This window comes from Streptomyces sp. SPB162, assembly GCF_029504575.1.
GTDB lineage: Bacteria > Actinomycetota > Actinomycetes > Streptomycetales > Streptomycetaceae > Actinacidiphila.
Window position 1 is genome coordinate 2803141 of sequence record NZ_JAQFII010000001.1, and the last position, 230686, is coordinate 3033826.

Consider the following 230686-nt stretch of genomic DNA (forward strand, 5'->3'; position numbering starts at 1 on the left):
CAGCGCCGCGACCGAGGTCACGGTGATCACCCGGCCGCCGTCCGTGGTGAGCCGGTCCCGCAGGGACTCGGTCAGCAGCACCGCGGTCAGCACATTGCGCTCGAAGTCCCCGCGCCAGCGGGCCCGCACCCCGCGGGGGCCCGACCCGGTCGACAGCTCCCGGCTGCCGGCGTTGTTCACGAGCACGTCGACCCGGTCCGGAAGCCGGGGGAGCGCCGCCTCCACCTGGTCGGGGTCGGCGAGGTCGCAGTCGACGGGGGTGACGTCGAGTCCGTGCTCGCCGCGCAGCTCCTCGGCGGTGGCCCGGAGCACCTCACGGCGGCGGCCGACGATCGTGACCCGGTCCCCCGACCCGGCGAGCCGGGTCGCGATGGACCGGCGTGCCCGTACCGCCACCGGTCACCACGATGTTCCGGCCCACTGCCTCGTTCTGTGCCATGCGCTCCGCCCCTCGAGAAGTGACAGCACGCTACGGGATCGGCCGTTCAGGGCTGCGAGTGGGGCGGGCGCCCAAAAAGAGACGTAGATCACACCGAATGGAACGTAACCATTACCGTCACTCGTGGGTCTATGGAAGGGAACACCACGCTCCCGGGGAGCGTTGGTGAGATGAAAGAGCGGGTCGTCTTGGGGGACGGCCCAATCGCGTCGCCGGGGCGAAGGTGCCCGGAGAGCTTGAGCGGCCCTCTCGGACTTTCTCGTCCCGGCATAGCGCGTCACCCAGCACCCGGTACGGACCCGTGGGGGGATCCGCTCCGGGGGACGGGAGCGCCCCGCGCCGGACCCGTGGGGGGATCTAGCGCGGGGCGCTTCTTCATGCCCTGCTCTTCGTGCTCCGCTCATGCTCCGCGAGCTGTCCGCCGCGGCGTCGCGGCGGCTTACGCCGCCGCTCGCCGCCGGGCGGGCAGCTTTTGGTCAGCGGGACTCGACCGGAAGGTAGTCCCGCAGTTCGACGCCCGTGTAGATCTGGCGCGGACGGCCGATACGGGATCCGGGCTCCTTGATCATCTCGTGCCACTGCGCGATCCAGCCGGGGAGCCGGCCGAGCGCGAAGAGCACCGTGAACATGGTGGTCGGGAAGCCCATGGCGCGGTAGATCAGACCCGTGTAGAAGTCCACGTTCGGGTAGAGCTTGCGCGAGACGAAGTAGTCGTCGCTGAGCGCGTGCTCCTCGAGCTTGAGCGCGATGTCCAGCAGCTCGTCGGACTTGCCGAGAGCGGAGAGGACGTCGTGCGCCGCAGCCTTGATGATCTTCGCCCGGGGGTCGAAGTTCTTGTAGACGCGGTGCCCGAAGCCCATGAGCTTCACGCCGTCTTCCTTGTTCTTCACCTTGCGGATGAAGGCGTCGACGTCGCCGCCGTCGTTCTTGATGCCCTCGAGCATCTCCAGCACCGACTGGTTGGCGCCGCCGTGCAGCGGGCCCCACAGGGCGCTGATGCCGGCCGAGATCGAGGCGAACTGGTTCGCCTGCGAGGAGCCGACCAGTCGGACCGTCGAGGTCGAACAGTTCTGCTCGTGGTCCGCGTGCAGGATCAGGAGCTTGTCGAGCGCACCCACCACGACCGGGTTCAGCTCGTACTCCTCGGCCGGGACCGAGAAGGTCATACGCAGGAAGTTCTCGACGTAGCCGAGATCGTTGCGCGGGTAGACCACCGGCTGGCCGACGGACTTCTTGAACGCGTAGGCCGCGATGGTCGGCAGCTTGGCGAGCAGCCGGATCGTGGACAGGTGGCGCTGCTGCGGGTCGAACGGGTTGTGGCTGTCCTGGTAGAACGTCGACAGCGCGCTGACCACGGACGACAGCATCGCCATCGGGTGGGCGTCGCGCGGGAAGCCGTCGTAGAACCGTTTGACGTCCTCGTGCAACAGCGTGTGCTGAGTAATTTCACCCTTGAAGGTGGAAAGTTCATCGACGGTCGGGAGCTCACCGTTGATCAACAGGTACGCGGTCTCGATGAAGCTGCCACGCTCGGCGAGCTGCTCGATGGGGTAACCGCGGTAGCGAAGGATGCCCTCTTCACCGTCAAGGAAAGTGATCGCGGACTTGTAGGCCGCGGTGTTGCCGTACCCGCTGTCCAGGGTGACCAGACCGGTGTCGGCGCGCAGCTTGCCGATGTCGAAGCCCTTGTCGCCGACAGTGCTTTCGACCACCGGGTAGCTGTGCTCGCTGTCCCCGTACCGCAGTACTACAGAGTTGTCGCTCACGTCATTCCCTCACCGACGGTTTTGCCTCTTCTTCGAGGTGCCCTGACTAGGTCCACTGTCCCCCATTTGGCACTGGCGCGTGCACTCGGGGTCGGCCATAGGGCCGAAACATGGCACGGAGTGCCTATTTCGCGCCCTGGGAGAGCCGGTGATCGAGGGCCGTGAAGCGCCGACCGGCCGAGACGGTACGTACCGCCTGGGCTATCGCCTTGCGCGACCCGACCAGAACCACCAGGCGTTTCGCCCTGGTAACGGCCGTATACAGCAGGTTTCGCTGCAGCATCATCCATGCCCCGGTGGTGACGGGGATCACCACGGCCGGGTACTCGCTGCCCTGGGAGCGGTGAATCGTCACCGCGTACGCATGGGCCAGCTCGTCAAGCTCGTCGAAGTCGTACGGGATCTCTTCGTCCTCGTCGGTGAGCACGGTCAGCTTCTGTTCCACGGTGTCCAGCGCGGTGACCACGCCGACCGTGCCGTTGAAGACGCCGTTCTCCCCCTTCTCGTAGTTGTTGCGGATCTGGGTGACCTTGTCGCCGACGCGGAACGTGCGGCCGCCGAATCTGCGCTCCGGGAGATCCGGGCGGGCCGGGGTGATGGCCTGCTGGAGGAGACCGTTCAGCGCGCCGGCGCCTGCCGGGCCGCGGTGCATGGGGGCGAGCACCTGGATGTCGCGGCGCGGGTCGAGTCCGAACTTCGCGGGGATGCGCCGGGCCGCCACCTCCACCGTCAGCCGCCCCGCCTCCTCGGTGTCCTCCTCCGGGAAGAGGAAGAAGTCCGGCAGGCCCTGGGTGATCGGCGGAACCCCGGAATTGATCCGGTGGGCGTTGGTCACCACCCCCGACTGCTGGGCCTGGCGGAAGATCCGGGTGAGCCGCACGGCCGGGACCGGGCTGCCGTCGGCCAGCAGGTCCCGCAGCACCTCGCCGGCGCCGACGCTCGGCAGCTGGTCCACATCCCCCACGAACAACAGGTGGGCGCCCGGCGGCACCGCCTTGGCCAGCTTGTTCGCGAGCAGCAGGTCCAGCATCGAGGCCTCGTCCACGACCACCAGGTCCGCGTCCAGCGGCCGGTCCTTGTCGTAGGCCGCGTCACCTCCGGGTCTGAGCTCCAGCAGCCGGTGCACGGTCGACGCCTCCATGCCCGTCAGCTCGGACAGCCTTTTGGCGGCGCGGCCGGTCGGCGCGGCCAGCACCACCTTGGCCTTCTTCGCCTGCGCCAGGGTCACGACCGAGCGCACGGTGAAGGACTTGCCGCAGCCGGGCCCGCCGGTGAGCACCGCGACCTTCTCGGTCAGCGCCAACCGCACCGCCTGCTGCTGCTCCGGCGCCAGGTCCGCGCCGGTGCGGCCCGCCAGCCAGGTCAGGGCCTTGTCCCACTGGACGTCCTGGAACAACGGCAGCCGGTCCTCCGGGCCCCGCAGCAGCCTGAGCAGCTGACCGGCCAGGGAGATCTCCGCCCGGTGGAACGGCACCAGGTACACCGCCCGCACCGGATCACCGCCCTCCGGATCCGGTACCGACTCCCGCACCACGCCCTCCTCGCCCACCAGCTCCGCGAGGCAGTCGATCACCAGTCCGGCGTCCACCTGCAGCAGCTTCACGGAGTCCGAGAGCAGCTGCTCCTCGGGCAGGAAGCAGTTCCCGCTGTCGGTGGCCTGCGACAGCGCGTACTGGAGCCCCGCCTTGACCCGCTCCGGGCTGTCATGGGGTATCCCCACCGCCTGGGCGATCCGGTCGGCGGTCAGGAACCCGATGCCCCACACATCGGCGGCCAGCCGGTAGGGCTGGTTCCGCACCACGGAGATCGACGCGTCGCCGTAGTTCTTGTAGATGCGCACGGCGATGGACGTGGAGACCCCCACCCCCTGGAGGAAGACCATCACCTCCTTGATCGCCTTCTGTTCCTCCCAGGCGATCGCGATCATCTTCGTCCGTTTTGGGCCCCAGCCCCGGCACTTCGATCAGCCGCTTCGGTGCCCCCTCGATGACGTCCAGGGTGTCGGTGCCGAAGTGCTCCACGATCCGGTCGGCGATCTTGGGACCGATGCCCTTGATCAGCCCGGAACCGAGGTACCGGCGTATCCCCTGGATCGTCGCGGGCAGGACGGTCGTGTAATTCTCCACGGTGAACTGCTTGCCGTACTGCGGGTGGGAGCCCCACCGGCCCTCCATGCGCAGCGATTCGCCCGGCTGCGCCCCCAACAGGGCACCGACCACGGTCAGCAGGTCGCCCGCGCCCCGGCCCGTGTCCACCCGCGCGACCGTGTAGCCGTTGTCCTCGTTGGCGTAGGTGATCCGCTCCAGGACGGCTTCGAGCACGGCCAATCGCGCGTCCCCCATGGGCCGGCCTCCCCTCCCCCAGCGGCACTCCGCGGCTGTCCAGCGGCTGCGCGACTGCTGCCCGACCGCCGCTCGTCGGCGATCTGGTCCGAAGGTACCGCCCGCCCCTGACACCCCGGGGAAGCCTGTGGACAACCGCGGGCATGCGAAAGGGGTCCGGCGTGAGCCGGACCCCTTCGCGTTTCCCCCCAGTACCCCCGAAGCCCCCCTCGGGCGCATATCACTACCTCAGTTCCCCGAACCCCTCCCGGGAACCTTGATGCCTGTAAGACCGGCGACCCCCCAGAAGGGTTGTACGCCTGACAGAAATATTTTCAAGATTCTTCAGAGCACGTGTTCGCGGTACCTGTGGGCGATCTCCGCGACCACTTCGGCGCCCTCCCGCGCCCACAGAGCAGGGTTGAAGATCTCCACCTCCACGGCGCCCGAATACCCGGTCGCGTCGACCTGCTCCCGGAATCCGCGCAGGTCGACGCAGCCGTCACCGAGCTGGCCCCGGCCCAGCAGCACGCCCTCGGGCAGCGGGGTGACCCAGTCCGCGAGCTGGAAGGCCGCGATCCTGCCGGCCGCCCCGGCCCGGGCGATCTGCGCCGGGACCCGGTCGTCCCACCACAGGTGGTACGTGTCCACGACGACGCCGACCTGCTCGGCGGGGAAGCGCTCGGCGATGTCCAGTGCCTGGCCCAGCGTGGAGACGACACACCGGTCCGACGCGTACATCGGGTGCAGCGGCTCGATCGCCAACCGGACCGACCGCTCGGCGGCGTACGGAGCCAGCTCCGCCAGCGCGTCCGCGACCCGCTCCCGTGCGGCGGCGATATCGCGCTCTCCTGCGGGCAGTCCGCCCGAAACCAGCACCAGGGTGCCGGTTTCCAGGACGGCCGCCTCGTCGATCGCGGCCCGGTTGTCGTCCAGCGCCGCGCGCCGGGCGACGGGATCGCTCGCGGTGAAGAAGCCGCCGCGGCACAAGGACGTCACCTGGAGGCCGGTTTCCCGCATCAGCCTGGCGGCCCGCTCGACGCCGTACTCCTGCACCGGCGCGCGCCAGAGGCCGACCCCGGGCACTGCGAGTGCGGCGCAACCCGTCGCCAGCTCGGGCAGCGACCACTGCTTGACGGTCTCCTGGTTGATGCTCAACCGCGCCAGATCACCGGCCGTCGGACCCCCCGCCGTCGCACCGGAAACGGCCGCACGGACGGCGGACGTACGGCCGGAGCCGCCCCCGTCGGCGCTCATCAGGACACCCCGTTGATCACGAGCAGCTGCCGCATCCGCGCCTCGGCCAGCGCCGGGTCCGGGAACAGGCCGAGACCGTCGGCCAGCTCGTAGGCGCGCGCGAGGTGCGGGAGGGAGCGCGCCGACTGCAGGCCGCCCACCATCGTGAAGTGCGACTGGTGACCCGCCAGCCAGGCCAGGAACACCACCCCGGTCTTGTAGTAGCGCGTCGGAGCGCCGAACAGGTGCCGGGACAGTTCGACGGTCGGGTCGAGCAGCGCCCGGAAGCCCGCCGCGTCCCCGGTGTCCAGGGTGCGTACGGCGGCGGCGGCGAGTGGTGCCAGCGGGTCGAAGATGCCGAGCAGGGCGTGGCTGAAGCCCTGCTCGTCGCCCTCGATCAGCTCGGGGTAGTGGAAGTCGTCGCCGGTGTAGCAGCGCACGCCCTGGGGCAACCGGCGCCGCAGCTCCACCTCCCGCCGGGCGTCGAGCAGCGACACCTTGATCCCGTCGACCTTGTCGGGGTGGGCGGCGATGACGTCCAGGAACGTCTCCGTGGCCGCGTCGAGGTCCGCACTGCCCCAGTAGCCGGTCAGGGCAGGGTCGAACATCGGGCCGAGCCAGTGCAGGACGACCGGTTCCGCGGCCTGGCGGAGCAGGTGGCCGTAGACCTCGGCGTAGTCGTCCGGCCCCTCGGCCAGGGCGGCCAGGGCGCGGGACGCCATGAGGACGGCCTGCGATCCGGACTCCTCCACGACGGCCAGCTGCTCCTCGTAGGCGGCGGTGACCTCGGCGAGTGTCCCGGCGGGCGCGGTGAGTTGGTCCGTACCGACACCGCAGGCGATGCGGCCCCCGACGGCCCGGGGCCTCGGCGGAGGAGCGGCGGATCAGTTCGGCCGCTGCCGCCCAGTCCAGCCCCATCCCGCGCTGGGCGGTGTCCATCGCCTCGGCGACGCCCAGCCCCTGCGACCACAGGTGGCGGCGGAAGGCGAGGGTGGCGTCCCAGTCGATGGCGGCGGGCTCGTCAGGGGCGCTGCGCCAGGGATCCGCGACGACGTGCGCGGCCGAGTAGACGACCCGGCTGCACAGTTCGCCGCCCTGGGAACCGTCCTGGAGACCGTCCCGGGAACCACCCTGGGAGTGGACGACGGGCTCGGTACGCGGCACATATGTGCGCAGTTCGCCGGTGGCGCCCGGGAGCCCGATGGCCCGGCCGCTCACAGGGACAGCTCCGGGACGTCGAAGCGGCGACCCTCGGCGGACGACCGCAGTCCCAGTTCGGCGAGCTGGACACCGCGCGCACCGGCCAGCAGGTCCCACTGCCAGGGCTCGTCGAGCACCACGTGGCGCAGGAAGAGCTCCCACTGGCTCTTGAATCCGTTGGTGAACTCGCCGTTGTCCGGGACCGCCTGCCACTGGTCGCGGAAGGGCTCGGTGACCGGGAGGTCCGGGTTCCAGACGGGCTTGGGGGTGGCGGAACGGTGCTGCACCCGGCAGTCCCGCAGGCCCGCGACGGCCGAGCCGTGCGTGCCGTCGACCTGGAACTCCACCAGTTCGTCGCGGTTGACGCGCACCGTCCAGGAGGAGTTGATCTGGGCGATGGCGCCGCCGTCCAGCTGGAAGATGCCGTAAGCGGCGTCGTCGGCGGTCGCGTCGTACGGCTTGCCGTCCTCGTCCCAGCGCCGCGAGATGTGGGTGGCGGTCAGCGCCTGCACGGTCCTGACCCGGCCGAACAGCTCGTGGAGCACGTACTCCCAGTGCGGGAACATGTCGACGACGATGCCGCCGCCGTCCTGCGAACGGTAGTTCCACGAAGGCCGCTGGGCGCTCTGCCAGTCGCCCTCGAAGACCCAGTAGCCGAACTCGCCGCGGATGGAGAGGATCTGCCCGAAGAAGCCACCGTCGATGAGCCGCTTGAGCTTGAGCAGACCGGGGAGGAAGAGCTTGTCCTGGACCGCGCCGTGCTTGACGCCGGCGGCGGTGGCGAGCCGGGCCAGCTCCAGGGCGCCGTCCAGGGTCGTCGCGGTGGGCTTCTCGCAGTAGACGTGCTTCCCGGCGGCGACGGCCTTGCGCACCGCCTCCTCGCGGGCCGAGGTGACCTGGGCATCGAAGTAGATCTCGATGGTCGGGTCGGCCAGGACGGCGTCGAGGTCGGTGGAGATGTGCTCCAGTCCGTGCCGGTCCGCCATCACGCGCAGCGCGTGCTCCCGACGGCCGACGAGGACCGGCTCGGGCCACAGCGTCGTCCCGTCCCCGAGGTCGAGTCCGCCCTGCTCGCGCAGGCTCAGGATCGAGCGGACGAGGTGTTGGCGATAGCCCATGCGGCCCGTGACGCCGTTCATGGCGATCCGCACTGTCCTGCGTGTCACGTTGGGTCCTCCCCTTCGGCCGCTATCGCCCGGCAAGCGATAGCAAGCGCTTTCTTCTCTTGCACGCTAGCCGGAAGCGGGCCGATCCGACAAGGTGAGAACATGTCCGGCAACGGGCGGTGCGGTCCCGGGACGGTCAGCAGGAGGTACGGACGCAGATGGCAGTGACCCTCGCCGATGTCGCGGCGCGCGCCGGGGTGTCGTCCGCGACCGTCTCGCGCGTCCTCAACGGCAACTACCCGGTGGCGGGCAGCACCCGCGAACGCGTCCAGCGCGCCGTCGAGGACCTGGACTACGTGGTGAACGGTCAGGCCAGGGGCTTGGCAGCCGCCACCTCCGACCTGATCGGGGTGCTGGTCAACGATGTCGCGGATCCGTTCTTCGGACTGATCGCGAGCGCCGTCCAGGCCGAGATCAGCGACTCGTCCGCGCCCGGCGGCGGCAAGCTCGCGGTGGTCTGCAACACCGGCGGCTCACCCGAGGCCGAACTCACCTACCTGACGTTGCTGGAACGCCAGCGTGCCGCCGGGGTGGTGATCACCGGGGGCGCGGTCGAGGGGGCCGAGCACAGCGCGGCGGTCGCGGCCCGGCTCGCCCGGCTCGCCGAGTCCGGCACGCGGATCGTGCTGTGCGGACGGCCGCCGCTGGACCAGCCGGGTACGCGGATCCCCGTCGCGACCGTCGCGTTCGACAACCAGGGCGGCGCGCGGCGGCTCACGGAGCACCTGCTGTCCCTCGGCCACCGCCGGATCGGGTACGTCGCGGGTCCCGCCGACCGCACCACCACCCGGCACCGACTGGAGGGCCACCGGGCGGCGCTGGCGGACCACGGCCTGCCCTCCGCGGGCCCCGACGTCGAGCGGCTCACGGTGCACGGCTCATACGACCGCTCCTCCGGTTACGACGCGGCGCTGGAACTCCTGCGCAGGGACCCCGCGCTGACCGCCGTCATCGCCGCCAACGACACGGTCGCGCTGGGCGTGTGCGCGGCGGTGCGCGACCAGGGGCTGAGCATTCCGGGCGACGTCTCGGTGGCGGGGTTCGACGACCTTCCGTTCAGCGTGGACACCGCGCCGGCCCTGACGACGGTGCGCATTCCGCTCCAGGAGGCGGGCGCCCGAGCCGGCCGGCTCGTCATGGGGCGTCAGGCTCCGCCGCCGGGCGGCCTCGCGACGATCCGTACCGAACTGATGGTGCGCGCCTCCACGGCCAGGCCGCGGGCGGGCTCCGCATAACGCGTCGGCGTAAGGCTCCGGACGAGGGCCCCGCGTAACGCGTCCGCGTAAGGCGCCGGACGAGGGCCCCGCGTAAACGCGTCCGCGTCAGGTGCCGCACAAGAGCTCCGTGTATCGCCTGTGCGTGAGGTCTTCCGCCCAGGTCCTCCGCGTGCCGTCAGGGCCCATGGGCCGTGAGACGCCTGGAGGGACCTCGTGGGAGAGGAGTGGCGGCCGGCGCTCCAGACCGGATCGCGGCGGCGCGCGACGACCCGCGCCGTCGGAGGTTGACCCTGCCCGACGCGGTGCCTAGTGTCCGGCGGATGAAGCTCGCGTTCTCCACACTAGGTGTCCCCGCCCTCCCCATCGAGCAGGTCGTCCGCCTCGCCACCGAGCATGGTTTCCACGGTGTGGAGATCCGGGCCAACGCCGAGGAACCCGTCCACACGGGCCTGTCGGCGGCGGAACGGGAAGCGGTCGTGGCCGAGTTCGGGAAGTCGGGGGTGGAGATCCTGACAGTGGCCGCCTACACGAAGGTCGCCGCGCCGGGTGACGACGAGCCGGTGCTGGCCGACCTGCGCGCCAACCTGGAACTCGCCGCCGATCTCGGGGCCCCGTTCGTGCGGGTCTTCCCCGGCGGCGGGGACCTCCCGGCGGAGGAGGCCGACCTGTACGCCGCGCGTCGGCTGGCGGCGGTCGCGCCGGACGCCGCCCGCCTCGGTGTGAAGGTGCTGCTGGAGACGCACGACTCGCACGCGACCGGGGCGGACGCGGCCCGGATCCTGGGGCTGGTCGGGCACGGCAGCGTAGGGGCGATCTGGGACGTGATGCACACCTGGCGCGGTGGCGAACAGCCGTCCGAGAGCTACCTCGTACTCGCCCCGCACCTGGGATACGTGCAGGTCAAGGACATCGCGTCAGCCGAGGACACCACCCCCCTGCCGCTCGGGAAGGGCGTGCTGCCGCTGGCCGAGACCGTGGAGGTGCTGAGCCGGGGGGACTGGGACGGCTGGCTGTGCTGGGAGTACGAGAAGCGCTGGTACCCGCAGGTCGCGGAGCTTCCGGAGCTGCTGTCCCCGGCACGGCAGCACCTGTCCCGGCTGCTCGCCGGCTCGGCGTGACGCGGCACCGGCCGGGGCGGTCCTCCAGGGGGCGCTCCCCCGGGGGGCGGTTCGGGCGGTGTCCCGCGCCCTTTCAGCCGAACGGCGCGTCGCACACGCCCCGGTGACCTCGGGCGACCCCACGATGGAGCCATGTTCAGCCCTCGCACGGAACCGGTCGTGGAATCCACCCGTCCAAGCCACATGCTGCTGATGAAGCTCCGTAGAGCCGTACCGGTCGCGGTGCTGGCCGCGTCCCTGACAGCCCTGTCCGCCGGCTGCGGTCAGGACCGTCCCGCCACCGGCACGCCGCCGTCCGACAGCGTCGGGGGCGACCACAGCCCCTCCACCTCGGCGACGGGGGCTCCGCCGTCGACCGGCGGTTCGCCGTCCGCCGTTCCGCCGGCCAACCCGTCGACCGGTCCCTCGTCCGGCGGTACCTCGACCGTCCCCGTTCCCGCCGGGACCCACGGGATCGAGTCCCGGGTCGTGTACCTCTCCGCCGGGGTGCGCAGGCCACCGACGGTGCACTCGGTGGTCGCCAGTGAACTCGAGCTGTCCCGCTTCCCGAGCTGGTTCGCGGGCTCCGATCCGACGGCGGCCCGCGAGATCGCCGAGCGGAGCCAGACGACGGACTTCTCGCGCAATGTGCTCGTGGGTTGGGTGGAGACCACCGGTTGCAGCCAGGTCACCGGGGTCGCGCTCCTCGCGACCGGCGACCGGCTGACGCTCGGGGTCAGCCAGCCGAAGCCTCCGCCGGAGTGCCTCGTCGCCAACCAGGTCACGGTGGTCTTCGAGGTGCCGCGCGACCGGATGCCGAAGCAACCGGTGTTCGGGGTGGGACGGCAGGCGGCCACCCCGCCCGGCCCCGGTACGACCGTGGCGTTCACCCACCTGGATGCGGTGGCCGCGCGGGGGCAGCGGGCCAAGGGTTCGGAAGTGACCGAGGCCGCCCAGCTGAACGCCTATCTGGCGGGTCTGCCCGGTGGCGGGGCTTCCGCCGTCCGCGCGCAGCTGGCCGCGCATCCGCCGAAGAGCGGTGAACGGCGCTTCGGATTCCAGCTGTCCGGCTGCCGTTCCACCGGCGCCACGCTCACCGTCTCGCCCGAGGGGCGGGTGTCGGCGTCGCCGACCGGAGGCGAGAACATCCGCTGCATCCGGCCCGAGTCCTACGCGGCGGTGCTGGCCGTCCCGGTGAATGTGCTGCCGACTCGCGTCACGGCCATTGACTGACGAAAACTTTCCGGCTATCCGTTCTAACTGAAGGAAACTTTCAGCGTGCTCATCTCCTCCAGCCGGAAGGAGTTCGACATGCACCACCAGCCATCCCGCCGCACCGTCCTCGCCACCGCGGCCGCCACCGCCGTCACGGCGAGTGCCTTCGCCGCCGGTGTCCCGGCAGCCCAGGCCGCCGCCCCTGACCGCAGGCTCATCCGCGCGATCATCGCGCGGATGAGCCGCGCGGAGAAGGTCGGCCAGCTCTTCGTGATGCGGGTCTACGGCCACTCGGCCACCGCCCCGGACGCCGCGGACGCCGCGTCCAACCAGGCCGAGATGGGCGTCTCCAACGCCGCCGAACTGATCGCCAAGTACCACCTCGGCGGCATCATCTACTTCAGCTGGGCCCACAACACCCGGGATCCGCACCAGATCGCCGACCTCTCTAACGGCATCCAGCGCGCCGCCCTGGCCCACGGGAGTCCGATCCCGCTGCTGATCTCCACCGACCAGGAGCAGGGCGCGGTCGCCAGGATCGGTTCCCCCGCCACGCTCTTCCCCGGCGGGATGGCGCTGGGAGCCGACGGTGATCCGCACGACGCCCGCGCCGCGGCCCGCGTCGTGGGCACCGAACTCGGCGCCATGGGCGTCAACCAGAACTTCTCCCCGGTCGCGGACGTGAACATCAATCCGGCCAACCCCGTGATCGGCGTACGGTCCTTCGGGGCTGATCCGCAGGCCGTCGCCGCTCTGACGGCGGCCCAGGTCAGGGGGTTCCAGGAGGCCGGGATCGCCTCCACGGCCAAACACTTCCCCGGCCACGGCGACACCGGCACCGACAGCCACTTCGAACTGCCGATCATCACCCACTCGCCGGCCGAGTGGCGGCGGATCGACGCGCCGCCGTTCCGTGCCGCGATCGCCGCCGGGATCGACTCGATCATGACGGCCCACATCCTGGTTCCCGCGCTCGACGACTCGGGGGACCCCGCCACCCTCTCCCACCCGATCCTCACCGGGATCCTCCGCGAGGAACTCGGCTACGACGGCGTGGTGATCACCGATGCGCTCGGCATGGCCGGGGTGCGGCAGAAGTACGGCGACGACCGGGTGCCCGTGCTCGCCCTCAAGGCCGGCGCCGACCAGCTGCTGAACCCGCCGCTCCTCGACGTCGCCTGGCACGCGGTGCTCGACGCCGTCACGTCCGGGGAGATCACCGAGCAGCGGATCGACGAGTCCCTCGTACGGATCCTGGAGCTCAAGGCCCGCAAGGGTCTGTTCCGCAATCCATACGTCACGCATCAGGGCGTCAACCGGGCGGTCGGCGTCCGTTCGCACCTGGCGACCGCCGACCGGATCACCGACCGCACCGTCACCCTGCTCTCGAACCCCTCCCGGTTCCTGCCGCTGCCGCGCCGCGCCCACCGGAACCTGCTCGTGGTCGGAGCGGATCCGGCCGCGCCGTCCGGCACCGGCGGTCCGCCGACCTCCGTACTCGCCAAGGCGCTCACGGACCTCGGCCACCCCGCCCAGGCCCTGCCCACCGGTACCGCGCCCGACCGGGCCGTCATCGACCAGGCTCTCGCCGCCGCCCACGGCAAGGACGGCATCGTCGTCGGGACGTACAACGTCACGGAGGCTTCGACCGGTCAGATCGCTCTGGTCGAGGCGCTGGTGGCCACCGGCGTCCCGGTCGTCCAGGTCGCCGTCCGCAATCCATACGACATCGCGTGGCTCAGCGGTGTGGCGGCCGGACTGGCCGTGTACGGCTGGACGGATGTGTCGATGCGCGCCGTGGCGCGGGTCATCGCCGGCAGGGCGGCTCCGACGGGGCGGCTGCCGGTGGCGGTGCCCCGCGCGGACGACCCCGGGCAGGTGCTCTACCCGATCGGACATGGGCTCAAATACCGGTAGTCGAGCCAAGCGAGGGACAGGTCGCGTCAGGTACCGGTCCCTTCGGAAAACATCCGGCCGATCCAGAAACCGGCGGGCCCTCCCCTTGGTCGGTTCCACCCCCTACCCTGACGTATGGGTGCATGTTGCCCGGGGGATCTCAGGGGGGCCATGATGCGCGGATACGGCTACTTCGGATCGTTTCTGCATACCGCGGTGATATCCGCGGCCGTTGTCCTCGCGCTCGCCGTCCTCACCGCCCTCGGGGCGTGCGCGCCGTTCCAGGGGGCGGCGGGCGGTGGCGCGGGGGTGGGATCGGTCGACCCCTCACCGGCGCCGGCGCCCATCGGCGCCGAGGGGACGTTCCTGGCGGAGGGCGCGTGCGCGCAGAGCGATCCGCTGGACTCGTACCGGGAGGTGGCGTGCTCGGACCCTTACGCCATCGCCCGGGTCACGGTCCGGTTCCACGGTCTGCCGCCGGACGCGTCAACGCCGTCACCGGCCACCCGGGCGACGTCGACGGCACTGACCGTCCGGGCGGGGAGCGGCTGTCCGGAGACGACCGACTTCGTGCTGACCGTGTCGTCCGGCCGGTCGCCTGGCTACGCCTGCATGCGCAAACTCGACGACCCGCACCCCGGTGACCCGGGGGCGGGCGGCGGGCCGCGCACCATCGTCGGCGACTGCGTCTACGCGACGGGTGCCGGTCGGGTGAAGGAGACGGCCTGTGACGGTTCCAGCCGGAACAAGCCCGGATACCAGGTGGGTTCGATCGCTCCGGACCGCGCACGCTGCCCTCAGGGAACGGCGCTTTTCGTGAGCGTCGGGCCGGCGGGCATCGGGTGCGCCCGCCGGCTGTGACGCCGCGGTGCCGCTACAGCGGGTGGCGGTCCATGACGTCGTCCGGTACGTCGAGCTTGGCGTCGAACGACGGCGCCAGTGTCGTGGCCGGGGTGACGCCCGCCCACTTCAGCACCTCGGCGGTCGCCTTGGCGTTGTCCGCGGGGTTGAGCGCGGCGATGTTCGCGCCGTGGTTCGCGCCCGGCGCCCACATCACGAAGGAGTCCTTCGCCCCCTTACCGAGGCGGAAGGGTTCCGCGCCCCACGGGTCGTTCGTGCCGTACACGAACAGCATCCGCTGGGCGTGGTGCCGTACCCAGTTGTCCACGTCGGGCATCGCCTGCGGCTTGAACGTCATCGGGATGGACCGCGGCACGTACGAACGCGGCTGGTAGATGCCCGGGTAGCGCAGCAGCCCCTTGAGGTGCGGGGTCGCGAAGGTGGGCGCACCGAGCTGGGTGCCGGCCTGGTAGAAGTACGGCGTGTAGTACTCCAGGCCCTGGTCGGTGTAGAAGTCGAAGCCGGAGATGGTGTCGATGAAGCCGTAGAGCTCGTCGGTGGTCGCGGTCGGCTTGGGGACGGTCGGGCACTCCGACTCCAGGTGGTACTGCCAGAACGCCCACACCAGGTCCAGCACGACGTTCTCGTACGCCTTGTCGGCGCTGCCCACCGTGGCGAAGGTCAGTCCGTTGTCGTCGGCGTACTTCTGGTAGCGGGCGACGATCTCGTCCCGGCGTACCAGCGCCTCGCGCTGCACGGCGTTGAGCGCGGCCCGGCAGTCGGCGTTGCCGACCCTCTCGAAGAACTCCGTGTAGGCCGAGTCCTCCTTGTTGACCACGTCGTTGGGCGCGACGTAGGCGACCGTCCCGTCCATGTCGTCCGGGTAGAAGCGGCGGAAGTAGGTGGCGGTCATGCCGCCCTTGCTGCCACCGGTGTCGATCCAGTTCCGGTCGTAGATCCGCTTCAGCGCCCGGAAGATCCGGTGCTGGTCACTGGCGGCCTGCCAGATGTCGAGTTTGGACCAGTCGGCCGGCTCGGCGGGGCGGGACGGCGTGAAGAACCGGTACTCCATGGAGACCTGGTTGCCGTTGATGAGCCGGGTCGGCTCCGACCGGCTCGCGTTGGTGGAGAGTCCGTAGCCGGAGGTGAAGAAGACCGTCGGACGATCGGTCGCCTTGTGAAGCACCGTCAGCCGCTGCTGGAAGGTGCCCTTCCAGGGGCGGCGGTGGTCGATCGGCTGGGTGTAGTCGAGGACGAAGTACCGGTAGCCGGTGACCGGCTTCTCCTCGATGAGGGTCATGCCGGGTATCGCCAGGATGCGGTCCTTGATATCCGTGCTCGCCGCGGCGGCGGTGTTCGCGCCGGCCGCGCTGTCCGACCGGTCGGCGGCGGTGGCCGTCCCCGTCGCACCGGCCCCGACCGCACCGGTCGCGCCGACGAGCAGCATCAGTGACAGCAGCCATCTGAGCGCCTTACGCATGGACCCTCCCCTGGGTTCACGGACGTTGCCGAGAACCTAGGGGAGCGACGGTCCTACCGCCAGAGGGCGTTGCGGCAGTGCATTGTCAGGCGGCGGCCCGTACTTCACCGACGAATGTGCGCCACAACCGGGCGTATCGCCCGTCCGCGGCGAGCAGTTCCTCATGCGTGCCGTCCTCGACGACGCGGCCGTGGTCGAGCACCACGACGCGGTCGGCGCGCGAGGCCGTGGTCAGCCGGTGCGCGACGACGAGCGTGGTGCGCCGGACCGCCAGCCGGTCGGCCGCCTGATTGACCAGCCCTTCGGTGGCCAGATCCAGCGCGGCCGTCGCCTCGTCCAGCAGCAGGACGTCGGGGTCGACGAGCTCGGCCCTGGCCAGGGCTATCAGCTGCCGCTGGCCCGCGGACAGGTTGCGGCCGCGCTCGGTGACCAGGTGCAGATAGCCGCCGTCCAGCGTCGCGATCATCTCGTGCGCGCCGACGGCGCGCGCCGCGGCCTCGACCTCCGCGTCGGTCGCGTCCATCCGCCCGTAGGCGATGGAGTCGCGCACCGTTCCGGCGAACAGGTACGGCTCCTGCGGTACGACGCCCAGCCGCTGCCGGTAGGCCGTCATGTCCAGTTCGCGGATGTCGGTGCCGTCGACCAGGACGCCCCCGCCGGTCGGGTCGTAGAACCGGGCGACCAGCTTGACCAGCGTGGACTTGCCCGCGCCCGTCTCACCGACGAAGGCGACCGTCTGCCCGGCCGGGATGCGCAGGTCCACGCCGCTCAGCGCCTCGGCCCCGTCCCCGTACCGGAAGTGCACGTCCTTGAAGGTGATCTCGCCGCGCAGCGACGGGACGGGCAGCGGGCGGGCCGCGGCCGGGGTGGTGCTCGGCACCCGCAGCAGCTCGCGGATCCGGCCGAGCGACACGGACGCCTGCTGGTATCCGTCGAAGACCTGCGACAGCTGCTGCACCGGAGCGAAGAACAGGTCGATGTAGAGCAAGTACGCGACGAGCGCGCCGGCGGTCAGCGTGCCCGCGCCGACCCGCTGGGCTCCGACGATCAGCACCAGCGCGGCCGCGCCGCTGGACAGCAGCTGGACGAACGGGAAGTACACCGAGATCAGGAACTGTCCGCGCACTCGGGCCTCGCGGTACGAGCTGCTGCGCTCCGCGAAGCGGACGGCGCCGACGCGCTCGCGGCGGAACGCCTGCACGATACGCAGCCCGGCGACGTTCTCCTGCAGGTCCGCGTTGACGACGCCGACGCGTTCGCGTGCCAGTTCGTACGCCCGGACCGACTTGCGCCGGAAGACCCAGGTGGCCAGGACGAGCGGCGGGAGCGTCGCGAAGACCAGCAGCGCCAGCTGTACGTCCAGGGCGAGCAGAGCGACGAGGATGCCGAAGAAGGTGAGCACGCTGACCAGGGCGGTGACCAGTCCGGTCTGCAGGAATGTCGACAACGCGTCGACGTCCGTGGTCATCCGCGTCATGATCCGGCCGGTCAGCTCGCGCTCGTAGTAGTCGAGCCCGAGGCGGTGCAGATGCGAGAAGATCTTCACTCGCAGGGTGTAGAGGACGCGCTCGCCGGTCCTGCCGGTCAGCCGCGCCGAACCCCACTGCGCCGCCCACTGCACGATGACGATCACCAGGCCGGCGGCCGAGGCCGCCCAGACCGCGCCGAGCGCGGCCTCGCGGACACCGGAGTCGATGCCGTGCCTGATCAGCACGGGCAGCATCAGCCCGGCGATGGCGTCCGCCGCCACCAGCAGGAGGCTGAGCAGCAGCGGGGTGCGGAAGCCGCGCAGCAGGCTGCGCAGGCCGAACTCCTCGTCGGCGATGCGGGCTCGCGTCTCGTCGACCCCCGGGGTGTCGGTGGCGGGCGGCAGCGCCGCCACCTTCGCGAGCAGGTCGGGCGAGGCCGGCATCCCGGCCATCGCGGCGGCCATGCCGCCGGGTCCGCCGCCCGCCGGGACGGCCGGGGCGGAGCCGTTCACGTGTGCCGTGCCCGAGGCGGGCCCATCCGCCGGGATTGGACTCCTGCGCCACAGCGCGGGCGTCACTCCGTCGGAGACCTTGGATCCGTTGATCCTGACGGATCCGTTGGTCCTGGCAGATCCGTTGGTGCCGGCAGATCCGTTGGTCCTGCCCGACCCGTCGGACGGGTCAAATCCGTCGATGGCGTCGGGCCCGTCGGATCCGGGCGCGGTGGCGGTGCGTTCCACCAGTCCGGTCGCGGCGCCCTCGCCCGACCAGGCGGCGGCGAGGGCACCGGCAGGGTCGGCGGTGACGACGTCCGCGCCGAGCGCGTCCGGGTCGGTCAGCAGCTTGCGGAAGAGCGCGGAGCGCTCCTCCAACTCGTCATGGGTGCCGAAGTCCGCCAGCCGGCCGTCCTCCAGGACGGCGATCCGGTCGGCGAGCGCCAGCGTCGAGCGCCGGTGGGCGATGAGCAGCGTCGTCCGGCCGGTCACGACCTCGCGCAGCGCGTCGAAGATCTCCGCCTCGACCTGGGCGTCGACCGCCGAGGTCGCGTCGTCCAGGAGCAACAGCCGCGGGTCGGTCAGGATCGCGCGGGCCAGGGCGACGCGCTGGCGCTGGCCGCCGGACAAGGTCAGGCCCTGCTCGCCGACGACGGTGCCGTAGCCGTCGGGGAGCGCCTCGATGAACTCGTGCGCCTGCGCCGCCCGGGTCGCGGCGAGCACCTGCTCGTCCGTGGCGTCCGGGAACCCGTAGGCGATGTTGGAGCGCACGGTGTCGGAGAACAGGAAGCTGTCCTCGGGCACCATGCCGATCGCGCCGCGCAGCGAGTCGAAGGTGAGGTCGCGGACGTCCTCACCGCCGATGCGCACCGCGCCGCCGGTGGCGTCGTAGAAGCGCGGCAGCAGCAGCGAGACGGTGGACTTCCCGGAGCCGGAGGCGCCGACGACGGCGACGGTCTCACCCGGCTCGACGCGCAGCGAGAAATCGGTGAGCACCGGGCGCTCGGGGTCGTAGCCGAAGGTGACGTGGTCGAACTCGACGGTGGCCGCGCCGTCGGGCAGCGTGCGGGTGCCCTCCTCCAGCGTCGGCTCGGTGTCGATGAGTTCCAGGACACGCTCGACTCCGGCCCGTGCCTGCTGCCCGACGGTCAGCATCATGGTCAGCATCCGTACCGGGCCGGTGAGCTGCGCGAGGTACGTGGAGAACGCGACGAAGGTGCCCAGCGTGATCTGCCCGCGGGTCGCCATCCATCCGCCGAGCGCCAGCATGCCCACCTGGCCGATCGAGGGGACGGCCTGGAGGGCCGGGCTGTAGCGCGCGTTCAGCCGGATCGTGCGGAGCCGGCCGGCGAAGAGCTTCTTACTGACGCCCTCCAGCTTGTCCATCTCCTGCTGCTCCTGGCCGAAGCCCTTCACGACGCGGACGCCGGTGACGGACCCGTCGACGATGCCCGCGACGGCCGCGGCCTGCCCCTGGGCGTACCAGGTGGCGGGGAAGAGGCGCTTGCGGCTGCGGTCGGCGATGAACCACAGGGCGGGGGCGACGGCGAGCGCGACGAGGGTGAGGAGCGGGGAGAGGGTGAGCATCACGATCAGCGACAGCACGAACAGCAGCACGTTGCCGATCATCATCGGCAGCATGAAGAGCAGGCCCTGGATGAGCTGCAGGTCGCTGGTGGCCCTGCCGACCACCTGGCCGGTGTCCAGCTCGTCCTGCCGCCGGCCGTCCAGCCTGGTCAGCGACCGGAACATGTCGCTGCGCAGATCATGCTGCACATCGAGGGCGAGCCGGCCGCCGTAGAAGCGCCGTACGTACGTCAGGACGTAGACCGCGACCGCGGCGACCATCAGCACGATCGCCCAGGGCAGCAGCGGACGGTCGTGCGCGACCACCACGTCGTCGATGATCAGCTTCGGCACCAGCGGCACGAGCGCGGTGACCGCCATCCCGCCCAGCGACGCGCCCAACGCCAGCAGGACGTTGCGGCGGTACCGCCAGCAATAGCCGACCAACCGCCGCAACCAGCCCTGCTCCGGCTCAACCTTCGCCGATGTCACCCGGGTCCTCCCCTGATCCATGACTACCCGACCCTGCAACGCGCCGGCGTGCGGATTTCATCCTGCTGCAACAATGCGCGGCCCAAGAGGGGCCAAGGTCCCACTCCTCTCGGGCGATGGGCCTAAGCCTTGGTGGAGCCGGGGCCCACTCCTGCTGGAGCGGGCCCTGTCGGTTCGCCGTGCGGTGGACGGGTGAGGCGCGAGGTCGCCGGGTGAGGCGCGAGGTCGCCGGCGTCCCGGGTGGTCACCCGGCGCTGCGACGGGCCTCCGCTATCTGCCGGGACATGATCGTGGTCAGTTCGTACGCCGTGTGGGAGGCCGCGACGGAGGTGATCTCCGCGTGGTCGTACGCGGGAGCGACCTCGACGACGTCGGCGGAGACCAGGTGGCAGGAGGAGAGCCCGCGGATGATCTCCAGCAGCTCCCGCGAGGTGAGCCCGCCGGCCTCAGGGGTGCCGGTGCCCGGAGCGTGCGCCGGGTCCAAAACATCGATGTCGATGGAGATGTACAGCGGGCGGTCGCCGATGCGCTCGCGCAGCTGCTGCGCGACCTCGTCGACGCCGCGGCGCATGACGTCCGCCGACGTGACGATGCCGAAGCCCATCTTCTCGTCGTCGTCCAGGTCCTTCTTGCCGTAGAGCGGGCCGCGGGTGCCGACGTGCGAGAGCGCCTCCGTGTCGAGGATGCCCTCCTCCACGGCGCGGCGGAACGGCGTGCCGTGCGTGTACTCGGCGCCGAAGTACGTGTCCCACGTGTCCAGGTGCGCGTCGAAGTGGAGCAGGGCGACCGGCCCGTGCTTGCGGGCGACCGAGCGCAGCAGCGGCAGCGCGATGGTGTGGTCGCCGCCGAGGGTCATCAGGCGGGCGCCGGTGTCGAGCAGATCGTCGGCGGCGGCCCTGGATGGACTCGACGGCCTCGTTGATGTTGAACGGGTTGGCGGCGATGTCTCCCGCGTCCGCGACCTGGGCGAGCGCGAACGGCGAGGCGTCCTGCGCCGGGTTGTACGGGCGCAGCAGCCGGGAGGCCTCGCGGATGGCGTTGCCGCCGAACCGGGCGCCGGGCCGGTACGAGACCCCGCTGTCGAACGGCACACCGACCACGGCGACGTCCGCGGTGCCGACCTCGTCCAGCCGGGGCAGCCGGGCGAACGTGGCGGGGCCGGCGTACCGCGGGATGCGGGACGAGTCGATGGGTCCGCGCGGTTCGTTGCTGCTCATCGGGGTGCCTTCTTTCCTGTGACTCGTGGTGCTTCGACGGGTGCTTCGACGGGTGCTTCGACGTGGTTCGAGTCTCCCCCGACCCGCCGACAAGCGGATCGGGCCTGTGGATAACTTCGGCTCAGGGCGATTCCGGGCCCGACCTTAGATGGCCGGAAGAAGGCATTGAAGTGTATGTTTCATCCATTCGATGTCAGTCCAGTAGATGGATCGCACATGCCGACGTTGATGCCGCCCACTCCCCCCGTTCCGCTCGTCGACCTGCTGGCCCGCGCGGACCTGGGGCTTCGTCAGGTCGCGGGCCCGGAGGCGGATGTTCCCGTCCACTGGGTGCACACCAGCGATGTGGCGGACCCGGTGCCGTACCTCCTGGGCGGCGAGCTGCTGCTGACCGCCGGGGTGCACTTCCCGTCGGCGGGCGACACCACGGACTACCTCGACCACTACGTGGCCCGCGCGGTGGAGGCGGGTGCCGCCGCACTCGGCTTCGGGCTCGCGCCCGTCCACGATGCGACGCCTCGCGCCCTCGTGGAGGCGTGCGACCGGTACGCCCTGCCTCTGGTGGAGGTTCCGCCGCAAACGCCGTTCAGCGCGGTCGCGCGGGCGGTCTGGCAGGCGATGGCAGAAGCCCGCCACCGCGAGCTTCGCCGGGTGGCCGAAGCCCAGCGGTCCCTTGCCTCCGCCGCCGCCCGCCCCGAACCGGTCCCCGCCGTACTGCGCCGGCTCGCCCACCACCTGGGCGGCTGGGCGGCCCTCCTCGGCCCCGGCGGAGGGGAGCTGTACGGGGCGGGGGCCCGCCCCGGGCCACCGGTGCGGGCGGCGCTCGACGGACTGGCGCAGGTGGTCAGGCCACTGCCCGGCGATCGGCCGCAGGACGCGCAGACTCCGTCGTCGGCCACCGACACCGTCTCCGGCACACATGTGGCGGCCTACTCGCTGGCCGGCGGCGCTCCCGGCGAGGAACTGGTGCTGGCCGTCGCGGCGGGGCGGCGCGACGCGGCGGACAACGCGCTCACCGGCGTCGCCACCGTGCTGCTCTCGCTGCTCACCGGCCCCTACCAGGGCACGGCCGACACCGACCGTTCGGCCGCCTTGGTGCGGCTGCTGCTCGGCGCGCGTCCCGAGGACGTCGCGCCCCTGCTGACCGGCCCCACCCGCCCTGCCGCCGCCCGGGACGACCAGGGGCCGCACTGGATCGTGGTGCACGGGCACCGCCGCGGCACCGGCCCCCACCGGGGCGAGGGGGCGCCCCTGGCCGCCGCCGCTCTGGCCGCCGCCCTCGGCACCGCGCTGGTCGACGCGGACGGGGACGCCGTCCGGGCCCTGCTGCCCGCCGACCGTCAGGTCTCCGCGCAGCCGGGCTGGACCCTCGGGGTCAGCGGCCCCGCGTCCACGGCAGAGCTCTCCACAGCCGACGCCCAGGCCGCGGGAGCGCTGCGCCGGGCCGTCGCGAACCGCTCCGAGCTGGCGCGACACCGCGGCGGCGGCGCGGGCATGACGGCGCTCGTGGCACCCGAGGAGGCGCGCGCCCAGGCTCGCGCGCTGCTGGAACCGCTGCTGGACTCACCCGCCCTCGTGGAGACGCTGCGCACCTGGCTGGCGCTGCACGGCAGCTGGGACCGCAGCGCTGTCGCGCTCGAAGTGCACCGCAACACGGTCCGGCAGCGCATCGCGCGGACCGCCGCCCTCCTGGACGCGGACCTGGACGACCCCGACACCCGTATGGACCTCTGGTTCGCCCTGCGGTGGCTCTGAACAGCGGCGACATCGACGGGGCGCCCGAATCCGGCTTCGGCACCGATGCCTGCGGAAACCCCGTCGAAGGCCGTCGAAGAGCGCCTCCCGGATCCCGCCGAGGGTCACACATCGGTGTCGATCACCCTCGACCCCTACGCCCGTGCGGCCAGGCGCGACAATGAGACACATGCCCCATGACACGACGCCGTCCCGCCAGTCCCTCGCCGAGCACCTCATACGCACCCGCATAGCGGGTGACGTGGCCACGAGTCGCGAGAACAACCTCGATCACTACCGTGAGCTCGCCGAGGGGAACCGCTACTACTGGTTGGGTCTGGATCTCGGCGAACGCTGGACGGATCCGCGGGCGGTGCTGGAGCTCATGGTGGAGCGCTGCGGGGTGGTCGCCGACCCCAAGCACCGCAGGGGGCAGGACACGATCGACGCGGAACTGACGATCGACGCGCTGGACCGGATGGCCGTCGAGCTGCGCAAGGCCGCGGAATCGCGGGCCCGCGTGCTGTTCGCCACCGGCCACCCGGCCGGGATGTTCGCCGTGCACCAGGCGCTCGCCGCCGCCCTGCGCGACGCGGGGTGCGAGATCCTGCTGCCCGCGGACCGCCTGTACGCCGACAACGGGGAGATCAGGCACATCGGTGGCGTGTCCGTCCTGCACCGCGGCGGCAACCTCATGCACACCCACTCCCCGGACCCGATGCGGGAGGTGCTGGACGCCATGGAGCACGAGGGCCAGGAGCCGGATCTCGTCGTCGCCGACCACGGGTGGGCGGGTTTCGCGGGCAGCCAGGGCATCGACACCGTCGGTTTCGCGGACTGCAACGACCCCGCGCTGTTCGTCGGCGAGGCCGAGGGCGACCTGACGGTGACGGTCCCGTTGGACGACAACGTGGCACCCCACCTCTACGACCCGCTCACCGCCTACCTGCTGGCCGCCGCGGGCCTCGAAGCACGGAGCTGAGCCACCCGCGGGCACGCGGCCTACCTCCGCGCAGCGGATCCGGACTCTGCGGATCCGGAGTCTCTGGTTACGATCACAGAGGGGCTCCAGAAGGCAGGCGCAACGTGATCCATGTAGCGATCGTCGATGACGAGGCGCTGGTCAGGGTCGCCCTGCGGCGGATTCTGGAAACCGCGGGCGATATCGCGGTGGTCGTCGACTGCGACGGCCGGGACGCGGTGGCCGCCATCGAGGCGGCCGCTCCCGACCTCGTACTGCTGGACGCCGTCATGCCCGCACCGGACGGGCTGACGGTGCTGCGGGAGCTGCGCGCGCTGCCGCGGCCGCCCGTCGTCGCGATGCTCACGGCGTTCGACACCAGCGCGTACATCAGTGCCGCGATGCGGGAGGGCGCCACCGGCTTCCTCCTCAAGGACACGGCCGTGGGGACGCTGATCGACTCCGTGCGGGTCCTCGCCTCCGGTGGGACGGTCTTCACGCCCACCGTCAGCCGCACCGTCGTCCGCGGCTACCTCGGGGCAGGAGCCGGGTCCGGAGTCGACGGCCCGGGTGGCGCGGACGCCGTCGCGCTCGCCCTGCTCACCTCGCGTGAGCGCGAAGTGCTCGTCCTCGTGGCGGAGGGGCTGCCCAACTCCGACATCGCGGCCCGGCTGGGGATCACGGTCGCCACCGTCAAGGACCATGTGCGCGCGGTGCTCCGAAAGCTGGACGCGCCCAACCGGGTGGCCGCGGCCGTGCTCGCCCACCGCGCGGGACTCGCCCCGGCGGCGGAGCGGACGTGAGGCTGCGGCCGGCCGTCCCCGACGCCGCCCTCATCCTCCTCTCCGGGTCCGAGGTGTGGGCGACGCGGTCGATGGGCGGCACCCTCTCGCTCGCCGTCGCCTGCACCGCGACGGCCGCTCTCCTGGCGCGCCGGAGGTTTCCGCTGCCGGCTTTCGTGGCGACCCTGCCGGCGCTCTCGCTCGGGTACGTGTGGCTGGCGCCGATGGCCGCGCTCTTCCAGGTTGCCTACGGCGGGACCGGCCGCACGGCACCGGACGGCGACGGCGCCGCGCCCGGCCCCCGCGTCACGCCCCGCATGTGGGTCGTCGGCGGCTGCGCCGCGGCCGTCGCCGTGGTCTCCTTCGTCCCCTGGCCCTGGCTGGGCACGATCGACTGGGAGCCCGCGGCCACGATTCTGGCCCTGCTGCTCTCGGCCCTGCTGGCCATCGCCCCGACCGCGCTGGGGCTGCTCGGTGCCTCGCGGCGGGAGCTGGCGGCCCGCCTCGCCGAGCTGGCGGCGAGCCGGGAACGGGAAGGGCGGCTCGCCGCCGAGCGGGCCGTCATACGGGAGCGCGCGCGGCTCGCCCGCGAGATGCACGACACCGTCGCCCACCACATCAGCCTCATCGCGGTGCAGTCCGGCGCGCTGGAGATCACCGCGCGGAGCCAGGAGGCCCGTGACGCGGCCGGAGCCGTACGCGAGCTGAGCCGGGACGCGCTGGACGAACTGCGCCGCCTGGTGGGCCTCCTGCGGCTTCCCGTGACGGACGCGGCGGGCTCAGGGGACCAGGTGGACGCGGCGGGCATCACGATGCCCTCCGGGCCCGGGCTGGCCGAACTGCCCGCGCTGCTGGCCACGGCGGGTCCCACCGTGCGGAGCCGGGTCGACGCGAGAGGCTGCCCCGCACCGGTCGGACAGGCCGCCTACCGGATCGTCCAGGAGTCGCTGACCAACGTGCGCAAGCACGCGACGGGCGCGGCGACGGACGTCGACGTGCGGCTGACCGGGGGACGGCTCCTCGTCAGCGTCCGCAACGGCCCCGCCGACGGCCCGCCGGGGCCGGCGCTGCCCTCCGGCGGCCACGGTCTCACCGGCCTGCGCGAACGTGCGGCCCAATTGGGCGGCACCGTCGACGCGAGCGCGCAGCCCGACGGCGGCTTCCTGGTCCGGGCCGTGCTGCCCGCCGCCTGAGGGCGTCAGCGCGGGACGCGGACCACGCCCTCCTGGATCACGGACACCACGAGGCGCCCGTCCTGGGTGTAGATCCGCGCCGTGCCCAGTCCCCGGCCACCGGACGCCGACGGGCTCTGCTGGTCGTACAGCAGCCACTCGTCGGCACGGAAGGGCCGGTGGAACCACATGGCGTGGTCCAGGCTGGCGCCCACCACGTCGCCGACGGCCCAGCCGCCGCGCCCGTGGGCGAGGAGCACCGAGTCCAGCAGCGTCATGTCCGAGACGTACGTGGCCAGGCAGACGTGCAGCAGCGGGTCGTCCGCGAGCTTGCCACGGGTGCGGAACCACACCTGGGAGCGCGGTTCGCGCGGGCCCTGGCCGGCGGCGAGGAACGGCGGGTCCTCGGCGTACCGCAGGTCGACGGCGGCCCGCGCCTCCAGGAGGCGGTCGACGACCTTGGGGTCGGGGAACCTGTCCGCGTGCGCGGGCAGCAGTTCCTCGGCGGTGGGCAGCGACTCGGGGTCGGGCGCCGGCGGCATGGGCTCCTGGTGCTCGAGCCCCTCCTCGTGCTCCTGGAAGGACGCCGACAGGTGGAAGATCGGCTGCCCGTGCTGGACGGCCACCACCCTTCGGGTGGTGAAGGAGCGGCCGTCCCGGATCCGGTCCACCTGGTAGACGATCGGCGCACCGGGGTCGCCGGGACGCAGGAAGTACGCGTGCAGGGAGTGCGCGGCCCGGTCGCCGGGAACGGTGCGGCCCGCCGCGACCAGCGCCTGGGCGGCGACCTGGCCGCCGAAGACGCGGGGCACGACAGCCGACCTGCTGATGCCGCGGAAGATGTCCTGCTCGATCCGCTCCAGGTCGAGCAGATCGAGCAGGGACGACAGTGCCGTGTTCACAGGGACGCGCTCACAGGCCCATCGACTTGGCGATGATCGAGCGCATGACCTCGCTGGTGCCGCCGTAGATGCGGTTCACGCGGTTGTCCGCGTACAGGCGGGCGATGGGGTACTCCAGCATGTAGCCGTAGCCGCCGTGCAGCTGCAGGCACTTGTCGATGACGCGGGCCGCGACCTCGGTGCAGAAGAGCTTGGCGGAGGCGGCGTCGGCGGCGGTCAGCTCGCCGGCGTCGTGCGCGTCCAGGGCGCGGTCGACGACGGCCTGGGCCGCGTCCACCTCGGCCTTGCAGTCGGCGAGCACGAACTTGGTGTTCTGGAACGCGGCGACGGACTGTCCGAAGACGGTGCGGTCCTGCACGTACGCCTTGGCGAAGGCTATGGCGGCGGACGCCTGCGCGTATGCGCCCATGGCGATGCCGAGACGTTCCTGCGGCAGGTTCTGGCCGAGGTAGGAGAAGCCCTTGCCCTCCTCGCCGAGCAGGTCCTCGACGGGCACCTTCACGTCGGTGAAGGACAGCTCGGCCGTGTCGGAGGTCTTCAGGCCGAGCTTCTCGAGCTTGCGGCCGACGGCGTAGCCCTCGGACTTCGTGTCCACGACCAGCAGGGAGATGCCGGCGCGGCGGTCCTCGGGGGTGGCCGGGGCGGTCCTGGCGCAGACGATGACGCGGTCGGCGTGGACACCGCCCGTGATGAAGGTCTTGGCGCCGTTGAGGACGTAGTGCGTGCCGTCCTCGGAGAGCCTGGCGGTGGTCTTCATGCCGGCCAGGTCGGAGCCGGTGCCCGGCTCGGTCATGGCGATGGCGGTCATCATGTCGCCGGAGACGAAGTCCGGGAGCCAGCGCTTCTTCTGCTCGTCGTTGCAGTAGGCCAGCAGGTACGGGAGGCAGAGGCCGGTGTGCACGCCGCTGCCGCCGAAGCTGACGCCCGCGCGGGCGCACTCCTCGGTGATGACGGCCTGGAACTTGAAGCTGGTCTCGCCGGCGCCGCCGAACTCCTCGGGCACTTCGATACCGAAGACGCCCAGCTCGCCGAGTTTGCGGTAGAAGTCGCGGGGGGCCTGACCGGCCTGCAGCCACTGGTCGTAGACGGGGACGACCTCGGCGGCGATGAAGTCCCGGATCGTCTCGCGGAACGCTTCGTGGTCCTCGTTGAACACCGTACGACGCACTGCGCGCCTCCTTTGGGCCTGAGACATGGATCCGGGATGGGCATCCGGAAATTAAGCAAGCGCTCAGTAAGTTACTCGCCGGTCGTCCATGCTGTCCAGAGCCGTCAGCGCTCCGAGTGCCAGCCGGCGCAGCAGCGCGGCCGTGTCGTGCCGGTCCGGGAGGCCGCTGTGGGCCCCCAGGTGCGGGGTGGAGTTGAGCAGCCCGAAGACCGCGTGCACGGCTGCCCGCACCTGCGGTTCCGGGGCGGCGGGCCGCACCTGGCGGACGACCTCGACCCACTGCTCGACGTACTGCCGCTGGAGCTGGCGCACCAGCTTGCGGTCGGAGTCGCGCAGCCGGTCCAGCTCGCGGTCGTGCAGGGTGATCAGCGGGCGGTCGTCGAGCGCGAAGTCGATATGGCCGCGGACCAGCGCGTCCAACGCCCCGGCCGGGTCCGAGGCCTCGGCCACCCGAGCCTTCCCGGCCGTGAGCAGCCGGCCGCTGATGCCGACGAGGAGCTCGGCGAGCATCGCGTCCTTGCCCGCGAAGTGCCGGTACAGACCGGGTCCGCTGATGCCGACCGCGGCCCCTATCTCGTCCACACCGACGCCGTGGAATCCGCGTTCGGCGAAGAGCCGGGCGGCCTCCCGGAGGATCTGGTCGCGGCGGTTCTCCGTCGCCTTCGTGGGGTGCATACAACGAGTCTAGACAATCCCGTTAGCGAGCGTTAACGTGAAGCCCACCACGTTAACGCTCGCTAACTACCGGGGGCCCGACACATGGCAGCACCCGTCCTCTCCAGCGCCGCCGATCCGGCGTCGGAGACCTACCGCGCCAACGCGGCGGCGCACGCCGAACTGAGTGCGCGGCTGCGCGACAAGCTCGCGGCCGCCCGGCTCGGCGGCGGCGAGAAGGCCCGTGCCCGGCACACCGCGCGCGGCAAGCTCCTGCCCCGCGACCGGGTGGACGGGCTGCTCGACCCGGGATCGCCCTTCCTGGAGCTCGCCCCGCTGGCCGCCGACGGGATGTACGACGGCCAGGCCCCGGCCGCCGGCGTCGTCGCCGGCATCGGCAGGGTCTCCGGCCGCGAGGTCGTCATCGTCGCCAACGACGCCACGGTCAAGGGCGGCACGTACTACCCGATGACGGTGAAGAAGCACCTGCGGGCGCAGGAGATCGCGCTCGACAACCGGCTGCCGTGCGTCTATCTGGTCGACTCGGGCGGCGCCTTCCTCCCCAAGCAGGACGAGGTGTTCCCGGACCGCGACCACTTCGGCCGGATCTTCTACAACCAGGCGACGATGTCGGCCCGCGGCATCCCGCAGATCGCCGCGGTACTGGGATCGTGCACGGCGGGCGGCGCGTACGTCCCCGCCATGAGCGACGAAGCGGTGATCGTCCGCAACCAGGGCACGATCTTCCTGGGCGGGCCCCCGCTGGTGAAGGCCGCGACCGGCGAGGTCGTCACCGCCGAGGAGCTCGGCGGCGGCGAGGTGCACTCCAGGACCTCCGGCGTCACCGACCACCTGGCCGAGGACGACGCCCACGCGCTGCGCATCGTGCGGAACATCGTGTCGACCCTCGGACCCCGGGTCCCGCGGCCGTGGGACCTCGACCCGGTCGAGGAGCCCGCCGTCGACCCGGCGGGACTGACCGGGGCGGTGCCCGTCGACTCGCGTACCCCGTACGACGTGCGCGAGGTCATCGCCAGGATCGTCGACGGCAGCCGTTTCGCGGAGTTCAAGGCGGAGTACGGCACCACGCTCGTCACCGGCTTCGCGCGTGTGCACGGCCACCCCGTGGGCATCATCGCCAACAACGGCATCCTCTTCGCCGAATCCGCCATGAAGGGCGCGCACTTCATCGAGCTGTGCGACCAACGCGGCATCCCGCTGCTCTTCCTGCAGAACATCTCGGGGTTCATGGTGGGCCGCCAGTACGAGGCGGGCGGCATCGCCAAGCACGGCGCGAAGATGGTCACGGCGGTGGCCTGCGCCCGGGTGCCCAAGCTGACGGTCGTCATCGGCGGCTCGTACGGCGCGGGCAACTACTCGATGTGCGGGCGGGCCTACTCCCCGCGCTTCCTGTGGATGTGGCCCAACGCCAAGATCTCCGTGATGGGCGGCGAGCAGGCCGCGTCTGTCCTCGCCACCGTCAAGCGCGACCAGATCGAGGCGGCGGGCGGCGCGTGGGACGCCGAGGAGGAGACCGCGTTCAAGGACCCCATCAGAGCGCAGTACGACACCCAGGGCAACGCCTACTACGCGACCGCGCGGCTCTGGGACGACGGCGTGATCGACCCGCTGGAGACACGCAAGGTCCTGGGCCTCGCGCCTGACCGCCTGCGCCAACGCGCCGCTGGGTGAGCCCGGCTACGGCGTCTTCCGGATGTGAGGACAGAGATGACCATGTTCGACACCGTCCTCATCGCCAACCGCGGCGAGATCGCCGTGCGGGTGATCCGTACGTTGCGGCGCCTGGGCGTGCGCTCGGCCGCCGTGTTCAGCGACGCCGACGCCGACGCCCGGCACGTCCGCGAGGCCGACACGGCGGTCCGCGTCGAGAACTACCTGTCCATCGACGAGCACCTGCGCGCCGCCGCCAGGACCGGGGCCCAGGCCGTCCACCCCGGCTACGGCTTCCTCGCCGAGAACGCCGCCTTCGCGCAGGCCTGCACCGACGCGGGGCTCGTCTTCATCGGACCGCCGGCCTCGGCGATCCAGCTGATGGGCGACAAGATCCGCGCCAAGGCGACGGTCCGGGAGGCCGGCGTCCCGGTCGTTCCGGGATCGTCCGGCAGCGGTCTCACCGACACCGAACTGATCGGCGAATCGCGGAAGATCGGCATGCCGGTGCTGCTCAAGCCCTCCGCGGGCGGCGGCGGCAAGGGCATGCGGCTGGTGCGGGACGAGGCGCTGCTCGGCGACGAGATCGCCGCCGCCCGGCGCGAGGCCCGCGGTTCGTTCGGCGACGACACCCTCCTCGTCGAGCGCTGGATCGACCGGCCGCGCCACATCGAGATCCAGGTGCTGGCCGACGCCCACGGCAACGTCGTCCACCTGGGCGAGCGGGAGTGTTCGCTGCAGCGCAGGCACCAGAAGGTCATCGAGGAGGCGCCCAGCGTGCTCCTGGACGAGGCCACCCGCGCGGCCATGGGAGAGGCCGCCGTGCAGGCCGCCCGCTCCTGCGGTTACGTCGGGGCCGGCACCGTCGAGTTCATCGTCCCGGGAGCGGATCCGTCCGCGTACTGCTTCATGGAGATGAACACCCGCCTCCAGGTGGAGCACCCGGTCACCGAATTGGTCACCGGGCTGGACCTCGTCGAGTGGCAGCTGCGCGTCGCGTCCGGCGAGCGCCTGCCGTTCGGGCAGGAGGGCGTCACCCTCACCGGCCACGCCGTCGAGGCCCGGATCTGTGCCGAGGACCCGGCCCGCGGCTTCCTGCCTTCCGGCGGGACCGTGCTGGCGCTCCACGAACCGCAGGGGGACGGGGTCCGCACCGACTCCGGGCTCGCCGAGGGCACCGCGGTCGGCAGCCTCTACGACCCGATGCTGTCCAAGGTCATCGCGTACGGGCCCGACCGCGCCACCGCGCTGCGCAAGCTGCGCGCGGCACTGGCCGACACCGTCACCCTGGGCGTCGCCACCAACGCCGGTTTCCTGCGGCGGCTGCTGGCCCACCCGGAGGTGGTCTCCGGCGTCCTCGACACCGGACTGGTGGAGCGCGAGGTCACCTCACTGACCTCGACGGACGTGCCGCCGGAGGTCTACGCCGCCGCGGCGCTGCTGCGCCAGGCCGCCCTGCTCCCCCCGTCGGACGCCACCACCTGGACCGATCCGTTCTCGGCGGCCGACGGCTGGCGGCTGGGCGGCGAGCCGGCGTGGACGACCCACCACCTGCGGGTACCCGGCCATGAGCCGCTGGCCGTCCGGGTCCGCGGCGACGAGGTCCGGGTGGGTGACGCGGCCGCGGTCCCCGCGCGCCTGGTCACCGACGGGAGACGCGGCGTCCTGCACTGGGACGGCGCAACCCACTCCTTCCACCACGCCGGCGCCTGGCTGGGCCGTGAAGGGGACAGCTGGCACGTCGCGGACCACGACCCCGTCGCTGCGGCCCTGAGCGGCAGCGCGGGCGCCGGCGGCGCCGACGCCCTCACCGCGCCGATGCCGGGCACCGTGACCGTCGTCAAGGTCGCGGTCGGCGACGAGGTGACGGCGGGCCAGAGCCTGCTGGTCGTCGAGGCGATGAAGATGGAGCACGTCATCACCGCTCCCCATGACGGCACGGTCACCGAGATCGACGTCACCCCCGGCAGCACCGTCGCCATGGACCAGGTGCTCGCCGTCGTCGCTCCCCGGGAGGAGTCATGACCAACGGGCTGCCCATGTCCGTACCCGCGTCCGGACTGCCCGCGCGGGTCAGGATCCACGAGGTCGGCGCGCGCGACGGACTGCAGAACGAGAAGGCGACGGTCCCGACGACGGTGAAGGCGGAGTTCATCCACCGGCTGGCCGCCGCCGGCCTCGGCACGATCGAGGCGACCAGCTTCGTGCACCCCAAGTGGGTGCCCCAACTGGCCGACGCCGCCGAGCTGATGCCGCTGCTGGCGGACGTCGACGCGCACCTGCCGGTGCTGGTCCCCAACGAACGGGGGCTGGAGCGCGCGCTGGCGCTCGGTGTCCGGGAGATCGCCGTCTTCAGCAGCGCGACCGAGTCGTTCGCCAAGGCCAATCTGAACCGGACCGTCGACGAGTCCCTCGCCATGTTCGAGCCGGTCGTCGCCAGGGCCCGGGAGGCCGGAGCGACCGTCCGCGGCTATCTCTCCATGTGCTTCGGCGACCCGTGGGAGGGCCCGGTCCCGGTGGACCGGGTGGCCGCCGTCGCCCGCCGGCTCTACGACCTGGGATGCACCGAGCTGAGCCTCGGCGACACGATCGGGGTCGCCACCCCCGGCCACGTCACCGCGCTGCTCGCCGCCCTGGCGGAGCAGGGAGTCCCGACGGACCGGCTCGCCGTGCACTTCCACGACACGTACGGGCAGGCCCTGTCCAACACGCTGGCCGCCCTCCAGCGGGGCGTGACCGTCGTCGACGCCTCCGCGGGCGGCCTCGGCGGCTGCCCGTACGCGAAGAGCGCCACCGGAAACCTCGCCACGGAAGACCTCGTCTGGATGCTGAACGGCCTCGGTGTCGACACCGGGGTCGACCTCGACCGCCTCACCGCCACAAGCGTGTGGATGGCGGAGCAGCTCGGGAGGCCAAGCCCCTCCCGCACCGTCCGCGCCCTCTCCCACCAGGAGTCGTAGTCATGTCGATCGACCACCGCCTCGCCCCCGAGCACGAGGAACTGCGCCGCACCGTCGAGGCGTTCGCGCACGACGTGATCGCGCCGAAGATCGGGGAGTTCTACGAGAACCACGAGTTCCCTTACGAGATCATCCGCGAAATGGGCCGGATGGGCCTGTTCGGCCTGCCCTTCCCCGAGGAGTACGGCGGCATGGGCGGCGACTACCTCGCCCTCGGCATCGTCCTCGAAGAGCTCGCGCGGGTGGATTCGTCCGTCGCCATCACCCTCGAGGCGGGCGTCTCGCTGGGCGCGATGCCGATCTTCCGCTTCGGCACCGAGGAGCAGAAGCGCGAGTGGCTGCCGCGGATGTGCTCCGGGGAGATCCTGGGCGCGTTCGGGCTGACGGAGCCCGAGTGCGGTTCGGACGCCGGCGGCACGCGCACCACCGCGCGGCTGGACGAGGCGACGAACGAATGGGTGATCAACGGCACCAAGTGCTTCATCACCAACTCCGGTACGGACATCACGGGTCTGGTCACGGTCACCGCGGTCACCGGCCGCAAGGACGACGGACGGCCGCTGATCTCGTCGATCATCGTGCCCTCGGGCACGCCGGGCTTCGGTGTCGCGGCCCCGTACTCCAAGGTCGGCTGGAACGCCTCGGACACCCGTGAGCTGTCGTTCTCCGACTGCCGGGTCCCGGCCGCGAACCTGCTCGGCGCGGAGGGCCGCGGCTACGCGCAGTTCCTGCGGATCCTCGACGAGGGCCGGATCGCGATCTCGGCGCTGGCCACCGGTCTGGCGCAGGGTTGCGTCGACGAGTCCCTGGCGTACGCGAAGAGCCGGGAGGCGTTCGGCCGGCCGATCGGTGCCAACCAGGCGATCCAGTTCAAGCTCGCCGACATGGAGATGCGTGCCCACACCGCCCGCCTCGCCTGGCGCGACGCCGCCTCCCGGCTGCTGCAGGGTGAACCGTTCAAGAAGGAGGCGGCGCTCGCGAAGCTGTACTCGTCGGAGATCGCGGTCACCAACGCGCGGGAGGCCACGCAGATCCACGGCGGATACGGCTTCATGAACGAGTACCCGGTGGCCCGTATGTGGCGGGACTCGAAGATCCTGGAGATCGGCGAGGGCACCAGCGAGGTGCAGCGGATGCTGATCGCCCGCGAGCTGGGGCTCTCGGGCTGACGTGCTGAAGTGCTGACAGGCTGACGGGAGCGGTCGCCGGCCGCCGGTCCGTGGAGAGCGGCGGCCGGCCGTCACACGTCGGGCCGGTCAGTCGCTCGGCCAGGGCACCTGGGGTGAGCGGTAGTAGCCGATGCCCAGAGCCGTCCAGCGCGGGCCCTGGGCCGCGAGGCGCACCTTGTAGGCATCCCACTGGTGGGTGGCTGCCGGGGACCAGCCGATCTCGGCGATTCCCGGCAGCCGCGGGAAGGCCATGTAGTCAATGTTCGCACTGGTCACGATGGTCTCCGTCCACAGTGGAGCCTCCACACCGAGGACGGCGGAGGCGGGCGCGCCCTTGACGAAGGTGGCGGGGTCCCAGTTGTAGGAGTCCTTCACCTCGACCAGGCCGGCCCAGTCCAGGCCGAGCGGGGTGGAGGCGGTGTACTTCATGTCCAGGTAGGCACGGTTGGCGGGCGAGAGGACCAGCCGCAGGCCGGCCTTGGCCGCGTCCGCGACCTCCTTCTCACTGCCGTCCGTGCCCCAGTACTGGGCGACGGCTCCGGCGACCGGGTGCGCGCCCGCCAGCTGGTGCCAGGCGAGCACGGTCTTGCCGTACTTGGTGACGATCGGCTGGACCTTGTCCATGAACGTCACGTAGTCGGCATGGCCGGTCGAGTGCGCCTCGTCGCCGCCGATGTGCAGATACGGGCCCGGGGTGAGGGCGGCCAGCTCCCCCAGCACCTCGTCCGCGAACCGATAGGTGACGTCCTTGGACACGCACAGCGAGCTGAAGCCGACCTGGGTGCCCGTGTAGAGCGGCGGGGCGGTGCCGGAGCAGTTCAGCTCCGCGTAGGAGGCGAGGGCCGCGTTGGTGTGGCCCGGCATGTCGATCTCGGGCACCACCGTCAGATAGCGGCCGGCGGCGTAGCGCACGATCTCGCGGTAGTCGGCCTTCGAGTACGAGCCGCCGGGCCCGCCGCCGACCTGGGTACTGCCGCCGTACGCGGCCAGCCGCGGCCAGGAGTCGACGGCGATCCGCCACCCCTGGTCGTCCGACAGGTGCAGGTGTAGCTGGTTGATCTTGTAGAGGGCGAGCTGGTCGATGTACCGCTCGACCTGCGCCACGGAGAAGAAGTGCCGGGAGACGTCGAGCATGCCGCCGCGGTAGGCGTAACGCGGCACGTCGGTGATGGTGCCCCCCGGTACCGTCCAGGGACCGCTCTGCACGGAGTGCTTCTCAACAGCGGCGGGGAGCAGCTGACGCAGCGTCTGTACGCCGTGGAACAGCCCGGCGGCCTGCTCGGCGCCGAGGGTCACCGACTGCCCGGAGACGATGAGCCGGTATCCCTCCGCGCCGAGTGCCACGGCGGTGTCGCGAGGCACTTGGCCGCCGCCCGCGCCCGGCGCGCCGGCCGCCGTGCGGCTGCCCGCACCGCTGACCGCCGCCCCCAGCTTGAGCACGATGCCGTCGCGGTCCCCGCCGTCCGCGACGACGGGCACCGGGTACCCGGTGGACGGCCGCAGCACGGCGGCGAGGTAGTCGCCGATCTTCCGCACCTCGTTGGAGTTCCCTGGCACGTGGATGCGGGTGCCGGAGCCGATGACGTAGGAGGCGCCACCCGCCTGCACGGAGGCCGGGGCGGGGACGACCCGCGCCAGGACGGTCGCGGAGGCGTCGGCCGGGGTGCTTCGGGCGGCCGGGGCCGCCGACGGCGCCGAGGCCCAGGCGGAGGCGCCGATCAGGAGCAGCGAGCACAGGATCCGGGGGAAGTGGTTCCGAACGCTGGGTCGTCTCACCGGGGGATTCCCTTCAGCGGGCGGTGGAGGAAACGCTGTCCCCTGGGTACCGCGCGCACCTGAAGGGGTCAAGGTGTAGACCAATTTCCCCACACTTCCGGCTCACTCACATCCACCTTCTGCCCGAAATCGGGCAGGATTGTTGCAAACGAGCGATGATCACACCAGTATCTACGGATGCCCGACCGCCAGACGTCCCACGAGGACCTCGTCGATCACCTGGTTCGCACCACACCGCTGCACCGCGGTGAGGCGTCCCGGGTGATCCAGGACGTGCTGGCGTACTTCGACGAGACGACCGAGCTGTTCGTCCGCCGCAGACACCGCGAGCTCCAGGCCAAAGGCCTGGTCAACGCGGTGATCTTCGAGCGGATCACCGAGGAGCTGCCGTATCGCGCGGTGGCTCCGCCGGAACTCTCCCTGCGGCAACTGCGCCGCATCGTCTACGGCTGACACCACACACCTGAGGCCGCCGGCGCCCCGCGTGCGGGCGGCACCGGCCACCGGCCACCTGCCGGCACACGTACTGAACACCCAGTGAACACACGACGGAGAGGGACGACCATATGTGCGGGATCGTCGGATACATCGGTAAGCGCGACGTGGCTCCGCTGCTGCTGGAAGGCCTGCAGCGGCTGGAGTACCGGGGCTACGACTCGGCGGGCGTCGTCATCACCGGAAAGTCCGGGGTCCTCAAGACCGTCAAGGCCAAGGGCCGGGTCCGCGAGCTGGAAGCCCGCATCCCCAAGCGTTTCACCGGCACCACCGGTATCGCACACACCCGCTGGGCCACGCACGGCGCTCCGAACGACGAGAACGCGCACCCCCACCTTGACGCGGACGGCAAAGTCGCCCTCGTCCACAACGGCATCATCGACAACGCCGATGACCTGCGCGCCAAACTGATCGCGGACGGCGTCGAGTTCGCCTCCGAGACCGACTCCGAGGTCGTCGTGCACCTCATCGGCCGCTCGCAGGCCGACACCCTGGAGGCCAAGGTCCAGGAAGCGCTGCGCCGCGTCGAGGGCACCTACGGCATCGCCGTCATGCACCAGGACTTCCCCGACCGCATCGTCGTCGCCCGCAACGGCTCGCCGGTCGTGCTCGGCATCGGCGACAAGGAGATGTTCGTCGCCTCGGACGTCGCCGCGCTGGTCAGCCACACCCGCCAGGTCGTCACCCTCGACGACGGCGAGATGGCCACCCTCAAGGCCGACGACTTCCGCACGTACACCACCGAGGGCTCCAGCACCTCGGCCACGCCGACCACCGTGGAGTGGGAGGCCGAGTCGTACGACATGGGCGGCCACGACACGTACATGCACAAGGAGATCTCCGAGCAGCCCGACGCGGTCGACCGCGTGCTGCGCGGCCGCATCGACGACCGCTTCTCGACCGTGCACCTGGGCGGCCTGAACCTCGACCCGCGCGAGGCGCGGAGCGTCCGCCGGATCAAGATCCTCGGCTGCGGCACGTCGTACCACGCGGGCCAGATCGGCGCGCAGATGATCGAGGAGCTGGCCCGCATCCCCGCGGACGCCGAGCCCGCCTCCGAGTTCCGCTACCGCAACCCGGTCGTCGACCCCGACACGCTCTACATCGCGGTCTCCCAGTCCGGCGAGACCTATGACGTGCTCGCCGCCGTCCAGGAGCTCAAGCGCAAGGGCGCACGGGTGCTGGGCGTGGTCAACGTCGTCGGCTCGGCGATCGCCCGCGAGACGGACGGCGGGGTGTACGTGCACGCGGGCCCCGAGGTCTGCGTCGTCTCCACCAAGTGCTTCACCAACACCGTGGTCGCCTTCGGGCTGCTCGCGCTGCACCTCGGCCGGATCCGCGACCTGTCGGTCGCGGACGGCAAGCGGATCATCGCGGGACTGCGGAAGCTGCCGGCACAGATCGCCGAGATGCTGGAGGGCGAGGCGGAGATCGAGAAGCTGGCCGCGGAGTACGCGGGCGCGAAGTCGATGATGTTCATCGGGCGCGTGCGGGGTTACCCGGTGGCGCGCGAGGCCTCGTTGAAGCTCAAGGAGATCAGCTACATCCACGCGGAGGCGTACCCGGCCTCCGAGTTGAAGCACGGCCCGCTGGCGCTGATCGAGCCGGCGCTGCCGACGGTGGCGATCGTGCCGGACGACGAGCTGCTGGAGAAGAACCGGGCGGCGCTGGAGGAGATCAAGGCGCGGAGCGGGCGGATCCTGGCGGTGGCCCACCAGGTGCAGGAGAAGGCGGACCACACGATCGTGGTGCCGAAGAACGAGGTCGAGCTGGATCCCATCCTGATGGGGATTCCGCTGCAGCTGTTCGCCTACCACACGGCCAAGGCGATGGGCCGTGACATCGACAAGCCGCGGAACCTGGCGAAGTCGGTGACGGTGGAGTAGTCAGCGGTCCCGCGGACGGCTTGATGGGGGAGGCGGTGCCCGGGTTCCCGGGCACCGCCTCTCGCGTAAACGCTCTACGGGATGACGATGACCGGCCGCTGCGCCCGGCGGGCCAGGCGGCCGGCCACCGATCCGAAGATGCGGCCGATGAGGCCCTGGGTGCCGCCGACGACGATGGCGTCGGCTTCGTACTCGCGGCCGACCTCTTCGAGTTCGTGGCAGATGTCGCCGCCGCGTTCGACCAGGATCCAGGGAACCTCGGCGAGGTGGTCGGCGCAGGCGAGCTCCAGGCCCAGGACCTCGGTCCTGTGGTCCGGGACATCGACGAAGACCGGTGGTTCGCAGCCGGCCCAGACCGTGGCCGGGAGCCGGTTGGCCACGTGGACGATGATCAGTGCCGAGCCCAGGCGGCGGGCCATGCCGATCGAGTAGGCGAGCGCCCGCTCGCTGGAGACCGAGCCGTCGAAGCCCACCACGACACCGTGCCGGAAGGCCGGGTCGCAGGACGAGCGCAGCTTTGGGGCCGCTTCGGGGAGCGCCGCCGATTCGGCGAGCGGCTTGCCTTCAGCGGGCTCGGGGAGCTCATAACCGGCCATGATGCGGTTTCTCGACAAGGGCGGCGGGTGGGCGCCGACCGGCGGACAACGGCGGTCACAGCGGGCTTCGCTGCGTCTTCGGTAATACCCTGTCGGGGGCCGTGGGGCTGACCGGTTTCGGCCAGTTCGAGGGCTTCCGACCCTGATGACTCCAGAGTACGGCGGAGACGTATCCCTGCACAGACTCGTCGAGCCTCCGCAGGTATCACGTACGCGGAGTTTCCAGGAGAATGCCGGAGCCCGGCCCCGAGCGCAACGTCGCGCCGCTTCCGCCGGGACGAATCCGCGCGACCGGAGCGGCCGGGCCGGGCGGCCCGCCTCCAGAACGGGTCCTGAATGGGTCCTGAACGGATCCTGAACGGATCCAGAACAGGTCCAGAACGACTCCAGGGCCGCTCCGCGCCGCCTCGAGGGTGCCTCGATGCCCCCGCCACGGCGCCCGCGCCGCACGAGGACGACCCGAACAGGGGTCAGGGCACGACATCATCCGCCGCGCAAACCCAATTTCTCGCGGCACCGGCGTGAACAAGACACCCGCCCTGCTCAGGAGCGGCAAATGGCCCGATAACGCCCCGGTGACGCCGCTGGTCGCCCGGGGCGCGCCGGGGCGGTTGGCCGGTCAGGGGGCACACAACGGGGCGCTGTTCGGAGGCGCGTGCCGACGTGGCTACGTTTTTCGGCCAACTTCTGGCCGTACTGCACCTGTTGGTGGAAGCGCCCGCTGACACGTCTGCCACCTGCAATGAAACGGCTCCAAGGGGCGCGGGGGGCGTCGTAGGCCACCGCGGGAGCCAGAGGCGTACTTCCCAGCGGGCCCGGTGAGTGGAACGCTTCGTGATCGAATGCTTCACGCCACGTGGTCAAGTCGACTTAGCGCCAGGTGGTGAAGTATTCACAACTGCCTCACCGGAAACACCAAACACAGTAGATTCGATCTTGGAAAATATGGCGGGGGAAACGTGCAGGACCGAGGGGCCGCGTCGATCGAGGGGGGCTTGAGCTCCATGATGAGCCAGGAGTCCAGGACCGGTACGGCGATGGAGCAGCTGTCGCCATCCGCCGGGTCCTCAGCACCGTCAGCGTCGTCCCGCGCCACTCGCAAACTGTCCGCGCGGCGGCGTGCCGAAGTCGTCGCCGTGCTGCTGTTCAGCGGCGGGCCGATCTTCGAAAGTTCCATCCCGCTCTCCGTGTTCGGCATCGACCGGCAGGACGCGGGCGTGCCCCGCTACCGGCTGCTGGTCTGCGCCGGCGAGGACGGGCCACTTCGCACCACCGGGGGTTTGGAACTCAGCGCCCCCTACGGGCTCGAGGCGCTCTCACGGGCCGGCACCGTGGTGGTGCCCGCCTGGCGCTCGATCTCCCAGCCACCACCTCCCGAGGCCCTCGACGCGCTGCGCCGGGCCCACGAGGAAGGCGCCCGGATCATCGGCCTGTGCACAGGGGCGTTCGTACTGGCCGCCGCGGGGCTCCTGGACGGTCGCCCCGCGACCACCCACTGGATGTACGCGCCCACCTTGGCCAAGCGCTATCCCTCCGTACATGTGGACCCCCGGGAGCTGTTCGTGGACGACGGAGACGTACTGACCTCGGCCGGCACGGCGGCCGGAATCGACCTCTGCCTGCATGTCGTACGCACCGACCACGGCGCCGAGGCGGCGAACGCGCTCGCCCGGCGGCTCGTGGTGCCACCGCGCCGCAGCGACTGGCCCTCCAGCCAGCGCCACCTCGACAGGTCATTACCAGAAGAGATCGGTGGCGACCCGCTGGCCGAGGTCGTCGCCTGGGCGCTGGAGCACCTGCACGAGCAGTTCGACGTGGAGGCCCTGGCGGCGCGCGCCTACATGAGCCGCAGGACCTTCGACCGGCGGTTCCGGTCACTGACCGGCAGCGCCCCGCTGCAGTGGCTGATCACCCAGCGGGTGCTGCAGGCGCAGCGGCTGCTGGAGACGTCCGACTTCTCGGTGGACGAGGTGGCGGGCCGCTGCGGCTTCCGCTCCCCCGTCGCGCTGCGCGGGCACTTCCGCCGCCAGCTCGGGTCGTCGCCCGCCTCGTACCGGGCCGCGTACCGGGCCCGGCGTCCGCAGGACGACCCGGAGCGGCCACCAGCGCCGACCGAGCACCTGCCGCCGCGCCGGGGCACGTCGCCGCAGCTCCTGACGGTGCCGGGCAAGCCCGACTCCGACGTGTACGCCCCCCGGGTGCCCGAGCAGAGCCGCATGGACGGCTCCGACGGCGTGATCAGGGGACGGCTGCGCGCGGAGCGCATCGCACGCGGCCGCAACCCGGCTATGCCTGGTCCACGCGATCGCCCCTTAGGGTGAGACCCATGAACGACCGCATGGTGTGGATCGACTGCGAGATGACCGGGCTGTCGCTGGCCCACGACGCGCTCGTCGAGGTGGCCGCACTGGTCACCGACTCGGAGCTGAACATTCTCGGCGAGGGGGTGGAGATCGTCATCCGCCCGCCCGCCGAGTCCTTGACGACCATGCCGGACGTCGTACGCGAGATGCACACCGCCTCCGGGCTCCTGGAGGAGCTCGACGGCGGTGTGACGCTCGAGGAGGCCGAGAAGCTGGTGCTCGACTACGTGCGCGAGCACGTCTCCGAGCCGCGCAAGGCCCCGCTGTGCGGGAACTCGGTCAGCACCGACCGCGGCTTCCTCGCGCGGGACATGCCGGCCCTCGAACAGCACCTCCACTACCGGATCGTGGACGTCTCCTCCATCAAGGAGCTGTCCCGCCGGTGGTACCCCCGGGCGTACTTCAACAGCCCGGAGAAGAACGGCAACCACCGCGCCCTGGCGGACATCCGCGAGTCCATCGCGGAGCTCCGGTACTACCGCGAAGCGGTCTTCGTGGCGCAGCCGGGGCCGGATACCGACACCGCCCGGGCCATCGCGGCCAAGCACGTCCGGGCCGCCGAATAGCCTGAGGCGAGCACCCTCCCGGACCCTGTATGCTTCTTCAGGTCGGCGCCGAGAAGCGCCGGACATGGTGGGTGTAGCTCAGTTGGTAGAGCACCTGGTTGTGGTCCAGGTGGCCGCGGGTTCAAGTCCCGTCACTCACCCTGAACGACGAAGGCCCGGTCTGTGAAAACAGACCGGGCCTTCGTCATGTCCGGGGCCGCGGGCACCGGCAGGGGCGTGTCCGACGTCACACCACCGACGTCACACAGCCGCACCCCGGACGACGCGCCCGCCGATGCACCGGCCCGCTACGCGGAATCCCGCCGCACCAGTTCCGTGGCGAGCACCACGTGCCGCCGCACCGACGTGCGTTCCGCGATCTCCTCCAGCAGGACGCGGGCCATGGTGCGGCCCATCTCCTCGATGGGCTGCCGGACGCTCGTGAGGGCGGGGTCCATGTGGCGGGCGATGACGGAGTCGTCGAAGCCGACGAGCGCCACGTCGTCGGGGACGCGCCGGCCGGCCTCGCGCAGGACCTGGAGCGCGCCGGAGGCCATGACGTCGGAGGCCGCGAAGACGGCGTCCACGTCGGGCCGTCGGGCGAGCAGCTCGCGCATCGCGCGCCGGCCGCCCTCCTCGGTGAAGTCGCCGCGCGCGACGAGCGACGCGTCGTCACCCAGACCCGCCGCGTCGACGGCCTGGCGGTACCCGTCGAGGCGGCAGCGGGCGACGTACATGTCGACGGGGCCGGTGATGGTGGCGACGGCGCGGCGGCCGCGGCCGAGCAGGTAGCCGACGGCGGAGCGGGCGCCGCCGACGTTGTCGGAGTCCACGTAGGACACGGACTCCAGGTCGGAGCGACGGCCGTTCAGGACGGCGGGCATGTCCAGCTGCTCCAGCAGGTCGGGCAGGGGGTCGTCCTCGTGCACCGAGACCACCAGGACGCCGTCGACGCGGTGCGCGCTGAGGTACTGGGCGAAGCGCGAGCGCTCCTTGGGCGTGCGGATCAGCGTCAGCAGCAGCTGCATGTCGGTGTCGGCGAGCTCGGCGCCGACACCGCGGATGATGTCGGAGAAGTACGGCTCGGCGAAGAGCCGGGTCTCGGGTTCCGGGATGACGAGCGCGATGGCGTCCGTCCGGTTGCCGGCCAGCGCCCGGGCCGCGCGGTTGGGGACGTAGCCCAGCTCGGCGATGGCGACCTCGACGGCGGCCTTCGCCCGGTCGCTCACCCGGGGGGACCCGTTGATGACCCGCGAGACCGTGCCGCGGCCCACTCCGGCACGGGCGGCGACCTCCTCGAGCGTGGGCCGTCCGCTGTGCCGACCGTTCACGGTCACTTCCGCCTCCCCGACATGACTGACGCGCCATCCTAGGCGCTCGGGCGCTCTCGGCGTGAGAGCGCTCCCACAATTCCTCACGATAGCGGGCGTACCGCGCCCGATTCGTTCAAGAAGTGATCGAAGGTCCGGCCCGGACACGTTCCGGCAACGAAATGGACTTCATCTCTTGACACTTCACCCCTCCAGGCACGAATGTTCCGGCAAGCCTACGTGGGAGCGCTCCCACAAACTCGTCGTCATCCGAACGTCAGAACGAACGTCAGCACCACCCTGGACAAGGAGAGTGGAATGCGCACTTCCAGCGGCACTCGTGCCCGCAGAACCGCACTGATAGCGGTCGCGGGGCTCGCGACCTGCGCGACCCTGATCACCGGCTGCAGCAGCGACAGCGACTCGAACTCGGGGAGCAAGAGCACCGGCACGGAGAACATCACGCTGCACGTCGGCGACTTCGGCTCGTTCGGTTACGACGACAAGACGGGCGCGGCCCTGTTCTCGGAGTACCACAAGCTGCACCCGAACATCACGATCGTCGAGGACAACGTCGCCGACGGCCAGAAGTACTGGGACGCGCTCAAGCTGCACCTGTCGCAGGGCAGCGGCCTGGCCGACGTCCAGGCGATCGAGGTCGGCTTCATCGCCGAGGCGACCGCCACGCTCGGCGACAAGTTCATCGACCTCGGCAAGGCCCAGGGTGTCGACACCACCAAGTGGCTGGACTGGAAGGAGAAGCAGGCCACCACGAAGAGCGGCCAGGTGATCGGGCTCGGCACCGACGTCGGCCCGATGGCGGTCTGCTACCGCAAGGACCTGTTCCAGCAGGCCGGTCTGCCGGCCGACCGTGAGGCCGTCGCCGCGCTGTGGGCGGGCGACTGGGCGAAGTACATCTCGGTCGGCAAGCAGTTCAAGGCCAAGGCCCCGGCCGGGGTCGCGTTCACCGACTCCGCCAGCGGTGTCTTCAACGCCGTGGTCTCCAGCCAGGCGCAGCAGTACTCCGACGACCAGGGCAAGCTGATCTACGACACCAGCCCGGGTGTGAAGAAGGCCTGGGAGCTGGCCGTGGAAGCGGCGCAGCAGGGCCTGAGCGGCAAGCTGCGGCAGTTCGACGACAAGGGCACCTGGAACGCGGCGTTCAAGAACTCCAAGTTCGCCACGATCGCCTGCCCGAGCTGGATGACCGGCATCATCAAGGAGCAGGGCGGCCCGGCCAACGCGGCCAAGTGGGACATCGCCGCCGCGCCCGAGGCCGGCAACTGGGGCGGGGCGTTCCTGTCCGTTCCCAAGGCGGGCAAGCACACCGCCGAGGCGACCGCGCTGGCCGCCTGGCTGACCGCGCCCGAGCAGCAGGCGAAGGTGTTCGCCAAGAACGGCAACATCCCGTCCACCAAGGCCGGTCTCGACTCGCCGACCGTGACGGGCGCGACCAACCCGTACTTCGGCACCGCGCCGGTCGGCAAGGTCTACACGGCCACCGCGAAGGGCGTCACCCCGGCGCCGATCGGCCGCTACGACGGCCAGGTGAAGACGTACATCACCGACAACGGTCTGCTCGACATCGAGCAGCACGGCACGTCCAAGGACAAGGCGTGGTCCAACGTGCAGGCGTTGGTCAAGGACAAGATCGACCAGTAGCCGGCCGGGCCGCCCGGCAGTGACCACTCCTGCCGGGCGGCCCGCCTTCACGACGCTGATCCGGTCGGGGCCGACGGTCCCGACCGGGACCGGCCCCGATCCTCCGAGACCGACCGACTGACCCGACCGGGAAGGACGCCACTCGTGGCCACCTCCGTCAGGGCGTCGGCCGACGGCAGTCCGCCGCCGGCCCGGCCCGTCCCCGCCTCACCACCACCGGGCACCCCCGGTTCCCCCGCCGGCCCCTCCTGGCGCTCCCGGCTGTACCGCCTGGACATCAAGGCGACGCCGTACGCGTACATCGCCCCGTTCTTCGTCTGCTTCGCCGCCTTCGGGCTCTTCCCGCTGATCTACACGGGCTGGCTCTCCTTCCACCAGGTCGAGTTGGGCGGCGACGCGCAGTGGCGCGGCTTCGACAACTACACCCGGCTGTGGGACAGCGAGTTCTTCTGGAACGCGCTGCGCAACACGTTCTCGCTGGGGGTGATCTCCACCGTCCCGCAGCTGCTGATGGCGCTGGGCCTGGCGCATCTCCTCAACTACAAGCTCCGGGGGCGCGGGTTCTTCCGGGTGGCGGTGCTGGCCCCGTACGCGACGTCGATCGCGGCGGCCTCGCTGGTCTTCGTGCAGCTCTTCAACCCCGACTACGGCATGGTCAACCAGCTGCTGGGCCACTTCGGGGTGGACCACATCCAGTGGGAGGCCGACAAGTGGCCGTCCCAGATCGCCATCTCGACGATCGTCACCTGGCGCTGGACGGGGTACAACGCGCTGATCTACCTGGCGGCGATGCAGGCCGTGCCGGGCGATCTGTACGAGGCGGCCGCGCTCGACGGGGCGTCGCGCTGGCGGCAGTTCCTCAGCGTCACCATCCCCTCGATCCGCCCCACGATCCTGTTCACGATCATCGTCTCGACGATCGGGGCGACCCAGCTGTTCGGCGAACCGATGCTGTTCGGCGGCGGGTTGGGCGTCAGCGGCGGATCGGCGCACCAGTACCAGACGCTCAGCCTCTACATGTACGAGAAGGGCTGGCAGAACGGGGCGCTCGGACAGGCGTCGGCCGTCGCGTGGGTCATGCTCCTGATCCTGCTGCTCGTGGGCGCCATCCAACTGATCATCACGCGGGTGAACCGCAGGAAGCTGGGGGGCTGACCCATGGCACACGCAGTCGCCGACCGGAGCACGCGCCGGGCAGGCCCCGGCTCCGCCGCTCCCCCGCCCAGGAAACGGCGGCGCTTCGGCCCCCGCGCGGGACGGCAGGACCACGCGGGACCGCTCACGTACGCGATCCTCGTCTTCGCGGCGCTGGTCTCGCTCTTCCCGCTGTACTGGACCGTGGTCGCGGCCTCCAGCACCGACACCCAGATCGTGCAGCCGCCGACCGAACTGCTGCCCGGCAGCCATCTGATCGACAACCTGAAGATCGCCTGGGACCAGGTCCACATGGGCCAGGCACTGATCAACTCGACCATCGTGGCCGGGTTCGTCTCGCTCAGCACGGTGCTCTTCGCCACGCTGGCCGGCTTCGCCTTCGCGAAGCTGCGCTTCCGGGGCCGCAACGGGCTGCTGACCCTGGTCGTCGCGACGATGACGATCCCGCCGCAGCTCAGCGTGATTCCGCTCTACCAGATCATCACCGATCTGGGGTGGGTGGGCCGGCTGCAGTCGGTCATCCTGCCGTCGCTGGTGGCGGCCTTCGGGGTGTTCTTCATGCGGCAGTTCCTCGCCGAGGCCCTGCCGATCGAACTGATCGAGGCCGCCCGGGTGGACGGGGCGCACAGCCTGCGCATCGTCTGGCACGTGGTCTTCCCGATCGCCCGGCCGGCCATGGCGGTGCTGGGGATGCTGGTCTTCGTCCAGTCCTGGAACGACTTCTTCTGGCCGTTCATCGCACTGAACCAACAGAACCCCACCGTGCAGGTGGCGCTGGCCGGACTCGGATCCGGCGACCACACGATCGACCACGCGGTCGTGCTGACCGGCGCGCTGATCGCGACCGTGCCGCTGCTGCTGGTCTTCGCCCTGCTCGGCAAACACATCGTGGGCGGCATCACCGCCGGCGCGGTCAAGAGCTGACCCTCTCTCCCGGGCCGCCGCCCCCACCCGTCACACTCATCCTTTGGAGTGCCCCCGTATGACCGCTGTCCGTCCCGAGACCGCATCCACCGGTCTGCTCCGCTTTCCGCCCGGCTTCGTCTGGGGCGCGGCCACCGCCGCCTACCAGATCGAGGGCGCCGTGGCCGAAGACGGCCGCACGCCGTCCATCTGGGACACCTTCAGCCACACCCCCGGCCGGGTCCACAACGGGGACACCGGTGACATCGCGGCCGACCACTACCACCGGTTCCGTGACGACGTCGCCCTGATGTCGGACCTCGACCTGGGCGCGTACCGCTTCTCCATCTCCTGGTCGCGGGTCCAGCCCACCGGCCGGGGGCCGGCCGTCCAGCGCGGCCTGGACTTCTACCGCGCGCTCGCCGACGAGCTGCTCGGCAAGGGGATCACCCCGGTCGCGACCCTGTACCACTGGGACCTGCCGCAGGACCTGGAGGACGTCGGCGGCTGGACGGTACGCGACACCGCCGAGCGGTTCGCCGAGTACGCCGAGATCATGGCGGGCGCCCTCGGCGACCGCGTCCCGTACTGGACCACGCTCAACGAGCCGTGGTGCTCGGCGTTCCTGGGCTACGGCTCCGGGGTGCACGCCCCCGGCCGCACCGAGCCGGACGCCGCGCTGAAGGCGGCCCACCATCTCAATCTCGCCCATGGACGGGCGATCGGGGTTCTGCGCTCCACACTCCCCGCTACCGCGCAGACCTCGATCACCCTCAATCTCCACCAGGTGCGCCCGCTCGACCAGTCGCCCGCGGCACTGGACGCCGCGCGCCGGATCGACGCCGTCGGCAACCGGATCTTCACCGGTCCGATCCTGCACGGCGGGTACCCGGCGGACCTGATCGAGGACACCGCGCACCTCGTCGACTGGCAGACGCTGGTGCACGACGGCGACCTCGCCGAGATCTCCCGCCCCATCGACCTGCTGGGCATCAACTACTACACGCCCACGGTCGTCTCGGGCCCGCGGCCCGCGCTGGACGGCGCCGAAGCCGCCCGCTTCGACGGCCACGGCGCCAGCGCGCACTCCCCCTGGCCGGGCTCGGAAGAGGTCGCCTTCCACCTCCCGCCGGGCGAGACCACGGCGATGAGCTGGGCGGTCGACGCCACGGGGCTGTACGACCTGCTGCGGCGCATGGCCGAGGAAAACCCCGGCCTGCCGCTGATGGTCACCGAGAACGGCGCCGCCTTCGACGACTACGTCTCCCCCGAGGGCACGGTGAACGACCCCCGGCGGATCGACTACCTGCGCGGCCACCTGGCCGCCGTGCACCGCGCGATCGAGGACGGCGCGGACGTCCGCGGCTACTTCCTGTGGTCGCTGATGGACAACTTCGAGTGGGGCTACGGCTACAGCAAGCGCTTCGGCGCGGTGTACGTGGACTACGCCACCCAGACGCGGATCCCGAAGTCCAGCGCGCACTGGTACGCCGAGGTCGCGCGCACGGGTGAGATCACGGAGCCCGGCGCTCCGTAAGGGACGCGGGGGGTACGGCGGTTCGAGGGTGCCGTCGTACCACCCCGCACGAAAGCGGCCCACCGGCGGAAGGCTCCGCCGGTGGGCCGCTGCGTTCACGCGTCCAGTCGTGGTGGGGTCAGCCGAAGGCGCCGAACGCCTTGGTGAAGGCGAGGTCGCCCTGGACGATCGAGCTGCAGCTGGCGTCGGCGAAGTTCTTCGCGCCGCCGGCGCACTGCTTGTCGCGGGTCGAGGACCACATCGACAGCCAGCCCAGGCCCTTGGTCTTGGCGAAGTTCACCAGCTGGGTGGCGTCGTCGACCTTGAAGACCTCGGTGTTGACGTCGTTCACGCCGATCATCGGGGTGACCGCCACCGCCTTCCAGGCGGCCGCGTCCGACAGCCCGAGCACGCTCTTGACCTGCGCCTGCGTGGCGGTCGCCGCGTCGATCGCGTACTGGCCCATGTCGCCGTTGAAGGAAGCTCCGTAGTCCATCGCCATGATGTTGACGGCCGAGATGTTCACGCCGTTCTTCTTGGCGTCGGCGAGCAGGTTGATGCCGTCCTGCGTCAGACCGGTCGGCATCGCCGGGAGGGTGTACGAGACGTCCAGCCCGCTGTGGCTCTTCTGGAGCGCGGCGATGGCCTGCGCACGGCGGCTGTTGGACGCGGTGTCCGGGAGCGCGCCGCCCTCGATGTCGAAGTCCACCTTGGTCAGCTTGAACTGGTCGACGGCCTTGCCGTACGCGGCCGTCAGGTCGCCGACCGAGGTGCAGGCCACGCCCAGCTCGGAGCCGGAGGCGCCACCGAACGAGACGCGGACATCGCCGCCCGCCGCCCGCAGCGCGCCGATCTGGCCGGCCACCGTGTCGGCGCCGAGCTCCGTCACGCCGCCCCACTTGGGGGTGCAGCCGCCGCCGGAGGTGATGAAGGCGAGGTTGTACTGCTTGACGCCGGTGCTCTTCGCGGTGCCGACCATGTCGTAGGCCGGGTACAGCGAGGTGTCGATGTAGGGCGAGAAGCCCGCGCCGGCGACCGGGGTGGGGTTGCCCGTGGTCTTGGTGGGGGTGGGCGTCGGCGTCGCGGTCTTCGTCGGCGTCGGCGTCGCGGTCTTCGTCGGGGACGGCGAGGCGGTCGGGCTCGCGGTCACCGTCGGCCGGCCGCTGGGGGTGGCGGTCGGGCCGCTGTCCACCGAACACTTGGCTTCGTTGATCAGGCAGTTGACGGGGTCGGCCGCGGTGCCGCCGGACGCCGCCACGAAGCCGACGTCGACCTTGGCGCCGGGCGCCACGGTGCCGTTCCAGCTCTCCGGCTTCACGGTGATGTGCTGGCCGTTCGCGGTGAACTTGCCGTTCCACAGCGAGCTCAGCGTGGTGCCGGCCGGCAGGTCGAACGACAGGGTCCAGCCGGAGAGCGCCGTGCCCGAGGAGTTCGTGATCTCGTACTGGCCGGTGTAGCCGCCGGTCCAGCCGCTCGTCTTGGTGTAGGCGGCGCCGACCGGGGCGGCACTCGCCGATCCGGCCAGCGCGAAGGCGCCTCCCGCCACGACGCCTGCGGCGACGAGGCCGCCGATCGCCTTGGTCTTGAGCCCGGGTCGACGGCGGTGCGTGCTGGCCATATCGGCCTGCCTTTCGTGGGGGGCGGGGTGCGGCACGACGCTAGCGCGGGCGGACCGGACAAAAGCCCTGACCACAGCGGGGGTTGAGGTTCTTATGGCGCTCTTAAGGGAGGGATCGGAACGGGTTAATGGTGCAGACCACTGGCGCCGGCCTTCTGTCCTGTTCTGCGACGGCGGCGTGGCACTCGGTGACCCCGGCCGGAGTCGCCGGAGCCGGGGCGCAGCGCCAGCCAGACCCGAACCTCGGCGCCGCCGAGCACGGAGTGGCCGATGGCGATGTCGCCGCCGGTGGACTCGGCGACCCGGCGCACGATGTCGAGACCCAGCCCCGTGGAGCCCGGCCCGCCGTCGCCCTGGCCGCGGCGCAGCGCGGCCGCGGGGTCCTTGATGCCGGTCCCCGCGTCGGAGACCAGCACGATCACGGCGTCCTCGCCGTTGTGCATGTCCACGGAGAAGGCGGTGCCCTCCGGGGTGTGCCGGAAGACGTTGCCGAGCATGGCGTCGAGCGCGGCGGCCAGCTCGCCGCGCGCCACCGGCACCCGGACCGGCCGGTCCACACCCGCCGTGCGCGCCTCGCGCCCCTGGTCCTCCGCGAGGGCGGACCAGAACGCCATCCGCTCACGGATCACCTCGGCGGCGTCGCAGCCGGCCACGACTGGTGCGGCGATCTGCTGTTCGCGCGCGGTGCGGATGATCGTGTCGACCTCGCGCTCCAACTGGGCGACGGCCTCGCGGGTCTGCTCGGCGACGGGGCCGTTTCCGAGCGAGGCGGCGTTGAGCCGGAGCACGGTGAGCGGGGTGCGCAGCCGGTGCGACAGGTCGGCGGCCAGCTCGCGCTCGTTGGCGAGCAGTTGGACGACCTGGTCGGCCATGGCGTTGAACGCGACCGCCACCGAGCGCAGTTCCGACGGCCCGGCTTCGGAGACCCGTACCCCGAGGTCGCCGCGGCCGAGCGCGTTCGCCGCGTTCGCCAGCCGGCCGGCGGGCCGCACCATCCGGGTGCCGAGCCGGTCGGCGATGGCCACCGAGCCGACGATCAGGCCGATGCCGACCGCCGCCAGCACGATCCACGCGGTGGCGACGCCGCGGGTGATGTCGCTGTCCGGCACGTAGACCTCGACGACCGCGACCGTGCCCGAGCTGACCGCGTTCGGCTGCAGCAGCGCGTAACCGCCGCGGACCCCGACGGTGGAGGCCCGACCGCGGCTGGACGCGGCGTCCATCGCGGCGTTGGAGGAGCGGTGCTTCCCGATCTCGACGGGGGCGGAGCCGGCGGTGGCCGGCACCCGCAGCGCCATCCGGCCGTCCGCGCCGGCCTGGGTGGAGGCGAGCGCCCGTTCCAGCTGGACGCGGTCGGTGGTGATGGCCAGCGCGGGACCGATCGCGGCGGCCTGCCGCTCCGCGTTGGAGAAGGCCCGGTCGCGGGCCAGCTCCTTGACCACCAGTCCCAGCGGGACGGCGAACGCGACGACGACCATCGCGGTCACCGCCAGGCACACCTTGACCAGCAGCCATCTCATGCGGGTGGCTCCAGCTTCACCCCGACGCCGCGCAGCGTGTGCAGATACCGCGGTCGGGCGGCGGTCTCGCCGAGTTTGCGGCGGAGCCAGGAGAGGTGGACGTCGATCGTCTGATCGTCGCCGTAGGACTGCTGCCACACCTCGGCGAGCAGTTCCTTCCGGGCCACGACGACGCCTGGGCGCGACGCGAGGAAGGCCAGCAGGTCGAACTCGCGGCGGGTCAGGTCCAATGTCACCCCGTCGAGCTCCGCCCGCCGCCTGCGCACGTCGATCCGCAGGCCCCCGACCGCGAGCCCCGCGCTCTCCTCGGGCGCGGCCTCCCGGCCGCGCGCGCGGCGCAGCACCGCGGACATCCGGGCGGACAGGTGCTCGACCGAGAACGGCTTGACGAGGTAGTCGTCGGCGCCCGCGTTGAGCAGCCTGACCACCTCCGCCTCGTCGTCACGGGCGGTGGCGATGATCACCGGGACGTCGGTGATCCCGCGCAGCATCTTCAGCGCCTCAGACCCGTCCAGATCCGGGAGGCCGAGATCCAGGATCACGACGTCGAAACCGACCTGCGCCACCTCGCGCAGCGCCTCCAGAGCCGTGCCCACACTGCGTACGGTGTGGGCCGCCTCGGTGAGGTGCCGGATGAGGGCGGAGCGCACGAACTGGTCGTCCTCGACCACGAGCACACTTGCCATGGCCCGCACGGTAGCCCATTCGGGGCACGCGGTACGGGTCCGTCCGTTTACCGCCTCCGCGATTGCCTCCCTAGGCCGTGTCGGACACATCCCGCCTGGCCCGGGGCGTCTGGCACGCGCGCTCTCCCCCAGCTACCGCTGGGAGGGGCCCCCAGTTGTCGGGCCCGCCCGGTACGTCCACTACAGGGGCGACCCTCCGCCGTGCGATCGCACGCACCAGACGCCCCGGGCCCCGCCCTCCGGGCGGACGCCGGTATGTGTCAGACACGGCCTAGCAGCTTTCTGACCGGCACAGGCACCCTGTACCGCATTCGCGCACGCCAGGACAGGTATCCGGGCCGCACGCCCGGCCCGGACGGGCGTACGGCAGGATGTGCCGATGCAACGAGGATTGCTTCACGCCGGGGCCTGGACGCTCGCGACCTCCGCCGCGGTGACGATGTCGTGGTTCGGGGTGCACTCCGTGCTCACCGGTACCGCCTACGATCCACCGCGCGCGCTCCCGGTCTCCGACGCCGTCGCCGGCTCCTCGGCGCGGCCGGTGGCCTCCTCCACGCACCGGCCCAGGCCGACGCCGTCCACGACGTCCCCCTCGCCGACCGCACGGCCCACCACGAAGCCCGCGACGAAGGCGCCGTCCCCGCCGCCCGAACGGCCTCCGGGCGCCTCGCACGACGCCTCCACCAGCAACACCACGGGCAATGTGCACAGTTACAAGGTCACCGGCGGCCGCGTGGTGCTCGACCTCGGGCCCTCCTCGGCCACCCTCGTCTCGGCGACTCCCGACTCGGGCTGGGAGATGAAGGTCTGGAAGCTGGACGAGTGGATCCGGGTGGACTTCACCAGTGGCACCACCACCTCGTCGGTCTTCTGCACGTGGAACGGCCACCCGCCGACGGTGGAGATGTACAAGGCGTGAGCCGGTCGCGGCGGCTCAGCGGAAGACCGACTCCGGCGGGGCCGGTGACGGGGCGGCCGTCGCGTCGGTGACCGGGGTGGCGCCGCCGACGAAGTCGGCCAGCGGGCGGCCGTGTTCGACGCGGCCGGGATGCGGGTCGGAGGCGACTCGCCGGGTCAGGTCGGCGATCGGCAGTTCGACGTCGGCGGCGAGCAGGATGGCGTTGCCGAAGCGGCGCCCGCGCAGCACGGCCGGGTCGGCGGACACGCAGACCTCGGCGAAGGCCGACCGCGCGGTGGCGATCTGGGCGCGCAGGAAGCCGAGCGCGCCGCCGTCGGCGAGGTTGGCCGCGTACCAGCCGCTGGGCCGCAGCGCGCGTTTGACCTCGCCCATGAACTCGGCGCTGGTCAGATGCGCGGGGGTGCGGGCGCCCCCGAAGACGTCGGCGATGACGAGGTCGGCCCAGCCGTCCGGCACCTTGCCGAGCCCGGCCCGCGCGTCGCCGCCCCGCACCTTGATCCGCCAGGTCCTGTCCCAGGGCAGTTCACGGCGGACCAGCTCGACGAGCGGACCGTCGATCTCTACGGCCTGCTGCGTGGAGCGCGGCCGGGTCGCGGCGGTGTACCGGGCCAGGGTGAGCGCGCCGCCGCCCAGGTGCAGCACCTGCAGCGGGCGCCCCGGGGGCGCGACCAGGTCGATGACGTGGCCGAGTCTGCGCTGGTACGAGAAGTCCAGGTACGACGGATCGTCGAGATCGACGTGCGACTGCGGGGCACCGTCGATGAGCAGCGTCCAGCCGTGCGGCCGCTCCCGGTCCGGGACCAGCTCGGCCTGCCCGCCGTCGACCGCGGCGCCGACCGCTTCCCTGGCCTGCGCCCGCGCGCCCTGTACCCGTCCGCCCTGCTTCTTGCCTGCCACCAGACCAGTATCGGCCAGGGGACGATCAGACGCCGCCGGCCAGCTTGATCGTGCGGGCCGCCTCGCCGAGCGCCGCCCGCAGCACGGCCGGGTCGGTGGCGGTGATCCGGTCGGGCCCGCTGTCCGGCGGCACCAGCCACCCGGAACCGGCCACCGACGGCTCCGCGCCGATCGAGAAGCCGCGCCCGTCGCTGCGCGTACACGAACTGCCGGGCAGGTCCCAGCCGTCGGCGGTGCCCTGCGGCACCAGGAAGCCGATGCCGTCCCCCACGTCGTCGTGCAGCACCGGCCCCACGCGGGTCCGCAGTCGCAGGATGTCGACGGCCTCCAGCCCCTGCTGGGTCGGGACGGTGACGAGGTCGCACGGCGGAGTCGACGGCGGCGGTTCGCTCCGCTCCGGGCTCGGTTCGTGCCGATCGGTGTGCAACAAGGGGAACCCTCCTCGCGGGCGGACGCAGCACCGCCCTTACGACAAGTACAACGCGCCCCCGTGTCAACAGCTACGGCCGCTTAACGCCGCAAGGGGTGGCATTTCATGGCGGATCGTGGGTGAGATATCCGTTTTGTAGGCAACCTTTCGGTATCTGACCTGTCACAGCCGGTACCGTCGTCGCGCCCGTCCGCACCAGGAGTCCGCCATGGCTTCACCGTCCTCCAGCCCCGATCCAGCCCGACCCGCCACCATGGCCAACGCGGCCTTCCGGCAGTTGCGCGGAGACCGCTCCCCCAACGAGTTCGCCGCGGCGGTGCGCCGTTCCGCCCGCGAGATCAACGAGCAGGTCAGCTGTGACGCCCGGTACATCGGGCGGGTGGAGGCCGGGGAGATCCGGTGCCCCAACTACGCCTACGAGCGGGTGTTCCGCCACATGTTCCCCGGCCTCTCGCTGGGCGACCTGGGCTTCGCCCCCCGCGAGGCGGTACGGGGCAGGCGTGGCGGCGCGCCACCGCAAGAGACGTACGAATCCGAGTTCGAGGAGAGCGACGTGCTGCGTCGCGTGTTCATGACCGGCGGCCCCGTCGCCATCGCGACCGCCCTGGTGTCCGACCCGCGCCGGGTCGGTGTCAACGACGTCCACGCCGTGGAGGAGGCCGTCCGGCACATCCGGCTGCACGACGACCGGCACGGCGCGGACGGCCTGTTCGAGCAGGCCGGCAGAGCCCTGCGCACGGCCTACCGGCTGCTCGACGGGGGCGCCTACAGCCAGTCCGTGGCCGACGGCCTGTACGCCGGGGCGGGCGAACTCGCCGTCTCCGTCGGGTGGCTGGCGCACGACTCCGGCCGGTTCGGCGACGCCCGCTCCTACTACGCCGAGGCGCTCGCCACGGCCCGCGTGGCGGGCGACGCGGCCCTGGAGGCGCACGCGTTCTGCAACACCGCGTTCCTCGCCCGCGACGCGGGCCGCCCCCACGAGGCGGTCCGGGCCGCGCAGGCGGCCCAGGCCGCCGCCAAGCGCCTCGCCTCGCCCCGGCTGCTGTCGCTGCTCGCCCTGCGCGAAGCGGGGGGCCGGGCGGGGCTCGGCGACCGCACCGGCTGCGAACGGGCGCTGTCGCGCGCCCAGTCCCTCTTCGGCCGCGGCCCGTCCGACGCCGACCCCCAGTGGATGACGTTCTTCGGCGAGGCCGAACTCGCGGGCCTGGAGGCCCAGTCCTGGGCCGCGCTCGGGGACCACCGCCGCGCCGCGGACTCCGCCCGGCGCGCGGTCAGCCTCCAGGACCCGCACTTCACCCGCAACATCGCCCTCTACGGCGCCGAGTTGTCGGCGAACCTCGCCGCCGGCAACCGCCCCGACGAGGCCGCCGCCGCGGGCTCCCGCGTCCTCGACCTCCTCGGCCGCGTCCAGTCCTCCCGCGTGCGGGCCCTCCTCACCACCACGGCCACCCGCCTCCGCCCCCACCACCAGGCAACGGCGGTGGCGGACTTCCTGGGCCGTCAGAGGTAGCACCCCGCGACGTGCGGCGGAGCCGGCGTCAGCCCAGGTGCCCGGTGTCGTTCCAACGCTCCACCGCCGGCTCGCCGTACGCCCAGCCGAGGATCGAGAGCGACGCCGGGTCCAGGCGGATCGACGCGCCGAACGCCGGGTCCAGGCCCAGCCAGCGGGCGCCCAGCGTCCGCAGGTAGTGGCCGTGGGCGAAGACGAGGACGTCGCGGTCCGCGGAGCGCGCCCAGGACACGACCTCGTCCGCCCGTGCCGCGACCGAGGCGAGTGACTCGCCGCCCACGATGCCGTCCCGCCAGATGTTCCACCCGGGCCGTCCCGCCGCGCGTTCCCGCTCGGCGATCTCGTCGGGGGTGAGCCCCTCGTAGTCGCCGTAGTCCCATTCCATGAGCGCGTCCCACGCGGTCGCGCGTCCGCCGAAGCCGGTGAGCCCGCAGGTCTCGCTCGCCCGGACGAGCGGGCTGGTGCGGACCTCGACGCCGGGCAACCCGCCCCAGGGCGCGCCGCTCAGCCGGTCGGCGAGCAGCCGGGCGGTGCGGCGGCCCTCCTCGGTGAGGGGGATGTCGGTGCGGCCGGTGTGGCGGCCGGAGAGGGACCACTCCGTCTGGCCGTGACGGACCAGAAGGATGCGCGGAGCCATGCAGAGGGACCTTTCATCACGTTGTGGAGATCACTCCATCATCGCGCACTCGGGGAGCCCCGGCCGATGAGGCCGGTCAGCAGTCCGTCGAGCCCGAGTTCGTACTGGGCCATCCCCGCGTCCTGGGCGATGGCGAGCTCCGGGACGAGCTCGGTGAGCGCGGGGTAGCGGTCGGCAGGCAGGTCGGCGAGCCGGGCGCGGACCCGCTCGCGCAACCCGTCCTCGCACAGGGCGCGGTCCCGCCGGACGTTCCACAGCGCGGACCCGACCGTGTACTGCATGAGGGCGACGTGGGCGCGCGCGGCGTCGACCCTGTCGAGGCCGGCGGCGCGCAGCAGGCCGAGCATGCGGTCGATGACGGCGATGGCCTCGTCGCCGCGCATCGGCCGGGTGGTGAGCAGCTGGAGGGCCGACGGGTGGTCGGCGAAGAGCCGGAAGACACTGCGACATACCTCACGCAATTGCTCGCGGGCGTCGCCGTCGACCTCGCCCGCGGCGGGCAGCTCCACCTCGCCGAGGAGCCGCTGGGCGACGGCGTCGCTGATCTCCTCCTTGCTGCGGAAGTGCGAGTAGACCGCCATCGTGCCGACGCCGAGCTGCGCGGCGAGCGCGCGCATGGTGAACGCCTCGGCGCCGTCACGGTCGAGAAGTGCGACCGCCGCGTCGAGGATTCTGTCCGGATTGAGCGTGTTTCGGGGGGCGCGACGCCGGGGGGAGCGGGCCGGCTGGGTGACGGTCATGCCATTCTCTAACTTCTCACGGGGAGCAACCTGGGAGGCTGCCCCTGGCGTCTTCCTACCCGCATACCCGACCAAGACATGTTGAACACGGGACAAACAGTATGTGGCCGGGAATTTCCGGGGCGATGTGCGGGCTGTCTAGCGTACGACGTACGGTAGAGCCTACGACATGGTCCGCAAGGAGCCACATCCCACGAACGGGGAGAACGGCCGCATGACGATCACCGCCACAGCGCCTCGCGCCTCGGCCTACCGCGGCCGGCTGCGCTGGTGGACCGAGCTGCCGCTCATCGCCGTCGTGTACGCGCTCTACTCGTGCGGCCGCCTCCTGGTCCGCGGTGACGTGGGCAACGCCATGGAGAGCGGGATCGACATCCTGCACCTCGAAGAGCTGATGCGGATCGATCCGGAGCGCTGGCTCAACGGCATCTGTACGAAGTACGCCGCCATCGGCGTGCCGGCGGACTTCGCGTACGCCTCCCTGCACTACCTCGTGACGCCCGCGATCCTCGTGTGGTTGTGGCGACGGCGCCCGACGCACTACCGCGCGGCCCGCACATGGCTCATGCTCTCCACCCTGCTCGGGCTGATCGGCTTCACCCTCATGCCCACGGCGCCGCCGCGGCTGCTCGACTCCAGCCACGGCTTCATCGACACCATGGCGCAGTACGGCTCCTACGGCTGGTGGGGCCAGGAGGCCAGCGCCCCGCGCGGCCTCGGCGGTCTGACCAACCAGTACGCGGCGATGCCGAGCCTGCACGTCGGCTGGGCACTGTGGTGCGGGATCATGCTGTGGCGCTACGGGCGGACCCCGCTGGTGCGCTCGCTGGGCATCCTGTACCCGCTGCTCACCACCTTCGTGGTGATGGGCACCGCCAACCACTACCTGCTGGACGCGGTCGCCGGTGCGGCCGTCATGGGCATCGGGTACCTGCTGGCCCCGAAGGCGCTGCTCGCCGTCGACACGCTGCGCGCCCGGCGGGCCGTCCGGTCCGGCGCCACCACCTCCGCCGAGGGCCACAGCCCGGTCGTCGCGGCCTCCGCGATCGTCTCCGGCACGAAGGCGAGGACCCCGGCCCCGGCGGCTGCCAGGAACGCGCCGCACGGCCCGGCCGCCGGCGGGGTCCCGACCCCGCGGACGGCGTGGCAGGACGAGCACCGAGCCGATCCCTCGGACAGGTCTTCCGTGGGTCAGGGCCGATTGTCGTAGCGGGGTGCGAGACTTCCGCGGGTGAGCACTACGCACTATCTGCGGGAGCGGCTGGCCGAGTTGCGCGGACCGGCCACCCCACCACGTCCGCTCGACGCGCGGGCCCTCGCGGCCCTGGCCGCGAACCCCGGCTGCCGCCGCCGGGCCCTGCTCGACGCCGCCGGGATCGACAAGGGCGCGGTCGCGCAGGTGCTGGGCGCGCCCGCCCCGTTCGGGCAGTCCCAGTTCGCCTTCGCCCGCGGCCACGCCTTCGAGGCCCGGGTCAAGGCGGAGAAGTGCGCCGAGCTGCTGCGGCTGCTGGGCGCCCCCGAGGACAGCGGCGCGCTGCTGCCGGGCCTGTCGGCCGCCGGCCCTGAGGGCCGTACGGCGAGGACGCGGCTGGCCCTCGCGGAGGCGACCGCCGCCGGCTGCTGGACGCTGCTGGACCACCCGCTGCTGACGCTCGACGTCGCCGGCTCCACCGCCTACCTGGAGCCGGACGCGGTGGCGGTCGCGCCGGACGGCAGCTGGACGGTCGTGGAGGTCAAGTCCTTCCCGATCCTGGACGGCGGCGCGGACTCGGTGAAGGTGGGCGCCGCCGCCCGCCAGGCCGCGGTCTACGTGCTGGCGCTGGAGCGGCTCGCGGATCTCCTGGAGGAGACCACCGGTCCCGTGCGCGTCTCGCACGATGTGCTGCTGGTCTGCCCCAAGGACTTCTCCAACCTGCCCACCGCCCAGTTCGTCGACGTGCGCAAGCAGCGCTCGGTGACCCGGCGGCAACTCACGCGGCTGACCCGCATCGAGGAGATCGCCGCGGAACTGCCGGACGGCACCACATTCGACCTGCGCTGGTCCGAGGACGGCCGGACGCCGACCCGGCCGGCCCCCGAACTGACCGCCGCCGTCGAGACGCTCCCCGCCGCGTACTCCCCCGAGTGCCTGGCCGCCTGCGAGCTGGCCTTCCACTGCCGTGACCGCTCCCGCGCCTGCGGCTCCGTCGAGTCCCTCGGCCGGGGGCTGCGCGGTGAACTGGGCACCCTCACCACGGTCGAGGCCGTGCTGGCGGCCGCCCTCGGCACGGACGCGGCCGGCGCCGAGGCGGACCCGGCCGTCGCCGCGCTGCGCCGCGCCGCCGCGCTGCGCGCCGAGGCGCTCGGCGCCGGAGGTGCCGCATGTCGCTGATCGGGACCCTGGCGCGGGCCGAGGCCGTGGTCGCGGGCCGCGCGCAGCCGCTGGCGACGGTCAGGCATCGGCACCTGTCACTCCATCCGCTGGTGTTCGTGCCGCTGACCACGGCGGGCGAGGTCGGCGCGCCGCTGGGCGCGCTGGTGGGCCGCGACCGGACGTCGCCGAGCCTCCTGGTGGTGCCGCAGCCGCGCGACCGGGACCTGCGCTTCGACTTCCTCGCGGCACTGGCGACCACGGTCGTCGCGCACATGGACCGGTACGCGGACGAGGTGGAGACCGAACCGGCGACGCGCAACCGCGAGGAGTCCGAGGTCTGCGCCGACGCCCCGCAGATCATCGTGCCGAACACGTCGGCGGCCGACTATGTCCGGCTCCTCGGCCGCTCCACCCGGTTCCGCCGCACGGCGGAGGAGAATCCGGACGAGCCCTACCCGGTTCCCTCACGGGTGCCGCTGGCCGGGCGCTGGCTGACCCACTACGGGGAGCGCGCCCGCACGCCCGGCTCCTCGCTGCTGCTGTCGATGACGGAGCTGCTGGCGCGGCACTGGGCGACCGGCCAGAGCAATCTGGAGGACCAGCACCTCGGCGCGCTGCTTGCCTGGATCGACCCGCCCGAGGGCATGACCGGCGCCGAGGCGGCCCGCCGCGCGGAGACCGGACGCGGGGCCGACGGCCTGCTGCTGAGCCCGCCCGCGGGCCCGGCGACCGACCCGGCCTTCGACAACACGGTGCTGGCCCCCGCGATGTCCCGCTACGACGCGGCCCGCGCGGCGGCGCGGGCGGCGGGCGAGGAGCGGTCCCACGCGACGTCCGTCGCCGAGGCCGAGGTGCGGGCGCTCGTCGAGAGTCAGTTGCGGCCGGCCTGGGACGATGTGTGGCGGGGGCTCGACCTGCTGCGGGCGCTGCCCGAGGGCGGGCACGTCGAGGAGCGCTGGAAGCGGGACCGCTGGTCGTACACCGCGCACCGGGACCGGGTGCGGGCCGGTGAGCCGCCGCAGCCGAAGCGCGACGACGCCATCGCCGCCGCGCAGAAGCTGATGGGCCGGGAGACGGCCCAGGTGCGGCTGGAGGCGCAGGAGGCGCTGGACGATCCGCTGGTGATGGCCGGCCGGCGGCTGTCCGGCGAGGCGTTCGCGGGCGAGGTCACCGACGTGGTGATGGCGTACAGCGAGGCGAAGGTGCCGCGCCCGCGCCCGCTGGTGACGATCGCGACCGCGGACGTGCCGCATTTCGACACCGACGCCAAGCTCTACCGCGCGCTTCCCGGCGGGAAGACCCAGGAGGCCCGCTTCGTCGAGCGGCCGGCGCCGGGCGAGGTCACGGTGCGGCTGCTGAACGGCATGGGCCGGGGCAAGGTCCCCGACGAGGGATCGGTGCCCGCCGCCGGCGACCGCGTGTGCTGGACGCTGTTCGAGCACGCGCCGCGGGGCGGTCCCGAGCTGCCCGACCCCGAGAACACCCCGTGGACGCACGGCGGGCCGCCGCAGTCCGCCGCCCCGCCTGCCGCCCCCGCACCCGACCCCGTCACCGTGGAGGACTTCCTGTGAGCCGCACGACGGAGGACTCGCCGCCCCACGGGCCGGCGCGACCCGCCCCGCGCGACCCCGCCGCCGAGGCGGCGGCGGTCACCGAGGCGATCCTGCGCGACACGCTGCACGGCTCCTCGCGCGGTGTCGTCGTCGACTCCCCGCCGGGCGCGGGCAAGTCGACACTCGTGGTGCGCGCCGCGCGGGAACTGGCGGCGGCGGGCGAGTCGTTGATGGTCGTGGCGCAGACGAACGCCCAGGTGGACGATCTCGCGGACCGGTTGGCGACCGCCGACCCCGGGCTGGCGATCGGCCGGCTGCACGGCGCCGACTCGCCGCCCGATCCGCTGCTCGACCGGCATCCGTCGATCGTGAAGTCCGCGAAGGTGGGCGATCTCGCGCAGCAGAAGGTGGTGATCGCGACCTCGGCGAAGTGGGCGTACGTGAAGACCACCGATCTCACGTCACCCTGGCGGCACGCGATCGTGGACGAGGCCTACCAGATGCGCTCGGACGCGCTGTTGCAGGTGGCCGGCCTCTTCGAGCGGGCGCTGTTCGTCGGCGACCCCGGGCAGCTGGACCCGTTCAGCGTGGTGGGCGCCGACCAGTGGGCGGGGTTGAGCTACGACCCGTCGGCGAGCGCGGTGGTGACGCTGCTGGCGCACAACCCGGGGCTTCCCCAGCACCGGCTGCCGGTCTCGTGGCGGCTCCCGGCATCGGCGGCGCCGCTGGTGTCGCGGGCGTTCTACCCGTACACGCCGTTCCGCAGCGGCACCGGGCCCGGCGTCCGGCGGCTGTCGTTCGGGGTGCCCTCGCAGGGCACCGGCCCCGACGAGGTGCTGGACGAGGCGGCCGCCTCGGGCTGGGGGCTGCTGGAGCTGCCGGCCCGCCACACCCCCCGGACGGATCCCGAGGCGGTGCACGCGGTGGCCCTGGTGGTGCGGCGGCTGCTGGACCGGGGCGGGGTGACGTTCAGCGAGCGCTCGGCGGAGCCGGCGCCGCTGACCGCGGACCGGATCGCCGTCGGCACCGCCCACCGCGACCAGGCGGCGGCGGTGCGGTCGGCACTCACCGCGCTGGGCGTGGCCGGCGTCGCCGTGGACACCGCGAACCGGTTGCAGGGCCGGGAGTTCGACGTGACGGTCTTCCTGCACCCGCTGTCGGGACGCCCGGACGCGACGGCCTTCCATCTGGAGACGGGCCGGCTGTGCGTGCTCGCCTCCCGGCATCGGCACGCTTGCATCGTGGTCTGCCGGGCCGGCGTGGCGAAGCTGCTGGACGAGCACCCGTCGACGGAACCGGTGCAGCTCGGGGTGACGGTGAAGTTCCCCGACGGCTGGGAGGCCAACCACGCCGTCCTGGCGCACCTGGACGAGCACAAGGTCCCCTACCGGACGTAGGCCCGCTGCGGAGCAGCACGTCGGACGGCCCGCAGGCGCCCTTGCGCGGGCGCGGGACAATGGAACGCGCGAATCCTTTGGAGGTAGGTACATGTCCGAGCCGCAGTCGGCTCACGACCGGCGCGACGCCGTCCCGCCGGCGCCCGCACGGCGCCTGCGCCCGGCGGAGCTGCTCTTCGAGCCCGCCCAGGCCCCTCGCCGACGAGGAGCACTTCTTCGACCTGGAGTCGCTCGACGATCCCCGGCAGCTGCTGGCGCGCTCCACGGAACTGGCGCTGGCCTTCCGCGCCGCCGCCGACCGGGCGACGGAGTACCAGGCGATAGCCGCGGCCCAGCTGGCGGACCCCCGCCGGTTCGATCGGCTGACGTTCGCCGCGATCGCCGAGCAGTCGGGCTGGACCGAGGACTACGCGAAGAAGATGGTCGAGTTCGGGACACGCCTGCAGGAGCGGTGACCGGAATCAGCTCCGCGAGCCGGTGACGGTGTCAAGCGGTCCCAGCCCTTTGGCATATGCGCGACGCGCAAGGTACCGGACGACCGTTGTTCCTGTCCCGTATTCGTCCGATTCACCTCAACTCAGTGCGATCGGCCGGTACCTCTAGGTGTATGAGCGAATGGCAGTGGGATACCTGGAGGCATCCGGACAGTTCGGTGGCCGGTGACCCGACGGAGCCCGAACGGCAGTCGCACACCGCGTACGTCACCCCGGCGGGAGCGGAGTGGCTCGCCTCTGCCAGTGCTTTCCCGCGCAGCGTCCAGGCGCTCTGGAGCGCCCGCCCCACCGCGCCGAGCGTGCTGCCGTGCGGCACGGTCTTCGACGTGGTGAACCTCCCCGCGCTCTTCGGCCGCCGAGTGCTGGAGCAGTTATGGGCCGCCGGGCCCGGCAGCGGGCCGGTGGCGCTGCACCGCGGCCGGGTGCTGCTGCTGGTCGCCCCCGGGTGCGCCCAGCGGCTGCCGTCGCTGCTGGGCTGGGAGGAGTGGAGCCGCTCGGTGCCGCCGCTGATGTGCCACGGCCTGGGTGACGCGGTGACCGTGCCGCCGTTGTACGGCGACGAGACCGGTCTGGACACCGAGGGCGGGTCGTCACGCTGGGTGGTGGCCCCCGACACCCGTCAGCCGTGGCTCCCCGGCCCCGACGTGCTGCTGTGGGCGTGCATCCGCGCGGCCCGTGCCGCCGCCCGCCTCTTCGCTCCCGCGCCGGCCTCTTCGGCCTCCCCGGCCGGATCGGCCTGATCCGCCTGATCGGCCTGATCGGGATATTCGATTTTCGCTCCGCCGGAAGCGGATGCTAATGTCTGTCTCGCAGCACGCGCCGCTAGCTCAGTTGGTTAGAGCAGCTGACTCTTAATCAGCGGGTCCGGGGTTCGAGTCCCTGGCGGCGCACCTACGGAAACTCCGTTGACCTGGGCGTTCCTCCTTCGGGAGGGGCGCCTTTCGTCATGTCCCGAAGAGTGCGGGAGCGGTACGGAAGCGGCCCGGCGCGGTATCAAGGCCTGGGAGAGACCGTCTCCAGGAGGCCCGCATGCCGCTGCCGCACTACCGTCCCCCGGACGGGCCCGACGGCGCGCCCGACGCGGATCGGCGTCCGCCGTCGCACCGCGTCGGCCGGATGGCGGCAGGCATCATCGCGGTCACCGTGGTGACCGGCGCCTGGCTGCTGCGCGACGGCACGCAGGAGCGGGAGCCGCCGCTGCCCGCCGCGGCCGAGGCGGTCTCCACGGCCGGGCGCAACCCGGACGGCGGACGACCGCCGGAGTTCGTCCTGCCGCCGCGCGCGGCCCCGCTGCCCGCCGCCGTCCCCGAACGGATCCGCATCCCGGCCATCGGGGTCGACACGTCCGTCATGCGGCTCAGGCTCGACACGGCCGGCCGGCTGCAGACCCCGTCGGAGACCCAGCACGCGCTGGTCGGCTGGTACGCGGGCGGCGCCACGCCCGGCGCGCCGGGCGGCGCCGTCCTGGCCGGCCACGTGGACACCCGCGAGGGCCCCGCGGTCTTCTACCGGCTCGGCGGGCTGCACAAGGGCGACCGGATCGAGATCGACCGCGCGGACGGCCGTACCGCCGTCTTCACGGTGTACGGCAACGAGGTGTACGCCAAGCGGGACTTCCCCACCGACCGGGTCTACGGCGCGACGCCGGACGCGGAACTCCGGGTGATCACCTGTGGCGGGGCGTTCAGCGAGGCGGCGGGTTACCTGGGTAACGTCGTGGTCTACGCCCGCCTCACCGGCTCCACCGGACCCGAGCCGGGGTCCGACTCCGGTTCGAGGTGACGCCATGTGGGACTGGCTGGTCGACGCCTACCGGTCGCGGATCGTCGACAACGGCCGCGAACCGCTCTTCCTGCTGCTCGTCGGGTTGCTCGGATCCTTCCTCTTCATCCGCTTCAGCGTGCGGATGATCCGACGCGGCGTGAGCTGGTGGCCGGGGAACGTCAACCCGGGCGGCCTGCACATCCACCACGTCGTCTTCGGCCAGGCCATGATGCTCATCGGCGGCATCGGCTCCTTCGCGGTGCGCGGCGGTGTCGTCGCGCACAACCTGCTGGCGGTCCTGTTCGGCATCGGCTGCGGGCTGGTGCTCGACGAGTTCGCCCTGGTCCTGCACCTGGAGGACGTCTACTGGAGCGAGCAGGGCCGCAAGTCCGTCGACGCGGTGATCCTCGCCGTCGCGGTGATCGGTCTGCTGCTCATCGGCGAGGCCCCGCTGGGCGGCTTCGTGGGCGGGGTCAGCGGCGAGCAGATCGGGGTCGCGGCGGTCCTCCTCGGCTTCGTGGTCATCTGCCTGATCAAGGGCAAGGTGTGGACGGGGCTGATCGGCGTGATGATGCCGCCGGTCGCGATCATCGGGGCGCTGCGGCTGGCCCGCCCGGCCAGCCCCTGGTCGCGTTGGCGCTATCACTCCCGGCCCCGGCGGCTGGCCCGCTCCGAGCGCCGCGAGGACCGCGTGCACCGGCGGCTGGTGGCGTTCAAGACCACCCTGATGGACGCGGTGGCGGGCGCCCCGCATCTGAAGGCGAAGTCCGAGGGCGCCGCCGCGCCACCGCGCCCGACCGTCGTCGACATCCCGCCCTCGCGGATCGAGGTGTGGCTGCGGCCGCTGCAGGAGCCCGGCGCGGCCGTCGCCGTCTGGTACCTGCGGGCCGCCAGCGTCCTGGACGTCCTCACCGGGCTGATCGCGCCCTTCCGCGAACGGGTGCACCAGGCCACCAACGGGGAGTACTTCACCGCCTTCCTGCTGAGCCCGGGATTCACCGGCGCCGCCCTGGCCTTCCTGCTCGCGGTGACACTGCGCCGCCGCAAGCGCGCGGCCTGGATCGTGGCCGTGACGCTGGTCTGGGGGTACCTGGCGGTGTGCTTCCTGGCGGTGGACGTGCTCCCCGAGGCGCGCTCGCACCCCTTCAACTGGATCTCCGGCGGCCTCACCCTGCTGCTGGCGCTCTCCCTGCTGGTGTCACGGCGGGCGTTCAACGTGCGCGGTGAGCGCGGCAACGTCGCCCTCGGGCTGGTGTCGCTGCTGGTCGGCAGCGTCGTCGCGGTGGGCCTCGGCACCGTCCTCGTGCACGCCACGGACGCCGCGCCGCCCGCGAGCTGGCGCGCCTGCCTGCACTACGCGGTGCTGCGCGTGCTCACCGTCTCCAGCCTGTTCGACCTGCCCGAGATCACCGTGCCCGGCTGGACCGACCTCGCCGTCAACCTGCTGAGCGTCGCGCTGATACTGATGGTGCTGCTCGCCTTCTTCCGCTCCCCGCGCGGCCGCGCCCGGCTCGAACCATCGGACGAGCGGCGGCTGCGCGAACTGCTCGCCGAGCACGGGGAGCACGATCCGATCGGGTACTTCGCACTGCGCCGCGACAAGTCGGTGAGCTGGTCGCCCGACGGCCGGGCCGCCGTGCTCTACCGGGTGGTGAACGGGGTCGCGCTGGCCTCGGGCGATCCGATCGGCGACCGCGAGCGGTGGCCGGCGGCGATCGACGGCTGGCTGGCCGACGCCCGCCGGCACGCCTGGATCCCGGCCGCCACCGGGACCGGCGGGGGCGCCGCCGCCGTCTACGAACAGGCCGGGCTGAAGTCCCTGGACTTCGGCGACGAGGCGGTGGTCGACGTCGCCGCGTTCGCCGGAACGTACCTGGGCACGCCGCAGGAGGGCGCGGACGGCGCCGAGGCGCTGCGTCCGCTGCGCGAGGCCCACGGGCTGATCCGGGACGCCGGCTACACCGCCGTCGTACGCCGCCACCGCGACATCCCCCGCGGCGAGATGGCCGGCCTGACCCATCTCGCCGACGCCTGGCGGCGGCACCCGGGCGAACGCGGCTTCTCGGTGGCGCTGGGCCGGCTGGGCGACCCCGCGGACGGCGCCTGCGTGATGGTGGAGTGCCGCGACCGGCAGGGGCGCGTGTCGGCGCTGCTGAGCTTCGTGCCGTGGGGTCGGCGCGGCCTCTGCCTCGACCTGATGCGCCGCGACCGCGAGTCCGGCAGGGCGCTCATCGACTACCTGATCACCGAACTGCTGCTGCTGGCGCGGGCGGACGCCGAGCCGGTGCGGGGCGTCGAGCGGGTGTCCCTCAACTTCGCCGTCTTCCGCTCGGTCTTCGAGGAGGACGGCAAGGCCGGCGCGGGTCCACTGCTGCGGCTGCGGCGCAAGGTCCTGCGGCTGCTCTCCCGCCGCTGGCACCTGGAGGCCCGCTACCGCGCCTACGCCGCCTACCTGCCGCAGTGGCGCCCGCGCCACCTGCTGTACGAGCGATCGGCCGAGCTGCCGCGCATCGCCGCCGCCACCGCCATGGCCGAAGGCTTCCTGACGGCGCCGCGCCTGCCGAGGCTGGGCGGAGCACCGGAGCCCGACGTCGCCGGGCCGCCCGACCGTCCCGCGGACGGTCCCGCCGCGGACGGCTCCGCGCCCGGACCGCGCTGAGGCGGGCCGGGCGCCCGGCCGGCGGACCCGACCCCGTTCACCCGACCGGCGGTGGCGCCGGCATCCGGTCCTGACGGTCCGAGCACCCCCCTGACCAGCGCGGACCGGCCCGTCCGCTGGCCCGTTCGGCGTAACCCCGGCCGGACGGCCGACAGGCACCGGGCCCGGCATCCGGATGTCCTCGGGGGGAGGGCGGGTTCCTGTCCGCCCGACGGAACACTGTCCGTGACCCCGCCCTGGGAGACACCCGATGCGCTCACAGCACCTCTTTGCCGGCTCCGCCCTCGCCGCGGTCATCGCGCTGACCGCGATGGGACCCGCGTCCGCCGCGCCACCCGAGCCCGTCGTCCCCGTCGAGTCCGCGGAGCCCTCGACGCCCGCCGAGCTGCTGCAGCCCACCACGCCCGCCGACCTCCTGGAGCCCACCGGGCCCGCCGAGCTGTCCTCACCCACCGTGCCCCTCAAGCCGGTGGTGCCCACGAACCCCGTCATCGTCCAGCCGAACCCGGTGGCCCCGGGCGGCCAGTTCTCCGTGTTCGACGGCGGCAACTGCACCGGCACGTCCGGCACCGCCACGTTCCGGTCGAAGACGGGCGGCTCCGCCATCCCCCCGGTCACCCTCTCCACGCTCGACAATCAGGTCGGCGGCGTCGGCACGATCCCGGAGGGCACCGAGCCGGGCGAGTACGAGGTCTCGGTGACCTGCCAGAGCGGCTCCGCCCACAAGGAGGGCCCGTTCACCGGCACCCTCACCGTCTCGTCCCGCACCCCCAGGGGCGGCGTGCAGACCGGCCTCGGCGGCGGCATCGGCATGAACCCCGCCGAGACCGCGCTGGGCGCCGCACTCGTCGCCGCAGCCCTGGCAGGGACGGTCGTCCTGCGCCGCCGCCGGTCCCGGGGCGACGACGACTGAGGCACCCTCACCAGCGGGCGGAAGCGGCGGTGTCCGGTTGCGGAAACCCCGGAGTCGGCCAGCATGGTCGTATGGAGGAACCCCGCTGGAAACGCTCGGTGCCGGAGTGGTTCGGGGAGTTCTTCGCCGTCCTCGCCGTCTTCTGCGCCGTCCTCGCCGTCATCGGCCCCCTGCACCGCCTGCTGCGACCCGTGCTCCGCTGGATCGAGATCCTGACGGTGCCGGCGTCCGCGAACCTCGCCTACGCGGCGTTCCTGATACTGCTGGCCGGAGCGCTGGCGGCCCGCAAGCGGGTCGCGTACTGGATCGTCGTGGTGTTCCTCGGGCTGACGGTCCTGGCGAACGTGCTGCTGATCTTCTTCTCGGAGTGGAGCGCCATCCCCGCGCTGGCGATCACCGGTACGGCGCTCGCCGTACTGGTGATCGCGCGCGGCGAATTCTCCGCTCGGGTGCGCAAGGGCGCGTTCTGGCGGGCGTTGCTGGTGCTGCTGGTGGGCCTCGTGATCGGCGTCCTGGCCGGCTGGGCGCTGCTGTCGGTGTTCCCCGGCACGCTGGTCGGGAAGGACCGGCTGCGGTGGGCGGTCAACCGGGTGGTCGGCGGGGTCAACGACCTGCCCGAAGGCATCGGCCATCCCCCCTTCTGGACCAACTTCTGGCTCGGTCTGTTCGGCGCGCTCGCGCTGCTCGCCGGCGCCGCCGCGCTGTTCCGCTCGCAGAAGGTCGAAGCGGCGCTGCACGGCGACGACGAGCCGCGGATCCGCGCCCTGCTGGCGAAGTACGGGGAGCAGGACTCGCTCGGCTACTTCGCCACCCGGCGCGACAAGTCGGTGGTGTTCTCGCCCAGCGGCAAGGCCGCCGTCACCTTCCGCGTCGAGGTGGGCGTCTGCCTGGCCAGTGGTGATCCGCTGGGCGACACCGAGGCGTGGGGGCCCGCCATCGAGGCGTGGCTGGAGCACGCGGCACGGTACGGGTGGGTGCCGGCCGTGATGGGCGCGGGTGAGGAGGGCGCGAAGGCGTACTCCCGGGCCGGGCTCGGTGCCCTGGAACTCGGCGACGAGGCAGTGCTGGAGGTCGGCGACTTCGATCTGGGCGGGCGCGAGATGCGCGGCACCCGGCAGGCCGTCAACCGGGTGCGGCGCACCGGTGCGACGAGCCGGATCCGCCGCCACCGCGAGCTGTCGGCCGAGGAGCTGCGTGAGGTGGTGGCACGGGCCGACACCTGGCGCGGCACCGACACCGAACGCGGCTTCTCGATGGCGCTGGGGCGGCTCGGCGATCCGGCGGACGGCGAATGCCTGCTGGTGGAGGCGCTGGACGACGCGGGACAGGTCATCGCGCTGCTGTCGTTCGCGCCCTGGGGCCGGGCCGGAGTCTCGCTGGACGTGATGCGGCGGGATCCGGCCGCGCCCAACGGGATCATGGAGTTCATGGTGACGGAGCTGGCCGCGCAGGCGCCCCGGCTCGGCATCCGGCAGATCTCGCTGAACTTCGCGGTCTTCCGCTCGGTCTTCGAGGAGGGCGCCAGGATCGGTGCCGGGCCGGTGCTGCGGCTGTGGCGGCGCCTGCTGCTCTTCTTCTCCCGGTGGTGGCAGCTGGAGGCCCTCTACCGGTCCAACGTGAAGTACCAGCCGCAGTGGTATCCGCGCTTCCTCTGCTACTCCGAGGCGAAGGACCTGGCCCGTATCGGCCTGGCCTCCGGTATCGCGGAGGGCTTCGTGGAGATGCCGCGGTTGTGCTTCTGGCGGGACCGGGGCGCGGAGGCGCCGGCCGCGGTGCCGTCGTTCGTCCCGCTGGAGGAGGCCGTGGCGGCGGCCGCGGACCTGTCGGCGGCCGGGCCGAGCCGGTCGGCCGACTCCGGACGCCCGGAGCAGGTGCGGGTCAGGATGCGGAAGCTGGAACGGCTGCGGGACGCGGAGAGCGACCCGTACCCGCCCGGCGTCGAGCCCACGCACAGCCTGGCCGCGGCGGCGGTCGCGCCCGCCGGTACCCCGGTGCGGCTGGCGGGGCGGGTGCTGCGGCTGCGCGACCACGGCGGCGTGCTGTTCGTGACGCTGCGGGACTGGTCGGGCGATCTGCAGGTCCTGCTGGACCGGGACCGTTTCACCGCCGCGGGCCTGCGCTCGTTCGGCTCCGACGTCGATCTGGGCGACCTGCTGGGCTTCGAGGCAGTGATGGGCGTGAGCCGGGCCGGCGAGGTGACCGCCGACGCGTCCACCTGGTGGCTGAACGCCAAGTGCCTGCACCCGCTGCCCGACAAGCGGCGCGGCCTGACCGACCCGGAGGCCCGGGTGCGGCAGCGCTATCTCGACCTGGTGGTCAGGCCCGACGCCCGCGAGGTGCTGCGGGCCCGCAGCGCCGCGGTGCACTCGGTGCGCGAGTCGCTGGTGGAGCGCGGGTACCTGGAGGTCGAGACGCCGATGCTGCAGCCGGTGCACGGCGGCGCCAACGCGCGTCCCTTCACCACCCACATCAACGCCTACGACCTGAACCTGTACCTGCGCATCGCCCCGGAGCTGTACCTCAAGCGGCTCTGCGTCGGCGGCGTGGAGAAGGTCTTCGAACTCGGCCGCACCTTCCGCAACGAGGGCGTGTCGTACAAGCACAACCCCGAGTTCACGATGTTGGAGGCATACCAGGCCTACGCCGACTACGACACGATGCTGGACCTGACCCGCGATCTGATCCAGCGGGCCGCGACCGCAGCCAACGGCTCGCAGACCGCCCGCCGGGACGGCGGCGAGGTCGACCTGTCCGGGCTGTGGCCGGTACGGACCGTCAACGACGCGATCTCACAGGCGCTCGGCGAGGAGGTCACCGCCGACACCCCGCCCGAGGTGCTGCGGCGGCTCTGCGACAGCGCGGGCGTGCCGCACGCCCCCGGCGACGGGCGCGGCGACATCGTGCTGGAGATGTACGAGCGGCTGGTCGAGGAGCGCACCACCGCTCCGACCTTCTACAAGGACTTTCCGCTGGACGTCTCCCCGCTCACCCGGCAGCACCGCGGTGACCCGCGGCTCGCGGAGCGCTGGGACCTGGTCGCGTACGGCACCGAACTGGGCACCGCCTACACGGAGCTGACCGACCCGGTCGAGCAGCGCCGCCGGCTCACCGAGCAGTCGCTGCTGGCGGCAGGCGGCGACGCCGAGGCGATGGAACTGGACGAGGACTTCCTGACCGCCCTGGAGTACGCGATGCCGCCGACGGGCGGGCTGGGCATCGGCGTCGACCGCTTGGTGATGTTCCTTACCGGCCGCTCCATCCGCGAGACCCTGCCGTTCCCCCTGGTCCGTCGGCGCTGATCTGCGGATATACCCGTCGAAGCGGGACACGGGACCGCCTGATTTTGACCGAACGGACGAGGGCGCCCGCCGCGGGCTGCGCTTACGGTGGAGCGACGGAACGTAGGAAAGGGCCGGTCCGGTGCGGACCGGCCCTCTCAGGTCGCGAGCGCATCGATGGAGGTACAACCGTGGCGCCGAGCAGCGCGAGGAAATCCACCGCCACCGCTCTGGGGGTGACGCTCGCGGGAGCCGCCCTGGCGGCCTGCGGCGGCCAGCAGGGCACCCACTCGGCGCACGTCTCTCCTCCATCGCCCACCCCGTCCTCGGCCGCCATTCCCCACCAGACGCGGACGGGCACGCCGCCCGCCACATCCTCGCCGGCCCCGTCCACGCGGCCCGCCAAGCCGACGCCGCCCGCCTCGTCCTCGCCGACCGTGCCGTCCGACGACGCGCCCGGCGGACACCGCGTCAGCCGGGAGATACAGCACGGCCTGGAGGACGGCGGCAAGGCCGTGGCCCTCACGTTCGACGACGGCCCCGACCCGCGCTGGACGCCGCAGATACTGGCCCTGCTCGCCCGGCACCACGCGAAGGCCACCTTCTGCGAGATCGGCCCGAACGCCCAGGCCCACCCCGCCGTCGTGCGGCAGATCGCGGCGGCCGGCCACCGGCTGTGCGACCACTCCGTGCACCACGACGAGCACCAGAGCTCCAAGTCCGCCGACTACAACCGGCACGAGATCCTGGACGCCCGCCAGGAGATCACCGACGCGGCGGGGGCCCGGCGCCGAGGTGCCCTACTACCGGGCGCCCGGCGGGGACTTCAAGCCGTGGATACGGGAGATAGCCGCCGGCCACGGGATGCGCCCGCTGGGCTGGACCTCGGACTCCGACGACTGGAAGCGGCCCGGGGCGGCGGCCATCGTGCACCACGTCAACGCCAACCTCGGGCCCGGCGCGATCGTGCTGATGCACGACGGCGGCGGCGACCGCTCCCAGACGGTGCAGGCGCTGTCCCAACTGCTGGACCAGCTCGACGCGCAGCACTACACGTACAGCTTCCCCGGCCGCTGACCCTCCCGCGCCGCCGGCTTCCCCCGCCCCGGGCCCGGTGGCGGGGTAGCGTGCGAGAGGCTTTTCCCGCTCTCTCTTGGAGGCTTGTGACCATGGCAACCACCCGCACCGCGACCACCCAGTGGAAGGGCGCCCTCCTCGACGGCTCCGGCACCGTCTCCCTCGACTCCTCCGGGGTCGGCAGCTACGAGGTCTCCTGGCCCTCGCGCGCGGAGGCGGCCAACGGCAAGACCAGCCCCGAGGAACTCATCGCGGCCGCGCACTCGTCCTGCTACTCGATGGCGCTGTCGCACGGCCTCGCCGGCGCGGGCACCCCGCCGGAGTCCGTACAGACCCAGGCCGACGTGACGTTCCAGCCCGGCGAGGGCATCACCGGCATCGTGCTGTCCGTCAAGGCCCACGTACCCGGCATCACCGCCGAGGTGTTCGAGGCCGCGGCGCAGGACGCGAAGGCCAACTGCCCCGTCAGCAAGGCCCTGGCCGGGGTGAACATCACCCTGCGGGCCGAGCTCCTCGCCTGACGGTCCGCTTCGCCCCGGTGCGCCGGCTCTCCCCCTCCGGAGAGCCGGTGCGCCGTGGTCGCGGATTCAGCGGCGGGTCACCTGGACATCCCAGTCACCGGCGGGGTCGCGGCCCAGCACGCGGACCGTCAGGCCCACCGCCGGGTCGTCGAACACCTCGCCGACGCGGAAGGGTGCGTCGTTGAGGGAGTTGAACGAGCCGCTGCTGAAGTCGCAGGCGCTGGTGGCGGGATGGGCGTCCCGGACGGAGACCGGCCCGGCGCCCGAATCGATGTCGGTATGGACCTGGTAGACGAGGACGCCCTCGCGGCAGGCCTCACGGTCGTTGCCCGACGTCTGCCGGGCCTCGATCACATACGCCGTGGTCCGCCCGTAGGGGACGACCACGGCCTTCCGGCCGCCGGGCAGGGAGACGGCGCGCAGCGCGTACGTCCATTCGCCGCGCACGGAGGCGCACGCGATCTGCGAGTCGTCCAGCCAGCCGAGCCGCCACTTGTGCCAGGCGAACAGGTCGCCGCCCAGCCCCCAGTCCAGGGACATGCTGTCCCACTGGCCGGCGAGGGTGTCGGTGCGCTGGAAGTCGTCGGCGGCGTACAGGTCGGGCAGGCCGAAGGCGTGGCCGTTCTCGTGGGCGAGGACGCGGGAGCCGGACTGGTCGTGGCCGTAGACGAGCGAGACCCGGTCGAGCCGGGCGCCCTCGTCGGTGGTGGCGGCTGAGGCGCCGGTCCAGGTGACCGACAGGACGGCCTCGTCGGCGGGCGGCCCCGCGTTGGGCGTGACGAGGATGTTGACCAGGTCGTAGCCGCGGAAGTCGATGTCCCGGTCGGCGACCGCGAGCAGGTCGCGCATCATCGCGGTGTGCGCGTCCCAGCCGTAGCCGCGGCCGATCCCGTACGCGGAGAACGGTTTGGGCATGCGGATGTAGCGCAGCACGGGCGTCGACTCGTAGCGCAGCTTCCCGTACGAGCCGCGGTCGAACCACTGCGTGACGGCGGGGAAGAACTCCGCGTACCGCTCACCGGCGCTGTAGGGCGCGGGCGCGTCGGAGAAGTCGAGGAACAGGGTCAGGGCCCGCACCTCGCCGGTCGACGGGGCGAACTCGCTGCCCGGCCCCCGCGTGGACCGGTCCGGGAAGCCCTCGGACATCGCGGTGCCCGGCGTCGCGCGCAGCGCGCAGGGCCTGGACGCCGTCGGCGGGGAGTAGGCGGCCTGCGGCCCGGTGGCGGCCGTGCTGGCCACCGCGAGCAGCGCGACCGTCCCGATGGCGGCGGCTTTGAGCCCCGCTCCGGGCATCCACGGTATTCGCCCGTCCGTCGCCACGGCGCTATTCCTCGCTGACCTTGACGGCCCAGGAGCCGTCCGCGGAGTGGGAGGCGGCCGTCACGTGGACCAGGCCCCGCGTCGTAGGCGTAGGACTCGCCCGCGCCGAGCGGCGCGTCGGCCAGCGGCGGGTAGGCGGAGCCGTCCTGGCAGGCGGAGGTGGCGGGGTGGCCGTCGAGGACGGTGACCGGGCCCTCGCCGGATTCCCGGTTGGAGCGCACCTCGTAGAGCAGGACGCCCTCCCGGCACAGACCCGCGTCGTTGCCGGTCGCCGAACGCGCCTCGATGGCGAGCGCGGTACGCCGCCCGGTGCGGACGACGATGAGCTTGGTGCCGCCCGCGGTCTCCAGGGGTGTCAGTTCGTGCCAGCTGGTGCCGTGCTGGGACACGCACTGCACCTGGTGGTCCTCCAGCCAGCCGAACTTCCACTTGTGCCAGGCGAACGGCTCGGGGGCGAGGCCGAACTGGCTGCCCATGAGGTCCCAGTCGCCGACCCTGGTGTCCCAGTCGGCGTCGCTGCCCGCGGCCGGCCGGGAGTAGAGGTCGGGCAGGTCGAAGACGTGGCCGGTCTCGTGGGCCAGCACGTTGTGGTCGGGCGGGTGCTGCTCGAACACCGTGACCAGCCGCCGCAGATCGGTGCCGTCGGCCCGCATCGGGGTGCCGAGGTTGACGACCTTGGTGGCGTCCGCGTCGACGCCGGGGGCGTCCGGGTCCGCGACCAGGTAGACGAGGTCGTACGCCGAGAAGTCCACCGCGGGGTCGGCCGCGTCGATCGCGTCCCGCAGGTACGCGGCGCGCTGGTCGGCGTCCCAGTCGCGCCGGATCCGGTAGTCGGTGGAGGCGCGGGGCATCGGGATCCAGCGGTCGACGGGATGCGAGCGCAGCTGGAACCGCCCGTACGAGGCGCGGTCGTAGAAGAGCGAGGTGGCCGGGAAGTGGTCGGCCGCGACCTCCTCCGGGGTCAGGTCGGGCACCGCGTCGGGGAACGACAGGAAGATCATCACGGCGTCCAGGACCGTACTCGGACGGGGGAACGCGGCATTCCAGGTATCCACTCCCTCGGAGTGGTGGGCCGACGTGCGCGGCAGGGCGCAGTCCCCGCCGGCAGCGGTGGCCGCCGCGGCGGGTCCCGCGACGAGCGTCCAGGCGACGACGGCGGCGAAGACGCTCGCCGCCGCCGCCAACGCGCGCAGGGGTCGCCGCCGCGCCCGTATGAGGATGCCTGTCCGCCGCACATGAACCTCCGGTGGGCCTCCGGGAAGTAATCGCGAGCCCGTTCGGGGCACCTTCACCACGTTGCTATGGATTGCGGCGGTATGCCCTGTTGAGTTGCTCCGCACGAGGTGTGGACGACTCCCTTACTGTGCGTGATGGATTATGCGAAGCGGTCACTTGGCCACCGCTTTCGTGCAGAAACGATCAATCCGTCAGCGTGCGTGCCAAGAATCACCACAACGGCGCTGGTTCCTCCGCTCCGCCAGCGCCTATGATCGCCCAGAGAGCAGCGCGACATGGGGAGCGGGCAATGGGCGGACCCTCGGGCGGCCCCAGCGCCGAGCCCGACATCACACCGGTAATGCTCACGCAGAGTAACGGAATCACTTCTGACCCACGGGCCCCAGCGGCCGGCGAACCGCGCGACTACCGCGCCGCCTTCACCGCGGCCCGGCTGCCCATGGCACTGGTGGACCGCGACGGCTCGGTACTGGAGGCCAACCAGGCCCTCGGCGCGCTCCTCGCCACCAGCGCCGCCGGGCTCGCCGCCCGCGTCGCGGCCGGGCTACTGGGACTCGCCGACGACGACCCGGCCCGCACCGCCTACCGCGAGGTGCTCGCCGGCCGCCGCGACCAACTGCGGTGCACCCGCCGTCTGAAGCGGCGCGACGGCGGTTTCGTGTGGGCCGAGTTGACGCTCACCGGCACCGGAGGCGGTTGCGGCGCCGCGCTGCTCTCCGTCGAGGACGTCGGTGAACGCCACAGCCTGCGCGAACAGTTGCGCCACCTGCGGATGCACGACTCCGTCACCCGGCTGCCCAACCGGGCGCTGTTCTTCGAACGGCTCGCCGCCGCTCTCGACGGCGCCGGCAGCAGAACGGGGCGCATCGGGCTGTGCTACCTCGACCTCGACGGCTTCAAGGCCATCAATGACACCCTCGGGCACCGGATCGGCGACGAGTTGCTCGCCGCCGTCGCCGAGCGGCTGCTGGTCTGTGCGGAGCCCGGCGGCAACCTGGTCGCCCGGCTCGGCGGCGATGAGTTCGCCCTGCTCGTCAGGGACTCCACCGGCACCGGGCAGGCCACCGTGCTGGCCGAGTCCGTACTCACCGCGCTGCAACGGCCGTTCGACGTCGACGGGCAGCGGCTCGCGGTGTCGGCGAGCATCGGCGTGGTCGAGCGAGAGGTGGCCGGCAGCTCCGCCACCGGTCTGATGCAGGCCGCCGACACCACGCTCTACTGGGCCAAGGCGGACGGCAAGGCCCGCTGGACGCTCTTCGACCCGGAGCGCAACGCCCACCGCATGACGCGCCAGGCGCTGTCCAGCACACTGCGGCAGGCCGTGGAGCGCGGCGAGTTCATCCTGGAGTACCAGCCGCTCGTCGGACTCGACAGCGGGGTGCTGCGCGGCGTCGAGGCCCTGGTCCGCTGGCAGCACCCGCACTTCGGGCGGCTGGCCCCGGACCGTTTCATCGGTCTCGCCGAGGAGAACGGCTCCATCGTCCAGCTCGGCCGCTGGGTGCTTGCTGAATCGTGCCGCCAGGCGCGGGTCTGGCAGAAGGACCACCCGGACGACCCGATCTTCATCAGCGTCAACGTCGCGGTCCGCCAGGTCTGGGACTCCGACCTCGTCGCCGACGTCGCCACCATCCTGGAGGAGACCGGGCTGCCGCCGGAACTGCTGCAGCTGGAGCTCACCGAGTCCGCCGTCATGGGATCCGCCGGCCGGCCGCTGCAGGCGCTGCACGCGCTGAGCGAGATGGGCGTGCGGATCGCCATCGACGACTTCGGCACCGGCTACTCGAACCTCGCCTACATGAGCCGGCTGCCCGTCTCCGCCCTCAAGCTCGACGGCTCCTTCGTCCAGGGCTTCCGCTCGGCCGAACACCCCAACCCCGCCGACGAGACCATCGTCGAGGCCCTGGTGGAGCTCGCCCACCGGCTCGGCCTCACCGTCACCGCGGAATGCGTCGAGAACGCCGAACAGGCGGAGCGGCTGCGGCGGATCGGCTGCGACACCGGTCAGGGCTGGCACTACTCCCGCCCGGTCGCCGCCGAGCGGATCTCAGGCCTGCTCGAGACCTGACGCGGGCCGGCAGCGCTCCCCGCACATGCCGGAGCCCGCGTCCGTGGGGGGAAGGGACGCGGGCCTCCGGATGGGGCGGTCAGGTCAGCAGGCCCCGAGGTCCTGCCACACGCCCCATTCGCCGGTGGTGCCGGGCTCCTCGCCCGTCGTCCACCACTTGGCCTTCCAGTTGTGGCCCTTCCAGGAGACCGTTCCGCTGGCGCTGGTGTAGACCGCGGAGGAGCTCCAGGCGGCCGCCGCGCAGGTGCCGGTGGGCGGCGTCGTCGGCGGGGTGGTGGGAGGCGTGGTCGGAGGAGTCGTCGGCGGAGTCGTCGGCGGGGTGGTCGGAGGCGTCGTCGGCGGGGTGGTCGGCGGGGTGGTGGTGCCACAGCCGGTCGCGGAGCCGCCCACCGCGGTGTTGATCTTGTTCAGCAGCGTGGTGCCGGTGTCGAGGTCCAGCAGCGAGTACATCATCGCGCCGGCCAGTCCGCGGCAGTGCGCGTAGTCCGCGCGGGCCTGGATCGACTGGGCGTTGAGGCCGGTCCAGAACTCCGTGCCGTTGTAGAAGTACGAGGATTTCGACGCGTCGTCCCAGAAGGTGGTCGCCGGGTTGTCGACGATGCCGCCGAGTTCCTTGTAGTACGCGATGCCGGCCGTCGCGCTGAGGCTGCGCGCCGGGGCCGGCCCGGTGGCGGGCTGCCCGAGGCCGTGGTTGGCGCCGGCGGTGACGCCCGTCCAGCCGCGGTAGTAGAGCTCGTAGCCCAGCGTCAGCTTGTTGGCGGGGAAGCCGCCCGCGATGCCGTACGTGGTGTTGCCGTCGAGCCAGGAGTTCACCGCGTTGGTGACGTTGTACTTCTCGGTGCCCGGCGCGATCGGGTCGGTCGGGTCGCCGGCGGCGGGGACGAGCGGCGACTGGTGGTACGTCGGTCCGTCGGCGTCCCAGGCACCGTGCATGTCGTAGGTCATGATGTTCGCGTAGTCGAGGTACTGCCCGACCTTGTTGGTCTCGATGTGCGCGATCTTGTCCTGGCCGGCCGGCAGCGCGGCGGTCAGCAGCATCTTCTTGCCGCCGTTGGCGGTGCCGTACGCGTCCAGCTGCTTGCGGAACTCGGCGAGCAGCAGCGTGAAGTTCTGCTTGTCGGCCGCGTCCACGTGGTTGCCGAGGTGGCCGCCGGTCGAACCCGGGTACTCCCAGTCGAGGTCGATGCCGTCGAACACGCCGGCCGCGGAGGCGGGGCCGCCGAAGCCGCCGTCGACGGGCAGGTTGCCCTTGATGTACTGGTCGACGCAGGAGGTCACGAACTTCTTGCGGCTCGCGTCGGTCTTCGCGGCGTCGGAGAAGTACTTGGAGTACGTCCAGCCGCCGATGGAGATGTTGACCTTCAGCTTCGGGTACTTCGCCTTGAGCTTCCGCAGCTGGTTGAACGCGCCGGTGATCGGCTGGTTCCAGGTGTCGCCGACACCGTCCACGCTGTCGGCCGCGCCGAAGGACTTCTGGTAGTCCGCGAAGGAGTCGCCCGCGCCGTCGCCGGCGCTGGGGTTGTTCTCGTCCTGCGAGGCCGCCTTGTTGGCCTCGAAGCAGGTGAGGTCGGTCGGGTGGATGTTCCCGAACGAGTAGTTGATGACGTCCAGCTTGCTCGCTATCCCGCGGGTGTCGAGGTCCTTGGGGTAGAAGGCGTTGCCGTACACGCTCCACTGGTCGTAGTAGGCGATCTTCACCCCGCCGCTGCTCGCGGCCGCGGCGGCCGGCTGGGCGTCGGTAACCGCGGCGCTCGCCGGGGAGAGCCCGCCGACGAGCGCGGTGATCGCGCCGAGGGCGAGGGCCGCACTGGTGGCGGCCGCCACGAGTGATCTCTTATGGAGCTGCACGAAAGTCCTCCAGGGGGAGAGGGAGCTGCAGGGGGGCTGCAGCATGAATAGCGCCCCCGAGACGCTCAGGTCAATGGTCTGAACCAGACTTAGGACTAGACCAATTGACGCCTCGGCTACCCGCCGGAAACCCCCTCCGGCCAGCGAAAAGCCGCCTGTCGCAGGTGCTGACAAGCGGCTTTAGGCTGAGTTAAGGATGCGGAAGATGTCCTTCCGGAGCGTGGACCACACCCCCTCGGGAAACCCGGCGTTAACCGCCGGGAGGCCCTACGACCCGTCACCACCGGGCAGCCCGTAGGCGTCCGCGATCAACGCGTAGGAGCGCAGCCGGGCGGCAGGGGTATGGGCGTTGGCCGTGATGATCAGCTCGTCCGCGCCGGTCCGCTTCACGAGTGAGTCGAGCCCGTCACGGACCTCCTCCGCGCCGCCGTGCACCACGTTGACCAGCCACGAGTCGATGAACTCGCGCTCCAGGGAGCTGAATTCGTATGCCTCGGCCTCTTCGGGGGACGGGATGAGTCCCGGCCGCCCGGTGCGCAGCCGCAGCATCCCGAGCGCGCCGGTGAGCACTTGGCGGCGCGCCTCGGCCGGATCGTCCGCCGCGAGGGCGGAGACGCCGATGGCCGCGTACGGCCGGTCCAGGACCGCGGACGGGCGGAACGACTCGCGGTAGAGCTCCAGCGCGGGAACGGTGTTGGCCGCGGAGAAGTGGTGCGCGAAGGAGAACGGCAGGCCCAGCGCGCCGGCCAGTCGGGCGCTGAAGCCGGACGAGCCCAGCAGCCAGACCGACGGGCGGGACGCGGACTGCACCCCGCCGGGAACGGAGCCCTGCACCGGGCCGGGGATCGCGTGGATGCGCGCGTAGCGGTGGCCGTCCGGGAAGTCGTCGTCCAGGAACCGGGTCAGCTCGTCGAGCTGGCGCGGGAAGTCGTCGGCGCCGTCCGGGCGGTCGGTGCGGCGCAGCGCGGCGGCGGTGGCGCCGTCGGTGCCGGGCGCGCGGCCGAGACCCAGGTCGATGCGGCCGGGCGCGAGCGCCTCCAGGGTGCCGAACTGCTCGGCGATCACCAGCGGGGCGTGATTGGGGAGCATCACCCCGCCGGAGCCGAGCCGGAGCGTGCGGGTGTACGCGGCGAGGTGAGCGAGGATCACCGCGGGGGACGAGCTGGCCACACCCGGCATCGAGTGGTGCTCGGCGACCCACATCCGGTGGAATCCGCGAGCCTCTGCGAGCTTGGCCAGTTCGACACTGGCGCGCAGGGCCTGCGTGGCGGTGAGCCCGCTTCCCACGGTCGCCAGATCGAGCACGGACAGCGGCACGGGCGCGCTGCCGCGGGCTGCTCCGCGGATGTCATCGGTGGTCTGCGGTTCGTCTCCCACGGGGGGCGCCTCCTCGGTCACGTATTCGCCTGCGGCATCTTCAACCGGAGACCGACTCCGGTTATTCCCGGACCTTCCGCGCGGCAATCGACGTGCAAGGAGGCCATTGGCATATGCCGATAGCGCGACTTCCTGCATTTGTGCACGAAGACCACCAGTCAGCCGGTCAACGGCCTCTACCTGGAACGCCGTTGCGGCTATCGTGGAAGAAGGCTCGACTGGCCGGGTTCGCGCGGTTCCGGCGGCCGTGACCAGCGGCTCCCGCCGTGACGAACGGCACGCCGCACCGGACGCGAACGGCACACGTGCAGGGGGATTTCGTGGCGCTTGAGTACCGACAGATCGCGCCGGTGTACGCGGTGCAGTACGCGCTGCGCGTGTTGGAGGCGGTCGACCGCCACCGACACGGCGTGACGGCCGAGCAGCTGGCCCGCGAGATCGGCGTGCCCATCGGATACCTCTCACAACTGCTGGCCATGCTCAAGCGCGAGCGCTATGTCGCGTTCCTGCCCGGCGGCGGATACGTGACCGGCGAATCCCTGGTGCTGCTGGGCGCCGCCGACCGCGAGCAGGCGCTCGCCGACAAGCTCAACAGCGTCCTCAACGAACTGCGTGACGAGGTCGGCGCAGCGGTCTATTTCGGCCGCTACGACGACGGCGAGGTGACGGTGGTGGACGTCGCGGACGGGCCGGACACCCCGCGGGTGAACGAATGGGTGGACTTCCGCTCCTCCGCCCATGCCAGCGCGATCGGCAAGTGCCTGCTCGCCCAGCTCGACCACCACAGGCGCCGTGACCACCTCTCCCGCCACAGGACCGCGCGCCTCACCTCGCGCACCGTCGTCAACGAGCGGGCCCTGCTGTCGGAACTGGAGAGCCGGCCCGCCGGCCACCCCATGCTCGACCTCCAGGAATACGCGGTCGGCACGGTCTGCGCGGCGGTCCCGGTCACCATCGGCAAGACGGTCGCGTGCCTCGCGCTGTCGATGCCCACCTCGCAGGCCCACCGCCTCAAGCCGGCCGTCGACACCCTGAACGAACGCGCGGCCCCGGTGCTGCTCTCGCTCAGTTTCTGAGGGAGCCGGCCCGTCCCCGGAACACGAAGAAGGCCCCCGCGCTTCGCGAGCGGGGGCCTTCGACCGTGACGCCAGGACTACGGGGTCACCAGGTTGACCACCGGGTAGACCTTCGGCTCCGCGTCCGGAACGCCGAGCTCCTCCAGAATCGGCCGGATGATCGCGCCGAACTTCTGGAACGCCTCCTCGGACTCCCAGACGTCGGCGACGAAGAAGCCGTTGGGGGTGGGAGCGGCCGTGTGCGTGATGAGGCCGGGCACGGGCCAGTCCGACGAGGTCTCGACCTTGTCGCGGCCGCCGGTCAGCTTGACGATGGACTGCTGGTAGGCATCCTGGGTCATGCCGGGGATGTCGAAGACGATGAGGATCGCCATGCTGAGCTCCTATGGGGGGAGTTTTGCGAGACCGAACCAGTGGATCACCCCGTCGGCCCACCCGCCCGCCGGGCTGCTCCGTGCGGGTGGGCCCGGTGCGAGGACTTGGCGGTGGCGGACGACTTCCGGTCCTGATGCCGTACGGCGGCCCTCCCGTGTGCCGGAAACGACGAAGGGCGCTCTTCCCGGAGGAAGAGCGCCCTTCGTCTTGCCCTGCTGTGCGCCGTCAGGGACTCGAACCCCGGACCCGCTGATTAAGAGTCAGCTGCTCTAACCAACTGAGCTAACGGCGCCTACGTGTCAATCATACGGGGCCGGAGGGGGTGCTGATGACCATCCCCCTCCGGCCCGCGTCCCGCCGTGCGGGCCCTCGGATCAGCGCAGCCCGAACGCCCGGATGATCTCCTGGGCGACGGTGCCGCCCCTGCCGTCCTGCGCGGTGGCCTTGAGCGAGACCGAGCCGCCGGGCTTGTTCGGTGTCCTGACGAGCGTGTTCCAGGAGCCGTCGCCCGTCCGCACCAGGAGGGTCGGCGCCCACGTCCTTCCGTCGTCGTACGAGACCGACAACGTCGCCCTGGTGGCCTTCGTCACGCCGTTCAGCCACTCCTGCGTGCGCGAGGAGAGGCCGATCCGCGTCCACTGCCCGGCCCTGACGTCACCCGCGGTGTCCGTGGGCACGTCGTAGTCGAGCTGGAGCAGTTTGATGTCCTCCTGGAACGGCCCGTCCTTCGGGAGCGGTCCGGAGACGAAGCCCCACTCGGTGTGGGTGCGGATGGAGGACTTCCAGGCGGCCGCGTCCCGGGTCGAGTCCAGGACGAACCGGTACGGCGCGGTGCCGGGGGCCGCCGACACGTACCCGGCGCGCCCCGCGCCCTGGTCCAGCAGCTTGTCGCCCTGGTAGACCGCGTACGTGGTGGTGTCGTACTCGTCCGACGGCATCGAGCCGGAGTGGCCCGCCCCCGCGTCCGTCCACGGGGTGAGGTTGAACTGGATGTCGTCGTAGACGCTGCGGTTGGGACCCCAGAACGCCTGGCCCAGGCGCGGCCGCTGGACCCCGCCGAACCACGAGGTGGTGTAGTGCCGGCCCGCGGTGAAGCGGTCGTTGCCGCCGCGCATCTCGAACATCACGTCCGAGTAGTCGGGCTTGTAGACGGCGTGGTCCTCGTACCAGAAGCCCGCGCCGTGCTGCTGCGAGACGTACTCGGTGCGCGTGCCGGGATAGCTCTCCTTCTCGGCGAAGCCGACGCCCGGCCCCCAGGCCGGGATGTCGTAGCGGAAGCCGCCGCCGGCCCGCTGCCGGTCGCCGTTGTACGTGGCGTCGATCCGGGCCAGGTCCCGCTTCGGGTCGGGGGTGTAGGCGAGGGGCCGGTCGGGGATCGTGCCGTCCTGCTGCGCGAGCAGGTCGTAGAGGTAGCGCGGGTAGGTGCGCTGGGTGATGTCGAGGGTGAGCCTGCCGCCCCTGGCGTCGGCGACGAGCCGGGCGCCCGCGTCGCGCATGATCGAGACGACGCCGAGCGGGGTGCTGGTGCCCGCGTCGTCCGCGTAGTACTCGGAGAGCCGGCCGGTGCCGTCGTTGACGACGATCAACAGTTCGGCGCCGGCCTCGACGGCGTTCGCGGCGCGGTCGGCGGGAGAGACGTCCGCGCTGCGGGTGACGACGACGGCCTTGCCCTTGGCGTCCAGACCGGCGTAGTCGGCCGCGGCACCCTTGCCCGCGGTGACGACGCGCAGCCTGGATGAGCCGTCGTCGACCGTGGCGCCGGCCTGCGGCGTCAGGTCGAGGTCCCGGCCGCGCGACGAGGCGTCGACCTGCTTCTCGCCGAGCCGCCAGCGGGTCACGAAGGAGAAGGTGCCGTCGGTGACCTTCCGGGTGGGCGCGGCGTAGACGGCGTCGAACGCCGGGGGCACAATGTACGCGTCGCGGATGAGGTTGCCGTTGGAGAAGGTGCGGGCCAGGTCCAGGTGCAGCTGCCGCTGCTCGGTCTCCTGCGGGACGCGGGTGCTGACCTTGTGCGCCTTACTGGCGTCGAGCCGCACCGTGGTGCTCTTGGTGAGGACCGTCTCCGGGCTGGCGAGCACCGCCAGGCCGCGGGAGTCCGGGGTGTCGCCGGCGACCTCGAGCTCCGCGTACGTCATGTACGTCCCCGGCGGGAGCCGCAGGGTGCGCTCGCCGTCCACGGCGAGCGGCGACAGGTACGGGTCGCTCTTCTCGGCGAGGACGACGGTGCCGGCGGCCGGCTTCCCGTCGCGTCCGGTCAGCTTGATCGTGTAGTCGTAGAGCTCCTGCTCCTTGGTGAGCGCGAAGCCGGTGTGCGCGACGGCCCCGCCGCCGGCCGCGTCGGTCGCGGTGACCTGGCCGGAGAAGGTGGTCGCGGACGGGACGGCCGCGGGGTCCAGGGTGAGGGTGACGGCGGCGGTGCCGCCCGCCGGTACGGTGACCGTGCTCGCGGACAGCGTGTAGGCGCCGGCCGCCCGGGCGGCGGGGTCCAGCGCCAGGTTCAGCGTGACGTCCGCCGCGCCGTTGTCGCGGTAGGTGATGGTGCGCGTGGTGCTCGCGGCGCCGGCGTGCGGCCACGGGTAGACGGCGGCGGCGACCGAGCCGGTGGCCTGGACGGTGGAGTCCACGGCGGCGAGCACGTCGAGCCGCCCGGTGCCCATCTCGTACGGGGTGAAGCCGCTGAGCTGCTTCGACGAGCTCATCAGCGCGTCCTTGAGCTGCTGCCCGGTCCAGTCGGGGTGCCGCTGCTTGAGGATCGCGGCGGCGCCCGCGACGTGCGGGGTGGCCATCGAGGTGCCGGACATGGTCTGGTACATGCCGCTGCCCGAGGTGAGCGCCTGCGAGCGGGCCGCGGTGATGTCGACGCCGGGGGCGGAGATGTCCGGCTTCAGCCCGTACGAGCCGCTCAGCGGACCCATGCTGGAGAAGTCGGCGCGGCCGTCCTGCTTGTCGACGGCGGCGACCGTCAGTGCTGTGGCCGCCGAGCCGGGCGCGCCGATGGAGCCGGCCGCGTACGCGTTCCCCGCGGCGATGACGAAGAGCGGTCCGCCGTCGGCCGAGAGGCGGTCCACCGCCTGGGCCATCGGGTCGGTACCGTCGTCGGGGAGCGGCGAGCCGAGGCTCATGCTGACCACGTCGGCGCCCTGGGCCTTCGCCCACTCCATGCCGGCGATGATCCCGGAGTCCGCCCCGGACCCCTCGTTGGAGAGCACCTTGCCGATGAGCAGTTTCGCGCCGGGCGCGACGCCCTTGTAGTCGCCGCCGGAGGCGGCCCCGGTGCCCGCGATCGTCGAGGCGACGTGCGTGCCGTGGCCGTTCCCGTCGGTGACCGCCTGGCCGGGGACGAAGCTCTGCTCGGCGGAGACCTGGTCCTTCAGGTCCGGGTGCGTGTCGTCGATCCCGGTGTCCAGGATCGCGACCTTGCGGCCCTTGCCGTCGTACCCCTGCGCCCACGCCTGCGGCGCGTTGACCTGCGGTACCGACTCCTTCAGGCTCGCCTCGACGCGGCCGTCCAGCCACAGCCTGTCGATGCCGTTGTCGAGCGCCCCGGCCTTCGCGGGGGTGGCAACCACGTCCTGCCAGAAGGCGCGGGTGTCCTTCTTGCGCGCCTTGAGCGCGGCGCCGCCGATGCTGGACAGCGATCGGGTGGCGGTGCTGCCCGCGGGGGCGGCGGGCAGCGAGCGCGCGGCACGGGCGGCGGCGGTGTAGGTGGCGATCAGCGGGACGCCGCCGGAGCGGGCGTCGTCGTAACCCATCTTCACCAGCGCCGTCACGTCGAACAGCCGGCGGTCGAGTCGGCCCGCGGCGAGCAGCGGCAGCGCCTCGTCCGGCAGGACGTAGGTCTCACCGCCCGCCTGCTGGACGTGCACGCCGCCGGGGGCTCCGTGCGGGCGGTCCACGGTGACGGTGTCCTGCGCGCCGGCCCCGTCGGCGAAGTGCACGACGTCTCCGGAGACCAGGGTGATGTCGTACGTCTTTGCCTGCGGCGCCGCGGTGCGCGGGGCGGCGCCGGGGGCGGCGGCGGTTGCGGAGGTGGCGGGGAGGAGGAGTCCGGTGCCGAGCGCGAGCGCGGTGGCGCTGGCGAGCACGGAGGCACGGCGTCTTATCGGCGTCATGCACATGATCTATCGGCACGGAGCCGCGCCGCGCACCGCCCCGGCCTGGCAGGATCCCGCCTGGCGGACATCCGCCGCGCCTCTGGCGTCCGTCCGCCGCGGATCGGGCGCCCGCCCGGGGGGGTCCGGCGGCCGTTTTTGAGCACCCCGGAGGATCGGGTACGATCTTCCATGTCAACACGCGCCGTTAGCTCAGTTGGTTAGAGCAGCTGACTCTTAATCAGCGGGTCCGGGGTTCGAGTCCCTGACGGCGCACAGACGGTCGAAGGCCCCTCGCGGAAGCGGGGGGCCTTCTTCGTGCTCCGGTGCGCGGGTCGCGCAGGCTCACGTCACCGGTTCTCCGGTTCCGGGAGGATCTGGCGCGGGACGGTCCTGGGGTGGCCCGGGCGGTTCCATTCCCGGGGGTAGCCGACCGAGACCTCCTCGAAGCGGACCCCGTCGTACCAGGCGGTCCTGGGGATGTGCAGATGTCCGTAGACCACCGCGCTCACCGTGAAGCGCTGGTGCCAGTCGGCCGTCCGCTCCGTGCCGCACCACTGGGCGAACTCCGGGTAGTGCAGGATCCGGGTGGGCTGGCGGACCAGCGGGAAGTGGTTGACCAGGACCAGCGGGAGGGCCGGGTCGCAGTCCAGTAACCGGCGCTCGGACTCCTTCACCCGCGCCCGGCACCAGGCGTCGCGGCTCGGGAACGGATCCGGGTGCAGCAGGAACTCGTCACTGCACACGATCCCGGACTTGTACGCCTGCGCGAGCGACTCCTCCTTGTTCGCGGCGGTCTCGGTGCGGAACGTGTAGTCGTAGAGGACGAACAGCGGCGCGACGACGGCCGGGCCGCCCGCGCCCGCCCAGACCGGGTACGGGTCCTCCGGGGTCAGCACGCCCAGCGACCGGCACATCTCGACCAGGTGGCGGTAGCGCGCCTCCCCGCGCAACTGGACCGGGTCCTCGGCGGGCGTCCACAGGTCATGGTTGCCAGGCGCCCACACCACCCGGGCGTATCTGCTGCTCAGCAGGGTCAGCGCCCACTCGATGCCGTCCGTCAGCTCGCCGACGTCGCCCGCGACGATCAGCCAGTCGGTGTCCGACTCGGGGCGCAGGCCCTCGACGATCTTCCGGTTCTCCGCGAACGCCACATGCAGGTCGCTGATACCCCAGAGCTTTCCATCCGGCATATGCAGACGGTAGGCGGATCCGGCCACGGGCGGTACCCCGCCCAATGGGTGATCCTGGCCTACGCAGGGCGCGCCGGTCGGCCGCACCGCCGGGGCGGCGGAAGTGTTCGCCGCGTGCTCGCCCTGGTCGCCGCCCACTTCGTCCTCGCCGCCTGTGCCACCCCTCTGGTGCGGTGGCTCGGCCGGCGGGCCTTCCTCGTCCTCGCGCTGGCGCCGGCCGCCACGGCGGTGTGGGCGCTCACGTGGTGGACGTCGGTCGCCGACGGCGCGGTGCGCGTCGAGCGGTGGCGGTGGGCGCCCGCGCTCGGCCTGGAGATCGCGCTGCGGCTCGACGCCCTGGGGCTGCTGCTGACCGTGCTGGTCGGCGGCGTCGGGGCGCTCGTACTCGGTTACTGCGGCGGCTACTTCGCGGACGACGAGCCGGGACTGGCGAGCTTCGCGGGCAATCTGACCGCCTTCGCCGGGGCGATGCTCGGGCTCGTCCTCGCCGACGACCTGATCCTGCTCTACGTCTTCTGGGAACTCACCACCGTGTTCTCGTTCCTGCTCATCGGCCATCTGTCGGTGAAGAAGGCCAACCGGCGCTCCGCGCTGCAGGCGCTGCTCGTCACCACCGTCGGCGGGCTCGCCATGCTCGTCGGTCTGCTGATACTCGGTCAGGCCGCCGGCACCTACCGGATCTCCGTCCTCGTCGCGCATCCGCCGCCGCTCGGCGGCACGGCGGTGCCGGTCGCCCTGGTGCTGGTGCTCGCCGGGGCGCTGTCGAAGTCCGCGATCTGGCCGTTCAGCCTGTGGCTGCCCGGTGCCATGGCGGCGCCGACGCCGGTCAGCGCCTATCTGCACGCGGCGGCCATGGTGAAGGGCGGCGTCTACCTCGTCGCCCGGCTCTCCCCCGCCTTCGCCGCGGTCGCGCCCTGGCGGGGTGTGACGCTGACGCTCGGGGCCGCCACCATGCTGCTCGGCGGCTGGCGGGCGCTGCGCGAGACGGACCTCAAACGGATCCTGGCCTACGGGACGGTGAGCCAGCTCGGCTTCCTCACCGCGCTGGTGGGGGCCGGATCCCGGTACACCGCGCTGGCCGGCGCCACCATGCTGCTGACGCACGCGCTGTTCAAGGCGCCGCTGTTCCTCGTCGTCGGCATCGTCGACCACGCCACCGGGAGCCGCGACATCCGCCGCCTCGGCGGTCTGGCGCGCGCGATGCCGCTGGTCTGCGCCGCTGCCTGCCTCGCGGGCGCCTCCATGGCGGCCCTGCCGCCCTTCCTCGGCTTCGCCGCCAAGGAGGCCGCGTTCGCGGCGCTCTGGGCCGGCGGCGCGGCCGACCGGCTCACCCTCTACGCCGCCGTCGCCGGCTCGGCGCTGACCACCGCGTACACGCTGCGCTTCCTGTACGGCGCCTTCGGCCCGGCCACGTCGCCCGACCGGCCGCCCGCGACCGCGCGCGACCGAGGGACGAACGTGGCCCTGTTGGCCCCCACCGCACTGCTGGCGCTGGCGGGCCTGGTACTGGGCCCGTGGGTGGGCCTGCTGCAGCCGCTGATGGCGCGCTACGCGGCCGCGTTCCCGTCCCTCGGAACCCCCTACCACCTGGCGCTGTGGCACGGCGCCGGCCTCCCTCTCACCCTGTCGGAGATCGCGTGGGTGGCCGGCGTGGCCCTGTTCGTCGTGCGCGAGCGCCTGGTGCGCTGGGGCAAGCGGCTGGCGTGGCCGAGCGCCGAGGCGGCGTTCGCCCAGATCCTGTGGCAGACCGAGCGCTTCGCGCTGCAGCTCACCGGGAGCATCCAGCGCGGTTCACTGCCGGTGTACCTCGGCACGGCGCTGCTGGTCTTCTCGGGCGCCGAGGCGGCGGCGCTGCTCACCGACCGGCCCTGGGCGTGGGGTGGCGCCCCGCGCTGGGGGGACGACGCGGGCCAGATCGCGGTGGCGATCGCCGTGGCGGCGGCGGGCGTGCTGTGCCTGCCGACCCGGCAGCGGATGAAGGCGGTGGTGCTGGCCGGCACCACCGGCTACGGCACCGGCGTGCTGTTCGTGCTGCAGGGGGCGCCGGACCTCGCGCTGACGCAGTTCACGGTGGAGACGACCAGCATCGTCGTGTTCGTCCTGGTGCTGCGCCGCCTCCCGCACCGCTTCCCGCCAACCGCGACGGTGTGGCGCCGCGCTCTGCACGCCGCGCTCGGCGTCACCGCCGGGACACTGGCGGCGGGCCTGACGTATCTGGCGCTGGCCGCCCGCCGGCACCCGGCTGCGGGCGCCGACATGGTCGCCGCGACCGGGCACGACGGGCTGCGGAACGTGGTCGCGACGATCCTCGTCGACCTGCGCGCCTGGGACACGATGGGCGAGTCGGCGGTGCTGGCGGTCGCGGCCGTCGGCGTGACGAGCCTGCTCTACCTGCGCCGCCGGGCCGGCTCGCTGCCGCGTGCCCAGGACGGCGGCGGGGCCGCGGGCGTGTGGGCGGCGGAGGTGCGCGCCGGTCCCCGCGCGGCCCCGGAGCGCACCTGGCTGGCGGCCGGCGCCACCCTCGACCCGGACCGGCGCTCGGTGGTCTTCGAGGTGGTGGCGCGGCTGGTCTTCCACCCCATCCTCGTGCTCTCGCTGTACCTGCTGTTCTGCGCGGAGAGCCTGCCGGGCGGCGGTTTCACGGCCGGGCTGGTCGCGGGTCTCGCCCTCGTCGTGCGGTATCTGGCGGGCGGGCGGTACGAGTTGGCGGAGGCGGCTCCCGTCGACGCCGGGTTCCTGCTCGGCGCGGGCCTGATGGTCTCCGTCGGAACGGGCCCTGGGCGGGCTGGTGTTCGGCTCCGACGTCCTGGCCGGCGGGGTGTTCCACACCCGGCTGCCGCTCTTCGGCGACGTACACGTCCCCAGCTCCGTGCTCTTCGACTGCGGCGTGTACCTGCTGGTCCTCGGGGTCGTCCTCGATGTGCTGCGCAGCCTCGGCGCCAAGATCGACCAGCAGATCGAGCGCGAGGAAGCCAGGAGGAAGGCATGACCGCCACCGTCGCCCTGATCGCCGCCGGCGGGGTGCTCTTCGCCTGCGGGACGGCGCTGCTGCTCGCCCGCCCGCTGACCCGCATCCTGCTCGGCGCCATCCTGCTGGGCAACGGGGGTGAACCTGCTGGTGCTGGCCACCTCGGGCCCGTCGGGGAAGGCGCCGCTGCTCTCCCCCGGCACCGATCCCGCAGCGGTCTCCGACCCCTTCCCGCAGGCCATGGCGCTGACCGCGATCGTGATCACCCTCGCGCTGACCGCGTTCCTGCTGGCGATGGCGTACCGCAGCTGGCAGCTGACCGGCAGCGACGACGTCCAGGACGACGTCGAGGACATCCGCGTGACGCTGCGGGCCGAACACGAGGGGACGCGGGCCGAGTTGCGGACGGTGATCCGGGCGGACCGGGCCCGGCAGGCGCGCGCCGAGGACTCCGAGGACCTCGACGACGAACTGTGGGACAACGTGCTGGGGGCCGACCGGTGAACGCGACCACACTGCTGCCGCTGCCTGTCGTCCTCCCACTCTTCGCCGCCGGCCTCAAACTCGCCGTCGGGCTGCGGCTCCCCCGTATCCAGCGGTTCATCAGCGCGGCCGTCCTCAGTGTCGTGCTGGCCGCCTCCGTCACCCTGCTCGTGGCGGCCGACCGGGACGGCCCGCAGGTGATGCACGCGGGCGGCTGGCCGGTCCCGGTCGGCATCGCGCTGGTCGCCGACCGGCTGTCGGCGCTGATGCTGGTGGTCTCGTCCGCGGTGACGCTGTGCGTGCTGGTGTACTCCATCGGCCAGGGCATGGCCGACCGCGACGAGGCGACCCCGCTGTCGGTCTTCCACCCCGCCTATCTGATCCTCGTCGCAGGGGTCTCCGACACGTTCCTGTCCGGAGACCTGTTCAACCTCTACGTCGGCTTCGAGATCATGCTGACCGCGAGCTACGTCCTGCTGACCCTCGGCGGCACGGCGGCCCGGATCCGCGCCGGGGCCACGTACATCGTGGTGTCGCTGCTCTCCTCGGTGCTCTTCCTGGTCGCGATCGGCATGGTCTACGCGGCCACCGGCACCATGAACCTCGCGCAGCTCTCCGTGCGGCTGGCGGATCTGCCCGCCGGGATCCGGCTGGTGCTGCAACTCGCCCTGCTCACCGTCTTCGGCATCAAGGCGGCCGTCTTCCCGCTCGCCGCCTGGCTCCCCGACTCCTACCCGACGGCGCCCGCGCCCGTCACCGCCGTCTTCGCCGGGCTGCTCACCAAGGTCGGCGTGTACTCGATACTGCGCACCCAGACGCTGCTCTTCCCCGGCACCCGGCTCGCCGAGCCGCTGATGCTGATCGCCCTGCTGTCGATGGTCGTCGGGATCCTGGGCGCGGTCGCGCAGACCGACCTCAAGCGGCTGCTGTCGTTCACCCTCGTCAGCCACATCGGGTACATGGTCTTCGGTATCGCGCTGGCCTCCCGCGGGGGCGTCGCGGGCGCGGTCTTCTACGTCGCCCACCACATCACCGTGCAGACGACGCTCTTCCTCGTCACCGGCCTGGTGGAACGCCGGGGCGGCACCACCGACCTGCAGCGGCTCGGCGGGCTCGCCAAGATCTCACCGCTGCTCGCCGCGGTCTTCTTCGTGCCCGCGATGAACCTCGCCGGGATCCCGCCGCTGTCGGGCTTCCTCGGCAAGCTCGGACTGCTGCGCGCGGGTGTCGCCGACGGGGGCGTTTGGGCATACGTGCTGGTCGGCGGTGGTGTGCTGACCAGCCTGCTGACGCTCTACGCGCTGATCAAGGTCTGGAACCTGGCGTTCTGGCGGGCGGCGCCGCCCGATCTGTGCGAGGACGGCACCGTGCTGGAGAGCGACGAGGGCGACGACGCGGAGGGGTCCGACGACTCCGACGAGGACACCCTGATGCCCGCCGGGCGCCCCGAGTCCGCGTCCCTCAGCGGTCGTTCGATCACCACGAGCGCCGCGCTCCCCCGCACGATGCTCGCCGCGACCATGACCCTGGTCGCGCTCGGGCTGGCCTACACCGTGCTGGCAGGACCGCTGACGGGGCTCGCCGACCGTGCGGCCGGCGAGCTCCTGTCACGGACGCCCTACGTGCAGGCGGTCCTGGCGCGCTGACTCACCGGTCGTGGACGGTGTGTGTCGCCGCGATCTGCTTCCAGGACTTGGGCTCCACCGTCGGGGCCGCTGCCTTCGGGGCCGCTGCCTTCGGGGCCGCTGAAGGTGCCGCGGGCTTGGACGCGGTGAAGAGCCAGGTCTCGAAGAGCGGGCCGAGCTTCTTGCCGGAGATCTTCTCGGCGAGCTTCTGGAACTCGGTGATGGAGCCGTTGCCGTACTGGTGCTGGGCCGGCCAGGCCTTGAGCAGGGCGAAGAACGCCGTGTCGCCGATCTTGTTCCGCAGTGCCTGGATGGCGAGCGCGCCCCGGTCGTAGACGGCCGCGTCGAACTGGTTCTCCGCGCCGGGGTCGCCGGGCTTCACGGTCCAGAACGGGTCGTCGGCCGGGTGCTGGCCGTAGACCCAGTCGGCGAGTTCCTGCGCGGTGCCCTCGCCCTCGTGCTCCGACCACAGCCACTGCGCGTAACTGGCGAAGCCCTCATTGAGCCAGATGTCCGACCAGTGGGCGACCGAGACGCTGTCGCCCCACCACTGGTGCGCGAGCTCGTGGACGACGACCGAGGGATTCGCCCCGGCCGCGAACTGCGCGGGGCTGTAGAAGACCCGGCCCTGCGTCTCGACGGCGTAGTGCGTGGGCACGTTGGGGGCGTAGCCGCCCGCGGCGCTGAACGGGTACGGGCCGAAGAAGCCGCTCTCCCAGTCGATGATCTCGCCGGTGCGCTCGATGCTCGCGCGGGCGGCGCCGTCGTTGTCGCCCAGGTCCTTGCTGTAGGCGTTGATGACGGGCAGCCCGTTGGCGGTGGTGTTCCGCGTGATGTCGAACTTCCCGACCGCGAGCGTGGCCAGGTACGTGGCCTGCGGCTTGTTCTGCCGCCAGTTGTAGCGTGTCCAGCCGATCTTGGAGGTCTGCGAGACCAGCACGCCGTTGCTGATCGCGGCCGAGCCGTCGGGGACGAGCACCGAGACGTCGAAGGTGGCCTTGTCCAGCGGGTGGTCGTTGCTGGGGAACCACCACCAGGCGGATTCCGGCTCGTTGGCGGCGACGCCGCCGTCGGGGGTGCGCTGCCAGGACGTGAAGCCGTAGCGCTTCACCTTGCCCGGGACGCCGGAGTAGCGGACGACGACGGTGGCCTGCTGGCCCTTGGCGAGCGGGGTGGCCGGGGTGATCTCCAGCTCCTGCTCGCCGCTGGTGGCGAACTTCGCGATCCGGCCGTTGACCCGGACCTCGCTGACGTCCAGCGCGAAGTCGAGGTTGAAGCGGGTCAGCCCCTGGGTGGCGGTGGCCAGCAGGGTCGCGGTGCCCTCCAGCTCGTCGGTGGCGGGCTGGTACTTCAGCCGCAGGTCGTAGTGGGAGACGTCATAGCCGCCGTTCCCGTACGACGGGTAGTAGGGGTCGCCGATGCCGGGCGCCCCCGGTCCTGCGTCGGCGGCGGATGCCGGGATCGCCAGCAGCAGGCCGGCGGCGCTCACAGCGGAAACGATCGCTCTCTTACGCACAGGGGTCCTCCAGCGCGGGGTGAGTTCGGACACCCCGACCCTAGGAACCGGCTGTGGTCCCAGCCACCCCTTCGCCCACTGCTGTCTCAAGACCTTCACCGCGCGCAACACAACGTCTCAAAACACCGTCCGGCGCCCACCCGCCGTGACCCCGGCTCAACCTCTCGTCAACGCGGCCTTCATCATCGCCCGCGCGATCGGCGCCGCCAGCCCGTTCCCGCTGACCTCCGAGCGGACCGCGTCCGACTGCTCGACGACCACGGCGACCGCGATCTGGTGCCCCTTGCCGTCGTCGGCGTAGGAGACGAACCAGGCGTACGGCGTCCCGCTGTTGTTCTCGCCGTGCTGGGCGGTGCCGGTCTTGCCGCCGACCTCGACGCCGCTGATCTTCGCGTTGGAGCCGGTGCCGTTGTCGACGACGTTGACCATCGCCTTGCGCAGCTTCGCGGCGGTGTCCGCGCTGACCGCGCGGGTGCTCTCGCCGTCCGGGTAGGACTGCAGCACCGTGCCATTGCCGTCGGTGACCTGCGAGACCATGTGCGGGCTCGCCAGTTCGCCGCCGTTGGCGAGGGCCGCGACGACCATGGCCATCTGCAGCGGGGTCGCGGTGTCGTCGAACTGCCCGATGCCGGACAGTGCGGTCTGCGCCTTGTCCATGCCCTTGGGGTAGCTGCTCCTGGCCGCGCGCACCGGGATGTCCAGGCTGTCGGTGTTGAAGCCGAACTTCTCGGCGGCGGCCCGCACCTTGTCCTGACCGAGGTCGACGGCCATCTTCCCGAAGACGTTGTTGCAGCTGTACTGGAGGGCGACGTTGATGCTCGCGTTCTCGCAGGGCGCCGACGCCGACTCGTTGGACAGCTTCCGCGAGGTGCCGGGCAGCGGGTACGGATTCGGGCTGTCGGTCCTCTCCTCGATCGTCGAGTACAGCCCGTCCTCCAGGGCCGCGGCGGCGACGACGAGCTTGAACGTCGAGCCCGGCGGGTACGCGGCGCGCAGGGCCCGGTTGAGCATCGGCTGGTCCTTGTCGGCCTGCAGGGCGCTCCACGCCGAGCCGTCGGCCTGGGAGCCGCCCGAGATCTTCGACGGGTCGTAGCTGGGAGTGCTGGCCATGCCGAGGATCCGGCCGGTCGCCGGGTCGATCGCGACGGCCGCGCCCTTCTTGTCGCCGAGCCCCTCGAAGGCGGCCTTCTGCACGGCGGGGTCGATGGTGGTGATCACGTCGCCGGGCTCGGTGGCCTGGCCGGTGAGCGAGTCGGGCAGGCTCTTCAGCCGCGGGTCGGTGCCGCCCAGGACATCGCGGTAGACGCCTTCGAGCTGGGTGGCGCCGTAGACCTGCGAGCTGTAGCCGGTGACCGCCGAGTACCGCCCGCCGCCGGTGTACGTGCGCTTGTAGCGCAGGTCGCCGCCGCCGGTGGCGGTGGAACCGGTCACCGGTTCTCCGCCCACGACGATGTCACCGAGCGGGTTCGCGTACTGCGCGATGATGTTCCGCCGGTTGTGCTGGTCGTCCGCGAGCGCCCGGCCGTCCACCGCCTGCACCCACGTCACCCGCGCCATGACCGCGAGGACGAGCAGGAGGCTGAAGACCGACGCACGCCTGATGGTCTTGTTCATCCCTTGCAAGAACGTTTCCGGGGGACGCGTTGGTTCCGGCGGGTGAGCACAGGTTCCCCACAGGTCGCGGCTCCAGCCCGGAACCGTCCCGCTCTGTGAGGATCGCCACCGTGCGCACCCTGCGAGGACATCAGTGGCCGCTGGTCGGCTGGCTCGTCGTCGTCTGGGTGCTGCTGTGGGGCAACGTCACCGCGGCGAACGTCATCACCGGCGCGGTCGTGGCGGTCGTGCTCTGCCTGGTCTTCCCGCTGCCACCGCTCATCCTGGGGATGCGGATTCACCCGATCGGCCTAGTGCGGTTCGCCGCGCTCTTCCTCGCGGATCTGACCGTCTCCGGGCTGCGGACCGTGTGGCAGACGCTGTCCCCCGGGCCGCTTCCCTGCGCGGTGCTGGCGGTCCGGCTGCGCTGCCCGGGCGACCTGATGCTGACGGCCACCGCGATCGCCGTCTCGGCGGTGCCCGGCAGCGCCGTGCTGGAGGTCCAGCGGTCCACGGCGACGCTGTTCGTGCACGTCATGGGCGTGGACAGCGAGGAGGCGAGGGACGGGGTGCGCCGGCTGGAGTCGCTGGTGGTGCGCGCCTTCGGCACCCGCGCGGAGATCGAGGAGCTCGACCAGGGAGGCACGTCGTGAAATGGGTCACCGCGACCGTACTCGGGCTGTTGATCGCGGCCGGGGTGATGGTCTTCGTCCGGCTGGTGCGCGGGCCGTCGATGCTCGACCGGGCGGTGGCGGTGGACGCGCTGCTGGCCGTCATCGTCGCGGGCCTGGGCGCGCAGGCGGCGGCCGACCGCACCCCGTACTCCCTCCCGGTCCTGCTGGTGCTGGCCTTCCTCGGCTTCACCGGTTCGGTCGCCATCGCCCGCTTCATCGCCTTCCGGGACGAGGAAGCGTCATGAGCCGGGGCGCCTCATGACCCCGGGCGCGGTGTGCGACTGGGCCGCGGCGGTCTGCCTGCTGCTCGGCGCCGCGCTCTGCTTCGTGGCCGGGATCGGGCTGCTGCGGCTGCCCGACACCCTCACCCGGATGCACGCGGCGACCAAGCCGCAGGTCCTGGGCCTACTGCTGGTCCTGCTGGGGGTGGCGCTGCGGCTGCGGTCGTGGGTGGACCTGGGCACCCTGGTGCTGATCGGGACGTTTCAGCTGACGACCGTGCCGGTGGCGGCGCACCTGGTGGGTCGGGCGGCCTACCGCACCGGCCAGGTGCGCGCCGACCGGCTGGTCCTCGACGAACTGGACGATCACCTGACGCGACCCGGCGCCGGACCCGGCCCCGGCTGAGTCCAACCGGTAGGTTCTATATGTGACAAATGCTCGGATCGTCGGAGCGCTGCGGAGCCTGGAGGACAGCGTCGTGGCCCGTCAGGGCATGGGGCTGCCCCTGCTGGCCATCGTCATCGTCTCGCTGGCGGACCTGTCGGCCGGCCGGGACCACTACATCGGGCCCGGCATGGTGGTCGCCCCGGCGCTGGCGTCCATCACGACGACCTGGTCGCGCACCCTGCTCATCGCCCTCCTCGGCCTCGCCTCGCAGGTGGCGCTCGCGCCGTACAACGGGGTCGACCGGGTCCACGACTGGGTCCTGCTCAGCGGCCAGTTCGCCACCTACCTCGTGGTCAGCCTCTTCAGCGCCTACATCGCCTGGCGGCGCGAGACCGGGCTGCGGGCCTTCACCGCGATTACCTCGGTCGCCGAGGCAGCCCAGCGCGCCCTGCTGCGGCCCCCCGGCAACCTGGTCGGCGACGTCCGGCTCGCCGTCCGGTACGTCTCGGCGGCGGACGCGGCCCAGATCGGCGGCGACCTGTACTCCGTCCTCGACACCCCGCACGGCGTGCGCGCGCTCATCGGCGACGTCCGCGGCAAGGGCCTGGACGCCGTCCAGACCGCGGCGGTCGTGCTCGGCTCGTTCCGCGAGGCCGCGTACGACGAGGGCGGGCTGACCCGCGTCGCGCAGCGCGTCGAGGCGAGCGTGCAGCGCCATGTCGGCTCCGGCGAGTTCACCACCGCCCTGTTCGTCGAGTTCGACGGCCCCGGCTCCGTCGAACTCCTGCACTACGGTCACGTGGCACCGCTGCTCATCACCTCCGACGGATCCGTGACGACGCTGGACCCCCCGGACCCCTGGGTGCCGCTGGGCCTGGGCCAACTGGTCAAGGGGGTGCCCGCGGCCTGGCGGGCCCAGCTCGGCGGCGAGGACGTGCTCGTGCTCTGCACGGACGGCGTGATCGAGGCCCGCAACCCGGAGGACGGCTCCTTCTACCCCCTCGCCGACCGGGTCGGGCCACTGGTGGCCGGCCTGGCACAGAACCTGGAGGCGGCCGTCGAGCGCATCTACGCCGACCTGCTGCGCCACGCGGGCGGCTCCCTCGGCGACGACGTCGTCCTGCTGCTGCTCGCGCCCGCCAAGCCTCCCGCTCCACCGGACTGAGGCAGCCGCCCGTGAGAGCCCGTCCTTCCGGGGTAGGCCCCCGCGCGTGGCTGGAAGCAACGCCCTGAGTACCCACTCCATGACGTGTCGTCAAGCCGCCCTAGCGGCGGGGCGTTCGCCTGTTCTAGGGTTACTACGCGGCCCCTGGACCCTGGTCCGCTCCAGGCGGAGCCCCGTCCGGGCTCGAGCGCCTCCGAATCTGCAGGACGTGGACCGGCGTCATGGCGAAGCTTGCGGCGATCTCGCGACTCCCCCTCTCCGACCCGCGGCGATCGACTCTCGATCTCTCCTGGACGTTCTCGCTGCACCGCGCCCCGGGCAGCGACGATCTGGCCGCCAGGATGACGTGCGCCGCACTCGACACCCTGGGGCCGTACGGCGAGGTCAGCGCGCGACTGGCGGATGCGATCACCCTGGCGTGCGGCTACGTCGTCGACCACGGGTTCGCCCACCGGTACCGCGTGACCCTCGGGGTGGACGGGGCGCGGTGCACGGTCTCGGTGACCGACTACGGCTACGACAAACCGCTCGCGGTCCCGCCCGCCCCGCCGCACTCCTACGCCGCGGCCGCCCTGTGCCAGCAACTCGCCGACTCGGCCGAGAGCGGGGCGCACATCGACGGCGTCCAGGTGCACCACGCCATCGACGGAGCGGTCCTGATCCGTTTCCGCGCCCTGCTTCCCGACTCCGCGGCCGAGATGGCCGCCGACTCCGCCGCAGGGCTCCCCCAGCCACCCCCGGCCGCGCCGGACCACTCCCGCAGTCCAGGCGCCCGAGGGTGAGGTGCGCCCGGCCGGCTGCTCCGGGGGGAGCGGGTTGCCGGCCGGGCGCCGAATGCACGCGGCGGTCACTTCTTGTGTGAGCCGGTCAGCGCGGCGAAGACGACCACGTTCGCCGAGTACGCGCGCCTCTCGCGGTCGTACGTGCCACCGCAGGTGATCAACCGCAGCTCCGGCCGGGTGCCCGCGCCGTAGACCCGGGCCGCCGAGAAGTGGTCCTTGTCGACGACCTCGACCCCTTCGACCGTGAACTCCGCGACCGAGCCGTCCGCCCGCTCGACCTCCACCTCCGCGCCCGGCGTCACCGAGCTCAGACCGTAGAAGACCGCGGGCCCGGTCGCGGTGTCGACATGGCCGACGAGCAGGGCGGCGCCCGCCGCGCCCGGCGCCGGACCGCCGCGGAACCAGCCCGCGACGTCCGGGGTGTCGTACGGCGGCGGGTCCACCGCACCGTTGGCGAGGCCCCGCTCGACGATCCCGGCGTGCAGCCCGATCGACGCGATGTCCACCCGCAGTGGTTTCGAGACCGGCAGCGGCAGGTGCGCGGCGTAGACCGGCGGCGGCCGTTCGGCGGTCCCGGCCACGGGTTGCACGCCGGGACCGGCCGGGACCGCCCCGCCGACGGGATCGCCCAGCAGCCAGGCGGCGAAGAGCACCAGCCCCGCCGCCACCGCAGCCCAGGTACGGCCGTTGACGGACGGGTGTTCCTCGTCCGGCACCGCGGCCTAACCGTCGCGGCGTCGGCGGTACACCGCCACGGCCGCGAAGGCCGCCGCCGCAGCGCCGCCGATCGCCGCCACCGAGTCGGTGCCGGGACCCGCCTCCGCGGGACCCGCGGCCAGCTGCGCCGTTCCACCGCCGCCGGCCGGAACCGGGGCCGTCGGCCAGAGCGGCTCGGGCTTGACCGGTTGGACGGGACTGACGGGCTCGACCGGGGTGACGGGACTGACCGGGGTCGCGCTGTTGATGACGACCACGCTGCCCTCGGCGGCGTGGGCGTTGCCGTCGCATTCGACCGAGACGGCGTAGGTGCCCGCCACCGCGTCGGACCGGATGGACGCGTCACTGACCAGTCCGTCCTGACCGTCGACCGGCGGCGCCAGCGTCACCGGACTCACGAAGACCTCGGCGCTCGCCTTGGCCCGGTTCGCCGAACGGCACGCGCTCTTCACACGCAGCGTGATGACCGCGCCCCGCCCAGGTCCTGCCGGGGGTGACGGTCACCGTCCCCGAAGCCGTCGCCGAACCCTGGTCGGCGAATGCCGGGACAGCGCCACTGAGCATGAACAGCACGGCCGCACCGGCAGCTGCCGGTCGTCGGATATCTAGCATCGGGGGAACCTCCGCTCGGCCGGGTACGGCCAGCGGACCCGGTGCTTCGAACCTCCATCCACGGGGGTTCCGCCGCACCTCAGGGGGCGTTTGGTTACGCCATCAGGGGGTGTCGGTCACGCACGGTGCGGGGCTCAGATCTCGTCGACGAGATCCGCGATCGAGTCCACGACCCGCGACGGCCGGAAGGGGTACTTGTCGATGTCGGCCTTCGACGTCAGGCCGGTCAGCACCAGGAAGGTCTCCATGCCCGACTCCAGCCCGGCGAGGACATCGGTGTCCATCCGGTCGCCGATCATGGCGCTGGTCTCGGAGTGCACGCCGATCGCGTTCAGCCCGGCCCGCATCATCAGCGGGTTCGGCTTGCCGACGAAGTACGGGTCCTTGCCGGTGGCCTTGGTGATCAACGCGGCCACCGAGCCGGTCGCGGGCAGCGGGCCCTCGGCCGACGGGCCGGTCTCGTCGGGGTTGGTGCAGATGAAGCGCGCACCGCCGTTGATGAGCCGGATCGCCTTGGTGAGCGCCTCGAAGCTGTAGGTGCGGGTCTCACCCAGCACCACGTAGTCGGGTTCGGCGTCGGTCAGGATGTAGCCGACGTCGTGCAGCGCGGTCGTCAGACCGGCCTCGCCGATCACATACGCCGTCCCGCCGGGACGCTGGTCGTCGAGGAACTTCGCGGTGGCCAGCGCCGAGGTCCAGATGTTCTCGACGGGCACGTCGAGACCCATCCGCGACAGCCTGGCGTGCAGGTCACGAGCGGTGTAGATGGAGTTGTTGGTCAGCACCAGGAACGGCTTGCCGGACTCCCGCAGCCGCTTGATGAAGGCGTCGGCGCCGGGGATCGGCGTGCCCTCGTGGATCAGCACCCCGTCCATGTCGGTGAGCCAGGATTCGATCGGCTTGCGATGCGACACGGGCGTGTTCTCCTGTCCTGGTGTACAGCTGCGCTGCTCAGCCTAGTGCTCTGGCCGGAAAGGTCCACCGGTTCGCGGCGTCCGGCACGGCACTTCGCGGCATGGTCGGAGTCGTCCGAGTACGCCCGGTACGAGGACGATCCTCCGCCGTGCGACGCACCGCGCCGGACGCCGCGAACGAGGCAAACCCTTCCGGCCAGAGCACTGGCCGGGGCGCACGCCGTACGCCCCGGCCGTCTCAGCCGGCGGCCGGCCGCCGCCCCCACGCCAGCTGCCGGTCGCCTTCTTCCAGGCGTCGACGTACGCCGTCAGGCCGGCGTTCACCTCGGCCCAGTCGGGTGCGGGTCCGGGCCTCCTCGGGCCCACCCGGCTCCGTACTCATCGCCGCGTCCCCGCCCCGGCGAGCCCCGCGAGGACGTCCGGGAGTTCCGCGACGGTGGCCAGGACGTGCGTGGCGCCGGCTTCGCACAGCGCGGGCTCGTCGTGGGCGCCGGTCAGCACGCCCGCGACCACGGCGGCGCCGGAGCGGCGGCCGCAGAGCATGTCGTACGGGGTGTCGCCCGCCACGGCGATCTCCCGTACGTCGTCGGCCGCCCCGGTGCGCAGCAGGGCGGCGAGCACCAGGTCGGGGAACGGCCGCCCGCGCCCGGCGTCGGCCGGGCACAGGGTGAGGTCGGCGATGTCCCGCCAGCCGAGTGCGTCCACCACCACCGTGCCCCGCCCCTTGCGCCGCACCCGGCCCTGGATCAACAGCTCGCGCAGCGCCTGACGCACGGTCTCCCGCGCCACCTCGAATGTGGCCGCCAACTCCCGCTCGGTCGGTAGCAGTCCACCCTCGCCGAGCTCGTCGAGCACGGACTCCAGCCGGGTCTTCACGGCGTAGTACTTGGGCACCCGGCCATGCTCGGGCACGCCGGACCGGATCGGGGCGCGGGGGTCTGTCACGGGACCGATCCTCGCAGAGCAGGAGCGGTCCGCCGTCAGCCCGGCACCGCGCCGCCGAAGACCGAGGCCAGCACGAGCAGCGCCGCGCCGTCGGCCACCACCCGCGTTCCGCCGGGGGCGACCGAGACGGGCACCGTGCGCCCGGCGGAACGCGCCGTGCGCTCGGTCAGCACCGCCGCGACCTCCCGGCCGAACAGCGCCTCGTCGGCCAGGACCGTGCGCCCGCCGAGCACCACCCGGTCGATGTCGAGCAGCGAGACGAGGTTGGCGGCGCCGACGCCCAGCAGGTACGCGGCGCCCGCCGTGTCACCGCGCTCGACCGCGGCCAGGCACATCGCCTCGATGCAGCCGCGGTTGCCGCAGCCGCACACGGGACCGTCCAACTGCACCACCTGGTGCCCGAACTCGCCCGCGCCGGTGCGCTCGCCCCGGAAGATCGCGCCGTCCAGCACCAGCCCGGCGCCCAGCCCGGTCCCCAGGTGCAAATACGCGAACGAGCCGCCGCCCCGGCCTCCCCCGCCGCTCCCGCCGCCCGCGTCCTGACCCAGGACCGCGAGCGCCGCCGCGTTGGTGTCCTTGTCGACGACGACCCGCAGCCCGAGCCGCCGCTCCAGCGCGTCGCGCAGCGGGAAGCCGTCCCAGTCCGGGAACCCGGTGACGCGGTGCAGGACGCCGGAGGCGTGGTCGAGCGGCCCGGGGGCGGCGACGCCGACACCGAGGAGGGCGGGGCCGGCGTCCAGCGCGCCCACCTCGCGCGCCACCGCCGCCAGCACCTCCTCAGCGGGACGTCCCAGGTCGAGCCGGGACGTACGGGCCGCCACCCGCTCGCCTGACAGGTCGGCGAGGACGACCGTCAGCTCGTCGCGGTCCAGGTGCACCCCGGCCGCGTACCGCGCCCCGCGCACCAGCCGCAGCTCGGTGCGCGGCTTGCCGCCGGTCGACGCCTGCCGCCCGGACTCCTCGGCGAGGCCCTCGGCCCGTAGCCGCGCGGTGATCTTGCTGACCGCCTGCGGGGTGAGCCCGGTTCGTTCGGCGAGCTCCAGCCGGCTGATGCCGCCCGTCCCGTGCCGGGTGGCGGCGCGCAGCAGGTCGAGCACCAGCGCGGCGTTGTGGTGCCGCAGCGCGGGCAGGTTGGCCCCTGAGATTCCCCTGTTCACCCCTCCATTGTCGTCGGTGCTTGCTCTTTGGCAACACTGTTGCGAAAGTAGGGCCCATGAGTAGCCCCGCCACCCCCCTCCGCGTCGGACTGGTCGGCTACGGCCTGGCCGGCTCCGTCTTCCACGCCCCGCTCATCGCCGCCACCGACGGCCTCGTCCTCGACACGATCGCCACCTCGAACCCCGAGCGCCGTGAGCAGGCCCGCGGCGAGCACCCCGACGTGCGGTTCGCCGACTCCCCCGAGGAGCTGTGGACGGGTGATCCCGTCGACCTCGTGGTGCTCGCCTCCCCCAACCGCACCCACGTGCCGCTCGCGACCGCGGCCCTGCGAGCCGGCGTGCCCGTCGTCGTCGACAAGCCGCTCGCCGGCACCGCCGCCGAGGCGTACGAGCTGGCCGCACTCGCCAAGGACCGCGGGCTGCTGCTCTCCGTCTTCCAGAACCGCCGCTGGGACAACGACTTCCTCACCCTGCGCCGCCTCCTGGACGACGGCGAACTCGGTACCGTGCAGCGCTTCGAGTCCCGCTTCGAGCGGTGGCGGCCGCAGCCCAAGGGCGGCTGGCGCGAGTCCGGCGACCCCGCCGAGATCGGCGGGCTCCTCTACGACCTCGGCAGCCACCTCGTCGACCAGGCGCTGACGCTCTTCGGCCCGGCCGTCCGCGTCTACGCCGAATCCGACGTGCGCCGCCCCGGCGCCCAGGTGGACGACGACACGTTCATCGCGATCACGCACGCCGGTGGCGTCCGCTCCCACCTGTGGGCCAGCGCCACCACCGCCCAGCTCGGCCCCCGCTTCCGCGCGCTCGGCAGCACCGCCGGCTACGTCAAGTACGGCCTCGACCCCCAGGAAGCAGCCCTCCGCGACGGCCTGCGCCCCGGCCCCGCCGACTGGGGCACCGAGCCGGAGAGCGCCTGGGGCACCCTCGGCGCCGGCGACTCCGTACACCCCGTCCCGACGCTGCCGGGCGACTACCCCGCCTACTACGCGGCCGTCGCCGCCGCGCTCCGCGACGGTACGGCCCCGCCGGTCACCGCGCTGGAGGCGGCCGCCGCCCTCGAAGTCCTGGAAGCCGCCCGCCGCTCCGCCCGCGAGGGCCGCACCGTGGAACTGGAGGCCCGCGCATGACCGCCACCGGCGACCTCGTGGCCGAACTCGAAGCGCAGGAGCGCGACCTCGTCCTTCCGGGCTTCAGCAATGACGACGCGTGGCGGCTGGGGTCGCTGCTGGTGGAGCTGGCGCGGGAGCGCGACGCTCCGGTGACGATCGACATCCGTCGCGGGAGCCAGCAGCTCTTCCACTACGCGCTGGAGGGCACCTCCCCGGACAACGACGCCTGGCTCGCCCGCAAGTCCCGCGTCGCGGAACGCTACGGCGCGTCCTCCTATCTCGTCGGCGCGCGCTTCCGCGCCAAGGGCACCACCTTCGAGGAGTCCTCCCGCCTCGATCCCGACCTCTACGCCGCGCACGGCGGCGCGGTCCCGCTCCGCGTGGCGGGCGTAGGAATCATCGGCACGGTGGCGGTCTCGGGCCTCCCCCAGGCGGAGGACCACGCACTGGCCGTCGAGGCGCTGGCCCGCATGGTGCGCGGGTAGCGCGAACCCGCTGGAGCGGTGGCTCGACATCGACTCGAGCGCAGGTCGTGAAGGCGAGGTGGCTTGACCGGTTCAGGAACTCAGCGCGGCACCGCGGTGCGGGGTCGAGCGTAATTCCATACGCGCGGGCGCCTATTCACGGCGCCACCGGCGCCGGCAGTTCGGGTGCGTTGTACGGTGACGACGGCTACGCCAAGCGCGGCACGGGGGACGTCGCGCGACGCGGTCCCGCTCCGGGCTCCCCTTTCACGCTGCGGTATTCCAGCACCGGAAGGAAGTCCATGAGCACCCACCCGGCTCCGATGTCCTACCCGAATCTGTTGAACTGGTTCAAGGGCGGCCCTCCCGACACCGCCGATATCGCCGCGGAACTCACCGACATGTCGCAGGGTGGCGATTACCGGCGCCTGGTGTCGTATCTGCGGCTGCACGGCGAGTTGAGTTTCTTCCTCTCGGCGATGCAGGTGGCCTATCCGCAGTTCATCGTGGCGAATCCGAAATTCCCGCTACCCCAGCGGAACCTGGCGACCCTGGACCGCGAGACGCTGAAGGCGGCGGGCGCTTCCTGCCTCACCGCCATCTCCTTGGGCGGGGCGCAGGAAGCGTTCAACGCGAAGTTCTTCTCGTGGAGCGACGGCAGCAGCCTCTGCTACCAGGGCATCCCGGTCTTCGCCACCGTCTCCGGGCACCGCGAGCGGTTACTCGTCGGCCCCGGCGACAAGCTCTACATCGCCGCCCCGGACCATCCGCTGAAGGGCTGGGTGCAGCGCGGCGGAAACGACGTGACGGTCCAGGAGATCGTCGACGTCCTGCCCGACGACCAGGAGAGCGGCTACAACGCCGTGAACGCCGAGCACACCGTCAACTGGCAGTGTTCGTTCGGCGATCTCACCACTCCCAAGGGTCTGATCCTGGCCGTCTCGAAGAGCGAGGCCTTCGGGCAGATCCAGTGGATCGCCCCGTACTGCGTGGCCGGGTGGGTGGCCTCGCTGATGCCGACGCTGTCCTCGCGAGGAACCATCAGGATTCCGGGGGGACAAGCGGAGATCGGCCAGAACGTCCACTCCACGGCACAGGTGGGCAGCGCGTGGCTCAAGGGGGTCGACGACATCGACTGCAAGCGGGCCGAATTCCCGCCGTACTGGACGACCAACGTCATCGCCACGCTCTGTCCGCACGCGGGGACGCAGCCGCACTTCCAGCACATCGTGGTCTTCTGCAACCTCCTGACGACGAACGGGTTCAAACCCGTCGGCACCCAGGGAACGAAGGCCGAGCTGGCGAAGCGGATCACGTTCCTCATCGGCGCGAAGCCGACCTACAAGGCCGCGCTGCTCACGCTCCCCAAGATCGGCGTCTACTACGAGGAATGCTTCTGACGGACGGCGCCGGACGGTACCGGGCCCGGCGCGCCGCACGACGCGCCGGGCCCGGGACTACGCGTCCGCCAGAACCTGCCGCTGGCGGCCCAGGCCGTCGATCTCCAGTTCCACCACGTCGCCCGCCCTCAGATACGGCTTCGGGTCGGGCTGGCCCAGCGCCACACCCGCCGGCGTTCCCGTGTTGATCACGTCACCCGGGTACAGCGTCATGAAATGGCTCAGGTACCGGACGACCTCCGCCACGGGGAAGATCTGGTCCGCGGTGGAACCGTTCTGCTTCGGTTCGCCGTTGACCCACAGCCGCAGGCCCAGCGCCTGCGGGTCCGGGATGTCGTCGGCGGTGACGAGCCACGGGCCGATGGGGTTGAACGTCTCGCAGTTCTTCCCCTTGTCCCACTGGCCGCCGCGCTCGATCTGGAACTCGCGCTCGGAGACGTCGTGGGAGAGGGCGTAGCCCGCGACCGCGGCCAGCGCCTCCTCGTGGGACGCGGCGTACCGAAGTCGCCGCCCGATGACGATGGCGAGTTCGACCTCCCAGTCGGTCTTCACGCTGCCGCGTGGCACCAGGACCGTGTCGTCGGGCCCGACGACCGTGTCCGGCGCCTTCATGAAGACGATCGGCTCGGCCGGAATCGGCGCGCCGGTCTCCGTCGCGTGGTCGTGGTAGTTGAGGCCGATGCAGACGATCTTGCCGATCCGGGCCAGCGGCGGCCCGACGCGCACCCCGGTGGCGTCCAACCGGGGCAGGGATCCGTCCGCCGCGGCGGCGGCTATCCGCGCGAGCGCGGCATCGTCGGCGAGGAGTGCGCCGTCGATGTCGGGCACGGTGCCGGACAGGTCGCGCAGGATTCCGTCGCCGTCCAGCAGGGCCGGGGCTTCAGCTCCGGCGGGTCCGACACGCAGCAGTTTCACAGGCGTACTCCTATTGGGCGAGGGTGGTCATCCGATGTCTTGGCAGATCCTCCAAGAGATCGAGTCCGTCCCGCAAGCCCCCTTTCACGAAGTGGACTTCGCGGCATCCAGTGCCACCCGTGCGGCCCGCGGGGGAGCGGCGGAAAGATCTCCGCCATCGTGGCGGCGCCAAAAGCGGCACCGGGTGCCGCGTGCATCGCGGGCGGCCGCGCCTTCGGCACCCGCCGGTGGCCCGGCCCTTGGGCGGGTCTTCACATCCTCGCCTGGCCGACGGGGCCTAGGCCGTGTCTGACACATACCGGCGTCCGCCCGGAGGGCGGGGCCCGGGGCGTTTGGTGCGTGCGATCGCACGGCGGAGGGTCGCCCCTGTACTGGACGTACCGGGGCGGGCCCGACAACTGGGGGCCCCTCCCAGCGGTAGCTGGGGGAGAGCGCGCGTGCCAGGCGTCCCGGGCCAGGCGGGATGTGCCAGACACGGCCTAGCGCGCCTGGGCGGACTTCAGCCGTCCCCACACCACCAGCCGGTACTTGGAGGTGTATTCGGGCGTGCAGGTGGTGAGGGTGATGTACGCGCCGGGGCCGGTCATGCGGGCGCCCGGGTGCACGGCGCTGAACGGCACCGGGGCGATCACGGATCCGTCGGAGGGGTTCGTCTGCGGCACGGTCTTCTCCACGACGTAGACGAAACGGCCGGTGGCCGTCTCGACGGTCACCGTGTCGCCGGCCCGCAGCCGGTTGATGTAGCGGAACGGCTCCCCGTGGGTGTTGCGGTGTCCGGCGACGGCGAAGTTCCCCTGCCGGCCGGGCTGCGCGGTCTGCGGGTAGTGGCCGACGTAGCCGTGGTTGAGTATGGCGGTCTTGCCGATGCCCTGGGCGACGGGGGCGGTTACGCCGATCGCGGGGATGCGCAGCACGGCGTAGGCCAGATCGTCCCGTTCGGGTGTTGCGGCCTGTCGCTGAGGGCCCTTGGTCGGCGCCTTGTCATCGGATGTATCCACCGTCGGGTTGTCACCGGGCACCGACGTCGGGTCCGGATCGGGGCCCTGAGCCGGAGCCGCGTCCCACTGCCGCTCCAGCGCCGCCACCTCGCGCCGCGCGGCCTCGTGCGCCCGCAGGTTGGTCCACCACAACTGGTGCGCCACCAGCAGCAGCACGACGACCCCGAACGTCACCCCCAGTTCGGCCGCGCCCCACAGCGCCCGCCCCAGCGGGGTCCGCCGGGCGCCGCCACTCCGCAGGAGCCGCCCACGGGCCTGGACGACGACCCGGGCGGGCCGGGCAGGCCGGACAGGCCCTGATTTCTGACGCACCGTCATGCGAAGGACGATACGGCCGCCGGCCTACCCCGTGAAGAGTTGCGACGCCGCGTAGATCGCGAGCCCCGCCAGCGCGCCGACCACCGTTCCGTTGATCCGAATGAACTGCAGGTCACGCCCCACATGCGCCTCGATCTTGCGGGACGTCTGGTCGGCGTCCCAGCCCGCCACCGTCTCGGTGATCAGCGACGTGATCTCGTCCCGATAGGTCGTCACCACATACGTGGCGGCGTCCTCCAGCCAGCCGTCCACCTTCGCCTGCAGGGCGCCGTCGGTCGCCATCCGGGTGCCCAGCGACAGCAGCGACGCCCGGGTCCGCAGCCGCAGCTCGCTGCGCTCGTCCTCGGCGGCCGCCACGACCATGCCCCGGACCGCGGTCCACGCCGACTCGATCAGGTCCTGCACCTCACCGCGCGCCAGCAGGTCCTTCTTCAGCCGCTCGACGCGCTCGCGGGTGTCCGGATCCGACTGCAACTCCACGGCGAAGTCCGCGAGGAACCGGTCAACCGCCCCGCGCGCCGGGTGGTCCGGCATGTCACGCATCTCGGCGGTGAAGCGCACCAGCTCCTTGTAGACCCGCTCGCCGACCTTGCGGTCCACGAAGCGCGGCGTCCACCCCGGCGCGCCACCCTGCACCGCGTCCATCACCGAGTCGCCGTGCTCCACCAGCCACTCGTGCGCCCGCACGCAGACCAGGTCGACCACCCGCCGGTGGCCGCCGTCCTCGACGACGCGCTCCAGCATCCTGCCGACGCCCGGCGCCACCTCCCGGCCCTCCGCGCGCCGGGTGATCGCCTCGCCGACCACCGCCTGCACATCGGAGTCCCGCAGCACCGTCAGCACGCCGCGCAGCGCCGCCGCGGCCTGCTCCGTCACCTTGTCGGCGTGCTCGGGCTCCGCGAGCCAGGCGCCGAGCCGCGAACCGATACCGACCGCCCGCAGGCGGGTCCTGACGACGTCCGCCGACAGGAAGTTCTCGCCGACGAAGTCGCCGAGGCTGTGCCCGAGGGTGTCCTTCTTCGTCGGGATGATCGCGGTGTGCGGGATCGGCAGTCCCAGCGGGCGGCGGAACAGCGCCGTGACGGCGAACCAGTCCGCCATCGCGCCGACCATGCCCGCCTCCGCGGCGGCGGCGACGTACCCCCGCCCAGGGACCGGCGCCCGCCGAGTCCGCCCACTTCGCCAGGGCGTAGACCACCGTCGCGGCGAGCAGCAGCCCGGTCGCGATCACCTTCATCCGGCGGACCCCGCGCCACCGGCCCTCGTCGGCGGCCTCCGCGGCGCTCGGCGCCGCACCCGGCCCGCCCCGTGGACCGCCGGCGTGACCGCCACCCGGATCGCTCACTACCGCTGCTTCCATCCGCTCCACCCGCGTATCGTCACCGCCACTGCCAACCTGGGAACGAACAACAGGTTCCCCGCGTCCCGGTAAGTCACGCCAGGAACGGCGGACGGCCGCCGGCGCCGTCCCGGAGCCCCGCACCCCAACCCGTACCGCACCCCGCACCGAAGGAGCGAGTCGCGATGACAGCGCAGGACAGGACCGGAGGGCTGCCCGGCTACGCCGGACACTTCGAGGAGCCCGCGGGGTACCTGGACTTCGCCCGCTACGGCCCGCCCTCCCGCGACGTCCTGGACGCCACCGGCGCAGGCCCTGGCCGACTCCGCCCGCGCCACCCACAGCACCGTGGACGACCTGATGCGCGCCGAGCCGCGGGCCAGGGAGGCCGCCGCCCGGCTGGCCGGGACCGACCCCGACCACGTCGTGCTGCTCCCGAACACGTCCAGTGGCCTGTTCCACGCCGCCTTCGGAATCTCCGGCGGCACCGTCCTCGTCCCGTCCGGCGAGTTCCCCTCCAACCAGTACCCGTGGCGGCGCGCCGCGGAGCTCGGCCGGGCCGTACCGCGCCCGCTGGAGGCCGACCAGCGGGGCCTGATCAGCCCCGACACCGTCCGCGACGCCCTGACCGGCCCCGGCGGCGACGACGTCGTGGCCGTGGCGGTGAGCGCCGTGGACTTCCGCACGGGCCAGCGCGCCGACCTCGCCGCGCTCCGCGAGGTGATCGGCGACCGGCTGCTCATCGTCGACGCCATCCAGGGCTTCGGCGTCGCCGACCTGCCCTGGCGGGCCGCGGACGTCGTCGTCACCGGCGGCCAGAAGTGGCTGCGGGCCGGCTGGGGCACCGGCTTCGCCGCCCTGTCCGACCGGGCGCTGGAACGGCTGGAGCCCACCCTCACCGGCTGGACCGGCGTCGAGGACGCGGGGGTCTTCGACGACCGCGAGCACCCGCCCGCCGCCGGCGCCCAGCGGTGGAGCGTCACCCACCTGAGCCCCGTCACCGCGGCCGCCCTCGCCGCCGCCCTCGAACTGGTCGAGCGGTCCGGCGTACCCGCCATCGAGGAGCACATCACCACCCGGGTGGCGCAACTCATCGACACCGTTCTGGCCTGCGGCGGCGAGGTGCTCTCCCCCGTCGCCCCCGAGCAGCGCGCCGGCATCGTCTCCTTCCGCATCCCCGGCACCGACCCGCGCCTCGTCGCCAAGGCGCTGCACGGTTTCGAGGTCACCCCGACGGTCCGCCCCGACTCGCTGCGCCTGTCCGCGCACGCCTCCACGCCACTGGCCGCCGTCGACCGGGTGCACGCGGCCCTCAGCTCACTGCGCTAGGCCGTGTCTGACACATACCGGCGTCCGCCCGGAGGGCGGGGCCCGGGGCGTCTGGTGCGGGCGATCGCACGGCGGAGGGTCGCCCCTGTACTGGACGTACCGGGGCGGGCCCGACAACTGGGGGCCCCTCCCAGCGGTAGCTGGGGGAGAGCGCGCGTGCCAGGCGTCCCGGGCCAGGCGGGATGTGTCAGACACGGCCTAGGACCTGTCTACGAACCGGGGCCCGCCGACTGCGCCGGCACCGTCGAGTACATCCGCGCGATGACGTCCTCGATCGCCGGCTCCCGCACCGAGAGGTCCACCAGCGGATAGCGCGCCGCCAGTTCGGCGACCAGCGGCGCCGCGCTGCCCGCCGCCGGGAACGCCAGCCACTGGCGCGGCCCCTCGACCTTCACGCACCGCGCGCCCGCCACCGCCACCGCCGGCAGCTGTCGTTCGAAGTCGACGACGAGCGTGCGCTCGCTCTCCCCTACCGCGTGCAGCCCGTCCAGACCGCCGTCGTACATCAGCCGCCCGTGGTCGATGACCATCACCCGCTCGCACAGCTGCTCGATGTCGGTCAGGTCGTGCGTGGTCAGCAGGACGGTCGTGCCCTGCTCGGCGTTGACCGTCCGCAGGAACTCCCGCACCTTCGCCTTGCTGACCACGTCGAGACCGATCGTCGGCTCGTCCAGGTACAGCACCTCCGGATCGTGCAACAGCGCCGCCGCGATGTCACCGCGCATCCGCTGCCCCAGCGACAACTGGCGCACCGGCACGTCCAACAGCGGCCCGAGGTCGAGGAGGTCGACGCAGCGCGCGAGGTTCCTCGCGTACCGCCCGTCCTCGATCCGGTACATCCGCCGCACCAGCTGGTAGGAGTCCTTCAGCGGCAGGTCCCACCACAACGTGGTGCGCTGCCCGAAGACCACCCCGATGCGCCGCGCCAGCTTCGTCCGGTCCCGCGACGGGTCGATCCCCGCGACCCGCACCCGCCCGCCGCTGGGCGTCAGGATCCCGGTCAGCATCTTGATCGTGGTGGACTTCCCAGCCCCGTTCGGCCCGATGTACCCGACCATCTCGCCGCGCGGCACCGAGAACGAGATCCCGTCGACCGCCCGCACCCGGTGCCGCTCCCGCCGCCACCGCCCGGCCTTCCGGCGCACGTCGAAGGCCTTCTCCACCGCGTCGAGTTCGATGTGCGCGCTGTCGCCGTCCACTGTCCCCATCCTCCGTCCCTCAGCTTCCCGTGCTCCGGTACGACCGCAGCCCCGTCCGCCACGCCAGGCCCGCCACCGCGCAGCACGCGACCGCCACCAGCGGCGACGCGAAGTCCAGCCATCCGGGCAGCGCCAGCGGGTCGTCGCGACCCAGGATGCGCAGCGCGGGCAGCCAGTTGACGAACGCCAGCGGCACGATGAAGGTGACGCCGCGCACCAGATCCTTGGCGAAGATCGACGGCGGGTACTGCAGCAGCGTGTTCCCGCCGTACGTGAAGGAATTCTGCACCTCGGAGGCGTCGCCCGCCCAGAACTGGAAGGCCGCACCCGCCACGAACACGGCCCCGAAGATCGCGCCTCCGCTGAGCAGCATCATCGGCATCATCAGCACCTTCAGCACGGTCCAGTCGATGTCCAGCCGCATCAGCGACCAGCCCAGCACCAGCGAGCCCTGGGTGATGCGCCCCAGCCGCCGCAGCGCGAACCGGTCGGCGGCCACCTGCGCGAGGACCGGTACCGGCCGCAGCAGCAGCGTGTCCAGCGTCCCGTCCCGTACCCGGCGCCCGAGCCGGTCCATGCTGCCCATCGTCAGATCGGCCAGCCCGAAGGCGGTGCTGGTCGTCCCGTACAGGAACGCCACCTCAGGCAGCGTGAACCCGCCCAACGTCGTGACGTGCGAGAACATCAGCAGGATCGTCGCGAAGTCCAGACCGGTGGTCGCGAAGTTGCCGAACGCGGTCATCAGGAACGACGCCCGGTACGCCATCGTCGACCGCACCCACATCGCGACGATCAGCCCGTACGCCCGCAGCCCGTCGACCAGCGGGCGCCCTTCGGCGGGCTTTTCGACGAACTCGAACGCCGCGCCCTCATCCACCCTGCACCACCACCTTCCTGGTCGCCACGGACTGCAGCGCCCGCCCCGCCCCCAGCAGCGCCAGCGCCCAGCCCGCCTGGAAGGCGAACACCCGCACCAGACCCGCGCCGGTGTGCCTGCCGAGAAAGACATCGGCGGGGATCTGCTGCAGCGCCGCCCACGGCAGGGCCCGCGCCGCCGCACCGAGTTGGCCGGGGAAGAGCGTCAGCGGCAGCAGCGCGCCGGAGAAGAACATGCTCGCCAACCCGGCGATCTGGCTGACTCCGGCACCGTCGAGCAGCCAGAACGCGCTCAGCACGACGAGATAGCGCAGCGCGAAGCTGACGACCACCCCCAGCGCCACCGACACCAGGAACAGCAGCCAGGTCAGCGGGGACGCCGGCAGCGTCAGCTCGAAGGCGAGCGACCCGATCAGCATCGGCACGACACCCCGGCCGATCAGATGGAACGCCGCCCGGCCCAGGTCGGTGGCGAGCCACCACAGTTGCAGGTCGGCGGGCCGGTACAGGTCGATCGCCACGTCCCCGGTACGGACCCGCTCGATCAGCTCGTCCTGGAACCCGCCGCCCATCATCGCCGTGGCCATCAGCAGCGCCTGGCCGATCCACACGTACGTCAGCGCCTGGGACCGGTCGTAGCCGCCCAGCCCGGGACGCGCGTTCCACAGCGCGATATAGGTGTAGGCGAGGATGAAACCGAAGACCGTGTTGGTGAAGACGCCCGCGGCGGTGGCGACCCGGTACGTCGCGAACCGCCGGAACCCGCTCAGCGCGACCGCCGCGTACAGCCGAAGGCCGCCCACCGTCCCACGTCCCGTCCGTCAGAGGCATGGTCCCGCACCCGCCGGTCCCGCCCGCACTCGCCGTTCCCGCCCGCACTCGCCGGTCCCGCACCCGCCGTTCGTGCCAAAGGCGCCGAGCTTAATCGCCCATCGGGAGGACCCGCCAATCGATTTCCACCCGTTCGAGTGCGGCGATTCGGCCGTTCAGCCTGTCACAGCCCTGTCACGGGTGCGCGCCGTTGATCGCACAAGCGCGGATGATGCGACAGTGTTCAACGGGGCGTACGTAACGATTGACCCAAGATGTTCCGTCGCGGACCAACCCCGGCGGCGGCGGAGGAGTCCTAGCAGACATGAGCGACGAGCCGGAGCAGCAGAAGAGCAGTAACGCTTCGCCAGGCTGGGAGCCCCGACCGCCGGTCCTCAATCGGAGGGGACGGCCCCGGCGCACCGGCCTCGGCCGGCTCATCCCGACCTGGCGGACGGTGACCAGCACCGTCATCATCGTCCTGCTCATCTGCATCGGCGGCTTCTTCATCGGCTACACCCTGGTGCCGATCCCGAACCCCAACGCCGCCGCCACCGCCCAGAGCAACGTCTACTTCTACGCCGACGGCAAGACCGAACTGGCCCGCGACGGCGAGATCAACCGCGAGAACGTCACCCTCGCGCAGATCGCCAAGACCGCCCAGTACGCGGCACTCTCCGCCGAGGACCGCGGCTTCTACCACGAGTCCGCCGTCAGCCCGAAAGCGATGATCCGCGCCGCCTGGAACACCGTCACCGGCAAGGGCAAGCAGTCCGGCTCCACGATCACCCAGCAGTACGTGAAGAACTACTACCTCAACCAGGAGCAGACCGCACTCCGCAAGGTCAAGGAGTTCTTCATCGCGATCAAACTCGATCGCAACGTGACCAAGGACGAAATCCTCGAGGGGTATCTGAACACCAGCTACTTCGGCCGGAACTCATACGGCATCCAGGCCGCCTCCCGGGCCTACTTCAGCAAGGACGCCGACAAACTCACCACCGCCGAGGGCGCCTACCTCGCCACCCTCCTCAACGCCCCCAGCGAGTACGACGTCGTCGCCCACCCGCAGAACCGCGCCAAGGCCGAGGCCCGGTGGAACTACGTCCTCGACGGCATGGTGAAGGAAGGCTGGCTCGGCGCCGCGGAACGCGCCGTCACCAAATTCCCCACCCCGGGCAAGCCCAAGCCCGCCGCCAGCAAGACCGGCCAGCGCGGCTACATCATCGAGGCCGTCAACGACTACCTCGACGACAACAACATCATCGACGCGGAAACCCTGCGCGCCGGCGGCTACCGGATCGTCACCACGATCCAGAAGGACAAGGAGGACGCCTTCGTCGCGGCCACCAAGAAGAAGGTCTACGACCAACTCGGCGATACCAAGGCCGACAGCTACGTCCGCGCCGGCGGCGCCTCCATCGACCCCGCCACCGGCAAGGTCGTCGCCATGTACGGCGGCATCGACTACACCAAGCAGTACGTCAACAACGCCACCCGGAGCGACTACCAGGTGGGCTCGACGTTCAAGCCCTTCATCTTCGCCTCCGCCGTGCAGAACAACTCCCAGACGCAGGACGGCCGCCAGATCACCCCGCGCACCATCTACAACGGCGACAACCGCCGCCCGGTGATCGGCCCCGACGGACCGGTCCACTACGCGCCGCCCAACGAGGACCAGAAGGACTACGGCGACATCACCGTCACCAAGGCCATGGACAACTCGGTCAACGCGGTCTACGCGCAGATGGCCCAGGACGTCGGGCCCAGCAGCGTCGTCAACACCGTGCACGCGCTGGGCCTGCCTCCCACGTCCACGCTCAAGACCCTCCCCTCGATGGCCCTCGGCACCATGGAGGCCAGCCCCCTCTCCATGGCCCAGGGCTACGCGACTCTCGCCAACCACGGCAAGTACATCCCGTACACCCTCGTCGAGAAGATCACCAAGGACAACGGCGACCTCAGCCTCCCGCACCGCGACAGCAAGCAGGCCATCCCCCGCGAAGCGGCCGACACCACCACCTCCATCCTGCAGAGCGTCGCCGAAGGCGGCACCGCCTCCGTCGCCCAGGAGTCCGGCCGCACCTCCGCCGCCAAGACCGGCACCATCGACGAGGACAAGGCCGCCTGGTTCGCCGGCTACACCCCGAACCTCGTCACCGTCGTCGCCGTGATGGGCCAGAACCCCGACACCGGCCGCCACGAGTCGCTCAACGGCGCACTCGGAGTGCCGCGCGTCAACGGCGGCGGCGCACCCGGCGAGGTCTGGGCCTCCTACACCGGAGCCGCCCTCAGCGGCACCGAGGACATCGACTTCGACCTCGAACTGCAGGACGGCGCCGCCGCCCCGACCGAGGCCCCCACCACCACACCGCCCACGTCGGCGACGCCCTCCACCACCCCGCCCCGGACGCCGCCCAGCACCACCCCGCCGACGCCGTCCCCCACCACCCCGTCACCGACACCGACCGAAACCCCGACGGAGACCCCCACCGAGACCCTGCCACCGACCAGCGGACCCCCGACCCTGCTGCCCAGCGGCGGAGCGGTCGGCGGAGCCGGCGGGGACGGCGGAGCCGGCGGGAACGGTGGGAACGGCGGGAACGGCGGCCCCAACGTGGGGTGAGGGTTCAGTGGCCCGACGTGGCCTTCAGACCCACGACGGCCACCAGCAGCAGGCAGACGAAGAAGATACGGGCGGCGGTCGCCGGCTCACCCAGCACCACCATGCCCAGGACCGCCGCCCCCGCGGCGCCGATGCCCACCCACACGCCGTACGCCGTACCGATCGGCAGCGTCTTCGCCGCCCGCGACAGCAGCATCATGCTCACCACGATGCCCGCACCCGTGAACACGCTCGGCCACAGCCGCGTGAAGCCGTCGGTGTACTTCATCCCGATCGACCAGGCGACCTCGACCAGACCCGCGACACACAAAAGGACCCATGCCACGACGGCACCTCCATGGTTTCTCGCTTCCAGGGGGTGCGTCGTCTTTGCATGGGTCCCGGTACGGCGCGTCTCGTCGGGCTCATCCCAACGGTAGCAAAGTACGGAAAGCTACAGATAAAGGCCCGTGGAGTCCTCCGAGCCCTGCAACCGCTCGGCCGCGACCGCGTGCAGATCCCGCTCGCGCATCAGCACATACGCGACACCCCGCACCTCGACCTCGGCCCGGTCCTCCGGGTCGTACAACACCCGGTCCCCGACCTCCACCGTCCGCACGTTCTGGCCCACCGCGACCACCGCGGCCCACGCCAAACGCCGGCCCACCGCGGCCGTGGCCGGGATGAGGATGCCGCCACCCGAGCGGCGCTCCCCCTCCGAACCTTCGGCCCGCACCAGCACCCGGTCATGCAGCATCCGGATCGGCAGCTTGTCGTGCTCATCCTTGGAACTCACGGCGACGACGTTACCGCCGACGCCGACGGACCGAGAGCCCGGCCACCACAGCGACCAGCGCCACCGCGGCCACCGCCACCGGCACCACCCGGTCCACCCGCAGCACACCCTCCTCGGACACGAAGTGCCCGCGGGCGTCACTCACCGCCCGGTTCGCCGCCACATACGCCTGGCCCACCGTGCGGTCCACCGCGGAGAAGGCCTTCGCCTTCATGTCCCGCGCGACCGTACTCGGGTGCACCCTTACCGCGATCTCGTCCAGCGTCGCGGCCAGATCCTGCCGCCTACGGGAGATCTCCGCCTCAATCTGAGCGGGAGTCCTGCCTTCCGACACCGCACTGCCTCCAACGCCTAGACCGGTACCGTGACGAACAGTCTGTCAGCCCGACGCGGACCGCGCCCCGTCGGCACCCCGTTTGCGTACCCGGGAGTATCCCGCGTGTACCCGCGTAAGGAGCCCTCACCCATGACCGAACGCCTCCAGTCCGGCGACACCGCCCCCGCCTTCACCCTCCCGGACGCCGACGGCAAGCCCGTCTCCCTCGCCGACCACGCCGGCCGCAAGGTCATCGTCTACTTCTACCCGGCCGCCCTCACCCCCGGCTGCACCAAGCAGGCGTGCGACTTCACCGACAACCTCGACCTGCTCGCCGCCGCCGGCTACGACGTGATCGGCGTCTCACCCGACAAGCCGGAGAAGCTCGCCAAGTTCCGCGAGAAGGAATCCCTGAAGGTCACCCTGGTGGGCGATCCCGACAAGAAGGTCCTCGAGGCCTACGCCGCCTTCGGCGAGAAGAAGCTGTACGGCAAGACCGTCACCGGCGTCATCCGCTCCACCGTGATCGTCGGCGCCGACGGCAAGGTCGAACACGCCTTCTACAACGTCAAGGCCACCGGCCACGTCGCCAAGCTCATCAAGGACCTGGGGGTCTGACCGGCCGACCCCGGCGTCCGGAGTGACCAAGGTCCCGAATCCCGGGACCTTGGTTTACTCCCGCACGAAGTGCGCAGGAGAGTCCCTCGGATCTGAACCGCCGACGAGAGGACCCCCTGTGCCGACCCGCCAAGCCGACCCCACGGCCGAAACCGAGGCGGCCGACCAGGGCGCCCGTCGACGCCACCCCGGCCTCTACCGGGTCATCCGCCGCAGGAAGAACCCACCCCTGCGGCGCAGCGACATCACCGTCACCGACGAAGCCGCCGTCAAGCGCGCCGTGAAAGCCGCCTCCCTCGGCAACGCCATGGAATGGTTCGACTTCGGCATCTACAGCTACCTGGCCGTCACCATCGGCCATGTCTTCTTCCCCTCCGGAAGCGACACCGTGCAGCTGCTCTCGTCCTTCGCGACGTTCGCCGTCGCCTTCCTCGTCCGCCCCGTCGGCGGCATGGTCTTCGGACCCATGGGCGACAAGATTGGCCGCAAGAAGGTCCTCGCCCTCACCATGATCATGATGGCGATCGGCACCTTCGCGATCGGCCTGATCCCCTCCTACGCCGCCATCGGCTTCTGGTCCCCTGTCCTGCTCATCCTCTTCCGGCTGGTCCAGGGCTTCTCAACGGGCGGCGAATACGGCGGTGCCTCCACGTTCATCGCCGAGTACGCCCCCGACAAGCGCCGCGGATACTTCGGCAGCTTCCTCGAGTTCGGCACCCTCGCCGGCTACATCGGCGCCGCCGGACTCGTCACGATCCTCACCACCGTCCTCGACGACGGCTCCATGCAGAGCTGGGGCTGGCGCATCCCCTTCCTCGTCGCCGGCCCCATCGGCCTGATCGGCCTCTACCTCCGGCTCAAGCTCGATGAGACCCCCGCCTTCCAGAAGCTCGACAACGAGAACATCCGCGCCTCCGACGCCGCGACCGCCGTCGAGACCACCGCCAAGGGCGACCTCGCCAAGATCTTCACGAACCACTGGCCGAGCCTCATCCTCTGCATCGCCCTCGTCGCCGCGTACAACATCAACGACTACATGCTGCTCTCGTACATGCCGACGTACCTCACCGACGAACTCCACTACTCCGAGACCCACGGCCTGCTCGTCCTGCTCGGCGTCATGGTCTTCCTGATGCTGATCATCAATCAGGTCGGCCGCCTCAACGACCGCTACGGCCGCAAACCGCTCCTCATGGCCGGCATGCTCGGCTTCCTCGTCCTCACCGCCCCCTCGTTCCTCCTGGTCAAGCAGGGCAGCCTGCCCGCCATCATCGCCGGCATGCTGCTGCTCGGCCTCTCCCTCGTCTGCCTCCTCGGCACCATGTCCGCCGCCCTCCCGGCCCTCTTCCCCACCCAGGTCCGCTACGGCTCCCTCTCGGTCGGCTACAACCTCTCCACCTCCCTCTTCGGCGGCACGACCCCCCTGGTCATCACCGGTCTCATCAGCCTGACCGGCAGCGACATGATGCCCGCGTACTACTCGATGGCCGCGGCCCTCGTCGGCGTCATCGCCGTCGCCTGCATGAAGGAGACCGCCCAACAGCCCTTGGCCGGCTCCCCGCCGGCGGTCGCCACCGACGCCGAAGCCGCGGAACTCTGCGCGGCCCAGTCCCGCACCCCCCGTTTCTGACCCTCCGGGCGGAACCCGTCCGTGACCGTCACCCGAATGCCTCGTTAGTACGTACGAGGCTGCGACAAACAGCCGCACCCAGGGCTCTGCAGCCACCACCGGTGAGCGAGGGATTCCCCCCGGTCGCGGCTGCACCGGGATCCCCCTCCCGCCGAAAGATCCGGAGGGGGATCCGCATGCCATCCAGCCAATACACCCGCGAGCGCCTCGAAGAGGCCGCCACATCGGGCGGGACGAATGCGACGTCCGGTCCGTACGGCCGGAACAGACTGGCTACCGCCGTTGCCGCGTCGCGCGGCTGGGCCGACCTGATGCGCCGCCTCGGGCTCAAGGAGAGCGGCGGTCAGCGCCGGGTCCTGCAGGAGAAGGTGGCCGGACACGGCCTCGACACCAGCCACTTCAAGCAGCGCAGCCCCTGGCGCAAGTACCCGGACGAGGCCATCGCGGCGGCGGTCGCCGGCTCGACGACGCTGCGCGAGGTCGTCGTCAAGCTCGGCGCCCCACCGGCCACCGGCACGCTCTCGCACATCGGCCGCCGTATCTCGGCGGCGGGCATCGACGTCAGCCACTTTCCCGGGATGAACCGCGGACAACTCGGCCTGCCGTTCACCGCGGTGGAGCTCACTGCGGCGGCGGCTTCCACCACCAGCGTCCGCGGCCTGGCCCGCGAACTAGGCGCGGCCGACGACAGCAGATCGCGAGCGGCCCTCGGCAGGATGCTGAAGGAGCACGGCGTCGACACCGCCCATTTCCGCAACACGCGACGGCTCATCCCGGAGGCAGACCTGCGCGAGGCCGTGTCCACGGCCACCAGCTACGCCGACGTGATGCGCACCCTCGGCCTCCCCGTGAACGCCGGCAACCACCGCCGAGTGCGGCAGAAGGTGGCGCAACTCGGCCTGCCCACCAACCACTTCCGGCGCCGCCCCTGGGCGCGAGGGCGAATGCACGAGCCGAAGCCCCCGGCCGCACGAGCGCTCGCCGTCCTTCCGGCGGGTTCCCCGCGAACGAACCGTCACCGGCTGCACCGGGCGCTCCAGGAGGTCGGAGTCCCCTATCTCTGCGCGCCCTGCGGCAACGAGGGTAAGTGGCGGGGCGAGCCCGTCACCCTGCAGATCGACCACATCAACGGCGACTGGCTCGACAACCGCCGGGAGAACCTCCGCTATCTCTGTCCCAACTGCCACGCGATCACCGATACCTGGTGCCGCGGGGGCCGCCGGGCGCCCTCCCGGGCGCACCTTCAACCAGTGCGGCCGGCACCCGATATCATGGGTGGCAGCTAGCGGCGGTGGCGCAGTGGCGACGCAGCAGACTTAGGATCTGTGGCCCGTGAAACGGCTTGAGGGTTCGAATCCCTTCCGCCGCACAGCCAACGACCTGCGGATCGAAGGTTTGATCCGCAGGTCGTTTTTTGTTGCCCTCAGCCCAGGAGCTCCGCCACCAGCGGAGCCAGCTCCCGGAACGCCACCCCCCGGTGGCTGATCGCGTTCTTCTCCGACGGAGTCAGTTCGGCGCAGGTGCGGGTGTCGCCGTCCGGCTGGAGGATCGGGTCGTAGCCGAAGCCGCCGGTGCCGGCCGGGGTGTGGCGGAGGGTGCCGGGGAGGCGGCCTTCCACGACGCGTTCGGTGCCGTCCGGGAGGGCGAGGGCGGCCGCGCAGGCGAAGTGCGCGGCGCGGTGGGGGTCGGCGATGTCGGAGAGTTGGGCGAGGAGCAGGGCGAGGTTGGCGGCGTCGTCGCCGTGGGTGCCGGCCCAGCGGGCGGAGAAGATGCCGGGGGCGCCGCCGAGGACGTCGACGCAGAGGCCGGAGTCGTCGGCGACGGCGGGGAGGCCGGTGGCCTGGGCCAGGGCGTGGGCTTTGAGGAGGGCGTTCTCGGCGAAGGTGACGCCGGTTTCCTTGACGTCGGGGATCTCGGGGTAGGCGTCCGCGCCGACGAGGTCCACGGCGAGACCTGTGTCGGCGAGGATGGCACGGAGTTCGGTGACTTTGTGGGCGTTTCGGGTCGCGAGGACAAGGCGCTGCATGGCGTTGATTATCGCGCTCAGCCGGGGGTGCAGACCTTCGTCAGTTCGCCCGCCGCGTCCGCGACCGGCGAGACGTCGGGGGTGGTGCCCTTGTTGGCGGCCGTGCGGGCGTTCTTGACGGCGGTGTTGAGGTCGTTGACGGCCTTGGTGACGTCGGCGTTGTCGGTCTTGTTGCCGACGTCCTTGAGGTCGTTCGAGATCTGGTCGAGGGCGTTGACGGCGTCCTGCGGGCTGTTGCCGGCGTTGCTGACGGCGTTCTGCAGGTTCTGGACGTCGCCCGCGACTGCGGCGGCCACGTGGGCGCAGTCGTGTGCCTTGTCGATGGCGCTGCAGCCGGCGGCGGCCGGGAGCGTCAGGGCGGCGGCCGCGGCGAGGGCGGCGATGGTGAGGCGGCGGCGCGTGGCCATGGGTGGGTTCCTCCCCGGGGGATCTCCGTGTGAGATCTGTACCGGTAGACACGCGCCGCGCGCCGCCCCAGTTGCCTGGTTGCGCGAAAGTGACAGCTTTGGGACGCCCTCGCTCAGCCCAGTACGGCGAGTTGGGCGGCGGTCAGGTCCGCGCAGCCGCCGACGGCGAGGTCGAGGAGGGCGTTGAGTTCGGTGCGGTCGAAGGGGGCGCCTTCGGCGGTGCCCTGGACTTCGATGAAGCGGCCGTCGCCGGTGCAGACGACGTTCATGTCGGTCTCGGCCTTGACGTCTTCCTCGTAGGCGAGGTCGAGGAGGGGTACGCCGTCGACGATGCCGACGCTGACGGCGGCGACGGTGCCGGTGAGGGGTTTGGCGTTGGCGCGGATGAGCTTCTTCTGCTGCATGTAGGTGACGGCGTCGGCGAGGGCGACGTAGGCGCCGGTGATGGCGGCGGTGCGGGTGCCGCCGTCGGCCTGGAGGACGTCGCAGTCGAGGACGATGGTGTTCTCGCCGAGGGCTTTGTAGTCGATGACGGCGCGCAGCGAGCGTCCGATGAGGCGGGAGATCTCGTGGGTGCGGCCGCCGATCTTGCCGCGGACGGATTCGCGGTCGCCGCGGGTGTTGGTGGCGCGCGGGAGCATGGAGTACTCGGCGGTGACCCAGCCTTCGCCGCTGCCCTTGCGCCAGCGGGGCACGCCTTGGGTGGCGCTGGCGGTGCAGAGGACTTTGGTGTCGCCGAAGGAGACGAGGACCGAGCCCTCGGCGTGCTTGCTCCATCCGCGTTGGATGGTGACGGGGCGGAGCTGTTCGGGGGTGCGGCCATCGAATCGAGACATGGTTGGACCCTATCGACAAACGGCGGGGGCCCGTTCCGGTGTCGGAACGGGCCCCCGTGACGTGTGGAGGGTCAGTCCATCATGTCTTCGATGTCGGCGGCGATGGGGTCGGCGTCGGTGCCGATGACGACCTGGATCGCGGTGCCCATCTTGACGACGCCGTGGGCGCCGGCCTTCTTGAGGGCGGCCTCGTCGACGAGGCCGGGGTCCTTCACCTCGGTGCGGAGGCGGGTGATGCAGCCCTCGACCTCTTCGATGTTGTCGAGTCCGCCGAGTCCGGCGACGATCTGCTCAGCCTTGGTGGCCATTGCTCACTCCTGAGTGTCTCGGCCCGGCGGCCCGGTCCGGTTTCAAACGGTAACGCACGTTTGGCCCATCTTCGCGGGCAGGGTTCCGGTTTGTGACGAAAGATAACGATCACTGGTGCCGTGCCCTCGGGGGCGTTGTGCCACCCGCGTCCTAAATGGTCTACACCACTTTGGACCCGGCGACCAAACAGGAGACCCGGCAGGCGGCGCGACGCCGCCGGCCCGGCAGCCACCAGGAGGCCACCGATGAGTTCGGAGAACGCCGCCGTCGGGCAACAACCGAGGAAGAAGTGGACCAGCGGCTTCTTCCAGGGGCTGCAGAAGATGGGCCGCAGCCTGCAGTTGCCGATCGCCGTGCTGCCCGCGGCGGGCATCTTGAACCGGCTGGGCCAGCCGGACGTCTTCGGTGCGGACGGGCTGGGCTGGGACAGGGTCGCCAAGGTCTTCGCCGGAGCCGGCGGCGCGCTGCTGGACGGCTCACTGGGCCTGCCGATGCTGTTCGCCGTGGGTGTGGCGATCGGTATGGCCAAGAAAGCGGACGGTTCGACCGCGCTGGCGGCGGTCGCGGGCTTCCTCGTCTACTTCAACGTGCTGCGCCAGTTCCCGGAGGACTGCGGCAAGGGGAAGTTCTCCACCGGCGTCTGTTTTGACGGCACGACGGTCACCGCGGCCGCCTTCCAGAACCCGGGGGTCTTCGGCGGCATCGTGATCGGCCTGGCGACGGCCTTCTTCTGGCAGCGCTACCACCGCACCAAGCTGGTCGACTGGCTCGGCTTCTTCAACGGCCGCCGCCTGGTGCCGATCATCATGTCGTTCGTGGCGATCGTCTTCGCGGTGCTCTGCCTGTGGGTCTGGCCGCCGATCGGTGACGCGCTCACCAGCTTCAGCAAGTGGCTGGTGGACCTGGGCTCCGGCGGTTCCGGCATCTTCGGCGTCGCCAACCGCGCGCTGCTGACGATCGGTCTGCACCAGTTCCTGAACGTGTTCGTCTGGTTCCAGTTCGGCGACTTCACGAAACCGGACGGCACGGTCGTGCACGGCGACATCAACCGGTTCCTGGCGGGTGACCCGACGGCGGGCCAGTTCACCTCGGGCTTCTTCCCGATCATGATGTTCGCGCTGCCGGCCGCCGCGCTGGCGATGGCGCACTGCGCCAAGCCGCACCGCCGCAAGGAGGTCAGCGGCATGATGCTGTCGATCGGCCTGACGTCGCTGGTCACCGGGATCACGGAGCCGATCGAGTACTCGTTCCTCTTTATCGCCCCCCTGCTGTTCGCGCTCCACGCGGTGCTGACCGGCGTCTCGATGGCGGTCACGTGGGGTCTCGGGGTCCATGACGGCTTCAGCTTCTCGGCGGGCCTGATCGACTACGTCATCAACTGGGGGCTGGCGACCAAGCCCTGGATGATCATCCCGATCGGGCTCTGCTTCGCGGTGGTGTACTACATCGTCTTCCGCTTCGTGATCACCAAGTTCAACCTCACCACCCCTGGCCGCGAGCCGGACGAGGTGGGGGACGAACTGGAGCAGGAGAACATCAAGTAGGGTACTAGCCGCCCGGAGGGTGTCCGGGCACAAAGCCCCGCGCCGAACGGCCCCCGAGTCCTTGGACTCGGGGGCCGTTCCGTTTGTGGTCCAGACCACTGGATCACAATCGGAACAGGGGATTCCTTTATGCCGCCCCGACGTGTTAAAACTGGTCTACACCACTGAGTGGTATAGACCATAGCGGCGGGCCGTCCCCTCTTGAAGAGCCCGCCTCACCAGGAGGAATCTGATGAGTACGGCCACCGCTACGGCGGCCCCCGCGAAGAAGCGGGGCTCCGGTCTCTTTTCCGGCCTGCAGAAGGTCGGTCGCAGCCTCCAGCTGCCGATCGCCGTTCTCCCGGCCGCCGGCATCCTGCTCCGCCTCGGCCAGGACGACGTCTTCGGCGACAAGGGCCTCGGCTGGCACAAGGTCGCGGCCGTCTTCGCGACCGCCGGCGGCGCGGTGTTCGACAACCTGCCGATGCTGTTCTGCATCGGTGTGGCGATCGGCTTCGCCAAGAAGGCAGACGGCTCGACCGCGCTCGCCGCGCTGGTCGGCTTCCTGGTCTACAGCAACGTCCTGAAGGCGTTCCCGGTCACCGAGGCCGTCCTCAAGGCGGGCAAGGACGACCCGGCGGTCTACAACAACCCCGGCGTCCTCGGCGGCATCATCATGGGCCTGCTCGCCGCGGTCCTGTGGCAGCGCTACCACCGCAAGCAGCTGGTCGACTGGCTCGGGTTCTTCAACGGCCGTCGCCTGGTCCCGATCATCATGGCCTTCGTGGGCACGCTCGTCGGTGTCATATTCGGCCTCTGCTGGGAGCCGGTCGGTCACAAGATCAGCCAGTTCGGTGAGTGGATGACCGGTCTGGGCGCCGTCGGCGCCGGCCTGTTCGGCCTCATCAACCGCGCGCTGATCCCGGTCGGCATGCACCAGTTCGTGAACTCGGTCTCGTGGTTCCAGCTCGGCGACTTCAAGAACTCCGCGGGCGAGGTCGTGCACGGCGACCTGACCCGGTTCTTCGCCGGTGACCCCACCGCCGGGCAGTTCATGTCGGGCTTCTTCCCGATCATGATGTTCGGCCTGCCGGCCGCCGCCATCGCCATTGCGCACTGCGCCCGCCCGGAGCGCCGCAAGGCCGTCATGGGCATGATGATCTCGCTCGCGCTGACCTCGTTCGTCACCGGCATCACGGAGCCGATCGAGTTCTCGTTCATGTTCATCGCTCCGGTGCTCTACGCGATCCACGCGGTGCTGACCGCCGTCTCGATGGCCGTCACCTGGGCGCTGGGCGTGCACGCCGGCTTCACGTTCTCGGCCGGCTTCATCGACTACGCGCTGAACTGGAACCTCTCCACCAAGCCGTGGCTGATCATCCCGATCGGACTCTGCTTCGCGGTGATCTACTACGTCGTCTTCCGCTTCGCGATCATCAAGTTCAACCTCACCACCCCGGGCCGCGAGCCCGAGGAGGAGATCGAGGACCTCACCAAGGCGTGAGCCCGGTGACCCCTCCCCGCTGATCGGCGGAGCACGACGTGAGGCCCCCGGAACCGTACTTGCCGTACGGTTCCGGGGGCCTCACGCTGTTGAGGAGACCGACGTTCGGGACGGTCCGCCTCGTGCAAGACCGGAGCGCTGCTGCCGGATCAGACGCTGCTGGTGGTCGAGGTGACGTCGGAGTCCCACGCGGACACCGACCGCACGGTCAAGCCCCGCCGCTACGCCGCGTACGGCGCGCCCCTGTACCTGTGGGTGGACCGGCAGGACCGGACGGGCACGCTCTACTCGCCGCCGTCCCGCCTCGGGTGCACGCACGCGGAGGGCCCGGACCCGTTCGGCCGGGCGATCCGGCTTTCGCACCCGTTCGACCTGGAACGGGACCCGTCCGGCTGCTGAGTCCGGCCTGGGCGGCCGGGTGTCGGGTGTCGGGTGCCGGGTGCCGGGTGTCGGGTGCCGGGTGCCGGCTAGAGCTCGTACACCGCGCCCGACGTGGCGAGTTCGACCGGGCCGTCGAAGACCGCTCGGGCGTCGGCGAGGTTGCGGGCGGGGTCGGTCCAGGGCGGGATGTGGGTGAGGACGAGGCGTCCGGCGCCGGCGCGGTCGGCGTGTTCGCCGGCCTGGCGGCCGTTGAGGTGCAGCTCGGGGATGTCCTCCTTGCCGTGGGTGAAGGAGGCCTCGCACAGGAAGAGGTCGGCGCCGTCGGCGAGCCCGAGCAGGGCGTCGCAGGGGCCGGTGTCGCCGGAGTACGTCAGGGCGCGGCCGTCGTGTTCGATGCGGAAGCCGAACGCCTCGACGGGGTGGCTGACGCGGTCGGTGGTGACGGTGAAGGGGCCGAGGGTGAAGCTGCCGGGCTCCAGGGTGCGGAAGTCGAAGACCTCGCTCATGCACTTCTCGTCGGGCATGTCGCCGTAGGCGGTGGACAGCCGGCGCTCGGTGCCTTCCGGTCCGTAGACGGGGATGGCGTCGGCGGGGCCGCCGTCGTGGCGGTAGTAACGGGCCACGAAGTAGCCGCACATGTCGATGCAGTGATCGGCGTGCAGATGGCTGAGCAGGACCGCGTCCAGGTCGTAGAGGCCGCAGTGGCGCTGGAGTTCGCCCAGGGCTCCGTTGCCCATGTCGAGCAGCAGCCGGAAGCCGTCGGCCTCGACGAGGTAGCTCGAGCAGGCCGATTCCGCGGACGGGAACGACCCCGAGCAGCCGACGACGGTGAGCTTCATGCCGTGAAACCTCCGTGGGCGCGCCACAGATCGCCCCCATACCGGTTGGAGTGGGGGGTTGGGCGGGTGCGGTCCGCCACGTGTTGACGAGAGTAAGGCGCGGGGCGGGCCGACGCGCCTCCTCAGTGCCTCGTTGTGGGCGGAATCACCAGTACGAGGGGCGGCCGGTACGGTCGGTTCCGAATGAGGATCTTCTTCGACACTTTTCGACCGTGGGAGCCCATATGAACATGACCTGGTGGTTGGTGGCGGCCGCGGCCGTGGTCGTACTGGCCGCTTTCGCGGTGTGGAGACGGTCGGGCGGACCGGCGCCGGCCGGGTGGTCCGGCGCGTCCGCCGCGCGCGGCGGATCGTCCGGCGTCGCGGCGTGGCGGGAAGGGGACGCCCGCGGCGGGCGAGATCTGGTGGGCGAACGTGCCGTTCGAGGACGGGTCGGGGGCGAAGGACCGGCCGTGCCTGGTGCTGTCGGTGCGGGGGCGCACGGTGCGCGTCGCGAAGATCACCAGCAAGTTCCACGAGGAGCTGCCGGGGGTGATCGCCCTGCCGCCGGGAGCCGTGGGCGACGCGCAGGGTCGGACGAGTTATCTGGAGACCGACGAGCTGCGGGAGGTGCGTTCCGCGGCGTTCCGCCGCCGGGCGGGCGTCCTGGACGCGGAGCTGTGGCAGCAGGTGCGGCGGATGGTGCGCTGATCCGCGGCGGGCCGCCCGGGTGCGTCGACCGCGGCCGGGCCCGGCGGTGTGCGGGCCGGCACGCGCCGGCCCGCGGGGGCGGTCAGGCCCAGAGCTGGCCGTGCAGTTGCTCGACCGCGGCCTCGGTGGTGGGGGCGGTGTAGATGCCGGTGGAGAGGTACTTCCAGCCTCCGTCGGCGACGACGAAGACGATGTCGGCGCGCTCCCCCGCCTTGTGGGCCTTGGCGGCGACGCCGAGTGCGGCGTGCAGGGCGGCTCCGGTGGAGACGCCGGCGAAGATGCCCTCCTGCTGGAGCAGCTCGCGGGTGCGGCGGACGGCGTCCTCGGAGCCGACGGAGAAGCGGGTGGTGAGGACCGTCGCGTCGTACAGCTCGGGCACGAAGCCCTCGTCGAGGTTGCGCAGGCCGTAGACGATGTCGTCGTAGCGGGGCTCCGCGGCGACGATGCCGACTCCGGGGACCTTCTCGCGCAGGTAGCGGCCGACGCCCATCAGGGTGCCGGTGGTGCCCAGGCCCGCGACGAAGTGGGTGATGGTGGGGAGGTCGGCGAGGATCTCGGGGCCGGTGGTCGCGTAGTGGGCGCCCGCGTTGGCGGGGTTGCCGTACTGGTAGAGCATCACCCAGTCGGGGTGCTCGGCGGAGATCTCCTTGGCCATCCGGACGGCGGTGTTGGAGCCGCCGGCCGCCGGTGAGGAGATGATCTCCGCGCCCCACATCGCGAGCAGTTCACGCCGCTCCGACGAGGTGTTCTCGGGCATCACGCAGACGATGCGGTAGCCCTTGAGGCGCGCGGCCATGGCCAGCGAGATGCCGGTGTTCCCCGAGGTCGGCTCCAGGATGGTGCAGCCGGGGGTGAGCCGGCCGTCCGCCTCGGCCTGCTCGATCATGTGCAGCGCCGGGCGGTCCTTGACCGAGCCGGTGGGGTTGCGGTCCTCCAGCTTGGCCCAGACGCTGACGGCGTCGGACGGTGACAGGCGCGGGAGGCGGACGAGCGGGGTGTTGCCCACCGCTGCCAGCGGGCTGTCGTAGCGCATCAGACAGCGTTCGTTTCGGTCATCGCGGGAGTCGAGCCGCCGGCGACGGCCGGGAGGATCGTGACGCTGTCGCCGTCGGCGACCTTGGTGCTGATGCCGTCGAGGAAGCGGACGTCCTCGTCGTTGAGGTAGACGTTGACGAAGCGGCGCAGTCCGCCGTCGACGACGATGCGCTCGCGGATCCCCTTGTGGCGGCTCTCGAGGTCCGAGAAGAGCTCGTCGAGCGTGCTGCCCGCGCCGTCGACGGCCTTGGCGCCGTCGGTGTAGGTGCGGAGGATGGTCGGGATGCGGACCTCGATGGCCATGGGTGGGCTCCGTTACGTGCGGCGTCGGACGGGAGGACGTGCGGGCGGGCGTGCGGCGTGCCGGGAGCTGCGGTGGCTCCGGGAGGTGCTCCGGTGAGTGCTCAGGCGCGCGGACAGGCGGCGCTGGCGACGCGGCAGAGGTCGACGTGCAGCCGCGCGACGAGCAGCATGCCCGGCGGGTTGTTCTTCACGTCGAGGGGAACCATGGGCTCATCGTATCGATTCCCGGGGGACGTCCGAGACAGCCGTCCCACGATGCGGACGTCAGGCTCCGGAGGCCACTACTCGCACGTCTTCTTCGGTCACGACCCCGTCCACGATGCGGAACGAGCGGAACTGGAACTCCTCCGCGGTCGAGACGAGGACGTAGTGCGCGCCGGGCTCGTTCGCGTAGGTGATGTCGGTGCGGGACGGGTACGCCTCGGTGGCGGTGTGCGAGTGGTAGACGATCACCGGCTCCTCGTCACGGTCGTCCAGGTCGCGGTAGAGCTTGAGCAGGTCCGTGGAGTCGAACTCGTAGAACGTCGGTGAGCGGGCCGCGTTCAGCATGGGGATGAAGCGCTCGGGACGGCCGCTGCCCTCGGGCCCCGCGACGATGCCGCACGCCTCGTCGGGGTGGTCGGCGCGGGCGTGGGCGACGATCGCGTCGTGGATCTCCTGCGTGATGGTCAGCATGAAGGAAAAGTAACAGCGCGCGGAGCGCTCACCATAAGGGTGGGGGTGGGCGACGGGCGGGAAAAGTAACAGCGCGCGAAGCGCGTACGAAGGCCCGCCCCAGGGGTGCGGGGGCGGGCCTTCGCGGTGCGGGATGGCTTGCGGCGCGCGGTGCTCAGCTCGCGACGTCGACCAGTGCGGGCTCCGGGGCGACGTGCGGCTTGGGGGCGAACGCCTCCGGGTTCTTCCGCTTGAGCCAGGCGTACCCGATGCCGAGGATCGCGAACCACACCGGAGCGCTGTAGAGCGAAATCCGCGCGTCCTCGTCGATGCCGATCATGACCATCACCCCGGCCAGGAAGATCAGGGCGATCCAGCTGGTGTACGGGGCGCCCGGCGCCTTGAACCAGGCCTCGGCGGCGCGGCCGGCCTTGACCGCCGCGCGGTAGCGCAGGTGGGAGATGAGGATCATCGCCCAGGTCCAGACGCCGGCGACGGTGGCGAAGGCCGTGATGTAGGTGAAGGCGCCGTCCGGGTCGACGTAGTTGATCCACACGCCGATGCCCATCAGGGCGACGGAGACGAGGATGCCGGTGGCCGGGGTCTGGCGGGAGTTGAGCTTGGCGAAGGCCCTGGGACCCTGGCCGTTGACGGCCAGGTCGCGCAGCATGCGGCCGGTGGAGTACATGCCGGAGTTGCAGGACGACAGGGCGGCGGTGAGGACCACGAAGTTGACGATGGCCGCGCCGAACGGGATGCCGATCTTGGCGAAGGCGGCCACGAACGGGCTGACGCCCGGCTGGAACTCGGTCCACGAGACGACGCCGAGGATCACGATGAGCGCGCCGACGTAGAACACGCCGATCCGCCAGGGCAGCGTGTTGATGGCCTTGGGGAGCGTCTCGCGGGGGTTCTCGGCCTCGCCCGCGGTGACGCCGACGAGTTCGACGGCGAGGTAGGCGAACATCACGATCTGCAGCGTCATGAGGGACTTGCCGACGCCGTTGGGGAAGACCCCGCCGTCACCCCACAGGTGGCTGAGCGAGGCGGTGTCGCCGGCGGCCGAGAACCCGATGGTCAGGACGCCGATGCCGATGAGGATCATGCCGATGATCGCGGTGACCTTGATCATCGAGAACCAGAACTCGACCTCGCCGAAGACCTTCACCGAGATGAGGTTGACGCCGAAGAGCACCAGCAGGAAGACCAGGGCGGAGATCCACTGCGGGATGTCCTTCCACCAGTAGGTGATGTACACCGACGCGGCGGTGACCTCGGCCATGCCGGTCACCACCCACATCAGCCAGTACGTCCAGCCGGTGACGAACCCCCAGAACGGGCCCAGGAACTCGCGGGCGTAGTCGGCGAAGGAGCCGGAGACGGGGCGGTACGTGAGCAGTTCGCCCAGCGCCCGCATGATGAAGAAGATGATGACGCCGGCGATGGCGTACATCATGATCAGACTCGGTCCCGCCTGATGGATGGCCTTGCCGGCACCCAGGAAGAGGCCGGTGCCGATGGCACCGCCGATGGCGATCATCTGGATCTGCCGGCTGCCGAGCCCTCGCTGGTAGCCCTCTTCTGTGACGTCGGCGGCGGCCGCGTCAACTGCGGCGTCCGCGGCGGCCGCGTGGCCGGTGTGTTCCGTCGGCATGGTGGTGGTGCGCCTTTCTCCATATCCCCCCGGACAGTGGAGTTGCGAGCCGGCGATCGGCCGGCTCAGCGCCTGGCGGAACAGGGATGGCGTCCCGGCCAGTGGTCGGAATTAGTACCACGGGCTGAGACGTCGTCCGAAGAGGCGAATGTGACGCGGGGCACAGGAAAAACACCCCGAAGGTGAATCAAGGCGGCATATCGGACGATCACGGTGACATGATCGTTATCCGGATTTGAGCGTCCGCTGAGCGAATGTGCGGTGCCCACAGGACGGTCAGAGCGTCTCGATCAACGTCTCCTGCAGTCCGCCGAGCCACAGGTACGCCATCACCATCGGCTTGAGCGGATCGTCGTCCGGCAGCCGGTAGAGCTCGGTGTCCTCGTCGCTGACCTCCAGCCGGGTGCCGATGGTCAGCCGCAGGTCGTTGAGGGCGCCCAGCCAGCGGCGGGTGTCCTCGGGGGTGAGCAGCAGTTCCGGGGTGGCCGCGTCGAGGGAGTGGACGAGGGCCAGCGCGTCCTCGCGCTTGCGGGAGCGCAGGTCGTTCTCGGTGAAGCGGCGGAACTCCGAGGACTGGGCGGTGTCCTCGTAGGCGTCCGGGAAGAGCCTGGCCAGCGCCGGGTCGGACGGGGGCTTGCTCGGCCCGTCGGCGGGGAACAGCGCGGCCAGCGGGTCGTCGGAGATCGGCTCCTGCCCCGGGCCGATCATCTCGAGGAGCTGCACGGCGAGGCTGCGCAGGATGGACTTCTCGACGGTGTCGAGGGTGATGACGGCGCCGCCGCCCGGGGCGGATTCGAAGTAGCCGGCCATCAGCGGTCCTGCTGCAGGGTCGCCCACAGGCCGTAGCCGTGCATCGCCTGCACGTCGCGCTCCATCTCTTCGCGGGTGCCGCTGGAGACCGCGGCCCGCCCCTTGTGGTGAACGTCCTTCATGAGTTTGACGGCCTTGTCCTTGGAGTACCCGAAGTAGGCCTGGAAGACGTACGTCACGTAGCTCATGAGGTTGACGGGGTCGTTGTGCACGAGGGTCACCCAGGGGACGTCCGGTTCGGGTACCTCGAAGGGGGCCTCGGTCGTCTCGGGCCGTTCGATCTCAACAGGGGCAACGGAACAGCGCACGAAGTGCGTCCTTGGAAGGGTGGTGGAGGTGGGGTCCCCCATGCCGGAGGCCAGGGGAGGTTGGGCACTCATCACCCTCCAATGCTGCCGCCATTGCGGCGCTTCGCACAAATGGACGCGACCCGGAAGAGAAATCGTCACTCTGACGCATAGTCGGGGTAGCATCCCGTTCCATGAGCACTGCAGATCTGCCGCTGCCGGTGGCCGTACCTTCCACCGCGCTGTTCACCGACCGGTACGAGTTGACGATGTTGCAGGCCGCGCTGCGCAGCGGGGCGGCGCACCGGCACTCGGTCTTCGAGGTCTTCACCCGCCGGCTGCCGGAGGGGCGCCGGTACGGCGTCGTCTGCGGCACCGGCCGGGTGCTGGACGCGGTGGAGAACTTCCGCTTCGACGCCGACGTGCTGGACTTCCTCGCCCGCGAGGACGTGGTGGACGAGCCGACCCTGGAGTGGCTGGCCGGGTACCGCTTCACCGGTGACATCTGGGGTTATCCCGAGGGCGAGGTGTACTTCCCCGGCTCGCCGATCCTGCGGGTGGAGGGCTCGTTCGCCGAGGCGGTGATCCTGGAGACGGTGATCCTTTCGATCCTCAACCACGACTCCGCGATCGCCGCGGCCGCGTCCCGGATGGCGGTGGCGGCCGGCGGCCGCCCGCTGATGGAGATGGGCGCCCGGCGGGCGCACGAGCTGGCGGCGGTCGCCGCCTCGCGCGCCGCGTACGTCGGCGGCTTCCTGTCCTCCTCGAACCTGGCGGCCGGCTTCCGCTACGGGCTGCCGACGATCGGCACGGCCGCGCACGCCTTCACCCTGCTGCACGACACCGAGCGGGACGCCTTCACCGCGCAGGTCGAGTCGCTGGGCCGGGGCACGACGCTGCTGGTGGACACCTACGACCTGATGTCGGCGGTCAGGACCGCCGTCGAGGTGGCCGGACCCGAACTGGGCGCGGTCCGCATCGACTCCGGCGACCTGCTGCTGCTCGCCCACCGGGTGCGCCAGCAGCTGGACGACCTCGGCGCCGAGAACACCCGGATCGTGGTCACCTCCGACCTCGACGAGTACGCCATCGCCTCGCTGGCGGCGGCGCCGGTCGACGCGTACGGGGTCGGCACCTCGCTGGTGACGGGCAGCGGCCACCCGACCTGCTCGATGGTCTACAAGCTGGTTTCCCGGGCCTCCTCGAACGAGCCGGATGCGCCGATGGTGGCCGTCGCCAAGAAGTCGATGGGTGCCAAGAGCAGCGTCGGCGGCCGCAAGTGGGCGGCGCGGCGGCTGGACGAGGACGGGGTCGCGGAGGCCGAGGTGGTCGGCACCGGGCCCGTGCCGCCGGAGCTGGCCGACCGGCAGTTGCTGGTTCCGCTGGTCCGGGGCGGGGAGATCACCGGCCGCGAACCGCTGGAGGCGGCCCGCACCCGGCACATCGAGGCGCGCGCGGGCCTGCCGCTGTCCGCCTCGCAGCTCTCCCGTGGTGAACCGGTGATCCCCACCGAGCAGGTGTGAGGTGACGGCCGTCGGGGGCGGCCGTCAGGGCTCCGTGCCGCGACGGTCGCGGAACGGGGCCCGAGTCCCTACGCTCAACGCGTGCCGCCTGTCCCCCCACGGCGGTCAGCCGACCGAAGAGGACCGCGAATGCACCGCGCACTGATCGTCGTGGACGTCCAGAACGATTTCTGCGAGGGCGGCAGCCTCGCGGTCGCCGGCGGCTCGGACGTGGCCGCCGCGGTCACCGATCTCGTCGGGCAGGCCACCGCCTGCTACCGCCATGTGGTGGCCACCCGTGACCACCATGTCGACCCGGGGGACCACTTCTCCGACCGGCCGGACTTCGTGCGGTCCTGGCCCGTGCACTGCGTGGCGGGTACCGAGGGCGTCGGTTTCCATCCGAACTTCGCGCCGGTCATCGCCTCCGGCGCGGTGGACGCGGTCTTCGACAAGGGGGCGTACTCGGCCGCCTACAGCGGCTTCGAGGGCGTGGACGAGAACGGGACGGGGCTCGCCGAGTGGCTGCGGGCACGGGCGGTCACCGAGGTCGACGTGGTCGGCATCGCCACCGACCACTGCGTGCGCGCCACGGCGCTGGACGCGGCCCGCCAGGGCTTCACCACCCACGTGCTGCTCGACCTGACGGCGGGGGTCGCCCCGGCGTCCACCGAGCGCGCGCTGGCGGAGCTGCTGGCCGCGGGTGTCCGGCTGACGGGCAAGCCGGCCGTCGGGGCCTGAACGGCGTGTGCGGTCCATGGGCGGGCGGGCACCGCTCCGAGACCGGGTGTCACCCCGCCCGCCGGTGCGTGGCGCGGAAGGGCTGCCAGAGCTCTTCCGAGCCGGACGCGGAGTGCCGCCAGACGAGGCCGTCCGGGTGGTGCAGGACGGCGGTGATCTCGTCGGGCGTCGGGGGTTCGGTGTTGCCGCTGAGCCGGGCCGCCCGGAAGCCGAGGTTCCGGAGCCGGGTGAGCGCCCGCTGGCGGTTCTGGGCGTGCACGATGACGCGGACGCTGTCCTCCGCGCCGCCCGGGTGGGGCAGCTTGAGAGCGACGACGACATTGCCGTTGGGGAGCTTGGTGAATCCACCGACTGCCATGCCCACATGATCCGGTGATCGGCCCCCGCCCACCAGAGGGCGTGGGCCGAACACCAGGTCAACGCAGGTCAGCGACCTGCGGGGCTGACCGCAACGATTGTGTTCTGTCCGTTCGGGGAGTCGAACAGGATCGAAATGCGGGTATTCGTGTTCGGCACCTGGACACTCCCGTACGGGTTGGTGTCGTACCAGTAGGTTCCGTGACGGTCGTCGAAGACCGGGACGCCGGGCTTGGACTTGATCGTCGTCGCGACGCCGTTCTTGTGCGCGGTGAGGGCGTCGGTCGGGTACCAGCCGAAGGTGGAGTCCGCGGACTGGATCTTGTTGCGGAACAGCGCGCCGTCCGACCAGGCGTCGGGCTTGGCGTGGGCGTCGATCGGCAGGATCTGGCCGTGGCCGGGGTGCTCGCCGACGTTGTTGTCCAGCTGCGAGGTGTCCCAGAGCCAGATCAGCAGGCCGTTCTGGTACGCGTAGTGCTCGACCTTCTTCGGGGCGGCGGCGCCGAACCCGAAGTTGTAGGGACCGGTCTTCAGGACCTTGTCGTAGCTGACGTACTGGCGGTTCTCCGCGATGTAGTACTGCGGGTACGACTTGGTGAAGGACGCCTCGGAGCGGCTGAAGCCGTTCGCGGTCCAGCCGTTGTCGTCACCCTCGGCACCGTCGGTGAAGACGGCGGCGCCGTCGGCGGTGATCTTCAGCTCGTCGGCCGCGAAGCCCTTCTGCGCGACACCACCGTCGGTGCGGTAGCGGAAGCGCAGCTCGATCTGCCGGCCGGCGAAGGCGTCGAGCGGGTAGTTCATGTCCTTGTAGCCACCCGTGGTGCCGGTCATGGCCGGACGGCCGCTGCCGTTGCGGGTGATGGGCTGCCCGTCGATCGTGCCGTCGATCGGGGCCCAGTTGACGCCACCGTTGGTGGACACCTCGGTGTAGAGGTAGTCGTAGCCGTCCTCGGTGTCGTACCAGCCCTTGAACGACAGGGCGGCGGACGTCTTGCCGGTGAGGTCGACGTGGCGCGTCAGGGTGTTGCGCAGGTCATTGCCCGACCCGCTCCACCACTGCTTGGTGCCCGCGGCGGGCGTGGTGATCGCGGTGGTGACGCTCTTCGACGGCAGTGTCACGACCAGGCCCTGCGGGTCCTTGGTGTTGTACTCCGCCACGCCGAGCTTGTGGGTCGAGAGCTTGGCGGCCTTGGCGGTGTCGTACTTCAGCCAGCCGAGCTGCATCTTGTCCCAGGCGTCCATGTCACCGGGCAGCGAGCCGATGTCGGTGGTGCCGTTGGAGAGCCAGGAGCCGGACGACATCAGCGACCAGAAGGCGGTGCCGTTCTCGCCGATGTACGTGGTGTCGTACAGGTCGGGGAGGCCGAGGTCGTGGCCGTACTCGTGGGCGTAGACGCCCAGGCCGCCGTTCTCCGGCTGCATCGTGTAGTCGCCGACCCAGATGCCGGTGTCGCCGATCGGGGTGCCGCCGAGCTGGTTGCCGGCCGGGCCGGTGAAGCCCTCGTCACCCTGGAAGGCGTAACCGCGGTGGGCCCACAGCGCGTCGGTGCCCTGGACGCCGCCGCCCGCGGACTCGTCCTCGCCCGCGTGCACGATCTGGAAGTGGTCGATGTAACCGTCGGGCTCGTTGAAGTTGCCGTCGTGGTCGAAGTCGTAACGGTCCCACTGGTCGTACTGCGCCAGGTCCGTCTTGATCTGCGCGGCCGTGCGGCCCTTGGCCTTCTGGTCCGCGGCCCACTGCGCGGTACCGTCGCGGACCAGGTCCTCGACGGTGGCGCAGTTGGTGGCGCCGCACTTGTTGTTGCCGTAGCGGGCCTCGTTGTAGTCGACCTTGACCCAGTCGGAGACCTCGCCGTCGACCGAGTAGCGGCCCGAGGACTGCTTCTCGTAGTACTTCGCCACCGACTCCTTCTTGGCGTCGTGCGAGAAGTAGAGGTCCTGGAAGGACTGCGCGTTGTAGTCCTTCTTCCAGGCGGTGCTGTTGTCCGTGGTGCGGTCGGGCTCGGCTATCTGGTTGTGCAGCGGGCCGACGGTCCCGCCGTACTGCGGGTCGACCTTGTCGCCGAACTCGGCGAGGATCACGAAGATCTTGTCGGTCTTCTCGCGGCTCAGCTCGACGTACTTGCCGTTGCTGAGCTTGGCGACCTTGGAGCGGCCGCTGTCCTTGACCGTGAGGTCGCCGGCGATCACCTTCTGCAGGGCGTCCTGCCGGCGCACCGCCTGCTCGCGCGCGAGCGGGCCCAGCCGGTCATCGTCGACCTTGGCTTTGGTGCCGGCCGCTACCTTGCCGGTGGGCGCCTGCATCGGATCGTGGCTCGCCTGCGCGTCGTTGCCGGCCGCGGGTGCGGCCGCGGCCAACGTCGCGGGCATCGCCATCGCACCCAATGCGACGAGCGCCACCGCGAGGGTGGCGGGTCTGATGGTGCCTCGAAGATTCTTCAAGTTGTCTTGACCTCCCCTTGGGAGATGCCATTGCATCTAAGAGCCGAGAGAAAAGACAGGTCTTGACTTGCTCATGGCAGAGCAGTACGTTCACCGGCTTTCGAGGTCCGGATAACGGACAACAACGCGGGTAAACCGTCTGCCTGTTGAGACGGATGGGCCGGGGTGAGATTCCATGCGCCCCCCTGTGCTCCCCCACCGTGGGTTAGGTCACGCTTACCAACCGTTCCCATCGGGCATGCCGATCCGTAGAGTCAGTTGCCGGCGCCCCCGCGTGAAGCTTTCCACCGCCCCTTCCGACGCTGCGACTTAACCGACGTATTCGAGGACGGATCCCGCCATGCCGCGTCCTACCCCCGCGCAACTCGCATACGGTTCCGCAACCGTTGTCCTGTCCACTCTCGCGATGCTCCTGCTGTCCGAGGCACGTTCCGGCATCAGTGTCGTCATCATCGCGGCGGCCGGGCTGCTGCTCGGGGTCCTGGTCGCGGTGACGACCACGATCCCGTTGACCGCCCGCGCCAAGGCCCGCAGCCGTACGGCGGTCCGCGCCGCCCACGTGCCGGTCCCCCGCCCACGGGTGCACAGCTCCGGCCAGTCCGGCCGGTCCCGCGTCAGCGAGCACTCGCTGCGCCGATGAACCGCGGGCGGCGGCCCCGGAGCGATCGCTCCGGGGCCGCCGTCGTGTGCGCGGGCCCGGACCGCGCGGCGGACGGGGGCTGTTCGGACCGGCCGTCACGCCGAGACGACCACGGTTTTCGCCGCCTTGTCGTGCAGACCCTGCCGGTACGGCTTGTCGAGCAGCAGCAGGATCCCGATGAGCACGATCCACAGGCACGGGCAGCAGAACAGTGTCGGCAGCCAGAACACACAGGCCCGGATCAGCGCGGCCTGCGAAGTGGGGACACCGCCGTTGTCGAGCATGGCGACGCGCAGGCCCAGCCACTTCTTGCCCAGCGTCTGACCCGTCGACTTGGTCATCCACCACTCGTAGCCGATGTACAGGACCGCGGCCACCAGCGATCCCAGCACGGAGCTGCCGTAGTTGATGTCGTCCGCGTCGGTCCGGTAGGTGCCGAACGCCCAGTCGAGCAGGCCGACCGGGATCGAGATGAGGATGAAGTCGATGATCCGCGCGAGCAGCCGCTTGCCGACGCTGCCCAGCGGCGGCATACCGGCCAGCGGATCGGGCGCGCCACCTCCGTAGGGGCCACCGCCGTAGGGGCCGCCGCCGGGCGGGTTGCCACCGGGCGGGCCGCCGTACGGATTGCCGCCGTAGGGGTCGTTGGCACCGCCGTACGGGTCGCTGCCGCCGCCTCCCTGCGGGGGCGGCGGGTACGACGGCGGCGGCTGCCGGTCGTAGGGCGAGCCGCCGGGCGTGCCGGGGCCATCGCTGTCCTGCGGGGGTTTGGCGAAGGGATCGTCACCGGTTCCTGGCGTCGGCTGGCTCATGACCCGAGTGAAACCCGCGGGAAGCGGACGCGCCTTCCGACAAGATCCGTTCGGGGTACGCCGAGCGGATCGGCACCGCCGGCCCGCTCCCGCCGGGCGCTACCGCCGCTCGGTACCGGGCCCGGCTGCCGCCGTCCGCTACTGCCGGGCGACGAAGGTGCGGGCCGCCTTGTCGTGCCAGCACTGCCGCCACGGGCGGTCGATCATGCACCACACCAGGCCCACGACGCCGACGACGAGCGCGTCGAGCACCGTGTGGGTCAGCCAGCGGCGCAGGGAGGGGCCGAACCCGGGGGCGAGCTGCGACTCGATGTCGACCACCCGCAGCCCGAACAACTTCTTGCCCAGCGTCCGCCCCCACTTGGCGGTGGGCAGCACCTCGTACAGCAGCCCGGCGACCAGCGCGACACCGAGCACGATGGCCAGCTGGACGCCGGTGGTTCCGTCGATCAGCCAGACCGTGACGGTCTCGCCGGTCAGCCGCGCCTCGTCCACCTTGTCCTGGAGGTGGTGGTACGCGGCCGTGCCGAGCGGTACCGCCGCAACGCCGACGACCGCCGCGACGACGAGCGAGTCGAGCAGCCGCGCGGCGAGGCGCCGGCCGAGCCCGGCCGGGCGGCCCTGCTCCTGCACCATCGACGCGAACGGGTCGTTCACCGGCGGCCGCCACGGCACCACACCGGCCGGTTCGCCCTGCTGCGCCGGCAGGGCGACGACGCCGCCGGGGGTTCCGGTTCCGGGCCCGGTACCGGGCCCGGTACCGCCGGGGCCCTGCCGGGCGAGATCGTGCACCTGCTGTGCCCAGGGTGCGGGGGCCGCCTGCGCGAGGGGCGCGGAGCCGGCGCGCCGCCCGCCGTCCGTGCCCTCGTCGGTGGCGGGCTGCGACTGCGGCGGAACGTGCCGCCGCGGAGTCTGCGGCTGCGACTGCTGCTGAGGCATGCGCGGCTGCGGCTCCGGCCGGCGCGGCTGGGTGCCCCACGGGGTCCCGGCGGCGGGAGTGCCGGCGGCCGGAGCGCTCGCGGCCGGGGTGTTCGCGGCCGGGCCGCCGCCGACGGGAGCCGACGTGCCGCGCGCTGCGGGCAGGTTCGCTGCGGGCGGGTTCGCGGCGGGCGGGTTCGCGGCGGGCGGGTTCGCGGCCGGGGCCGCCCGCTCCGGCTCCGGCTCCGCACCCCAGGTGGTGCGGGGCGGTTCGACGGCCGGTGCGGCCGACCAGATCGGGGCGGCGGCCGCGCCGCGCCCGTCGGACGCCGGTTCCGCGGCCCGCACGGGGTCCTCGTCGAAGAACATGACGCCGGACTCCTCCACGGCGGGCACGCCCCTGCCCCCGCCGGAGGCCGGCTCGGGGGCCGCCGGGCCGGGCGTTCCGCGGCCGCCGCCGTCCTGCCCGGGCGGCGGAACGAGCTCCTCGCCGGGTCGCGGTGCGGGGCGGCTGGTGCCCGGCACCCAGGAGGCACCGTTCCAGTACCGGATGTAGCTCGGGATCGACGGATCCGGGTAGTACCCCGGAACGGGGGAACCGGAGGAACCGGAGGAGCCAGTGGCGGGTGAGTCCATGGTTCGTGAGGTCCGTATCTATTCGGCCAGGGGAGTGCAGTGACCACATCTACCAGACGGGCGGGCCCATCGGGGTCGCGGTACCGCCCACCACACACCCTTACCGGGTGGAGGGGACCCGCGCGTGACCTTCCGTTGTTTTCACCGCGATTGCCTGAAGTCGCGTAATGGTTGGGGTTGTATGCGCTCTCTCCTGGTGCGGGCCCCGCGCAGCACCCGCCGCGCATCACCGCAAGGGGCCGCCCGCCAAGGAAAGGACGACGACTCGATGCAGACCGTGGTGGAACGCGAACTGGAACTGAACCTGGTGCTGTCGCCGGAGCGCAGCATTCCGGTGCCCGCCAGGCTGGCCTATCGCACAGATGACCCCTTTGCCGTGCACATCACCTTCCATGTGGGCTCCGACGCCCCGGTGCACTGGACGTTCGCCCGCGAACTGCTGGTGGAGGGGGTGTTCCGGCCGTGCGGGCACGGGGACGTGCGGATCTGGCCGACGAAGGTCAACGGGCGCAGCGTGATCTGTCTGGCGCTCAGCTCCCCCGACGGCAACGCGCTGCTGGAGGCGTCCTCCTCGCCGGTGGCGTCCTGGTTGGAGCGCACGCTGCGCGCCGTGCCGCCGGGGACGGAGCACGAGCAGCTCGGTATGGACGACGGGCTGAACGAACTGCTGGCCCCGACGACCCGGGACGAGTTGTGGCTGCGCGATCCATGGACGGTGACGGACGAGTCGCCGGAAGGGTGAGGGCGCGGGCGAACTCGCCGGGTCGGAAGAGTCGGAAGGGTCGGAAGAGTCGGAACGGCCGGCGGTGTCAGAAGAGCTTGCCCGGGTTGAGCAGGTTGAGCGGGTCGAAGACCTGCCGTACGCCGCGCTGCAACTCCACTCCCACCGGGCCGAGCTCGCGGGCCAGCCACTCCTTCTTCAGCAGGCCGACGCCGTGCTCGCCGGTGATCGTCCCGCCGAGCGACAGGCCGAGCGCCATGATCTCGTCGAAGGACTCCCGGGCGCGTGCCGATTCGTCCGCGTCCGCTCCGTCGAAGCAGACGATGGGGTGGGTGTTCCCGTCACCCGCGTGCGCGCACATGCCGATGGTGAGCTCGTACTTCCGCGCGATGGCGGCGACACCCTCGATCATCGGGGCGAGTTGCGCGCGCGGCACGCACACGTCGTCGATCATCGTCGCCGTGCCGACGCGCTCCAGGGCGACGAGCGCCAGCCGGCGGGCCTGCAGCAGCATCTCGGACTCGGCGGCGTCGTCCGCCGGGACGACCTGCGTGGCGCCCGCGGCCGTGCACAGCTCACCGACCGCCGCGAGGTCCGCGGCGGGATCGGGCGTGTCGAAGGCGGCCAGCAGCAGCGCCTCGGTGGTCTCCGGCAGCCCCATCTGCGCCAGGTCGTTGACCGCCCGGATGGTGGTGGTGTCCATCAGTTCCAGCAGCGAGGGCGCGTGGCCGCGGGCCATGATCTCGCAGACGGCGGCGCACGCGGCCGCCGTGGACGGGAACTCCGCCGCGAGGACCAGCTGCCGCGGCGGGGCGGGCCGCAGCGCGAGCACCGCCTTGACGACGATGCCGAGCGTGCCCTCGGCGCCCACGAAGAGCCGGGTCAGGTCGTAGCCCGCGACGCCCTTGGCGGTACGGCGGCCGGTGTTCAGCAGCCGCCCGTCGGCCAGCACGACCTCCAGACCGAGGACGTACTCGGCGGTGACGCCGTACTTCACGCAGCACAGCCCGCCGGCTCCGGTGCCGATGTTGCCGCCGATGGTGCACTGCTCCCAGCTCGACGGGTCGGGCGGGTAGTACAGGCCCTGCTCGGCGACCGCGCGCGACAGCACGGCGTTGACGACACCGGGTTCGACGACGGCGATCCGGTCGACCGGGTCGATCTCCAGGATCCGGTCCATCCTGACCAACGACAGCACGATGCAGCCGTCCGACGCGTTCGCCGCACCCGACAGACCGGTGCGGGCGCCCTGCGGGACGACCGGCACCCGCAGCGCGGTCGCGGTGCGCATCACGTGCTGCACCTGCTCGACGGTGCGGGGCAGCACCACCACCGCGGGGGCGCCCGCCTCGGAGAAGCTCGCCATGTCGTGGGCGTAGGAGGCGGTGACGTCCGGGTCCGTGAGGACCGCCGCCGTCGGCAGACCCTCGTGCAGTCGTTCGATCAGTTCGCGCATGGTTCCAGACTGGCATCCGGGCCGTGACCGGGGAAGCTCTGCCGCCCCGGCACGGCCCGTACGGCCTCCTGTCGCCGTCCCCGATCGCTCAGAGGTTGCCGCGCAGCTCCTGCTCGCGCTCGATCGCCTCGAACAGGGCCTTGAAGTTGCCCTTGCCGAAGCCGAGCGATCCGTGCCGCTCGATCATCTCGAAGAAGACCGTCGGCCGGTCCTGGACCGGCTTGGTGAAGATCTGCAGCAGGTAGCCGTCCTCGTCGCGGTCGACAAGGATCTTCAGCTCGCGCAGGGTCTCCACGGGGACGCGGGTCTCACCGGCCCACTCGCCGAGAGTGTCGTAGTACGAGTCCGGGGTGTTGAGGAACTCGACGCCGGCGGCGCTCATGGCCCGCACGGTGGCGACGATGTCGTTGGTGGCGAGCGCGATGTGCTGGACGCCGGGGCCGCCGTAGAACTCCAGGTACTCGTCGATCTGGGACTTCTTCTTGGCGATGGCCGGCTCGTTGAGCGGGAACTTCACCTTGCGGGTGCCGTCGGCGACGACCTTGGACATGAGCGCGGAGTACTCGGTGGCGATGTCGTCGCCGACGAACTCCTTCATGTTGGTGAAGCCCATGACGTTGTTGTAGAACGCGACCCACTCGTTCATCTTGCCGAGCTCGACGTTGCCGACGCAGTGGTCGATGGCCTGGAAGCGGCGGGCGCCCGGCTCGACGATCGGGTCGGCGGCGGCGTAGCCCGGCAGGTACGGGCCGGTGTAGCGGGACCGGTCGACGAGGGTGTGGCGGGTATTGCCGTAGGTGGCGATCGCGGCGAGGACGACGGTGCCGTGCTCGTCGGTCAGCTCGTGCGGCTCCTCCAGGCCGGTGGCGCCGTGCTCGACGGCGTAGGCGTAGGCGGCGCGGGCGTCCGGGACCTCGATGGCGAGGTCGATGACGCCGTCGCCGTGCTCGGCGACGTGCGCCTCGAGGAACTTGCCGCGCTCGGTGGCGGTCTTGACGACCGAGGTGAAGACGAAGCGGGCGCCGCCGGACTCCAGCACGTACGACGCGGTCTCGCGGCTGCCGTTCTCCGGGCCGGAGTAGGCGGTGCGCTTCATCCCGAAGGCGGTCGAGTAGTAGTGCGCGGCCTGCTTGGCGTTGCCCACGGCGAAGACCACGGCGTCCATCCCCTTCACCGGGAACAGGTCCTTCTGCCGGGCTTCGGGGCTCTGCTGCGTCTCAGTCGTCTCAGTCATGTCGAAAGCGTCGCCCCGGGGACCAGAGTGCGCAACAGTTGGCGGATTCACTGGACAATGAGCACAGTCAATGGCGGGAATCACGGGTCAATCTGTGCAGTCTGACCACCGGAGGGTGGGAGTCATGGGGATCGACATGCTGGACGGGCAGTTGATCAAGCTGCTCGCCGATGAGCCGAGGATCGGGATGCTGGAGGCGTCCAGGCGGCTGGGTGTGGCGCGCGGGACGGCGCAGGCCCGGCTGGACCGGCTGCGGGCCAATGGGGTGATCCGCGGGTTCGGCCCGCAGGTGGACCCGGCCGCCCTCGGCTATCCCGTGACGGCTTTCGCGACGCTGGAGATCAAGCAGGGGCAAGGCGTGGACGTCCGTGCCCACTTGGCGGGCGTGCCCGAGGTGCTGGAGCTGCACACCACGACCGGCCAGGGCGACATGTTCTGCCGCCTGGTGGCCCGTTCGAACGCCGATCTCCAACGGGTGATCGACCGGGTTGTGGGCTTTGATGGCATTGTGCGGGCCTCCACGGCGATCGTCATGGAGAATCCGGTGCCACTCCGGATCATCCCGCTGGTCGAACAGGCAGCGGAGGACCGCCCGTGACATGACGGACGGCACCCGCGGCACGAGCGGGAGGGAGCCGGCCGGTGAGTTTCTGGAGCTATCTCGGCAACCGCCACCAGCAGTTGCTCGCCGACGCCTTCCAGCACGCCAGCGCCGTCTTCCAGTGCATGGTGCTGGCCACCGTCATCGGTGTCGCGCTCGGCGTCCTGACCTACCGCAGCGAATGGGCCGGCAACCTGGCCGTCACCGCGACCTCGACCATCCTCACCATCCCGTCGCTGGCGCTGATCGGCCTGCTGATCCCGGTGGTGGGCCTCGGCGTCCCGCCGACCGTCACCGCGCTGACGCTGTACGGGCTGCTGCCGATCGTGCGCAACGCCATCGTCGGGCTGCGCGGAGTCGACCCGACGCTGGTGGACGCGGCCAGGGGCATCGGGATGTCGCGCTTCACCCGGCTGGCCAGGGTGGAGCTGCCGCTCGCCTGGCCGCCGATCCTGACCGGCATCCGCGTCTCCACGCAGATGCTCATGGGCATCGCGGCCATCGCCGCGTACGCCTCGGGTCCCGGGCTCGGCAACGAGATCTTCCGCGGCATCGCGTCGCTGGGCAGCGCCAATGCCCTCAACCAGGTGCTCGCCGGCACGCTCGGCATCGTCATCCTGGCGCTGCTCTTCGACGCCGCGTACATCGTCCTGGGCCGTCTGACCATCCCGAGGGGGATCCGTGCCTGAACCGTCCGACCGGTCGCCGACGGCTCCCGCGTCCGTGGCCGGGGCCGCCATCCAGCTGGAGAACCTCACCAAGCGCTACCCCGGCACCGCCGCGCCGGCGGTGGACAGCGTCAGCATGGAGATCAGGGCGGGCGAGACCGTCGTGTTCGTCGGCCCGTCCGGCTGCGGCAAGTCGACCACCCTGAAGATGATCAACCGGCTGATCGAGCCGACCTCGGGACGGATCAGGATCGGCGACGAGGACGTCACCGACATGGATCCGGTCAAGCTGCGCCGCAAGATCGGCTACGCGATCCAGTCCTCCGGGCTCTTCCCGCACATGACGGTCGCCGAGAACGTGGCGCTGGTCCCCAGGATGGTGGGCTGGTCGAAGTCCCGGGTGAAGGACCGCGTCGAGGAGATGCTCGACCTGGTGGGCCTGGACCCGCGCGAGTTCCACGGCCGCTACCCGCGTCAGCTGTCCGGCGGCCAGCAGCAGCGGGTCGGCGTCGCGCGTGCCCTGGCGGCCGATCCGCCGGTGCTGCTGATGGACGAGCCGTTCGGCGCCGTCGACCCGATCACCCGCGACCACCTGCAGGACGAGCTGATCCGGCTGCAGCACGAGCTGCACAAGACGATCGTCTTCGTCACGCACGACTTCGACGAGGCCATCAAGCTCGGCGACCGCATCGCGGTGCTGCGCGAGCACTCGCACATCGCCCAGTTCGACACACCCGAGGCGATCCTCACCAACCCGACGGACGACTTCGTCTCCGGCTTCGTCGGCGCGGGCGCTGCCCTCAAGCGGCTGAACCTCACCCGGGTGCGGGACGTGGAGATCGCCGAGTTCCCCACCGTGACCGTCGACGACCCGCTGCAGGCCGTCTTCGACCGGCTGCGCGAGGCCACCACCAACGAGCTGCTGCTGCTGGACCAGCGCGGCCGCCCGTACAAGTGGCTGCGGCGCGGCGACCTGATGCGCGCCAAGGGCTCGCTGGCGCGGGCCGGCACCCTCGTGCACGACACGGTGACGCGGGACGCGACGCTGCGCGACGCGCTGGAGGCGGTGCTCACCGACAGCGGCGGCCGGGTCGCGGTGACCGGGCGGCGCGGCGAATTCATCGGCGTCGTGGACATGGAGACGCTGATGAACTCCGTCCACGAGATGTTGGAGGCCGACCGGCTCACCGCCATCGAGCACCAGCACGAGCTGGAGGAGCTGCGCGGCCGGCAGACCCGCCAGGAGCAGGAGGGCGCGGGAGCCTCCCGTGCCCCGGAGGGGCCGACGGGGGCGGACGCGTGAGCGCGCGCCGCCCGGAGCGCCCGTCGGGCGAGCACGAGGTCCGGGGCCTGGCCTTCCATGACGACCCGGAGGCGGCCGAGGACGACGGGGTGACCGGGGCCGTCGGGACGGGCACACCCCCGCCCGAGCCGCCGGCGCGCCGGCTGCGCTGGTCCACGCTGGTCGTCACACCGCTCCTGCTCGCCGCCGCGCTGGGCGCCACCTACCTGTGGATCAGCAACGCCGAGCTCGACTCGATCGCGCACAACGCGCTGGCCGGCGACACCGTCCAGCTGCGCTTCTGGCAGAGCGTCAAGCTCACCGCGATCTCCACCTTCTGGGTGCTGATCATCGCCATCCCGCTCGGCACCGCGCTGACCCGCCGCAAGCTGCGCACCGCCACCCCGTTCGTCACCGCACTGGCCAACATCGGCCAGGCGACACCCGCGATCGGCCTGCTGGCGCTGCTCGTCATCTGGCTGGGCATCGGCGCGCGCACCGCGATCATCGGGATGGTGGCCTACGCCGTGCTGCCGGTGCTCGCCAACACCATGGCCGGGCTGCGGAGCATCGACCCGACCCTCGTCGAGTCGGCGCGCGGCATCGGGATGTCGGCGGTCGGCGTCCTGGCCAAGGTGGAACTGCCGCTCGCCGTACCGCTGATCCTGGCCGGGGTGCGCACGGCCCTGGTCCTCAACGTCGGCACCTCCACGCTGGCCACCTTCGGCGGTGGCGGCGGCCTCGGCGACCTGATCACCACGGGCATCCAGACGCAGCGGATGCCGGTGCTGGTGCTCGGCTCCATCCTGACGGTGCTCCTGGCGCTGGCGGTGGACTGGCTCGCCTCCGTCGCGGAACAGCTGATGCGGCCGCGCGGCCTGGAGGTGGGGTCATGAGGGACGGACGCGCCCGGTACGCGCGCATGCGCTACGGACGCACGCTGGCGACGGCGGGCTGCGGACTGCTGGTGGCGACGGCCGTGCTCGGCGGCTGCGGCCTCAAGAGCGGCAGTCCCCTGGTGGACGACGTGGTTCCGGGTTCCATCGGCCAGGGCCTGCCCCTCAAGGGCGCCTCGCTCATCGTCACCTCGAAGAACTTCAGCGAGCAGATCATCCTCGGCTCGATGATCGGCCTGGCCTTCAAGGCGGCGGGCGCGGAAGTCCTGGACCGCACCAACATCCAGGGGTCGATCGGTGCCCGCGAGGCCATCAAGTCCGGTCAGGCGGACGCGATGTACGAGTACACCGGCACCGCCTGGATCACCTACCTCGGCCACGACAAGCCGATCACCGACCCGCTGGCGCAGTGGCGGGCGGTGCGCGACGAGGACGTGAAGAACGGCATCGTCTGGCTGCCGCCGTCCTCCCTCGACAACACGTACACCCTCGCCATCAACCAGGCGAACAACGCCAAGTACCACCTCAAGACGCTCTCCGACGTCGCCGCCCTCTCGAAGTCCGACCCGTCGGCGGTGACGCTGTGCGTGGAGAACGAGTTCGCCTCGCGCGACGACGGACTGCCCGGCATGCAGAAGGCGTACGGGATGCGGATCCCCGCCTCCAACATCCAGAAGATGGACGCCGGGATCGTCTACACCCAGGTGGCCAAGGGCACCTGCCTGCTCGGCGAGGCCTTCACCACCGACGGCCGCATCAAGGCCATGAACCTGGACACGATGGCCGACGACAAGCACTTCTTCCCGAACTACAACGCGGCTCCCGTCATCAACGGCAAGACCTTCCGCCGCCACCCGGCCATCGCCGCACTGCTGGACCCCATCAGCAGACGCCTGACGACGCAGATCGCGCAGCAGTTGAACGCCCGCGTGGACGTCGAGGGCCAGGACCCGCACGACGTCGCGAAGGAGTGGCTGATCCGGGAAGGCTTCATCAAAAAAGGCTGAAACCCGCCGTACGGCGATCAGCAGCTGGGGATCTTGCCACCGTTGTCGATCGCGGCCAGGGCCGCCAGCGCGCCCTCCAGGTCGGTGACCGGGACCAGTCGCAGGCCGGCCGGCAGCTCGGCGTTGGCGTCGGAGCACTCGCCCTTGGGGACCAGGAAGACGGTGGCGCCGTCCCGCTTGGCCGCTCGTTCCTTCAGCGGGACACCGCCGACCGCGCCGACCTTGCCGTCCGCGGTGATGGTGCCGGTACCGGCCACGGTGCGGCCGCCGGTCAGGTCACCGCCGCGGCCATTGCCGTCGATCTTGTCGATGATGCCGAGGCTGAACATCAGCCCGGCGCTCGGCCCGCCCACGTCCGCGAGGTGCAGTTCGACCTTGACCTTCGCCGGGGAGAGCCCGAGGTGCTGGAGGGCCGCGCCGGTCGCCGCGTTCTGCGAGTCGGTCATCTCCTGCGCGTTGTGTCGCTCGATCTCCTGGACCGAGCCGCCACTGGGATAGACCGCATCGCGCGGCATCGCCGCCTGGTCGGTCGCCCACCACGCCCTGAGCACGTCGGGCAGGTGGATCGACGCGTTCGGCTGGGTCGCGGCGATCGTCGTCATCCGCAGCTGCCCGGTGGTCTTGCGGGTCGGGGTGCCGGTGACGGTGATCACCTGACGGCCCTTGTCCGCGCCGAGCACGTTCGCCGTCATCCCGGGCACCACGATCGAGACCGGGAGCGGGGCGAACGCCGCGACGGCCAGCAGAGCTGCCACCAGCATCGCGCAAAGGGCAAGGACTCGGGCACGGCGGGAGACTGCGGGCATGCAGAGAATGTAGTCGACGGGCGCGGCGGGCGGGGCACCCCGGCCGGGTGCCCCGCCCGCCGATCAACGGCTCCGTGGTGCGGAGCGGCACACGCTCCGCGGTTCAGCGCAGCGCGTCGGCGACCTCCGTGGCCGCCTCCACCACCCTGGGTCCCACCCGTTCGGGCACCGCCTCGGCGAGCATCACCACGCCCACGCTGCCCTCTATCCCGGTCACCCCGAGGAGCGGGGCGGCGGCGCCGCTGGCGCCGGCCTCCAGTTCGCCGTGGGTCAGGACGTAGCGGACCGGCTCGGTGCGCCGCTCCCCCGCCTCGCTGACGTGCTGTTCCTGTCCGGGCAGGTGCGGCAGGACGCCACGGCCGGCCAGGATGGCCCGGCCTGCCGCGCCCCGGTCCAGCGGGTGCCGGAAACCGGTGCGGTAGGCGACGTGGTAGTCGGTCCAGGTCGGTTCGACCACCGCGACGGCCAGCGCCTCGGTGCCGTCGACGAGAGTCAGGTGCGCGGTGGCCCCGATGTCCTCGGCGAGCGACCTCAGGGCCGGCAGGGCCGCCTCCCGCAGCAGCGGGTGCACCTGGTGCGCGAGCCCCAGCACGCCGAGCCCGACACGGGCCCGCCCGCCGAGGTCCCGCCGTACCAGTGCGTGCCTGCTCCAGGGTGGCCAGCAGGCGGTAGACGACGGTGCGGTTGACCCCCAGCTTGGTGGCGAGCTCGGTGACGGTGAGCCCGTGGTCGGTGTCGGCCAATAGTTTGAGGACCCGCAGTCCTCTGTCGAGCGTCTGAGATGTCTCCGCGGTCACGACGCCCCCTCCTCATATGAGTGGCGGCTCATCTCACGGCGGGACGCACTGCCGGTCCCGCGGCAGCGCGCGGAGAGGCCGCCGGTCGCGGTGGTACCGGCTGCGCTCCGCGGCTGCTCTGCCACGGCGCGTGCGTGACGGGCACGGTAGCGAGGGAGTACCGCTGAGCGGAAGGGGTCGTCCACAATCCGGTCACCCGAGGTCATCCCGAGAGGTGCTCCCGATCCGCTCCCCGAGCTCACGGGGCTATGACGAAGGCGGCGCGATCCCGGTTCCGGGGTCGCGCCGCCTGCCGTTGCCTCCGCGTGCGTTCCGTTGCCTCTCCGCCCTCCTCGGATCAGGTCACGGTGAAGGCGCGCTGCACGGTCCTGCCGTCCACCAGCACCTCACAGGCCCTGAGGGCGACGGTGGTCCGGTCGTGCACGGTGAAGTTGAGCGCGTAGCTGCCGTCCAGGCCGATGACCCGGATGACGGAGCCGTCGGAGGTCTGCGAACCGTCCGCCCGGCGTCCGGTCACCGCCACCGTGGCGACCGGCGCGAAAGCCTGGCCCGTGACCTGGACCACAGTCCCGAGCGGGCCCGAGTCCGGGGAGAGCGCGAAGCCCGCGGAGGGCGGCGGGACGCTGTCGTCGACGGTGAAGGCGGCCACCGCGACCCGCGGGTTCACCAGGACCTCCTTGACCTGGAGGGCGACCGTGGCGGCGTCCTTGACCGTGAAGGTCTGGGAGAACGCGCCGTCGAGGCCGACGACCTTGGTCTTGGGGATGTCGGAGGTCTGCGACCCGTCCGCCTTCAGCCCGGAGATCACCACCGTGCAGATGGGGGCGAAGCCCTGGCCGACGACGGTCACCTTGGTGCTCTTGGGGCCGCTGGACGGGCTGAGGACGATGAAGTACTTCGCCACCGTCAGTGCGGCGGTCTGCGAGACCCCGCCCGCCTCGACCCTGAGCAGATAGGTGGCCGGAGCGACCGAGGACGCGACGGTGACCGTTCCGTGCAGGGTTCCGTCGGCCGCGATCGTCAGGGACTTCGCGGAGACGCGGCTCGCGGCGCAGCCGGTGCCGTCGGCGGCGCACAGCGCGGCGGTCGCGGCGGCGCCGGCCGGCCAGCCGGTGCCGGAGACGGCGACGGTCCCGCCGGGTTTGACCTTGCCGGTGCCCGTGGCGAGCGTGGCGGCGGCCGCCACGACGGTGAACGGCCGGGTGAGGGTGGTGGCGGGGTCACCGGCCTCATCGGTCCGCACCGCCACCAGCGTCGGGTCGCTGACGGTGAAGTCCACCGAGAAGGTGCCGTCGGCGGTGGTCTGTACGTACACCGCCGTGTCGTCCAGGGTCTGCCCCGCCGCGTCGAGGCCGACGGTGTTGATCCACTGGTCCTGGCGGTAGTTGCTGCCGGAGACGGTGATGACGCTGCCGACCGGGCCCTGGCTCTGCGAGAGGGTGAAGGCCCTGGGTCCGGTGGGCACGAAGGCCTTGACGGTCAGCGGCGCGGTGGCTTCCTTGGTCCCGTCGTTGACCTTGACGAGGTAGGCGCCGTCCGGCACCACGTTGGCGTCGGAGAGCGTCGCGGAGCCCGTCAGCTGTTTGTTCGCACCGATCGCCAGGCTGCTGGAGGCGAACTTCCCCGGGTCGCAGCCGCCGCCGGACGCGTCGCACAGCGACGGGACGGGGGTGCCGCCGGGCGTCCACAGGTCGCCGGTGAGTGCCACCGGGGTGCTGGGGCGGACGGCTCCGGTGGGCGCGTGGAGGGTGGCGGGGACTCCGGCGGTGCCCTGGGCGGTCACCGTGCCGACGCTGCCGCCGTTGGCCGTGACGTCACAGGGGGTCTGGTAGGTCCCGCCGAGCACCTTGGTCTGGGTGAGGGTGCGGACCACGCTGAACGTGATCGGCCCGGCGGCGTTGACGGGGATGAGGAAGTCGCCCTCGTAGGGCGGGATCAGGATGGGCGTGTTGGCGGGGACGTCCATGGTGATCTCGGGACCGCGGACGGTGACGGTGCCGGTGGCGCCGCCGGACATGGCGAGGTCGATGCTGGGGGTCGTCGGCACATCGCTCAGCGAGATGCCGCTGGTGGCGGGGGATCCGCCGAGGGTGACCTTCGCGTGCACGCTGCCGCCGGGGTCGACGACGGACGGGGTCAGGTCGACGGTCATGGTCTGCGGCCCGGTCGCCTCGCCCTGGCCGGCGGGCAGCGTGCAGTGCACTGTCGGGGTGATCGTCCCGGCGTGGGCGGCGGGTGCGAGGGCCAGTCCGGCTCCGGTCAGAGCGAGGGCAAGCGCCGCTGAGCCCGACATCAGTCGATGTGCCAATGGTCGTGGTAGCAAGAACACTTGACTCCTATTCTTCGCAACAGGATCCGGCGGTGTCATTCCGCTAATGCACGCACATTGAGAGGGCCCGCCCTTCATAAGTCAAGAGGCGTCGACAAAGTACCTGATGCAGCGTCAGATCCAATATCGGAAATGCACTCCGGCCGGCACCCGCGGTGGCGGGTACCGGCCGGAATCCCAACGGAACGATCAATTCAGGGAACGTTCTACAAAAGCGTCAGCGTGAGCGTGGCGCTGTAGTCGCCGGGAGTGGCCATCCCCGGGACCTGGAGCGTGAGACCCGCGTCGGCGTCGAAGTTCCCCCCGGTGAACGGGCGGGATCCGTCCGGCGTGAGACCGCACAGCGTCGCGGCCTCGGCGCCCAACCGGCCGGGCGAACCCGCCACCGGCGTACCGACGCTGCCCGGCTGCGCCACGCACACCGGCACCCAGCCGACCGCGGCGGCCGGGATGGAGGCTCCGGAGGCATTGCTGGTGAAGGCGGTCATGGTGCCGGTCAGTGACCAGCCCGTGTTGACGCCCCGGGCGTCGTGCACCGTCACCTTGTTCAGCGCGCTGTTCAACGTGTGCGGGTCACCGTCGAGTTGCACCGAGCCGAAGCGGACGGTGTCGCCCGCCTGGGTCATCGACAGCACTCCCGGCACCACCGACGTCCGCAGCGTCTGGTCTCCGGTGCTGCCGCCGCCCCCACCGCCGGTGGTGACGGTGAACGGCCGCGTCCTGACGGTGGCCGGGTCGCCGCCCTCGTCCGCCCGGATCGCGACCAGGGTGGGGTCGCTGACGGTGAACTCGGTGGAGAACGTGCCGTCGGGGGTGCTCTGCGGGTAGACGGCGGTGTCGTCCAGGGTCGCGCCGTCGGCGTCGAGGCCGACGATGTTGATCCACTGGTCCGGCCGGTAGTTCCGGCCGGTGATGGTGATGACACTGCCGACCGGCCCGCTGCTGCTCGACAGCGTGAACTCCCGCTCGCCCGCCGCCACGGCCTTGACCGTCAGCGGCGCGGTGGCCTCCTTCGTCCCGTCGTTGACCTTGACCACGTAGTCGCCGTCCGGGACGTCGGTGGCCGGCGCCAGGGTCGCCGTCCCGGCCAGCGTGCCGTAGGAATCGATGGTCAGCGCGTTGGACGCGAACTTCGCCGGGTCGCAGCCGGTGCCGGCGGCGGCGCACAGCGACGGGACGGCGGTACCTCCCGGCGTCCACCCCGCGCCGGTCAGCTTCACCGCGGTGTTGGGCCGGACCGCATCGGTGGGCGCGCCGAGGGTGGCCGGCGTGCCGCCGGAGCCCTGGACGTCGACCACGCCGATGCTGCCGCTGCCGCTGACGACGTCGCAGGGGGTCTCGTAGGTCCCGCCGAGGACCTTGGTCCTGGTGAGGTTGCGCGACGGGGTGAAGTCGACCGGGCCCGACGCGTTCTGCGGGACGAAGAAGTCGCCCTCGAACGGCGGGACGACCGTGGGCTTTCCGGCCTCCACGTCCACCGGCACCTCAGGGCCCGTGACGGTGACGGTTCCGGTGGCGCCGCCGGACATGGCCAGGTCGAGGTTGGGTGTGGTGGGAACCTGGGTGATGGAGATCGGGCTGATGGCCGGGCCCGGTCCGAGCGTCACCCTGGCGTGCACCTTGCCGCCGGGAAGCACGGTGGACGGGCTGAGTTCCACGGTCATGTCCTGCGGCCCGGTGGCCTCGCCCTGGCCGAGCGGCAGCACGCAGTGCACGACCGGGCTGACCGTTCCTGAGGACGCCGCGGCGCGGGCCTGGGCCGCTCCCCCGCCGGTGAGCACCAGCGCGAGGCCGGCCACGCCCGCGGCCACCCGGCGCGGTCCGCATCTTCGTTGTCGGGACACGTGACTCCTCGTGCCGGAGTGGCTGGGGTCGGATGGATCGGTCGAATGATGCAGGACATTGAGAGGTCCAGGACCGAAGAAGTCAAGAGAGACAAAGCAGCGGATCAGCGGAAATCTTGAAACCCGGTGGAGGAGCACTCGAACCGATCATCGGGGAAATCTTCCGCAACCTTCGCGCATCCCCGAGGATTTACCTCGGGGATTCCCGCCGTCAAAAAATTGTCCTGCATATGTGTTGACTGTTTCGGAGATCATGGTTTCACTACCACTCAGTATGCCGGGCCCGGCACCGCACGCCCCTGTCGATGGGCGGCGGAACAGCGACGGACGTAATGCCCGGTGATACTTCTCTGGTTGGCAAACCGTGAATTCGGCATGCGCCCGGCGCTCCATCCACCGGAAGGAGCACCACCACATGGCACGTTCCAGACTTCTCTGCCTGGCCGTTCTCGGCACGGCCGGGGCGGTCACGGCGACCCTCGCCCTGTCCACCTCGTCGTTCGCCGTGGCCCCGGCCACCGCGACCGCCACCTACAACTGCGGTACGTGGGGCACCGGTCTCGGCACCCTGACGGCCACCGACACCGGCGGTGTCAAGAAGATCAAGCTCACCTCCACCGCCATCACGATGCCGGTCGGCTCCAGCGCCAACCCGAACAGCATCACGACGACGCTCAAGGCCGCCAAGACCGCCGGCGGCGTTACCAGCGAGGTGCAGTTCTCCGCGAAGCTCAACCCGGCGATGTCCGGCGGCAACCCGATCACCCTCGGGCCGCTGTCGCTGAGTTCGGGCACCATCGCGACCGGCGACACCACCAACTCCCTGGTGCTCACCGGGGCTCCGAGCGCCACCAACTGGTCACTGAAGATCGTGACCTCGTCGCCCACCGTGGCGACGGTCTACTGCACGGCGACGACGACCCAGTCGTCGGCCTTCACCTGGTGAGGAGCCTCACCTGGTAACGGTCCCCGGAAGGCGCGCCTTCCGGGGGCCCGGCGGTGACCATGAAGCTGACGCGGTCAGCGCATCTTCGTGGCCCACTCGCGGACTTTCTTGATCCGCTCGTTGAGCTGACCGGCCGTCGCCTCGGCGCTCGGCGGGCCACCGCACACCCGGCGCAGCTCGTTGTGGATGACGCCGTGCGGCTTGCCGCTCTGGTGGGTGTACGCCGACACCAGCGTGTTCAGCGACTTGCGCAGTTCCAGCAGCTGCTTGTGCGTGACGATGGGGCGCCGCTCGGCCGGCAGCTCGATGAGGTCGGCCTGGTCCGCGGGCTTCTGCCGGCTGTGCGCGATCTGCCGGGTCTGCCGCTTCTGCAGCAGCATCTGCACCTGGTCGGGCTCCAGGAGCCCCGGGATGCCGAGGTAGTCCTGCTCCTCTTCGCTGCCCGGATGCGCCTGCATGCCGAACTCGGCGCCGTCGTAGAGCACCCGGTCGAAGACGGCGTCGGACTCCAGCGCCTCGAAGGGCAGCTGCTCCTCGGTCTCCTCGTCCTCCAACTTCTCGGCGTCGGCCAGGAGCTGGTCCTCCTCGGCGAACGGGTTCTCCTCCTCGCCCGCCTTCTTCGGCTTGTCCAGGACGTGGTCCCGCTCGACCTCCATCTCGTTGGCGAAGTCGAGCAGCATCGGGATGGTCGGCACGAAGACGGACGCGGTCTCGCCGCGCCTGCGGGACCGGACGAAACGGCCCACGGCCTGCGCGAAGAACAGCGGCGTCGAGATCGTCGTCGCGTAGACGCCCACCGCCAGCCGCGGCACGTCCACGCCCTCGGACACCATGCGCACCGCGACCATCCAGCGGTCGTCGGAGTGCGTGAAGGCGTCGATGCGCTTGGACGCGGCCTTCTCGTCGGAGAGCACGACGGTCACCTTGGAGCCGCTGATGTCCTTGAGGATCTTCGCGTAGGCACGAGCGGACTCCTGATCGGTCGCGATCACCAGCCCGCCCGCGTCCGGGATGCCCTTGCGCACCTCGGTCAGCCGCTGATCGGCCGCCTTCAGCACGGCCGGGATCCACTCGCCGGTCGGCGCCAGCGCGGTGCGCCACGCCTGACCGATCGCGTCCCTGGTCATCGGCTCGCCGAGCCGCGCGGCGATCTCGTCGCCCGCCTTGGTGCGCCAGCGCATGTTGCCGCTGTAGGAGAGGAATATCACCGGGCGGACGACACCGTCCGCGAGCGCGTTCCCGTAGCCGTAGGTGTAGTCGGCGGAGCTGCGCCGGATCCCGTCGTTGCCCTCCTCGTACGCCACGAACGGGATCGGGTTGGTGTCCGAGCGGAACGGCGTACCGGTCAGCGCGAGCCGCCGGGTCGCCGGGTCGAACGCCTCGGAGCACGCCTCGCCCCAGGACTTGGAGTCACCGGCGTGGTGGATCTCGTCGAGGATCACCAGGGTCTTGCGCTGCTCGCAGCGGTTGCGGTGCAGCATCGGCCGCACCCCGACGCCCGCGTACGTCACCGCGACCCCGTGGTACTCCTTGCTGACGGGTCCCGCGCTGTAGTCCGGATCGAGCCTGATCCCTATCCGCGCCGCCGCCTCCGCCCACTGCTTCTTGAGGTGCTCGGTCGGCGCGACCACGGTGATCTGCTGCACCAGGTGGTTGTGCAGCAGGTACGACGCGAGCGTCAGCGCGAACGTGGTCTTCCCGGCCCCGGGGGTCGCCACAGCGAGGAAGTCACGCGGCTGCAGCCGCATGTACTCGTCGAGCGCCGCCTGCTGCCAGGCGCGCAGCTTCCCGGCGGTGCCCCAGGGGGCGCGGCCGGGGAAGGCCGGTGAGAGGTGGTGGGAGGCACTGGCGGCGGTGGTAGTCACGGTCTCCGGGGCGGGGTCGGAAGCGGCAGGGGCGGCGGCGGTCGACGTCGACAGCGCCAAGCGCATAAGCGTACCCGCGCCACCCCGGTCCCCCCGGCTCCCCACCCCCGCACCTCACGACCGGGCTTCCTTCACCGGGCGTCGGCGGGACTGCCCCTTCAGCCGCTGCAGCGCGGCAGGGTCTCGGCGATCTTGTCCACGTCGCGCACGCCCTCACCTACGTTCAGCACGGACGTCTCCGCCTCGTCCACGTCGCAGCCCGCTCGCAGCGCATGCCCGTTCAGCTGCAGGAAGACCCAGGTCGCGTACCAGGCGATCCGCTTGTTCCCGTCGATGAGCGCACGGTTGCGGGCCGGCGACTCCATGAGGGCTCCGGCCTTGTGGTACCAATCGGTACCACGCGGTCAGGGCGCCTTCGGGGTCAGCCGGCCCGCCACCACGACGCCCGCCAGCGCGACCGCCGCCATCGCCAGGAAGACCGCCACGAACGCGCCGCGGTGGCCGGTGGTGCCGCCCAGGGTGGTGAAGAGGACCCCTGAGGCGCCGACGAGGACGATGTTGCCGAGGGCGTCGGAGACCTGGAGGGAGGCGGAGTTGCTGCCGGCCTCCTCGGGGCGGGAGAGCTTCAGGAGCAGGACGCCCGCGCTGGATATCACCAGGCCCATGCCGAAGCCGCCGACGATCCAGGAGACGTGCACGATCCACGCGGGGACGGACCCGGCGAGCGCGAGGGCCGGGCCCGCGACGGCCGCGGCCATCAGGAGCATGCCGGCCCGGATCAGCCGCTCGCGGTGCGGCTGCAGGCGCGGGCGACTCTGCACGTACGAGCCGAGCGCCCACGTCAGGCCACCGCCGGTGAGCGACAGCCCGGCGAGGGTGGCCGAATAGCCGCGCTCGGTGACCAGCATCAGCGGGATGAAGCTCTCCGCGCCGATGAACGATCCGGCGGCGACGCCGCGCAGCAGGATCACGGCGGGCAGTCCGCGCGCCGCCCGGAACGTCCCGCGCGGCAGCAGCCGCAGGACGCCGGGGACCAGCAGCGCGACGCCCACGGCGGCGGGTACGAGCATCACCGGCGACAGGTCCTGGCCCGCGTACTGCAACAGGCCCGCGCCCGTCGCGACGGCCAGCGCCAGGACGATGCGTCGCCGGTCGAGGGCCGCGGTCCTGTCACCCGGCGGCAGGTTGCGCAGCGCGGGCAGCATCACCGCGAGCGGCAGCAGGACCAGCGCCGGGATGGCCAGGAAGACCCAGCGCCAGCCCAGGTGCTCGGTGACGGCTCCGGCGACCACCGGGCCGACGATCACCGGAAGCACCCAGGCGGCGGAGAACGAGGCCATCACCGAGGGCCGCAGCCGCTCGGGGTAGGCACGGCCGACGATGACGTACAGCGCGACGATCACCAGCCCGCCGCCGAGGCCCTGGACCGCGCGGCCGCCGATGAACGTCCACATGTTCTGCGCGGAGCCCGAGATCACCAGTCCGGCCGCGAAGGCCGCGATGCCGGTGAAGAGCGGGGCGAGCGGTCCCTTGCGGTCGCACCACTCCCCCGAGACCACCATCGACAGCAGGCTGGCGGTGAAGTACCCGGAGAACGCGAAGGCGTAGAGCGACAACCCGTCGAGGGCGCGGCCCGCGACCGGCATCGCGGTGTTCACCGCGCTCGCCTCGAAGGCGATCAGCAGCACCACGGAGACGATCCCGAGGGTGAGCGCGCGGTAGCGCCGCCCGAGAACGCCGTCGGAGTCCGGGGGTTCCGGCGGTCCGGTCTGCTCGCTGCTCTGGGTTTCTACCGTGGTCACCCGCCAAGAGTAAGGGGCGCCGACCCACTTCACCCCCTTCCTGCGGACGGGTTCCCGGTCAGCCGATGGTCCTAGGCCCCCAACCGCCCACCGTCCGTTCATGAACGGCGTGTGGCAGTCCTGTTGCGGGGCCGCCGGGACCGTTGACCGCCCCCGGGGGCGGCGGCCTATCGTCAGTGACGTCACCAACACGGCCGTATGCCCGAGTGGTTTAGGGACTCGCCTGCAAAGCGAGGCACGTGGGTTCGATTCCCGCTACGGCCTCCGTGGGGAAGACGAAGGGCCCGGCAGCACACCGCTGCCGGGCCCTTCCGTCGTCCGGGGACGTCCGGGGACGTCCGTCAGGACTGCGGCTTGACGACCGCCGCCTGGGGGCGGATCGGGAGGCGGCTGACGGGGCGGCCGGTGGCGGCGCGGACGGCGGCGGCCACGGCGGCCGGGGAGACGACCACCGGGACCGCGCTGACGGCCTTGGCGCCGAAGGGCGCCAGCACGTCGCGCTCCTCGACGAGTTTGACGATGCGCACGTCCGGGGCGTCGAGCGCGGTCGGCAGGGAATAGCCGGTGAGGTTCGGCCGCTTGATGATGCCGCGCGGGGCCCGCAGGTCCTCCATGAGCGCCAGGCCGACGCCCTGGGTGACGCCCGCCTCGATCCGGGCGGCGACCTGGCGCGGGTTCAGCACCCGGCCGACGTCCTGCGCGACGGCCATCTCCACGACGCGCACCGAGCCCAGCTCGATGTCCACGTCCACGACCGCGCGGACCGCGCAGAAGGCGAGGCCGACGAACGCGTCGCCCTGGCCGGACTCGTCCAGCCGGTCGGTGGGGTGCGGGCGGCACTGCGCCGTGGCCCAGAGCTCCTTGCCCTCCAGCGCCTCACCGACGGTCGTGCTGAGCACGCCGTCGTACGAGGTGATCTTGCCGTCGGCGATGGTGAGCAGTTCGACGGACATCCCGAACTTCGCCGCGAGCGGCTGCAGCAGCTGCGTGCGCACCATCTTGGCAGCCCGCTCGACCGCGCCGCCGGACACCCATGTGTGCCGGCCGCGGGCGGCCGCACCGGACGGTGGCTGGTCGGTGTCGGCGGCCAGCACGCCGACGTCCTCGACGCCGAGCACCTCCTGCACGATCTGCCGGGCGAGCGTCGTGAAGCCCTGGCCGGTCTCGACGGCGGCGCAGATGACGGTGGCCCGGCCGTCATGGATCCGCACGGTCGCGGTGGAGACCTCGTCGGTGCCCTCCGCGCCGAGCATGTGCACCATGCCGAGCGCGTAGCCGACCCCGCGCCGGACCGCGCCGGGTTCGCCCGCGCCCTCGGGGCCGCCGGGCAGCAGCCACTGCGACTCCTCCTCGTCGACGGGCAGCGGCGGCAGGTCCGCGTCGCGGACCGCCTTGAGGAGCTCGCCGACGGGCGCCGGGCAGGTGACGGTCTGGCCGGTGGGCAGCAGGTCGCCGGTGGCCATGACGTTCCGCATCCGCAGCTCGGCCGGGTCCAGGCCCAGTTTCGCCGCGAGCTTGTCCATCTGGCCCTCGTACCCGGCGCAGACCTGGAGCGCGCCCTCGCCGCGCACGTGGCCCGACGGCGGGTTGTTGGTGCGGACGGCCCAGCCCTCGACGAAGACGTGCGGCACGACGTACGGGCCGGCGGCGAACGCCACGGCGGCGGCCAGCGCCTCCGAGGAGTGGTCGGCGTAGGCGCCCGCGTCGAGCAGCACCTGCGCCTCGACCTTGACCAGCCGGCCCTCGGTGTCGGCGTGGTGCCGGTAGCGCAGCAGGGTGGGGTGGCGGTGGGAGTGGCCGAGGAAGGACTCCTCGCGGGTGGCCACGAACTTCACCGGGCAGCCGGTCTTCAGCGCGAGCAGCCCGAGCGGCAGCTGGATGCCGGAGTCCTCGCGGTCGCCCATCGCGCCGGGCACGCCGGTGACGACGACCTTGACCCGGTCGGCCTCCAGGCCGAAGCAGGCGGCGGCCAGGTCCCGGTCGGTGTGCGGGTCGGTGGAGGCCACGTACAGCTCCACGCCGCCGTCCGGGCGCGGCACGGCGAGACCGGCCTCGGCGCCGATGGGCGCCGGGTCCTGCCGGCCGATCCGGTACAGGCCCTCGACGATGACGTCGCCGACGGCCTCGGGGTCGCCGAAGCTCAGCGGGATGTGGCGGATGAGGTTGCCGTCGGGGTGCAGCGGTTCGGCGGCGAACGCCTTCTCCGGGTCGGTGACCGGCTCCAGCACCTCGTACTCGACGAGGATCGCGGCGGCGGCCAGCCGCGCGGTGTCGGGGTGGTCGGCGGCGACGGCGGCGATCGGCTCGCCGTGGTGCCGGACGACGTCCTTGGCGAAGACCGGCCGGTCGGCGACGCGGCGGCCGTGCATCGCGTCGCCCGGCACGTCCTCGTGCGTGACGACGGCCCGCACGCCCGGCATCGAGGTGGCTTCCGACGTGTCGATGCGGACGATGCGCGCGTGCGGGTACGGGGAGCGCAGCACCGAGGCCCACAGCAGCCCCTCGGCCCACAGGTCGGCCGCGTAGGGGAACGTCCCCTGAGCCTTGGCGAGGGTGTCCACCGGCCGTACGGAGACGCCCAGTCCGTGGAGCGCCGGTTCGGGCGCCGGGGGCGTCAGGGCGGCCTGGGCGGGCGCCGCCGTGGCCGCGTCGGATCCAGTCATGCCGCTGACCTCTCGCTGCTGCCGGTGGGTTCGCCCGCGCCGGCCGGGCGCGCGCGGCGCGGCTCCGGCCGTCGGCCCGGGATCGTGCGGCCGGTCACGCGGTGCCGCCCTGGTGGCTGCCGTGCGGGCCGCCCTGGTGCGGGATCCGCGCCCCGTCGGCGGTGTGCGCGGTGTGCTCGGTGTGCTCCGCGGCGGCCTCACGGGAGGCCACGACATCCTGGACGGCGTCCAGCACGCCCCGGTAGCCGGTGCAGCGGCAGAGGTTGCCGCAGATCGCCTGGCGGGTCTCCAGCTCGGTGGGCTTGTGGTTGCCCTCCAGCAGGTCGTGGACGGTCATCGCCAGGCCGGGGACGCAGAAGCCGCACTGCACGGCGCCGCACTCGGCGAGCGCGCGCTGCACGTCGGACGGCTGCCCGTCGCCGGACAGCCCCTCCACGGTGCGGACCTCGCTGCCCGCGGCGGTCGCGGCCGGCACCAGGCACGAGGCCACGAGCCGGCCGTCGACCTGGACGGAGCAGGCCCCGCACTCGCCCTGCTCGCAGCCGTCCTTCGCGCCGGCCAGGCCGAGCCGCTCCCGCAGGACGTACAGCAGGGACTCCCCCAGCCAGGCGTCGGTCACCGGCCGGTCGGCGCCGTTGACGCTGAGCACGTAGGAGGCGAGCGGGTGCTGACTGTGCTCCTCGTCGGGCGCCGGCTCCTCGTCGTCGGCCGCGGCCTCGATCAGTTCGCCGTCGGGGCCGCCGGCGGGAATCTCCGAAGACTCCGGGCCGTCCTCGGTCACCGCGACGGTCTCGGCGCCGGTGAGCGCCCCCACCGCGCCCATGGGGTACTCGCCGGACTCGTCCGCCGCGTCCTCCGCGACGAACGGCAGGCTCCACTGCCCGGTCTCACCGGAGGGCGGCATCGCGCCGGCGGTGGTGGACGGCGGGTGCTCGGCGAAGTACGGGTGCCGGGCCGCCAGGTCCTGCGCGTCACGGTGCCGGGTGTCCGCGCCGCCCTCGTATCCACCGGGCACACCCGGCGGATACGGCTCGCCGCCGCGCTCGTCGACGGCCCGCGCGCCGAGGTCGGGCCGGAGGGCGTCGGCCGGCGGCCGGGACGCCGACGCCGCCGCGCCCTGGCCGAACTGGCCGGCGCTGAACGACCGCGGGGCGGGCACGTCGGGGGGGGAGTGCGTCTCGTCGGAGTGCTGGGCGGTCCACGGCGCGGTGAGACCGTCCGCCACGGCTCCCAGCCGGTACTCACCGGACTCCTCGACCGGGTCGGCCGCGACGAGCGGGATCGACCACTGGGTCGCCGCGTCCCCCGCGTCGGCCACCGGCGGCAGCATGGCCGCGAAGGAGACGTGCATGGTCTGGTCGGGGTCGTAGTCCCCGCCGCCCGGCACGGGCTGCCAGGTGCCGGGGGTGAGCGGGGTGCCCGGCTGCGGCTGCGGCTGGTCGGTCATGCCAGGGCCCTCCCGAGCGCTCGGCGGGCCAGCGCCGCCACGGTGCGGCGCAGTTGTACGGCGGCGGGCGGCAGCTCGACGGCCTCGGCCCCGTCGGGCCCCGGAACGGGGTCCGGGATGCACGCTCCGGCGACGTACTCGCCGAAGGCCGTGCACGCCTCGGGGGCGAGCAGGCGTCCGCCCTCCCAGTCGATCAGTCCCGCGACCCAGCGTTCGGCCTCCAGCGGCCGCAGCGGCACGGGCGCGACCGCGCCCACCGCGCAGCGCACACCGCGCCGGGCGGGGTCCAGGACGACGGCGACCGATGCCAGCGCCCGGCCGGGGCCGGTGCGGCCGGTGGCCTTGAGGAACGTCTGCGGCGCGTGCAGCAGCGGCACGCGCACGAACGCGAGGAGCTCTCCGGGGCGCAGCGGGTCCATGTCGGTCAGCAGGTGGCTGACCGGTAGTTCCCGGCTGCCGTGGGGGCCGGCCAGGATGACGCTCGCCTCCAGCGCGGTCAGCACCGGCAGTGCGTCGCCGGTCGGCGCGGCCGTGGCGATGTTGCCGCCGAGGGTGCCCGCGTTGCGGATCTGCGGCGGTCCCGCCGCGCGGGCGGCGGCGGCGAGCGCGGGGATGAGCGCGGCGAAGTCGGGGCGGCTCATCCGGGCGTGGGTGAGGCCGGCGCCGAGCAGTGCGTGGCCGTCGGCGTACTGCCAGCCGCGGATCTCGCTGATCCGCCCGAGGCCGACGAGTCCCGCCGGGCGCAGCAGCCCGGAGTTGACGGCCGCCATCAGGTCGGTGCCGCCGGCCACGGGCACGGCTCCGGGGGCGGCGGCGAGTGCCGCCACCGCCTCGTCGAGCGAGGACGGCAACGTGACGTTCCGTGCCGTCTGCTGTGCATTCGTGCTCACGCAGCTGCCCCTTCCCGGCTCTCCGCCGTGCGGTAGCCGTACCGTACGTGCTGACAGCCCGGACGTGGCAACTCTGGCACATGTTCGGCGGTGGTCAACGCGAGGGTCCGCGAAGTGCGGGCCTGCCCCTCAAGGGAGTAGATGCCCCATTCTGTCGGGTATCACCCCCGTGTCGGGATTGGCGCCCTTCGAGGGTGTTGCGAAGATACGCCAATCCACCGTGCCAGGCCCGCGCTTGTGGCGGCGGATGTTGCGGCATTGCTCACACGATCGGGGGTCGTCCGTCGATCGGGCGTCCGAGTACACCGGGGCGCCGCTGCCACGGCAGCGGGCCGCCGGGCGGGCGGTACTCCACGCCGAGCGCGTCAAGTCGCGCGTAGTGGACCTCCATTCGGCGTTCGAAGTCCGGCCAGTCGCGCTCGGCGGGCGCCGGCAGCCGTGACCAGGCCACCTCGGCGACCGCCGCCAGCCTCGGGAACACCATGTAGTCCACGACCCTGGCCGAGTCCATCACCTCGGTCCAGGCGTTGGCCTGGGTCCCGATGACGTGCGCGGCCTCTTCCCCGGTGAGTTCCGCGGGCACCGGCTCGAACCGGTAGACGTCCTCCAGGGTGCGCACCCGTGCGATCGGCACCGGCTCGTCGGCCAGGTCCGACTGCCGCCAGTCCAGGTAGACATGCGACTCCGGGCACATCACGACGTCGTGCCCGGCCCGCGCGGCGGCGATCCCGCCCTCGTACCCGCGCCACGAGGAGACGGCCGCGCCAGGCGCCAACCCGCCTTCCAGGATCTCGTCCCAGCCGATCAGCCTGCGGCCGCGTTCCGCGAGCCAGCCGTCGAAGTGCCGGATGATCCAGCTCTGCAGCTCGTCCTCGTCGGCGAGCCCCAACTCCTTGATCCGCTCCTGGGCCGACGCTGACGCGCGCCACTGCTCCTTGGGGCACTCGTCGCCGCCGACGTGGAAGAACTCGGACGGGAACAGGTCGAGCAGTTCGGTGAAGACGCCCTCGTAGAAGCGCAGCGTGCCGTCCGCGGGAGAGAGCACGTTGGGGTTGACGCCCCAACTGGTCAGCACGGGGAGCGCGCCGGTGTCGACGACGTCGGCGTTGCCCAGTTCGGGGTAGGCCGCGATGGCGGCCTGCGAGTGGCCGGGGATGTCGATCTCCGGCACGACGGTGATCTGCCGCTGCGCCGCGTAGGAGACGATCTCGCGGATGTCGTCCTGCGTGTAGTACCCGCCGTGCGGCCGCTCGTCCCACAGCGGGGACTCCCGCAGCCCCACCTTGGTCCGCTCGCGCCAGGCGCCGACCTCGGTGAGCCGCGGGTAGCGCTTGATCTCCACGCGCCAGCCCTGGTCGTCGGTGAGGTGCAGGTGCAGCACGTTGAGCTTGTGCGCGGCCATCAGGTCGACGTAGCGCAGCACGGCGTCCTTGGGCAGGAAGTGCCGGGCGACGTCGAGCATGAGGCCGCGCCAGCCGAAGCGCGGGGCGTCCTGGATGTGGCAGAACGGGATCCGCCACTCGCGTCCGGCGAGCGGCGCGCGCCGGAACGCGTCGGGGCCCAGCAGCTGGCGCAGCGTCTGCGCGCCCCAGAAGACGCCCGCGGGGCCGCCGCCGTAGAGGTGCACGCCGGTCGGCGAGACCACAAGGCGGTACCCCTCGGGACCCAGGTCCTGGGTGACCGTGTCGTGGACGGAGATCCTGATGGCATCGGTCTCCGAGCCGTCGCCCGGCGCGAGGCGCCGGCCGGTGGACGCGCCCAGTTCGGAGCGCAGCCATCGCTCCGCCCGCTCCGTGCCCGGCCCGGCGGCCAGCACCGTGTCGGGTCCGAGGACGAAGAAGTCGTCACCGGGGTCGTCGGTCACCAGGCGCGGGGCGGGGATGAGGTCCATGACCCACATCCTGCCCCGCCGGCACCGAATTGGCATAGACCAATCAGGCGGCTGCCTGGATCAGTTCTTGCCGCTCTTGTCCTTGTCCCCGCCGCCACCGAGGGGCATCGTCTCGAAGATCTCTTTGCACATCGGGCAGACCGGGTACTTCTTCGGGTCCCGTCCCGGCACCCAGACCTTCCCGCACAGCGCGACCACCGGAGACCCGGAGAGCGCACTCTCCATGATCTTGTCCTTCTGGACATAGTGGGCGAAGCGCTCGTGGTCGCCATCGCCGTGCGACACCTGCGGGGTCGGCTCGACGAGGGTGCCGGTACCGGCCCCGCGTTCGGGCTCAAGAGTGCTCATAACCGTCAAGCCTAATTGAGCGACGGGTCGTCCGGGTACGTGGCCACCATCGCCAATTCGTTGCGTTGTCTCCTGAGCACGGAGCGCCACAGGCGTTCCGGGTCCGGCGCGGACACGTCGCCCGGTTCCGACTCCACGACGTACCAGGCGCCGTCGACGAGTTCGGCCTCCAACTGGCCGGGGCCCCACCCGGCGTACCCGGCGAAGATCCGCAGGGAGCCCAGCTCCGCCGCGAGCAGTTCCGGCGGCGCCTCCAGGTCCACGAGGCCGATCGCGCCGTGCACCCGCCGCCAGCCCAGCGGGGCGTCGTCCCCGTCGTCCCCAGGACTCGCCGGGCACCACGGCCAGCCCCAGCGCGGAGTCCAGCGAGACCGGGCCGCCCTGGAACACCACCGGGGGCGAGCCGGCCAACACCGCCCACGGCTGCAGCACGTCGCCCACCCCGATCGGCGTGGGGCGGTTGAGCACGACGCCGAGCGACCCCGCCTCGTCGTGGTCGAGGAGGAGTACCACCGCACGGTCGAAATTCGGGTCCGCCAGAGCGGGCGTGGCCACGAGCAGCCTGCCGGTGAGCGAAGTGACCTCCGTCATGGTCCACATGATCCCGCATCGCGGGCCTCCACGGGATGCCAACGACCGGCCCCGGCGTAATCGCGCAGCGTGCGGGCAGTCGAGTGGGAGGTCCCGGACGCCTGGGACGCCTTGTACCCACTGGTAACCGGGAGGGCGGCAGAGGCTGTAGCGAACTCATGACAGAGCCGTCACCTCCCGGGCTTACAGGAGTCCTCCGTAGGCGCATTACCATTTCTTCCTGGTGCCTGCGGGGACCCCGCCCACTTTTATGACTGTCTCCAGGAACGCGAGATCCATGACCGACGCTTCCGACGTACTGCTTGTCCATGGCGGAACCCCGCTCCGAGGCGAGATCCGTGTCCGCGGCGCGAAGAACCTCGTGCCCAAGGCCATGGTGGCCGCCCTCCTCGGCAGCGGGCCGAGCCGACTGCGCAACGTGCCCGACATCCGCGACGTCCGCGTCGTGCGCGGGCTGCTCCAGCTGCACGGCGTGACGGTGCAGGCCGGTGAGGAACCGGGCGAGCTGGTGCTCGACCCCTCGCACGTCGAGAGCGCGAACGTCGCCGACATCGACGCGCACGCCGGCTCCTCCCGGATCCCGATCCTGTTCTGCGGCCCGCTGCTGCACCGCCTCGGGCACGCCTTCATCCCGGGCCTGGGCGGCTGCGACATCGGCGGCCGGCCGATCGACTTCCACTTCGACGTGCTGCGGCAGTTCGGCGCGACCATCGAGAAGCGGCCCGGCGGGCAGTATCTGGAAGCCCCGCAGCGACTGCGCGGCTGCAAGATCACGCTGCCGTACCCGTCGGTCGGCTCGACCGAGCAGGTGCTGCTGACGGCCGTGCTGGCCGAGGGCGTCACCGAGCTGTCGAACGCCGCGGTCGAGCCCGAGATCGAGGACCTGATCTGCGTCCTGCAGAAAATGGGCGCGATCATCTCGATGGACACCGACCGCACGATCCGGATCACCGGTGTCGACAAGCTCGGCGGCTACAACCACCGCGCCCTCCCGGACCGCCTGGAGGCGGCCTCCTGGGCGAGCGCGGCGCTGGCCACCGAGGGGAACATCTACGTCCGCGGGGCCCACCAGCGGTCGATGATGACGTTCCTGAACACCTTCCGCCGGGTCGGCGGCGCCTTCGAGATCGACGACGAGGGCATCCGCTTCTGGCACCCGGGCGGCCCGCTCAACGCCATCGCGCTGGAGACCGACGTTCACCCGGGCTTCCAGACCGACTGGCAGCAGCCGCTCGTGGTGGCGCTGACCCAGGCCTCCGGCCTGTCGATCGTCCACGAGACGGTCTACGAGTCCCGGCTGGGCTTCACCTCGGCGCTCAACCAGATGGGCGCGCACATCCAGCTGTACCGCGAGTGCCTGGGCGGCTCCGCGTGCCGATTCGGCCAGCGCAACTTCCTGCACTCGGCGGTCGTCTCCGGCCCCACCAAGCTGCAGGGCGCCGATCTGGTCATCCCGGACCTCCGCGGCGGCTTCTCGTACCTGATCGCCGCTCTGGCGGCGCAGGGCACCTCCCGGGTGCACGGGATCGACCTCATCAACCGCGGCTACGAGAACTTCATGGCGAAGCTCGCGGAACTGGGAGCCAACGTGGAGCTCCCGAACCCCGTCAGCGTCTAGCGCTCCCCGGGCGGGCCCCACAAGGGCCCGCCCGGACCCGTGGGGCCCGTACGGACGCCCACAGACGCCCACAGACAGCAAGGGCGGCCATCTCCCCGGGGAGATGGCCGCCCTTCGCCTTGCCAGTCGGGACTACTTGCCCTTGGCGGCTTCCTTGAGCTTGGAGCCCGCGGAGACCTTCACGCTGTAGCCGGCCGGAATCTGGATCGGGTCGCCGGTCTGCGGGTTGCGCGCGGTGCGAGCGGCACGGTGGGTGCGCTCGAAGGTCAGGAAGCCGGGAATGGTGACCTTCTCGTCGCCCTTGGCGACGATCTCGCCGACGGTCTCGGCGAGAGCGGCCAGAACGGCGTCGGCGTCCTTACGGGTCACCTCGGCGCGCTCGGACAGAGCGGCCACCAGCTCACTGCGGTTCATATCTTTACTCCCGTGTTCTTTATGCCAGGGGGGCGCGAGCTTGAAGCTGTGCTGCCTCACTGCCCGAGTTGCATCCTGCCCCCATATATGGGGGGAAAGCCAATCCGGCACCCGAGCGCGTCGCTGAAAAAGCGGCGCGGGTGCGTTGCGATGACCCAGTGTCGTCACACAGTGGCCGTCGATTCGGTTGCCGCGCCCATCGCCTTCGCCGCGTTCCGAACGGCTCCCGCGACGGCGCCCGCCACCTTGTCGTTGAAAACGCTGGGAATGATGTAGTTGGCGTTCAGCTCGTCCTCGCCGACGACATCGGCGAGGGCATACGCGGCCGCCAGCATCATCTCGGTGTTCACCGTACGGCTCTGCGCGTCCAGCAGGCCGCGGAAGACGCCCGGGAAGACCAGCACGTTGTTGATCTGGTTGGGGAAGTCACTGCGGCCCGTGGCGACCACCGCGGCGGTCTGCCTGGCCACTGCCGGGTCGACCTCGGGGTCGGGGTTGGCGAGCGCGAAGACGATCGCTCCCTTGGCCATCGCGGCGACGTCCTCGCCGGTCAGGACGTTGGGGGCGGAGACGCCGATGAAGACGTCGGCACCGCGCACGGCCTCCTTGAGGGTGCCCGTGACGCCCTCCGGGTTGGTGTTGTCGGCGATCCAGCGCAGCGGCGACTCGGGGTCGGCGTCGACCAGGTCCGGCCGTCCCGCGTGCACGACGCCGTGGATGTCGGCGGAGACCGCGTGCTTCACGCCTGCGGCGATCAGCAGCTTGAGGATGGCCGTACCGGCCGCGCCGGCGCCCGACATGACGACCCGTACGTCGCCGATGTTCTTGCCGACGACGCGCAGCGCGTTGGCGAGCGAGGCGAGCACCACGATGGCGGTGCCGTGCTGGTCGTCGTGGAAGACCGGGATGTCCAGCATCTCGCGCAGCCGGGCCTCGATCTCGAAGCAGCGCGGCGCGGAGATGTCCTCCAGGTTGATGCCCGCGAAGCCCGGCGCGATGGCCTTCACGATCGCCACGATCTCGTCGGGATCCTGGGTGTCGAGGCAGATCGGCCACGCGTCGATGCCGGCGAAGCGCTTGAAGAGCGCCGCCTTGCCCTCCATGACCGGCAGAGCCGCCATCGGGCCGATGTTGCCGAGGCCGAGCACGGCGGAGCCGTCGGTGACGACGGCGACGCTGTTGCGCTTGATGGTGAGGCGGCGGGCGTCCTCGGGGTTCTCGGCGATGGCCATGCACACGCGGGCCACGCCCGGGGTGTAGATCATCGAGAGGTCGTCACGGTTGCGGATCGGGTGCTTGGACGCCATCTCGATCTTGCCGCCGAGGTGCATCAGGAACGTACGGTCGGAGACCTTGCCGAGGAGGACCCCGTCGATGCCGCGCAGCTTCTCGACGATCTCGTCGCCGTGCGCGGTGGACGAGGCCGCGATGGTCACGTCGATCCTGAGCTTCTCGTGACCGGAGGCGGTCACGTCGAGACCCGTCACCGACCCGCCTGACGACTCCACCGCGGTGGTGAGCTGGCTGACCGCGGTCCCGCTCGCCGGGACCTCCAGCCGCACCGTGATCGAGTACGAGACGCTTGGCGCCGTTGCCATCCTGCCGACCTTCTTCCGCTACCTGCTTGTTCCAACGCTCTGCCGCTCGATCGTTGCACCTACTGGCCGGTACGCGTAACTGCGGCCCCAGCAACGGAAAGAGACTTCCACCATGCGAGAATCGTCCGCGATTTTCAAGCCCGGACTGTGACCTTCGGCAAATTTCAGGTTGTCGGCAGATGCGGGAAGCAACCCACGGGACGGTTTGTTAGCCTGAGTACGGCACCGGCTCGATCCAAGCCCCCGGGCCCAACCTTAGGCGCTTCGAGCGCCCACTTGCCGCGAGGCGAGCATGGCGGGTCGGTGTCACCAACGTCCGACGGGCGCCCCTCCGAGAGGGGCGCCCGTCGTCGTTCGTCGCGGCACGGTCAGGGGAACGCGTCAGTCCCGCAGCAGGTCGGGGACCCCGGAAGCGTCCGGGCTGTCGCGCTCGCCGGAGAGCACCGTGAGCCGCTGGGTGGCGCGGGTCAGCGCCACGTAGAGCACCCGCAGCCCGGCCGGCGACTCATCGGCGATCTCCGCCGGAGAGACCACGATCGTCGCGTCGTACTCCAGCCCCTTGGCCTCCAGGCTGCCCAGCGCCACCACCCGCTCGCCGAGCCCCGCCAGCCACTTGCGGGCCTGTCCGCGGCGGCCCATGGCCACCACAACGCCCACCGTGCCGTCCACGTCCGCCAGCAGCAGTTCGGCCTCCGCGCGCACCGCCGCCCCCAGATCGGCGTCCGCCACCGTGAAGCGCGGCACCAGCCCCGTGGAGCGCACCGCGCGCGGCGACTCCATGCCGGGCATCGCCAGCTTCAGCACCTTCGCCGCCAGGTCGGCGATCTCGGAGGGGTTGCGGTAGTTGACCGTCAGGGTGAAGCGGCGGCGCGGCCGGCTGCCGAGCGCCTCCTCGCGCGCCTGGGCGGCCTCGTCGGGGTCCGTCCAGGAACTCTGCGCCGGGTCGCCGACGATCGTCCAGGTCGCGGTCCTGCCGCGGCGGCCGACCATCCGCCACTGCATCGGCGTCAAGTCCTGCGCCTCGTCGACGATGACGTGCGCGTACTCGGCCCGCTCCTCGTCGAGCCGGTCCGCCCGGTTGCGGCGGCCGCCGCCCATCCGCTCGGCCGACGTGGTGACCTCGTCGAGGCCCGTCAGCATGTCCAGCGGGTCGGCGTCGCGCTTCTTCGGCCGCGGCGGCGGGCCCAGCAGCGTCTCCAACTCGTCGAGCAGCGCCACGTCGTGCACGGTCACGCCGTCGCGGCGCAGCGAACGCGACACCCGGCGCACCTCGGGCGGGGTGAGCACCCGGCGCGCCCAGCGGCCGAGCCGCTTCTCGTCGGCCAGCGCCGCCAGCACCCCGCGCGGGGTGAGGACCGGCCAGTACCCCTGCAGGAAGTCCAGGAACTCCGGCTCCGTCGAGATGTCCTCGTCGAAGCCCTGGCGCTCCTCCGCCGCCAGCTCCTGGTCGTCGGAGCGGCGCCCGGCCTTCCGCCACAGCGCGTCCAGCAGCAGTCTGCGGGCGCGCGGACGCAGCAGGTTCACGGGGGCGGTCCCGCCCAGCACGTTGTGCCGGATCTGCGACAGCTCCTGCTCGCCGAGCTCCAGCCGGCGTCCGAAGGCGACGACGCGCAGCGTGGTGCGGGAGACCTGCGGGGCGGTGTCGTCCTCCTCGTCGTCCTCGAAGAGGGCGGCCTGCTGAGCGGACTTGACCGGCTGCGGGGCCTCCAGGGCGCCGCGGGCCGCGTTGCGCAGCACCTTCATCATGCGCAGCGAGCCCTTGATGCGGGCGACCGCGGGCTCGTCGTACAGGTCGGCCTCCACGCCGTCGACGAGCGAGCCGACGGCGCGGATCGCGACCTGGCCCTCCTCGCCGAGCGACGGCAGGACGCCTTCCGTGTACGCCACCAGCAGCGGCGTCGGGCTGACGACCAGGATGCCGCCCGCGTACCGGCGGCGGTCCTGGTAGAGCAGGTACGCGGCGCGGTGCAGCGCCACCGCCGTCTTGCCGGTGCCGGGGCCCCCGGTGACCTCCGTGACGGAGGCGGCGGGTGCCCTGATCACCATGTCCTGCTCGGCCTGGATGCTCGCCACGATGTCGCGCATCGTGTGGCTGCGGGCCTGCCCGAGCGCGGCCATCAGCGCGCCGTCACCGACCACCGGCAGCCCGGTCTCCAGCTCCGGACGCAGCAGGTCGTCCTCCACCCCCAGCACCCTGCGGCCCTTGGAACGGATGACGCGGCGGCGCACCACCCGTCCGGGGGCGACCGGGGTCGAGCGGTAGAACGGCGCGGCCGCGGGCGCCCGCCAGTCGATCACCAGCGGCGCGTAGTCGGCGTCCAGGACGCCGATGCGGCCGATGTGCAGCACTTCCGCGATCTGCGCCGCGTCGTTCACGACGGCGTCGTCCGCCGGTTCGAGCGAGGTGAACGCGCCGTCGGCGCCACGCTTCCCGTCCTTGCCCTGCAGCAGGTCGATCCGTCCGAAGAGGAAGTCCTCGAACTCCGCGTTCAGCCGGTTGAGGTGCAGCCCGGCGCGGAACACCTGCGCGTCGCGCTCGGCGAGCGCGCCGGGTGTGCCCACCTGGCCGCGCTTGGCGGCGTCATCCATGAGGAACTCGGCTTCGTGGATCTTCTCCTCGAGCCGGCGGTACACCCGGTCCAGGTGCGCCTGTTCGACGGCGATCTCCACGTCCCGGACCCCCCCGGGCGCTGCGGTTTGCGCGGCCACGCAAGACCCCCTTCTCCTGTGCGTTGAGAGCGCTCCGTGCGGGTTCGGCTACACGCACGGGGCAGCCTGCAACCGTACGCGACCCGCGCCCCCCTGCGCACCACTCCGCCTGCGACGGGCTTGTGATTCCCCACCTCTGGTCGATCACGGGCCGTCGAAGCGGGGGCCGCGCCCGCGGGTGTCGCGCCATCCCGCTCCGATCGCGCTCCCTCCCGCCCACCGGCCGTCCACACACCTGCCCACTGGCCCGTCCCTTGACCTAGCCCACGTGGGCCGGGCGGGGCACTCTGGGGGCAGCGGGTCACGGGCGGCAGCGGGAAGGGTGACAGGCACATGACGGTTACGGGCTCCTCCGAGCTTCGATTCGACACCGGGCGGGTGAGTCTCGACCTTCTCGCGACGGTCTCCGGACGGCTCTGCGAGGAGCCGGTCGACCGTCTCGACTCGCCGCGCCGCCTCACCCAGTGGCTGTACGGGGCCGGGCTCGTCCCGAGCGGTACGGCGCTGGCCGTCGACGCGGCGTGGCTCGGCCGCTTCCTGGTGCTGCGGGACGTGCTGCGGCGGGTCGTGGCGACGCAGCTGGCCGCCGGGCCGCGGGACGGCGCGCCGCCCTCGCCCTCGGCGGGACCGCCCGCCGAGTCCTCCGCCGATGCCGCGGATCCGCTGTCGACGACGCCCTCGGCCGCCGACGTCTCCCGGCTCAACGCCGCCGCGCTGGCCGCGCCGCCCGCGCCCAGTGCCCGGCCCGCGCCGGACGGCACCCTCGTCCGCACCCTGGCCGCGCAGCCCGACTGCGGCGCCCTGCTGGCGGCCGTCGCGCGCGACGCGGTCGAGTTGCTCACGGACCCCCTCGCACGGGCCCAGCTGCGGCAGTGCGAGGGGGAGAGCTGTTCCCTGGTCTACCTCGACGCGTCGCGCGGGCGCCGCCGCCGCTGGTGCAGCAGCGAGATCTGCGGCAACCGCGAACGCGTCGCCCGCCACCGCCGAAGGGCGGTCGCCGCCCAGACCTGACCACCCACCGCCGGATCCGGGGGGCCGCCGGATCCGGGCCACTGGTTCCGGGGCTACTGCTTCCGGAGCTACTGCTTCCGGGGGCCACAGGTTCCGGGGCTACTGGTTTCCGGGGTCACTGGTTCAGGGGGCCACCGGTTCAGGGGGCCACCGGTTCAGGAGGCCACCGGTTCAGGAGGCCACCGGTTCAGGAGGCCACCGGCTCCGGGGTTACTCCTCCCCCGCGTATTTCTCGTCCGCCAGGGGATCGAGCGCCAGCCGGTATCCCCTCTTCACGACGGTCTGGATGAGTTTGGGCGCGCCCAGCGCCGTCCTCAGCCGGGCCATCGCCGTCTCGACCGCGTGCTCGTCGCTGCCCGCGCCCGGCAGGGCCTTCAACAGGTCCGCGCGCGGGACGACCCACCCCGGCCGTCGCGCCAGTGCCCGCAGCAGAGCCATGCCGGCGGGCGGCACGGCCCGCAGTTCGCCGTCGACGACGGCCGCCTGGCCGCGGATCTCGATCCGGCGGCCCGCGACGGGCAACGCCCGGACCCGCCCCGGCAGTTCCGCGGCGATCAGCTGGACGAGCGGGCCGAGCCGGAAGCGGTCCGGTTGGAACGTCGGGATGTCGTGCGCCTCCAGCGGCAGGGCGGTGACAGGCCCCACACAGGCCGGCAGGACGTCGTGCCGCAGCGCGTCGAGCAGCTTGTCGAGCCGGCCGAGCCGGTCGGCGCGTTCCAGCAGGGAGACCACCGCGGGCGCGCTCGTGAAGCTCACCGCGTCGAGCGACCGGGCGATCGCCGCTTCGATGAGCCGGTCGACGGGCCCGAGGTCCTCCGGCGCCATCCACCGGTACACCGGCACGCCGACGACCTCCGCGCCCGCCGCCCGCAGCGACTCGATGAAGCCGGGCAGCGGCTCGCCGTGCAGCTGGACGGCGATCCGCCGCCCCTCCACGCCCTGCTCCAGGAGCCGGTCGAGGACCTCGGCCATCGACTCGGAGGCCGGCGACCAGCTCTCCGTCAGGCCGGCCGCCCGGATCGCCCCCTTCACCTTGGGGCCGCGGGCCAGCACCTCCACCTCGCCCAGCCGGGCCAGCAGGGCCTCGCCGAGGCCCCAACCGTCGGCGGCGCCGACCCAGCCGCGGAAGCCGATCGCGGTGGTGGCCACCACGATGTCCGGACCGTTGTCGAGCAGCTCCTTGGTCGCCGAGAGGAGTTCCGCGTCGTCCAGCAGCGGCACGATCCGCAGCGCGGGCGCCCGCAGCACCACCGCTCCGCGCCGCTCCAGCAGCGCCACCAGCTCGTCGGCCCGCCGGGCCGCCGTCACCCCGACCGTGAAACCGGCCAGCGGCAGCACGGACGCGGCCGCCGCGAGCCTCGCGGGAGCCGTGACCGGCACCGCCGTGACCGGCACCGCCGTGACCGGCACCGCGGACTCGCCGGGCGTCGTCTCGGCGGGTACGGACTCGGCCGGTCCGGACGCGACAGGCCCGGATTCGGTGGGTGTGGACCCGGTGTCCACGGTCGCGTCGGCGGACGGCGCCCGCGCGCCGTCCTCCCGCTGTTCTGCCTTCCGCACCTGCATGGCTTGCCCCGCTCCGCTGGAGGTACACGTATCTGGTGGCCCCCGCCGCCGGTGGATGGCTCACATCCGGCCTTCCCGCCGGTCAGAGCATCGTGCCAACCCGGGGTGACGGGCGGGGTTCGCCCGGATTTCCCCGGTGTTACGTGCTGGTTCCGGCCACCGGCCGGATCCGGCGGCACCGGGCCCCGCCCGGCGCCGCCGCGCCGCACCCCGGGGCCCGGCGGTGGCCGGACCCGTCACACCTCCGCGTAGCTCAGCTGCGGCGCCGGTTCCGTCGCCTCGGAGAGCGGCGCGGCGGTGGCGGGACGGCGGAGGTATACGGCCCAGGTGAGCGTGAAGCACACCGCGTAGAAGGCCAGGAAGGAGACGAAGGCCGGGGTGCCGGTGTGCGCGGTGAGGAAGGACTGGCGGAACGCCAGGTTGATGCCCAGGCCGCCGAGCGCGCCGACCGCGCCGATCAGTCCCATCGTGGCCCCGGAGAGCCGGCGCCCGTACGCCGCTGCCGCCTCGCCGCTGAGGCCCTTGGCGACGGCCTTGGCGTGGTAGATGCCGGGGATCATCTTGTACGTCGAGCCGTTGCCGAGCCCGGAGAGCACGAACAGGACGATGAATCCCGTGGTGAAGACCGGCAGCGACTTCTGCACCGACCCGAGCACGACGACGAGTGTCGCCGCCGCCATCCCGAGGAAGTTCCAGAGCGTGATGCGCGCTCCCCCGAAGCGGTCCGCGAGGCGTCCGCCGACCGGGCGGATCAGCGACCCGAGCAGCGGCCCGATGAAAGTGATCGACGCGGCCTGCAGCGGGGTGCGGGCGAACTGGTTCTGCAGCACGAGGCCGAAGGCGAAGCTGTAGCCGATGAACGAGCCGAAGGTGCCGATGTAGAGGAAGGACATGATCCAGGTGTGCGCGTCCCGCACCGCCTCCCGGGCCGCGCCGGTGTCGTTCCTGACCGGTGCCAGGTTGTCCATCCGCAGCGCCGCGAGTGCCGCCGCGATCACGATGAGCGGGATGTAGACCGCGAGCAGGATGCGCGGGTGCGAGGCGCCCGCCGTCCCGATGATGAGGAGCCCGACCAGCTGGAGCACGGGCACGCCGATGTTGCCGCCGCCCGCGTTGAGCCCGAGCGCCCAGCCCTTCTTCCGGAGCGGGAAGAAGGAGTTGATGTTGGTCATGGACGAGGCGAAGTTACCGCCGCCCACCCCGGTGAGCGCCGCCACCAGCAGGAAGGTGCGGTACGAGGTGCCGGGCTCCATCACGATCGCCGCCGCGATGGTGGGGAGCAGCAGCATCAGCGCGCTGAAGACCGTCCAGTTGCGGCCGCCGAAGCGCGCGACGGCGAACGTGTACGGGATCCGGACGAGGGCTCCGACGGCGGTCGCCATGCCCACCAGGAAGAACTTTCCGGCCGGGTCGATGCCGTACTCGGGGCCCATGAAGAGCACCATGACCGACCAGAGGGTCCAGATCGAGAAACCGATGTGCTCGGAGAGGATCGAGAAGAGCAGATTGCGGTTGGCGGTCCTGCGCCCGCCGTTCTCCCAGAACTCGGTGTCCTCCGGGTCCCACTGCTCGATCCAGCGGCCCCCCTTGCGGGGTTCCGTGACGGTGGTGTGCATGACGCCTCCAGGCCCTGCCGGTGTCGGGTGTCGTCCATGACAGTAGGAACGGCCGGTTACCGGCCCGATGGCCCGAGGTGACGCGGGGGGAACCATGCACTCACCCGGCGCCGGGAGGCACTGTGAGACGCGCGCGGGCGGGGTCGGGCGGACGGGGTCAGGACGCGGGGCGGACGTCCTCGGGTGCGGGGAGCGGTCCGGACGGCGTGTCGCCGGGCTCGGGGCGCGGTCCGGACGGCGTGTCACCCCGCTCGGGGAGCGGTCCGGACGGCGTGTCACCCCGCTCGGGGTGCGGTCCGGACGGCGCGTCGCCGGGCCCGGGGAGCGCCGCGAGGCGGGCGTCGGGGTCCGGGAGCCAGCTGCCGGCGGGCCGGTGCAGCCAGTGCCCGGCCGCCGCCAGGGCGGTCACCGCCTCGTGCAGGGCGGCCAGCCCGGGGTGGCGCAGCCCGCGGCGCCAGACCATCGAGACCAGGGCGAGCGGGACGGGGTCCACCAGCGGCCGGAGCACCGCACCCGGCATGTCGAGGAACTCCGTGGTGGCCAGCACCGGCCAGCGGTGCTTCGCCACCAGCCGGATGAACTCCGCCGCGCCCTCGATCTGCGGGAAGGGCGCGGCCACCGCGATCCCCCGGCCCGCGAAGAGCCGCTCGGCCAGATCGGTCCACTCCGTGGTGGTCGGATTGCCGGCCCCGGCGTACAGCGTCTCCCCCGCCAGCGCGTCCAGCGGGATCCGCTCCAGCCGCGCGAGCGGGTGGTCCTGCGGCAGGACGACGGCCATCGGTTCGTAGCGCACCGGCCGGTGGTCGAGTCGGGACAGGGCGGCCGGGGCCAGCCCGGCGACGCGGCCGAAGGAGACGTCGAGCCGGCCGGCGAGGATGTCGGCGGCGGCGCCGGTCAGGCCGCTGTGGAAGCGGGCGATCAGCTCGCTGCCGGGGGCCGTCGCGCGCGCCTCGTCCAGCACCCGGCGCCCGGTGCTGACGGGCGCGCTGACGTCGACGAGCAGCGGCCGGTCGGCTGCCGCGAAGGCCGCGGCCAGCTCGTCCTGCGCCGCGAGCACCCGCCGCGCGTGGGGAAGGAGCCGCTCCCCGTCGGCGGTGAGTTCGACGCGCCGGGTGGTGCGGACGAACAGGTCGGTGCCCAACTCGCGCTCCAGCCGCCGGATGTCGCGGCTGAGGGCCTGCTGCGCCACGTAGAGCGCCGCCGCGGCGCGGGAGAAGTGCAGTTCCTCGGCGACTGCGACGAACGCGCGCAGCAGGCGGGGTTCCAGATCATGGGGCACGCCGCCATTGAACACCCGCCCGTCGATTGACAACGCGGACGCGTCAATGGCCGCCGATCAGGTGTTGGACCGCGGCAACGGCCCGCGGCCAGGCTGATCACATGCACCGTCACCCTCCCGCACCGCTGCTCCTCGCCGCCGCCGGCGGCACCCTGATCGCCGCGGACCGGACCGTCATCCACCGCACCGCCGACCACCGGGCCGCCAGGCGCCCCGGCGCCGTCCGGCCGCCCGGCCGCTTCGCCGCCTACCGGGGGATCTTCGCCGCTCCGGGCACCGCCGCGTTCACCGTGGGCAGCCTGCTGTCCCGCGCCCCGATGGGGATGTTCGGCGTCAGCCTGATCATCATGATCGCCACGACCCGCGGCTCCTACGCCCTCGCGGGTGCCGTGGCCGCCGCCGGCATGGCCGCGACCGCGGTCCTGGCCCCGCTCACAGCCCGCCTCACCGACCGGTACGGACAGGCCAGGGTCGCGCTGCCCGCCACCGTGTGGGCCGTGGCGGCCTGCCTCGCCCTGCTGCTGTGCGTGCGGTACGACGCCCCCTCGTGGACGCTCTTCGCCACGTACATCGCCAGGTCGACCACTCCGAACACCGGCGGCATGGCCCGCGCCCGCTGGGCGCACCTCTACCGCGACGACCCCGCGGCCCGCCACGTCGCCAACTCCTTCGAGCAGGTCGCCGACGAACTCTGCTACCTGCTCGGCCCGATCCTGGCCGCGTTCCTGTGCACCGCGCTCTTCCCCGAGGCGGGCATGCTGGTCGCCAACGTCCTGCTGCTCGTCGGCGTCCTGCTCTTCATCGCCCAGCGCGGCACGGAGCCGCCCGCCGCGGGACGCCCCGCGACCCGCTCCGGCTCCCTGCTGCGCGCACCCGGCCTGCCGCCCCTGCTGGCGGTGTTCCTCTGCACCGGGATGATCTTCGGCGCGCTGGAGGTCACCACCATCGCCTTCGCCGATGCCCGCGGGCACGCGTCGGCCGCCGGCGCCGTCCTCGCCCTGCAGGCCGCCGGGTCCGGTATCGCGGGCCTGCTCTACGGCCTGTCCCGGCCCACCGGGCCCGCCACGGCCCGCTTCGCGGCCACGGTGGCGGCGATGGCGGCCCTGATGGCCCTGCCGCTGCTCGCCCGCGACCTGCCGACGCTCGCCTGCTGCCTCTTCCTCGCCGGCTGCGCCACCGCGCCCACCATGGTCAACGGCATGACCCTGGTGCAGAACCTCGCGCCGCCGAACCGCCTCAACGAGGGGATGACGCTCGCCGTCACCGCCATCCTGGCCGGCATCTCCGCCGGCGCCGCCCTGGCCGGCACCGTCGCCGAACGTCTCCCTCCCGGCACCGGCTTCTGGCTGCCCGCCGCCGCGGGCGCCCTCGCCGCAGGCCTGGCCCTGCGGGTGCGCGCCGGCTCCAGGGCATGAGAAAGGCCCCACCGCGGTGAGCGGCGAGGCCTTCGTCATACATGGGGTTGGTGGAGATGGCGGGAATCGAACCCGCGTCCTGTGGTGCGGAAACAGGGCTTCTCCGAGCGCAGTCCGCTGTGCTTTTCTCAGCCCTGGCAATCACGCGGACAAGTTGCCAACGGGCTCAGTCACTGTTTGGTTTCCTTCAAGCCCCCGTGACCGGGTCATGAAGTTTAGTTCCCTTGATTATGCCAGGATCCAGGCCGGGAACAGCTCCTGGGCTGACACTCCGTAGAGCTTTCTTCCTAGCTACTTATTAGGCAGCGAGGGAGAAAGCGGAGGCATCGCGCTTGGTGTTGGCGATTATGTTTTGCGACATATGGTTAACGAGATCATTGCCGCTTCCTCGGCTCGCTTCCCCTGCTTCGACATCCCCAGTCGAAACCGATCATCCCCATGTTGTTTTTTCAAAGTGTCACCGGAGCTGACGGGCGAACCCGACGGACCCGGTGGCGCTGCACCCATCGTACGTGACCAACACGTGGACAGGCCACTGCATTCCCGTGCGGCCTTCCCGCGCCCGTCAGGCGCGCTGGCGTCGCCTGACCGCGGAGATGGCCCGGTTCGACTCCCGCGTGTCCTGCTTCTCGCGCAGGGTCTGCCGCTTGTCGTACTCCTTCTTGCCCTTGGCCAACGCGATCTCCACCTTGGCCCGGCCGTCCTTGAAGTACAGCCGGAGCGGGATGATCGTGTGCCCCGACTCCTGCGTCTTGTGGATCAGCTTCGCGATCTCGGCCTTGTGCAGCAGCATCTTGCGCTTCCGCCGTGCCGCGTGGTTCGTCCACGTGCCCTGCGTGTACTCGGGGATGTGGACGTTGTGCAGCCACGCCTCACCGCCGTCCAGCTGCGCGAAGCCGTCCACCAGCGAGGCGCGGCCCATGCGCAGCGACTTGACCTCGGTGCCGGTCAGCACCAGGCCCGCCTCGAAGGTGTCCAGGATCAGATAATCGTGGCGCGCCTTCTTGTTCTGCGCGATCAGCTTGTGACCAGTCTCTTTCGTCATAGCGCGGCCATTCTCGCACTAGGAGGGGGGTCTGAGGCCACTCAATACTTCCCTGGCCTCCGCCACCGCCGCGTCGGAGGGCCCCGAGGGGGCCGAGCCGCCGTTCACCTTCAGGTCCGGTTCGATGCCCCGGCCGTCCACGTTCCGCCCGTCGGGCAGGCTGTAGTGGCCGACGGTCAGCTCGGCGACCGAGCCGTCCGGCAGTTCGCTGGGCATCTGCACCGAGCCCTTGCCGAAGGTCCGCGAGCCGATCACGACCGCCCGGCCGCGGTCCTGCAGCGCACCCGCGAGCAGCTCCGCGGCGCTCATGGTGCCGCCGTCGACGACGGCCACCAGCGGCGTCTCGGTGTCGCCGCCGTCCTTGGCGTAGAGGGCGCGCTGGCGGCCGTGCACGTCGTAGGTGGCGACGAGGCCGCCGTCGAGGAAGACCGAGGACACGGTGACGGCCTCGGTGACCAGACCGCCGGAGTTTCCGCGCAGATCCAGCAGCACGCCCCGGCTGCCGGCGCGCACCGCGGCCCGCACCGCGGCCCGCACCTGGCCGCCGACGCCCTTGGTGAACGCCTCGATCTTGATGGAGGTGACGTCCCCCTCCAGTTTCCCGACGGTGACGGCCTCGGTGGCCAGCACCTCGCGACGCAGCGTGATGTCGCGGTCACCGGAACGCGGGTCGGCCGCACCGCCGTCGTGGTCCAGCCCGAGCCGCACGACGGACCCGGCGACGTTGTCGCCGCGCAGTTCCGCCACGACCTCCGTGACCGCCTTGCCGTCCGCTCGCACCCCGTCGATCGACCGGAGCCGGTCGCCGACCCGCACCCCCGCGAGCGCCGCGGGGCTGCCGGCCTGCACCCGGGCCACCTGGATCCAGCCGTTGCCGGTGCGCCGCACCCATATCCCGACGCCCACGTAGCGGCCGTCCAGGGCCTGTTGCAGGCCCGCGTACTCCTGGGCGGTGTAGAACGACGACCAGCGGTCGCCGCTGCGGCTGACCAGCTCTTGAGCGGCTTCCGGGCCGACCTTGCCGTCGTCGATCGCCTTCGCGATCGCGTCGGAGTCGGCGACGTTGCCCGCCGGAATCCTCGCCTGCGCCGCCGACGCGGACGGGGCGGGAACCGTCAGCGTGACGCCCGCCGCGCCGGTGGCCACCATCGCGCCGAGGCTGACCCACAGGAACGTCAGGGCGACCCCGCGGCGTGCGCCGCGGGGCGTCCCGAACATCAACCGGCCGGACATGGCGGGAAGTCTAGGCCAGAAACGGGCGCCATACGGAGAGTTGACCGCAGACCACCCGAAGCGGCACTCACACCTTGAGGTATTTACGGAGCGTGACCAGGGCCGCGAGGGAGGGCATCAGGATGCTGCAGACCAGCACCAGCGGCAACACCTTGATGACGTCGCCCCAGCCGAGGAAGTGCACCAGCGGGATCTTGTCCTGCAGCTTCAGACCGTGGTCGATGAGCATGTACCGGCCGGCCATCAGCATGCCGCAGGCCACCCCGCCGCCGACGAGTCCGGCGAAGGCCGCCTCGGCGATGAACGGCATCTGGATGTAGAAGCCCGACGCGCCCACCAGGCGCATGATGCCGGTCTCCCGCCGTCGGCTGAACGCCGAGACGCGCACGGTGTTGATGATCAGCAGCATCGCGACGATCACCATGAAGACCATGGTCCCGAACGCCATCCACGTCATGCCGCCGAGCAGGTCGAAGAGGTTCTTCAGCAACTTGCGCTGGTCCTGCACCTCCTGGACGCCCGGACGGCCGGCGAAGGCGCTGGAGACGACCTGGACCTTCGTCGGGTCCTTGAGCTTGACGCGGTACGACTCCTGCAACTGGTCAGGAGAGAGGGACCCGGCGACCGGCGAGTCCTTGAACTGCTCCTGGTAGTGGGTGTACGCCTCCTGCGCGGACTCGTAGTACACCTTCTCGACGACCGGAAGCTTCTCCAGGTCGGTCTTGATCGCCTTCTTCTGCTCGTCCGTGACGGCGCCCTTGGAGCACGAAGGGGTGCTCTTCACGTCCGCCTTGTTGCAGAGGAAGATCGACACCTGGACCTTGTCGTACCAGTACCCCTTCATGGCGTCGACCTGCTGACTGGCGAGCCAGGCTCCACCGGCCAGGGCGAGCGACAGGGCGACGGAGATGATCACCGCGAAGGTCATGGTGAGATTGCGCCGGAGACCGACGCCGATCTCCGACAGGACGAACTGGGCGCGCATGATGTCCTTTCAGGGGGCTGGTGGCTATGACTACGGAACGGAACCCGGTTCGGTTCAGTGCTGGTAGCCGTAGACACCGCGCGACTGGTCGCGCACCAGTCGCCCCTTCTCGAGCTCGATGACGCGCTTGCGCATCTGGTCGACGATGTTCTGGTCGTGGGTGGCCATCACCACGGTGGTCCCGGTGCGGTTGATGCGGTCCAGGAGCCGCATGATGCCGACCGAGGTCTGCGGGTCGAGGTTTCCCGTCGGTTCGTCCGCGATCAGCAGCATCGGCCGGTTGACGAACGCTCGGGCGATGGCCACGCGCTGCTGCTCACCACCCGACAGCTCCCCCGGCATGCGGTCTTCCTTGCCGGCCAGGCCGACCAGGTCCAGCACCTCGGGGACCGTCTTGCGGATCGTCCCGCGCGGCTTGCCGATCACTTCCAGCGCGAACGCCACGTTCTCCGCGACGGTCTTGTTGGGGAGCAGGCGGAAGTCCTGGAAGACCGTGCCCAGCTGGCGCCGCATCTGCGGCACCTTCCAGTTGGAGAGCCTCGCCAGATCCTTGCCCAGGACGTGCACCATGCCGGTGTCCGTGCGCTCCTCGCGCAGGATCAACCGGAGGAACGTCGACTTTCCGGACCCCGAAGAACCGACGAGGAAGACGAACTCGCCCTTCTCGATCTCCAGCGAGACATCCCGAAGTGCAGGACGGTTCTGCTTGGGGTAGGTCTTGGTGACGCTGTCGAATCGGATCACGTTCGCACCAGTGAGGTAGCCGGATATTGGGGGCGGACAACCGCAGGGGCGGCTCTCCTGGTGTGGGCGACCATACGCGAACGGCACAGGGGCGCGCAGTCCGCGTCCCGGGTTCGTGGGTTTACGCACGGGGCACTGGGGGACAAACCAGGCATCAGGGCCAACGCCTCACTCTGTGAAATCATGCGAGGCGCGCCGATTCCGCCCGAAGCTGGCACAGTGGAGGAACCGAACGGCCCAATGGAGCGTTCACCGGCCGAGGAGGAGATCGCATGACATCCGACCGACTGGTGTGCGCGAACTGTGCCGGCCCCGTCAGCGAGGGCCGCTGCGCGGTCTGCCGCGCCAACCGCGCCCGCCTCCAGCAGGAGAACCCCTGGTCGGCCCTGAGCCCGGCCGCCCTCATCGCGCTCCTGGTGGCCCTACTGGCCGTCGTCCTGGTCGTAGAACACGCCACCTGAGCGGGCACGCCGCGTCAGCGGCGTATATAGGCGACGTACATAGCGTATCGAGCGGCGCACATAGACGTATGTAATGCATTTATATGCATGTATACGTAGGGGCCACCACGCCCCTCCCGAGGCGGCGCTCCGTGAAGCGGCGGGATCCGGGGCCGGAGTTCAGGCGGTGTGGAGCGTGCGTCTGCGGGCGGAGGGGGGCCCGGCGCTGCGCGCCTGCCAGCGGAGCGGTTCGCTGCGCTCCCTCGCCGGGTGGCAAGGTAGAGCGGTTGGGCGGCGAGGCCCGGCGGGAGCGGGGCCGAAGTTCAGGCGATGCGAAGGGGTACGTCTGCGGCGCTGCGCACCTTGACCGGGCGGAGGGGGAGGCCCGGCGCTGCGCGCCTGCCAGCGGAACGGTTCGCTGCGCTCCCTCGCCGGGTGGCGAGGTAGAGCGGTTGCCCGGCGGGAGCGGGGCCGAAGTTCAGGCGATGCGAAGGGGTACGTCTGCGGCGCTGCGCACCTTGACCGGGCGGAGGGGGAAGCCCGGCGCTGCGCGCCTGCCAGCGGAACGGTTCGCTGCGCTCCCTCGCCGGGTGATGGGGTGCTTCGGGCGGGAGGCGCACTGCGGAAGGCGTCCTGGGGTGCGGGGCGTGCTTTTAATCCCCCCTTCCCGCCGAGAAGTGCAACCCGTGGGACTGGGAGTGCCTGGTGGGGCGGGTGAGGCGGGTTCTTGGCCCATGTGGATCACTAGAGACGGCCAGAACTCCGCATAGCGGTACTGCGGCCACCCGAGGTGATCCACTCGCAACAGCCGAGGCCCCAGCAGCCGCACATTCCAACCGCTCCACCCCACCACCCGGCCGGGGAGCGCAGCGAACCCCTTCACTGGCAGGCGCGCAGCGCCGGAGCCTCCCCCCTCCGCCCGGTCAAGGTGCGCAGCACCGCAGACGCACCACTCCACACCGCCTGAACTCCAGCCCCGACCCCGCCGAATCCCGCCGACCAACCGCTCCACCCCACCACCCGGCCGGGGAGCGCAGCGAACCCCTTCACTGGCAGGCGCGCAGCGCCGGAGCCCCCCCTCCGCCCGGTCAAGGTGCGCAGCACCGCAGACGCACCCCTTCGCATCGCCTGAACTCCAGCCCCACTCCCCGGCATCGGCGCGCAGCGGCCAAGGCACGCACGGCGGGACGGCTACGCCGCCACGGCCAGCGTGAACCACACTCCTTTGCCCTCCCCCGCGACCGGCCCCAGCGGCGCGCCCCGGACCGTGCCCCAGTCGTCCGCCAGAGCGGCAACCAGGACCAGACCTCGACCCCCCTCGTCCTCGCCGCGCTCCGCGCGCTCTCCGGCGCCGACGACGGGCGGTTCCGGCGTCCCGTCGTAGATGGTGATCCGCACGTACGCCGCCTCCACCGCGAGCCACAGCAACGACCCGACGCCCTTGGCGTGTTGGTACGCGTTGGTGATCAGCTCGGACGCGCACACTGCCGCCACGTCGACGAGTTGGTGCAACCCGAGCGCCCGCAGCACGGAGGCGACGAAGTCGCGGCCGATGCGGGGTGAGGTGATCAGCGGCGGACAGAACAGCGTGTAGGAGTGCGGCGTCGCGGCATAGCCGTGGGGAGGCGGCCAGGTGACGGCGGCAGGGGTCTGCGGGTTCATGGAACGTCTCGACTTCCGTTACGAGGACCGAATCCGAGCGGCCGGTGGCAATGCCCCTCGCCGAGGCGAGCGGTGCGCTTCCGCCGCGCGGGCGGGGGAGTTGAAGCAGCGGACGACCCTCCGCCGTTGCTGTGAGTTACGCCACAGACTCTAGGGGTAACAGGTGATACGTATCAACTGTTTCCACATACTCGCCCAGACCGCCTTGGACCACACCCGCTGAGGCGGCAGACTTTGCAGCGAGAAGAGGGAAGGACCGCATGCCGCCGAGGATCAACCCCACTGCCCGCCAGGTCCGCCTCGGAACGGAGCTGCGTAAGCTGCGCGAGGCCGCCGGCGTCACCGCACGCGAAACCGCCGCACGCCTCAGCGCCAGTCACACGCAGGTCAGCCATATCGAATCGGGCCGTTTCGGAATCAGCGAAGGCCGGCTCCGCACGCTGGCCGCCTTCTACGTGTGCGATGACGCCGACCTCGTCGACGCTCTCGCGGCCATGGCGAACGAACGCGGCAAGGGCTGGTGGGAGGGGTATCGGGGCGTCCTCGTTCCTCAAGCGCTCGACCTCGCGGAGCTGGAACACCACGCCACGTCCCTGCGCACGCTCCAAGTGCTGCACATTCCCGGCATCCTGCAGACGGAGGACCGGGTGCGCGCCGCCTTCGCCTACGTCAACCCGGATCTGCCCGGGGACGAACTCGAAGCCGAGGTCACCCATCGCATACGGCGGCGCGAGGTGATCGAAGGCGAGGGAGCTCCCGCGTTCGAAGCCGTCGTCCACGAGGCCGCGTTGCGCATCAAGGTGGGTGGCGCGAAGTCGTCCCGGGCCCAGCTCGAACACATCCTGGCGCTGTCGGAACGGGACAACGTGACCGTCCGCGTCATCCCCTTCGACGTGGGACGACTTCGCCGGCGCGGGGTTCTCCATGCTCTACGCGGGCGGTGCGGTCCCGCCACTGGACACGGTCCAACTCGACACGGCCCATGGCAGCATCTTCCTCGATGCGGAAGCCCAGTTGAGGAAGTACCGCAGCCTCTTCGACCGCACCAGAGCCGCGTCCCTCTCCGCTGACGCGTCACGCGATTTCATCCACCGCATCGCGCGGGACATGTGAAAGGCAGAGCAGTGCCCTCATCGATCAGCTGGCAGAAGTCCTCGTTCTCCGGAGGCGCCCAGGGAAACGACTGCGTCGAACTCGGTATATCCGCCGCAGGTTTCCACCTGCGCGAGAGCGACGATCCGGAGGTGTTTCTCACCACCACCCCGGCGGCCCTCCGGGCCTTCCTCCACCGCATCAGGACGAGCACGCCCGCCCCGCGCCCGCCGCTCTAGCCACCGCAGACAGAAGAGGGGCCCGGAGCGCGCCGCCTGCGGGCTCCGGGCCCCTCTTCGGGGTTCTATCTGCTACTGGCGGCCTTGTCAGGCAGCCGTGCGCCGGTTGGTGAGGCGCGGCATCATGCGGAAGCCGATGCCACCGGCGATCATCGTCGCGGCGCCGACCAGCAGGAAGGTGGTCTCGCCGGAACCGGTCTTGGCCAGCTCCTGGTTGGTGCTGCCCTGGGCCACGGGGATGGTGTTGTGGCTGTCGGTGCCGGTGTTGTTGCAGTCGACGCTGTCACCGGTGAGGGTGCAGGCGCCGGTGTCGCCACCGGTGGTGCCGGTGCCGTTGGACGGCGCCGCCGTGGTGGAGCTCGTCGACGGCTTGGTGGTGCCGGTCGTCGGCTTGGTGGTCGTCGGCTTGGTGGTGACCGGCGGAGTCGTCTGCCCCGGCGGAGTCGTCTTCGGCGGAGTCGTCTGGCTCGGCGGCGGGGTGGTCGTCGGCGGCGGGTCCGTCTTCGGCGGAGTCGTCTGGCTCGGCGGCGGGGTGGTGGTCGACGGCGGCGGGTCCGTCGGGGTGCCCGTGGTGGTCTCGCCGTCGCCGGGAGCGGCCACGGAAACGTCCACGGACACGGCCTGGGCCACGCCCACGGCTGTCATGGACGCGCCCGCGGCGATGACCGCGGCGGCGGCTATGCGCGCCAGGCGCAGCCGCGTGTTCTTCTTGCTCATCTGGTAAGTACCCCCAGTAGCGGATCTCTGTAAGTGGAGCAGCTATGGACAGGACGGCAACTCACGTCCGCTCATACGCATGCCGCCCAACACCTTTCCCATAATCCTCGACAGCGTCAAGGTCATTCCAGCCGGAATGCCAGAATTGGGGTTGTTTGCCGGGCAGTTGTGTATGTGGCTGTGACATAAAAATGGCAACTGCCATCCAATGGATGGCAGTTGCCGACAGAACCAGGCGTCCTGAGGACTAGTCCTGGGAAGCCTTCTGCTGGCCCTTGCGCCAGCGGATGCCCGCCTCGATGAAGCCGTCGATGTCACCGTCGAGGGCGCCCTGCGGGTTGCCGACCTCGTAGTCGGTGCGCAGGTCCTTGACCATCTGGTACGGGTGCAGGACGTACGAACGCATCTGGCTGCCCCAGGAGTTCCCGCCGTCGCTCTTGCCGAGCGAGTCCATCAGCGCCTGCTCCTCCTGACGGCGGCGCTCGAGGAGCTTGGCCTGGAGGACGTTCATGGCGCTCGCCTTGTTCTGGATCTGCGAGCGCTCGTTCTGGCACGAGACGACGATGCCGGTGGGGATGTGGGTCAACCGCACCGCGGAGTCGGTGGTGTTGACGCCCTGACCGCCGGGGCCCGACGCGCGGTAGACGTCCACGCGCAGCTCGGACTCGTCGATCTCGAGGTGGTCGGTCTTCTCGACGACAGGGAGGACCTCGACGCCGGCGAACGAGGTCTGGCGGCGGCCCTGGTTGTCGAAGGGCGAGATCCGCACGAGGCGGTGGGTGCCCTGCTCGACGGAGAGGGTGCCGTACGCGTACGGCGCCTTCACCGCGAAGGTGGTCGACTTGATGCCGGCCTCCTCGGCGTAGGAGGTCTCGTAGACCTCCGTCTGGTAACCGTGCCGCTCGGCCCAGCGCAGGTACATGCGCTGGAGCTGCTCGGCGAAGTCGGCGGCGTCCACGCCGCCGGCCTCCGCACGGATGTTGACCAGTGCCTCGCGGGAGTCGTACTCGCCGGAGAGCAGGGTGCGGACCTCGAGCTCGTCGAGCGCCTTGCGGACCGCGGTCAGCTCTTCCTCGGCCTCGGCGAGCGCGTCGGCGTCGCCCTCGTCCTCGGCGAGCTCGAACATCACCGACAGGTCGTCGATACGTCCGCGCAGCTGCTCGGCCTTGCGCAGCTCGGCCTGGAGGTGCGAAAGCTTGCTGGTGATCTTCTGCGCCGCGTCCGGGTCGTCCCAGAGGGACGGCGCCGCGGCCTGCTCCTCGAGAACGACGATATCGGCCCGCATCGCGTCGAGGTCCAGGACGGCCTCGATCGACCCCATGGTCGAGGAGAGGGACTTCAGCTCTTCGGATACATCGACGACTGCCACGGGTCCAGAGTACCGGCTGGTCGAACGGGACGTTCTCGCCCGGTGGCGATCCCGTGGCGCGCGGCTCCCCGCCCGCCGTCCGGCACCCCTGCCTCAGACCCGCGCGGTCGCCCGGGTGAGGGCCCCGGCCGGCGTGCGCACGTACAGCTCCAGGGCTCCCCGGCCGCCGTCCGGCACCCCTGCCTCAGACCTGCGCGGTCGCCCGGGTGAGGGCCCCGGCCGGCGTGCGCACGTACAGCTCCATCACGCGGCCCGACGACGTGACGGCGACCGGAGTGGTGGCCGCGGTGGCGCCCGGGAGGGCGGCGACGGACCACTCCGCGCCGCCGGCCACGGGGCCCGCGGCCTGGGAGAGGCCGCCGGAGGAGGCGGGGGCGAAGGCGTAGACCCGGTCGCCGGCCGCGAGCGGTTCCGGGCGGCCGGCGGCGTCCAGACCCCGCAGGACGACGGTGGGCCGCCAGGCGCCCCCCGAATACGGCAGGCGCAGCACGGCACCGTCGGCCTTGCGGACGACGAACGCGTCCAGGGTCCCCCTGGAGCGGGAGACGAGGCCGGGGGCGGCGGTGATGCGGCCGGGGGTGGGGACCACCGACCAGGCGTTCCACCGGGTGCCGACGAGCGAGGCGGTGACCAGCTCGCCGCCGGAGCGGCCGACGAGGTCGATGCGGCCGGGCTCGGAGGACGCGGCGGCCGGGGCGGCGTCGAACCGGGTGCGCTCGTCGACCTGGTACCACTGGTTCCAGGCCTTGTTGATCATGGTCCGCCGGTAGAGCAGGCCGTCCGTGCCGAGGGCGAACAGGTCCAGACGGCCCGGCGAGGCTGAGACGACGGCCGGGTCGTCGGCGACTCCTATACCCGTCAGGTGCTGCCAGGCGCCGTAGCCACCCGTGGCGCCACGGGTGACGTACCAGACGTCGTCGTCCTCGCCGCGGGCGAAGACGTACGTGGTCCCGGAGACGGTGATCGCGCGCGGGCCGCCGACCAGTTTCACGCGGGGCGCGGGCACCGCGCTGAACGCGGACCAGCGCGGCAGCTCGACCGGGGCGCCGACCGAGCCCTGGGGTGAGGCGGCGCCCGCGGTGGGCGCGGTGGGGTGCGTGGTGGGCGGGGCGGTGCTGGGGTGGTCGTTGTCCGCCGGGGCCTTCGGCCCGGAATCACCGCTCAGCGAGGCGACGCCCCAGCCGCCCAGCCCCGCGACGACCAGCGCGGCGGCGGCCGCCGCGCCCACCCGCACCCGGCGGCGGCGCACGGCGTCGGAGACAGCGCGGTGCCGCGGGCTCGCGGGACGGCCGGCGGCCGCCCCGGCGCCGCCCGGACCGCCGCCGGAGCGGGCGCCCCGGCCGTACGCCGCCAGCTCCTCGGCGGAGGGCAGCTTCATGCTCGTATGGGTGTCGCGGCTGGAGTCGGGGGCCGCGCCGCGCACCAGCGGCACGGCGCCGCGGTGGCTCGGGGGCTCGAACAGCCCGATGTCCTGCTCGTACGGGGTGTCGTCGTCGGCATCGGCCGGGTGCTCGTCCGGCGCGTCCACGTCGATCGGCGGCAGGCCGGCCAGCCGCGGCAGCAGGTCCCGCAGGCGTTCACCCAGCTCACCGGCGGTGAGCCGGGACGCGGGCGACTTGGCGAGGCACTGCGCGAGGAGCTGCCACAGCTCGTCGGGGATGTCCGGCAGCGGTGCGACGGTCTCGGTCACGTGGCGGCGCAGCACGGCGCCGGGGTGACCGCCGCCGAACGGCGTGAAACCGGCCAGCAATTCGTAGAGCACGGTCGCCAGGGCATAAATGTCGACACTCGCGCGCGGCGGGAGGCCCTCGATGATCTCGGGGGCGAGGTAGTCCGGGGTGCCGATGATGCGGGTGGCCCGGGTCCGGCGCGGGGAGTCGACGAGGCGGGCGATGCCGAAGTCCGTCAGGAGCGCGGGTGGCGCACCACCGGGTCCGGTGGGGGCGGCGGAGTCGAGCAGCACGTTCTCGGGCTTGACGTCGCGGTGCACGACGCCGGCCGCGTGCGCGGCGGCGAGGCCGTCCGCCACGTCGGCGGCGATGGCGACGGCGGCCTCGGGGGCGAGCCGGCGCTCGCGCTCCAGGCGGGACCGCAGGTCGGTGCCCCGCACCAGGTCCATGACCAGCGCGAGGTCGGTGCCGTCCACGACGAGATCGCGGATCCCGACGATCTGCGGGTGGTCCAGCGAGAGCAGCGCGGTGCGCTCCTGCACGAAGCGGCCCACGAGGTCCTGGTCGGAGGCGAGGTCCTCGCGCAGCAGTTTGATGGCGACCGGACCCTCGGGGCCCTCACCCAGCCACACCGTGCCGGCGGATCCCCGCCCCAGCACCTGGTGGGCGGTGTACCGGCTGCCGATCTTCCTTGCCAAGGCCTGCTCCGACTCCTCCGACGGTCCGTCGTGCCGCATGGCGGCACTGTCGCGTTGGCGACAAAACTACGCGGCTCGGCGGCCGTTCGGGGGGCCGGTGTGCGGTGACGTGTGCTTCTGCAACGGAAATCACCCGCCAGGTGTCGACAAGTCGGCAGCATGGTGCGCGATACGGGGGTCGAACGCACGCGTGACGGGGTCGCGTGCGGGCATGCCGGGACCCGGATGGCGCACGCGAAAGATCACTGGAAAGTCAGCGGAAGGTCGGTGGCGGGCGGGGGATCGACGTCCGCCGGGACGTGGCCGGGGTCAGTTCCCCGACCCCGCCACCTCGTTGACCTTGTCCCAGGCGGTGCTGATCCAGCCCGTCGTGGTGTCCCAGAGGTTCTGGCCGCTGTCGACCCACTCCGGGAGCGGCGTGGTGTACCAGACCACCACAAAGATGACGATCAGTACGAGAATCGACGTCAGACAGCCCTTGAGGCAGCCCAGGCCCGGGATCTTCATCGGGTTGGCGCCGCGCGGCCGCGGTTCGCGCCGGGGCTGGGGCTCCGGCGGCCGCTGCGGCTCGTACCGCTGCGGCTGCGGCTGCTGGTAGCGCGGCTGGGCCTGCTGCTGCGGCTGTTGCGGCTGCTGCTGGTACCGCGGCTGCGGCCGGGACGGCTGCTGCGGCGCGTACCCCTGCTGCCCCTGGCCCTGTTGCCCCTGACCCTGCTGGTACTGCCCCTGACCCTGCTGGTACTGGTTCTGGCCCTGCTGACCCTGCTGGTACTGACCCTGCTGACCCTGCTGCTGGCCGCCGGGCTGCCGTCGCGGCCTGCGCCGCAGCGGGTCCTGTTCCGGGTCGAGGTACTGCAGCTCCGTCTGCTCGCCGCGCCGGCGGGCCGCGCTGAGCTGGGACTGCCAGGGGTGCGGGCCCTGCTGGTCCGGGGCGCCCTGCGGCGGCCCGTCGGGCACCGGCGGCATGACGCGCGTGCCGTCGGCACCGGGCCCGGCCGGGCCGGTGAGCGGCAGCACGCCGGTCGCGCCGTTCGGGTCGTAGCGGTGCGAGGGCAGCACCTGGGTCGGGTCGGCGCTGCCAGGGACGGTGGTCGGCGCGAGGTCGGGGCCGAGCAGCGCGGCGACGCCGAGCGCCGCCTCCGCCTCGGCGGGGGTCGCGTGCACGCCGATGCCGGCGGCGGCCACCCGCAGCGCGCGGGCCAGGTTCTCGGCGCTGGGCCGCTCTTCCGGGTTCTTGCGCAGGCAGCGCTCGATGACCGTCCACAGCGGTTCCGGCACGTTGCCGGGGCGCACCGGGTCCTGGCTCAGGTGCGCGTGCAGCACCTCCAGCGCGTTGTCGCCGCGGAACGGCGCACGGCCGGTGACCAGCTCGTAGAGCAGGATGCCCGCGCCGTACAGGTCGACGGCGGACGTCTGCGGCTTGCCCTGCGCGGACTCCGGCGCGACGTAGGCCGGGGTGCCGACGAACTCGTGGGTGCGGGTGATGCCGGGCGAATCGGCCAGACGGGCGATGCCGAAGTCGGTGAGCATCGGGTGCATGTGCGGGCTGCCGTCGTCGCCGTAGGTGGTGGCGAGCAGCACGTTGGCGGGCTTGAGGTCGCGGTGCACCACCGCCGTCGGCGTGGCTGGCGGCGAGCGCGTCGGCGACGGCGGCCGTCAGCAGGGCGGCACCGACCGACGAGAACGGGCCGTTCTCGCGGAGGTACCGGTGCAGGTCCGGGCCGTCGACGAGGTCCATCACCAGGGCGAGCAGATCACCCTCGACCACCAGGTCCCTGACCCGGACGATGTGCGGGTGACGCAGGCGTACGAGTACGGCGCGCTCGCGCAGGAAGCGCATCACGATGTCGGGATCGCTCGCGAGTTCTTCCTTGAGCACCTTGATCGCGACGACGCCGTCCTCGTCGCGCACCCGGGCGCGCCAGACGGTCCCCGTGGCCCCGCGTCCGAGTACCTCCTCGAGGAGGTACTTGCTGCCTACCGGCCGCACGTCATGCGCTCCCTGGTCTTGGTGGTGCTTCGTGGTACCCGGTGGAGGCGGTACCCGGTGGATCCCTGCTCCGCCGCGACCCGTCGGGCCCGACCGTGCCAACTGTAGTGCGGACGGCCGCGGCGGCCCGCTGCCGACCGCGTACACGGGACGCGTGTGGCCGCGTGTGAGCGCGTGGGGCCGCAGGTACGGAGTGCGGAGCTCGGGAGTAGGACGCGGCCGACCACTGCTTGGTTGCCCCGCAATCATTTCTCATAGCGACAAGCAGCACCTTTCCGGTCAACAACTGATCATTCAAGATCACTACTGTCAGGACCGGGGGCGGGTTGTCGGTGGCAGGTGGGAGGATGCATCCCGTACGGGTGTGACGGGGCAACAGGGGCCCGCCCGCTTGTGCTTGTACGTGTCGACGCGCCCGTGCGCGGTGGGGAGCTTCCTGCCAGGCATCCGGGCAGAAGGGACCGCGGACGAGATGCAGATCCGGCTGACCGTCCTCGGGCCGCGCAGCGGCCGAGCGGGACGCACCTGCGACGTGCTGGTCACCGCGCCCGCGGGCACCGCGCTGAGCGCCGTTTCCGGAGCGCTCGCGTCCGGCGCCGGCGACGGCCGGCCCGCGCGCTCCTCGGGCTCCTCCGTCGCGCTCTACTCGGGCGCCGAGCGGCTCGACCCCGGCTCCCTGCTCGGCATGCCACCCCTCGTGGACGGCGCCGTGCTGTCCCTGCACACCCCCGCCGAGCAGCACGCGGAGCCGCCGTCGGGCACGTCCGCCCCGGCCCGGCTGTGCGTCGTCGGCGGTCCCGACTCCGGCGGCGTCCATCTGCTGCAGGGCGGTCAGGTCAGGATCGGCCGCTCTGCCGAGGCCGACGTCCCGCTGGACGACCCCGACGTCTCCCGGCTGCACTGCGCGGTCACCGTCGCCGCCGACGGCCGGGTGACCGTAGCCGACCTCGGCTCGACCAACGGCACCACCGTCGACGACCGCCCCGTCGGGGAGCGGCCGGTCACGCTGGCTCCCGGCGCCCTGCTGCGGATCGGCGAATCCACCCTCCATGTGGAACCCGGCCCGCGCGAGGCCGCCCTCCCGGCGGCGCCCGACAGTGAGGGCCATCTACGGGTCGCCCTCCCCACCGGGAGCGCGAGCGCGGCCGGACGGGCCGGCGGAGCGGCACGGGCGGGCGGCGGCCACGGCTCCGCCCCGCAACCCGGCCCCCGCCCGCAGTTCGCGCCCGCCGGCCACCCGGCTTCCGAAACGCCCCCCGGTTCGCCGCAGCCGCCGCAGCCGCCGCGCCCGCCCGCCCGGAACCCCGTCCCGCCCTCCCGCCGGCTCGACACCCCGCACAGCGGTTCGCACGGCTACGCGGACGACCGCGCCGCGGGGTCGGATGAGGCCGTGACGTACGGCCGCGGCGAACGGCTGCGGCCGGACGACACGGTGCGGGTCCCCCGCCCGCCGCAGCCTCCGCAGCCCGGTGGCGGGCGGGTCGCGGGGACCATAGGAGCCTGGGCCCGGCGGCTGGCGGCCGGCCGGAGCGGCGCGGCGGCCCAGGGCGCGGACGGCGCCCGGCTGTCCGCCGAGGCGGCCGCGCTGCGCGAGCGCTGGCCCGACCCGGCCACCGTGCTGCTCACCGCGCTCGGTCCGGGCCGCAGGCTGTGGGAGCGCGGACCCGACCATCCGGACGCGTTGACGCTGCGGCTGGGCACCGCCGATCTGCCGTCGGAGGACGGCGCGGGCACCCTGCGCTCCGTCCCCTTCACTGTCGACCTGCGCGATCCGCACACCTTCGCGCTCGGCCTCGCCGGCCCCCGGCCCCGGCTGGTCGGGCTGGCCCGCGCGGTGCTGGCGCAGGCCTGCGCGCTGCACTCCCCCAGCACGCTTGAGCTCGTCCTGATCAGTGCGGACCGCTCCCGCGGCGCCGAGCAGCGGGCCGACGAGTGGTCCTGGCTCAACTGGCTGCCGCAGCTGCGTCCGGCGCACGGCCAGGACTGCCGGCTGCTGCTCGCCCTCGACCGCGAGCAGGCGGCGGCGCGGATCACCGAGCTCGCCCGCCGGCTGGAGGAGGGGCCGCTGGGCTCCGGCTGGGCCGGAGCCGCGCCGGAAGCCGTCGCTGAGGCCGCGGCCCGCCGCGAGGGCCCGTTCACCCTCGTCGTCGTGGACGGCGACCCCGGCTCCGCGACGCTGCGCGACACCCTCGGCCGGATAGCCGCCGTGGGTCCCTCCGTCGGCGTGCACGTGCTGTGTCTGGCCGAGGCGCCGGACCGGCTCGCGACGGAGTGCGGCGCCGTCGCCCAGCTGTCCGGTGATGTGGCGACGACCCTGCGGATGGATCCGTACGGGCCGGCGCAGGTCGTCGTGGACGCGGTGTCGCCCGCGTGGGCGGAGCGCTTCGCGCGGGCGCTCGCGCCACTTCGGGAGACGGACACGGCGGCGCCGCGCGCCCGCAACGCGCTTCCGCGTGCCGTGCGGCTGCTGGACGCGCTGGATCTGGCGCTGGCCACCCCCGCGAAGATCACCACCCGCTGGGACGGCACCTCGGACGAACAGGAGACCGGCCGGCCGGGACACGAAGCCCGGGAAACCGACCGGCCGGCCCTCACCGGGTACGCACGGGCCGGGGGACGGGCGCTGGCGGTGCTGGGCACCGGCTCCGGCGGCAAGGTCGTCGTGGACCTGACGGCCGAGGGACCGCATCTGATGGTGGGCGGCGCCGCCGGCTCGGGGAAGACCGAGCTGCTGCGCTCGATCGCCTCCGCGCTAGCCGCCGCCGAGCGGCCGGACCGGCTGGCGCTGGTCCTGGTCGACGGCGCGGGCACCGAACGCGGCGAAGGCCTGCGCGCGGTCACCGACCTGCCGCACGTCTCGACGTACCTGGCGGCGTCCGACCCCACCCGCATGCGCGAGTTCGCCCAGGCGCTCGGCGCGGAGCTCAAGCGCCGCGAGGAGCTGCTGGGCGGCCAGGGTTTCGCGCAGTGGCACGCGGACCGGCTGGTGACCTTGCCCCGGCAGTCGGCGGCGCGCGGCGACGGGCTGCGGGGCGACGGCTCGCGGGGTGACGGCCGCAAGCCGTCCGAGCAGGGCGCGCTGCGCGTCCAGACCCGCAGTGACGCCGCGCTCCCCCGGCTGGTGATCGTGGTCGACGACTTCGACGCGCTGGTCGCGCCGGGGCTCGGCAGCCCGGGCCGCCCCGCGGCCGGTTCCGTCGTGCGGGCGCTGGAGGCGGTGGCGCGCGAGGGCGAGCGGCTCGGGGTGCACCTGGTCGCGTCGACCGGGCGCCCGGAGCGCACCTCGGGGACCGAGGCGGACGAACGGTCGCGGCTGCGGATCGCGCTGCGCACCGAGGATCCCGCGTCGGCCGCCCTGCTCGTCCACGTCGAGGACCCGGCGGGTCTCGACGAGGCGGTGCCGGGGCGCGGCTATCTGCGCCGTCCCGGCGGCGCGGTGGCGCCGTTCCAGGCGGGCCGGGTCAGCGGACGCATCCCCCGTACGGCGACGTTGCGGCCCACGGTCGTGCCGCTGGAGTGGGAACGGATGGGCGACCCGCCCACGCGGCGCCCGCTGCGCGAACTCGGCAACGGACCGACAGACCTGGCGCTGCTCGCCAGCGCTCTGCAGCGGGCCGCCGAGTCCGCGGGGGCGGCCCTGCCCCGACCCCTGATGTGACGGATGCGCGGCGGATGTGACGGATGCGCGACCGCGGGCGCCCGCGCGAACCGCCGGCTCGGCGGTTCGCCCGGGGGGCCCAGAATTCGCGTGTTCAAACCCCGCTGACGCCGCATCACGTCAAGGTCACGATCACCCCCTATACCCCGCTCATGCCCTTGCGTCGCCGTTCCGCGCGGGCGTAGGACAGACGGACCGGACCGAGGGGATGAGCAGATGCGTACATTCAGCACGCGCACGCACAACCACCAGGCACGAACCGCGCTGGCCGTGGTGACGGCCGCCGCACTGGCGCTCACCGCGGCCGGCTGCGGCAGTGATGACAAGAAGGACGCGGGGCCGTCCTCCGGCGCTCCGTCGGCGTCGTCGTCAGGGCTCCAGTTGCCGGATCTGAAGGGCCAGAAGCTCGAGGTGGCCGCGGTGTGGACCGGCGCCGAGCAGAAGAACTTCCGGAAGGTGCTGGACGAGTTCCAGAAGCGCACCGGCGCGACGGTCACGTTCGTCCCGACCGGTGACAGCACCTCCACCTTCCTGGGGACGAAGATCCAGGGCGGGGCGCCGCCGGACGTGGCGTTCCTGCCGCAGGTCGGCGTGTTGCACCAGTTCGCGGACAAGGGGTGGATCAAGCCGATCGGCCCCGAGGCCCAGGCCCAGCTGACCAAGAACTTCTCGAAGGGCTGGCAGGACCTCGGCGCCTACCAGGGCAAGCAGTACGGGGTCTACGCCAAGGCCGCCAACAAGTCGCTGGTCTGGTACAACGCCGCGGCCTTCCAGCAGGCGGGGGTCAGCGAGCCGAAGACCTGGGACGACTTCCTCAAGGCGGCGGAGACCGTCTTCGAGTCGGGCACACCGCCGGTATCGGTCGGCGGCGCCGACGGCTGGACCCTGACCGACTGGTTCGAGAACGTCTACCTCAGCCAGGCGGGCCCCGAGAAGTACGACCAGCTCGCCCAGCACAAGATCAAGTGGACCGACCCGTCCGTCAAGGACGCGCTGACCACGCTCGCCGGGCTCTTCGGCAAGAAGGACCTGGTCGCGGGTGGCCAGACCGGCGCTCTGCAGACCGACTTCCCGAAGTCGATCTCGCAGACGTTCACCGGCACCCCGCCGGGCGCCGCGATGGTCTACGAGGGCGACTTCTCCGCCGCGGTGATCTCCTCCAGCACCAAGGCGAAGGTCGGTACCGACGCCAAGGTGTTCCCCTTCCCGGCCGTCGGCAGCGGCAAGGCGCCGGTGGTCAGCGGTGGTGACGTCGCGGTGATCCTGAAGGACGGCAAGGGTGCCCAGGCGCTGCTGACCTTCCTCGCCTCGACCGACGCGGCGAAGGTGTGGGCGTCGTCCGGCGGATACGTGTCGCCGAACAAGTCGCTGGACGTGGCGGCCTACCCCGACGACGTCTCCCGGAAGATCGCGCAGGCGCTGATCTCGGCGGGCGACGACTTCCGCTTCGACATGTCCGACCAGGCACCCGCCGCCTTCGGCGGCACCAAGGGCGAGGGCGAGTGGAAGGACCTGCAGGACTTCCTGGTGAAGCCCACCGACGTGGCGGGCGCGCAGGCCAAACTCGAAGCGGACGCCGCCAAGGCGTACAAGAACTGAGGCGCCGATGGCCTCGACGGTGACCACGGGGGGCGCGGCCGCGGCCGGCCCACCCCCCGTGAAGCGCAAGAGTCTGCTGGGCACCCGCCCCGGGGTGGCGCTGGCCTTCCTGCTGCCCGCGCTGCTGCTGCTGGGCGCGCTGGTGGTGTACCCGATCGGGTACACCGTCCAGCGCAGCTTCTTCGACGCGGACAACTCGGCGTTCGTCGGCCTGAAGAACTTCGGCGAGGTCTTCACCGACCACGCCAATCTGACGGCCGTCAAGAACAACGCCATCTGGGTGATCGTCGCTCCGGTGGTGGCCACCGTGCTGGGCCTGATCTTCGCGGTGCTGACCGAACGGGTCTCCTGGGGAACGGCGTTCAAGCTCGTCGTCTTCATGCCGATGGCGATCTCGATGCTGGCCGCGGGGATCATCTTCCGGCTGGTGTACGAGAACGATCCCGACCGCGGCGTCGCCAACGCCGTCGTGGTCGGGATCCACGACACGTTCGCCGAGGCGTCCGCCTATCCGGGTGCCCGACCGCGTCCGAACGCGGATCTCGCGCCGACGGCCGGCGGCTCGTTCACCACCAAGGCGCAGGCGCAGCCGGGCACGTCGGCGGCGCTGCCGCTGATCGGGATCCCGCCGAACAAGATCCCGGGCGACGCGCAGGACGCGAAGGCGGCCGCGCCCGCCGCGGACGGCGGGGTCTCGGGCACCGTGTGGCTGGACTTCAAGGCCGGTGGCGGCGGGAAGGCCGGTGCGATCGACCCGGGCGAGAAGGCGCTGCCCGGCGTCAAGGTCGAGGCGGTGAAGGACGGGAAGGTGGTCGCGTCGGCGAAGTCCGGTGACGACGGCACGTTCACGCTGCCGGCCTCGGCCGCCGGGGCCAATCTGCGGCTGCCCGCGTCCAACTTCGCCACCCAGTACAACGGGGTGGACTGGCTCGGTCCGAGCCTGGTCACGCCGTCGATCATCGTCTCCTACATCTGGATGTGGGCGGGGTTCGCGATGGTGCTGATCGCGGCCGGCCTGGCGGGCGTGCCGCGGGAACTGCTGGAGCAGGCCCGGGTGGACGGCGCGAACGAGTGGCAGGTGTTCCGGAAGATCACCGTGCCGCTGCTGGCACCGGTGCTGGTGGTGGTCCTCATCACGCTGATGATCAACGTGCTGAAGATCTTCGACCTCGTCTACATCATCGCGCCCGGCGCCTCGCAGAACGACGCCAACGTGCTCGCTCTGCAGCTGTACCTGAAGTCCTTCGGCGGTGGCAACGACCAGGGCGTCGGCAGTGCGATCGGCGTCCTCCTGCTGCTGCTCGTCCTGCCCGTGATGATCTTCAATATCCGGCGGCTGCGCAGAGAGGCACGACGATGAGCGCGATCGCGGCGAAACTCGCCTCCTGGGTCAGCGGGGGCGCGGTACGCGTCTTCCTCATCGTGGTCGCGCTCTTCTGGCTGCTGCCGACCATCGGCCTCCTGCTGTCCTCCCTGCGCGACCCCACGGACATCGCGGCGTCCGGCTGGTGGAAGGTGTTCAGCGCGCCCTCCGAGCTCACCGTCTCCAACTACAAGTCGCTGCTCAGCAACGACACCGTCGTCAACTCGCTGCTCAACACCATCCTGATCACCGTCCCCACCACGCTGCTCGTCGTCGTCATCGGCTCGCTGGCCGGCTACGCCTTCGCGTGGATGGACTTCCGCGGCCGCGACTGGTGGTTCCTGGCCGTGGTGGGGCTGCTGGTGGTCCCCGTCCAGGTGGCGCTGATCCCGGTCGCCCAGCTCTTCGGGAAGATCGGCATCTTCGGCGACATCACCGGTGTCGTGCTCTTCCACACCGCCTTCGGCCTGCCGTTCGCGATCTTCCTGCTGCGAAACTTCTTCGCCGAGATCCCGCGCGAACTGCTGGAGGCGGCGCGGCTGGACGGAGCCGGCGAGCTGCGGCTCTTCACCACCGTGATCATGCCGCTGGGCGGCCCCGCCATCGCCTCGCTGGGCATCTTCCAGTTCCTGTGGGTGTGGAACGACATGCTGGTGGCGCTGATCTTCGCCGACAGCGACTCGCAGCCGATCACCGTCGCCCTGCAGCAGCAGGTCCGGCAGTTCGGCAGCAACATCGACATCCTCGCGCCGGGCGCGTTCGTGTCCATGGTCGTCCCGCTCGTGGTGTTCTTCGCCTTCCAGCGGCAGTTCGTCTCGGGGGTGATGGCCGGCGCCGTGAAGTAGCCGCGGTCAGTGGGCGCGGGGCGGCGCGCCATCACTCAGGGCATGCGACCGGCTACGCTGTGTGGAGCAGGCAGCCACGCCGGGTCGCGCAGGACCGGCGACGGGAGGGGACGGGCTCGAAGAGCCCGTCCCCTGCACCCAACCCCGCCCGAAAGGCCCGAGCCACCGTATGACGCCCCGACTGACCGTCGTCGTCCCCGTCCACAACGTCGAGCGGTATCTGGAGGATTGCCTCCGGTCGGTCGCGGAGCAGACGCTGGACGCCCTCGACGTGGTGATGGTCGACGACGGTCCCGCGGACCGCACCCCGGAGATCGCGCGGCGGTTCGCCGAGAGAGACCGGCGCTTCCGCCTGGTCCGGGCCGCCCGTCCGGAGACCCGGGGCCTCGGTCACGCGCGCAACGCCGGAGCCGGGCAGGCGGATCCCCGCACCACGTACCTGACCTTCCTCGACGGTGACGACACCCTCCCGCCGCGCTGGTACGAGAAGTTGGTGACCCTGCTGGACCGCTCGGGCGCGGAGTTCGCGACCGCCTTCCCGGCCGTCGGCACCGGAACCGCGCCGTGGGCGGACCGTTCGGCGACGAACAAGGTGTTCCGTCGCACCTTCTGGGACCGGCACGCGCTCGCCTTCCCCGAAGACGTCCGCCACGAGGACAGCGCGGTCACGATCCGCGCGCATGTCCTCGCCGAGACCGTCGACGTCCTGCACGAGCGCAAAGGCGAACGGGGCAGCCGCCGTTCGACCGTTCGCCGCACCGACGTCCAGGACCTCCGGGACCGCTTCGCCGCCGTCGACGGCGTCAGCCGTTTCCTCGACACGTCGGCACCGGCACGCAAGAAGCTCTACGACCGCTCCGTCCTCGCCGATGACCTGCCGGACTGCGCGACGGCGCTGCCGGCGGCCGGCCCCGAGTACCGGGAGGTCTTCATGGACCGCGCCCGGGACTTCCTCGCCCGTGTCGACCCCGCGCTCCACGGCGAACTCCCGGTGGCACTGCGGATCAGGTATCACCTCGTCCGCGAGGGCAGGCTCGACGACCTGCTCGCCCTGCTGGCGCACGAGGCGCGCAACCACGGCGGCTTCGCCGTCACCGGCCCCCCGTTCCGCAGGCGCGCCGAGATCCCCGTCGCCGCGGGCGCCGGTGGCATGATCCGGGCTGCCGCACGACGTGGCCGCGCTGTCCGCGGCCGACCTCCCCGTACGGTCGCGGCTCCTCGAAACGCGCTGGCAGGACGGCAAACTCGTCCTCAGGGGCTACGCGTACATCCGGAACCTGGACGCGTCCGTCCGGCGCAGGTCCCTGAAGGCCGCGGTGCTGACCTCGGGCCGCCGCAGGCTCCTGCTCCCCCTGCGAACCGTGCCGGCCCCGGAGGCCACGGACGCCTCGGACCAGGAGCAGCACTGCTACGACTGGTCCGGCTTCGAGATCACCGTCGACCCCGCGCGGCTGCGCCGCGGCGGGCGGTGGAGTGCCGGCCAGTGGCGGATCGGCGTCACCGTGGCGACCTCCGGCGTCGTCAGGACCACCGAGGTGCGCGCGGGGGACACCGGCTCGGCCGCCTCTCCGGCACCGCTCCCCCTGGGCGACGGGATGCGCCTCGTCCCGTCCTTCGACGCGGGCCGGCTGCGGCTGGGCGTCGAACCGGTCGACGTCCGGCTCGCCGGCCACCGGGCGCTGGACGACGACACCGTCGAACTCCGCACCCTCAACGGGGGCAAGGAGCAGCCGCACACCCTGCGGCTGACGCATCGTGCCTCCGGCACGTTCCTCGAGTACCCCGCCGTCTGCCGCCCGGCCGATCCCGCGGGGCAGCCCGGCAGCGTCGTCACCTCCAGGTTCTCCCTCGCCGACCTGACGGCCGCCCGTGCCGCCTTCGACGCGGAGGCCCACGAAGCCCCCGAAGCCCCCGGGGGCAGCGTGGTGTGGGACGTCGCCTTCACCCTGACCGACGGATCGACCCGGATCGCCGTCGACCCGTCCGCGCCCCAGGGCCGTTACGCCGGCGGCCCCGGCCGTGAGCTGGTGCTCGGGGCCACCCCGGCCGGCGACCTGGAGCTGCGGGACCGCACGCCCCGACCGGTGGCCGACCACGTGGAGGTGCTGGCGGACGGCTCGCTCCTCATCGAGGGCGAACTGCCGGCCGCGACCGCCGCGGGCGCCGAACTGGTGCTGCGGCACGGCACGCACCGGGCGCGGACCGTCTTCCCGGTCACCTCGCACGGGGACCGCTTCAGCATCACCTTCCGGCCGGTGGAGGCAGCGCCGGCCGAGGGCCGCTGGCACCTCCACCTGCGCACGAAAGCCGCCGAAGACGCCGAACGCCGCACGGCGGACGCCGAAACCCCCGTCCATGTGGCCCCCTCCGCCTTCCCCGCCCTCCCCCTCCTCCTCGCCGGCGGCGACCTCGCACTCGACCGGCACCGCCACGACCGGCTGTTCCTCGACGCCGGCCCCGCCGTGGCGCCGGAGGACCGCGGCCCCTACCGCGGGCGGCTGCTGCGCGAGCGGCACTATCCGCGGTCCCGCGCCCGCGCGCTGCGCGACACCGTCCTCTACAGCAGCTTCGAGGGCCGCCAGTATTCGGACTCGCCGCGCGCCGTGCACGAGGAGCTGGTGCGCCGGGACGCCGCCCTGGACCACCTGTGGGTGGTCCGCGACGCCCGCGTGCAGCTGCCTCCGACGGCCCGTGCCGTCATCCACGGCAGCGCGGCGTGGCATGAGGCGCTCGCCCGCACCCGTCACCTCGTCACCAACACCCACCTGCCCGCCTGGTTCGAGCGGCGCAACGGCCAGCGGGTCCTGCAGACGTGGCACGGCACGCCCCTCAAGCGCATCGGGCACGACCTGGCCGGAACCCTGTGCGCCGACCTGCCCCACCTGTGGCCGCAGCCCGGCCGCGGTCACCAGTGGGACGTGCTGATCTCCCCGAACCCGTACAGCACCCCGCTGCTGCGCCAGGCGCTCGGTTACGACGGCGAGGTCGTCGAGACCGGGCTGCCGCGCACCGACGTGCTCTTCGCCGACGACCGGGACAAGCTCGCCGAGGAGGTCCGCAACCGGCTCGGCCTGCCGGCGGGCAAGCGGGTCGTCCTGTACGCCCCGACGCAGCGTGACGACCGGGTGTACGACGACCGGCACTACCGGCTGGACCTGGCTCTGGACCTGGCCGCCGCCGAGTCGGCGCTCGCCGCCGACCACGTGCTCCTGGTGCGCGCGCACCCGCTGGTCGCGGACCGGGTTCCGGTCAACGGCGGCGGGTTCGCCCGCGACGTGTCCGGCTACCCGGACCTCGCGGAGCTGCTGCTGGTCGCGGACGTCCTCGTCACCGACTACTCGTCCGTCATGACGGACTTCGCGAACACCGGGCGCCCCATGCTGTTCCTCACGCCGGACCTGGACCACTACCGGGACACCGTCCGCGGCTTCTACCTCGATTTCGAGGGCCGGGCGCCCGGACCGCTCCTGCGCGGCACCGACGACCTGATCGGCGCACTGCGGGATCTGGACTCCGTCACCCGCGAGAGTGCGGAGAGGTACGCCCGTTTCCATACCGCCTTCTGCCCCCTGGATGACGGTCTGGCCGCCTCCAGGGTCGCTGACCTGCTACTTTCCGATCGCGCCTGAGGTCCGGCACTCCGCCGTGCCCATCGGCCCTGGTGTTCGCGTTCGCCGCGCTGCTAGCGTTCACGGACACCGCCTTCCGTCCAGGTCGACTCAGACAGGATCGCCCACGGCGGTCCCCGGGCCGGGCCGCCTGTCGTCACCCAGCGTTCTTCCCGCATCCCAGAGAAAGCTACTCCGGCTGATGTCCGACACTTCGCAGGACCGCAAGAGCACCGCCGACGCCGGCTACACCGAACGTCTGGCGACCCTGGAAAAGGCCGGTATCAAGCGGCTGCTTCCCACGCAGGCCCCGTACCGCTGGAACCTGCGCCGTCTGAAGCTGGGCCGGGTGCTCGACATCGGGTGCGGGCTGGGCCGGAACCTGCAGAACTGCGGTCCGGACAGCGTGGGTGTGGACCACAACCCGACGTCGGTGGCGATCGCCCGTGAGCGCGGCCTGACCGCGTACACCCCGGAGGAACTGGCCGAGGCGGCGGACTGCGGGCCCGGCTCCTTCGACAGCCTGCTGTGCGCGCACGTGCTGGAGCACCTGGACGAGGACGTGGCGTCCGGTCTGCTCACCCAGTACCTGCCGTACGTGAAGCCCGGCGGCTCGGTGGTCCTCATCACCCCGCAGGAGGCCGGCTACCGCACGGACGCCACGCATGTGCGCTTCATCGGCTTCGAGGAACTGCGGGCCTACGCCGCCGAGGCGGGTCTGACCACGCGGCGCGCGTACTCCTTCCCGTTCCCCCGCGCCGCCGGGAAGGTCTTCCCCTACAACGAGTTCGTCCTGGTCTCCTCGGCTCCGGCGGCCTGATCCGGCCGTACCGCGAACCCTCCGCGCCCCCGCCCTCCCGGTCCACCGGGACGACGGGGGCGCCGTGCGTTCCGGCGCCGCGCGCACGCGAGCGCGGAGCGTCCGCTCATGGCCGGATTCCTGTGCCAGGGACAGGAGTTCGCACCGATAGCATCGTCCTTCGATCGCCTATCGGGGGTGCCGGACATCGCCAGCAACGACAGCGTCAACGGTGACGCTCCCGGTGCGCTCGGCGCGCTGCGGCCGGAGGATCCCCGCGAGATCGCCGGATACCGGCTGCTCGCCAGGATCGGCGAGGGCGGCCTGGGCGCGGTCTACCTGTCGCACGCTCCGGGTGGGCAGCCCGTCGCCCTGAAAGTGGTCCGCCGGGAGTACGCGCGCGACGAGGGGTTCCGCAGGCGCTTCCAGTCGGACGTGCGGGCCGCGCTGGACGTGCGGGGCTACCACGTCGTCCCGGTCGTCGGGCACGACTCCACCGGTGACCGGCCCTGGCTGGCCACCGCCTACATACCGGGCCTCTCCCTCGACGACGCGCTCGCCGTCTTCGGGCCGCTGCCGCCCACCGCCGTCCTGCAGCTGACCGGCTGTGTGGCCGGGGGGCTGCGCGCGGTGCACGGCTGCGGGATCGTCCACCGCGATCTCCAGCCGGGCAACGTCCTGCTGGGCGACGACGGTCCCTGGCTGGCGGACTACGGCCTCGCCGGAGCCGCGCAGTCCACGCGGCTGACGCGCGGCACGGGCCTCGTCGCGGCCCCGCAGTACATGTCTCCCGAGCACGCCGGCGGGGACGCCCTCACCCCCGCGACCGACGTCTTCTCGCTGGGCCTGGTCGCCGCCGTCGCCGCGTCGGGTCGCCATCCGTACGGCGAGGGCGGCCCCGGCGGTCCCGTGAGCATCGCCACCCGGATCGCCAACACGGCCCGCCGGCCGCCGGACCTGTCCGGCTACCCGGACGTGCTGCGGCCGGTGCTGGAACGCTGTCTGGCCGCCGATCCCGCCGACCGGCCCACGGCCGCCGAGCTGGCCGAGCTGTGCGAGCGGGCGGCCGGGCGGCCGGTGCGCGACTTCACGGACTGGCTGCCGGAGCGGCTGACCGCGGAGATAGCGCGGCGCACCGCCGCGGCCCGGCGGCCGCCCGCTCCGGAACCCCTGACATCCGACGCACCGCCGGACGACCCCGTCCCCGGGGTCTCGCCGGGCAACCTCTTCGGTCCGGTCGTCGCCACCTGGTCCAACTGGGGCACCGCCACACCCGATGTCGCGCCGGTGGGCGGCACGTACCGGCAGCAGACGCTCCTCGCGATCGCCGGCAGCATCGTCGCGCTGCTCCTCGCGGTGACCCTGACCTTCGCCTTCCTGCGCAACAGCGGCCACGACCCGGCACCGTCCCCTCCCGCGCCCACCACTTCCGGGCAGCCGTCGCCGGGCCCGTCCCCACCGGCGACCACCCGCTGACGCCTCACCGACAGCGCGACGCCGGCCGGACCCCGGGGTACGGGGTCCGGCCGGCGTCATCGCGCGGTGTCAGCGGCGGGCGGTGTCAGCGGCGGGCGCGCAGCAGCGTGCGGAACGTCCGCATCGCGACCGAGAGGTTCGCGAGATCGAACTCCTCCGAGCCCTGGATCTCCTCGAGGGTGGTCCTGGCGCGGCCGATGAGCGCCGCGTTCTGCTCCTCCCACGTCTTGAAGCGCTGCTCCGGGGTGGAGGTGCCGTTCCCGGCGGCCAGCACGTCGGCGGTGAGCGAGGCGTGCGCCGCGAAGAGGTCCTCGCGGATGGCCGCGCGGGCCATCGACTGCCAGCGGTCGGCCCGCGGCAGCTCGATGATGCGGTCCAGCAGCTGGGTGATCCGGAGCCGGTCGGCGAGGTCGTAGTAGACCTCGGCGACCTCGATCGGGTCCTTGCCGGAGCGGTCCGCGACATCGACGATGTCGAGGGCCGGGAAGGCGGAGGAGAAGCCCGCGACCCGGGTGGCCAGCTCCGCCGGGACGCCCGCGCCGGTCAGCTCGTCGTAGATGTTCTGGTACCACTCCAGGTCGGCGCCGCGCACCAGCTTCGGCAGCTGCGCCCAGACGGTCTCCACCCCGTCACGGAAGAACTCGATCGTCTCGGCGATCTGGAGCGGCTGCGGCCGGTTGTTGAGCAGCCAGCGCGTGGCGCGCTCGACGAGGCGGCGCGAGTGCAGCCTGACGCGGGTGAGCACGTCGGCGGGCACGGCGTTGTCGAGCGCCTCGACCGCGTCCCAGATCGCGGGGAGTCCGAAGATCGCGCGGGCGGCGGTGTGCGCCCGGACGATCTCCTCGCCGGTCGCCCCGATCTCCTCGCGGAAACGGTGCAGGAAGGTCGTGCCACCGGTGTTGACGGTGTCGTTGACCAGCATCGTCGTGACGATCTCACGGTGCAGCGCGTGGTTCTCGATCTGCGGCGCGAACCGCTCGCGCAGCGGCTGCGGGAAGTAGTCGTGCAGCAGCGTGCGCAGGTACGGATCCTCCGGGAGGTCGGTGTGGATCAGCTCCTCCGCGACCGTGATCTTCGTGTACGCCATCAGCACGGAGAGCTCGGGCTGGCTCAGGCCCTGGCCGTTGGCGAGCCGCTCGCGGATCTGCCGGTCGGTGGGGAGGAACTCCAGCGCCCGGTCGAGCCGGCCGTCGCGGACCAGCTTGCGCATGAAGCGCTGGTGGGCGTGGAGCAGGCTGGAGGCCTGCGCCATGCCGTTCCCCAGCGCCACGTTCTGCGCGTAGTTGTTGCGCAGCACGAGGCCGCCGACCTCGTCGGTCATCGCGGCGAGCAGCGTGTTGCGCTGCTTGACGGTCAGATCGCCGTCCGCGACCACGCTGTTGAGCAGGATCTTGATGTTGACCTCGTGGTCCGAGGCGTCCACACCGGCGCTGTTGTCGATCGCGTCGGTGTTGATCCTGCCGCCGTTCACGGCGAACTCGATCCGGCCGAGCTGCGTCAGCCCCAGGTTGCCGCCCTCGCCGACGACCTTGACCCGCAGGTCGGCGCCGTCGACGCGGATCGCGTCGTTGGCCTTGTCGCCGACGTCGGCGTGCGACTCGGTCGAGGCCTTGACGTAGGTGCCGATGCCGCCGTTCCAGAGCAGGTCCACGGGGGCCTGCAGGATCGCCTTCATCAGCTCGGCGGGCGTGATCTTGGCGACGTTCGACTCGATGCCGAGCGCCTTGCGGACCTGCGCGGTGATCGGGATGGACTTGGCGCTGCGGGGGTGGACGCCGCCGCCCGCCGAGATCAGCGACGTGTCGTAGTCGGCCCACGAGGAGCGCGGCAGCTCGAACATCCGACGCCGTTCGGCGAAGGAGGTGGCCGCGTCGGGGTTCGGGTCCAGGAAGATGTGCCGGTGGTCGAAGGCGGCGATCAGCCGGATGTGCTCGCTGAGCAGCATCCCGTTGCCGAACACGTCGCCCGACATGTCGCCGACGCCGACGACCGTGAAGTCCTCGGACTGCGAGTCGTGGCCCATCTCGCGGAAGTGCCGCTTGACCGACTCCCAGGCGCCCTTGGCGGTGATGCCCATCTTCTTGTGGTCGTAGCCGACCGAGCCGCCGGAGGCGAACGCGTCGCCCAGCCAGAAGCCGTAGCTGACGGCGACCTCGTTGGCGATGTCGGAGAAGGACGCCGTGCCCTTGTCCGCCGCGACGACCAGGTACGTGTCGTCCTCGTCGTGCCGCACCACGCCGTTCGGCGGGACGACCTCGCCGCCCACCAGGTTGTCGGTGATGTCGAGCAGGCCGGAGATGAACGTCTTGTACGAGGCGATGCCCTCGGCCAGCCACGCGTCACGGTCCACCGCCGGGTCGGGCAGCCGCTTGCCGACGAAGCCGCCCTTGGCGCCGACCGGCACGATCACGGTGTTCTTCACCATCTGCGCCTTGACCAGGCCCAGTACCTCGGTACGGAAGTCCTCGCGCCGGTCGGACCAGCGCAGGCCGCCGCGGGCGACCTTGCCGAAGCGCAGGTGGACGCCCTCGACCCGCGGCGAGTACACCCAGATCTCGAACGCCGGGCGCGGCGCGGGCAGGTCCGGGATCGCCTGCGGGTCGAACTTCATCGACAGGTAGCTGTGCCACTGCCCGTCGTCGCGGCGCTGGAAGTAGTTGGTGCGCAGCGTCGCCTTGATGAGGGTGAGGAAGGAGCGCAGGATGCGGTCCTCGTCCAGCGAGGCGACCTGGTCGAGCGCGCCGTCGAGCTCCTCCAGGAGCCCGTCGGTCAGCTCCTTGCCGGCCCGCTGGTGGTCGGGCGACATCCGGGCCTGGAAGAGGTTGACCAGCAGCCGGGTGGTGTGGACGTTGTTGCGGAGGGTGTCCTCCATGTAGTCCTGGCTGAAGGTGGAGCCGGCCTGCCGCATGTACTTGGCGTAGGCGCGCAGCACCATGGCCTGGCGCCAGTTCAGCCCGGCGCGCAGCACCAGGGCGTTGAAGCCGTCGTTCTCCGCCTCGTCGGTCCAGGTGGCGGCGAACGCCTCCTGGAAGCGCTCGCGGGCGTCGTCGCCGAGATCGCCGAGGGAGGTGTCGAGCCGCAGGCCGAAGTCGTACACCCAGGCACGGGTGTGGTCGGTGCGGCGCAGCTCGTAGGGGCGCTCGTCCACGACCTCGACGCCGAGCTTCTGCAGCACCGGCAGGACGGCGGAGAGCGAGACGGGCGCGCCGGTGCGGTAGATCTTGAAGCGCCGCTCCCCGGGGGCCGCGCCGACCGGCTCGTACAGGCTGAGGGTGAAGTCGCCCTCGGGCTTGAGGCGTTCGATGTGCTGCAGGTCCGCGACGGCGGAGCGGGGGGTGAAGTCGGCCCGGTAGCCGTCGGGGAAGGCCTGGGCGTAGCTGCGGGTCAGTTCCGCGGCCCGCTCCTCGCCGCACTCGGCGTTGAGCGCCTCGGCGAAGCCGTCGGCCCAGGAGCGGGCGGCCTCGACGAGCCGGGCCTCGATCCGCTCGATCTCGGCCTCGGTGAGGTCGGTGAGGGCCGTACCGGGGGCCACCCGGACGACGAAGTGCAGCCGGGAGAGCACCGATTCGGTGTTCCAGGCGGTGAAGTCGACGCTGTGGCCGTTCAGCTCGTCCTGGAGGATGTTGGTGAGCCGCAGCCGCACCGCCGTGGTGTAGCGGTCGCGCGGCAGGTAGACCAGCGCGGAGTAGTACCGGCCGTACTCGTCCTGCCGGAGGAACAGCCGCAGCCGGCGGCGCTCCTGCAGGTACAGGACGCTGGTGACGATGGAGCGCAGCTCGTCGGCCGGCGTCTGGAACAGCTCGTCGCGCGGGTAGGTCTCCAGGATCTGGAGCAGGTCGCGGCCGTCGTGGCTGTCCGGGGTGAAGCCGGCGCCCTCCAGCACCTCCTCCACCTTGCGGCGGATCACCGGGACGCGCCGTACCGACTCGGTGTACGCGGCGGAGGAGAACAGGCCCAGGAAGCGCCGCTCGCCGATGACGTTGCCCTCGGCGTCGAACTTCTTCACCCCGACGTAGTCGAGGTAGGAGGGCCGGTGGACGGTGGAGCGGCTGTTGGCCTTGGTGAGGATCAGCAGTTTGTGCTCACGGGCCTTGGCCCGTGCGTCGACCGGCAGCCGGTTGAACGAGGGGGAACCGGGGTGGGTGCCGTCGTCCCCGTGCTGGGGGTCGGAGCGCAGGATGCCCAGGCCGGTGCCGGGCACGGCGGACAGGACGTCCTCACCGCTGCCGTCGGGGCCGGCGGCGGTCGTCAGCTCGTACTCGCGGTAGCCGAGGAACGTGAAGTGGTCGTCGGCGAGCCAGCGCATCAGCTCCCAGGCCTCGCCGACCTCCTGCTCGGGCAGCGGCGGCGGCGTCGCGGCGAGCTCCTCGGCGATCCGGAGCGTCGCCTCGCGCATCTTCGTCCAGTCCTCGACGGACTCACGGACGTCGGACAGCGCGCCGCGCAGCTCCGCGGTGATCTCCTTGAGGTCGTCGCGGTCGGTCTCGCGGTCGATCTCGACGTGGATCCAGGACTCGGTGAGCGCGTCGTGCGGCAGATCGGCGGGGGCGCCGCCGTTGTCGTGCACCCCGCAGCCGGAGTCGATGATCTCCAGCAGCTTCCCCGTCAGGTCGCGACGCACCACGATCTGCGGGTGGACCACCACGTGGATCGCCCGGTCGGCCTGCGACAGGGCGTTGGTGACCGAGTCGACGAGGAAGGGCATGTCGTCGGTGACGACCTCGACGACGGTGTGGCTGCACGCCCAGCCGTTCTCCTCGACCGTCGGGGTGTGCACCCGGACGTTCGCGGTGCCCTGGGGGCGCAGCTCCGCGAGTCGGTAGTGGGACAGCGCCGCGCCGTACACGTCGACCGGATCGCGGTCGAGCAGGTCCTCGGGTGCCGTGTGCAGGTAGTAGCGCTGGAGGAACGCGAGCAGCGCCTCTTGGTCGAGGCCCTGGCCGGGTGGTCCCCCTGCCGGGCTGTTCTCAGCTACCCGGGCCGCCCGTGCGAGCAGCTCGGTCTTGGCTTCGTCCAGCTTGGTCTGCATGTCCTCTGACTCCTGTCGCGCGCCGTTGCGTGACGTCGGGTGATGGCGCGGCGTCCCGGTGCGCGGGTTCACCGCTACGGGACGACGCTATGCCTGGGTACAGGGGAGCCGGACCCCGGTTTACGGGTCGGACTCGCCTGCAGGGATCAACGCTGATCACGCAGTAAGGCTATCGCTCCGGCCGGGGGGGCTGTCAGGGGACGCCTCTGTACAAATAGCGGACGGATTCTTGGACCAAATGGACAGGGCGCAAACAGTTGCGCGTCCGTTGAGTTCAGGCAGGCTCAGACGCGGTCAGCACGGCTGATCACTTCGCGGCGAGGCGCCGGGCGGCCTCGACCGCCTCCGCGAGCGAATCCACCACCGGCACTCCGGCCGCCGCCAGGCTGACCCGGCTGTGCGAGCCGCCGGTGTACAGGACGGCGTGCGCTCCCGCGTGGGCGGCCGCCAGCGCGTCGTCCACCGCGTCCCCGATGACGACCACGCGGTCGGGCGCGACGCCCTCCAGCGCGGCCAGGTGGCGGACCATCTGGGCGGCCTTGCCGCCGCCGGACGGCCCGGTCGAACCGTCCATCCGGACGAAGTGCCGCTCGATGCCATGGGTGCGCACGATCGGTATCAGCAGATCGTGCGGGGCGAGCGAGCAGAGCGACTGCGTCAGCCCCGCGAGCTGCTGGGCGGCCAGCAGCTCGGCCGCGCCCTCGGCGAGAGCGCAGTCGCCGGCCCGCTCCCAGTAGTGGCGGTGGAACGCCTCGTCCATCGCCAGCCACTCGGCGTCCGTGGGCAGCCGGCCGATCAGCCGCTCGTAGAACTTCGGCACGGGTACGCAGTACAGCTCGCGGTAGCGGTCCAGCGTGATCGGGGACAGGCCGAGCTCGGCGAAGGAGGCGTTCGTGGCCTCCAGCACCGCGTCGATGTCGTGGAAGAGGGTCCCGTTCCAGTCCCACACCAGATGCGCGTTCACCCTCACGACGTTACCCGGCGGCTACGACAGCCCGGCGGCCGCACGGGGTCCGGGCGGCACGGGACCGGGGCGGAACGGAGGGCCGGGCGGCACCGGAGGGTCCGGGGGCCTCAGCCGATCAGGTTGGGGATCTCCTGGGTCGCGAACCAGAGCAGTTCGTGGTCCTCAGCGCCGTCGACGGTGAACCGGGCGTCGTCGTCGCCCGCGTCGGCCGCGCCCAGCGCCAGCGCGGCGGCGGTCACGTCCTCCTCCGCTTCGTCGGCGTCCAGGTGTACGGCGGCGGCGTCGCGCATCGACACCGCGGCGGCCAGCCGGACCTCACCGAGGGCGGCCGAGTCCAGCCCGCGGTCCGGGTCGAAGGAGACGGCCGACTCCGGCACGTCCACCGCGAGCACGACACGGCGGCGCGGGACGTCGGGGGCCACGGCGAGCTGCCGGAGCGACGCCTGGGCGGCCCGGGTCAGAGCCGCGTACTCCAGCTCCTCGATGTCGTCGGAGACGTACCACTCGCGAAGGCTGGGGGTGACCGCGTAGGCGTCCAGCGGGGCGGGGCCCAGTTCGCCCGCCTTGTGGGCCCCGGCCAGGCCGGGCAGGGTCGTGGGGATGTAGACGCGCATGCCGGTCAGCATACGTGCGGAACGGCGCGACCACGCGGATAGGTGAAACGGCCGCCCGTGCCCCGCGCCCGCGGACGCCGTTGCCCGCCGCCGCCCGCCCCCGTACAACCGGGTTACCGAACGGTAGAAACCGGCGGCCGGGGCCGCCCGGTGGCGCCGGCGCAACCGGATGATCCCGCCCGCACCGCACCACGGGGGTACCAACATGGCCGTCACGTCACCCGCGTCCGCCCGTCCCGGACCGGCCCGCGCCGCCCGCAGGTCCGGCCCGCCGAACCGGCACGACCACCGGCGCCCGCCGGTCCGGGAGGGATGGGCGGGCCGGGCGGCAGCCGTTCCGCCGCACCTGTGGTTCGCCGGCCGGCTGCTCACCGTCCTCACCGGCCGGCAGCCCATCAGCTGCCTGGCCGGCCGGGTCCGCGGCCCCGCCTACGACCGGCTCTGGGAGCTGGTGAACGCACGCGCCGACTGGCGGCACCGGGCCCGCGGCCAGGCGCCCTACGTCCACAGCTGCCAGGTCGCGCGGCAGCACGACGGCGCCCTGGAGGTGACGGCCGTCGTCTCCCTGACCCATGACGCCTTCCGGGCCATCGCCTTCCGCCTGGAGCGCGGCCCGGCGGCGGGTGCGGCCGAAGGAGCGGGCGGGGGTGTCTGGCGCTGCACCGCGGTCGAGGCCCGCTGACGGGGGTACGAACGCGGCCGGGGCCGGACCCCCGTGATGGGAGCCCGGCCCCGGCCGGTGCTTCGCTGTCGTGCCTCGTGCGTCCCGCCTGCGCTACTTCTTGCGGCGCTTGCCGCCCTTGGCGGCCTTGCGGCGCTCCGCGCGGGTCTGGCCGTCCGAGTCCGAACCGCCGTTCTCGTTCTCGAAGTCGCCCTCGACGACACCGCCCTCGCCGTCCACCGAAGGAGCGGAGAAGTGCAGCCGGTCGGGGCGCTGCGGGGCGTCCAGGCCCTTGGCGCGGATCTCGGGACGGGCCTCCTTGACGAGCGACGGCGCCGCGTCTTCGACCGGGACCTCCTCGACCTGCTGCTCGACCTGGACGTCCAGGTTGAACAGGTAGCCGACGGACTCCTCCTTGATGCCCTCCATCATGGCGGTGAACATGTCGAAGCCCTCGCGCTGGTACTCGACCAGCGGGTCGCGCTGCGCCATGGCGCGCAGCCCGATGCCCTCCTGGAGGTAGTCCATCTCGTAGAGGTGCTCACGCCACTTGCGGTCCAGCACCGACAGGACCACGCGGCGCTCCAGCTCGCGCATGACGTCACCGGAGAGTTGCGCCTCGCGCTCCTCGTACTGCTCGGTGATGTCGTCCTTGACCGTCGCGGCGATGAACTCGGCGGTGATGCCGGCCCGGTCGCCGGCCGCGTCCTCGAGGTCCTCGACGGTGATCTTGATCGGGTAGAGCTGCCCGAAGGCGTTCCACAGCCGGTCCAGGTCCCAGTCCTCGGCGAAGCCGTCCTTCGTCTCGGCCTCGATGTACGCCTCGATCGTGTCGTCCATGAAGTGCCGCACCTGCTCGTGCAGGTCCTCGCCCTCCAGGACGCGGCGGCGCTCGCCGTAGATGACCTCGCGCTGCCGGTTGAGCACCTCGTCGTACTTGAGGACGTTCTTACGGATCTCGAAGTTCTGCTGCTCGACCTGCGACTGGGCGGACGCGATCGCGCGCGTCACCATCTTGTTCTCGATCGGGACATCGTCCGGCACGTTGGCCATCGACATCACGCGCTCGACCATCTGCGCCTTGAACAGGCGCATCAGGTCGTCGCCCAGGGAGAGGTAGAAGCGGGACTCGCCCGGGTCGCCCTGACGGCCGGAACGACCGCGCAGCTGGTTGTCGATCCGGCGGGACTCGTGGCGCTCGGTGCCCAGCACGTACAGGCCGCCGAGCTCCTTGACCTCTTCGAACTCGGCCTTCACGGCCGCCTCGGCGCGCTTGAGCGCCGCCGGCAGGTCCGCGGCCCACTCCTCGACGTGTTCGACCGGGTCCAGGCCGCGCTGGCGCAGCTCGGCCTCGGCGAGGTCCTCGGGGTTGCCGCCGAGCTTGATGTCGGTGCCGCGGCCGGCCATGTTCGTGGCGACGGTGACCGCGCCCTTGCGGCCGGCCTGGGCGACGATGGACGCCTCCCGGTCGTGCTGCTTGGCGTTCAGCACCTCGTGCGGGACACCGCGCTTGGCCAGCTGCGCCGACAGGTACTCGGACTTCGCGACCGAGACCGTGCCGACCAGGACCGGCTGGCCCTTCTCGTGCTTCTCGGCGATGTCCTCGACGACCGCCGCGAACTTCGCCTCCTCGGTGCGGTAGATCAGGTCCGCCCGGTCCAGGCGCGCGAGGTCGCGGTTGGTCGGGATCGGGACGACGCCCAGCTTGTAGATCTGGTGGAACTCGGCGGCCTCGGTCATGGCCGTACCGGTCATGCCGGAGAGCTTGTCGTAGAGGCGGAAGAAGTTCTGCAGAGTGATCGTGGCGAGGGTCTGGTTCTCGTCCTTGATGTCCACCCCTTCCTTCGCCTCGATCGCCTGGTGCATGCCCTCGTTGTAGCGGCGGCCCGCGAGGATACGGCCGGTGTGCTCGTCGACGATCATGACTTCGCCGTCCATGACGACGTAGTCCTTGTCGTTCTTGTAGAGCTCCTTGGCCTTGATCGCGTTGTTCAGGTAACCGACGAGCGGGGTGTTCACCGACTCGTAGAGGTTGTCGATGCCGAGCCAGTCCTCGACCTTGGCGACGCCGCTCTCGTGGATGGCGACCGTGCGCTTCTTCTCGTCGACCTCGTAGTCACCGGTCTCCTCGACGCCGATGCTGCCGGCCTCGCCCCGGTTCAGCCGCTTCACCAGGCGGGCGAAGTCGGCGTACCACTTGGTCGCCTGGTCTGCCGGGCCGGAGATGATCAGCGGGGTACGGGCCTCGTCCACGAGGATCGAGTCGACCTCGTCGACGATCGCGAAGTTGTGGCCGCGCTGCACCAGCTCGTCCTTCGACCACGCCATGTTGTCGCGCAGGTAGTCGAAGCCGAACTCGTTGTTGGTGCCGTACGTGATGTCGCAGGCGTACATCTCGCGGCGCTGCGCCGGCGACATGTTCGCCAGGATGCAGCCGACCTGGAGGCCGAGGAATTTGTGCACCCGGCCCATCCACTCCGAGTCACGCTCGGCGAGGTAGTCGTTGACGGTGATGAGGTGGACGCCCTTGCCGGAGATCGCGTTCAGGTACGCGGGCAGGGTGCCGACCAGGGTCTTGCCCTCACCGGTGCGCATCTCCGCGACGTATCCGAGGTGGAGGGCGGCACCGCCCATCATCTGGACGTCGTAGTGGCGCTGGCCGAGCACGCGCTTGGAGGCCTCACGAACCGTGGCGAACGCCTCGGGGAGCAGGTCGTCCAGGGTCTCGCCACCCTCGAACCGCTCCTTGTACTCGGCGGTGAGGGCCCGCAGCTCGGCGTCCGTCAGATTGACGAAGTCCTCTTCAATGGAATTGACCTGGTCCGCGATGCGGTGCAGCTTGCGCAGGATCTTGCCTTCGCCTGCACGCATGAGCTTGTTGAAGACGGACACGTAGGCTGGCTCCTTGCCGGTCGGGCCTGGCACGTAATCTCGCGCTGGGCACAGCGGGATGCACTCCGCCGCAACGGCCATCGTAAGCGAGGACACCTGCGGGCCGGGAGGTCCGTCAGCACACCGGTCCTGCGTCACCCCGCGTAGTACTACAAATCGCCTTTTCAACCGGCTCGGCGACGGGCGCCCGCCGGGCGGTCCCGGCGGTCGGGGATACTCCGCTCATGGAGCCCACCACCCTCACCACAGAACGTCTCCTCCTGCGCACTCTGGAGCCGGCCGACGCCGACGCCGTGTACCAGGCGTGCCAGGACCCCGAGATCTCCCGCTGGACCAGCGTCCCCTCGCCGTACACGCGGGAGCACGCGGCGGACTTCACGGGTCCGGTGAGCGCCCAGGGGTGGGCGGACGACATCCTCTACAACTTCGGCGCCTTCACCAAGGACGACGGCACGCTGGTCGGGTCCATCGGACTGGTGCGGCTCGGCAGGCTGGGGCCGCCCGACCACCAGGCCGAACTCGGCTACTGGACGGTCAGGGAGCAGCGCGGCCGCGGGTACACCGCCGAGGCGGGCCTCGCGGTGTGCCGGTGGGCGTTCACCGACCTCGGGCGTGGAGCGCATGGAGTGGTACGCGGACGCCGGCAACGAGGGGTCGCGCGCGGTCGCCCGCAGGATCGGCTTCGTCCTGGAGGGCACCCAGCGCGCCAAGATCATCCACAACGGCACCCGGCGGGACTGCTGGTCGGGTTCGCTGCTCCCCTCGGACCTGGGACTTCCGCTGTCGACGCCGTACCTGGCGTTCCCGGGCGCGTAAGTCACCTCGGGCGGGCTGGGGGGCGGGCTCGGGCGGGCTTCGGGCAGGCTTGGGGCAGGTTTCGGGCGGGCTTCGGGCGGGCTTCGGGCGGGCTCGGGCGGGCTTCGGGCGGGCTCGGCCAGGCTCGGGCGGGTTCCGGGCGGGCTCGGGCGGGCTTGGGGCAGGTTTCGGGCGGGCTCGGCCAGGCTCGGGCGGGTTCCGGGCGGGCTCGAACGGGCTTCGAACGGGCGGAACCCAGGGGGCATGCGGCATTGTCAGTGGCGCGTTCTAGGCTCTGCGGCATGACTCCGCTGCCGCCTCCCGTAGCCACCCTGTCCGCGGATGACGCCCGCCGGATCGCTCTGCGGGCGCAGGGCCTGCTCGGCGTGCCGGACCGGCGCGCGGGGGTTCGCGGGGTACTGCGCAGACTCGGGGCGGTGCAGCTCGACACGATCTCCGTCCTGGCGCGGTCGCACGAGCTCATCCCGTACGCGCGGCTGGGCGCCGTGAGCCGGGAGACCGTCGAGAAGGCGTACTGGAACGGCTCCCACGCGTTCGAGTACTGGTCGCACGCCGCCTGCATCCTGCCCATCGAGGAGTGGCCGCACTTCGCCTTCCGGCGCCGCGCCCGGCGGGACAAGGGCCACCGCTGGCACGTGCTGGAGGACGCGGATCGCTCGTGCGGAGCCGTGCTGGACCGGCTCAAGGCCGACGGGCCGCTCACGTCCACGGAACTGGGCGGCGCCAAGAACGGCGGCCCGTGGTGGGACTGGTCGGAGACGAAGATCGCGGTGGAGTGGCTGCTGGACACCGGGCAGGTGGTCTGCACGGAGCGGCGCGGCTGGAAGCGCGTCTACGACCTCGCGGAGCGCGCCGTTCCCGGCGCCCTGCTGCATGACGACCTCTCGGACGCCGAGTGCGTGCGGCGGCTCGTGGCGCAGGCCGGGGCGGCGATGGGCGTGGCCACCCGCGCCGACCTGGCGGACTACCACCGGCTCAAGGGCGAGCAGGTGATGTCGGTGATCGAGGACTCCGGGCTCGTCCCGGTCGAGGTCGAGGGCTGGGCCAAGCCGGCCTGGGCGGACCCGCTGGTACTGGACGCCGAGTCCGCCGCGAAGCGCGGCCGGCACCGCACCACGCTGCTCTCCCCGTTCGACTCCCTGGTCTGGGACCGGCCGCGTACGGAGCGGATCTTCGGTTTCACCCACCGGCTGGAGGCGTACGTCCCCAAGCCGAAGCGCGTCCACGGCTACTTCGCGATGCCGCTGCTGGCGGGCGGCAATCTGGTGGGCCGGGTGGACCCGGCACGCGAGGGCAGCACCCTCGTGGCCCGACAGGTGACGCTCGAGGGCCCGAAGGCGGTGCAGCCGGCGGCCGAGGCGATCGCCGAGGCGGCCGGCTGGGTCGGCTGCACGGACGCGCGGGTGGAGCGGGTGCTGCCGGAGACACTGCGGGAGCCGCTGGCGGACGCACTGCGCCTGACGCACGACCGCCGCTGACGCACGGCCGCCGGCTCGCGCCCGCCCTCGCGCGGGCTACCGGATCTCGAGGATCTTCTCGCGCATCGCGTAGACCACGGCCTCCATCCGGGAGTGCAGCTGCAGCTTCTCCAGGATGTTGCGCACGTGGTTCTTCACGGTGTTCTCGCTGATGAACAACTGCTTGGCGATGTCACGGTTGTTCAGGCCGGTCGCCACGAGCTTGAGCACTTCCAGCTCCCGGTCGGTGAGCCGCGGCGCGGGCACCAGTCGCCGCTCGTCGGTCCGCTGGATCATCGACTTGAACTCGGTGAGGAGCTTCGACGCCATCGAGGGACTGATCTGCGACTGACCGTCGGCCACGGCGCGGATGGCGGTGGCGACCTCGTCCGTGGAGATCTCCTTGAGGAGGTATCCCGTCGCGCCGGCCTTGATCGCCTCGTAGAGGTCGGCCTCTTCGTCGCTTATCGTCAGCATGATGATCTTGGCGCTGGGGGCGACCTCCTTGATCGAGGTGCAGGCCTCGATACCGCCGCGCCTGGGCATCCTGACGTCCATCAGCACGATGTCCGGCAGCAGGTCGGCGGCCTTCTCCACCGCCTCCGCGCCGTCCCCCGCCTCACCGATGACCTGGATGTCCTCCTCCTGGGCGAGGACGATCTCCAGGCCTCGCCGGAACAGGGCGTGATCGTCGACGACCAGCACCCTGATGGGCTCCTTGCGGGGCGCCTCCAGGTGGTCCCTCGCGGGACCGCGCCCCTCGTCGCCGATGTCTGCGGGCTCGAAGCTGTCCGGCATCAGATCCTCCCCCTCAGGCCAGAGTTGGCAGCTTGTCCCATGCTTTCACGACTGGGGGCCGTCTGGTGCTTTCGTGGCTGGGGGGCCGGACCGTCCGGGGCGCGGCGCCGCCCCCGGAGGAGTGTCCGGGGGCGGCGCCATCCATATGGCCGTGCGGCGGGGAAAATCAGCGGCGGAGCGCGCCGCCCGCGCCTGAGGGCGCCTCCTCGGCGGACGGGTCCGCCTTCAGGTGAAGGACTCCGTAGTCGTAGCCGTGCCGCCGGTAGACGACACTCGGCGAGTTCGTGTCGGAGTCGATGAAAAGGTAGAAGTCGTGCCCGACCAGCTCCATCTCGTAGAGGGCTTGGTCGAGCGCCATCGGCGCGGCGGCGTGCGTCTTCTCGCGCACTACCAACGGGCCGTCCCCCTGCACCTCGAGCGGCCCGATCCGGGTCGTCGGTACGGCGTCCTCCGCGGCCGGCGCGGGCGCCGAGCCGTTCAGCTCACCCGTCAGCCCGGCTGTGGCCTGGGCGACGCTGACCGGCGTACGCCCTCCGCCATGGTGCACCCGGCGCTTGTCGGCCGCCTTGCGCAGCCGCGCCTCGAGCTTGGCCACCGCGAGGTCGAGCGCGGCATACGGATCGGCCGCAGAGGCCTCGGCTCGCACCACGGGGCCGCGGGTGTTCAGTGTGATCTCCACCCGGTCGGACCTGTCCGACTGGCGGGGGTTGAGCTCTTTGGACACCTCGACGTCCAGGCTGATCACCTTGCCATCGAGCTTCTGGATCTTGTCCAGCTTCTCGGTCACGTGCTTACGGAACCGATCAGCCACCTCGGTCTTGCGGCCCTTGATGACGATGTCCACTCAGAACTCCGTTCCGGATCGCTCCGAACGCGCGGAGCGCATCCCAATCGCTTAGGCCGGCCGGGCACCTGTCCCGTCCGGCGCTGCGTCAGCTGCTGCTTCTCCTGCCCCGAAATTCGCCGGAGCCACCGAAGCCGCGGCTTTCACCTCCTTCTCCCCCACCAGCAAGATCAACACCCCATGGTGTTCACCCTGCCTCACAACCGAACATAGTCCTGGAGTGCGGAGGTCGGCATCCCCAGCATCGGTATACCTCCGTTCGGGTGAACGCCCGGCTGTACTAGCTGCAACGACGTCCTCCGGACCAAAGTTCCGTTTCCGCCGGCCCCGCGACCACCGCCGCGCCCGCGATCCGGCCGCCCGCCGCCTCCACCGCCCGCGCCGCCTCGGCCAGCGAGGCCCCGGTCGTCATGAGGTCGTCCACCAGCACCACAGGAGCCACCTCCAACAGCCCGCGACAGCCCCTCGCTGCCACCACGGCGCCCGACAGGTTCGCCAGCCGCTCGCGGCCGCTCAGCCCCGTCTGGTCGGCGACCGCCCGCCCGTGGCGCAGCACCGCGGCCACCCGCGCCCGCCGCCCCGACCGGCGCAGCTCAGCGGCCGCGCACCGCGCGATCCGCCGGGTGGCGTCGTGTCCCCGGGCCGCCACCGTCCGCCGCGCGGAAGGCACCGGCACCAGAAGCAGCGGCCCCACAGCACCCATCCGGAGCACCGCCCCGGCCAGCGCCGCGCCCAGCGGCCGGGCCAGTCCCAGCGCGCCGCGTTCCTTGTGCGCGAGCACCACCGCCCGCACCTCGTCCGCGTAGACCGCCGCCGCGTGCACCACCGGCAGCCCGCTCGGCGCCGGATCCGGCCGCACCCGCCGCACGGCCGCCCCGTCCGGCGAGCCCAGCAGCTCTCCACACCCGCCGCACAGGGCCGTGCGCGGTCGACCGCAACCCGCGCAGTCGACCGGCAGGACCAGCCCGGCGAACTCCGTCCACCACGCCCGCATGGCCACCACTCTGCCCGCTGCGGGGGCCCTCCACCAGCCCCCTGCCCAGCCTGTGGAAAACCCGCGTGGGGGACCCGGGCCAGGCCCTCACGGGCAGCCGCACGTCAGCCGGACGACAGCGGACGTCAGCCCGGGTAGACCGGCCCGATGCCCTTCGCCGCGACCTGCTTCCAGTTCGCGTCCTGTGCCAGGAGCCGGTAGATGCCGCCCTTATATGCCGCCAGCAGCGGCTTCGTCTGGTCCTCCGACGCCGCCACCGAGGCCGCGTCGCTGATCCCCGGCAGAGCGGGGGTGGACGGCAGTGAGCCGTCCGTGTTCATGTACTGGATCTGCTGCAGGCCGCCCGACTCGGTCCCGACCACCAGCAGCCGGCTGCCGCCCGCCCAGGACGCGGCGGTGACGTCCTCCAGCTGCGGCGTCACACCCTTCAGCGCCGTCACCGTGATCACGGGCGCCTCCGCCGTGCCGCCCCGCTCGATCCGGCCGAGTTTCAGCGACGTGCGGTTGCCTTTCTTGACCAGCATCGCGATCCGCGTCCCGTCCGCCGCGACGCGCAGCGACTGGATGCGCGCGTCGCCGAGATCCGGCACCACCACCTCGCGGGGGTCGCCCGCGCCGTCCCGCAGCATCAGCAGCCGGGACCGCGCGCCGTCGCGGTCCGCGACCCACAGGTCTCCGTACCCGTCCCAGCTGGGCGCGCTCAGACCGTCGTTCGCGGCGTGCGCGGTGCTGGTCAGCACCACCCTGCCGGGATCGGCCGAGCCCTTGGAGATGTTCGCGACGACCAGGTCGCGGCCACCGGCCTTGACCCCGGCCGCGTACTGCTCGTCCCGTTTGACCGCCGCCGACACCAGTTTCGCGGTGGCCCCGCCCAGCACGCCCGGCACCGGTTCCGCCGTCGAGATGCTGTCGTCGGGCAGCGAGACGAGCTGCTGACGCTCGTCGATGAAGAACTGCCGGGGCGACACCCCGCTCAGCGTCTCCGGCAGATACGGCTTGGCCCGTTCGTCCGACAGCGTGCACGCCGAATCACCGTTCGCGCGCTGCACCTCCACCGAGGTGATCTTCGTCGCCGACTGGCTCTGTGCCGTGGGCAGCAACTGTGCCGCCAGCCGCTGGCACTGCGCCGCGCCCATCCGGTCCGCCATCGAGTTCAGCCGCACCCGCAGGTGCTGCGCGTCGTCGAGGGAGACCCCGTGGTCCGCGTCCTTGTTGTAGAGCGCCACGCCCTTGGGCGCCTCGGAGCGCACCACCGGGGCGAGCCAGTCGGTCGGGCCGCCGAGCATCGCCGAGACCGCGGACTCCAGCGAATTTATCCGCCGCCGCAGGTACACCGGGTCGGCCACCAGCGTCGACGCACCCGGACCGGTCGTCCCGAGGTTGGCGAAGTAGTACATGTTGACGGAGTGGTAGATCCGCTGGAAGTCGGACTCGGTCAGCACCAGCCCGTCGTCCACCCCGTCGATCCGCCACTCGTTCTTCTCCTTCACCAGCTGGAAGGAGGTGTGGAAGGCGGTTCCGTCGCCCGAGGTGTAGGCGTGCTTCGCGTCCACCGCCGCGACCTGCGTACCGTTCAGCCCGAACGAGTGGAAACCCTCCTTGCGCGCGCTCCCGGACTGCTCCTCGACCGGCGACGGGCCGCCCGACAGGACCGTGATCTTCGCGAACGGGTCCCAGCGCTTCGCCGCCGACGTCGTCAGGTACTCCTTGGCCGTCGCGTACTCGGCCTCGTCGCTGGTCGTCGCCTCCAGGAAGCCCCGCACGATCTGGTCGGGGTACTCCCCGGGCTGCGGCTTGATCCCGAGCACCTGGACCTGCTGGTCCGAGTCGGCGCTCTGCTCTCCCGCGACCTTGTGCACCTCACCGCTGCCCGGCATCGAGGCGCATCCGGCGAGCAGCACCGCGCACACCGCCGGCACCCACAGCCGGGCCTGACGGCCGCCCCATCGGGCCCGCCGCTCCCCCATCGCCCGCATCAGCGTTCGTCCTCCCGTGCAGATTCTCCCGGGGTGCCCGGCTCGTGGCCCACCACCCGCGACCCGTTCCCGGGCAGCGCCGCGGGGTTCGCGGACGGCGGGCGCGCCGGGGCCGACGGCATGGGCGGCAGCGCCGGCGACAGGGGTGACGTGCGCGGCATCGGCGGGGCGTCCGGCCGCGGCGGCGTGCCGGCGGCGTTCAGGCCGCGGTTGCGGCGCGAGTCCTCGGGCTCCAGCGCGATCGGTGAGCCGCGCAGGCTCTCGCCGGCCGTACGCGGCAGCGTCATGCGGAACTGCGAGCCGCCGCCGGGCTCGCCCCACGCCTGCAGCCACCCGCCGTGCAGCCGGGCATCCTCCACCGCGATCGACAGGCCGAGGCCCGTTCCGCCGGTGGTACGGGCCCGCGCCGGATCGGCGCGCCAGAACCGGTTGAACACCCGGGTCGCCTCACCGGGCTTGAGTCCCACGCCGTAGTCCCGCACGGCGACCGCGACCGCTCCGTCGGCCGTCGCCAGCCGGATCACCACATCGCGGCCCTCGCCGTGCTCCACGGCGTTGACCACGAGGTTGCGCAGCACGCGCTCGACCCGGCGCGAGTCGGCCTCCGCTATCACCGGCTGCTCGTCGCCCCTGACGATCACCCGGCTGCCCTTGCGCTCGGACAGCGGCTCGGCGGCGTCCACCACCCGTCGCACCACGTCCCGCAGGTCGATCGGTTCCGCGGACAGGTCCGCGGCGCCCGCGTCGAACCGGCTGATCTCCAGCAGATCGGAGAGCAGTCCCTCGAACCGGTCGAGCTGGCTGCCCAGCAGTTCGGCGGAGCGCGCGGTCACCGGGTCGAAGTCCTCGCGGGCGTCATGGATGACGTCGGCGGCCATCCGGACCGTGGTGAGTGGCGTCCGCAGCTCGTGCGAGACGTCGGAGACGAAGCGGCGCTGCAGCCGGGACAACTCCTCCAGCTGCTGGATCTTGATCTGCAGGGTCTGCGCCATCTTGTTGAAGGACTCGCCGAGCCGCGCGATGTCATCCTCGCCCGAGACCTTCATCCGCTCCTGGAGCCGCCCGGCGGCGAGCCGCTCGGAGATCCCGGCGGCCATCCTGACCGGGGTCACGACCTGGCGGGTGACCAGCCAGGCGATGGCCCCGAGCAGCACCACGACGAAGATCCCCGCCGTCGCCAGAGTCCGCTTGACCAGGCCGAGGGTCGTCTCCTCCTGATCGAACGGGAAGAGGTAGTACAGCTGGTAGGGCTTGCCGTTCACGTCGCTCAGCCGCTTGCCGATGACCAGCCCGTTCTCCGGGCGCGGATCGTTCTCCCGCTTGATCGTCGCGTAGGTCTCGCTCGATCCGGAGCGGGTCTCCACGCTGTCGCGCAGGTCCTGCGGAATGCTGTCGTCGGGCAGCACCAGACCTGAGGTGCGCGGACCGCGGGCATCCGCCCCGTCACCGGTCCCGGGGCTGAGCGCGACGACCGAGTAGACGCCTTTGCCGCCACTGGCGAGCTGGCCGACCAGGTTGTTCAGCCACGTGCCGGAGTCGATCGCCCCACGGGTGGTCCCGCCGCCCGCGGCCGGAACGGCGTCCCGCTCCTTCTCCTTGTCGGCCTGCGCCTGCGCCACGGAGAAGCCGCCGCTGGCCTGGCCGCGCGAGGCCTGCTCCTTCGCGTCGAGCAGGCCGTTCTTCACCTGCCCGATGACGACCACGCCCAGCAGCAGCACCACACCCAGCGACATCAGCAGCGTCACCGCCACCACCCGCAACTGGATGTTGCGCCGCCACAGCCGGACAGCGGGCAGCAGCGGACGGCGTGCCCAGCGCACGCACGAGCGCAGCACCGGCAGCAGACCGCTCAGGGGGTCCACGTGCCGGCTCTCCAAGCGCTCACGCTCGTACGACGCCGACATGTCAGCCCGGACCGGCCTTGTAGCCGACGCCACGGACGGTCACCACGATCTCGGGACGCTCGGGGTCCTGCTCGACCTTCGAGCGCAGCCGCTGGACGTGCACGTTGACCAGCCGGGTGTCGGCCGCGTGCCGGTAGCCCCACACCTGCTCGAGCAGCACCTCGCGGGTGAAGACCTGCCAGGGCTTGCGGGCGAGCGCGACCAGCAGGTCGAACTCGAGCGGCGTCAGCGCGATCGGCTGGCTGTCACGCTTGACGGAGTGCCCGGCCACGTCGATGACGAGGTCGCCGATCGTGAGCTGCTCGGGCGTCGGCTCCTCCGCCCGCCGCAACCGGGCCCGGACGCGTGCGACCAGCTCCTTCGGCTTGAACGGCTTGACGACGTAGTCGTCGGCGCCGGACTCCAGACCCACCACGATGTCGACCGTGTCGCTCTTCGCGGTGAGCATGACGATAGGTACCCCGGACTCCGCGCGGATCTGCCGGCATACGTCGATGCCGTCCCGACCCGGGAGCATGAGGTCGAGGAGAACCAGATCAGGCTTGGTCTCCCGGAAAGCGGCGAGGGCCTTGTCACCGTCCGCTACGAACGACGGCTCAAAACCTTCACCACGCAGCACGATGCCGAGCATCTCGGACAGTGCGGTGTCGTCATCGACGACCAGGACTCGACCCTTCATTGCATCATCATCCCATTGTCGTAACCGTTTGATCGACCAGCGTGTTAATGGTCACTCCCACCGTGGGCGTGTCTGCGCAGGTCAGCCGCCGACCTGCAGTATCGCGCAGTGGCGAAAAATGGCCTGCGGACCACTTCGGTCCTGCGCACAGACGCCAGTGCGGGATCTCGCCACAGTCGGGGGAACCGTACGCCGGCGGCGGCGCGACAGGTTACGCAGCGCAAGCGCGCGACGGTCCCGGCCGTCACTCCGCGCCCAGACCGCACATCACCCTGAGTGCGTCCGCCGTGACCGGGGAGACGACGCCGCGCTCGGTGACGACGGCCGTGATCAACTCCGGCGGTGTGACGTCGAACGCGGGGTTGTACGCACGGGCGCCGAGCGGCGACCCCAGATCCGTCACCTCATGGCCCGGCCGCTGCTCCACCTCGATCGAGGCCCCGTCCGGAGTCGCCAGGTCCACGGTCGTGCACGGCGCCACCACGATGAACGGCACATTGTGGTAGCGGGCGAGCACGGCCAGCGGATAGCTGCCGATCTTGTTCGCCGTCGAGCCGTCGGCGGCGATCCGGTCCGCCCCGATCAGGACCGCGTCGACCTCACCCGCCGTGAAGAGCGAACCCGCCGCGTTGTCGGTGAGCACGGTGTACGGCATACCCGCGCGCGCCGCCTCGTACGCGGTCAGCCGGGCGCCCTGGAGCAGCGGACGGGTCTCGTCGACCCACAGCCGGCGCAGCTCCCCCGACCGGTGCACCGCCAGCACAACGGCGAGCGCCGTTCCCTCCCCGCCGGACACCAGTGCCCCGGTGTTGCAGTGCGTCAGGATGCGGTACCCGCCGCCCGGCGCCAGCTCTGCCAGCAGTTCCGCGCCACGGCGGGCCATGGACGCGCTGGCCGCCGCGTCCTCGGCGTGCAGCGCACGGGCCTCGGCGAGCACGGCGGCCGCGGCCGCCTCCAGACCCTCAGGCGCCGCCGCCCGGTACACCTCCACCGCTCTGCGCACCCCGTACGCCAAATTGACGGCGGTCGGCCGGGCCGCGGACAGCAGGTCCGCCGCCTCTTCCACGTCGTAGCCGCGCGCCGCGGCGAGGGCCACTCCGTAGGCCCCGGCCAGCCCCAACAGCGGTGCTCCGCGCACCGCGAGGTCGCGGATCGCCTGCACCAGCGCCTGCACATCGGTGCAGGCCAGCTCCACCTCCTCGGCCGGCAGCCGGGTCTGGTCGAGGAGCACCAGTACCGGCCCCTCCGGCGGCTCCTCCCATCGGAGCGCGGGAATGCCGTCGGCCACCGGTATCGAGAACTGATCACCCATCCGCCCAGTCTGCCCTGCCGGACCCCACTGGCGGCAGCCCATGGCACGATGGCCAGCACACTGAACACAGGCGAAGGGGCAGCAGCGATGAACGACACTCCGGGCTGGGCATCGCCCGGATCCTCCGACTCCAGCGAGCCGGAGCGCGGCGACAGTCCCCAGACGCCGCCCCCACCGCCCCCGGCTCCGCAGGACGCGGCGCCGAACTGGTCCAAGCAGCAGCCCCCGCCCAACCAGTGGTCCGCTCCGGCGGGCGGCGGCTGGGGCGGTCCGCCCCCTCCAGCAGGCGGCTGGGGCAGTCCGCCGCCCCCGCCCCCCGGCCCTGGCTGGGGCGCCCCGGGCGGCTGGCAGTCGGCGCCCTGGGGCAGGCCCCCGGCGGCCAAGCCCGGTGTGATCCCCCTCCGCCCGCTGGGCGTCGGTGAGATCCTCGACGGCGCGGTCTCCACCATGCGCGCCCACTGGCGGGTCGTGCTGGGCATCTCGCTCGCCGTCGCGCTGATCACCCAGGCCGTGCTCGTCGTCGTCCAGGGCCTGTTCCTGACCAACGACTCCGACTTCAGCCGGGTGCAGGACGACCCGAACGCGACCTCCGGCGAGATCCTGCGCGCGGCCGGCGGTGCCATCGCCGGCTCCGGTGCCGCCGCCCTGATCAGCCTCATCGCCATGATCTTCGCGACCGCGATGCTCACCATGGTGATCAGCCGAGCGGTACTGGGACGCCCGGTCACCACCGGCGAGGCCTGGCGGGACGCCCGTCCCCAACTGCTGCGCCTGCTGGGGCTGACCCTGCTACTGCCCCTGATCGCCATCCTGATCGTCGCGGTGGCCACCGTGCCGGGCATCGTGGTCATCGCCCTGGGCGCCACCGGAGGCGGTATCGCCCTGGCCGTGCTCGGCGGCCTCGCCGGCTGCGGCGTAGCGATCTGGCTGTCGGTCCGCTGGAGCCTGGCCTCCCCCGCGCTCATGCTGGAGAAGCAGAACGTCATCACGTCCATGAAGCGCTCCATGAAACTGGTGCGCGGCGCCTGGTGGCGGATCCTCGGCGTCCAGCTGCTGGCCTGGCTCCTGACCAGCATCGTCTCCGGCACCATCCAGGTCCCGTTCACGCTGATCGCCGGGGCCGTCGGCGGAGACGGCGCGGGCTCCTTCATGTCCCAGAACGCCGACCTCGGCTGGACCTTCCTCATCGTCACCGCCATCGGCGGCGTCATCGGCACTGCCATCACCCTCCCCATCAGCGCGGGCGTCTCCACCCTGCTCTACATGGACCAGCGCATCCGCCGCGAGGCCCTCGACATCGAACTGGCCCGCGCCGCGGGCCTTCCCGGCTACGGCGGCACCGGGGCCCCGGACCGCGTCACCCCCGAGAGCTGAC

At 71.8% G+C, this 230686-nt stretch carries 169 protein-coding genes, 6 tRNA genes, 1 other RNA gene, 19 pseudogenes and 1 riboswitch (1 of these 196 cut by a window edge); of the genes and pseudogenes, 91 read left to right on the forward strand and 104 right to left on the reverse strand.

Annotation, left to right across the window (positions count from 1 at the left end):
• The 6 genes and pseudogenes from M2266_RS12820 to M2266_RS12845 form a co-directional block, all read right to left on the reverse strand.
• Window positions 1–396, reverse strand: the 5' portion of a protein-coding gene (locus M2266_RS12820; protein ID WP_346780886.1) for an SDR family oxidoreductase. 309 nt of this gene lie to the left of the window's left edge; the window shows 396 of its 705 coding nt (coding positions 1–396); its start codon is at window positions 394–396; its stop codon lies beyond the left edge, outside the window.
• Window positions 397–915: 519 nt separating this feature from the next.
• Complete coding sequence (locus M2266_RS12825) at window positions 916–2205, reverse strand: citrate synthase (RefSeq protein WP_277438319.1); 1290 nt, start codon at window positions 2203–2205, stop codon at window positions 916–918.
• Between the two features lie 124 nt (window positions 2206–2329).
• A pseudogene (locus tag M2266_RS12830) lies at window positions 2330–4547 on the reverse strand (ATP-dependent RecD-like DNA helicase).
• A gap of 324 nt (window positions 4548–4871) precedes the next feature.
• Complete coding sequence (locus M2266_RS12835) at window positions 4872–5783, reverse strand: sugar phosphate isomerase/epimerase family protein (protein ID WP_277438320.1); 912 nt, start codon at window positions 5781–5783, stop codon at window positions 4872–4874.
• Window positions 5783–6965 (reverse strand): annotated as a pseudogene (locus M2266_RS12840) (dihydrodipicolinate synthase family protein). The gene M2266_RS12835 and the pseudogene M2266_RS12840 overlap by 1 nt, the downstream one beginning before the upstream one ends.
• Window positions 6966–6976: 11 nt before the next feature.
• Complete coding sequence (locus M2266_RS12845) at window positions 6977–8128, reverse strand: Gfo/Idh/MocA family oxidoreductase (RefSeq protein ID WP_277438321.1); 1152 nt, start codon at window positions 8126–8128, stop codon at window positions 6977–6979.
• Window positions 8129–8286: 158 nt separating this feature from the next.
• Between M2266_RS12845 and M2266_RS12850 the strand changes: the two genes are divergently transcribed.
• The 5 genes from M2266_RS12850 (at window position 8287) to M2266_RS12870 (ending at window position 14414) form a co-directional block, all read left to right on the forward strand.
• The gene (locus M2266_RS12850; protein WP_277438322.1) at window positions 8287–9363 is read left to right on the forward strand and encodes a LacI family DNA-binding transcriptional regulator; all 1077 of its coding nucleotides are present in this window, start codon (window positions 8287–8289) and stop codon (window positions 9361–9363) included.
• A 302-nt stretch (window positions 9364–9665) separates the two neighbouring features.
• The gene (locus tag M2266_RS12855; RefSeq protein ID WP_277438323.1) at window positions 9666–10463 is read left to right on the forward strand and encodes a sugar phosphate isomerase/epimerase family protein; all 798 of its coding nucleotides are present in this window, start codon (window positions 9666–9668) and stop codon (window positions 10461–10463) included.
• A 132-nt stretch (window positions 10464–10595) separates the two neighbouring features.
• Window positions 10596–11675, forward strand: coding sequence for a hypothetical protein (locus M2266_RS12860; RefSeq protein WP_277438324.1), 1080 nt, complete (start codon window positions 10596–10598; stop codon window positions 11673–11675).
• 78 nt (window positions 11676–11753) lie between these two features.
• Complete coding sequence (locus M2266_RS12865) at window positions 11754–13574, forward strand: glycoside hydrolase family 3 protein (RefSeq protein ID WP_277441179.1); 1821 nt, start codon at window positions 11754–11756, stop codon at window positions 13572–13574.
• 150 nt (window positions 13575–13724) lie between these two features.
• Window positions 13725–14414 (forward strand): hypothetical protein, encoded by a 690-nt coding sequence (locus M2266_RS12870; RefSeq protein WP_277438325.1) that lies wholly within the window; start codon window positions 13725–13727, stop codon window positions 14412–14414.
• 13 nt (window positions 14415–14427) lie between these two features.
• Here the strand turns inward: M2266_RS12870 and M2266_RS12875 are convergent, their stop codons facing one another.
• From M2266_RS12875 to speB, 3 genes and pseudogenes are all read right to left on the reverse strand, one after another.
• A complete protein-coding gene (locus M2266_RS12875; protein WP_277438326.1) occupies window positions 14428–15873 on the reverse strand; it encodes a S28 family serine protease in 1446 nt (481 codons plus the stop codon).
• A gap of 85 nt (window positions 15874–15958) precedes the next feature.
• Complete coding sequence (locus M2266_RS12880) at window positions 15959–19894, reverse strand: ABC transporter ATP-binding protein (protein WP_277438327.1); 3936 nt, start codon at window positions 19892–19894, stop codon at window positions 15959–15961.
• Window positions 19895–20138: 244 nt separating this feature from the next.
• Window positions 20139–21111, reverse strand: a pseudogene (gene speB / locus M2266_RS12885) (agmatinase).
• 216 nt (window positions 21112–21327) lie between these two features.
• On the opposite strand from speB, the gene M2266_RS12890 reads away from it, so the two are divergent.
• From M2266_RS12890 to M2266_RS12905, 4 genes are all read left to right on the forward strand, one after another.
• Window positions 21328–22866: a PucR family transcriptional regulator gene (locus tag M2266_RS12890; RefSeq protein WP_277438328.1), complete on the forward strand. Its 1539-nt coding sequence runs from the start codon at window positions 21328–21330 to the stop codon at window positions 22864–22866.
• Between the two features lie 169 nt (window positions 22867–23035).
• Window positions 23036–23827 (forward strand): phosphatase, encoded by a 792-nt coding sequence (locus M2266_RS12895; RefSeq protein ID WP_277438329.1) that lies wholly within the window; start codon window positions 23036–23038, stop codon window positions 23825–23827.
• A gap of 104 nt (window positions 23828–23931) precedes the next feature.
• Entirely contained in the window at window positions 23932–24609 is a 678-nt protein-coding gene (locus M2266_RS12900; RefSeq protein WP_277438330.1) for a response regulator transcription factor, read from the forward strand.
• On the forward strand, window positions 24606–25781 hold the full coding sequence (locus M2266_RS12905; RefSeq protein ID WP_277438331.1) for a histidine kinase: 1176 nt from the start codon (window positions 24606–24608) through the stop codon (window positions 25779–25781). Before M2266_RS12900 ends, M2266_RS12905 begins: the two co-directional genes overlap by 4 nt.
• 5 nt (window positions 25782–25786) lie before the next feature.
• Here the strand turns inward: M2266_RS12905 and tesB are convergent, their stop codons facing one another.
• From tesB to M2266_RS12920, 3 genes are all read right to left on the reverse strand, one after another.
• Window positions 25787–26662 (reverse strand): acyl-CoA thioesterase II, encoded by an 876-nt coding sequence (gene tesB, locus M2266_RS12910; protein ID WP_277438332.1) that lies wholly within the window; start codon window positions 26660–26662, stop codon window positions 25787–25789.
• Window positions 26663–26672: 10 nt separating this feature from the next.
• Window positions 26673–27830: an acyl-CoA dehydrogenase family protein gene (locus tag M2266_RS12915; RefSeq protein ID WP_277438333.1), complete on the reverse strand. Its 1158-nt coding sequence runs from the start codon at window positions 27828–27830 to the stop codon at window positions 26673–26675.
• A gap of 63 nt (window positions 27831–27893) precedes the next feature.
• Window positions 27894–28505 carry a TetR/AcrR family transcriptional regulator gene (locus tag M2266_RS12920; protein WP_277438334.1) on the reverse strand — a complete coding sequence of 204 codons (612 nt, stop codon included), beginning with the start codon at window positions 28503–28505 and terminating at the stop codon, window positions 27894–27896.
• An 84-nt stretch (window positions 28506–28589) separates the two neighbouring features.
• On the opposite strand from M2266_RS12920, the pseudogene M2266_RS12925 reads away from it, so the two are divergent.
• The 4 genes and pseudogenes from M2266_RS12925 to M2266_RS12940 all read left to right on the forward strand — a co-directional run bounded on the left by M2266_RS12925 (window position 28590) and on the right by M2266_RS12940 (window position 34284).
• Window positions 28590–30204: pseudogene (locus tag M2266_RS12925) on the forward strand (carboxyl transferase domain-containing protein).
• A 14-nt stretch (window positions 30205–30218) separates the two neighbouring features.
• Window positions 30219–32180, forward strand: coding sequence for a biotin carboxylase N-terminal domain-containing protein (locus M2266_RS12930; RefSeq protein ID WP_277441180.1), 1962 nt, complete (start codon window positions 30219–30221; stop codon window positions 32178–32180).
• Entirely contained in the window at window positions 32177–33115 is a 939-nt protein-coding gene (locus M2266_RS12935) for a hydroxymethylglutaryl-CoA lyase (protein ID WP_277438335.1), read from the forward strand. Before M2266_RS12930 ends, M2266_RS12935 begins: the two co-directional genes overlap by 4 nt.
• Before the next feature lie 8 nt (window positions 33116–33123).
• On the forward strand, window positions 33124–34284 hold the full coding sequence (locus M2266_RS12940; RefSeq protein WP_277441181.1) for an acyl-CoA dehydrogenase family protein: 1161 nt from the start codon (window positions 33124–33126) through the stop codon (window positions 34282–34284).
• A gap of 87 nt (window positions 34285–34371) precedes the next feature.
• Here the strand turns inward: M2266_RS12940 and M2266_RS12945 are convergent, their stop codons facing one another.
• Complete coding sequence (locus M2266_RS12945) at window positions 34372–36060, reverse strand: beta-N-acetylhexosaminidase (protein WP_277438336.1); 1689 nt, start codon at window positions 36058–36060, stop codon at window positions 34372–34374.
• A gap of 177 nt (window positions 36061–36237) precedes the next feature.
• Here M2266_RS12945 and M2266_RS12950 point away from each other — a divergent pair, with 177 nt between their 5' ends.
• Both M2266_RS12950 and glmS read left to right on the forward strand, forming a co-directional pair.
• Entirely contained in the window at window positions 36238–36513 is a 276-nt protein-coding gene (locus M2266_RS12950; RefSeq protein ID WP_277438337.1) for a hypothetical protein, read from the forward strand.
• A gap of 113 nt (window positions 36514–36626) precedes the next feature.
• Entirely contained in the window at window positions 36627–38441 is a 1815-nt protein-coding gene (glmS, locus tag M2266_RS12955; RefSeq protein ID WP_277438338.1) for a glutamine--fructose-6-phosphate transaminase (isomerizing), read from the forward strand.
• Between the two features lie 74 nt (window positions 38442–38515).
• Here glmS and M2266_RS12960 read toward each other — a convergent pair whose 3' ends face one another.
• Window positions 38516–39037 (reverse strand): universal stress protein, encoded by a 522-nt coding sequence (locus M2266_RS12960; RefSeq protein WP_277438339.1) that lies wholly within the window; start codon window positions 39035–39037, stop codon window positions 38516–38518.
• Between the two features lie 1037 nt (window positions 39038–40074).
• Here M2266_RS12960 and M2266_RS12965 point away from each other — a divergent pair.
• From M2266_RS12965 to M2266_RS12975, 3 genes are all read left to right on the forward strand, one after another.
• On the forward strand, window positions 40075–41358 hold the full coding sequence (locus M2266_RS12965; RefSeq protein WP_277441182.1) for a helix-turn-helix domain-containing protein: 1284 nt from the start codon (window positions 40075–40077) through the stop codon (window positions 41356–41358).
• Window positions 41359–41363: 5 nt separating this feature from the next.
• Entirely contained in the window at window positions 41364–41966 is a 603-nt protein-coding gene (gene orn / locus M2266_RS12970; RefSeq protein ID WP_277438340.1) for an oligoribonuclease, read from the forward strand.
• Window positions 41967–42033: 67 nt separating this feature from the next.
• Window positions 42034–42106: transfer RNA gene (locus M2266_RS12975), tRNA-His, on the forward strand.
• A gap of 147 nt (window positions 42107–42253) precedes the next feature.
• Here the strand turns inward: M2266_RS12975 and M2266_RS12980 are convergent.
• Complete coding sequence (locus M2266_RS12980; protein WP_277438341.1) at window positions 42254–43282, reverse strand: LacI family DNA-binding transcriptional regulator; 1029 nt, start codon at window positions 43280–43282, stop codon at window positions 42254–42256.
• Between the two features lie 291 nt (window positions 43283–43573).
• Between M2266_RS12980 and M2266_RS12985 the strand changes: the two genes are divergently transcribed.
• The 4 genes from M2266_RS12985 to M2266_RS13000 all read left to right on the forward strand — a co-directional run bounded on the left by M2266_RS12985 (window position 43574) and on the right by M2266_RS13000 (window position 48512).
• Window positions 43574–44917: an ABC transporter substrate-binding protein gene (locus M2266_RS12985; RefSeq protein ID WP_277438342.1), complete on the forward strand. Its 1344-nt coding sequence runs from the start codon at window positions 43574–43576 to the stop codon at window positions 44915–44917.
• Window positions 44918–45061: 144 nt separating this feature from the next.
• Complete coding sequence (locus M2266_RS12990; protein ID WP_277438343.1) at window positions 45062–46072, forward strand: sugar ABC transporter permease; 1011 nt, start codon at window positions 45062–45064, stop codon at window positions 46070–46072.
• Window positions 46073–46075: 3 nt separating this feature from the next.
• Window positions 46076–46996 carry a carbohydrate ABC transporter permease gene (locus M2266_RS12995; protein WP_277438344.1) on the forward strand — a complete coding sequence of 307 codons (921 nt, stop codon included), beginning with the start codon at window positions 46076–46078 and terminating at the stop codon, window positions 46994–46996.
• Window positions 46997–47054: 58 nt separating this feature from the next.
• Complete coding sequence (locus M2266_RS13000; RefSeq protein ID WP_277438345.1) at window positions 47055–48512, forward strand: beta-glucosidase; 1458 nt, start codon at window positions 47055–47057, stop codon at window positions 48510–48512.
• 118 nt (window positions 48513–48630) lie between these two features.
• Here the strand turns inward: M2266_RS13000 and M2266_RS13005 are convergent, their stop codons facing one another.
• The 3 genes from M2266_RS13005 to M2266_RS13015 all read right to left on the reverse strand — a co-directional run bounded on the left by M2266_RS13005 (window position 48631) and on the right by M2266_RS13015 (window position 52315).
• Entirely contained in the window at window positions 48631–50109 is a 1479-nt protein-coding gene (locus M2266_RS13005; protein ID WP_277438346.1) for a cellulose binding domain-containing protein, read from the reverse strand.
• 125 nt (window positions 50110–50234) lie between these two features.
• The gene (locus M2266_RS13010; RefSeq protein ID WP_277438347.1) at window positions 50235–51629 is read right to left on the reverse strand and encodes a HAMP domain-containing sensor histidine kinase; all 1395 of its coding nucleotides are present in this window, start codon (window positions 51627–51629) and stop codon (window positions 50235–50237) included.
• Window positions 51626–52315: a response regulator transcription factor gene (locus M2266_RS13015; RefSeq protein ID WP_277438348.1), complete on the reverse strand. Its 690-nt coding sequence runs from the start codon at window positions 52313–52315 to the stop codon at window positions 51626–51628. Before M2266_RS13015 ends, M2266_RS13010 begins: the two co-directional genes overlap by 4 nt.
• A 379-nt stretch (window positions 52316–52694) precedes the next feature.
• Here M2266_RS13015 and M2266_RS13020 point away from each other — a divergent pair, with 379 nt between their 5' ends.
• Complete coding sequence (locus M2266_RS13020) at window positions 52695–53234, forward strand: hypothetical protein (RefSeq protein WP_277438349.1); 540 nt, start codon at window positions 52695–52697, stop codon at window positions 53232–53234.
• Between the two features lie 15 nt (window positions 53235–53249).
• On the opposite strand, the gene M2266_RS13025 is transcribed toward M2266_RS13020, so the two are convergent.
• Both M2266_RS13025 and M2266_RS13030 read right to left on the reverse strand, forming a co-directional pair.
• Entirely contained in the window at window positions 53250–54131 is an 882-nt protein-coding gene (locus tag M2266_RS13025; RefSeq protein WP_277438350.1) for a fused MFS/spermidine synthase, read from the reverse strand.
• Window positions 54132–54156: 25 nt separating this feature from the next.
• Window positions 54157–54558, reverse strand: coding sequence for a hypothetical protein (locus M2266_RS13030; RefSeq protein ID WP_277441183.1), 402 nt, complete (start codon window positions 54556–54558; stop codon window positions 54157–54159).
• A 211-nt stretch (window positions 54559–54769) separates the two neighbouring features.
• On the opposite strand from M2266_RS13030, the gene M2266_RS13035 reads away from it, so the two are divergent.
• Window positions 54770–56071, forward strand: a complete 1302-nt coding sequence (locus tag M2266_RS13035) for a tetratricopeptide repeat protein (RefSeq protein ID WP_277438351.1) — start codon at window positions 54770–54772, stop codon at window positions 56069–56071.
• A gap of 28 nt (window positions 56072–56099) precedes the next feature.
• Here the strand turns inward: M2266_RS13035 and M2266_RS13040 are convergent, their stop codons facing one another.
• Both M2266_RS13040 and M2266_RS13045 read right to left on the reverse strand, forming a co-directional pair.
• Window positions 56100–56708, reverse strand: a complete 609-nt coding sequence (locus tag M2266_RS13040; RefSeq protein WP_277438352.1) for a histidine phosphatase family protein — start codon at window positions 56706–56708, stop codon at window positions 56100–56102.
• A 38-nt stretch (window positions 56709–56746) separates the two neighbouring features.
• Complete coding sequence (locus M2266_RS13045) at window positions 56747–57448, reverse strand: TetR/AcrR family transcriptional regulator (RefSeq protein WP_277438353.1); 702 nt, start codon at window positions 57446–57448, stop codon at window positions 56747–56749.
• Window positions 57449–57662: 214 nt separating this feature from the next.
• Here M2266_RS13045 and M2266_RS13050 point away from each other — a divergent pair, with 214 nt between their 5' ends.
• The 14 genes and pseudogenes from M2266_RS13050 to M2266_RS13115 all read left to right on the forward strand — a co-directional run bounded on the left by M2266_RS13050 (window position 57663) and on the right by M2266_RS13115 (window position 73457).
• Window positions 57663–58658: a phosphatase PAP2 family protein gene (locus M2266_RS13050; protein ID WP_277438354.1), complete on the forward strand. Its 996-nt coding sequence runs from the start codon at window positions 57663–57665 to the stop codon at window positions 58656–58658.
• A 21-nt stretch (window positions 58659–58679) separates the two neighbouring features.
• Entirely contained in the window at window positions 58680–59819 is a 1140-nt protein-coding gene (locus tag M2266_RS13055; RefSeq protein ID WP_277438355.1) for a hypothetical protein, read from the forward strand.
• Window positions 59810–61372 (forward strand): hypothetical protein, encoded by a 1563-nt coding sequence (locus M2266_RS13060; RefSeq protein WP_277438356.1) that lies wholly within the window; start codon window positions 59810–59812, stop codon window positions 61370–61372. Before M2266_RS13055 ends, M2266_RS13060 begins: the two co-directional genes overlap by 10 nt.
• Complete coding sequence (locus tag M2266_RS13065; RefSeq protein WP_277438357.1) at window positions 61369–62751, forward strand: AAA family ATPase; 1383 nt, start codon at window positions 61369–61371, stop codon at window positions 62749–62751. Before M2266_RS13060 ends, M2266_RS13065 begins: the two co-directional genes overlap by 4 nt.
• Window positions 62752–62842: 91 nt before the next feature.
• A pseudogene (locus tag M2266_RS13070) lies at window positions 62843–63206 on the forward strand (hypothetical protein).
• Between the two features lie 152 nt (window positions 63207–63358).
• The gene (locus M2266_RS13075; RefSeq protein WP_277438358.1) at window positions 63359–63985 is read left to right on the forward strand and encodes a bifunctional DNA primase/polymerase; all 627 of its coding nucleotides are present in this window, start codon (window positions 63359–63361) and stop codon (window positions 63983–63985) included.
• 76 nt (window positions 63986–64061) lie between these two features.
• Window positions 64062–64135: transfer RNA gene (locus M2266_RS13080), tRNA-Lys, on the forward strand.
• 139 nt (window positions 64136–64274) lie between these two features.
• Entirely contained in the window at window positions 64275–65027 is a 753-nt protein-coding gene (locus M2266_RS13085) for a class F sortase (RefSeq protein WP_346780887.1), read from the forward strand.
• A 4-nt stretch (window positions 65028–65031) separates the two neighbouring features.
• Window positions 65032–67668, forward strand: coding sequence for a phosphatidylglycerol lysyltransferase domain-containing protein (locus M2266_RS13090; protein WP_277438359.1), 2637 nt, complete (start codon window positions 65032–65034; stop codon window positions 67666–67668).
• A gap of 250 nt (window positions 67669–67918) precedes the next feature.
• Entirely contained in the window at window positions 67919–68581 is a 663-nt protein-coding gene (locus M2266_RS13095; RefSeq protein ID WP_277438360.1) for a hypothetical protein, read from the forward strand.
• 71 nt (window positions 68582–68652) lie between these two features.
• Entirely contained in the window at window positions 68653–71880 is a 3228-nt protein-coding gene (gene lysX, locus M2266_RS13100) for a bifunctional lysylphosphatidylglycerol synthetase/lysine--tRNA ligase LysX (RefSeq protein WP_277438361.1), read from the forward strand.
• A gap of 494 nt (window positions 71881–72374) precedes the next feature.
• Window positions 72375–72614 (forward strand): annotated as a pseudogene (locus M2266_RS13105) (polysaccharide deacetylase family protein); the annotation flags it as partial.
• Between the two features lie 40 nt (window positions 72615–72654).
• On the forward strand, window positions 72655–72936 hold the full coding sequence (locus tag M2266_RS13110; RefSeq protein ID WP_277441428.1) for a polysaccharide deacetylase family protein: 282 nt from the start codon (window positions 72655–72657) through the stop codon (window positions 72934–72936).
• Between the two features lie 92 nt (window positions 72937–73028).
• The gene (locus M2266_RS13115; RefSeq protein WP_277441185.1) at window positions 73029–73457 is read left to right on the forward strand and encodes an OsmC family protein; all 429 of its coding nucleotides are present in this window, start codon (window positions 73029–73031) and stop codon (window positions 73455–73457) included.
• A gap of 66 nt (window positions 73458–73523) precedes the next feature.
• Here the strand turns inward: M2266_RS13115 and M2266_RS13120 are convergent, their stop codons facing one another.
• Both M2266_RS13120 and M2266_RS13125 read right to left on the reverse strand, forming a co-directional pair.
• On the reverse strand, window positions 73524–74603 hold the full coding sequence (locus M2266_RS13120) for a M6 family metalloprotease domain-containing protein (RefSeq protein ID WP_277438362.1): 1080 nt from the start codon (window positions 74601–74603) through the stop codon (window positions 73524–73526).
• Window positions 74604–74866: 263 nt separating this feature from the next.
• A pseudogene (locus M2266_RS13125) lies at window positions 74867–75991 on the reverse strand (M6 family metalloprotease domain-containing protein); the annotation flags it as partial.
• Between the two features lie 362 nt (window positions 75992–76353).
• On the opposite strand from M2266_RS13125, the gene M2266_RS13130 reads away from it, so the two are divergent.
• Window positions 76354–78078, forward strand: a complete 1725-nt coding sequence (locus M2266_RS13130; protein ID WP_277438363.1) for an EAL domain-containing protein — start codon at window positions 76354–76356, stop codon at window positions 78076–78078.
• Between the two features lie 84 nt (window positions 78079–78162).
• Here the strand turns inward: M2266_RS13130 and M2266_RS13135 are convergent, their stop codons facing one another.
• Window positions 78163–79971 carry a glycosyl hydrolase family 18 protein gene (locus M2266_RS13135; RefSeq protein WP_277438364.1) on the reverse strand — a complete coding sequence of 603 codons (1809 nt, stop codon included), beginning with the start codon at window positions 79969–79971 and terminating at the stop codon, window positions 78163–78165.
• Window positions 79972–80193: 222 nt separating this feature from the next.
• Window positions 80194–81303, reverse strand: a complete 1110-nt coding sequence (locus M2266_RS13140) for an LLM class flavin-dependent oxidoreductase (protein ID WP_277438365.1) — start codon at window positions 81301–81303, stop codon at window positions 80194–80196.
• A 320-nt stretch (window positions 81304–81623) separates the two neighbouring features.
• Here M2266_RS13140 and M2266_RS13145 point away from each other — a divergent pair, with 320 nt between their 5' ends.
• Entirely contained in the window at window positions 81624–82379 is a 756-nt protein-coding gene (locus M2266_RS13145) for an IclR family transcriptional regulator C-terminal domain-containing protein (protein ID WP_277438366.1), read from the forward strand.
• A gap of 77 nt (window positions 82380–82456) precedes the next feature.
• On the opposite strand, the gene M2266_RS13150 is transcribed toward M2266_RS13145, so the two are convergent.
• The 3 genes from M2266_RS13150 to M2266_RS13160 all read right to left on the reverse strand — a co-directional run bounded on the left by M2266_RS13150 (window position 82457) and on the right by M2266_RS13160 (window position 86866).
• Window positions 82457–82753, reverse strand: coding sequence for a hypothetical protein (locus tag M2266_RS13150; RefSeq protein ID WP_277438367.1), 297 nt, complete (start codon window positions 82751–82753; stop codon window positions 82457–82459).
• Window positions 82754–82972: 219 nt separating this feature from the next.
• Window positions 82973–83046 (reverse strand) — tRNA-Lys (locus tag M2266_RS13155).
• 82 nt (window positions 83047–83128) lie between these two features.
• A complete protein-coding gene (locus tag M2266_RS13160; RefSeq protein ID WP_277438368.1) occupies window positions 83129–86866 on the reverse strand; it encodes a S8 family serine peptidase in 3738 nt (1245 codons plus the stop codon).
• Between the two features lie 181 nt (window positions 86867–87047).
• Here M2266_RS13160 and M2266_RS13165 point away from each other — a divergent pair.
• Window positions 87048–87121 (forward strand) — tRNA-Lys (locus tag M2266_RS13165).
• Between the two features lie 74 nt (window positions 87122–87195).
• On the opposite strand, the gene M2266_RS13170 is transcribed toward M2266_RS13165, so the two are convergent.
• Complete coding sequence (locus M2266_RS13170; RefSeq protein ID WP_277438369.1) at window positions 87196–88038, reverse strand: metallophosphoesterase; 843 nt, start codon at window positions 88036–88038, stop codon at window positions 87196–87198.
• Between the two features lie 114 nt (window positions 88039–88152).
• Here M2266_RS13170 and M2266_RS13175 point away from each other — a divergent pair.
• The 3 genes and pseudogenes from M2266_RS13175 (at window position 88153) to M2266_RS13185 (ending at window position 93135) form a co-directional block, all read left to right on the forward strand.
• Window positions 88153–91027, forward strand: a pseudogene (locus M2266_RS13175) (Na+/H+ antiporter subunit A).
• Window positions 91024–91510, forward strand: a pseudogene (locus M2266_RS13180) (Na(+)/H(+) antiporter subunit C). Before M2266_RS13175 ends, M2266_RS13180 begins: the two co-directional pseudogenes overlap by 4 nt.
• A complete protein-coding gene (locus M2266_RS13185; protein ID WP_277438370.1) occupies window positions 91507–93135 on the forward strand; it encodes a Na+/H+ antiporter subunit D in 1629 nt (542 codons plus the stop codon). The pseudogene M2266_RS13180 and the gene M2266_RS13185 overlap by 4 nt, the downstream one beginning before the upstream one ends.
• Window position 93136: 1 nt before the next feature.
• On the opposite strand, the gene M2266_RS13190 is transcribed toward M2266_RS13185, so the two are convergent.
• Both M2266_RS13190 and M2266_RS13195 read right to left on the reverse strand, forming a co-directional pair.
• Complete coding sequence (locus M2266_RS13190; RefSeq protein ID WP_277438371.1) at window positions 93137–94603, reverse strand: M1 family metallopeptidase; 1467 nt, start codon at window positions 94601–94603, stop codon at window positions 93137–93139.
• Between the two features lie 183 nt (window positions 94604–94786).
• The gene (locus M2266_RS13195; RefSeq protein ID WP_277438372.1) at window positions 94787–96244 is read right to left on the reverse strand and encodes a penicillin-binding transpeptidase domain-containing protein; all 1458 of its coding nucleotides are present in this window, start codon (window positions 96242–96244) and stop codon (window positions 94787–94789) included.
• Between the two features lie 110 nt (window positions 96245–96354).
• On the opposite strand from M2266_RS13195, the gene M2266_RS13200 reads away from it, so the two are divergent.
• The 5 genes from M2266_RS13200 (at window position 96355) to M2266_RS13220 (ending at window position 99453) form a co-directional block, all read left to right on the forward strand.
• On the forward strand, window positions 96355–96876 hold the full coding sequence (locus M2266_RS13200; RefSeq protein WP_277438373.1) for a Na+/H+ antiporter subunit E: 522 nt from the start codon (window positions 96355–96357) through the stop codon (window positions 96874–96876).
• Window positions 96873–97142, forward strand: a complete 270-nt coding sequence (locus tag M2266_RS13205) for a monovalent cation/H+ antiporter complex subunit F (protein ID WP_277438374.1) — start codon at window positions 96873–96875, stop codon at window positions 97140–97142. The genes M2266_RS13200 and M2266_RS13205 overlap by 4 nt, the downstream gene beginning before the upstream one ends.
• Before the next feature lie 13 nt (window positions 97143–97155).
• Complete coding sequence (gene mnhG, locus M2266_RS13210; protein ID WP_277438375.1) at window positions 97156–97524, forward strand: monovalent cation/H(+) antiporter subunit G; 369 nt, start codon at window positions 97156–97158, stop codon at window positions 97522–97524.
• 22 nt (window positions 97525–97546) lie between these two features.
• On the forward strand, window positions 97547–98671 hold the full coding sequence (locus M2266_RS13215; RefSeq protein WP_277438376.1) for a PP2C family protein-serine/threonine phosphatase: 1125 nt from the start codon (window positions 97547–97549) through the stop codon (window positions 98669–98671).
• A gap of 221 nt (window positions 98672–98892) precedes the next feature.
• Window positions 98893–99453 (forward strand): hypothetical protein, encoded by a 561-nt coding sequence (locus tag M2266_RS13220; RefSeq protein ID WP_277438377.1) that lies wholly within the window; start codon window positions 98893–98895, stop codon window positions 99451–99453.
• A gap of 65 nt (window positions 99454–99518) precedes the next feature.
• Here M2266_RS13220 and M2266_RS13225 read toward each other — a convergent pair whose 3' ends face one another.
• The 5 genes from M2266_RS13225 to M2266_RS13245 all read right to left on the reverse strand — a co-directional run bounded on the left by M2266_RS13225 (window position 99519) and on the right by M2266_RS13245 (window position 103798).
• Entirely contained in the window at window positions 99519–100169 is a 651-nt protein-coding gene (locus M2266_RS13225; RefSeq protein ID WP_277438378.1) for a class F sortase, read from the reverse strand.
• 6 nt (window positions 100170–100175) lie between these two features.
• On the reverse strand, window positions 100176–100622 hold the full coding sequence (locus tag M2266_RS13230; RefSeq protein WP_277438379.1) for a hypothetical protein: 447 nt from the start codon (window positions 100620–100622) through the stop codon (window positions 100176–100178).
• Window positions 100623–100916: 294 nt separating this feature from the next.
• Window positions 100917–101696, reverse strand: coding sequence for an HAD-IIA family hydrolase (locus M2266_RS13235; protein WP_277438380.1), 780 nt, complete (start codon window positions 101694–101696; stop codon window positions 100917–100919).
• A 378-nt stretch (window positions 101697–102074) separates the two neighbouring features.
• Window positions 102075–102650, reverse strand: coding sequence for a GntR family transcriptional regulator (locus M2266_RS13240; RefSeq protein ID WP_277441186.1), 576 nt, complete (start codon window positions 102648–102650; stop codon window positions 102075–102077).
• Window positions 102651–102676: 26 nt separating this feature from the next.
• Window positions 102677–103798, reverse strand: coding sequence for an ROK family transcriptional regulator (locus M2266_RS13245; protein ID WP_277438381.1), 1122 nt, complete (start codon window positions 103796–103798; stop codon window positions 102677–102679).
• A gap of 56 nt (window positions 103799–103854) precedes the next feature.
• Here M2266_RS13245 and M2266_RS13250 point away from each other — a divergent pair, with 56 nt between their 5' ends.
• The 3 genes from M2266_RS13250 (at window position 103855) to M2266_RS13260 (ending at window position 106771) form a co-directional block, all read left to right on the forward strand.
• The gene (locus tag M2266_RS13250; protein ID WP_277438382.1) at window positions 103855–104925 is read left to right on the forward strand and encodes a Gfo/Idh/MocA family oxidoreductase; all 1071 of its coding nucleotides are present in this window, start codon (window positions 103855–103857) and stop codon (window positions 104923–104925) included.
• A complete protein-coding gene (locus tag M2266_RS13255) occupies window positions 104922–105392 on the forward strand; it encodes a heme-degrading domain-containing protein (protein WP_277438383.1) in 471 nt (156 codons plus the stop codon). The genes M2266_RS13250 and M2266_RS13255 overlap by 4 nt, the downstream gene beginning before the upstream one ends.
• A gap of 281 nt (window positions 105393–105673) precedes the next feature.
• Complete coding sequence (locus tag M2266_RS13260) at window positions 105674–106771, forward strand: hypothetical protein (protein ID WP_277438384.1); 1098 nt, start codon at window positions 105674–105676, stop codon at window positions 106769–106771.
• Between the two features lie 57 nt (window positions 106772–106828).
• On the opposite strand, the gene M2266_RS13265 is transcribed toward M2266_RS13260, so the two are convergent.
• From M2266_RS13265 to M2266_RS13275, 3 genes and pseudogenes are all read right to left on the reverse strand, one after another.
• Window positions 106829–107686 (reverse strand): fumarylacetoacetate hydrolase family protein, encoded by an 858-nt coding sequence (locus tag M2266_RS13265; RefSeq protein WP_277438385.1) that lies wholly within the window; start codon window positions 107684–107686, stop codon window positions 106829–106831.
• Window positions 107687–108165: 479 nt separating this feature from the next.
• Window positions 108166–109002 carry a class E sortase gene (locus tag M2266_RS13270; protein WP_277438386.1) on the reverse strand — a complete coding sequence of 279 codons (837 nt, stop codon included), beginning with the start codon at window positions 109000–109002 and terminating at the stop codon, window positions 108166–108168.
• A gap of 24 nt (window positions 109003–109026) precedes the next feature.
• A pseudogene (locus M2266_RS13275) lies at window positions 109027–110362 on the reverse strand (DUF445 domain-containing protein).
• Window positions 110363–110689: 327 nt separating this feature from the next.
• Between M2266_RS13275 and M2266_RS13280 the strand changes: the two are divergent.
• Window positions 110690–111670 (forward strand): aminotransferase class V-fold PLP-dependent enzyme, encoded by a 981-nt coding sequence (locus tag M2266_RS13280; RefSeq protein WP_277438387.1) that lies wholly within the window; start codon window positions 110690–110692, stop codon window positions 111668–111670.
• Window positions 111671–111879: 209 nt separating this feature from the next.
• Here the strand turns inward: M2266_RS13280 and M2266_RS13285 are convergent, their stop codons facing one another.
• From M2266_RS13285 to M2266_RS13295, 3 genes are all read right to left on the reverse strand, one after another.
• Window positions 111880–112878 carry an ATP-binding cassette domain-containing protein gene (locus tag M2266_RS13285; RefSeq protein ID WP_277438388.1) on the reverse strand — a complete coding sequence of 333 codons (999 nt, stop codon included), beginning with the start codon at window positions 112876–112878 and terminating at the stop codon, window positions 111880–111882.
• A 10-nt stretch (window positions 112879–112888) separates the two neighbouring features.
• Window positions 112889–113653 carry an ABC transporter permease gene (locus M2266_RS13290; protein ID WP_277441187.1) on the reverse strand — a complete coding sequence of 255 codons (765 nt, stop codon included), beginning with the start codon at window positions 113651–113653 and terminating at the stop codon, window positions 112889–112891.
• Window positions 113654–113738: 85 nt separating this feature from the next.
• A complete protein-coding gene (locus M2266_RS13295; RefSeq protein ID WP_277438389.1) occupies window positions 113739–114548 on the reverse strand; it encodes an ABC-2 family transporter protein in 810 nt (269 codons plus the stop codon).
• Window positions 114549–114880: 332 nt separating this feature from the next.
• On the opposite strand from M2266_RS13295, the gene M2266_RS13300 reads away from it, so the two are divergent.
• The gene (locus M2266_RS13300; RefSeq protein ID WP_277438390.1) at window positions 114881–117181 is read left to right on the forward strand and encodes a transglycosylase domain-containing protein; all 2301 of its coding nucleotides are present in this window, start codon (window positions 114881–114883) and stop codon (window positions 117179–117181) included.
• A 4-nt stretch (window positions 117182–117185) separates the two neighbouring features.
• Here the strand turns inward: M2266_RS13300 and M2266_RS13305 are convergent, their stop codons facing one another.
• From M2266_RS13305 to M2266_RS13315, 3 genes are all read right to left on the reverse strand, one after another.
• Window positions 117186–117506 carry a multidrug efflux SMR transporter gene (locus tag M2266_RS13305; RefSeq protein ID WP_277438391.1) on the reverse strand — a complete coding sequence of 107 codons (321 nt, stop codon included), beginning with the start codon at window positions 117504–117506 and terminating at the stop codon, window positions 117186–117188.
• A gap of 32 nt (window positions 117507–117538) precedes the next feature.
• Window positions 117539–117601: riboswitch (guanidine-III (ykkC-III) riboswitch) on the reverse strand.
• A gap of 13 nt (window positions 117602–117614) precedes the next feature.
• The gene (locus M2266_RS13310; RefSeq protein WP_138356628.1) at window positions 117615–117917 is read right to left on the reverse strand and encodes a co-chaperone GroES; all 303 of its coding nucleotides are present in this window, start codon (window positions 117915–117917) and stop codon (window positions 117615–117617) included.
• Window positions 117918–117966: 49 nt separating this feature from the next.
• On the reverse strand, window positions 117967–118290 hold the full coding sequence (locus M2266_RS13315) for a DUF3618 domain-containing protein (protein WP_277438392.1): 324 nt from the start codon (window positions 118288–118290) through the stop codon (window positions 117967–117969).
• 132 nt (window positions 118291–118422) lie between these two features.
• Between M2266_RS13315 and bcp the strand changes: the two genes are divergently transcribed.
• The 4 genes from bcp to M2266_RS13335 all read left to right on the forward strand — a co-directional run bounded on the left by bcp (window position 118423) and on the right by M2266_RS13335 (window position 121889).
• A complete protein-coding gene (bcp, locus tag M2266_RS13320; RefSeq protein WP_277438393.1) occupies window positions 118423–118890 on the forward strand; it encodes a thioredoxin-dependent thiol peroxidase in 468 nt (155 codons plus the stop codon).
• 118 nt (window positions 118891–119008) lie between these two features.
• Entirely contained in the window at window positions 119009–120520 is a 1512-nt protein-coding gene (proP, locus tag M2266_RS13325; RefSeq protein ID WP_277438394.1) for a glycine betaine/L-proline transporter ProP, read from the forward strand.
• Between the two features lie 176 nt (window positions 120521–120696).
• Window positions 120697–121806, forward strand: coding sequence for an HNH endonuclease signature motif containing protein (locus M2266_RS13330; RefSeq protein WP_277438395.1), 1110 nt, complete (start codon window positions 120697–120699; stop codon window positions 121804–121806).
• Window positions 121806–121889: transfer RNA gene (locus M2266_RS13335), tRNA-Leu, on the forward strand. Before M2266_RS13330 ends, M2266_RS13335 begins: the two co-directional genes overlap by 1 nt.
• A 54-nt stretch (window positions 121890–121943) precedes the next feature.
• Here M2266_RS13335 and rdgB read toward each other — a convergent pair.
• The 4 genes from rdgB to M2266_RS13355 all read right to left on the reverse strand — a co-directional run bounded on the left by rdgB (window position 121944) and on the right by M2266_RS13355 (window position 124097).
• Window positions 121944–122546 carry an RdgB/HAM1 family non-canonical purine NTP pyrophosphatase gene (gene rdgB / locus M2266_RS13340; protein ID WP_277438396.1) on the reverse strand — a complete coding sequence of 201 codons (603 nt, stop codon included), beginning with the start codon at window positions 122544–122546 and terminating at the stop codon, window positions 121944–121946.
• 17 nt (window positions 122547–122563) lie between these two features.
• Window positions 122564–122953: a hypothetical protein gene (locus M2266_RS13345; RefSeq protein ID WP_277438397.1), complete on the reverse strand. Its 390-nt coding sequence runs from the start codon at window positions 122951–122953 to the stop codon at window positions 122564–122566.
• Window positions 122954–123066: 113 nt separating this feature from the next.
• Window positions 123067–123789 carry a ribonuclease PH gene (gene rph, locus M2266_RS13350; RefSeq protein ID WP_277438398.1) on the reverse strand — a complete coding sequence of 241 codons (723 nt, stop codon included), beginning with the start codon at window positions 123787–123789 and terminating at the stop codon, window positions 123067–123069.
• Window positions 123790–123860: 71 nt separating this feature from the next.
• Window positions 123861–124097: a PTS glucose/sucrose transporter subunit IIB gene (locus tag M2266_RS13355; RefSeq protein ID WP_277438399.1), complete on the reverse strand. Its 237-nt coding sequence runs from the start codon at window positions 124095–124097 to the stop codon at window positions 123861–123863.
• Between the two features lie 246 nt (window positions 124098–124343).
• Here M2266_RS13355 and M2266_RS13360 point away from each other — a divergent pair, with 246 nt between their 5' ends.
• The 3 genes and pseudogenes from M2266_RS13360 to M2266_RS13370 all read left to right on the forward strand — a co-directional run.
• Window positions 124344–125642: a PTS transporter subunit EIIC gene (locus tag M2266_RS13360; RefSeq protein WP_277438400.1), complete on the forward strand. Its 1299-nt coding sequence runs from the start codon at window positions 124344–124346 to the stop codon at window positions 125640–125642.
• Window positions 125643–125874: 232 nt separating this feature from the next.
• Window positions 125875–127125 (forward strand): PTS transporter subunit EIIC, encoded by a 1251-nt coding sequence (locus M2266_RS13365; RefSeq protein WP_277438401.1) that lies wholly within the window; start codon window positions 125875–125877, stop codon window positions 127123–127125.
• A 135-nt stretch (window positions 127126–127260) separates the two neighbouring features.
• Window positions 127261–127524: pseudogene (locus M2266_RS13370) on the forward strand (Uma2 family endonuclease); the annotation flags it as partial.
• 68 nt (window positions 127525–127592) lie between these two features.
• Here M2266_RS13370 and M2266_RS13375 read toward each other — a convergent pair.
• A complete protein-coding gene (locus tag M2266_RS13375) occupies window positions 127593–128345 on the reverse strand; it encodes an MBL fold metallo-hydrolase (protein ID WP_277438402.1) in 753 nt (250 codons plus the stop codon).
• Window positions 128346–128759: 414 nt separating this feature from the next.
• Here M2266_RS13375 and M2266_RS32320 point away from each other — a divergent pair, with 414 nt between their 5' ends.
• Window positions 128760–129035, forward strand: coding sequence for a type II toxin-antitoxin system PemK/MazF family toxin (locus M2266_RS32320; RefSeq protein ID WP_346780888.1), 276 nt, complete (start codon window positions 128760–128762; stop codon window positions 129033–129035).
• A gap of 82 nt (window positions 129036–129117) precedes the next feature.
• On the opposite strand, the gene M2266_RS13385 is transcribed toward M2266_RS32320, so the two are convergent.
• The 7 genes from M2266_RS13385 to clpS form a co-directional block, all read right to left on the reverse strand.
• On the reverse strand, window positions 129118–130068 hold the full coding sequence (locus M2266_RS13385) for a cysteine synthase (RefSeq protein ID WP_277438403.1): 951 nt from the start codon (window positions 130066–130068) through the stop codon (window positions 129118–129120).
• Window positions 130068–130373 carry a MoaD/ThiS family protein gene (locus M2266_RS13390; protein WP_277438404.1) on the reverse strand — a complete coding sequence of 102 codons (306 nt, stop codon included), beginning with the start codon at window positions 130371–130373 and terminating at the stop codon, window positions 130068–130070. The genes M2266_RS13385 and M2266_RS13390 overlap by 1 nt, the downstream gene beginning before the upstream one ends.
• Window positions 130374–130474: 101 nt before the next feature.
• Window positions 130475–130579, reverse strand: coding sequence for a putative leader peptide (locus tag M2266_RS32325; RefSeq protein WP_346780889.1), 105 nt, complete (start codon window positions 130577–130579; stop codon window positions 130475–130477).
• Between the two features lie 58 nt (window positions 130580–130637).
• Window positions 130638–131048 carry a M67 family metallopeptidase gene (locus M2266_RS13395; protein ID WP_138356598.1) on the reverse strand — a complete coding sequence of 137 codons (411 nt, stop codon included), beginning with the start codon at window positions 131046–131048 and terminating at the stop codon, window positions 130638–130640.
• A 154-nt stretch (window positions 131049–131202) separates the two neighbouring features.
• Window positions 131203–132681, reverse strand: a complete 1479-nt coding sequence (locus tag M2266_RS13400) for an amino acid permease (protein ID WP_277438405.1) — start codon at window positions 132679–132681, stop codon at window positions 131203–131205.
• Between the two features lie 276 nt (window positions 132682–132957).
• Window positions 132958–133491 carry a DUF2017 domain-containing protein gene (locus tag M2266_RS13405; RefSeq protein WP_277438406.1) on the reverse strand — a complete coding sequence of 178 codons (534 nt, stop codon included), beginning with the start codon at window positions 133489–133491 and terminating at the stop codon, window positions 132958–132960.
• Window positions 133491–133841 (reverse strand): ATP-dependent Clp protease adapter ClpS, encoded by a 351-nt coding sequence (gene clpS / locus M2266_RS13410; protein ID WP_277441188.1) that lies wholly within the window; start codon window positions 133839–133841, stop codon window positions 133491–133493. The genes M2266_RS13405 and clpS overlap by 1 nt, the downstream gene beginning before the upstream one ends.
• Before the next feature lie 131 nt (window positions 133842–133972).
• On the opposite strand from clpS, the gene M2266_RS13415 reads away from it, so the two are divergent.
• The gene (locus tag M2266_RS13415; protein WP_277438407.1) at window positions 133973–135301 is read left to right on the forward strand and encodes a nicotinate phosphoribosyltransferase; all 1329 of its coding nucleotides are present in this window, start codon (window positions 133973–133975) and stop codon (window positions 135299–135301) included.
• Window positions 135302–135430: 129 nt separating this feature from the next.
• Window positions 135431–136021, forward strand: coding sequence for an isochorismatase family protein (locus tag M2266_RS13420; protein ID WP_277438408.1), 591 nt, complete (start codon window positions 135431–135433; stop codon window positions 136019–136021).
• A 49-nt stretch (window positions 136022–136070) separates the two neighbouring features.
• On the opposite strand, the gene M2266_RS13425 is transcribed toward M2266_RS13420, so the two are convergent.
• Together M2266_RS13425 and M2266_RS13430 are read right to left on the reverse strand one after the other, a co-directional pair.
• Window positions 136071–136379 carry a hypothetical protein gene (locus M2266_RS13425; protein WP_277438409.1) on the reverse strand — a complete coding sequence of 103 codons (309 nt, stop codon included), beginning with the start codon at window positions 136377–136379 and terminating at the stop codon, window positions 136071–136073.
• A gap of 68 nt (window positions 136380–136447) precedes the next feature.
• Window positions 136448–138754: an immune inhibitor A domain-containing protein gene (locus M2266_RS13430; protein WP_277441189.1), complete on the reverse strand. Its 2307-nt coding sequence runs from the start codon at window positions 138752–138754 to the stop codon at window positions 136448–136450.
• A gap of 406 nt (window positions 138755–139160) precedes the next feature.
• Here M2266_RS13430 and M2266_RS13435 point away from each other — a divergent pair, with 406 nt between their 5' ends.
• Window positions 139161–139460, forward strand: a complete 300-nt coding sequence (locus M2266_RS13435; protein ID WP_277438410.1) for a hypothetical protein — start codon at window positions 139161–139163, stop codon at window positions 139458–139460.
• Window positions 139461–139555: 95 nt separating this feature from the next.
• Here the strand turns inward: M2266_RS13435 and M2266_RS13440 are convergent, their stop codons facing one another.
• Both M2266_RS13440 and M2266_RS13445 read right to left on the reverse strand, forming a co-directional pair.
• Window positions 139556–140272, reverse strand: a complete 717-nt coding sequence (locus tag M2266_RS13440) for an RDD family protein (protein WP_277438411.1) — start codon at window positions 140270–140272, stop codon at window positions 139556–139558.
• 138 nt (window positions 140273–140410) lie between these two features.
• Entirely contained in the window at window positions 140411–141826 is a 1416-nt protein-coding gene (locus M2266_RS13445) for an RDD family protein (protein WP_277438412.1), read from the reverse strand.
• A gap of 268 nt (window positions 141827–142094) precedes the next feature.
• Between M2266_RS13445 and M2266_RS13450 the strand changes: the two genes are divergently transcribed.
• Window positions 142095–142568, forward strand: coding sequence for an SsgA family sporulation/cell division regulator (locus M2266_RS13450; RefSeq protein WP_277441190.1), 474 nt, complete (start codon window positions 142095–142097; stop codon window positions 142566–142568).
• Window positions 142569–142635: 67 nt separating this feature from the next.
• Here the strand turns inward: M2266_RS13450 and M2266_RS13455 are convergent, their stop codons facing one another.
• Together M2266_RS13455 and hppD are read right to left on the reverse strand one after the other, a co-directional pair.
• The gene (locus tag M2266_RS13455; RefSeq protein WP_277438413.1) at window positions 142636–144003 is read right to left on the reverse strand and encodes an FAD-linked oxidase C-terminal domain-containing protein; all 1368 of its coding nucleotides are present in this window, start codon (window positions 144001–144003) and stop codon (window positions 142636–142638) included.
• 88 nt (window positions 144004–144091) lie between these two features.
• Window positions 144092–145237 (reverse strand): 4-hydroxyphenylpyruvate dioxygenase, encoded by a 1146-nt coding sequence (gene hppD / locus M2266_RS13460; RefSeq protein ID WP_277438414.1) that lies wholly within the window; start codon window positions 145235–145237, stop codon window positions 144092–144094.
• A gap of 124 nt (window positions 145238–145361) precedes the next feature.
• Here hppD and M2266_RS13465 point away from each other — a divergent pair, with 124 nt between their 5' ends.
• Genes M2266_RS13465 through M2266_RS13485 form a run of 5 tightly spaced genes read left to right on the forward strand, consistent with a single transcriptional unit; the run spans window position 145362 to window position 149691 of the window.
• Window positions 145362–145835: an Lrp/AsnC family transcriptional regulator gene (locus M2266_RS13465; protein WP_277438415.1), complete on the forward strand. Its 474-nt coding sequence runs from the start codon at window positions 145362–145364 to the stop codon at window positions 145833–145835.
• Between the two features lie 44 nt (window positions 145836–145879).
• Window positions 145880–146527, forward strand: coding sequence for an ABC transporter permease (locus M2266_RS13470; protein ID WP_277438416.1), 648 nt, complete (start codon window positions 145880–145882; stop codon window positions 146525–146527).
• Window positions 146520–147809, forward strand: coding sequence for a betaine/proline/choline family ABC transporter ATP-binding protein (locus M2266_RS13475; protein WP_277438417.1), 1290 nt, complete (start codon window positions 146520–146522; stop codon window positions 147807–147809). The genes M2266_RS13470 and M2266_RS13475 overlap by 8 nt, the downstream gene beginning before the upstream one ends.
• Window positions 147806–148684 (forward strand): ABC transporter permease, encoded by an 879-nt coding sequence (locus tag M2266_RS13480; RefSeq protein WP_277438418.1) that lies wholly within the window; start codon window positions 147806–147808, stop codon window positions 148682–148684. Before M2266_RS13475 ends, M2266_RS13480 begins: the two co-directional genes overlap by 4 nt.
• Before the next feature lie 26 nt (window positions 148685–148710).
• Window positions 148711–149691 (forward strand): glycine betaine ABC transporter substrate-binding protein, encoded by a 981-nt coding sequence (locus M2266_RS13485; protein ID WP_277441191.1) that lies wholly within the window; start codon window positions 148711–148713, stop codon window positions 149689–149691.
• Between the two features lie 17 nt (window positions 149692–149708).
• Here the strand turns inward: M2266_RS13485 and M2266_RS13490 are convergent, their stop codons facing one another.
• From M2266_RS13490 to M2266_RS13505, 4 genes and pseudogenes are all read right to left on the reverse strand, one after another.
• The gene (locus M2266_RS13490; protein ID WP_277438419.1) at window positions 149709–150497 is read right to left on the reverse strand and encodes a S16 family serine protease; all 789 of its coding nucleotides are present in this window, start codon (window positions 150495–150497) and stop codon (window positions 149709–149711) included.
• Window positions 150498–150600: 103 nt separating this feature from the next.
• Window positions 150601–151294: pseudogene (locus M2266_RS13495) on the reverse strand (helix-turn-helix domain-containing protein).
• Between the two features lie 337 nt (window positions 151295–151631).
• Complete coding sequence (locus M2266_RS13500) at window positions 151632–153587, reverse strand: hypothetical protein (protein WP_277438420.1); 1956 nt, start codon at window positions 153585–153587, stop codon at window positions 151632–151634.
• 242 nt (window positions 153588–153829) lie between these two features.
• Complete coding sequence (locus M2266_RS13505) at window positions 153830–155467, reverse strand: hypothetical protein (RefSeq protein WP_277438421.1); 1638 nt, start codon at window positions 155465–155467, stop codon at window positions 153830–153832.
• A gap of 415 nt (window positions 155468–155882) precedes the next feature.
• Between M2266_RS13505 and M2266_RS13510 the strand changes: the two genes are divergently transcribed.
• Window positions 155883–156413 (forward strand): hypothetical protein, encoded by a 531-nt coding sequence (locus M2266_RS13510; protein ID WP_277438422.1) that lies wholly within the window; start codon window positions 155883–155885, stop codon window positions 156411–156413.
• A 74-nt stretch (window positions 156414–156487) separates the two neighbouring features.
• On the opposite strand, the gene M2266_RS13515 is transcribed toward M2266_RS13510, so the two are convergent.
• The 3 genes and pseudogenes from M2266_RS13515 to M2266_RS13525 form a co-directional block, all read right to left on the reverse strand.
• Window positions 156488–158278, reverse strand: coding sequence for a DEAD/DEAH box helicase (locus tag M2266_RS13515; RefSeq protein WP_277441192.1), 1791 nt, complete (start codon window positions 158276–158278; stop codon window positions 156488–156490).
• A gap of 158 nt (window positions 158279–158436) precedes the next feature.
• A pseudogene (locus M2266_RS13520) lies at window positions 158437–158658 on the reverse strand (death-on-curing protein); the annotation flags it as partial.
• Between the two features lie 24 nt (window positions 158659–158682).
• Window positions 158683–160080, reverse strand: coding sequence for an MFS transporter (locus M2266_RS13525; protein ID WP_277438423.1), 1398 nt, complete (start codon window positions 160078–160080; stop codon window positions 158683–158685).
• Window positions 160081–160272: 192 nt separating this feature from the next.
• On the opposite strand from M2266_RS13525, the gene M2266_RS13530 reads away from it, so the two are divergent.
• Window positions 160273–160344 (forward strand) — tRNA-Cys (locus M2266_RS13530).
• Window positions 160345–160421: 77 nt separating this feature from the next.
• Here the strand turns inward: M2266_RS13530 and M2266_RS13535 are convergent.
• From M2266_RS13535 to M2266_RS13560, 6 genes and pseudogenes are all read right to left on the reverse strand, one after another.
• Complete coding sequence (locus tag M2266_RS13535) at window positions 160422–162743, reverse strand: xanthine dehydrogenase family protein molybdopterin-binding subunit (protein WP_277438424.1); 2322 nt, start codon at window positions 162741–162743, stop codon at window positions 160422–160424.
• 94 nt (window positions 162744–162837) lie between these two features.
• Window positions 162838–164190, reverse strand: a complete 1353-nt coding sequence (locus M2266_RS13540; protein WP_277438425.1) for a 2Fe-2S iron-sulfur cluster-binding protein — start codon at window positions 164188–164190, stop codon at window positions 162838–162840.
• Window positions 164187–165080, reverse strand: a complete 894-nt coding sequence (locus M2266_RS13545; RefSeq protein ID WP_277438426.1) for an FAD binding domain-containing protein — start codon at window positions 165078–165080, stop codon at window positions 164187–164189. Before M2266_RS13545 ends, M2266_RS13540 begins: the two co-directional genes overlap by 4 nt.
• 262 nt (window positions 165081–165342) lie before the next feature.
• The gene (locus M2266_RS13550) at window positions 165343–166971 is read right to left on the reverse strand and encodes a beta-N-acetylhexosaminidase (RefSeq protein ID WP_277438427.1); all 1629 of its coding nucleotides are present in this window, start codon (window positions 166969–166971) and stop codon (window positions 165343–165345) included.
• A gap of 60 nt (window positions 166972–167031) precedes the next feature.
• Window positions 167032–167319, reverse strand: coding sequence for a DUF3039 domain-containing protein (locus tag M2266_RS13555; RefSeq protein WP_277438428.1), 288 nt, complete (start codon window positions 167317–167319; stop codon window positions 167032–167034).
• Between the two features lie 11 nt (window positions 167320–167330).
• Window positions 167331–167910 (reverse strand): annotated as a pseudogene (locus M2266_RS13560) (YqgE/AlgH family protein).
• A gap of 277 nt (window positions 167911–168187) precedes the next feature.
• Between M2266_RS13560 and murA the strand changes: the two are divergent.
• A complete protein-coding gene (murA, locus tag M2266_RS13565; protein ID WP_277438429.1) occupies window positions 168188–169528 on the forward strand; it encodes a UDP-N-acetylglucosamine 1-carboxyvinyltransferase in 1341 nt (446 codons plus the stop codon).
• A 132-nt stretch (window positions 169529–169660) separates the two neighbouring features.
• Here the strand turns inward: murA and M2266_RS13570 are convergent, their stop codons facing one another.
• From M2266_RS13570 to M2266_RS13580, 3 genes are all read right to left on the reverse strand, one after another.
• Window positions 169661–169942 carry an HU family DNA-binding protein gene (locus M2266_RS13570; protein WP_007264399.1) on the reverse strand — a complete coding sequence of 94 codons (282 nt, stop codon included), beginning with the start codon at window positions 169940–169942 and terminating at the stop codon, window positions 169661–169663.
• Window positions 169943–170106: 164 nt separating this feature from the next.
• Entirely contained in the window at window positions 170107–171540 is a 1434-nt protein-coding gene (locus M2266_RS13575) for an NAD-dependent malic enzyme (RefSeq protein WP_277438430.1), read from the reverse strand.
• Between the two features lie 381 nt (window positions 171541–171921).
• A complete protein-coding gene (locus M2266_RS13580; protein ID WP_277438431.1) occupies window positions 171922–174249 on the reverse strand; it encodes a UvrD-helicase domain-containing protein in 2328 nt (775 codons plus the stop codon).
• Between the two features lie 333 nt (window positions 174250–174582).
• Between M2266_RS13580 and M2266_RS13585 the strand changes: the two genes are divergently transcribed.
• Complete coding sequence (locus M2266_RS13585) at window positions 174583–175260, forward strand: ABATE domain-containing protein (RefSeq protein WP_277438432.1); 678 nt, start codon at window positions 174583–174585, stop codon at window positions 175258–175260.
• Between the two features lie 210 nt (window positions 175261–175470).
• Here the strand turns inward: M2266_RS13585 and M2266_RS13590 are convergent, their stop codons facing one another.
• The 3 genes from M2266_RS13590 to M2266_RS13600 form a co-directional block, all read right to left on the reverse strand.
• Window positions 175471–176826 (reverse strand): uroporphyrinogen-III synthase, encoded by a 1356-nt coding sequence (locus M2266_RS13590; protein ID WP_277438433.1) that lies wholly within the window; start codon window positions 176824–176826, stop codon window positions 175471–175473.
• Between the two features lie 236 nt (window positions 176827–177062).
• Window positions 177063–178442, reverse strand: coding sequence for a nitrate/nitrite transporter (locus tag M2266_RS13595; RefSeq protein WP_277438434.1), 1380 nt, complete (start codon window positions 178440–178442; stop codon window positions 177063–177065).
• 157 nt (window positions 178443–178599) lie between these two features.
• Window positions 178600–179721 (reverse strand): LysR family transcriptional regulator, encoded by a 1122-nt coding sequence (locus tag M2266_RS13600; RefSeq protein WP_277438435.1) that lies wholly within the window; start codon window positions 179719–179721, stop codon window positions 178600–178602.
• 101 nt (window positions 179722–179822) lie between these two features.
• Between M2266_RS13600 and M2266_RS13605 the strand changes: the two genes are divergently transcribed.
• Window positions 179823–181136, forward strand: a complete 1314-nt coding sequence (locus tag M2266_RS13605) for an MFS transporter (RefSeq protein WP_277438436.1) — start codon at window positions 179823–179825, stop codon at window positions 181134–181136.
• A 48-nt stretch (window positions 181137–181184) separates the two neighbouring features.
• Here the strand turns inward: M2266_RS13605 and ssrA are convergent.
• The 5 genes from ssrA to ftsE form a co-directional block, all read right to left on the reverse strand.
• Window positions 181185–181574: a transfer-messenger RNA gene (gene ssrA / locus M2266_RS13610) on the reverse strand.
• 127 nt (window positions 181575–181701) lie between these two features.
• On the reverse strand, window positions 181702–182181 hold the full coding sequence (gene smpB / locus M2266_RS13615) for an SsrA-binding protein SmpB (protein WP_277438437.1): 480 nt from the start codon (window positions 182179–182181) through the stop codon (window positions 181702–181704).
• Window positions 182182–182199: 18 nt separating this feature from the next.
• The gene (locus tag M2266_RS13620; protein WP_277438438.1) at window positions 182200–183414 is read right to left on the reverse strand and encodes a S41 family peptidase; all 1215 of its coding nucleotides are present in this window, start codon (window positions 183412–183414) and stop codon (window positions 182200–182202) included.
• 67 nt (window positions 183415–183481) lie between these two features.
• Entirely contained in the window at window positions 183482–184399 is a 918-nt protein-coding gene (ftsX, locus tag M2266_RS13625) for a permease-like cell division protein FtsX (protein WP_277438439.1), read from the reverse strand.
• A gap of 54 nt (window positions 184400–184453) precedes the next feature.
• Window positions 184454–185143 carry a cell division ATP-binding protein FtsE gene (gene ftsE / locus M2266_RS13630; RefSeq protein WP_138357585.1) on the reverse strand — a complete coding sequence of 230 codons (690 nt, stop codon included), beginning with the start codon at window positions 185141–185143 and terminating at the stop codon, window positions 184454–184456.
• 272 nt (window positions 185144–185415) lie between these two features.
• Between ftsE and M2266_RS13635 the strand changes: the two genes are divergently transcribed.
• Window positions 185416–185604, forward strand: coding sequence for a hypothetical protein (locus M2266_RS13635; protein ID WP_269269912.1), 189 nt, complete (start codon window positions 185416–185418; stop codon window positions 185602–185604).
• 1170 nt (window positions 185605–186774) lie between these two features.
• Here the strand turns inward: M2266_RS13635 and M2266_RS13640 are convergent.
• On the reverse strand, window positions 186775–187245 hold the full coding sequence (locus M2266_RS13640; protein WP_277438440.1) for an ATP-binding protein: 471 nt from the start codon (window positions 187243–187245) through the stop codon (window positions 186775–186777).
• 260 nt (window positions 187246–187505) lie between these two features.
• Here M2266_RS13640 and M2266_RS13645 point away from each other — a divergent pair.
• Window positions 187506–188358 (forward strand): annotated as a pseudogene (locus M2266_RS13645) (helix-turn-helix transcriptional regulator).
• 11 nt (window positions 188359–188369) lie between these two features.
• Entirely contained in the window at window positions 188370–188576 is a 207-nt protein-coding gene (locus M2266_RS13650; RefSeq protein ID WP_277438441.1) for a DUF397 domain-containing protein, read from the forward strand.
• Window positions 188577–188663: 87 nt separating this feature from the next.
• Here the strand turns inward: M2266_RS13650 and M2266_RS13655 are convergent, their stop codons facing one another.
• From M2266_RS13655 to M2266_RS13670, 4 genes and pseudogenes are all read right to left on the reverse strand, one after another.
• The gene (locus M2266_RS13655; protein ID WP_277438442.1) at window positions 188664–189293 is read right to left on the reverse strand and encodes an LPXTG cell wall anchor domain-containing protein; all 630 of its coding nucleotides are present in this window, start codon (window positions 189291–189293) and stop codon (window positions 188664–188666) included.
• Between the two features lie 247 nt (window positions 189294–189540).
• Window positions 189541–190662, reverse strand: a complete 1122-nt coding sequence (prfB, locus tag M2266_RS13660) for a peptide chain release factor 2 (protein WP_277438443.1) — start codon at window positions 190660–190662, stop codon at window positions 189541–189543.
• A gap of 1153 nt (window positions 190663–191815) precedes the next feature.
• Window positions 191816–193030 (reverse strand): annotated as a pseudogene (locus M2266_RS13665) (serine/threonine-protein kinase); the annotation flags it as partial.
• 309 nt (window positions 193031–193339) lie between these two features.
• Window positions 193340–195020: pseudogene (locus M2266_RS13670) on the reverse strand (protein kinase).
• A gap of 472 nt (window positions 195021–195492) precedes the next feature.
• Between M2266_RS13670 and M2266_RS13675 the strand changes: the two are divergent.
• The 8 genes and pseudogenes from M2266_RS13675 to M2266_RS13705 all read left to right on the forward strand — a co-directional run bounded on the left by M2266_RS13675 (window position 195493) and on the right by M2266_RS13705 (window position 208368).
• Complete coding sequence (locus tag M2266_RS13675) at window positions 195493–198678, forward strand: FtsK/SpoIIIE domain-containing protein (RefSeq protein WP_277438444.1); 3186 nt, start codon at window positions 195493–195495, stop codon at window positions 198676–198678.
• A 216-nt stretch (window positions 198679–198894) separates the two neighbouring features.
• Window positions 198895–200277 carry an extracellular solute-binding protein gene (locus M2266_RS13680; RefSeq protein WP_277438445.1) on the forward strand — a complete coding sequence of 461 codons (1383 nt, stop codon included), beginning with the start codon at window positions 198895–198897 and terminating at the stop codon, window positions 200275–200277.
• 7 nt (window positions 200278–200284) lie between these two features.
• On the forward strand, window positions 200285–201637 hold the full coding sequence (locus M2266_RS13685; RefSeq protein ID WP_277438446.1) for a sugar ABC transporter permease: 1353 nt from the start codon (window positions 200285–200287) through the stop codon (window positions 201635–201637).
• Complete coding sequence (locus tag M2266_RS13690; RefSeq protein ID WP_277438447.1) at window positions 201634–202485, forward strand: carbohydrate ABC transporter permease; 852 nt, start codon at window positions 201634–201636, stop codon at window positions 202483–202485. Before M2266_RS13685 ends, M2266_RS13690 begins: the two co-directional genes overlap by 4 nt.
• 169 nt (window positions 202486–202654) lie before the next feature.
• A pseudogene (locus tag M2266_RS32330) lies at window positions 202655–203005 on the forward strand (glycosyltransferase family 2 protein); the annotation flags it as partial.
• Between the two features lie 652 nt (window positions 203006–203657).
• Complete coding sequence (locus M2266_RS13695) at window positions 203658–206114, forward strand: CDP-glycerol glycerophosphotransferase family protein (protein WP_346780890.1); 2457 nt, start codon at window positions 203658–203660, stop codon at window positions 206112–206114.
• 181 nt (window positions 206115–206295) lie between these two features.
• Entirely contained in the window at window positions 206296–206913 is a 618-nt protein-coding gene (locus M2266_RS13700) for a class I SAM-dependent methyltransferase (protein ID WP_277438448.1), read from the forward strand.
• 177 nt (window positions 206914–207090) lie between these two features.
• On the forward strand, window positions 207091–208368 hold the full coding sequence (locus M2266_RS13705; RefSeq protein ID WP_277438449.1) for a serine/threonine-protein kinase: 1278 nt from the start codon (window positions 207091–207093) through the stop codon (window positions 208366–208368).
• Window positions 208369–208453: 85 nt separating this feature from the next.
• On the opposite strand, the gene M2266_RS13710 is transcribed toward M2266_RS13705, so the two are convergent.
• The 3 genes from M2266_RS13710 to M2266_RS13720 form a co-directional block, all read right to left on the reverse strand.
• The gene (locus M2266_RS13710) at window positions 208454–213397 is read right to left on the reverse strand and encodes an NAD-glutamate dehydrogenase (RefSeq protein WP_277438450.1); all 4944 of its coding nucleotides are present in this window, start codon (window positions 213395–213397) and stop codon (window positions 208454–208456) included.
• 307 nt (window positions 213398–213704) lie between these two features.
• Window positions 213705–214361 carry an HAD family hydrolase gene (locus M2266_RS13715; protein WP_277438451.1) on the reverse strand — a complete coding sequence of 219 codons (657 nt, stop codon included), beginning with the start codon at window positions 214359–214361 and terminating at the stop codon, window positions 213705–213707.
• 110 nt (window positions 214362–214471) lie between these two features.
• A complete protein-coding gene (locus M2266_RS13720) occupies window positions 214472–214978 on the reverse strand; it encodes a hypothetical protein (RefSeq protein ID WP_277438452.1) in 507 nt (168 codons plus the stop codon).
• 205 nt (window positions 214979–215183) lie between these two features.
• On the opposite strand from M2266_RS13720, the gene M2266_RS13725 reads away from it, so the two are divergent.
• On the forward strand, window positions 215184–215660 hold the full coding sequence (locus M2266_RS13725) for an Rv3235 family protein (RefSeq protein WP_277438453.1): 477 nt from the start codon (window positions 215184–215186) through the stop codon (window positions 215658–215660).
• Between the two features lie 93 nt (window positions 215661–215753).
• Here M2266_RS13725 and secA read toward each other — a convergent pair whose 3' ends face one another.
• On the reverse strand, window positions 215754–218531 hold the full coding sequence (secA, locus tag M2266_RS13730; protein ID WP_277438454.1) for a preprotein translocase subunit SecA: 2778 nt from the start codon (window positions 218529–218531) through the stop codon (window positions 215754–215756).
• A gap of 224 nt (window positions 218532–218755) precedes the next feature.
• Here secA and M2266_RS13735 point away from each other — a divergent pair.
• Both M2266_RS13735 and M2266_RS13740 read left to right on the forward strand, forming a co-directional pair.
• A pseudogene (locus tag M2266_RS13735) lies at window positions 218756–219347 on the forward strand (GNAT family N-acetyltransferase).
• Between the two features lie 281 nt (window positions 219348–219628).
• Window positions 219629–220825, forward strand: a complete 1197-nt coding sequence (locus tag M2266_RS13740; protein WP_277438455.1) for a crosslink repair DNA glycosylase YcaQ family protein — start codon at window positions 219629–219631, stop codon at window positions 220823–220825.
• Window positions 220826–220861: 36 nt separating this feature from the next.
• On the opposite strand, the gene M2266_RS13745 is transcribed toward M2266_RS13740, so the two are convergent.
• From M2266_RS13745 to mtnA, 7 genes are all read right to left on the reverse strand, one after another.
• A complete protein-coding gene (locus M2266_RS13745; protein WP_277438456.1) occupies window positions 220862–221602 on the reverse strand; it encodes a response regulator transcription factor in 741 nt (246 codons plus the stop codon).
• Window positions 221603–221768: 166 nt separating this feature from the next.
• Complete coding sequence (gene raiA / locus M2266_RS13750; protein WP_277438457.1) at window positions 221769–222446, reverse strand: ribosome-associated translation inhibitor RaiA; 678 nt, start codon at window positions 222444–222446, stop codon at window positions 221769–221771.
• Between the two features lie 280 nt (window positions 222447–222726).
• A complete protein-coding gene (locus M2266_RS13755; protein ID WP_277438458.1) occupies window positions 222727–223440 on the reverse strand; it encodes a phosphoribosyltransferase family protein in 714 nt (237 codons plus the stop codon).
• A gap of 125 nt (window positions 223441–223565) precedes the next feature.
• Entirely contained in the window at window positions 223566–225416 is a 1851-nt protein-coding gene (locus tag M2266_RS13760; protein WP_277438459.1) for an LpqB family beta-propeller domain-containing protein, read from the reverse strand.
• A complete protein-coding gene (gene mtrB, locus M2266_RS13765) occupies window positions 225416–227320 on the reverse strand; it encodes an MtrAB system histidine kinase MtrB (RefSeq protein WP_277438460.1) in 1905 nt (634 codons plus the stop codon). The genes M2266_RS13760 and mtrB overlap by 1 nt, the downstream gene beginning before the upstream one ends.
• Window position 227321: 1 nt before the next feature.
• Complete coding sequence (gene mtrA / locus M2266_RS13770; RefSeq protein WP_277438461.1) at window positions 227322–227999, reverse strand: two-component system response regulator MtrA; 678 nt, start codon at window positions 227997–227999, stop codon at window positions 227322–227324.
• A gap of 244 nt (window positions 228000–228243) precedes the next feature.
• On the reverse strand, window positions 228244–229311 hold the full coding sequence (gene mtnA, locus M2266_RS13775; protein ID WP_277438462.1) for an S-methyl-5-thioribose-1-phosphate isomerase: 1068 nt from the start codon (window positions 229309–229311) through the stop codon (window positions 228244–228246).
• An 87-nt stretch (window positions 229312–229398) separates the two neighbouring features.
• Between mtnA and M2266_RS13780 the strand changes: the two genes are divergently transcribed.
• Window positions 229399–230685, forward strand: coding sequence for a glycerophosphoryl diester phosphodiesterase membrane domain-containing protein (locus tag M2266_RS13780; protein ID WP_277438463.1), 1287 nt, complete (start codon window positions 229399–229401; stop codon window positions 230683–230685).
• Window position 230686: the final 1 nt, after the last annotated feature.

Bases quoted from the DNA above. Each gene is read 5' to 3' on its own strand.
- M2266_RS12835 (WP_277438320.1), bottom strand. From the start codon at position 5,783: ATGAGCGCCGACGGGGGCGGCTCCGGCCGTACGTCCGCCGTCCGTGCG.
- M2266_RS12850 (WP_277438322.1), top strand. From the start codon at position 8,287: ATGGCAGTGACCCTCGCCGATGTCGCGGCGCGCGCCGGGGTGTCGTCC.
- M2266_RS12855 (WP_277438323.1), top strand. From the start codon at position 9,666: ATGAAGCTCGCGTTCTCCACACTAGGTGTCCCCGCCCTCCCCATCGAG.
- M2266_RS12860 (WP_277438324.1), top strand. From the start codon at position 10,596: ATGTTCAGCCCTCGCACGGAACCGGTCGTGGAATCCACCCGTCCAAGC.
- M2266_RS12865 (WP_277441179.1), top strand. From the start codon at position 11,754: ATGCACCACCAGCCATCCCGCCGCACCGTCCTCGCCACCGCGGCCGCC.
- M2266_RS12870 (WP_277438325.1), top strand. From the start codon at position 13,725: ATGATGCGCGGATACGGCTACTTCGGATCGTTTCTGCATACCGCGGTG.
- M2266_RS12875 (WP_277438326.1), bottom strand. From the start codon at position 15,873: ATGCGTAAGGCGCTCAGATGGCTGCTGTCACTGATGCTGCTCGTCGGC.
- M2266_RS12890 (WP_277438328.1), top strand. From the start codon at position 21,328: ATGCCGACGTTGATGCCGCCCACTCCCCCCGTTCCGCTCGTCGACCTG.
- M2266_RS12895 (WP_277438329.1), top strand. From the start codon at position 23,036: ATGCCCCATGACACGACGCCGTCCCGCCAGTCCCTCGCCGAGCACCTC.
- M2266_RS12920 (WP_277438334.1), bottom strand. From the start codon at position 28,505: ATGCACCCCACGAAGGCGACGGAGAACCGCCGCGACCAGATCCTCCGG.
- M2266_RS12930 (WP_277441180.1), top strand. From the start codon at position 30,219: ATGTTCGACACCGTCCTCATCGCCAACCGCGGCGAGATCGCCGTGCGG.
- M2266_RS12935 (WP_277438335.1), top strand. From the start codon at position 32,177: ATGACCAACGGGCTGCCCATGTCCGTACCCGCGTCCGGACTGCCCGCG.
- M2266_RS12950 (WP_277438337.1), top strand. From the start codon at position 36,238: ATGCCCGACCGCCAGACGTCCCACGAGGACCTCGTCGATCACCTGGTT.
- glmS (WP_277438338.1), top strand. From the start codon at position 36,627: ATGTGCGGGATCGTCGGATACATCGGTAAGCGCGACGTGGCTCCGCTG.
- M2266_RS12960 (WP_277438339.1), bottom strand. From the start codon at position 39,037: ATGGCCGGTTATGAGCTCCCCGAGCCCGCTGAAGGCAAGCCGCTCGCC.
- M2266_RS12965 (WP_277441182.1), top strand. From the start codon at position 40,075: ATGGAGCAGCTGTCGCCATCCGCCGGGTCCTCAGCACCGTCAGCGTCG.
- orn (WP_277438340.1), top strand. From the start codon at position 41,364: ATGAACGACCGCATGGTGTGGATCGACTGCGAGATGACCGGGCTGTCG.
- M2266_RS12985 (WP_277438342.1), top strand. From the start codon at position 43,574: ATGCGCACTTCCAGCGGCACTCGTGCCCGCAGAACCGCACTGATAGCG.
- M2266_RS12995 (WP_277438344.1), top strand. From the start codon at position 46,076: ATGGCACACGCAGTCGCCGACCGGAGCACGCGCCGGGCAGGCCCCGGC.
- M2266_RS13000 (WP_277438345.1), top strand. From the start codon at position 47,055: ATGACCGCTGTCCGTCCCGAGACCGCATCCACCGGTCTGCTCCGCTTT.
- M2266_RS13005 (WP_277438346.1), bottom strand. From the start codon at position 50,109: ATGGCCAGCACGCACCGCCGTCGACCCGGGCTCAAGACCAAGGCGATC.
- M2266_RS13010 (WP_277438347.1), bottom strand. From the start codon at position 51,629: ATGAGATGGCTGCTGGTCAAGGTGTGCCTGGCGGTGACCGCGATGGTC.
- M2266_RS13015 (WP_277438348.1), bottom strand. From the start codon at position 52,315: ATGGCAAGTGTGCTCGTGGTCGAGGACGACCAGTTCGTGCGCTCCGCC.
- M2266_RS13020 (WP_277438349.1), top strand. From the start codon at position 52,695: ATGCAACGAGGATTGCTTCACGCCGGGGCCTGGACGCTCGCGACCTCC.
- M2266_RS13035 (WP_277438351.1), top strand. From the start codon at position 54,770: ATGGCTTCACCGTCCTCCAGCCCCGATCCAGCCCGACCCGCCACCATG.
- M2266_RS13040 (WP_277438352.1), bottom strand. From the start codon at position 56,708: ATGGCTCCGCGCATCCTTCTGGTCCGTCACGGCCAGACGGAGTGGTCC.
- M2266_RS13045 (WP_277438353.1), bottom strand. From the start codon at position 57,448: ATGACCGTCACCCAGCCGGCCCGCTCCCCCCGGCGTCGCGCCCCCCGA.
- M2266_RS13050 (WP_277438354.1), top strand. From the start codon at position 57,663: ATGACGATCACCGCCACAGCGCCTCGCGCCTCGGCCTACCGCGGCCGG.
- M2266_RS13060 (WP_277438356.1), top strand. From the start codon at position 59,810: ATGTCGCTGATCGGGACCCTGGCGCGGGCCGAGGCCGTGGTCGCGGGC.
- M2266_RS13075 (WP_277438358.1), top strand. From the start codon at position 63,359: ATGAGCGAATGGCAGTGGGATACCTGGAGGCATCCGGACAGTTCGGTG.
- M2266_RS13085 (WP_346780887.1), top strand. From the start codon at position 64,275: ATGCCGCTGCCGCACTACCGTCCCCCGGACGGGCCCGACGGCGCGCCC.
- M2266_RS13090 (WP_277438359.1), top strand. From the start codon at position 65,032: ATGTGGGACTGGCTGGTCGACGCCTACCGGTCGCGGATCGTCGACAAC.
- M2266_RS13095 (WP_277438360.1), top strand. From the start codon at position 67,919: ATGCGCTCACAGCACCTCTTTGCCGGCTCCGCCCTCGCCGCGGTCATC.
- lysX (WP_277438361.1), top strand. From the start codon at position 68,653: ATGGAGGAACCCCGCTGGAAACGCTCGGTGCCGGAGTGGTTCGGGGAG.
- M2266_RS13115 (WP_277441185.1), top strand. From the start codon at position 73,029: ATGGCAACCACCCGCACCGCGACCACCCAGTGGAAGGGCGCCCTCCTC.
- M2266_RS13120 (WP_277438362.1), bottom strand. From the start codon at position 74,603: ATGTCCGAGGGCTTCCCGGACCGGTCCACGCGGGGGCCGGGCAGCGAG.
- M2266_RS13130 (WP_277438363.1), top strand. From the start codon at position 76,354: ATGCTCACGCAGAGTAACGGAATCACTTCTGACCCACGGGCCCCAGCG.
- M2266_RS13135 (WP_277438364.1), bottom strand. From the start codon at position 79,971: ATGCTGCAGCCCCCCTGCAGCTCCCTCTCCCCCTGGAGGACTTTCGTG.
- M2266_RS13150 (WP_277438367.1), bottom strand. From the start codon at position 82,753: ATGGCGATCCTCATCGTCTTCGACATCCCCGGCATGACCCAGGATGCC.
- M2266_RS13160 (WP_277438368.1), bottom strand. From the start codon at position 86,866: ATGACGCCGATAAGACGCCGTGCCTCCGTGCTCGCCAGCGCCACCGCG.
- M2266_RS13170 (WP_277438369.1), bottom strand. From the start codon at position 88,038: ATGCCGGATGGAAAGCTCTGGGGTATCAGCGACCTGCATGTGGCGTTC.
- M2266_RS13195 (WP_277438372.1), bottom strand. From the start codon at position 96,244: ATGAACAAGACCATCAGGCGTGCGTCGGTCTTCAGCCTCCTGCTCGTC.
- mnhG (WP_277438375.1), top strand. From the start codon at position 97,156: ATGACCCCGGGCGCGGTGTGCGACTGGGCCGCGGCGGTCTGCCTGCTG.
- M2266_RS13220 (WP_277438377.1), top strand. From the start codon at position 98,893: ATGGCGAAGCTTGCGGCGATCTCGCGACTCCCCCTCTCCGACCCGCGG.
- M2266_RS13250 (WP_277438382.1), top strand. From the start codon at position 103,855: ATGAGTAGCCCCGCCACCCCCCTCCGCGTCGGACTGGTCGGCTACGGC.
- M2266_RS13255 (WP_277438383.1), top strand. From the start codon at position 104,922: ATGACCGCCACCGGCGACCTCGTGGCCGAACTCGAAGCGCAGGAGCGC.
- M2266_RS13260 (WP_277438384.1), top strand. From the start codon at position 105,674: ATGAGCACCCACCCGGCTCCGATGTCCTACCCGAATCTGTTGAACTGG.
- M2266_RS13270 (WP_277438386.1), bottom strand. From the start codon at position 109,002: ATGACGGTGCGTCAGAAATCAGGGCCTGTCCGGCCTGCCCGGCCCGCC.
- M2266_RS13285 (WP_277438388.1), bottom strand. From the start codon at position 112,878: ATGGGGACAGTGGACGGCGACAGCGCGCACATCGAACTCGACGCGGTG.
- M2266_RS13290 (WP_277441187.1), bottom strand. From the start codon at position 113,653: ATGTGGGTGCGGTCGACGATGGCGTACCGGGCGTCGTTCCTGATGACC.
- M2266_RS13300 (WP_277438390.1), top strand. From the start codon at position 114,881: ATGAGCGACGAGCCGGAGCAGCAGAAGAGCAGTAACGCTTCGCCAGGC.
- M2266_RS13310 (WP_138356628.1), bottom strand. From the start codon at position 117,917: ATGCTGCATGACCGGGTGCTGGTGCGGGCCGAAGGTTCGGAGGGGGAG.
- bcp (WP_277438393.1), top strand. From the start codon at position 118,423: ATGACCGAACGCCTCCAGTCCGGCGACACCGCCCCCGCCTTCACCCTC.
- M2266_RS13330 (WP_277438395.1), top strand. From the start codon at position 120,697: ATGCCATCCAGCCAATACACCCGCGAGCGCCTCGAAGAGGCCGCCACA.
- rdgB (WP_277438396.1), bottom strand. From the start codon at position 122,546: ATGCAGCGCCTTGTCCTCGCGACCCGAAACGCCCACAAAGTCACCGAA.
- M2266_RS13345 (WP_277438397.1), bottom strand. From the start codon at position 122,953: ATGGCCACGCGCCGCCGCCTCACCATCGCCGCCCTCGCCGCGGCCGCC.
- rph (WP_277438398.1), bottom strand. From the start codon at position 123,789: ATGTCTCGATTCGATGGCCGCACCCCCGAACAGCTCCGCCCCGTCACC.
- M2266_RS13355 (WP_277438399.1), bottom strand. From the start codon at position 124,097: ATGGCCACCAAGGCTGAGCAGATCGTCGCCGGACTCGGCGGACTCGAC.
- M2266_RS13360 (WP_277438400.1), top strand. From the start codon at position 124,344: ATGAGTTCGGAGAACGCCGCCGTCGGGCAACAACCGAGGAAGAAGTGG.
- M2266_RS13365 (WP_277438401.1), top strand. From the start codon at position 125,875: ATGAGTACGGCCACCGCTACGGCGGCCCCCGCGAAGAAGCGGGGCTCC.
- M2266_RS13375 (WP_277438402.1), bottom strand. From the start codon at position 128,345: ATGAAGCTCACCGTCGTCGGCTGCTCGGGGTCGTTCCCGTCCGCGGAA.
- M2266_RS13385 (WP_277438403.1), bottom strand. From the start codon at position 130,068: ATGCGCTACGACAGCCCGCTGGCAGCGGTGGGCAACACCCCGCTCGTC.
- M2266_RS13390 (WP_277438404.1), bottom strand. From the start codon at position 130,373: ATGGCCATCGAGGTCCGCATCCCGACCATCCTCCGCACCTACACCGAC.
- M2266_RS32325 (WP_346780889.1), bottom strand. From the start codon at position 130,579: ATGGTTCCCCTCGACGTGAAGAACAACCCGCCGGGCATGCTGCTCGTC.
- M2266_RS13395 (WP_138356598.1), bottom strand. From the start codon at position 131,048: ATGCTGACCATCACGCAGGAGATCCACGACGCGATCGTCGCCCACGCC.
- M2266_RS13400 (WP_277438405.1), bottom strand. From the start codon at position 132,681: ATGCCGACGGAACACACCGGCCACGCGGCCGCCGCGGACGCCGCAGTT.
- M2266_RS13405 (WP_277438406.1), bottom strand. From the start codon at position 133,491: ATGGCCGGCTACTTCGAATCCGCCCCGGGCGGCGGCGCCGTCATCACC.
- clpS (WP_277441188.1), bottom strand. From the start codon at position 133,841: ATGGGGGACCCCACCTCCACCACCCTTCCAAGGACGCACTTCGTGCGC.
- M2266_RS13415 (WP_277438407.1), top strand. From the start codon at position 133,973: ATGAGCACTGCAGATCTGCCGCTGCCGGTGGCCGTACCTTCCACCGCG.
- M2266_RS13420 (WP_277438408.1), top strand. From the start codon at position 135,431: ATGCACCGCGCACTGATCGTCGTGGACGTCCAGAACGATTTCTGCGAG.
- M2266_RS13425 (WP_277438409.1), bottom strand. From the start codon at position 136,379: ATGGCAGTCGGTGGATTCACCAAGCTCCCCAACGGCAATGTCGTCGTC.
- M2266_RS13430 (WP_277441189.1), bottom strand. From the start codon at position 138,754: ATGGCGATGCCCGCGACGTTGGCCGCGGCCGCACCCGCGGCCGGCAAC.
- M2266_RS13435 (WP_277438410.1), top strand. From the start codon at position 139,161: ATGCCGCGTCCTACCCCCGCGCAACTCGCATACGGTTCCGCAACCGTT.
- M2266_RS13440 (WP_277438411.1), bottom strand. From the start codon at position 140,272: ATGAGCCAGCCGACGCCAGGAACCGGTGACGATCCCTTCGCCAAACCC.
- M2266_RS13445 (WP_277438412.1), bottom strand. From the start codon at position 141,826: ATGGACTCACCCGCCACTGGCTCCTCCGGTTCCTCCGGTTCCCCCGTT.
- M2266_RS13450 (WP_277441190.1), top strand. From the start codon at position 142,095: ATGCAGACCGTGGTGGAACGCGAACTGGAACTGAACCTGGTGCTGTCG.
- M2266_RS13455 (WP_277438413.1), bottom strand. From the start codon at position 144,003: ATGCGCGAACTGATCGAACGACTGCACGAGGGTCTGCCGACGGCGGCG.
- hppD (WP_277438414.1), bottom strand. From the start codon at position 145,237: ATGACTGAGACGACTGAGACGCAGCAGAGCCCCGAAGCCCGGCAGAAG.
- M2266_RS13465 (WP_277438415.1), top strand. From the start codon at position 145,362: ATGGGGATCGACATGCTGGACGGGCAGTTGATCAAGCTGCTCGCCGAT.
- M2266_RS13485 (WP_277441191.1), top strand. From the start codon at position 148,711: ATGCGCTACGGACGCACGCTGGCGACGGCGGGCTGCGGACTGCTGGTG.
- M2266_RS13490 (WP_277438419.1), bottom strand. From the start codon at position 150,497: ATGCCCGCAGTCTCCCGCCGTGCCCGAGTCCTTGCCCTTTGCGCGATG.
- M2266_RS13500 (WP_277438420.1), bottom strand. From the start codon at position 153,587: ATGTCGGGCTCAGCGGCGCTTGCCCTCGCTCTGACCGGAGCCGGACTG.
- M2266_RS13510 (WP_277438422.1), top strand. From the start codon at position 155,883: ATGGCACGTTCCAGACTTCTCTGCCTGGCCGTTCTCGGCACGGCCGGG.
- M2266_RS13535 (WP_277438424.1), bottom strand. From the start codon at position 162,743: ATGACTGGATCCGACGCGGCCACGGCGGCGCCCGCCCAGGCCGCCCTG.
- M2266_RS13540 (WP_277438425.1), bottom strand. From the start codon at position 164,190: ATGACCGACCAGCCGCAGCCGCAGCCGGGCACCCCGCTCACCCCCGGC.
- M2266_RS13550 (WP_277438427.1), bottom strand. From the start codon at position 166,971: ATGGACCTCATCCCCGCCCCGCGCCTGGTGACCGACGACCCCGGTGAC.
- M2266_RS13555 (WP_277438428.1), bottom strand. From the start codon at position 167,319: ATGAGCACTCTTGAGCCCGAACGCGGGGCCGGTACCGGCACCCTCGTC.
- murA (WP_277438429.1), top strand. From the start codon at position 168,188: ATGACCGACGCTTCCGACGTACTGCTTGTCCATGGCGGAACCCCGCTC.
- M2266_RS13570 (WP_007264399.1), bottom strand. From the start codon at position 169,942: ATGAACCGCAGTGAGCTGGTGGCCGCTCTGTCCGAGCGCGCCGAGGTG.
- M2266_RS13575 (WP_277438430.1), bottom strand. From the start codon at position 171,540: ATGGCAACGGCGCCAAGCGTCTCGTACTCGATCACGGTGCGGCTGGAG.
- M2266_RS13585 (WP_277438432.1), top strand. From the start codon at position 174,583: ATGACGGTTACGGGCTCCTCCGAGCTTCGATTCGACACCGGGCGGGTG.
- M2266_RS13590 (WP_277438433.1), bottom strand. From the start codon at position 176,826: ATGCAGGTGCGGAAGGCAGAACAGCGGGAGGACGGCGCGCGGGCGCCG.
- M2266_RS13595 (WP_277438434.1), bottom strand. From the start codon at position 178,442: ATGCACACCACCGTCACGGAACCCCGCAAGGGGGGCCGCTGGATCGAG.
- M2266_RS13605 (WP_277438436.1), top strand. From the start codon at position 179,823: ATGCACCGTCACCCTCCCGCACCGCTGCTCCTCGCCGCCGCCGGCGGC.
- smpB (WP_277438437.1), bottom strand. From the start codon at position 182,181: ATGACGAAAGAGACTGGTCACAAGCTGATCGCGCAGAACAAGAAGGCG.
- M2266_RS13620 (WP_277438438.1), bottom strand. From the start codon at position 183,414: ATGTCCGGCCGGTTGATGTTCGGGACGCCCCGCGGCGCACGCCGCGGG.
- ftsX (WP_277438439.1), bottom strand. From the start codon at position 184,399: ATGCGCGCCCAGTTCGTCCTGTCGGAGATCGGCGTCGGTCTCCGGCGC.
- M2266_RS13635 (WP_269269912.1), top strand. From the start codon at position 185,416: ATGACATCCGACCGACTGGTGTGCGCGAACTGTGCCGGCCCCGTCAGC.
- M2266_RS13640 (WP_277438440.1), bottom strand. From the start codon at position 187,245: ATGAACCCGCAGACCCCTGCCGCCGTCACCTGGCCGCCTCCCCACGGC.
- M2266_RS13655 (WP_277438442.1), bottom strand. From the start codon at position 189,293: ATGAGCAAGAAGAACACGCGGCTGCGCCTGGCGCGCATAGCCGCCGCC.
- M2266_RS13675 (WP_277438444.1), top strand. From the start codon at position 195,493: ATGCAGATCCGGCTGACCGTCCTCGGGCCGCGCAGCGGCCGAGCGGGA.
- M2266_RS13680 (WP_277438445.1), top strand. From the start codon at position 198,895: ATGCGTACATTCAGCACGCGCACGCACAACCACCAGGCACGAACCGCG.
- M2266_RS13685 (WP_277438446.1), top strand. From the start codon at position 200,285: ATGGCCTCGACGGTGACCACGGGGGGCGCGGCCGCGGCCGGCCCACCC.
- M2266_RS13690 (WP_277438447.1), top strand. From the start codon at position 201,634: ATGAGCGCGATCGCGGCGAAACTCGCCTCCTGGGTCAGCGGGGGCGCG.
- M2266_RS13700 (WP_277438448.1), top strand. From the start codon at position 206,296: ATGTCCGACACTTCGCAGGACCGCAAGAGCACCGCCGACGCCGGCTAC.
- M2266_RS13710 (WP_277438450.1), bottom strand. From the start codon at position 213,397: ATGCAGACCAAGCTGGACGAAGCCAAGACCGAGCTGCTCGCACGGGCG.
- M2266_RS13720 (WP_277438452.1), bottom strand. From the start codon at position 214,978: ATGCGCGTCTACATCCCCACGACCCTGCCCGGCCTGGCCGGGGCCCAC.
- M2266_RS13725 (WP_277438453.1), top strand. From the start codon at position 215,184: ATGGCCGTCACGTCACCCGCGTCCGCCCGTCCCGGACCGGCCCGCGCC.
- M2266_RS13740 (WP_277438455.1), top strand. From the start codon at position 219,629: ATGACTCCGCTGCCGCCTCCCGTAGCCACCCTGTCCGCGGATGACGCC.
- M2266_RS13745 (WP_277438456.1), bottom strand. From the start codon at position 221,602: ATGCCGGACAGCTTCGAGCCCGCAGACATCGGCGACGAGGGGCGCGGT.
- M2266_RS13755 (WP_277438458.1), bottom strand. From the start codon at position 223,440: ATGCGGGCGTGGTGGACGGAGTTCGCCGGGCTGGTCCTGCCGGTCGAC.
- M2266_RS13760 (WP_277438459.1), bottom strand. From the start codon at position 225,416: ATGCGGGCGATGGGGGAGCGGCGGGCCCGATGGGGCGGCCGTCAGGCC.
- mtrB (WP_277438460.1), bottom strand. From the start codon at position 227,320: ATGTCGGCGTCGTACGAGCGTGAGCGCTTGGAGAGCCGGCACGTGGAC.
- mtrA (WP_277438461.1), bottom strand. From the start codon at position 227,999: ATGAAGGGTCGAGTCCTGGTCGTCGATGACGACACCGCACTGTCCGAG.
- mtnA (WP_277438462.1), bottom strand. From the start codon at position 229,311: ATGGGTGATCAGTTCTCGATACCGGTGGCCGACGGCATTCCCGCGCTC.
- M2266_RS13780 (WP_277438463.1), top strand. From the start codon at position 229,399: ATGAACGACACTCCGGGCTGGGCATCGCCCGGATCCTCCGACTCCAGC.